This window comes from Streptomyces sp. NPDC005706 (assembly GCF_040631045.1).
GTDB lineage: Bacteria > Actinomycetota > Actinomycetes > Streptomycetales > Streptomycetaceae > Streptomyces.
Window position 1 is genome coordinate 227,743 of record NZ_JBEXYS010000003.1, and the last position, 229,044, is coordinate 456,786.

Genomic DNA, 229,044 nt, shown 5'->3' on the forward strand with positions numbered 1-229,044 from the left:
GCACGGCACCGCACGGAGCGTGGTGTGCAGCCGGTGCCATGCCCGGGGGCCGATGGAGGACGCCCTCGCCCGCGTCGAGGCCGGTGAGGACGATCCGCCGTGCCTGAAGTGCGGCGGCATCCTCAAGTCGGCGACCGTGATGTTCGGCGAACGGCTCGACCCGGTCGTCCTCGGCGAGGCGGTCGCCGTCACCAAGGCCTGCCAGATCTTCATCGCCGTCGGCACCAGCCTCCAGGTCCAGCCCGCGGCCGGCCTCGCGGGCGTCGCCGCCGACCACGGGGCGCGGCTGATCATCGTCAACGCAGAGCCGACACCGTACGACGAGCTGGCCCAAGAGGTGATCCGCGAGCCCATCGGCACCGCACTGCCCGAACTTCTGCGCGCCCTGGGCGCCCAGGGCGACTGAGGGGTGCGCGGTGCCCGTCGGGGTTCTCGCGGCCTCGCCCTTACGCGCGCGTCGCCGCCAGGCCCCAGATCGTCAGCGCGACGGCCGCGCTCGTGAGCAGGGTGTAGGCGGTCACCCGGCCACCGCCCAGCGGGCGGGGGTCTTCGGCGGTCCGCGACCACAGCGGTCGCGGTTCGCACCACAGGTACGTCAGGAATCCGGCGCCCGTGAGGAGGGTCGAGAGGTACCAGTGCCCCGGGTTGGCCCGGGGTCTGTCACGGAACGCGATGGCGGCGAGTACGGCCAGGCCGCAGGCGAGTACGGTCCAGCGCAGCCAGTCCTGCGGGATGAAGCGCCAGTAGAGGACGGGGACGAAGGCCGACAGGCCGCCCAGTTCCGACAGCGGGTCGTCCTCGGCGAAGGTGACGGTCTTCCCCTGGGCGCGGGCCTCGCGCCGCACCGTTTCCTCGAAGATCCGGACGCCGCCGGGGCTGAGCGGGAGTTCGCTGAAGCGGTGGGTGACCTCCTTGTCGCCGAGGAAGCCGGTCGACCAGCTCGCCCGGACCTCCAGGAGATCCGTCTGCCGGACGTGCACGACGGGTGATCCGTCGCGTCCGGCGTCCCGCACCAGGTCGGACACGCCGACCTGGGCGGGCAGCAGGTGCGACATCCCGCTGAGCATTCCGGCCAGCAGGACCAGCAGGGCCACCGCTCGCAGGTGGCGGTCCGGTATGCGCCGGACCGCCCGGCTCGGCAGGGATGTCGCCTTCACTTGTCTCGGTTCTCCTTATTCACGGATGGTCATCGTGTAGTAGTACGTCTGGTGCACGCTCGCCATCTGGTGGCCCTGGCCGCGCTCCATGCCGATTCCCGTCCAGTCCGGCAGGTGGAACAGGGACTTGGTGCCCGTGTTGTTGAAGGCCGCGACAGCTACGGTGAACTCCCGCTTCTTCTTGTTGATGTTCACCACCTGGAAGACCTCGTTGTAGGACCCGAGGAAGGCGTCGGGTGTCCCCGTGCCCCCCTGACCGTCCGTCTTCATCCCCCAAAGGTCCTTGAAGATGTTGGTCTTGGGGTCACTATACGAAGCGTCACCACCGAGCATGGACGGCGGCAGGTCCCAGTCCGCGTCGACGGACCTGGTCAGGTACTTCAGCAGTTCCCGGTTGTGCGGGCCGGTCGCCAGCTGCTGTGTGATCTTGGCCCCCGCACCGAAGGTGAGGGCGCCGCCCTTGCCGTCGAGCCACCGCTGCAGCACGTCCTGCCAGACGACGTCCGAGGTCTGGCCCTGCAGGTCGGCGCAGCCGGCGGCGACACCGGAGCTGACTTCGGCTCCCTCGATGCACGGCTTCATGTTGCCGCCGAGGACGTACACGTAGTTGCGCAGCTCGACGGCCAGCCTCTTGTTCAGTCCCTTCTGCGTGTTCACGAGGGCGTTGAGCGCGTTCTGGCAGGCCTGGTCGCACCCGGGTGCGGGGGCCGTCGCCGGACCGCGCGGGGTGTTGGGGATGCCGCCGCTCGTGTGCTGGCCGCTCGGCTTGCCGTTCACCACCAGCGGCGGACGGTGTCCGCAGCGGCAGGCCCGGTCGAGGCCGGTGGGGTCGCTGTAGTTGACGGGATCGTTCGCGGAGTAGCTGTAGGAGCTGAGCTTCTGCGGTTCGTACGGCGACTGCATCGGGTCCGTGGACAGGAACCGCCCCAGCTGGGGATCGTAGACACGCGCGCCCAGCAGCGAGAAGCCCGTCGAGTCGTCCTCGGCCTTGCCGAGGAAACCGCGGTCGCTGCCGCCGGCCAGGCCGGTGGCCCCACGCTGCGCACCGAACGGCGTGTACCGGCGCCGGGTGACCACCCCGGCCACGCTCACGGCGAGCTGGGTGGAGGCCTGCCCGTCGCCGAGCAGCCAGGTGAGCACGCCGTTTGCGGAGCCGTCCGCGGTGCGCATGGCGAGACTGGCGTCACCCGCGCTGTAGTAGCGGCTCGCCTTGGCCGCCGCGGTGCCCGATTTGTGCAGCTCGTGGCCGTCCAGGTAGAGGACGTTCTCCTGCTTCGAGGTGCGCAGCAGGACGTCGCCGTCCGCGTCGTAGACGTACCGGGTGGTCTCGTCGCCGCCGGTCTTCTTCTGGATGATGGAGGCCAGCCGGCGCTCCGGGGTCCAGTCGAGGGTGGAGGCGACCCCGCCGAGGGTACGGCTCTTCAGCTGGCCCGCGGCGTCGTAGCCGTAGGTGTCCGTGCCTGAGGGCGAGGTCACCGAGGCGACGGCGTGCGGGTGCGGCTGGTCCGGGGTGTAGGTGGACTCGTCGGCGCTGTAACCGGCGTAGGCGTAGTCCTTCTGCACCGATCCGCTCTGGGTGGTGTCGACGACGGCCTGGATGTTGCCCATCCGGTCGTAGGCGTACTTCGTCTGGTACGGCGCTGGTCCCGCGAAGTCGGACTGCGGTGTGCTGCCGCAGGTCGTCGCCGCGGTGGTCCAGGCGTCCGTGAGCCGGTTCAGGTCGTCGTAGCGGTAGCACTCCTGCTGGTTGTCGACCGAGGCACGCAGTGCGGTGACCGCGCCGGCACCGTCACGGGTGTAGGTGTCGTCCTGGACCTTGGTGCCGGTGCCGTCCTTCACGGTGGTGGTGACGATGTTCTTCAGCCAGCCGGTGCCGTTGGCGTCGTCGTAGGCGAAGGTCCGGGTGAGGGACGTACCCGTGCCCGTGGTGCCGAAGCCACGCGAGGTGAGCCGACCCAGGCCGTCATAGCCGGTCCCGGACAGATAGGTGGTCAGGGCGCTGGAGACCTTGGAGAGCCTGCCCTGTGTGGTGTAGTCCGTGGTGACGGTCTCCTGGGGCAGCCCGCCGATCGCCGGGTAGTTCACCGAGGTGACGTGGTCGACGGAGTCGTAGCCGTACCCGAAGGTGTACGAGCCCGCGAGACCCGCGCCGTCGTCCGGCACGGTGACCGTCTTCGACGTCGGGCGTCCGCCGGCGTCGTAGGTGTTGACCTTGGCGGTGTAGGCCTGGCCGCCGGAGTAGGTGGTGGACGCGGCCGGCAGGCCCTTGCCGCCGGTGGCGGAGTCGTATGTCCGGCTGGTGAGCACGGTGGTGCCCTGCTTGGTCTTCGTGGACCGCATCAGGTTGTCGTACTCGTACGTGAGGACGGTGTTGTTGGCGTCCTTGGTGGTCAGCACCTGGCCGTTGGCGTCGTACGTCGTCGAACTCGCGCCGGCGTCGGGGTCCTCGGTGGTGAGCCGGTCGCCCGCCCAGTTGTAGGTGTAGTGGGTGGTGTTGCCGCGCGAGTCGTGGATGTACTTCAGCTTGCCGCTGCGCGTGTACTCGTACGAGGTGGTGTACGACTCGGCGCCGATGTGCTCGACCACCTTCTCGGTCCGGCCGTAGACGTCCGTGTAGGTGTCGACAGGGCCGCCGGTGGGCGGGAAGACCGTGGTCAGGTCGGCGCCGCCGTAGCGGGTGACGGTCTTGTTGACCGGCTGGACCACACCGTTGACCTGGATCTGGCTCAGCGTGGTGCGTCCGGCCCAGTCGACCTCCGCGTCGGTGTACGACGGCAGGTCGGCGACGGCCGCGTTCACCGGGCCCGAGCCGGTCGCCCCGGAGTTGTAGAACGGCGCCGAGGTGCCGGCCACGTTGCCCGAGGAGTCGTAGCGGGTCACGGTCACGGTGCGGCCCGTGCCCGTGGCCGACGGCTCCTGCTTCTCGCGCTCCCGGCCGAGCCCGTCGCTGTAGACGACCGACTTTGCGTAGGTCGCGCCCTTCTGGAGGGTCTCGGTGGTGGTCCTCATGTCGGCGCCGGTGGCCACGTCGGGCACGCCCGTCTCGGAGGCGGCGACCGGGACGTCGTAGGCGAACTTCATCGACGGGTTGCCGTCGGGGTAGTTCGCGGACTCGGTCGGCTTGAAGACCTGGGCGAGACGGCCCACGGCGTCGTAGACGACATGGGTGATGTTGCCGTTGGCGTCCACGGTCTTCCAGGGGCGGCCGAAGAACCGGGAGTCGTACTCCGAGTTCGTCATCGCCGTGCCCGGGCCGGTGCTGCCGTCCGGGTCCGGTGTCGTCGTGGTGATGCCGTCGAGCGGCCAGGACGTCGGCGGGTTGTAGGCCGTCGTGGTCAGGTTGTTCTTGCCGTCCCACGCCTTGATCCGGCGCCCGGCGTCGTCGTAGTCGCTCTTCGCGGCACGGTAGGTGGCGGCGTCGGTGTAGACGCGCACCTCCGTGGCGTTGCCGTCGGTCAGGTTCGTGTCGTTCTCGGTGAACGAGGCCGCGTGGTCGTAGAACGTGACGGTCCGCTTGTCCTGGTGCAGGGTGTCCTGCCCGGCCGCCTGGTCCTCCGCCTGGGTGGTGCAGGAGACGCTGTAGTGCCGTTCGTCGTCCTGGTACACCATCCAGCGCTTGGTGCCGGTCCCGTCGAGGGTGTCGGTGTTGTAGGTGCGGCCGTACTCGGTGCAGGTGTTGTCGGAGACGCCTGTCGCACCCCAGTCGTCGATCCGCATCGGCAGGCCGTACGTGGTCGAGGCCGCCTCGTTGTCGTCGTACTCGTTCTCGACGATGTGCTCACGCCAGGTGGCCGGGTCGTCGGAGGACGTCGCCAGCTTCTCCAGGCTCCGGGTCCGGTCCTCGCGGACGAACCGCGCGTCCGGAAGGCCCGTGTACTGGGCGGTGTTGTGCGTCCAGTACTCGTGCCACTGCCGGGACTGCGCCTTGTCCTCGTGGTCGCGGCTGGACGTCTCCAGCGTCCTGCCCGCGAGCCACGGCGAGTCCGTCCACTCCTTGCCGTCAGAGTCGGCGATCTTCACCGTCCGGGTCTGCGCCGGGTCCGTCTTGGACGTCCGGTCCCCGTCGAGGCCCCGGTACAGCCAGTAGTACGTGGAGTGCTTGTTGCTGCCGGCGCCCGTGGTGACCAGCACCTTGCCGTAACCACGCCACTCCGACCAGGACTCGTCCTCGTCCTTGCCGATCGGGTCGGCCGTGAAGCGCCACCCCGGAGCACCGTCGTACTCGTAGGTCGTGGTCATCGAGGGGTCGCCGTCGGCCAGGTCGCCCGGGTCGACGACCATCTTGGTCACGACGAACTTCTTGAACCAGCCGGACTTCTCGGTCTGCGAACCCTCGGGGGTCCACTTCTGCCAGAAGCACTCGTAGTGGTTGTCCGACTGGGACGGCAGGTTGTTCGCGTCGCACTGGCGGTCGATCGCGCCGCCGTCGTCCGTGGCGTGCCCGTAGGTGGCGCTGATCACCGCGCCGGTGTCGGTGAACACCTTGTTCACGCGGCGGAAGTTCAGTTCGCCGTCGCCGACCTCGTTGTCCTGCCACTCACCGTTGAAGTTCAGCGTCGGCAGGGTGATGTCGTCGCCCGCGTAGCCGCGGCGCTGGATGTAGTCGAGCCACAGCTGGTCGCCGACCGCTCCGGACGGGTCCATCAGCGCGTACTTCATCTGGTACTGCCGCACGGTGTCCCAGGCGGCGGCGTTGGTGTCGCGAACCTTGACCAGGATGTCCCACAGCATGCCGCGCTGGAAGAACGTGGGGAAGTACGTCTTGCCCGTGCAGCTCTCCCCGTCCTCCGGGCCGTCGCAGATCAGGTCGACGGGCACGTCCGGGTACGACGACGGCTTGGCGTCGATCGTCGGGCAGTCCGGGGTGACGTTGTCCAGCGGGTCCTGCTCGCTCATCCGCTCGACGCACCGGTTGACGTGCTGGAAGTCGACCTGCCCGGGCAGCTGTGCGCCCGGGATCTGGGAGGACCAGCCGTAGTCGATGCGCTCGAGGTAGGAGGCGGAGTCGTACGAGCGGGCCTTGTCCGCCGCCGCCACCGACCGGTAGAAGTTCGTCTCCTTCTTGTAGAAGTAGGAGTTCTCCACCTCGTTCGGCGTCACCACACGGTCGAGGTTCCACCGGTAGGCCTGCTTGCACGGGTTCGGGTACGAGGCATGGCACGGCTCGCCCTCGTCGTCACCGACCACGGGCACGGTCAGGACGGAGTTCGTCTTCTCGTGCTCGCTCTGGGAGTTGAGGCGCTCGGTGCGGCCCCAGCCGAAGTAGTAGCGCGTGCCGTCCTGGTGGGTGATGACCCAGAACTCGTCGGTGTTGTCGCTGCCGTAGCCGCCGTTGAGCTTCTGGACCCGCCAGCCCTCGTCGTCCTTCAGGTGGAAGGAGCCGGTGCCGGTGTTGTCCTGGATCAGCTCCGAGGTGGTGCCGCCGAGGTTGATGACGTAGTTGGCGCCGTTGGGGTCGGCACCGGAGTTCGGGGAGTCCCAGCACAGGTCGCCGAAGGTCGGGTGGCCGTCCTGGGTGCAGTTCTTGTAGCGGCGCTCGATGTAGCCGACGTCGAGGTCCCAGCCCATGCCGACCCAGGAGGCCTGGTTGTTCGAGGCCGACGTACGGCCGTCGATGGCCTGGGAGTTGTAGTTGAGGGAGACGTCGGGAGCCTGGCCCATCGGGGGGTCGGGTATCTCGATCGGCACCGAGTGGGTGAAGGCGCCGGAGCCGAGCGAGACGTCCCACTTGCCGGTGGGCGACAGGGTGCTCGCGCGGTAGTCGCCCTTGTCCGAGGAGGAGCCCGAGGTCAGCGTGTACACGGCCGGATCGGACACGGCATACATGCCGGACATCTGCTCGGTCTGCGGAGCCGCCTGGACCGTCGCGGTCAGGGTCTGCCGGCCGCTGTCGTTGTGCGCCGGGACGTACTGGGCCTTCTGGCACGCCTTGGCCTCGGGGGTGGTCGCGGCGCAGGCGGGCAGCTTGACCATCCGCAGCCGGTTCGCGAAGTCACCGCCGTAAGCGTGGGCGAAGCCCGAGTAGTCGATGGACACGTCGACCGCGCCCGTCGTGGCGCCGCCGTCCTTGCGGGCCACCCGCACCGCGAGGCCGAGGCCGCCGGCCGCCTCGGCCTTCTTGCGGTCCAGGACCTGCAGTTCGACCTTGGCCGGGGCATGGCCCGCCGGCTTCGCGGCGGCCGCGGCCTTCGCGGCCTTCGCGGCCGCAGGCCGTACGGTCACCACGGACGCCTTGGCCGGCCCGCTCCCCGCCCGAAGGTCCAGTGTGGCCTTCACGGGCTCGGGCCAGGACGCCTTGGGCGCCTTCTTCAGGGTCGGCTCGGTGGCTTGCGGAACCGGCGCGTCCAACGCCCTGGCCCGCACACTCGGTTCGTCACCCTTGGGCAGCGCGACCGCCGTCGTCACCGGTGCGAACACCAGAGCGGACAGCAGGCCGGCCATCAGCCCGTTGCCGACCAGCGCGGCCATGCCGCGCGAGCGCAATCGTCTCACAGACTTAAGCTCAGCTTTCTTCGGAGAGCCGACGCACGTCGGCCACTCGCGCCCGCTGGCGGCTGCTGTACCCGGCTGTGTATTCGCTGTGCACCGATCGCGACAGCGGCACGGACCCTAAGCGTCATGGGAATGTCCTGTCCAGCTCAAGGGAGCGTCAAGTTCCGCGCACTGTCGCAATCGTGGATCTTCTGACAAGATCCGTGCCCGTCACCTGCGATAGATCGCAACAGTGGACGTACGCCCAGGTCAGGGCCATCGGTCCACCTGGGGAGGGAAATTCGATGCGCCGCACATCCCGTTTCGGGGCGTCCAGAATCGCCGCTGTGCTCAGTGCCGTCCTGCTCGCCGCCGGGCTGCAGCTGGGCACCGCGCCCGAGGCCGCCGCCGCCGTTGCCGAGGGCCCGGTCTTCAACAAGCCCACCGGCACCGTGGCCGAGCAGCAGGCGATCCGCACGCAGTTGCTGACGTTCGTCGACACCGCGGCGCCCGGGTCCGACATCAAGGTGGCGATGTACCACCTGTGGGACGAGGAGGTGGCCCAGGCCCTCGCCGACGCGCACACCGTCCGCGGGGTCAACGTCCAGGTGATGCTGGACTACTCGAGTTCGACGTCGGCCACGGACGCCTCGTACGGCATCCTCACGACCGCGCTGGGCACCGACCGGTCCCAGGGGTCCTTCGTCGGCACCTGCCCGGCCAAGCAGTCCTGCCTCGGCGATCCCGACGTGCTGCCCAGCAACGGCCTGAACCACAACAAGTTCTGGCTGTTCTCGCAGGTCGACGGGGCCTCCGACCTCGTGGTGCAGAGTTCCTCGAACATGTCCCCCTCGGCGTACAGCCGCATGTGGAACAACGCGTTCGTGCTGCCGTTCAACGTGCCGATGTACACGGCGTACACGAACTACTTCGCCAAGCTGAAGGCGATGGACTGGCAGAACTGGGCCTACACCTCGACCACTTCGAGCCCGTTCAAGGTGTACTTCTTCCCCTACCCGGGCTCGGGGAACACCCAGGACACCATCTGGAACATCCTCGACAACGTGACCTGCAAGTACACCTCGGGCGGCGTCGCCAAGCAGACCAAGGTCCGCGTCGCCGTGCTCCGGCTCACCCGGCAGGGCGTCGCCGAGAAGCTGACGGCCCTGCAGAAGGCCGGCTGCTCCGTCGACGTCGTGTACGCCGAGACCGACAGCGCCGCGGGCACCGGCACGCCGGGCACCTGGGAGGCGCTGCACGCCTCCGGCGGTCCCGCCGTCCGCTGCTACAACTGGGACGAGGACGGTGACCCCGCCACCACCAACTCGGTCATCCACTCCAAGTACCTGCTGATCGACGGCATGTACGACGGAGCGGCCAACAAGGTGCTGTGGACCGGGAGCCACAACTACTCCGGCCCCTCGCTCCGGGAGAACGACGAGGCGCTGCTCAAGGTGGACAACTCGGCGTACCACGACGCCTACGTCGCCAACTTCAACGCGGTGAAGGCCGCCGCGGTCCCCGGCACCGCCGACGGCACCGACGCCTGCAAGGGCGTCACCAAGACGTCCGACTGAGCGTCACGGGGCGCCCGGCGAAGACGAGTTCCGCCGGGCGGGTCCCCCGGCTCACGTGGGCCGCGTCGGATGCCGCACCCCTGCCCCGTGCGCTGGATACGGGTGGACGCGCCGGGTGCGTCAGAACAGGGCCGTCCCCCGTTCGAAATCGAGCAGGCGGCGCTTGCGGTCGAGGCCGCCGCCGTAGCCGGTGAGGTCGCCCGCGGCGCCGACGACCCGGTGGCAGGGCACGATGATGCCGATCGGGTTCCTGCCGTTGGCGAGGCCGACCGCGCGGGAGGCCTTGGGATTGCCCAGCTCGGTGGCGAGTTCGCCGTAGGAGCGGGTCTCGCCGTAGGGGATGCGGGTCAGCCGGTCCCAGACGCCGCGCTGGAACGAGGTCCCGGACAGCCGGAGTTCGAGGGTGAACTCCTCCAGCTCGCCGGCGAAGTAGGCGGCGAGCTGCTCCCCGGCCTCGGCGAACGGGGTGCCGTCGGGGTCGCCGAAGGTCTCCTGCGCCGGGCGGTGGCGCTGCCCTGCCATGTAGAGGCCGCACAGGACGCCGTCCTCGGCGACGAGGGTGAGCGGCCCGTAGGGGCTGTCGATGACGGTGTGCTTCTTCACGGTGAAGCTCCTCAGGCGGGCAGGAAGTTGATGGGGTGGCCGTCCGTCGCCCACAGGTACTGGACCGCGTAGGCCCGCCAGGGGCGCCAGGACTCGGCGCGGGCGGTGAGCGCGGCCGGGGTGGCGGGCAGGCCCAGTTCCCGGGCGGCGCGCCGGATTCCGAGGTCGGTGGGGAGGAAGGCGTCGGGGTCGCCGAGGGCCCGCATGGCGACGACGTCGGCCGTCCACGGGCCGAAGCCCGGCAGGCCGCGCAGGCGGGCCCGGGCCTCCGCCCAGTCGGACTCGACGCCCAGGTGGAGGGTGCCGTCGGCCAGTTGGCGCACCAGGCTGGTGAGGGTGGCGCGGCGGGTGCGCGGCATGGCCAGGGTCTCGGGGTCCACGGCGGCCAGTGCCTCGGGGGACGGGAAGAGATGGGTGAGGCCGCCCTCGGGGTCGTCCAGGGGTTTGCCGTGCGCGATGACCAGGCGGGCGGCGTGGGTGCGGGCGGCGGCCGTGGAGACCTGCTGTCCGAGCACGGCGCGGACGGCGAACTCGGCCTCGTCGACGGTGCGCGGCACCCGGCGGCCGGGCGCCCGGTCCACCAGCGGCGCGAGCAGGGGATCGGCGCGCAGCCGCTCGTCGACGGCGACGGGGTCGGCGTCCAGGTCGAGCATGCGCCGGCAGCGGCTGATGGCCACGGTCAGGTCGCGCGGGTCGCCGAGGGTGAGACGGCAGGCGATGTGGTCGGGGCGCGGGGTGAGGGCGACGATGCCGTGTCCGTACGGCAGCCGCAGCGTGCGCCGGTAGGCGCCGTCCCGCCACTCCTCCACGCCCGGTACGGCGGTGGCGGCGAGGTGGCCGAAGAGGTTGTCCGGGTTGAGCGGGGCCCGGAACGGCAGCCGCAGCGCGAGGGTGCCAGGGGTGCTGGCCGGGCGGTTTCCCGGCACCCGGGCGCGCAGCTCGCTCGGGGAGAGCGCGAAGACCTCGCGGACGGTGTCGTTGAAGGCGCGGATGGAGGAGAAGCCGGCCGCGAAGGCGACCTCCGCCATGGGCAGCGGAGTCGTCTCGACGAGCAGCCGCGCGGTCTGCGCCCGCTGGGCCCGGGCCAGGGCGAGGGGTCCGGCGCCCAGCTCGGCGAGGAGCTGGCGCTCGACCTGCCGTGAGCTGTAGCCGAGCCGGGCGGCCAGCCCGGGTACGCCCTCGCGGTCCACGACCCCGTCGGCGATCAGCCGCATCGCCCGGGCCACCAGGTCGGCGCGCTGGTTCCACTCCGGGGAGCCGGGGCTGGTGTCGGGACGGCAGCGCTTGCAGGCCCGGAACCCGGCCTGCTGGCAGGCCGCCGCGCTCGGCAGGAACGTCATGTTCTCGGCCTTCGGCGGGACGGCCGGGCAGCTCGGCCGGCAGTAGATGCGGGTGGTCAGGACGGCTGTGAAGAACCATCCGTCGAACCGCGCGTCCTTGGACCGCACGGCGCTCACGCAGTGCTCCCGGTCGAGGTGCATCCCTGTCTGCATGGCTCAAGGATCGGTCACCTCGGGGGCCGCTCGCTGGCGGGAATCCGACACGTACGTCGCGGTGGCCGGGCGGCCGCCGGATCGCCCCGCCCGGTCGTCAGCCCGTCCGCTCCCCGTGCCGGAACCGGGCTATCCATTCGGACGTGGCCCGCAGCCCGCCGAAGGTGTAGAAGTGCACCTTCACCCTGCCGTGCCGGGCGGGGTCGTGGCGCCGGGCGAGGGCGTGCAGGAAGCGGTCGGGGCCGGCCGTGCCCATGAGGTTGGTCAGCGAGAAGCCGTACTTGCGGGCCACGGAGGCGCTGGTGGCGACGCCGAATCGGGTGGCGTAGGTCATCAGCCGGCGGACCCCGGCGGGGCCGGGTACGCCGATGCGGACCGGCAGGGCGACGCCCCGGGCGCGGACGGCCTCCAGCCAGCCGAGCACCGGGTCGACGTCGAATCCGAACTGGGTGATGACGTCGCCGGTGAGCCGTTCGGCGTCTAGGGCCGACGACTTGTCGGTGAGCGCCGACCACAGTGTGCGGTCGGTGATCGCGGGGTGCCCCTCCGGGTAGCCGCTGATGCCGATGTGGCGCACGCCGTGCCGCTGGAGGAGGCCGGTGCGGATGACGGAGAGGGCGTCCGGGTACGGGCCCTCGGGGCGGGCGGGGTCGCCGCCGACCACGAACACGTTCTCGGCGGTGCCGTCCGCGGCCAGGCCGGCCAGGAACTCCTCCAGGTGGCCCCGGGAGGGCAGGCGGCGGGCGGAGATGTGGGGCACCGGGACGAAGCCGAGCCGCTTGACCGCGCGGGCGGCGGCCAGCCGGGTGGCGAGGTCCTCGCCCGCGAGGAAGGTGACGTTGATCCGCGTGCCCGGCGGGATGCTGCGGCGCGCCTCCTGAAGCTTCGGCACGTCCTTGCCGGTCATCTCCAGCGAGAAGTCGTCCAGCAGCGAGGTGCCCACCGCGGGCGGGGCGGTGAGACCGGGGTTCATCGTGCTCCTCGTGCGGCTCCTGCCACCGCTTTCGGCGTCGGTCCTGACCGGGGCCGATGATGTCACGCGCGGTGCGGGCGGCGCGGAGCAGGGGGGCGCACGGGGTCCGGGACCGGCGGTTCCGCCGCCGGTTCCGCCCCGGTCCCCGGCGGTGTGCCGGCCGTGTCGGTCGCCGGCGCAGTGCCGGCCGTCTCGGTTCCCGGCGCGGTGCCGGCCGTGTAGGTTCCCGGCGCGGTGTCGGCCGTGGCGGCCCCGGCCGCCGTGCCGCCCGGCACGCGGGGCAGGCGGGCCGCCGCGGCGAGGCCGCCGAGGCCGATCACGCCGAGGGTGATCATCGCGGCGGCGTAGGCGCCCGTGGTGAGCCCGGCGACGAGGATGGTGCCGGCGATGGCGGTGCCGAACGACGAGCCGAGGTTGGACACACTGCGCGACAGGCCGGAGATCTCGCCCTGCCGCTCCTCCGGGAAGCTCGACTGGACGACGTTCACCGACGGGGTCAGCATCACGCCGAGTCCCAGCCCGATGAACAGCAGCCCGGGGACGAATGCCCAGGCGGTGGAGAACGCGGCGACCAGGGCGACCAGTACCGCCACGCCCGCGACGGAGAGCGCGAAGCCGGCCATGATCAGGGTCCGCTGCGACCGCCGCTGGGCCAGCCGCTCGGCGGCCAGCGAGGTCAGCAGCAGCCCGAGCGTGGCCGCCGTGAAGATCACTCCGGTCTGGATGGCGTCGTAGCCGCGGACCACCTGGAGGTAGGCGGCCACCGTGAAGGACGTGCCCATGAGCAGCAGCCACTGCACGTTCTGCGTGATGAGCCCGAGGTTGGAGGTGCGGTCGCGGAACAGGCTCAGCGAGAGCAGCGGCTCGCGGCCGGCCCGTTCCTTCGCGCGCGTGGACCGGAAGAACCAGGCGAGGACGAGGCCGCCGAGGACGAGCAGGGCGATCATCAGCCAGACGTCGTTGTCCGCCGCCAGGATGCCCATGACGATGAGTACCAGGCCGGCGGCCGACAGGACCGCTCCCCCGGTGTCGAACGCACGGTGCGGGTCCGGGGGCAGGGGGTCCTCGATACCGCGGCTCAGCCACACGATCAGCGCGATGACCAGTGCCTGGAACACGAAGGCCGCGCGCCAGCTGATGCCGGTCGTGATGAGCCCGCCGATCAGCGGGCCCGCCGCCGCGCCGATGCCGCCCAGCGCCATGATCACCCCGAAGGCCCGGGCGCGGGAGGTGACGTCGGGGTACAGCAGCGTGGTGAGGATGTAGACCGGCGGGATCAGCAGGGCGGTGCCGACGCCCTCGAGGATCGAGTTGCCGAGGATGAGCACACCGAGTCCCGGTGCCCCCGCGCACAGCAGCGCGCCCACGGCGTAGACGACGAGACCGGCGAGGAAGCACCGCTTGCGGCCGTAGCGGTCGGTGATCTTGCCGCCGGGGATCATCAGCGCGGCCATGACCAGCAGGAAGAGGGTGATGGAGACCTGCACCCCCTGGACCGTGGTGTCCAGGTCCTTGCTGATGTCGTTGATCATCACGTTCATGTTGGAGCCGGCGAAGCTGCAGATGAACTGTGCGAGGGCCAGCGCGGCGAGGACCCGCCGCTCCCCCGGCGGGACCTTGGCCGGCACCGGCTGGTCAGTCACCCTCGTTGCCTCCGTCCGAGGTCTCGGGCGGCACCTTGAAGCCGTGGACGCCGGGGTGCCGGGTTCCGCCGTCGCTCGGCATCGTGCTCGCCCGGCTCAGCTCCTCGTCGAGCGCCATGGCGGCGGTGATGAGCGAGAGATGGGTGAACGCCTGGGGGAAGTTGCCGAGTTGCTCGCCCGAGGGGCCGATCTCCTCGGCGAACAGGCCGACGTGGTTGGCGTAGGTGAGCATCTTGTCGAACGCGTGCCGGGCCTGCAGTAGCCGGCCGGAGCGGGCGAGCGCCTCCACGTAGAGGAAGCTGCAGAGGTTGAACGTGCCCTCGGAGCCGCGCAGTCCGTCGGGGGACGCGGCGGGGTCGTACCGGTAGACCAGGCTGTCGCTGACCAGTTCCTCGTCCATGGCGTCGAGGGTGCTGATCCAGTCCGGGTCGTGCGGGGAGAGGAAGCCGACCCGGGGCATCAGCAGCAGCGAGGCGTCCAGCACGTCGGTGTCGTAGTGCTGCACGAAGGCCTTCCGCTTGTCGTGCCAGCCGCGCTCGGTGATCTGCTCGAAGACCGCGTCCCGGGCGGCGGTCCAGCGTTCGACGTCGGCCGGCCGGGAGAACTCGGTGGCCGCGTGGATGCCCCGGTCGAACGCCACCCAGGCCATCAGCCTGCTGTAGGTGAAGTTCTGCCGGCCGCCGCGGGTCTCCCAGATGCCCTCGTCGGGCCGGTCCCAGTTGTCCGCGAGCCAGTCCAGCACACCGCTGAGCGCCTTCCAGCCCCGTATCGCGCCGACGTCCCGGCCGACCACCAGGGCGTCGGAGGCCTCGCCGTAGATGTCGAGCTGGAGCTGGTCGGCGGCCGCGTTGCCGGCCCGTACCGGCCGTGATCCCAGGTAGCCCTCCAGGTGGTCGAGGGTCTCCTCGGTCAGATGGGGGTCGCCGTCCACCCGGTACATGATCTGCAGGGGGTCGCCCGAGGCGGTGCCGCCGGCCTCCACGCGGTCGCGCAGCCAGCGGCGGAAGGCGTGCGCCTCCTCCACGAATCCCAGGTCGATCAGCGCGCCGACGGACAGGGAGGCGTCCCGGACCCAGGTGTAGCGGTAGTCCCAGTTGCGCTCGCCGCCGGCCTGCTCGGGCAGTCCCATGGTGGCCGCGGCGACGGGTGCCCCCGTCGGCGCGTAGGTGAGCATCTTGAGTGTGATCGCCGAGCGGTTGACCACTTCCTGCCAGCGCCCCCGGTAGGTGCAGGACCGCAGCCAGGAGAGCCAGAAGTCGCGGCACCGCTCCAGGTCCTCGGCGACGCCGGACAGGGACGGCACCTGAGGGGCGGGGGCTCCACCGTCCGCGGTGGTCAGCACGACGGCGGCGGCCTGACCCGCGGAGAGGGTGAAGCGGGCGGTGACGTCGTCGCCGTCGGCCCGCAGCGTGATGCCGCCGGTGGTCTGGACGTGCAGGTCCGTGCCCGGGCCCCGTAGGACGGCCGCGTGGCCGTCCGCGAGGGCGAGGGAGTGCCGGGCGCGCCCGTAGTCGAAGCGCGGCCGGCAGGTGAGGACGAAGGGCAGGGTGCCCCGCACGACCCGGGCGACCCTGATCAGCTGGTGCCGGCCGGTGGGCTCCGGCGAGTCGACGGGAACCATGAAGTCGGCGACCTCGCCGACGCCGCCGGGCCCCATGAACCGGGTGACCAGGATCGCCGTGTCGGACAGGTACAGCTGGCGCACCGACATCCCGTCGCCGTCCGGGTGCTCCGCCGCCAGCCGGCAGTGACCGCCGCGCTCGCTGTCCAGCAGCGAGGCGAAGACACTGGGCGAGTCGAAGCGAGGGGTGCACCACCAGTCGACGGTTCCACCGGACGACACCAGGGCCACCGTCTGGAGGTCACCCACCATTCCGTGCTCCGCGATGGGCGGATACCTGTCCATGCGTCCTCCTCGCACACCGGTGACGGGTCGTGGTCCTGGCGCGCTAGGTCATCCCGGAGGTGTCGTCACCCTTGACGACGCACAGGGCCCAGATGATGAAGCCGGACAGCGCGATCATGACGACCGACCACACCGGGTAGTACGGCAGGGACAGGAAGTTGGCGATGATGACGAGCCCGGCGATGGCCACGCCGGCCACCCGTGCCCACATCGACGGCCCGAACAGACCGAAGCTGACGGCCACCGCGATCACACCCAGTACCAGGTGGATCCAGCCCCAGCTGGTGAGGTCGAACTTGAAGACGTAGTTCGGAGTCGTGACGAAGACGTCGTCCTGGGCGATCGCCATGATGCCGCGGAACAGGCTGAGCAGCCCGGCGATCATGAGCATGATGCCCGCGAAGGCCGTCAGGCCACCGGCCCACTGCTGCTTGGCGGTCCGGGTGTGCGTGCTGGTGCGCGGTGACGCGGTCATACCAGTGCCTCCATTCGTCGTGGTGGGAGGTGCTCAGCGTCCGGACGAGGTCGGTACGCCGCGAGCGGGCTGCTGCGCCGTCCCGGAGCCGGTGGCGGTGCCGGTGGCCGTGCCGCCGCCGCTGAGGACCAGTTCCTTGGCCCTGCGGAACTCGTCGTCGCTGATGTCGCCGCGCGAGCGCATCTCGGACAGCTTGGCGAGTTCGTCGGCGCTGCTCCTGCGGTCCGCGCCGCCCAGCGCGGTCTCCCGGACGTAGGAGTCGAAGGCGGCCTGCTGGGCGCGTGCCTGCTCCTGCTCCCGCTTCCCCATGCCCTTGCCGCGGGCGATCAGGTAGACGAGGACGCCCAGGAAGGGCAGCGCGATCACGAAGAGCGTCCAGCCGGCCTTGGCCCAGCCGTTCATGCCGTCGTCGCGGAAGATGTCGACGATGATCCGGAACAGCAGGACGAACCACATGATCCACAGGAAGAACACCAGCATCGTCCAGAAGGCGCTCAGCAGTGGATAGTCGTACGCGAGGTAGGTCTGCGCGCTCATTTCTCTCCTCAGTCCGGGGCTCCGGCCTGTCGAGCCGACAGGGCGGGTGTGTGCCGATCTCAGCGTGCGCGGGGCGGGGCGTGGTGGCCTCACCCGAGGCGGGTGATCGTGGCCGGTGCGCCACCGACGTCCGGCGGCACCCGGAGCGGCGGGCCGGAACCGTCCGGCGGCCGCACGGCGGCGGGCCGGGGCTGCCCGGCGGGGCGCCCCGGCGCGGGGTGTCTCATGACACGCTCGGCGGGGTGGCCCGCGCGGTCGCCTTCGCCTGGCGGTCCGCACCGCGCAGCGCCGACCGCCAGGCGAAGGCGACCGCGAGCTCGACCAGGCCCAGCAGCACGAGCCACAGCCCGAGCAGCCGGGTCAGCGCCCGCGCCGACTCGGTGGGCAGGACCAGCACCACGATCCCGGCGACGATGCCGAGCAGCGCGGCGCCGAGGACCACTCCGCGGTGCGGGAGGTCCTCGGCGGAGATCGCGGTGTAGAGCGTGAGGATGCCGGACGCCAGCCAGGCGAGTCCGACGATCAGTGACAGCGCGGCGATGGTCTGCAGCGGGTTGCGCAGGCAGAGCACCCCGGCCAGGACGAACAGCAGCGCGATGAGCAGCCCGGGCAGCCGTTCCCCGGCTCCCTCCCGGGAGAAGGCCGTGACGAACCGCAGGGCGCCGACGAGCAGCAGGTAGAGGCCGATGAGCACGGCCACGACGTGCAGGGTCTCGTCCGGCCAGACGAGGATCAGGACACCCGGAACCAGCGTCACGAGCGCCGATCCCAGGATCCAGAGCCACGACCGGGCGAGCACCGTCATGGACTCCCCCGGCCCCGGCCCCGGTCCCGCGGCCGCCCCGCCGAACGCATGCGACGGTCCGGTGCCCGGTGTCGTACCACGCGGCTCGGTCATGGCTCCTCCTCGCGTGACCGACGGGGCGTCTGCCGGGCCGCCGGCGGGGCGGCGCGCGAACCCCTCAGCGGCAAGCATTCCGCTCCGGCCGGGGCGAGGGATCACCCGTGGTGGGTGATCCCTCCCACCGGCCGGAACGGTGGGGTGGAGTGGCACGGGGGTGAGGCACGAGGAGGGCCCACATCATGACCGCACCGAGTGCCGTCACCGTCTCCCGGTCACTGGCCGACCGCGCGGCCCGGGGCAGGAACGCCCGCTCCCGCGTCCCGCGTTCGGGCCACGGCGCCTTCGGGCCCGCGCCGGGCCGGCCGGACGTGATCGAGGTGCTGGAGCGTCAGTCGGCCACCCGCGTACCGGAGTTGGTGCCGATCCGCTACGGCCGGATGCTCGAGTCCCCGTTCCGCTTCTACCGCGGCGCCGCGGCGGTCATGGCGGCGGATCTCGGTCCGCTGCCCGGCACCGGGCTCCAGGTGCAACTGTGCGGCGACGCCCACCTGCTGAACTTCCGGCTGCTGGCCTCACCGGAGCGCCGGCTGGTCTTCGACATCAACGACTTCGACGAGACCTTCCCGGGCCCGTTCGAATGGGACGTCAAGCGGCTGGCGGCCAGCTTCGTCATCGCGGGCCGGGCCGACGGCTTCTCGGTCAGGCAGCAGAACGAGGCCGTGCTCCGCTGCGTGCGGGCCTACCGGGAGCGGATGCGGGAGTTCGCCCGCATGCGCACGCTCGACATCTGGTACGCCCAGGACGACGCCGACCGGATGCGCGCGCTGCTGGCCTCCTCGATGGACAAGGCGGGCAGGCGCCGTACCGAACAGGCGACCGCGCGCGCCCGCTCACGCACCTATATGCAAGCCTTCGCCAAGCTGACCACGCTCACGCCGCGGGGACGGCGGATCGCGGCGGACCCGCCGCTGATCACTCCCCTGCGGGACCTGGAGGCCGGCAGACCGGCGGAGCAGGAGGACCGGTACCTGCAGTCGCTGCTGGATCAGTACGCGCGCACGCTGCCCTCGGAGCGGCGGCATCTGCTGGGCCACTACCGGCTGGTGGACGCCGCCCGCAAGGTGGTGGGCGTCGGCAGTGTCGGCACCCGCTGCTGGATCCTGCTGCTGCTCGGCCGGGACGACGACGATCCCCTGCTGCTGCAGGCCAAGGAGGCCCAGGAGTCGGTGCTGGCGCCGTACACGGACGGGGAGCGGGACGACAACCAGGGGCACCGGGTGGTGGCCGGCCAGCGGCTCATCCAGACGACCAGCGACATCTTCCTGGGCTGGACCCACGTCATCGGCCTCGACGGGCGGGGCCGGGACTTCTACGTGCGCCAACTGCGGGACTGGAAGGGCATTCTCCGCCCGGAGACCATGGACCCGCCTCTGCTGAACCTGTTCGGCCAGGTGTGCGGGGCCTCGCTGGCCCGGGCCCACGCCCGCTCCGGCGACCCCGTCGCCATCGCCGCCTACCTCGGCGGCGGGGACCGCTTCGACCGCGCGCTGCCCCACTTCGCGCAGGCGTACGCGGACCAGAACGAGCGGGACTTCGCGGCGCTGGGCGAGGCCGCGCGCTCGGGGCGGATCCAGGCGACGGATGTGTGAGTCGCGGCGGCAGGCCGGGGAGAAGACGGTTCAGGCGGCGGAGACAGGGGGGGACCAGGGTCGAACCCCCGGCCTTCACTCGGGGACTTGCCGCATCTCCACGACCCGCAGTCCCAGTGACTGGAAGCGGACCAGCAGCCCGTAGAGATGCGCCTGGTCGATGATCCGCCCGAACAGGACCGTCTGACCGGACATCATCACATGGTCCAGTTCGGGGAAGGCCTTGGTCAGGGTCTCCGACATGTGTCCATCGACGCGGATCTCATAGCGCATGTGCCGTTCTCCCGCCGCGGGCCGCCTGCGGTCTCACCTGCGATCCTGCTCCGCCCCCCGGGCCTAGGACCTCACCCGGCGCAGGTGATACGGGGCACGGTGGCCGAGGGCACCGGGCGGGTGCGGGCGGGTCAGTGGGTCAGCGCGATCTTGAAGGCGATGATCACCAGGCCGAGCAGCAGATTGACCACCGCCGTGACGGACACCAGCCGCCAGGAGGCTCCCGCCTGCCGGGCCCCGACCGCCGACCAGCCCACCTGGCCGGCCACGGCCACCGCGACGGCGAGCCACACGGCGCCCGCCACGTCCAGTCCCAGCAGCGGGCTCACGGCGACGGCGAGGGCCGGCGGTACGGCCGCCTCCACGATCGGCCACTCCTCGCGGCACACCCGCAGGATGGTCGGGCCGGTCAGCGACCGCTGTGCGAGCCGGGCGCCGAACAGCGTGGCGTGGACGTGCCCGACCCAGAAGACGAGACCGGTGAGCACCAGCAGCAGCACCAGCTGCACCCGGGGGAACTTGCCCAGCCCGCCGGCACCGACGACCACCGACGCGGCGAGCATCGATCCGTAGACGGCGCCCGTGTAGTCGGCGTGTGTGCGGCGGTCGGCACGCTGTGTCCGCGTGGTGGTCGGGCGGGTCGAGGACATCGGCACATCCTTTCGCGTTCACCGGACCGGGTCGCCGGCGCCGGCCGGAGCGCCGTGCTCCGGCCGCTCGGCACCGCGCCCCGGCGCCGACGGCAGGCCGGGCGTGACGAGGAAGCTCGCGAGGGTGATCGCGCCGGTGGCCAGGATCGCCGCCTTCAGACCGTCGAGCTGCGCCGAGGCGTAGGAGGCGGTGATGGCGTCGACCTCGGCCGGGGGCAGACCGGCGTGCTGGGCCGCCGAGCGGACCTGGTCGGTGGGCACGAAGGTGAGGCCGGCTTGGAGGGCCACCCCGGTCTGCTGCTTGGTCTGCGCCGACAGCAGCGGATCGTTCTCCACGTCCGCGGTGAAGGCGTGTGCCAGCGCTCCGATCAGCATCGACCCGATGAGCGCGGTGCCCAGCGCCGACCCGAGGTTCTGCGCGGTGAACTGCAGGCCGCCGACCTCGCTGCGCTCCGCCTCGCCCACGCTGGACTGCACGACGTTGCCGAGCTGCGAGGCGAGCAGGCCCATGCCGATGCCGAGCACGGCCATGGCGGCGGCGAACTGCGCGTCGTCGATGGCGGGCTTGATGGTGGCCAGCAGCCACACGACGGCCACGGTGAGCGTCAGCAGGGCCAGCCGGACGACCCGGCGCGGCCCCAGGGTCCGGCCGAGCCGGGCGGCGGTCAGCGACGTGACGAGCATCGTGATGGACACCGGCAGCAGCCGAAGTCCCGTCTGGAAGGCGTCGAACCCCTGCACCACCTGCAGGTACAGGGGAATCGTGAAGAACAGCCCCAGCAGGATCAGGTTCTGGCTCAGCAGGGTCAGCAGCCCGGACCGCAGGGGCGGCACCCGGAGCAGCGCCAGGTGCACCAGTGGGTCGGCGCCCCTGGCCTCCCGTGCGCGGTCCCAGCGCACGAAGAGGGACAGCACGGCCACCCCGGCGCCGATGACGAACAGGGTCGGCGCGAAGCCGAGGACGGTGAAGGGCGGATTGCGTGGCTGCACCCAGCCCCAGGTGCTGCTCTGGAGCACACCGAGCACGCCCAGCGCCAGGCCGGCCGCCGAGAGCACCGCGCCGACCACGTCCATCCGGGGCGCGGGGCCGGTGCGGCGGGGCTCCGTGATCACCCGGTGGCAGCACAGGACGGCGATGACCACCACGACCTCGCCCGCGAAGACCAGCCGCCAGGTCAGGTAGGTGGTCACCCAGCCGCCCAGCAGCGGGCCGACCGCGATACCCGCGCCGGCCAGCCCGCCGATCACGCCGTAGGCGACCGCCCGGTCCTTTCCCCGATAGGACTCGGCGACCAGGGCCGCCATGGCCGGCAGCACCATCGCGGCACCGAGTCCCTCGATGACGGACCAGCCCAGGGCGAGGACCCACAGCGTGGGCGCCAGGGCGGTCAGGGCCGACCCGGTGCCGTACACGACGAGGCCGAGGAGGAAGAGACGGCGGCGGCCGTGGATGTCGCCGAGCCTGCCCCCGATGATCATGAAGGCCGCCATGACCAGCGCGTAGAGGGTGATGACGGCCTGGATGGCGGTGACCTCGGTGTCGAAGTCCTCGACCAGCCGGCTGATGGAGACGTTCATGACGGACGTGTCCAGCACCATGAGGAACTGGGCCGTGCCCAGCACCATCAGCGCTCGCCAATGTCTCACGCTCTCCACCTCGCCGATCCGTGCCGGGGTCAGATCAATCCGCGTTCACGGGCCCGCCGCACCGCTTCGCCGCGCCGGTTCACGCCGAGTTTCCGGTAGACGCTCTTGAGGTGGGTCTTCACGGTGTTGACGGACACGTACAGGTCGGCGGCGATCTCCTCCGTGGACATCATCTGGGCGAGCCGGCCCAGTACCTCGCGCTCGCGGCCGCTCAGCTCCTCGACGACCAGCGGCGCGGGTTTCGCGGCCGTGCCCGGGCGGGCCCGCGCGGAGGGGCCGCCCGGAGTGAGCCAGCCGGCGGCCAGGGCCTGCAGGGGCGGGGTGTCCAGGAGGTGCCGGATCCGCGGTCCGGCCTCGAGGAAGGGGCGCCGCAGCCCCTCCCCGCGGGCGTCCAGCAGGGCCCGGGCGAGCAGTTTGCGGGCGGTGGCGTCGTCCCCCTCCTCCTGAGCCGCACGCGCGCGCACCAGCGCGGCCCGGACGGTGACCCCGGGGCCGGTGCGGTTCCCGACGTCCACCAGGTCGAGGAGGCCGATCGCCGCGTCGCGGTTGCCGGCGTCGAGCTGGGCCCGGGCCAGCTCCGCCGCGTACGCGGGCTCGCCGTCGTACGGCACGTCGTCCAGCACCTTCGCGGCGCAGTCCGGCCGGCCCTCGGCCAGGTGGGCGGCGGCGGTGACCAGCGCGGTGTGCACCTCCGCCCACGGGGAGGCCGTCAGGGCCGGTACGGCGGGGTCGGCCACGGCTGCTGCGGCCCTCGGCTCGCCCCGCGCCAGCAGCAGCCGTGCCGTCGCCAGGGACCGGCCGGCGGCGGTCACCGGATCGAGCGGGACCGTCCCGGAGCCGGCCGTCTCGTCCAGCAGGCCGCGGGCCCGTGCCAGGTCGTCGCGTTCGACGGCCACGGCGGCCAGCACCAGTTGTCCCAGCCCGGGGCTCGAGGGGCGGCCCAGACCGAACCGTTCCGTCTCGTGCAGCGCGGCCAGCGCCTGGCGCTCCGCCCTGCCGAGCCAGCCGTTCAGATAGTCGATCAGGGCCAGGTGCCCGAGGGAGTCCTCCCGGGGCAGCGCCGTCGACGCGCCGCCGGGGCAGCCGGCCGCCTCGGTCAGGGCGTCGCGCGCGTCGTCGAAGCGGCCGGCCCACAGCCGGGCGGAACCAAGGTGGGTGAGCAGCAGGGCGGTGAGTTCGGGGTGCTTCCGCAGGAGGTGGCCGGGGACCTCGTCGCGCAGTCGGCCGGCCTCGGCCACCGCCTTCTCGGCGCGGCCGGGCGATCCGGTCAGCCGCGCCGCCAGGGCCTCCAGCAGGACGCAGCTCAGCCGGCCCGCCGCGTCTGACGGGAGCGCGGGCGGAACATCCCCGGGGTGCCGGCCGGGTCCGGAGCGCCGGCCGCTCTCGGCGCGCAGGCCGTCCTCGGCCCGGCGCAGATGACTCAGGCCGCGGTCCACGTCGCGTCCCGACAGGTCGCGCGCGGCGCGCACCAGTTCCGCCGCCGCGCCCGGGACCTCGGGGTCCATCCGGGTGAACAACTCGGTGAGGTCGTCCGCGCGCAGGCCGGTGAAGAGCTGGCCGATCGCCAGGTCGTCCACGAGGGCACGGGTGGTGAACTCCCAGTCGCCCGCGGCGGCGCCGTGCGCCAGTGCCTCCGGGAGCGAACCGGAGGCACGCAGCCAGCGCGCGGCACGCCGGTGGAGTTCCGGTTCGAGGCCGGGCGAGCGGACCCGCAGATGGGTCCGGAGGATCTCGCCGAACAGCGGGTGCAGCCGGTACCAGGAGTGCCCGAGGTCCTCCACGAACGCGTTCTGGGTGTGCAGTCCGGCCAGTTCGGGCTCGACGCCGTCGGTGCCGGTCAGCGCCTCGGCCAGCGTGGGGCAGAACCGCTCCATGACGCTGACGCGCAGCAGCAGGTCCTGGGTCCGGGACGGCTGCCGTTTCAGCACCTCGGCGAGGAGGAAGTCGGCGATCGTGCTCCGGCCCGCCTCGAAGTCGGCCAGATACGTCTCGGGGTCCGGGCGCTGCTGGGCGGCCATGGCGCACAGACGCAGCCCGGCGGCCCAGCCGCGGGTGCGCTCCACCAGGGCGCGGGTGGCCTCGGCGGAGAGCCGCAGGCCGTGCCGGGCCAGGAGGGCGGCCGCCTCGTCGGCGGTGAAGGCCAGCTCGGCGTCCCGGATCTCGGTCATGGCCGCGGCGGCCCGGTACCGGTGCAGCGGCAGCAGCGGCTCGGTCCGGGTGACGAGAATCAGACGCAGTCCCGGACCCGCGTGGTGCAGGACGAACTCCAGCTGCTCCGCGATCCGCGGGGCGGTCACCCGGTCGAACTCGTCGAGCACCAGGATGGCGGGGCGCGCCCGTCCGCTCAGCTCGTCGGCGAGGCGGGCCAGCAGCGTGTGCTCCACCCGGCCGGCGTCCCCGGGGCAGCCGATCCCGGCGGGCAGCGGTACGCCGGCGGCGCGCAGTGCCTGCAGGACGTAGGCCCAGAACACTCCGCAGCCCTGGTCCTCCGCCTCGTTGGTGAACCAGGCGACCGGCTGTCCGAGCCGGGCGGCCCAGTCGGCGACCAGCAGGGTCTTGCCCGCGCCCGCAGAGCCGTTGACCATCGTCAGCGGGGTGCCGAGGGCCTGGTCGAGGTGTTCGGTCAGCCGCCGCCGGCGCAGGAAGGTGGCCGGCCTGGCGGGCAGGGCGAAACGGGTCTGCAGGAACGGCTCTCCCAACGGGTCGACGTACCCGACGGCACTTCCCCGTGTGTTCTCGTGTCTCGCAGTCACGGGGTCATCACCCCCGTCCGACAGCCGATGAACGCTTGCTCTCCTCGATCAGGATCGCAGTGTTCCCGTTCCCGCGCAGTTCGCACGGGGCCGGGCCGGGCATGGGGCCCCGCGTTCCGGGCCCGTCCGGCGGAGCGGGGTCGGTCAGGTCCTGTCGGTGGGCGGGCGCGCCGCCCCGCTCGCCGCGTGGAGCTGGGTGCGGCCGGCCGCCGCCAGCAGGGCGAGCACCGCCAGGACGCCGAGCAGCACGAGGACCAGCAGCAGGACCGTGAGCACGGTCGGATGGTTCCAGAGCGCGAAGACAAGCGCGATGATCAGCAGGACGGCGAGGGTGATGATCCGGCGGTAGGCCAGTGCCCAGGAGCCGACCCGTCCGGTGCTGATGTGGTGGGCGGCCGCCCAGCGCGCGGCGGAGTCGGCCGTGTGGTCGGACGCGCCGCGGACGGCCACGGGCAGCCGGCCGGGCCCGACGAAATAGGCGCCGAGCGCGATGACGACGCCGAGGACGACGGCCGTGCGCAGGCTGATCCGCAGGAAGTGCACCAGGGTGTCGAAGACGGCCGCGGCGGCGGCCTTGGACTGCACCTTCGGCGGCAGGTGGTCGAGGTAGTAGCGGCGGGCCACGATCAGGGCGATGGCCACCACGAGGCAGGCGAAGGCGGCGCCCAGCGCGGTGCGGGCGAGCGCTCTTCGGCGCCGGCGGGCCAGGAACACCCCGGCGGCGCCGAGGACGACGACGAGCACCGGGAACCAGTTGCCGACGACGTCGAGGAGGTGGGCGGCCTTGCGGAACTTGGCGAGTTCGTCGGAGTGGAACAGCACCAGTTCCTTGTTCACCTGCGGGATCTTGTCGGCGGGCTTCAGGCCGGCGTTCACCAGCTCCTGTTTGACCCGGTCGACGGCCGTGCCCACGTCCAGGGTGACGGTGCCGTCACTGACGCCGACCGCGCCGCGCCCCTGGCCGGTCAGGGCGTGCACGACGGCGTTGTGGGCGGCGCGGTTGGCGGTGTTCCACACCTTGGCGAAGGCGTCGCTCTCGACGACGCGGGTGGCGGTCTTCGTGACGGCCTGGTTGACCGCGGAGTCGAGCTGCGGTCCCAGCCCCCTGATCGCGTCGGCGGCGCGCGGCGGCAGGCCCTGGGACTGCAGCCAGGTGGCGATGTCCCCGGCGGCCCGCTGACCGTCCACGTGCGCGCCGACGGCCTCGGTGATCCGGTGGACCGCGGCGTCCTGGATCGCGGGGTCGGTGGCCAGCGGATCGACCGTGGCCACGTAGCGGTCGGTGTCGAGGACGATGTCGTGCACCCAGGTGGCGAGCAGCGCGACGGGTACGAGGACGCAGGTCAGCACGATCAGCACGGCCGAGGCGACGGCGCGCGCCACATGCCCCGCGCTCCTGCCCCGCCGCGCCCCGCCCTCCCCGCCGCCACCACCGCCGGGCCCCGGTCCAGGAGGCCCGGAGGTCCCGCCGGGCGGGCGCCGGTCGGCGTCGGGGCTGTCCCCGTGCGCCGGGGGGCCGGAGGCGTGCGGGCCGGCGCTCGAAGCGTCCGGGCCCGGGCCCGGCTCGGGGCGGCCGAGGTCCGGCCCGGAGGCGTGCGAGCCCTGGTCAGGGCGCTCGGGGCCGGGGGCCGACGCCTGCGAGCCCTGGTCAGGGCGCTCGGGGCCGGGGGCCGAAGCGGGTGGGGCCTGGTCCGGGTGCTGGGGGCCGGGTGCGTGCGGGTCGGATGAGGCGGGCACGTGGGGCCTCCGGCGTGGTAGGGGCCTGAACATCCCCATTGCGTCAGGCCCGTGCCTCCCACGCGCGCTGGGTAGCCCGGACGGGCGAGGGGCGGTGGGCCCTCCGCGCGGTGTACACCGCCGTACGGGCGATGCCGGGAACTTCGCGCGCGTACGGCCCCTCAGAGGGTTCGCGGGTCGCGGTCCCGCAGAGCCGGCGGGCTGCCGAGGCGGTGCGCCAGGAACGGCTCCTGGGCGATGACGGCGCCGACGCTGATGCTGACGGCTCCCGCGACGCAGACCACGATGAGCCAGGACAGCAGCACGAAGACGGAGCCGACGGGGCCGTATTCGGCCAGGGCGCTGTTCAGCGCCCGCGGCATGTACAGGCGCGCGGTCATCGCCAGCACGGTGAGCACGACCGCCGTGAGCACGGCGCCCGGCAGCAGGGGCTTCCAGCCGACCAGCCCGCCGAGCAGCAGATGCTGGGTCCACCACCAGAGCCCCACCTGGGTGAGGAGCGTGAGGGGAACGCCCAGCCAGGCGCCCACCCCGAACCCGTCGCGGACCGGGCCCTGGAGCACCAGGACACCGAGCCACAGGACGAGCCACGCCAGCCACCGCCACGGGGCGATATGGGTGCCCGCTCTCGGGATCTCCCAGGCGCGCTTGCACAGCCGCTGCATCGCCCGGCTGACGGCGGTGGCCGACAACAGCACCATCAGACCGCCCACGATGCCCGTGGCCTCCTGGAGATTGCCCGTCGTGGGTTCGAACACCTTCACGAGTTCGGCGTTGGCCGGGCCGGTCAGCCCGAACACCGCGCGCACCGACTCGACCAGTTGATGGCGCACCGACGAGGGGGCGTAGGCCGCGACCACGAACAGCAGCGGGACCGCGGTCAGGAAGCACTGCGCGGCGAGGCGGGTGCCGGAGTCGAAGATGTTCACCGACACCATGCGGTCCGCGAGATGCGTGACCACCGGGAAGCGGCTCTCCGCCCGGCGGTGTGCCGACTTCGCCCAGGCGACCATCCGGCCCACCGACGACACGCGTGCGGAGGTCGGCATGGCGTGGCTCCTTTCGCTGCGTCCAGACTGGGGGGCGGCGCCCGGCACGGCACCCCGGACACGATCCGCCGGCCGGGGTCCGCGGACACGAGATGTCGTTCCGGCGGGCCCTGCCTACTCTCGTGGTGTTCCGACACGTTGGGGTCCGCCATGGTGCTCGACCTGCTGCTCATCGGCCTGGCCATCACGCTCGACCCGCTGCCCCTCATGGCCTTCGTCCTGGTGGTGGCGTCGGCGAAGGGCGTGTGGAAGGGGCTGGTGTTCATCCTGAGCTGGCTGGCCTGCCTGGTCGCGGTGATCGCGATCGTCCTCGCCTTCACCGGCGGGCAGCCGCCCCCGCCCAGGTCCCCGCCCTCGACCGCCGTCCTCGCGCTCAAGCTGCTCATCGGGCTGTCGCTGATCCTCTACGGCGAACGCCGGCGTCGCCGCCGGACCGCCGGCGCGGCCCCGGCCCCGTCCCCCGCTCAGGGCAAGGAGTCCTCGTCCTCACGGCTCACCGCCCGGATGGACCGCGGTACGCCCTGGGCCGCCGCGGGGCTCGCCGTCCTGCTGCAGCCCTGGGGCATGGTCGCGGCGGGGGCGACGACGGTGGTGGAGGCGGACACCTCGCACTTCACGACTTGGCTCGCCCTGTGCGGCTTCTGTCTGCTCGCCACCGCGACCCTGCTGGCCGTGGAGCTGTACGTACTGTTCTCCCCGACGGCGGCGAAGGCCCGCCTGCTCAGGCTGCGCGCGTGGATGGCGGGCCACCAGGACCAGGCGCTGGTGAGCCTCTGTCTGGTGCTGGGGTTCTGGCTGGTGGGCAAGAGCATCTACCAGCTCACCGGTTGACGCGTCCGGTTCGGAAGTGCGGGGCCCCGCGCCGCGTGCTGCAATTGGCGCTGGGGGGCGGACGCACGCGGCTTCCAAGGAGTGGTCATGGACAGCGTCGAAGAAATGGGCCCCGTCGACTACCTCGTGATCGAGTTTCCCGGCAACCGCATGACGGGCGAGGCGTTCCCGCTGCTGGTCGATCTCGCCGAGCGGGGCATCGTCCGCATCATCGACCTGGCCTTCATCCGCAAGGAGACCGACGGCTCGGTCGTCGCGCTGGAGCTGCGCGACCTCGGTGACGAGATCGACCTGACCGTCTTCGAAGGCGCCTCCGCCGGCGTGCTGGACCAGGGCGACATCGACGAGGCGGGCAACGCGCTGGAGCCCGGCAACTCCGCCGCGGTGCTGGTGTACGAGAACCTGTGGGCCGCTCCCCTGGCCCGCGCGCTCCGGCGCAGCGGCGCCCAGCTCGTGGCGAGCGGCCGCATCCCCGTCCAGGCCCTGCTGGCCTCGCTGGACGCCACGGAGGAGACGGTTCCCCCCGGCGGCTCCGCGGCCGCCTGACCGGCCGGCCCTTTCGACACTGGGAGATGACGATCATGCCCGGACTGCTCAGGGGCGTCGCACGCACAGCCGTCGTCGCCGGTACCGCGACCGCCGTGTCCAACCGGGTCTCGCGCCGGCAGGCCGGCCGGTGGGCGCAGCAGGACAGCGAGCAGCAGCAACAGCAGTACGAACAGCAGCAGTACGCGCAGCAACAGCAGCAGATGGCCCCGCCGCCCGCGCCCGCCGCCGCACAGCCGGCCGCCGGTGACGACATGACCAGCAAGATCGATCAGCTCAAGCAGCTGGCCGACCTGAAGTCGCAAGGCGTCCTGACGGACGAGGAGTTCGAGGCCCAGAAGCACCGGCTGCTGAGCTGACGGCGGAGCGCCCCAGTCACAGGGCGATCACCACGCGCATCAGCGTGCCCTCGTCGGAACGGCGCACGGATCGGGCTACGGAGTACGCGTCGACCAGGGCGAGCCCGCGGCCGAACTCGGCGTCCATGTCGGCCTCCTCACAGCGGGGGCCGGGACGCTCCCGCCACCGCCCCCGGTCGCGTACCTCCACGGTCAGCTCGGCGTCGCCGGCCTCCAGCATCACCGTGAGGTCGGCGCTGCCGCTGTGCAGGACGACGTTGGTCGCCAGTTCACTGACGACCACGGCGAGCGCCTCCTCCGCCGCATCGGACAGCCCGCGGCCGCGCGCCACCGCCGTTGCCATCCGCCGCAGTCGGGGTACGGCGTGCGCGGAGGCCGTGAGGGCGGCCACCGCCAGGATCCGGCCGGCACCGGCGGGCACCGGCTCGCGGAGGCACTCGGATCTCGCAGGCTCGGCCACACCTGGGAGGGCCCCACCGGGGCTCGCACACGTCACGTTGCTCACGCCGTACTCCTGCTCGGCATCCGACCGTGTCGGCGGTGACCCCCGCCGCTCCTCGCGGATCCGGGGCCTTACGGATTTCAACCGTGCCCGCCGCCCGGAGCAGCGGCAATCAGGGCAGACTGAGTACGGATACGCAAACAACGATGTTGTGCGTGTGAAATCGGGGTGACGAACCATGCCGGATGCCGGCAAACGGGACGGCGCCGAGGCCGCGCTGCTGAGACGGCTCGACTCGGCGCTCGACCCGGACGGGCCCGGCCGCCCCCTCCTGCTGCTGGTCGAGGGTCCCGCGGGGACCGGCAAGAGCCGCCTGCTGCACCGGTTGGCGGCCGCCCGGACCGAGACCGTGCACCGGACGGCCTCCGACGGGCCACCGCCCGGCCGGGGGCCCGTGCTCCTCGTCGTCGAGGACGTGCACCGCGCGGCACCCGCCGACACCGCGGGCCTGCGTGCGCTGCTCGCCGCCCCGCCCGCTCGTCTCGCGTGCGTCCTCAGCTACCGCCCCGAGGAACTCACCGAGCCGGGTCTGGTTCTGGGACCCGACACCGAGTTCCCGGCCGCCCTCACCGTCGTACGGCATGCCCTCGGGCCGCTCGGCGTCGACGCCGTCCGCCGGATGGCCGATGACGCGCTCGGCGCGAGCCGTTGTCCGGCCGGCCTGGCCGACGCCCTGCACCGCGCCTCCGGGGGCGTCGCGCAGACCGTGGCCGACCTGCTCGACGAACTGGTCGCGGACTTCCCCGCCGACGGCCGGCCGCTTCCCGCGGACCTTCGAAGGCTGGACCCCCCTCCACGCCTCGACGCCCTGGTTCTGCGGCGTACCGCCGCCGTGCCCGAAGAGCACCGACAGATCGTCTTCGCCGCCGCCGTCCTCGACGAGCCCGCCGCGTCCCGCGACCTCGCCGTAGTGTCGGGCCTCACCGGCCGGGCCGGTCACGACGCCCTGGCGGCAGCCTTACGCGCGGCGGCCCTGGTCGAGCACGACGACGACCGGTACGGCCTGGTCTCACCGCTCGCGGCCGTCGCCGTCCGCCGCGCCGCGACCGGGCCCGTGCGCGAGGCACTGCACCGACGGGCCGCGCGCCTGCTCACCGGACGCCATCCCGTGCCCTGGGAACGCGTGGCCGGCCATCGCCGCGCCTGCGGCGACGAACGGGGCCGGCTGCACGCCGTGGAACGCGCCGCACAGCGGTACGAGGACGCGGGCGAGCAGCAGCGTGCCGTGGGCCTTCTGGAGTCGGCGCTGGCGACCGCCTCGGTCCCCGAGGGGACCCGCGCCCGGCTCGCCGTGCTGCTCGCCCGCTGCGCGGTGGTGGGCATGCGCTCCGACCAGACGCTGAAGGTTCTCCGGCACATCGTCGCCGACCCGGGTCTGCCCCTCGCCGTGCGCGGTCAGATCCGTCTGGACCTCGGACTCCTGCAGTGCAACCAGATGGGCCTGGTCATCGAGGGCCGAAACGAACTCGCCTGCGCGGTCGACGAGTTGCGGGACCGGCCGGCGCCGATGGCCCGGGCGATGTCGGCGCTCGCCATGCCGTACGGACCGGACGCGTCCTTCGCCGACAACATCGCCTGGAGCGAGCGTGCCGTGGCGGTCGCGGAGGAGTCGGGAGACCCCGTGGTCCAGGCCGCCGTCGCGGCGAACCACGTGAGCGTCCTGCTCAACAGCGGTGACCCGGCCGCCTGGAAGCTCGTCGAGCGCCTGCCCCGCGACAGCGACCTCGTCGGCTGCCGGCAGCAGACCGCCCGCGGCCTGTGCAACGCGGCGGACGCGGTGGTGTGGCTCGGCCACTACGAGAAGTCGCGTGCCCTGCTCGCCGAGGGCGTCGATCTGGCCGCGCGCAGCGGCGCCGTCTACGCCGAGCACACCGGCCGCGGCTGTGCCCTCGTCCTCGACTGGGCGACCGGCCGCTGGTCCGGACTCGCCGATCGGTGCCGCGCGTTCGTCGACGAGGCCGGCGACATGCCCTACCTCACCTCCGACGCCCGGATGGTCCTCGGACTGCTCGCCCTGTCCCGCGGCGAATGGGCGGACGCGCTCGCCCACCTGACCGGTCCCGAAGCGGCCGATCTCGACACCGGTCCGGTACCGATCTCGGCGACCGTGTCGGGTGCCCTGACCCGGCTCGCCCTCGCCCACGACGACATCGCCGGTGCCGCCGCGGAGGCCACCGCAGCGTGGCAGCGGTTGCGCGCCAAGGGCCTGTGGGCCTGGGCCGCGGAACTCGCCCCCTGGGCGGTGGAAGCGGCCCTGCGGGCCGAGGACGCGTTCACCGCGAGCGCGATGACCGAGGAGTTCGCGGCCGGGCTGCGGGGCCGCGACGCACCGTCGGCGGAGGCCGCGCTCGCCTGGACCCGCGGCGTCCTCGCCGAGCACACGGGGGAGACGGCCGAGGCCGCCGCGTTCTACGAGAGGAGCGCCACCGCGTACCGCGGGCTGCCCCGTCCCTACCACGAAGCCCTCACCTCGGTGAGCGCCGCTCGCTGCGCCCTCGCACTCGACGGCGACGACGGCGCCGCGCTCGCGGCGCTCACCGACCGCGCCACGGTGTTCGACTCGCTCGGCGCGCCGTGGGACGCCGCCCGCACCCGCGCCGACCTGCGCCTTCACCAGCCCGCCGGGGAACGCCGGCCGCCCGGGCGCCCCCGGTACGGCGATGTGCTCTCGCCACGCGAGGCGGAGGTCGCGGAGCTGGCCGCCGCGGGCATGTCCAACCGGGAGATAGCCGCCACCCTGCACCTGTCCCCGCGGACCGTCGAGCAGCACGTCGCCCGGGCACTCCAGAAGATCGGCGTGCGCTCCCGGCAGCAACTCGCCCAGGCCCTGGAGACGGCCGCGAATTGATTGCGTATCCGTGCGTACGGGCCCCGGATGGTCACCAGGCCGCGGGCGCGCCAGGATCGACCCGTTGCAGCGCCGCCCTCGTTCCCCCCACGCGGCGCTGCAACCGACCTCTCACTCAGGCGATCCCGCCTCGACGGAGCGGGGCGGCGCCCCGGCCCCGTACCGTCGCGCCGCTCCTACTTCCCGGCCCTCCGGTGGTGGTCGGCGGGGTCGTGCGCCACGTCCGGCGGCTCCCGAGGTTCTCCGAGCGTCCCGTGCGGTTCGTCGTCCTCGACCGCCGCCGCCCGGTCCACCGCACGCGGCCGCTCGCGCTCCGCGGCGTTCGTCAGGGGAGCTGAGCGGCGAACGCCTCGTACGCCCGCTCGTCGAAGAGGACGAAGCGTGCTTCTTCGACCGAGGTCGGTGTGCCGCGCACCGTCCCCACCGCGATGCGGGCCGCGTCGTCCATCGGCCAGCGGTAGACGCCGGTGGAGACGGCCGGGAACGCGACCGTGCGGGCGCCGAGTTCGTCGGCGGCCTTCAGGGACTCGCGGTAGCAGGAGGCGAGGAGTTCCGAGCGGTCCTCGGTGGCGGACCAGACCGGGCCCACCGTGTGGATGACCCAGCGGGCGTCCAGCGCGCCGGCCGTGGTGGCGACCGCCTGGCCGGTGGGCAGTCCCTTGCCGTACCGGGAGGCGCGCAGCGCGCGGCACTCCTCGAGGATCGCGGGGCCGCCCCTGCGGTGGATCGCGCCGTCCACGCCCCCGCCGCCGAGCAGGGAGGAGTTGGCGGCGTTGACGATCGCGTCGGCGCTCTGCCGGGTGATGTCGCCCTGGACGAGGGTGATGGTGGTCATGTCTGCCTCAGTCTCCGCCAGACGGCCTTCGCCGCGTTGTGCCCCGACATGCCGTGCACGCCGGGGCCCGGCGGGGTGGCCGAGGAGCAGATGAAGACGGCCGGGTGGGGGGTGTGGTACGGGAACAGGGACAGTCTGGGGCGCAGCAGCAGCTGGAGCCCGGAGGCCGCGCCGCAGGCGATGTCACCGCCGACGTAGTTGGCGTTGTGGGCGGCGAGTTCGGCGGGGCCCGTGGTGGCGCGGGCCAGGACGCGGTCGCGGAAACCGGGGGCGAACCGCTCCAGTTGGCGTTCCACGGCGTCGGTGAGGTCTCCCCGCCAGCCGTTCGGGACGTGGCCGTAGGCCCAGAAGACGTGCTTGCCCTCGGGCGCCCGGGTGGGGTCGGCCACGCTGGGCTGGACGGTGATCAGGAACGGCCGGTCGGGGGCGCGGCCCGCGCGGGACGCGGCGTGCAGCGCGGTGCCGATCTCGGCCTGGCTCGCGCCGACCTGCACGGTGCCGGCGATCCGGGCCTCGGGTGCGGTCCAGGGGACCGGGCCGTCCAGGGCGTAGTCGATCTTGAAGACGCTGGGGCCGTAGCGGAAGCGGTCGTAGTGGCCGCCGAAGCCGGCGATGCGGGCGAGCGCGGCGGGCGAGGTGTCGAACACGTACGCGCGGGCCGGTGGCAGGTCGTCGAGGCGCTTGACCTCGTAGTCGGTGTGGACGGCGCCGCCGAGGTCGGTGAGGTAGGCGGCGAGGGCGTCGGAGATGGCCTGGGAGCCGCCGCGGGCCAGGGGCCAGCCGCGGGCGTGCGCGGCCAGTGCGAAGACCAGGCCGATGGCGCCGGTGGCGAAGCCGCCGAGGGGCGCCATCACATGGGCGACGAGGCCGGAGAAGAGGGCCTTGACGGGCTCGTCGCGGAAGCGGCGCATGAGCAGGGTGGAGGGCGGAAGGCCGGCGAGGCCGAAGCGGGCCAGGGTCACCGGGTCGCGGGGCAGCGCGGTCGACGGCAGCGACATGAAGTCCCGGGCCAGGGTGTCCCATTTGGCCAGGAACGGCGCCACCAGCCTGCGGTACGCGCCCGCGTCGCGCGGGCCGAAGGAGGCCGCCGTCTCGGCGACGGACCGGGCCAGCACGGCCGCGCCGCCGTCCGGGAACGGGTGCGCCATGGGCAGGCCCGCGTGCACCCACTGGAGGCCGTACCGCTCCAGGGGCAGGGCGCGGAAGGCGGGTGAGTTGATGCCGAGGGGGTGGGCGGCCGAGCACGGGTCGTGCCGGAAGCCGGGCAGCGTCAGCTCCTCGGTGCGGGCGCCGCCGCCGACGGTGGACCGCGCCTCGAACAGGGCGACGGAGTGACCCCTGCGGGCCAGCTCCACGGCAGCGGTCAGTCCGTTCGGTCCCGCACCCACCACGACCGCATCGAGCATCGACGGCACCTTCGGACTCCTTCGTCAGCCGATGGCCACTCGCGATCAGGATATGCCGGTGGCCCCGCGGTGACCGGGCCGGGTGCCTCAGCCGCCCGTGGCCAGCAGGTGCGCCACGCGGCGGGCGGTGGCGGCGTCCCGGGCCGCGGTGAACGGCAGTGTGTTGCCACCGGTCACCCGGAACGGCTCACCGGTGAGGGTGAGGTGGGCGCCGCCCGCCTCCTCGACCAGCAGCAGGCCCGCCGCGTGGTCCCACGCCGCCTCCCAGGAGAACGCGACGGCGTCCAACTCGCCCCGGGCCAGGGCGAGATACTCCAGTCCCGCCGAGCCGCAGGGGCGCGGAGCGAGGCCGTCGGCCCACAGGGCGCGCAGCGCGTGCTTCTGCTCGTCGGTGGTGAAGTCCGGGTGGGAGGTGGCGACGGCGAGGTCACGGCCGGGCGCGGGCGGGCCCGCGAACAGCCGCTCGCCGTCGAGGAAGGCGCCCCGGCCGCGGACTGCCGTGGCGAACCGGTCCGGTACGGGGGCGTAGGTCCACGAGGCCTGTACGACGCCCCGGTGGGCGAGCGCGACCAGCGTGCAGAAGCCTTCGTCGCCGTGCACGAACTGCCGGGTGCCGTCGACCGGGTCGATGATCCAGACCGGTGCGTCGCCCCGTATCGCCTCGTAAGTGGCCGGGTTGGCGTGCACCGCCTCCTCGCCGACCACGACCGAGCCGGGCAGCAGGGCGCCGAGGACTTCGGTGAGCCGCTGCTCGGCGAGCCGGTCGGCGTCCGTCACCAGGTCGTGCGGTCCGCTCTTGCGGTCCACCTCGTGCTCGGCGAGGCGGCGGAAGCGGGGCAGGATCTCGGCCGCCGCGGCCTTGCGGACCGCTTCCTCCACGTCGGCCGAGCCGCGGGTGAGAAACTCCTCGATGGTTTCCGTTTCGTCGATCATGTCCTCCATGAGACCACGTGCCACTGACAATCCCCGCCCGCCCGGTGGACACCGGGTGGAATCGGGATGAAGAGCGGGTGCCGGGCCGGCCGTCAGCGGCCGACCGCGTACCCCTGCATCCCGCGCGGGTTCGCGGCGGCCGACAGGACGCCCGTCTCCGGGTCCCGGGCCACCGCGCACAGGCGGCCCTCCGACCAGCCGGGGCCGACCGTGACGTCGTGGCCCCGGCGGCGCAGCTCGTCGATCACCCCGGGTTCCGTACGGGACTCCACGGTGACGCTGCCGGGGCGCCGGCCGCGCGGGAAGAAGGAGCTGGGGAAGCTGTCGTTGTGCCAGTTCGGGGCGTCGATCGCGCCCTGCAGGTCGAGGCCGCCGCGGACCGGGGCGCGCAGCACGGCGGCGAGGAAGAAGTGCGGCTGCCACTGGTCCTGCTGGTCCCCGCCGGGCGTGCCGAACGCCATGACCGGGGCGCCGCCGCGCAGCGCGAGGGACGGGCTCAGGGTGGTACGGGGGCGGCGGCCCGGGGTGAGGGAGTTGGCCAGCCCCTCCTCCAGCCACGTCATCTGCAGCCGGGTGCCGAGCGGGAAGCCGAGTTCGGGCACGACCGGGTTGGACTGCAGCCAGCCGCCGCTGGGCGTGGCCGCGACCATGTTGCCCCAGCGGTCCACGACGTCCAGGTGGCAGGTGTCGCCGCGGGTGCCGCCGTCGGCGGCCACCTGGGCCTCGCCGGTCAGGTCCGCGACGGTCGGCTCGCCCGCGCCCATCGGGTTGAACCCGGGATCGTCGCCGGTCACGCGCGCGTGTGTCTGTGCGGGCAGCCGCGGGGAGCGCCCGCCGGGGCTGCCGGGGCGCAGCTCGTGGGAGGCCTTCTCGCCGATGAGGGCGCGGCGGCCGGCGTTGTACTCGTCCGACAGCAGTGCGGCGAGCGGCACGTCGGCCGCGTCCCCGTACCAGGCCTCCCGGTCGGCCATGGCGAGCTTGCAGCCCTCGATCAGCAGGTGGACGTAGTCCGCCGAGCCGTACGCGGGCAGTTCGGGCGGGAGCAGGGCCAGTTGCTGGAGGAAGGCGGGGCCCTGGCTCCACGGGCCCGGCTTGCACACGGTCCAGCCGTTCCAGTCGTAGGTCGCCGGCGCCTCGTAGCCGGCCGACCAGCCGGCCAGGTCGGCCTCGGTGAGGGTGCCGGTGTGCCGCCGCCCGCTGGTGTCCAGGGTGGGCCGCCGGGACTGCCGTACCAGGGCCTCGGCGATGAAGCCGGAGCGCCACACCTCGCGCGCGGCGTCGATGCGCGCCTCCCGGCCGCCGGCCCCGGCGGTCTCGGCCAGCAGCCGCCGCCAGGTGGCGGCCAGGGCGGGGTTGCGCAGACGTTCGCCGGGCCGGGGCGCCCGGCCGCCGGGCAGGTACACCTCGGCGGAGGAGGCCCACTCGGTCTCGAACAGCTCCCGTACGCTCTCCACGGTCGCGCCGACCTTCTCCACGGGCGCGTGCCCGTGCTCGGCGTATTCGACGGCGTACTTCAGTACGTCCTCGAGCGACCTGGTGCCGTGGTCGCGCAGGAGCAGCAGCCAGGCGTCGAAGGCGCCGGGCACGGCGGCGGCGAGCGGTCCGGTGCCGGGTACGAGGTCCAGACCGAGCCCCCGGTAGTGCGCGACGGTGGCGGCGGCCGGGGCGACGCCCTGCCCGCACAGCACGCGCACCTCGCCGCCGGCCGGCGCGAGCAGGATGGGCACCTCGCCGGCGGGCCCGTTCAGGTGCGGCTCCACCACGTGCAGCACGAAGGCTCCGGCCACGGCCGCGTCGAAGGCGTTGCCCCCGCCCTCCAGCACCGCCATCGCCGACTGGGAGGCCAGCCAGTGCGTGGCGGACACCATGCCGAAGGTGCCCTGGAGGGTGGGCCGGGTGGTGAACCGCATATGTCACCTCGGTGCTCGCGCGTGTGGGCCGGGCCCACCAGTATCGGAGATGTCCGGCGCGGACGCCGTGGAGATCCGGCCCGGCTCCCGTGGCCCTTCCTTCACCTCCTCCACGGGAACACCACCGCGCCCCCGGGCGTTGATCTCCTGATGGAGGAGGGAGGCCCAGGCAGTGCACGGTGAGTACAAGGTGCCCGGCGGCAAGCTGGTCGTCGTGGACGTGGCGGCCGAGGACGGTGTGCTGCGCGAGGTGCGCGTGGCGGGCGACTTCTTCCTGGAGCCGGACGAGGCGCTGGACGCGGTGAACCGCGCGCTCGAGGGCGCCCCTGCGGACACCGACGCGGCCGGGCTGGCCGCGCGGATCGACGCGGCGCTGCCCGCGGGGACGGTCATGTACGGCCTGACTTCGGAGGGCGTCGGGATCGCGGTGCGCCGGGCGCTCGCGCACGCCACGGACTGGACCGACTACGACTGGCAGCTCATCCACGAGGGCCCGCAGCCGCCGGCCCTGCACATGGCCCTGGACGAGATCCTGACCGCCGAGGTGGCTGCGGGCCGCCGGCCGCCCACGCTTCGGGTGTGGGAGTGGGGCGCGCCGTCGGTGATCATCGGCAGCTTCCAGTCGCTGCGCAACGAGGTGGACCCGGAGGGCGCCGCCCGGCACGGCATCGAGGTGGTCCGGCGGATCTCCGGCGGCGGCGCCATGTTCGTGGAGCCCGGCAACACGATCACCTACTCCCTGTCGGTGCCCGAGTCGCTGGTGCAGGGCCTGTCCTTCCAGGACAGCTACGCCTACCTGGACGACTGGGTGCTCGGCGCCCTCGGCGAGATGGGCATCCGCGCCTGGTACCAGCCGCTGAACGACATCGCCACCGACCAGGGCAAGATCGCGGGCGCGGCGCAGAAGCGGGTCGCCGGACCGGGCGGCGGTCCCGGGGCCGTGCTGCACCACGTGACCATGTCGTACGACATCGACGCGGACAAGATGCTCGAGGTGCTGCGGATCGGGCGGGAGAAGCTGTCCGACAAGGGCACCGGGAGTGCGAAGAAGCGGGTCGATCCGCTGCGCCGGCAGACGGGGCTGCCGCGGGACGCGGTCATCGAGCGGATGATCGAGTCGTTCCGGGGGCGGTACGGCCTCGTCGACGGCAAGGTGACGGAAGGGGAACTGGCGCGGGCCGAGGAGCTGGCGCGCACGAAGTTCACCTCGCCGGAGTGGACCGCGCGCGTCCCCTGACCCGACATGACGGAATTTTCAGCACGGCGTCCATGAGCCTGCGTCACCGGCCGGGCACACAGCGAGTTCGGCCTTCCGCCGCACAGGGAGTCGTGTGACACTGTCGTCCCAGCCCACCCCGCGGGACCCTTCCGCGCCCCCTTCCCCCACGAGAAGTGCGCCGTGCGTTCACTGCCTCTGCCGCTCGCCCTGACCGCGCGCCTGACGCCGGTCGCCGTACTCGCCTGCGCCGGCTGGGCGCTGTCGTCGGATCCGGCCGCACCGGCGGCCACCGCCGGTCACCGGTCGTCCCAGCAGGCGCCCACCGGCTCGGCGTCCGCGCCGTCGTCCACCGCGGTGTCGAAGTCGTACAGGGCCGCGCCCGCGCCCTGCACCAGCGTGCCCGTGGCGACCGTCAAGTCCCTGGTGCCCGGGGCGAAGACGTCGGGCAAGGAGATCCCGTCGACCGACACCTCGCTGCGCCGCACCTGCTCCTGGAACGCCCTCGAGGGCTACGACTACCGCTGGCTCGACGTCTCGTTCGAGATCACCGACTCGGACGACGCCGCGAAGAAGGAGTACCAGCAGCGTGTCAGCGAGAAGAGCGGCGGGGGCGAGGTTCCGGGTGTCGGTGACGCCGGCTACTCGGTCGTGAACCTCACCACCGAGAGCAAGCAGGAGACCCGCGAGGGCGTGGTGCTGGTGCGGGCCTCCAACGCGCTGGTCGTCGTCACCTACAACGGCAGCGACTTCGAGAGCAAGAAAGCACCGAGCACGGACGAGATCAACAAGGGTGCCATCAAGGCGGCGAAGAGCGCCGTGGCCGCCCTGGGTTCGGGCACGTCCGGCTGACCTCCCCTCAGGAGCGGGTGAGCGGCAGCGCCAGGTCGCGCACCTCCCGTTCGGTGACGGGCCCGGCGTGGACGGCCGCGATCCTGCCCCGGGTGTCGATGACGACGGTGAACGGCACGCCCGGCGGCACCGTCCCCCTGGGGAACCTCAGCATCTGCCGGCCGGAGGGGTCCCGGAAGCTGGGATAGCCGAGCCGGTGCTCCCGCTGGAAGGCACGGCCGCTCGCGGGGTCGGTGTCGGCGTCGAGTCCGAGAACCCGCACGCCCTTCGCGGCGAGGTGTTCGTGTGCCGCTCGGAGTTCGGGCGCCTCGGCCCGGCAGGGGCCGCACCAGGACGCCCACGCGTTGAGGACGACGACCTCCCCCCGGTAGTCGGCCAGCCGGAGCGGCCCGCCGTCCAGACTGTCGCCCACGAGATCTGGCGCGGCCTGGCGCTGGTCCGCGGGCACGGGCCCGCTCCGCTCGGTCTCCGGGCCGGCGGTCGCCATCCCGGCATGGCAGGAGGCCAGCGCGAGGCAGGCGGCGGACCACAGCAACGCTTGTCTCTTCACAAGCGCCGAGTATCCCAACGGGCGGGTGCGAGAGTGGCGTTGGGGTGGAGGATGCGGTTCGCCCCCGGCGGCCGGGGCCGCCGGGGCCGGTCCGCCTCAGACCGCCGGCTCCGCCGTGTCCTCCTTGTGGCCGGTGAGCCAGGTCAGCGTCAGGTACAGCACCAGGGAGGTGCCGAGGCCCACCGCCCAGCCGTAGTCGGCGAGGGACGACAGGGCCGGGATGGGGCGGCCGTCGATCAGCGGGTGGAAGTCGGCGCCGCCTATCGCCAGCACGCCGCCGGCCAGGAACGCGGCGACGGCCCGCCAGTTCCAGCCGCCCGCGTACCAGTACCGGCCGCCCACGCGGTACAGGTCGGCCAGGACCAGCCGGGTGCGGCGCAGGATCCAGTAGTCGGCGACGAGGATGCCGGCGACCGTGCCGAGCAGACCGCCGACCAGGCCGAGCCAGGTGAAGATGTAGCCCTGCGGGTCCGAGTACAGCTTCCACGGGAAGATCAGCACGGCCAGGACCGCGGTGATCAGCGCACCGGTGCGGAAACTCACCTTGCGCGGGGCGACGTTGGAGAAGTCGAACGCCGGGGAGACCAGGTTGGCCGCGATGTTCACGGACAGGGTGGCGACCAGCACGGTGACCAGGGCGTAGAGCAGACCGACCACGTTGTCCGTCTTGGCGGCGAGCTGGACCGGGTCCCAGACGGGCTCGCCGTAGACCGCCTGGGACCCGGAGGTGACCAGCACGGACAGGAACGCGAACAGGGTCATCGTGGTCGGCAGGCCGAGGGCCTGCCCCCGGGTCTGGGCCCGCTGGCTCCGGCCGTAGCGGGTGAAGTCGGGGATGTTCAGCGACAGGGTCGACCAGAAGCCGATCATGCCCATCAGGGAGGGCCAGAACAGCTTCCAGAAGTCGCCGCCCCAGCCCAGCTTGGACGGCTGGTCGAAGAGCGGTCCGACGCCCCCGGCCTTGCTGCTCATCCACCACAGCATCACGAACGCGCCGACCAGGACGAAGGGCGCCGCCCAGTTCTCGAAGCGGCGGATGGTCTCCATGCCGCGGTAGATGATGGCGATCTGGATGACCCAGAAGATGGCGAACGACAGCCACATGGTCCAGGCGTGGCCACCGATGTGCGAGGCGTTCGCCCAGCGGTCGCCGATGAGCTTGCCCGCGAGGAAGTAGATGGCCTCGCCGCCGATCCAGGTCTGGATGCCGAACCAGCCGCACGCCACCAACGCCCGTACGACGGCGGGCAGGTTGGCGCCGCGCACGCCGAAGCTCGCGCGGGCGAAGACCGGGAACGGGATGCCGTACTTGGGTCCGGCGTGGCCGGTGAGCAGCATCGGCACGAGCACGATCAGGTTCGCGAGGGCGATGGTGAACACGGCCTGTTTCCAGTCCATGCCCACCGCGATCAGTCCGGAGGCCAGGGTCCAGGAGGCCGTGTTGTGGGCCATGCCGACCCACAGCGCGGAGAAGTTGTACGTCGTCCAGGTGCGTCTTTCCACCGGTACGGGGAGCAGGTCCTCGTTGGCGTACCGGCCGCCGGGCGGCCGGGTGCCGGGGGCGAGTTCGACCCGCCCGTCGGGCTGGGTCACCTGGCCGGAAAGGGGTATGGCCGAGGGAGCGGTGTCGGTCATGGGCGGGCCAATCGGGGTGAGGTGGGTCGGGAGAGGCCGTGCGGGCGGCGCATGGGGGGTGCGCGGGCGGGCGCCCTGTGCCCCCTCGCCGCGGCGGGGCCGCCGTGGCGAGGGGGAGACCAACGGGGTGGTGGCGGTCAGGCGTTGACCGCCGGGATCACCCGGGAGCCGTAGGCGTCGATGACGGCTTCCTGGGCGTCGTGCATGTCGTACACGGCGAACTGGTCGACGCCCAGCTCGCGCAGGGCGTTCAGCTTCTCGATGTGCTTCTCGGCCGGGCCGATCAGACAGAACCGGTCGACGATCTCGTCGGGCACGAACTGGGTGTCGGGGTTGCCGCTGCGCCCGTGGTGGGCGTAGTCGTAGCCCTGGCGGGCCTTGATGTACTCGGTGAGTTCGCCGGGGACCTGGGCGGAGTGCTCGCCGTACTTGGCGACCAGGTCGGCGACGTGGTTGCCGACCATGCCGCCGAACCAGCGGCACTGCTCGCGGGCGTGGGCGAGCGCCTCGGGCGAGTCGTCGGCGGTGACGTAGGCGGGGGCGGCCACGCAGACGGTGACCTCGGACGGGTCGCGGCCGGCGGCGACGGCCGCGTCCTTGACGGCCTTCACCATGTACTCGGTGAGGTAGAGGTCGGCGAGCTGGAGGATGAAGCCGTCGGCCTCCTCGCCGGCCATCTTCAGGGCCTTGGGGCCGTACGCGGCCATCCACACCGGGAGTTCGGCGCCGGGAGCGACCCACGGGAAGCGGATCTTCGTGCCGCCGAGGTCGGCCTCCTCGCCCCGGCCGAGGGCACGGATGACCTTCATGGCCTCACTGATCCGGGCCAGCGTGTTGGGTTTGCGGCCGGCGACCCGCATCGCGGAGTCGCCGCGGCCGATCCCGCACACCGTGCGGTTGCCGAACATGTCGTTGAGGGTGGCGAAGGTGGAGGCGGTGACCTCCCAGGTGCGGGTGCCCGGGTTGGTCACCATGGGGCCGACCCGCAGCCCGGTGGTGTTCGCGAGGATCTGGCTGTAGATCACGAACGGCTCCTGCCAGAGCACGGCGGAGTCGAAGGTCCAGCCGTAGCCGAAGCCGTTGCGCTCGGCCCGCTTCATGAGGCTGACGACACGGGAGGCCGGCGGGTCGGTCTGCAGCACGAGCCCGAAGTCCATGGGCGTCACTCCTAGTTGAGGTACTGACAGGTGGTGCGCGGAGTGAAGGCGCCGTGACCGGCACGCCCGGTGTACTCCCGCTGGTCGATGACGAGTTCGCCGCGCGAGAACACGGTCTCCACGCGGCCGGTCGTGCGCCTGCCCTCGTAGGCCGAGTAGTCGACGTTCATGTGGTGCGTCTCGGCGGACATGACCTGTTCGGCGTGCGGGTCGTAGATGACGACGTCGGCGTCGGCGCCGGGGGTGATGGTGCCCTTCTTCGGATAGAGGCCGAACATGCGGGCGGGGGTGGCGCAGGCGATCTCGATCCAGCGGCGCCGGGAGATGTGGCCGTCGACGACGGCCTGGTGCAGCAGGTCCATGCGGTTCTCCACGCCCGGCAGGCCGTTGGGGATCTTGGAGAAGTCGCCCCGGCCCAGCTCCTTCTGGCCGGTGAAGCAGAACGGGCAGTGGTCGGTGGAGACCACCTGGAGGTCGTTGGTGCGCAGGCCCTGCCACAGCGCCGCCTGGTGCTCCCTGGGGCGCAGCGGGGTGGAGCACACGTACTTGGCGCCCTCGAAGTCCGGTTCGGCGAGGTTGTCGGTGGACAGGAACAGGTACTGCGGGCAGGTCTCACCGAACACGTTGAGCCCCGCGTCCCGCGCCCTGGCCAGTTCCGCGACCGCCTCCTGCGCCGAGACGTGCACGACGTACAGCGGGGCCCCGGCGACCTGCGCGAGCCGGATGGCCCGGTGGGTGGCCTCGGCCTCCAGCAGGGCCTTGCGGACCTCCCCGTGGTAGCGGGGGTCGGTCTCGCCCCGGGCCAGCGCCTGCTCGACCAGGACGTCGATGGCGATGCCGTTCTCGGCGTGCATCATGATCAGGCCGCCGTTCTCGGCGGCGCGCTGCATGGCCCGCAGGATCTGGCCGTCGTCGGAGTAGAACACCCCGGGATAGGCCATGAACTGCTTGAAGCTGGTCACGCCCTCCTCGACCAGCAGGTCCATCTCCTTGAGCGTCTCCTGGTTCACATCGGAGACGATCATGTGGAAGGCGTAGTCGATCGCGCAGTTGCCCTCGGCCTTGGCGTGCCAGGCGTCCAGACCCTCGCGCAGGGTGCCGCCGACGCTCTGGATCGCGAAGTCGACGATCGTGGTCGTACCGCCCCACGCGGCGGCGCGGGTGCCGGTCTCGAAGGTGTCGGCGGCGGTGGTGCCGCCGAACGGCATCTGCATGTGGGTGTGTCCGTCGACGCCGCCGGGGATGACGTACTTCCCGGTGGCGTCGACGACCTGGCCGGCGCCGAACGCCTCGGCGGCGGGGGTGCCGGAGGCGGCGAGGGCGGCGATGCGGCCGTCCTCGATCAGGACGTCGGCGTGGATCTCGTCGGACGCGGTGATGACGAGACCACCGCGGATGACGGTACGGCTGCTCATGGTCCCTCTCCTCCCAGGGTGGGCGCTGCGGTCAGGGCGCGGTCAGCGGCGTGTAGGCGCCGGGTGCCCGGTCGCGGTAGAACTGCCAGCAGTCGCGGACCTCGCGGAGCTTGGCCAGGTCCAGGTCGCGGACGACGAGTTCGGGCTCCTTGTCGCTCGCCACCTCGCCGACGAACTGGGCCTCAGGGTCCACGAAGTAGGTGGTGCCGTAGAAGTCGTTGTCGCCCAGGTCCTCCACGCCGACCCGGTTGATCGCGCCGACGAAGTACTCGTTGGCGACGGCCGCCGCCGGCTGCTCCAGCTGCCACAGGTAGCGGGAGAGACCGCGCGAGGTGGCCGAGGGGTTGAAGACGATCTCGGCACCGGCGAGGCCCAGCGCCCGCCAGCCCTCCGGGAAGTGGCGGTCGTAGCAGATGTAGACGCCGATCCGGCCGACGGCGGTGTCGAAGACGGGCCAGCCGCTGTTTCCGGGCCGGAAGTAGAACTTCTCCCAGAAGCCCTGCACTTGGGGGATGTGGGTCTTGCGGTACTTGCCGAGGTAGGAGCCGTCCGCGTCGATCACGGCGGCGGTGTTGTACAGGACGCCCGGCTGCTCCTCCTCGTACATGGGCAGGACCAGGACGATGCCCAGCTCCCGCGCCAGCGCCTGGAAGCGCCGGACGGTGGGGCCGTCGGGGATCCGCTCGGCGTACTCGTAGAAGGCCTTGTCCTGCACCTGGCAGAAGTAGGGGCCGTAGAACAGCTCCTGGAAGCAGAGGACTTGGGCGCCCTGCGCGGCCGCGTCGCGGGCCGCCTGCTCGTGGACCTGGATCATCGACTCCTTGTCGCCGGTCCAGGCGGTCTGGAAGAGGGCGGCACGGATCACTCGGCTCATCGGGACCTCCGGTCGCTCGGTGTACGGCGAGACTAGGAAGCCCGGTGGGCCCATTTGAGTTGCAGCGTGTCACGTCCGCGGGCGGTCGGCGTGCCACCGTGTCACGTGTTCGCCGGCTCATGTTTCACCGCCGTTATTCCCGGGTCGTCCCATGTCTCACCCCTGTTGCGCGTCATGCGCGAGGAGCGCGATGTGCACGGAGGCCGCCTGCTCGAAGTCGTCGAGGTCGACGCCGAGCCGTGCCTGTATGGCTTCCAGCCGGCGGTAGAGGGCGGGCCGGGAGACATGGTGCAGCTGGGCGGTGCGGGACTTGTTGCGGCCCGTCGCCAGATACGTCCGCAGCACGTTCAGCAGTTCCTGGTCGGCCCCGCACAGCAGCCCGTCCAGCTCCCGCTCGGCGAAGGACTGCACATGCGGGTCGTCCCGCAACAGCCGTACCAGGCCGCGCAAGTGGACGTCGCGCAGCCGGACGACGGCCGGCAGGTCGAGGACGGCGGAGGAGTCGGCCACGGCGTCGGCGACGTGCCGGGCCTCCCGCAGCCCGGCGGGTACGTCCTCCCACACGGTGCGCGGATCGGCGGCCGCGACCACGGCGTTCGGCGCCCCGCTCTCCGTCCGCAGCCGCGCGGCGAAGTGCGCGGTGAGGGCCTCGGCGTGCTGGTCGCGGGCGAGGCTGAGCAGCACGGCGGTGGCGCCGTCGGCCAGCTCCGCGACCAGCCCGGACAGGCCCAGCAGCCGCAGCATCCGGTCGAGTTGGCCCGCGTCCCCGCCGGGCACGACGAGGGGGACGAAGGTCCGCCGGTTGACCGGCAGCCCGGCCGCCCGTGCCCGGGGCAGCAGTTGCCGGGCGGGCACGACCCCGGAGACCAGGTCGGTGAGCAGGCTCTGCGCCGACTGTTCCTCCCAGGTGTGGGCGGAGCCGCCGCCCAGCATGCGGTGCAGCACGAGCGCCTCGGCGGTCCGGTCGGCGAGCAGCCGCCCGGTGGCCGTGTCGCCCCGGTACCCGCACAGCAGCAGCCGGCCCCATCGCTCACCGCGCCCGCCCAGCTCGGCGCGGATCCAGCCGTCGCCCTCGCTGCCTCCCCCAGTGCCTGAACGGCCTGGGTGGTGCCCCCATGCCTGGCGGGCGATCCGCTCCCAGTCTCGCAGCACGTCGTCCACCGCGGGCCGCTCCCCCGCCGTGGCGAGGACGCGGTGGGCGAGGTTGGTGACGACGACGGGGCAGCCGCTGTGCTGGGCGACCTCGTCGAGCAGGCGCTGCAGCGGAGCGCCCGCGGTGATCAGCCCGGTGAGCGCGGTCCGTACGGTCTCCGACAGGCTCACGGCGGCGAACTTCCGCCGTACGAGGCGCGACTGGACCTCCTCGGTCAGTTCGGCGAACGGGAAGGGCCGGTGCAGCACGACCATGGGCAGCCCGCACCGCTCGGCGGCCCGGCGCATCACCTCGGGCGGCGTGGGGAAGGCCCGGCCGAGCCCGAGGACGACGGCCGCGGCCTCCGCCCGGTGCAGGGACTGCACGTACTCGGCCTGCTTGGCCTCGTCACCGGCCAGCAGCACCCCGGTGGTGAGCACCATCTCGCCGCCGGTGAGCATCACCCCGACGTCGGCGGCCTCGGCGACGTGCACCCAGCGCACCGGCCGGTCGAGCTGCCCGGCTCCGGCCACCACCTCGGGCTCCCCGGCGAGCACCCGCTCCAGGGTGAGCACCTGCCGGACGGACAGGGCGGGTTCCAGCGGCTGCCAGCCGGGGCGCCGGGAGTGGGAGGTGGTGGTCATCGCCGTCGATCCGCTCTCTAGTACGTGCTCCTCAGCGCGCGTTCCAGGATCGCCGCGCCCTCCTCGGCCTCCGCCACGGTCAGGGACAGCGGCGGGGCGATGCGCAGGGCACTGGTGTCGTGGCCGCCGCCCTTGCCGATGAGCAGGCCGCCGTCGCGGGCCGCCTCCAGGACGGCGGCGGCCGCGCGCGGATCGGCCTCGTCGGTGCCGGGTCTGACCAGCTCCACGCCGATCATCAGTCCGCGTCCGCGCACCTCCCGGACCCCGGGCAGCTGCGCGCCGACCCCCCGCAGCCGTTCGAGGAGCAGACCGCCGACCCGCCGGGCGTTGCCCTGGAGGTCGTGTTCGAGGAGGTAGCCGAGGTTGGCGAGGCCCGCCGCCATGGTGATCTGGGTGCCGCCGAACGTCGAGATGCTGTTGGCGTCCAGGCAGTTCATGATCTCGGCGCGGGCGATCACGCCGCCGATGGACATGCCGTTGCCGATGCCCTTGGCGAAGGTGACGATGTCCGGCGGGCCGCTGCGGGCGTGCGCCTGCCAGCCCCAGAAGTGCTCGCCCGTGCGGCCCCAGCCGGTCTGCACCTCGTCGCTGATCCAGAGGATGCCGTGGGCGTTCAGCACCTCCCGGAAGGCCGCGTACAGGCCGTCGGGAGGTGAGGTGAAGCCGCCGACGCCCTGGATCGGTTCGGCGATCAGCGCGGCGGGGGGCCGGGTGTGCCCGAGGACGTCCTTCAGGTCCGCCACGCACGCGTCGATGAACGCGCGGTCGTCCAGCTCTGCGAACGGGCCCCGGGCGCGGACGCCGCCGTGGACGTAGAGGGTCTGCAGCGGGGAGAGCGAGGTCGGGGACCAGCCGCGGTTGCCGGTGATACCGACCGTGCTGAAGGAGCGGCCGTGGTAGCTGTTGCGCATGGCCAGCACGGTGTTGGTGCGCCGGTGGGTGGTGGCCAGCAGCAGGGCCGTGTCGTTGGCCTCGGTGCCGGAGGTGGTGAAGAACACCCGGGCGTCGGGGATGCCGCTGACCTGGGCGATGCGCTCGGCCAGTTCGACCATCGGCCGGTTCAGGTAGAGGGTCGAGGAGTGGATGATCCGGCCGGCCTGCTCGGTGACGGCCTTGGTCACCTCGGGCAGGGCGTGCGCGGTCATCGTGGTGAGGATGCCGCCGAAGAAGTCGAGGTACCGGTTGCCGGCGGAGTCCCAGACGTACCGGCCCTCGCCGTGGGTGATCTCCAGGGGCTCGTCGTAGTACAGGGCCAGCCAGTCGGGCAGGACGCCCCGGTGGCGGGCGTAGAGGTCGTTCACGGCTGCACCAGTCCTTCGTAGGCGTCGGGTCGGCGGTCTCGGTAGAAGGCCCACTGCTGCCGGACCTGCTCGATCAGGTCGAAGTCCAGGTCGCGGACGAGGAGTTCCTCGGTCTTGTCGCTCGCCGGGTCGCCGACGAACTGCCCGCGAGGGTCGACGAAGTAACTCGTGCCGTAGAAGTCGTTGTCGCCGTACTCCTCCTGGCCCACCCGGTTGATGGCGGCGACGAAGTACTCGTTGGCGACGGCCGCGGCGGGCTGCTCGAGCTGCCAGAGGTAGGACGAGAGTCCGCGGTGGGTGGCGGACGGGTTGTAGACCAACTGCGCGCCGTTGAGTCCGAGTTGCCGCCAGCCCTCGGGGAAGTGCCGGTCGTAGCAGATGTATACGCCGACCTTGCCGACGGCCGTGTCGAAGACGGGCCAGCCCAGGTTGCCGGGTTTGAAGTAGTACTTCTCCCAGAAGCCCTTGACCTGCGGGATGTGATGCTTGCGGTACTTGCCGAGGTAGGAGCCGTCGGCGTCGATCACGGCTGCGGTGTTGTAGTAGAAGCCGGACTGCTCGACCTCGAAGACCGGTACGACGATCACCATGCCGGTCTCGCGGGCGAGGTCCCGCATCCGGCGGACCGTCGGCCCGTCGGGCACCGGTTCGGCCCACCGGTAGTGCTCCGGCTCCTGGACCTGGCAGAAGTACGGGGCGTTGAAGACCTCCTGGAAGCCGATGACCCGCGCGCCCCGGCGGGCCGCCTCGCGCGCGTGCTCCTCGTGCTTCGCCACCATGGACCCGGTGTCGCCGGTCCAGGTGGCCTGTACCAGTGCGGCACGTACGACGTTGGCCATGAGCTGCTCCTTCGACGCTACGTCCGAGCCTCTACGCCCGTAGAAACGGCCTGTAGAGGGACGAAAGTAAGCCTCCCGGACGTCCTTGCCAAGACCATCGTCGCCAACCCGCCAAGTCGATCACGTCTGCCACTCCTTAGGGTGATCGCGGCGCCGGTCACGGAGCGAACCCGGCGACCCGCAGGGCGTGCACCAGGTCCCAGTGGCGCTCCTCGGAGGCGCCCGCGGCGGCCTGCAGCAGGAGCGGGACGAGCCGGTCCGGGTCGGCGGCGGCGCTGCGGGCCGCTTCCTCGGGCGCGCGCACCCGGACGTAGGCGTCCAGCAGCGCCCGCATCTCGCGGTCCCGTCCCTGCCCGGCCAGTTCCAGCACGGCCGCGCCGATCTCGGCGGCGGGCCGCGCCACGCCCTGCCGGAGCATCTGCCGCCCGTCCGCCGTCCGGCCGGCCGCCTCCAGCGCGCCGGCGGCGGCGACCAGCCGCTCGGCCGGCAGTGCGGCGGCCTCCCACAGCAGGGTGTCCCAGTCGGCGCCGAGGCCGGCGCGCCGCAGCCCGTCCGCGAGCAGTGGGAGCCGGGCGGCGGGCCAGTGCGCGATCTCCACCAGCAGCACGTGCGCCTCGCCCGTGCGCCCCTCCGCCCGCAGCAGCACCAGCCGCTCCACGGCCCCGGCCACGGCCGGCCCCGCCTGCGCGTCCACCACCTCGGAGGGCGGCTCCGCCGGCTCCTCCCCCGGTCCCGCCCCGGCGAACCGCGCCCCACGCGGTGAACGCCGTCCACCGGGCACCTCGGGCACGGCTGCCACGGGCGCCGGAGGCGCCCCGGTCACGGGTACGGCGTCGTCCTCGACGGCCCCCGCGAACCGGGCACCGCCCCGGCGGCGCCTGCGGGGCCGGGCCGGAGGCGGGACGGGGTCAGGGGTGAGCGTGCGGGGCGTGGCGGGGTCCTCGGCGGGCGCGGAATCCCGCGTGCCGCCGGAGGGACGCGCACCGGGCCGCGGCTCCGCCTCCTGACGGACGGGCCGCGCCGGGCGCGGTCCCGCGTCGGCGCCCCTCCCGCCCCCGTCCGGGCGGGACAGCCGGGACAGCCGGGCCCTGAGTTCGGCGCAGCGGGCGGTGGCGCGGTCGTGGTCGTCGTGGGTCCAGGCGAGGTCGAGGCGGAGGGCCTCGGTCTCCCCGGGGGAGGTCGCGCCGGTGAGCCGGCGGTTCAGTTCGGAGCGGCGTTCGGCGGCGTACCGCCGCTCGCGGAGCATGACGTCCAGACGGTCGCCGAGGGCGTCGCGGGCGCCGGGCAGGGCGTCGTACGCCGAGGCGGCCGCCAGGTGCAGGGCGCGGGCGCGTTCCCGCTCGGCCGTGGCGACGGCGGGGCCGTGGGCCGCCGCGAGGTCCTGCAGCAGCGACTCCAGCACGTCCCAGGGCGGCAGTTCACGGCCGTGGAGACAGGCCCGCATCCCCTCGGGGTCCCGCTTCCAGAAGACGGCGCACCAGCCGCCGCCCTGGTCCAGACGCCCGAGGAGGCCGTCCAGGTAGTCCGCGAACTCCCGGACTCGATGCGGAAGTTGCTCCACAGCCATGCCCGCCTCCCGCCCGATCGCCAGCGCTTCGCCCGTCAGGCAACACCAGCCGTGTTACGGGCTCGCTACGCGGAGTTTTCGGCGAGTGTGCGGGCGGCTCGCCGCGCCGTCCCGCCCGTTGAGCGCGTCATCCGGCGCCCGGTGGCCGTCAGACGGGTACCGGAGCGCAGCGGGCCAGCAGCTCGTCCATGGACAGCCCGAGCGCCCCGGCCAGCGCGGCCACCGTGAAGAAGGCCGGGGTCGGGGCCCGTCCGGTCTCGATCTTGCGCAGCGTCTCGGCCGAGACGCCCGCCGCCGCCGAGACCTCGGCCATGCTCCGCCCGCCGCGCGCATCGCGCAGCAACTGCCCGAGCCGCTCGCCGCGTTCACGCTCTTCGGGGGTGAGGGGGTTACGAACCATGACCCCATTCTAATACCGCCGCCCGGCGGCCACCCCATTCAAATACCGGTATAGTAATTGGCATGATGGATCTGAAGACGGACACGTCGATCGATGCGATGCACTCGGCGGGCCAAGTGGTGGGGCGGGCCCTGACGGCCGTACGGCAGGCGGCCGGTGCCGGTGTCTCGCTATTGGAGCTGGACGAGGTGGCACGGGACGTGCTGCGCGAGGCCGGGGCGTCCTCACCGTTCCTCGGCTACCGCCCCTCCTTCGCCCCCACCCCCTTCCCGGGGGTGATCTGCGCCTCCGTCAACGACGCGATCGTGCACGGCATCCCGACCCGGTACCGGCTGAGCGACGGCGACCTCGTCTCCGTCGACTGCGGCGCCGAGCTGGACGGCTGGGTGGGCGACTCGGCGATCAGCTTCGTGGTCGGCCGCCCGCGCCCGGCGGACCTGCGCCTGATCGAGACCGCCGAGCGCGCTCTGGCGGCGGGCATCGAGGCGGCCCGCGTCGGCAACCGCGTCGGCGACATCGCGCACGCCGTCGGCCGGGTGTGCCGTACGGCCGGCTACGGCATCCCGGCGGGTTTCGGGGGCCACGGCGTGGGCCGCCGCATGCACGAGAGGCCGGACGTCCCCAACGAGGGCCGCCCCGGCCGGGGAGTGCCGCTGCGCCACGGCATGGTCCTCGCGATCGAGCCCATGCTGATCGGGAGCGGCAAGGACGCCTACTACGAGGCGGGCGACGGCTGGACCCTCCGGACGTCCGACGGTTCACGCGCGGCGCACGCGGAGCACACCGTGGCCGTCACGGACGACGGCCCCCGGATCCTCACGGCGCGCGAAACCTCCTGAAGGGCGCGGGCGGCCGCACCGGGTGGAGGAACGGAAGCCCTGCTGAGCGGGCGTTCCTGCACATGCCCTTCGCAGAAGCTCGTGTCATCGTGGCATGAGCGGCCCACCCCCGGGTTACCCGGCCGCTCCGCACGTCGTCTGCGAAGGAAACGAAACGATGACCAGCGGCTACAACGGCCCGGAGGACCCCTTCGGAGAATTCTTCGCCCGCTTCTTCGGCGGCACCGGCGCCGACGTCCCCGGCGGACGCGGCACCCCCCGCCACATCGACATCGGCCGCCTGCTCAGCCAGCCGGCCCGTGAGCTGGTGAGAGGGGCCGCCCAGTACGCCGCCGAGCACGGCAGCCGCGACCTGGACACCGAGCACCTGCTGCGCGCCGCCCTCGCCGCCGAGCCCACCCGGAGCCTGCTCAGCCGCTCCGGCGCCGACCCGGACTCCCTGGCCACGGAGATCGACCACCGCGCCGGGCCCACGCACCACCCGCCGGGCGACGCGCCGCCGCCGACCTCGCTGTCGCTCACCCCGGCCGTCAAGCGCGCCCTGCTGGACGCGCACGACATGGCGCGCGCGAGCGGCGCCGGGTACATCGGGCCGGAGCACGTGCTGAGCGCGCTCGCCATGAACCCGGACTCGGCGGCCGGGCACATCCTCAACGCGGCGCGCTTCCAGGCCGGCAGTCTGCCCCCGGAGGCCCCCGAGGCCGCGCAGCCGCGCCCGGAGAGGCAGCGGCCCACCTCGACGCCGACGCTCGACAAGTACGGCCGCGATCTGACCGACATGGCCCGGCAGGGCCGGGTCGACCCGGTCATCGGCCGTGACCAGGAGATCGAGCAGACCATCGAGGTGCTGTCCCGGCGCGGGAAGAACAACCCCGTGCTGATCGGCGACGCCGGCGTCGGCAAGACGGCCGTCGTCGAGGGGCTCGCGCAGCGCATCACGGACGGTGACGTGCCGGAGATGCTGGCCGGGCGCAGGGTGGTGGCCCTGGACCTGACCGGGGTCGTCGCCGGCACCCGCTACCGGGGCGACTTCGAGGAACGCCTGAACAACATCGTGGAGGAGATCCGCGCCCACTCCGACCAGCTGATCGTCTTCATCGACGAGCTGCACACCGTCGTCGGCGCCGGTTCCGGCGGCGAGGGCGGCGCGATGGACGCGGGCAACATCCTCAAGCCCGCCCTCGCCCGGGGCGAACTGCACATCGTGGGCGCGACCACGCTGGAGGAGTACCGGCGGATCGAGAAGGACGCGGCGCTGGCCCGCCGGTTCCAGCCGATCCTGGTGCCCGAGCCGACGGTCCCGGACACGGTGGAGATCCTGCGCGGGCTGCGCGACCGGTACGAGGCCCACCACCAGGTCCGCTACACCGACGAGGCGCTGGTCGCCGCCGTGGAGCTGTCCGACCGCTATCTCACCGACCGCCGGCTGCCGGACAAGGCGATCGACCTGATCGACCAGGCCGGCGCCCGGGTACGGCTGGGCGCCCGGACCAAGGGCACGGACGTGCGCGCGATGGAGCGCGAGGTGGAGCAGCTCGTCCGGGACAAGGACCAGGCGGTCGCCGACGAGAGCTACGAGCAGGCCACCCAGCTCCGCGACCGGATCGGCGAGCTGAAGCGGCGGATCGCGGAGTCGAGCCCCGGCGAGCAGGCCGACGAGGGCCAGCTCGAGGTGACGGCGGAGTCCATCGCCGAGGTGGTGTCCCGGCAGACCGGCATCCCGGTCAGCCGGCTGACCCAGGAGGAGAAGGAGCGGCTGCTGGGCCTGGAGCAGCATCTGCACCAGCGGGTGGTCGGCCAGGAGGCGGCGGTCGCGGTGGTCGCCGAGGCGGTGCTGCGCTCGCGCGCCGGGCTGGCCAGCCCGGACCGGCCGATCGGCAGCTTCCTCTTCCTCGGCCCCACCGGTGTCGGCAAGACCGAGCTGGCCCGGGCGCTCGCGGAGGCCCTGTTCGGCAGCGAGGAACGCATGGTCCGTCTCGACATGAGCGAGTACCAGGAGCGGCACACCGTCTCCCGGCTGGTCGGCGCCCCGCCCGGGTACGTCGGCCACGAGGAGGCCGGCCAGCTCACCGAGGTGGTGCGCAGGCACCCGTACTCGCTGCTGCTCCTGGACGAGGTGGAGAAGGCGCACCCGGACGTCTTCAACATCCTGCTCCAGGTGCTGGACGACGGCCGGCTCACCGACTCCCAGGGCCGCACGGTGGACTTCACCAACACCGTCATCGTGATGACGAGCAACCTCGGTTCCGACGTGATCAGCCGGCGGGGCGCCGGGATCGGCTTCGGGCCGGGCGGCGCCGACGCCGACGAGGAGGCGCGGCGCGAGCAGATCCTGCGTCCGCTGCGCGAGCACTTCCGGCCGGAGTTCCTCAACCGCATCGACGAGATCGTCGTCTTCCGGCAGCTCACCGGCGAGCAACTGCGGCAGATCACCGATCTGTTGCTGGAGCGCACCCGCCGGCTGGTGGAGGGCCAGGGTGTCACGGTGCGGTTCACGGACGGGGCCGTCGACTGGATCGCGAAGCGCGGTTACCAGCCGGAGTACGGCGCCCGCCCGCTGCGCCGCACCATCCAGCGGGAGGTGGACAACCAGCTCTCGCGGCTGCTGCTCGACGGCACGATCACCGAGGGCAGCCGGGTGACGGTGGACGTCAAGGACGGACGGCTGGACTTCCGTGCGGAGCGGAGCGCGCCGGCCGCTCCCCCGGTGCCGACTTCTTCGCAGGCCGCTGATGACCGGCCGGCGGAGGGCACCGGACCGGCGGCGGAGGCCCGGCCGGCCGAGCGGACCGGGCCCGCGGACGAACCGCCGCCACCCGCACCCGAGTTGTAGGCCCGGGTCGCGGGACGGCCGCGCGCGGGGCGGGGTTACGGCGTCGGGTTCACCACCATCGCCGAGCCGCCGCCCCGCCGTACCTTCTCGGCGGCCGCCAGCCACTTGCCGTCCGGCAGCCGCTGGACGCCGGTGGCCGCGCCGATCTCGGGGTTGAGCTTGAAGCTGTGGCCGATCGCCTCCAGCCGGGTCCGCAGGTCGCTGTCGTACAGCGCGGGTTCCAGTTCGGTCTGGGCGGCGTTGCGCTGGCTGGCGCGCGGTGCGGCGATGGCGTCCACCAGCGGCAGCCGCCGGTCCAGGAACCCGGTCAGGGTCTGCAGCACGGTCGTGATGATGGTCGCGCCGCCAGGTGAACCGAGCGCCACGACGGGCCTGTTGTGCCCGTCCAGGACGATCGTCGGCGAGATCGAGGAGCGCGGCCGCTTGCCCGGTCCGGGCAGGTTCGGGTCGTGCACGGCCGGGTTGGCCGGGGCGAAGGAGAAGTCGGTCAGCTCGTTGTTGAGCAGGAAGCCCCGGCCGGGGACGGTGATGCCGCTGCCGCCGGTCTGCTCGATGGTGAGCGTGTAGGCGACGACGTTGCCCCACTTGTCGGCCACCGTGAGGTGCGTGGTGTTCTCGCCCTCATAGGTCGTCGGGGCCGCCTTGCCGCCGGTGCCGCAGGCCGCCGGATGCCTCGGGTCCCCCGGCGCGACCGGGCTGGTGAGCACCGCGTCGTCCTTGATCAGGCAGGCCCGCGAGTCGGCGAACCGCTGCGACAGCAGTCCCTTGGTCGGTACGTCCTCGAAGGCGGGGTCGCCCACCCAGCGGCCGCGGTCGGCGAACGCGATGCGGCTCGCCTCGATGTAGTGGTGCAGGTACTGCGCCTTGCTCGCCTTCGACAGGTCGGTCCGCTCCAGGATGTTGAGCGCCTCGCCGACGGTCGTGCCGCCGGAGGAGGAGGGCGCGATGGAGTACACGCCGAGGCCGCGGTACGAGGCCCTGGTGGGCGCCTGGAGCTTGGCCCGGTAGACGGCGAGGTCCTTCTCGGCCAGCTTGCCGGGGCGGGCGTTCCAGCCGGAGGCGGGGTCGACCGGCGGGTGTTCGACGGTCTTGACGATGTCGTCGCCGATGTCCCCGCGGTAGATCGCGCCGACGCCCTTGCGGCCCAGTTCCTCGTACGTCCGGGCGAGTTCGGGGTTCCTGAGCGTGGAACCGACGACCGGGAGCCGCCCGTTCGGCAGGAAGAGCTTCGCGGTGTCCGGGAAGTAGCGGAACCGGGTCTCGTTGGACGCGGTCTGCGACCGGAAGGTGTCGTCCACCGTGAATCCCCGGCGGGCGATCCGCTCGGCCGGTTTCAGGACCGTGCCGAGGCGTTCGCTGCCCCACTGGTCCAGTGCGGTCTGCCAGGTGGCGGGCGTGCCGGGGGTGCCGACGCTCAGGCCGCTGCTGACCGCGTCGGCGAAGGCGAGCGGCTTGCCGTTCTCGGTGAACATCTCGGAGTCGGCGGACAGGGGCGCGGTCTCGCGGCCGTCGATGGTGTGGACGGTGCGGGTCCTGGCGTCGTAGTAGACGAAGTAGCCGCCTCCGCCGACGCCGGCCGAGTAGGGCTCGGTGACGCCGAGCGCGGCGGCGGTGGCCACGGCCGCGTCGACGGCGTTGCCGCCCTTCTTCAGCACCTCGATGCCGGCCGCGGAGGCGTCCGCGTCGACACTGGAGACGGCGCCGCCGTAGCCGACGGCCACCGGGACCTTCGTGGCCGTGCCGCCGGTCCTTTCGGTGGGCGGCGCGGCCGCTCCCACCGAGACCACGACGGTCGAGACCGCCAGAACCGCCAGTTTCCGCGTGCCAGGACGACCCATCCGTACCTCCCGCAGGGACAAGTCCGCGCAGCGTAACGAGATTGCCTCCGTACCGACAGTACGCCTCGGGCACCTGCCACACGAACGTCACACGTCGAACACGGGTACGTAGTGGGCGTGCGGGACCGCTAGCATGCGCGGCCATGAACGACGACGTGCGCAACATCGTCCTGGGGGTCGTGGCGGCCGGCGTCAGTGCCGCGCTGGGCTGGCTCGCCCGTACCTACCTGTGGCGGCGCAGGCTCCGCCGCAAGCAGGCCTTCTTCGGGCTGCCGGACCACTCGGAGTCGCTGCTGGTGGTCAACCGCAACGCGGGCGGCCCGGAGCTTTCGGTGATGCGGCACGACGTGTTCGCCCTGCTGGAGCTCTCCGCCCTGATCAAGGACTGCAACGCGCACGCCCGGGTCGTGGCGCACGACGCGACCCAGCAGGGCTTCGGGGAGCGCACGGAGTTCTGCCTCGGCGGGCCCAGCTCCAACCGCCGGATGGCGGCGCACCTGTCCTCGCTGCTGCCGGGCGTGGGGGTGAACACCGAGGCGGAGTCGGGTCCGGAGGCGGGCGCCTTCCGCATCGGCGGCGAGGACTACCGCGTGGAGCCCGGCAGAAGCGAGTACGTGCTGCTGGCCCGGCTCACCGCGGGCAACCGCGGCGAGGCCCGCCCGGTGTTCCTGTTCTGCGGGCAGCGGGCGATCACCAACCAGGCCGCGACCCGCTATCTCGCCCGCGGCCACGAGCGGTTGGCCCGCAAGTACGGCTCCGGCTCCTTCGTGCTGCTGCTGAAGGTGGTCAACTCGCAGGCGTACGGGCCCGATGTGGTGGAGCTGGTGGCGGACGTGACCCGGGCGGCCCGGACACCGCTGCCGGAGGCGGCCGCGGCGACCGCCTCTTAGCGCTTCAACAACCTTTACTCGCACGTAACTTACCGACGGCTTACTTACGGCGGGAGCGCGCGGTTACCGTCGGGTCACTTTGCACCTTACCGAGTCACCGAGTGAGGAGTGACCCCATGAGAACTGGTCGCACCGGCCTGCGCACCTCCGCCGTCGGCGCCGTCGCCACGGCGCTGATCGCCGGTACGGTCGTCGGGCTGGCCCCCGCCGCCCAGGCCGCCCCGTCCGTACGGTTCGTCGACATCACCGGCGCCGGCGGCACCGTACTGAAGGCGAACGTCGTCACGCCCGCGGGCGCCGACGGCTCGCGCGCCTACCCGCTCATCGTGCTGCCCACGAGCTGGGGCTTTCCCCAGGCGGAGTACCTCGCCCAGGCGCGGAAGCTGGCCGACTCCGGGTACGTGGTGCTGACCTACAACGTACGCGGGTTCTGGCAGTCCGGCGGCGAGATAGAAGTGGCCGGTCCGCCGGACACAGCGGACGCCTCCAAGGTGATCGACTGGGCACTGGCCAACACCCCGGCCGACGAGCAGCACATCGGCATGGCGGGGGTCTCCTACGGCGCCGGCATCAGCCTGCTCGCCGCCGCCCACGACAAGCGGATCAAGGCGGTCGCCGCGCTCAGCGGCTGGGCCGACCTGATCGGCTCCATCTACTCGGGCCGCACCCAGCACGTCCAGGCGGGCGCCGTGCTGGACGGAGTGGGCGCCCTCACCGGCCGGGAGAGCCCCGAACTGCGTCAGGTCTTCGACCGCTTCTACGCCGGTGACCTGTCCCACGAGCAGGAGATGATCGACTGGGGGCGTAAGCGTTCCGCCGCGACCTACGTCGACCGGCTGAACCGCAACGGCGCCGCCGTCCTGCTCGCCAACGCCTGGGGCGACACGGTCTTCCCGGCCAACCAGTACGCCGACTTCTACCAGAAGCTGACCGTGCCGAAGCGGCTGGAGCTGCGCCCCGGCGACCACGCGACCGCCGAGCTGACCGGTCTGTTCGGGGTGCCCAACGACGTGTGGACGGACACCGGGCGCTGGTTCGACCACTACCTCAAGGGCGCCGGCAACGGCATCGACCGTGAGCAGCCGGTCCAGCTCAAGTCCCGTAGCGCGGGGGGATACGAGGGCTACCCGGACTGGAAGTCGGTCGGCGCGACCCGCCGGAAGATCGCGCTCGCCGGTTCCACCACCATCCACACAGGCGTCGACTCGGGCGCGGACGGCGGGATCGTCTTCCTCTCCAGCATCCTGGACCAGGTGGCCAAGCTGCCGCCCGTCGCCTCGATTCCGCTGCTGCCGCGCCGCTGGGCGGCCGTGTGGCAGTCGGAGCGGTACGCCACGGCCCAGCGGGTGCGCGGCACGGCGGCGCTGCACACCACGCTCACCCCGACCGCGGAGAGCGGCACCCTGGTCGCCTATCTGTACGACGTGGGCCCGCTCGGCTTCGGAAAGCTGGTGACCAACGCGCCCCTCACCTGGCACGGGCGGACGCCCGGTGAGCCGTTCGACGTGGATCTGGACCTGTTCTCCACCGCCTACGACGTGCCCGCCGGGCACCGCCTCGCGCTGGTGGTGGACACGGTCGATCCGCTCTACCTCGAGCACAACCCGTCCGGCGCGCAGCTGACCTTCTCCTCGCCGGCGGACGACGCGTCGTACCTGTCCGTCCCCGTGCGCGAGCAGTGATCTCCGGCTGCCGCCGGACGAGCCTGGCCCGTATGAACTGCCGCCCCCCTACGGTCGCGGGGCCGTGGGGGGTTCCCCACCCGGCAGCAGCGCCCCAGGACCGGCCGTGACGACCGTCACCGCGTCAGTCCTGGGACTGCGCTGCTCACGGCGGGACACCCAGCCGGCGAACCACGAGAGCAGCATGCACATCCCGATGTAGATAGGCGAGATCACCATCACCACGGGGATGAACGGCAAATCGTAGTCGAGGTTGGACGCGATGAGCTTCCCCGCGTGGAGGAACTCCTCGTACGTGATGAGAAAGCCCAGTGAGGTGTCCTTCAGGGCGACCACCAACTGGCTGATGACAGCGGGCAGCATGGCCCGCACGGCCTGCGGTACGAGGACGTGTGCCATGACCTGGGACTTGCTCATGCCGAGCGCGAACGCGGCCTCCCGCTGGCCGCGTTCGACGGCGCGCACGCCCGAGCGCAGCACCTCGGCGAGCACGGAGCCGTTGTAGAGGGCGAGTCCGGCGACCAGGGCGGTCAGCGGCTGTGCCTTCAGCGCCACGAAGATGAAGAAGATCATCACCAGCACCGGCATGGCCCGGAAGAACTCCACGACCACCGTGGCCGCCCAGCGCACCGGCCGGTGGTCGGAGAGCCGTCCCGTCGCGAGCAGTCCGCCGAGGGCGAGCGAGAGCACGGCCGCCAGCGCGAACGCCTTCAGGGTGTTGCCGAGGCCTCGCAGGAGCAGCTTCTGGATGCCCTGGTACTCGAACGGCATCCACTTGGTGTAGGTGAACTGGGCCGTGTCCAGGAGCAGATACAGGATCCAGGCGAGGAGGCCGAGGAGGACGACGGCGGACAGGACGCCGTACATCGCGTGCCGTCGCCTGGTGCGCGGGCCCGGCAGGTCGTAGAGCGCGGTGGACTCGGTCACCGGGCCACCCCCCACTTCAGCTCCAGCAGGTGGAACAGGGCGCTGATGGCGAGGGTGATGACCAGGTATCCCACGGCGATCCAGACGAAGGTCCAGACGATGTTGTAGCCCAGCTCGTTGATCGTCTTGTAGGTGCCGAGCAGTTCGGTGACGCTGAACGCGCCCGCGATCGCGGAGTTCTTGGCGAGGGCGATGAGGGTCGAGCCGACCGGCGGGATCACGGACCGGAACGCCTGGGGCAGCACGACCAGGGACAGCGTCTGCCCGAAGCTCATGCCGAGGCTGCGGGCCGCCTCGCCCTGCCCCTTGGGCACGGTGTTGATGCCGGAGCGCAGCGCCTCGCAGATGAACGCCGAGGTGTAGCAGCCGAGGGCGAGGACCGCGAACACCTGGAACGGCAGGACCAGTCCGAACCGGGGCAGTCCGAGCAGCACCGCGAAGAACAGCAGGGTGAGCGGGGTGTTGCGCAGGACGGTCACCCAGACGGTGCCGAAGACACGCAGCGACCCGACGGGCGCGACCCGGAACGAGGCCATCAGGAAGCCCAGGACCAGCGCCAGCAGGGAGGCCCAGACGGTCAGTTCGACGGTGCCGAGGAAACCCTCCCAGTAGGTGGACCAGTTGTCCTTCAGTACGTACATGCCGTCCTCGCTCAGCTCGCCGGGTAGCGGTCGATGGCGGGCGGGCGGGGGGCGGGCACACCGGACAGGCCCAGCGTCGCGTCGTACGCCTTCTTCCAGTCGCCGTCGCGCTCGCGCGCCTGCAGGGCGTCGTCGAGGGCCAGGCGCAGCGCGGTGTCGCCGTGCGGGACGCCGATGCCGTACGGCTCCTTCGAGAACGGCCTGCCGACGACCTTCAGCTCGCGGGGCGCCTTGGCCGCGTAGCCGATGAGGATGGCGTCGTCCGTGGTGACCGCGTCGACCTGGTAGGTGAGCAGGTTGTCGACGCAGATGGAGTAGGTGTCGTAGGCGACGAGGACCGCCTTCGGGTAGTCGGACCGCATGCGCTGGTACGGCGTCGAACCGGCCGCCGAGCAGACGCGCCTGCCGTCGAGGTCCTCGGGGCCGTGGATGTCCTTCTCGTCCCGGCGGACGAGGAGGGACTGGCCGGCCAGGTAGTAGGGGCCGGCGAAGCCGACGAGTTTCTTGCGGTTGTCGTTGATGGTGTAGGTGCCGACGTAGTAGTCGATCTGGCCGTTCTGCAGGGCGGTCTCGCGGTTGGCGGAGGCGATCGTTCTGAATCGGATGGTCTTCGGGGGGAAGCCGAGGGAGGCGGACAGCATCCTGGCGATCTCGATGTCGAAGCCGGAGTAGGTGCCGGTCGCCGGGTCCTTCTCGCCGAGGTAGGGCTGGTCCTCCTTGGCGCCGACGACGAAGTGGCCGCGCTTCCTCGCGCGGGCCCAGGTACTGGACGCGGGCAGCGTGAACCCCTCTCTCACCTGGTATTTGGGGAGCTTCTCGGGCGCCGGGCCCTTGCCGGGCGGGCTGCCCTGCCTGCCGCAGGCGGCGGCGAGCAGCGCCAGCAGCAGGCAGACGGCGCGGGGCGCGCGGGCGGTACGGAACACGGGTCGCGCTCCCCCGGTCAGTGCTTGAGGATCTTGGACAGGAAATCCTTGGCGCGGTCGCTGCGCGGGTTGGTGAAGAACTCCTCCGGGCTGCGGTCCTCGACGATCCGGCCGTCGGCCATGAAGACCACGCGGTTGGCGGCGGAGCGGGCGAAGCCCATCTCGTGGGTGACGACGACCATGGTCATGCCGTCCCGGGCGAGCTGCCGCATGACCTCCAGCACCTCGTTGATCATCTCGGGGTCGAGGGCCGAGGTGGGCTCGTCGAACAGCATCGCCTTGGGTTCCATGGCGAGGGCACGGGCGATGGCCACCCGCTGCTGCTGCCCGCCGGAGAGCTGTGCGGGGTACTTGGCGGCCTGGTTCAGCAGGCCGACACGGTCGAGGAGTTCCCGGGAACGGCGGTCCGCGTCCTCCTTGCCGCGCCCGCGGACCTTGGTCTGGGCGAGGGAGACGTTCTGCAGGACCGTCTTGTGGGCGAAGAGGTTGAAGGACTGGAAGACCATGCCGACCTCGGCGCGGAGCCGGGCGAGGGCCCTGCCCTCCTCGGGCAGCGGCCGTCCGTCGAGCGTGATCGTGCCGGACTCGATGGTCTCCAGGCGGTTGATGGTCCGGCACAGCGTCGACTTCCCCGACCCGGAGGGGCCGATGACCACGACCACCTCGCCCCTGCCGACGGTGAGGTCGATGTCCCGCAGGACATGCAGCTCTCCGAAGTACTTGTTGACGTCACGCAGCTCGATCAACGGATCGGCGGCCATCCGCAGCCCTACTCACTCTCAGCCGTGTCCCGGTCCCGCAAGCTATCCAGCCGAACGCGGAGTTGACCGGCGACACGCACCTTTCGGGCATTAGCCGTATTTACACTGTTCAGGCCTCGGAGACCTCGGCGTAGAGCTGCGACAGTTCAGGGACTCCGCTCGCGGCCCACTCCTGCCCCGACCGCACGACCTCGAACTCACGGCCGGAGGCGAGCCGTACGACCGGTTCGCCGTCGGTCCGGATCCGCCAGGCGGCGCCGGGCACGGTGCGCACCACGACCGTGCCCACGTACAGCCCCGCGTCGTTGCCCAGCCAGGGCAGGATCTCCGCGTCGTCGCGCCAGCGCGGGACCAGCTGGTCCAGTGCCTCCAGGGAGGCCGGGGAGTCGTCGAGGCGGACACCCGCCTGGGCCGCCTGCGAGCGGAGCAGTTCGCACTCGGACAGCAGCGCGGCGATCGCCTCGGGGTCGGCCGGAAGCGCCGCGCGGCCGTTCTTGTGGTGCCGGTGGCCCAGGAACGGAATGTTCATGGGCCAAGCGTGGCATCACACGTCCAGGTCGACCACCACCGGCGCGTGGTCGGACGCGCCCTTGCCCTTGCGCTCCTCGCGGTCGACGTAGGCGTCCTTCACGGCCCCGGCGAAGGGCTCGTTGCCGTACACCAGGTCGATGCGCATGCCGCGGTTCTTGGGGAAGCAGAGCTGGCGGTAGTCCCAGTAGGTGTAGGGGTGGTCGTACTTCAGGGGCCGCGGGACGACGTCCGCGAGGCCCGCCCCGCGCAGGGAGGCGAGGGCGGCCCGCTCGGCCGGGGTCACATGGGTGGAGCCCTCGAAGGCGGCCCGGTCGTAGACGTCCTCGTCGGTCGGCGCCACGTTGTAGTCGCCGAGCACCGCGAACGGGCGGCTGCCGGCGGCGTCACCGGCGACGGCGGCCCGCAGTGCCTCGAACCACTGGAGCTTGTAGGCGTAGTGCGGGTGCTCCACCTCACGGCCGTTGGGCACGTACACCGACCAGACGCGGACCGGGCCGCAGGTCGCCGCGAGGGCGCGCGGCTCGGTCACGCCGTCGTAGCCCGGGTCGCCGGGCAGGCCCTTGACCACGTCCTCGATGCCGACGCGGGAGAGCACCGCCACCCCGTTCCACCGGCCGGTGGCGTGCACCGCCGCCTCGTAGCCCAGCTCGCGCAGCGGCTCGAACGGGAACTGCTCCTCGGCGACCTTCGCCTCCTGGAGGCAGAGCACGTCGGTGCCGCTGCTCTCCAGCCAGGCGAGCAGCCGCGGCAGGCGGGCGGTGATCGAGTTCACGTTCCAGGTGGCGATGCGCATGTCTCACAACCTACCCGCCGGGTGTGACAACCGGCCCCGGTCACAGCTCGGCCGACGCCCCCGGGGCCAGCCGCCGGTGGTCCGTGCCGCCCAGGCGGCCGATGTGGCCGTCGTAGATGGGGCGGGCGAGATCGGTGAGCAGGGCGTCGTGCACGTCGAAGGCCCGTTGCGGCCGGACCTCGCGGACGTAGTCGATGACCTCGGCGATCTTGTTCCAGGGGGCCATCACCGGGACCATCAGGGTCTCGACGGGCCGCCCGGGGACGGTGAGGGCGTCGCCCGGGTGGAAGACCCGGGCGCCGTCGATCAGGAAGCCGACGTTGGTGACGCGCGGGATGTCGGGGTGGATCACCGCGTGCAGCTCGCCGTGGACCTGCACGTCGAAGCCGGCGGCGGTGAAGGTGTCGCCGTGGCCGACGGTGTGCACCCGGCCCGGGTAGGCCGCGGCGAGCCGGTCGGCCACCGACTTCAGGGTCCAGAGTTCCGCGCCCGGGCGGGCCTCGAGCGCGGCCCGCAGCCGGCCCTCGTCGAAGTGGTCCGGGTGCTCGTGCGTGACCAGGATCGCGTCGGCGCCGGCCGCCGCGTCCTGCTCGCTGAACCCGCCCGGGTCGATCACGAGCGTCCGCCCGTCCTTCTCGAGGCGGACGCAGGCGTGGGTCTTCTTGGTGAGCCTCATGACTCCCCATCCTGCCGCGTGCGGCGGCCGGGGGCCTCACTCGGCGGGCGTGGTCTCCTCCCGGACGACCTGCTGGGCCACCCGGAACGCCCGGCTCGCCGCCGGCACTCCGCAGTACACGGCCGCCTGGAGCAGTACTTCCCTGATCTCGTGCGGGGTGAGTCCGTTGCGCAGGGCGGCACGGACGTGGAGGGCCAGGTCCTCCAGGTGGCCGCCGGCGATCAGCGCGGTGAGCGTGACGCAGCTCCGGGTGCGGCGGTCCAGACCGGGCCGGTCCCAGATCTCGCCCCAGGCGTAGCGGGTCATGAACTCCTGGAAGTCCCCGGAGAACTCGTCGGCCTGCGCCAGCTCCTGGTCGACGTGCGCGTCGCCCAGCACCTCCCGGCGGACCTTCAGTCCGCTCTGGTACCGGTCGGGCGGCCCGAGCGGCTGCGCCGGCACGAACGGGGCGATCTCGGCGACGGGCACCACCTGCGGCGGCGCGGCGACGGCCGGGTGGACCGCGGCGGCCGGCAGGGCGGTCTGGCCGGTGTCGTAGGGCTGCTGCCAGGCGGTGGAGAAGTGGCGGACCAGCAGGTCGGTGACGGCGGCGGGCTGCTCGACCGGGACCAGGTGGGAGGCGCCGGGGACGACCGCGAGCCGGGCGTCCGGGATGCCGGCCACCAGGGTGCGGGCCTCGGCGGGGCCGGTGACCTGGTCGTCGGAGCCGACCAGCACCAGCGTCGGCACGCCGACCCGGCCCAGCTCGGACCGCACGTCGAAGCCGGCCAGGGCCTCGCAGGCGGCGATGTAGCAGCCCGGGTCGGTGGTGCGCACCATCTGCACGGCCCACTCGGTGATGGCGGGCTGGGCGGCGGCGAACCCGCCGGTGAACCAGCGGTCGGGGGAGGTCCGGGCGATCGGGTCCAGCCCGTTGGTGCGGACGATCACCCCGCGCTGGCGGAACTCGTCGGCGGTGCCGAACCGGGGCGAGGCGGCGACCAGCGCGAGTGAGGCGAGGCGCTCGGGGTGGCGCAGGGCCAGTTCGAGGCCGACCGCGCCGCCGAGGGCGCAGCCCGCGTAACCGAAGCGCTGCACTCCGACCGCGTCCAGCGTGGCCAGCAGCCGGGCCACCAGCTCGCCGACGGAGGGGGCCGGGTGGGCGGGTGCGCCGCCGTGGCCCGGCAGGTCGAACCGGAAGACCCTCCACTGCTTCGTCAGCTCGGGGATCTGCCGGTCCCACATGTGCCATGTGGTGCCCAGGGAGGGGCCCAGGATCAGGACGGGAGCCTCGTCCGGCCCGTCGAAGCGGTATTGCAGGGTGTTCGGTGGTGTCTCGCTCACCCGTCAGACCCTCTCATCTCTCACGGACGCCCCTGTAACGGGGGACGCTGGATACCGTCCTGACCAGGTTGAAAACCTCTCGGGTCGGCATGTCGCTCCATGCATCGGATGATCTCACGTCGGTTCCCGCCCTCCTGGGTGCGGCGCTCGTGGTACGCCCGGGTACGGGGATCGCAGCGCAGCCCGGTGCTCACGATGCGGGGCGGCGCCGCATCGTGTTCACCGGTCGCCCCCACATCGTCCGCAGGGCCGTCGGGGGCCGCGAGCGGATCGACGAGGATCGACTGGCGGAGGAGAGGTCGGCGAAGGAGACGGTGGTGGGGCGCAGGAGACGCTGGTGGCCCTGGACGACCTCGAACGGCGGCCCGTCACGACCGGGCGTGGACACGTCCCCGCGGTCGCGCACGTCCGTCCCGGCCCGACTCCGGGGCGAGGACTACAGACCCAACCTCTGCCTGCCCTGCCGCCTACTGCCTTCCGGTCCGCTGCGGCGGTCCGTGCAGGCGTCGTGCGGGGCGGCCGTCAGCTGCCGGGCCCGTGGGGTCCCGTTTCCGTGCGTCGCCGCCCCGCTTCCACCCCGTCCGGCGCCTGCCCGTCCCGGTCATGTCGGCGCAGGCGTATCTCGACGTGGCCGTCGGTGATCCGGGTGTCGAAGGCCGGCTGGGGTGCCGTGGCCGGGCCGCGGACGTTCCAGCCGTCCGACATCCGGAAGACGCTGGCGTGCCAGGGGCACTGGACGCACCCGTCGCTGACCGTGCCCTCGGAGAGCGGCCCGGCGAGGTGGCTGCACCGATCGGCCAGGGCGTGGATCGTCCCTCCGGCTTCCCGGACGACCAGGACCGGGACGTCGTCCACGCTGCGCCGCACCGGCCGGTCGACCGGAAACTCGGCCACGGTTCCGATCCGGTGCCAGCCCTCGGTGACGATGTGCGGGACCTCCTCGGCGTGGTTGGCGCCGGATGCCTGGCGGTAGGCAAGGTGACCGCCCAGCATGCCACCGAGTGCGACCGCCGTCAGCCCCAGGAAGCCGTAGGCCCGGCCTGCTGCGTCGCGCCCCTTGACGCGGCTGGTGAGCGAGGCGGCGTACAGACCGACGGCCGCCGAGTTGGCGAGGGCGTGCACCAGGCCGACACGCTGCTGCTGGCGGTGCAGCTCCGCCCAGTCGACCCAGCCCGTCAGAGCCGCGGGCGCGGCGCAGGCCAGGCCGACGCCGACCAGCAGACCCGCCCCGCGTGAGCGGCCGGGATACAGGTCCAGTACCGCCGCCGACAGCCAGCTGCCGATCGGCACCTGCACCATCAGCGGATGCACCGGGTGCCCCAGCCACCTGCCGTGCAGGACGTCCCGCCCGTCGCCGAGCGGCAGGGCCCGCACCCCCTTTCGGACCGCGTCGATCACCGCGTCGGCCCTGGGCTCCCGCTCCAGGCGGTCCAGCAGCCGCAAGAGGCGGCTCTGCCGTATCCGGGAACGGCGTGGCGTAGTGCTCATGGTCGGGCGGGTCCCCACCCGCGCGGGAGGCAAACAGAGCAGGGGGCACCTGTGGTGGGACCACGGTAGACCCTCGGCGCCTTTCGAGGTGGCCGCCGGATGAGGTCGGGCGGGACGCATCCGGCGGGTGCCACGAAAGCCGTGCCTCACACGCAAGCCGCTGTCCCACACGCACGGACGTGACTGTGCCAGTGACGGGGACGGGGACGGGGGCGGACGGGGGCCGGGGACGGACCAGCCGCGTGCACGTCGGCCGCGGCGGGTGCCAGAGCTGAGTGACGGGCCTGTGGCCGAGGTGCCTGTTCACCCTGGGGGCCGTTACGTCTGCGGCGGCGGGTCGTATCGAACGCCCGATGGATCACATGGATCACACAGCCAACGGATCAACCTGTCCCGCTCTCCGGGTACCGTCAGGGTATGAGTCATCCGCACCCCGAACTGAAAGCCGCCCCTCCCCTGCCTGAAGGAGGGCTGCGGGTCATCGCCCTGGGCGGCCTGGGTGAGATCGGCCGCAACATGACCGTCTTCGAGCACGCCGGCAAGCTGCTCGTCGTCGACTGCGGCGTGCTCTTCCCCGAGGAGACCCAGCCCGGCGTGGACGTGATCCTGCCGGACTTCACCTCGATCCGGGACCGGCTGGACGACATCGTGGCCGTGGTGCTCACCCACGGCCACGAGGACCACATCGGCGGCGTTCCGTACCTGTTGCGCGAACGGTCCGACATTCCCGTGGTCGGCTCCAAGCTGACGCTGGCGTTCCTGGAGGCCAAGCTCAAGGAACACGGCATCCGGCCGCGCCCGGTGCGGGTGCGGGAGGGCGACCGGCGCGGCTTCGGGCCCTTCGACTGCGAGTTCGTGGCGGTCAACCACTCCATCCCCGACAGCCTCGCGGTCGCCATCCGCACCCCGGCCGGGATGGTGCTGCACACCGGCGACTTCAAGATGGACCAGTTCCCTCTCGACGACCGCATCACCGATCTGCGCGCCTTCGCCCGCCTCGGCGAGGAGGGCGTGGACCTGTTCCTCACCGACTCCACCAACGCCGAGGTACCCGGCTTCACCACCTCCGAGCGCGAGCTGAACCCGGCGATCGAGCAGGTGATGCGCACCGCGCCGCGCCGGGTCATCGTCTCCAGCTTCGCCAGCCACGTGCACCGCATCCAGCAGGTCCTGGACGCCGCCCACCAGCACGGCCGCAAGGTCGCCTTCGTCGGCCGGTCGATGGTCCGCAACATGGGCATCGCCCGTGACCTGGGCTATCTGAAGGTCCCGTCCGGTCTGGTCGTGAGCACGAAGGAGCTGGAGAAGCTCCCGGACCACAAGGTCACGCTGGTGTGCACCGGCTCCCAGGGCGAACCGATGGCCGCACTGTCGCGGATGGCGAACCGCGACCACATGATCCGCATCGGCGAGGGCGACACCGTCCTGCTCGCCAGTTCCCTGATCCCCGGCAACGAGAACGCCATCTACCGGGTGATCAACGGACTCACCCGGTGGGGCGCCCACGTGGTCCACAAGGGCAACGCCAAGGTGCACGTCTCCGGGCACGCCAGCGCCGGCGAACTCGTCTACTGCTACAACATCGTCAAGCCACGCAACGTCATGCCCGTGCACGGCGAATGGCGCCACCTGCGGGCCAACGGCGACCTCGCCATCCGTACCGGTGTCGACCCCGACCGGGTCGTCATCGCCGAGGACGGCGTCGTCGTCGACCTCGTCGACGGACGCGCATCCATCACCGGCAAGGTTCCCGCCGGCAACGTCTACGTGGACGGCATGGAAGTCGGCGGCGCCACCGAAGCGTCCCTCAAGGACCGCCTCACCCTCGCCGCCGAAGGCGTGGTCACGGTGGTGGCGATCGTCGACGCGGACACCGGCGCCCTCGCCGAGGCCCCCGACTTCCTGGCCCGCGGCTTCGTCCACGACGACACCACCTTCGAGCCGGTCGTCCCCGTCATCGAGAAGACCCTGGCCACCGCCGCCGCGGAGGGCGTCGGGGACGCGCGGCAACTCGAACAGCTCATCGCCCGCGCCGTGGCGAACTGGGCGTTCCGAACGTACCGCCGCAAACCCCTCATCATCCCCGTCATCATCGACGCCTGAACAACAGCCCGGCAGCACGGCCCGGTTCCGGCAGCGGCACCGCCGGCATCGAGGTCGGGCACGGAAGCTCACACGGCTGATCGGCGGGTGGCCGCCGAGGAAGGACGGCGTCGGCCTCGGAAGGAGGCGCCGCGCTTGGAGCGTTCGGCCACCGGTGCGGTGATGACGACCGGGATGCCGGACGGGGCCTGGGCTCCGGTGATCCGGCTCAGGGCCTCGTCGCCCGAGCGGACCTGGGTGGTCTGCGGCCGGATTCCGGCGTCCGACATGAGCCGGACCATGCCGCGGCGCTGGTTCGGCGTGACGAGCGTGACGACGCTGCCGGACTCGCCGGCGCGGGCGGTCCGGCCGCCGCGGTGGAGGTAGTCCTTGTGGTCGGTCGGCGGGTCGACGTTGACGACGAGGTCGAGGTTGTCGACGTGGATGCCGCGCGCCGCGACGTTGGTCGCCACCAGCACGGTGACGTGCCCCGTCTTGAACTGCGTCAGCGTGCGGGTGCGTTGCGGCTGCGACTTGCCGCCGTGCAGCGCGGCGGCGCGTACCCCGCTGTCGAGCAGTTCCCGGGTCAGCCGGTCGACGGCGTGCTTGGTGTCCAGGAACATGATCACGCGGCCGTCGCGGGCGGCGATCTCGATCGTGGCGGCGTGCTTGTCGGCGCCATGGACGTGCAGGACGTGGTGCTCCATCGTCGTGACCGCACCGGCCGACGGGTCGACCGAATGCACGACGGGGTCGGTCAGATAGCGGCGGACCAGCAGGTCGACGTTACGGTCCAAGGTGGCGGAGAACAGCATCCGCTGCCCCTGCGGGCGCACCTGGTCGAGCAGCGCGGTGACCTGCGGCATGAAACCCATGTCGGCCATCTGGTCGGCCTCGTCCAGCACCGTGACACCCACCTGGTCCAGCCCGCAGTCGCCACGGTCGATGAGGTCCTTGAGCCGTCCGGGCGTCGCGACGACGACCTCGGCCCCGCCGCGCAGCGCGCCGGCCTGCCGGCCGATCGGCATCCCGCCCACCACCGTGGCCAGCCGCAGCCCGACGGAGCGGGCGTACGGGGTGAGCGCGTCGGTGACCTGCTGCGCCAGCTCACGCGTCGGCACGAGGACCAGTCCCAGCGGCCGGCGGGGCTCGGCACGCTGTCCGGCGGTGCGGGCGAGCAGGGCGAGGCCGAAGGCGAGGGTCTTGCCGGAACCGGTGCGCCCTCGGCCCAGTACGTCACGGCCCGCCAGGGAGTTGGGCAGCGTCGCGCCCTGGATCGGGAACGGTGCGGTCACCCCCTGCTTGCCGAGTTCGGCCAGCAGCCGCTCAGGCATGTCGAGATCGGCGAAGCCCTCGACGGGGGGCAGCGCGGGGGTGATCGTCCTGGGCAGCGCGAACTCCCCCTGCATCGCGGTGGGCCGGCGACCGTAACCACCGGACCGGACAGGCCCGCCCGAACGGGGCTGTCCCTGCGAACCGAAGCGGCTGCCGCCCCTTCCCGCGTCGGAACCACGGGCGCGGACGGAGCGATTGTTCGTACGTGTGCGGTTCATGCGGAACCTTCCTCGATGTGGCACATATCAAGGAATTCCCGCAACAATGAGCGAAATGGAGAATCACAAGTATGGACCGGTAGCAAAAAAACAGCTTCGGGCCGGCGGAAATGTTTGGGGACCCAGTACTGAGGTGAAACCGCCTCGGGAGATGCGTGCAGCTGGGGCCCGCACCCCGAAGGATGCGGGCCCCAGCTGCGGTCTGTGCGTCGGCGTCAGGCCGGAACGATGTTCTCGGCCGTCGGGCCCTTCTGGCCCTGCGCGATGTCGAAGGTCACCTTCTGGCCTTCGAGCAGCTCACGGAAGCCCTGTGCGGCGATGTTCGAGTAGTGGGCGAACACGTCGGCGCCGCCACCGTCCTGCTCGATGAAGCCGAAGCCCTTTTCCGCGTTGAACCACTTCACGGTACCAGCAGCCATGTCATATCTCCTTCGGGGCAGTACACCGGAATCCGCACTGTGCGGACGCCGTGCCGTCGCGATGATTACCCCGCCCGGAAATGACCGGAAATACATTGGCGCTCCCGACCGATAGAACCGGGCGGGGCACTTGTATTTTCGGGAACCACAACTGCAACTGAGATCGACAGTAGCACACCGGAACGGCCCGTGCGCATTACGCAATTCCGCTCTGCCCGGTGCGGCAAAAACTCTCACTACCCGATCCGTCAAAGCCTCACTTCGCGAGCACAGATATTCAGACACCCGGAGTGCCACGTCTCAGGAAGAGCGGCCTGTCCCGCCCGGCGCGGGGGGCGTGGGCCCGACGTCCGGGAGGCCGAGCCGGAACCTCCCGAACTGTGCGCCGTCCCGGACGGCGAAGAACCGCTTCAGCAGGTCCTCCTCCTCGAAAGCCTCGTCCAGCCGCTCCCGCACCTTCCGCAGCACCTCCCGCGGGCCCTCCGGGTCGCCGAAGCGCAACAGCTCGGCGCACATGGCCTCGTCCTCGCGGAGCTGGTCCACCAGCCAGCGGACGAGGTCCAGGCCGGTGGTGCAGGGGATCGAACCGGTGATGTGGAGGGAGGGGCCCTCCTCGGTCACCGGGTCGTGCCAGTAGCCCCGTGGCAGGAAGAGCACGTCGCCGGGCGAGAGCACCAGGTCGTCGACGGCCTCTGCCGGTGGCGTACCCATCACCGAGTCCCTCGGGTGCATGGAGAACTCGTTGCGCCCGAAGATGCGCCACCGCTTCCTGCCCTGGAGCTGGATGGCGAACACGTCGTGGTTGTCCCAGTGGGCGTTGAAACCGCCGGTGGGCGCCCAGGAGGCGTAGAGGTTGAACTCGAAGTCGCTGAGCAGCCTGCGCTCGAAGGCCTCGGAGAGCCGCAACAGTCCGGGGTGGATCTCGTCCACGTACCGCATCGCGAGCGTGTGGCCCGCGCCCAGTGCCGCTCGCAGCCTCGCCGGATCGACGCGGACCCGCCGGCGCTCGCGTCGGGCGGCGCGCGCCTCCATGTAGGCGGCCTCGGGGAGTTGCCTGCCGTCCCGCGACAACCGCATCTGCGGGGACCTGAGCTGATGCGTCTCCAGGATCTCGTTCAGGTCGTCCCAGCCGAAGACGCCCCGGATCTTCTCCGCGGCACCGGGGAACACGCGGTGTTCGTGGTGGTAGACACGCGACAGGAAGTCGCCGGCCGTCAGCGTGGAGACGAAGTCGTCGATCGCGTCCGAGAGGTCTCTCGGGTGTTCCATGGCTCCTCCGTGATTCACCGCCGGCGCGGGACCGGCCGGTTGCGGTGGGAAGTGGGCGGACGATGTGCCGAGCGGGCCGTTCGCGGTCGGGAGCCTCACCCGGTCGCTTCCTGGAAGGGCAGCCTGGGGGCCGGCACCGTCGGGAGCGCCCGGCCTCTGTCGCGTCCCGGGCCCACTTCGCCCGAGGGGGCGTGGGACCGGCAGGAGGCGGCGCGCACGACCAGCCGCAGGGCCTCGTCGCCGTCCCAGGTGAGCGCCGCGCCCCTGATGGCCTCGACGCTCGGAGGCACGTCGAGGCCCAAGTCCTCGACGAGGACCGTCCTGCAGCGCTTGAGGACGTTCAAGGCGCCTGCCGAGTCGCCCTGGACGCAGTACACGGCTGCCAGGAGTTCCCAGAGACGTTGCCGGTACGGCGCTTCCGCGATGACCGTCTCGATGCGGTAGGACAGCATCTCGGTCCGGCCCGCGATGAGCAACGCGGTGAAGAGATCCTCGTACGTGTCGAGGCGCGCGTTGCGAAGTCCGGTCGCGTGCGCGTCGAACCAGCGCGTCATCGGCAGATCCTGCCCGAACGGACCACGCCAGAGGGCCAGCGCGTCCTCGAGCACGGCGATGGCCCTGTCGGCCTCACCCCGCGCCAGGTGGGTGCGGCCCTGCCGGGAAGCCTGGAGGAAGACGGGCAGGTCGACCTCGTCGGGCCCGACCTCCAGCCGGTAGCCGCTCTGTGTGCCGCGGCATGTCTTGATCCTGTCGCTCAGCCCCGGCATGGCCCGGTCGAGATCGCGCCGCAGTCCGGTGAAGTGACTGCGGATGTTGGCCCTGGCCGACGAGGGCGGATCGTCCCACAGCAGTTGGGCCAGTTCCGTCATTCCGATGGGGTGCCCGGACCGCAGGAGCAGGGCCGTGAGAATCGCCCGCCGCATGGGGGAACGAACCTCGACCTCTTCCTGGAATCGCAGGTGCCCCAGAATTCTGAACAGCATCGCGCCACCCACCCCTTTCATCGGAGCGGACAGCACATGGCTCTGAACAACACCTTCTTCCCGGGAAAAAATGTCATTAAGACGGAGCAGCGACTCACGGTCGACGTCATAATTGTCCCCCATTACTTGCTCAATGTGACGATCTGTTCAGCTTGCCCGTGACGCGAACCGCGCGGAGCCCGGTGGCCCGGGCCCCGGTGGCCGGGCCGGCCTTGGTGCGGACCGGCGTGGGCAGGCATGGTGTCCGCGGGGAGCAGGAGTGGCGGTCGCGGCGAGCACCATTGTCAGGAACATGGCTTGACTCCAATTCAAATGTCCGCAACGGCCGTTGAAGGGCATTGAGCCGGTGGTGCCCGCTTTGCCACGGCCGCTTCGCCTTCCTCCAGCGGCAACCGCGACCGAGGAGAGGAAACCATTCCGGTATCCCGCCCGTCCGCATCCGAGATCTGTCAGGAAATTGCCGGGCAGCCTGTTGCCACGGGGAGCCAGGACATGACGGGACGAACCAGCGCCGCTCACGTCGGATGCCGGGCGGCGGAGGTCTCTTTCGACCAACTCCCGTGAGCCTTTCGGACGCCGGGGTACCGAAGTGACGAGCCGTCCGGAAGCCACACCGGACGCCATCAGTCGCTACCATGACGATCATGCAGACTGTTGACAGGAGCATCACCAGAAACGCACAAGCCGGCGCCCCCGCTTCAGGGCGCGTGGTCCACGCGGCTTAGTCGACAGGGCGCCAAAAAGGGGGAGCACTTGACCGATGTGCTGGCACTTGACCAAGAGACACTCCGGGTGTATCGCGCTTTCCTGTTCCACAACGAACAGGACACGCACGAGCTGGCCCGACTGACGAACAGCGACGACGGCAACGTGAAGGCGGCCATCACACGGCTCATCGACCTGTCGCTGCTCGCCCCCTCCAAGGACTCGCCGGGCGGGCTCAGAGCCGTGGACCCGTTGCGCGGGATAAGAGTCCTGCTCGAACGGGAGCAGGAGGAACTCGCGTGGCGGGAACACCGCATCAAGCACAACACGACGGTGCTCGACGCCATAGCCGCGGAATACGCCGCCGCCGTGAGATCGGCCCAGGTCGACGGCATCGAGCGACTTCACCGCATCGACGACATCCGTACACGTATCGAGGCCCTGGCAGAGGCGTGCCAGGAGGAGAGTCTGGCCTTCCATCCTGCGGGGGCACTGCCCGAGGAGTCGGTCGAGGCATCCAGGCCCCTCAACGAGCGTGCCATCGCCCGCGGCGTGCGTTTTCGCTCGATCTACATCGACAGTATCATGCGTGATCGCGTCACCCGGTCGCATGCTCAGTGGATGGTCGAGCACGATTGCGAGGTGCGCACCGCCCCCTCCCTGCCGATGCGCCTGCTGATCGTGGACACGACGGCCGCCGTGGTCAGCGGGCTGCCCGGGCAGGCCTCCGGCACGACACTGCTCTTCAGGAGCAGGCCGGTGGTCCTGGCCATGCGGGCACTGTTCGAGGCGTACTGGGATCACGCCAACTGGTTCTCGCTGGGAGCGACTTCCGGTGAGGCCTCGCCCGGCGAGATCACACCCCAGGAACGCAAGCTGCTCGAGTTGCTGGCCGACGGTCTCACCGACAGCGCGGTGGCACGCTCACTGGGCATCAGCGTGCGTACGGAGCGCCGGAAACTGGCGGGTCTGATGGAGCGGCTCGGCGTCTCCAGCCGTTTCGCGGCAGGCGTGCAAGCGGCTCGCCGACAGTGGATCTGACGTCGGCCGGTCGTGCGGTCCGCACGACCGGCCGGCCCGTGCCCGCCTCCGTCCTCGCGCCGGACGCACCGGGGTCCTGTCACCCGGCGGACGCGGCCAGGTGAAGTCCGCAACGACCGGCTCCGCCTGGGAGCCGGCACCCGCTTCGGCCTGTGCGGTCACGGCCCCGGAGGACTCGGCGGCCGTCGCGGCGGTGGCCACCGTGGCGGGGCGGCGGACTCGTCGGGACAAAGCGGATCCTTCCGTCGGACGGGAAGCGGGGCGCCGCGCGCCGGCGGCGCGGCGCCCCAGGTCTCAGGGCACCGGACGGCCTCCCTGGACGCGTTTCACCTTCAGCGCACGGGACCGCTCGCCGTCGCTTCCTGGCCCGCGGTGGCCTGCTCGTCCCACTCCTGCATGACGCCCTCGACCTCCTCGACGCTCATCGGGTCGAAGTCCACGACGTCCGCGACGGCGTTCACGCCCGAGATCATCGAGACGAACCCGACGCGCGAACTCTGCGTGACCATGTTCCCGATCTCCCGGGCCCGCTCCTCGTACTCCTCGCGCAGCCGGGTCGGGTCCATGAAGAAGCGCACGTAGGCCAGGATGTCCTTGAACAACTGGCGGTAGAGGGCGTCGAACCGCTCCAGGGCCTGCGCTTCCTGTCCCTCGTCCCCCAGCGCGGCGTCGAGCGCCCGGGCGGCCAGCCAGGCCCCGGAGGTGCCCAGCCACACCCCGGAGGAGAACAGGGGGTCGATGAACGCGGCGGCGTCTCCCACCGCGGCCCAGCCCGGGCCGTGGAACGTGTCGCACACGTGGGACCAGTCGCGTGTGGTGCTCAGTTCACCGAGGGTCTCCACGTCGACCATCGTCCTCGCGACGTGGCTGTCCCTCAGGCAGTCGAGGAAGACGTCCCGCTGGGTACGGCCGCCACGGGTCTGCTCGGCGAGCTGCTCGGCGGACAGCACGTAGCCCATGCTCAGCTTGGTGTCCGAGAGCGGAATACCCCATACCCAGCCGCCGCCCTGGATGGCCTCGACAAGGATGTCGTCCTGGTACGCGATGGGCGTGTAGGCGTCGAAGTAGGTCCACACCGCGACGTTGCGCAGGTCGTCCTGCCAGTTGGTCCGGGTCAGCTGACGGGTCAGCAGGCGGCCCTGGCCGGAGGCGTCCACCACGAAGCGGGCGGTGGCCCGGCGCGTCTCGCCGTCCTGGGTGTAGGCCACCCCGGTCACCCTGCCGGTCCCGTCCCGGAGGATCTCCGTGACCTGGGCGGCCTCGTGCACCATGGCGCCGAGCTTCCGGGCGTTGTCGAGCATCAGTTCGTCGAACTCGCTCCGCGTGACGTGCCAGGCGTGGGTGAAGTGGCTGCCGGTCGCGGAGAAGGCCGCGGAGAAGTCGCTGCGCCAGGGCTCGGGGTCCCTGCCCCACCGCAGGGTGATCCCGCTCTTGTGCCGGAAGCGCGCGTCCAGCTCGTCTATGACGCCGAGTTCCTCCATGAGCGGAGCCATGCCGGACACCATGGACTCCCCGATGTGGTAGCGGGGGAAGGTCTCCCGTTCCAGGATGAGTACCGTGTGGCCGGCCTTGGCGAGCAGGCTTCCGACCGTGGATCCGGCCGGGCCGCCTCCCACGACGACGACATCGACGTTCTCGGTGCGGGACATGTGCTTTCGCCCTCTCTGCTGACGGACAATCGGGTATCAGGCATGGAAAGGTGACGCGCGGTCGGGCGTGCCGGGCCGGGCGAGCGGGGCGCCGCCCGGCCCGGCAGGCGCGTCAGGTCAGTCCGACGTCGGCCGCCGACACGCCCGACGCGCTGCCGAGGATCTGCAGGAGGTCCAGGGCGGCCGCTTTCGGTCCGTGCGTCTGCGCGACACCGATCGTGTTGAGGACGACCTCGTCCACCCCTGCGGCGGCGAACTCGGCGAGCCGGTCGTGGATCTGTTCCACCGTGCCGTACAGGAAGGCGCCCGCGTCCGCGACCCGCGCGGCGTCCTGCGCGTCGCCCTGGTCGGACACGGTGATCCCGGCCTTGCGAAGCGCGTCCTGGTAGTGGGGTGCCTTCAGATGGTTGCCGCAGGTCGCCTCGACCAGGGCGGTGACGTCACGGCCCTCGCGCGCGACCGCCAGCGGCACGATGGCCGTGGTGCGCACGGGCTTGTCTAGCTTGCGGTCCGCACCGCGCATCGCCGGGAGCAGCGTCTCGGCCAGGTAACCGGCCGGCAGGAGCCAGGTGATGGCCCGGTCGGCCACCTCGCCCGCGAGGGCCGCCATCCTCGGGCGCAGCACCCCGAGGCCCACCTCCACCGGTGGCGCCGGACGCTTCGGCAGCCGGGCGGCCACCGAGAAGTACTCGCCCTCGACCATCGCGTCGTCACCCGACACCAGGGCGCGCACGATCGTCGCGTACTCCCGGGAGGCCCGCAGTGGACTGGCGTACGGCTGTCCCATGAGAGCGCTCTGGAAGGACACGGGGCCCGGCCCGAACCCGGCCACCACCGAGTGCCCGGTGGCGAGTGCGACCGAGCGCGCCTCGAACGCCGCCTGGTAGGGCGACCGCATCGGCATCAGGGAGACCCCGAAGCCCATCGGGACGCGCACCCCGATGCCGGCGAGCCAGGCGGCGAGGTGGTGGGAGTCGAGGACCAGCGACTGCCCCTGCCACAGACGCTCGGCGGCGGTCCACTGCACGAGGTTCGCGAACAGCACCGCCTGTTCGGGACGGGCCGGCACCACCGGCAGCAGTATCGAGTACTTCATCGTCGCGCTACCGCTTCCGTCGACGTACCGACACGATCAGGGAGATGACGGCTCCGGCCACCAGGCCCAGCACGGCACCGCCCCGGTTGTCCTGGCTGAAGGCCACGGCCGCGATGATGGCCCCGATGAACAGGGGGAACGTCGGCGCCATGCCGTTCTGCTTGTTCTGGCTCATGACTGGTACTTCCTTGTCTCCAGTGGTCACCGCGGGACTTCCGGCCGGGCGCTCGCGCCGCGCGGCCGCGGCGACGACGGTTCCGGCACGCCGGAGGCGGTCAACGCGACCGGCACGAAGGCCGGGGTCCGGCCGTCCAGTGCCCTGTTCAGCATCAGGTCGGTATGACCGATACCCGACCAGCCGAACATGTAGCCCAGCAGCGAGGTTCGCCCCGGGCAACCGGTGTGGAATCCCCGCTCACGAGCCGCCCGCGCCACGCGTCCCCGGTAGTCGGCCGCTCGATCGAGCAGGGACGGGTCCTCGCAGAGCCCGCTCGCCGCGATCAGCGACTGGATGACGCCGCCGGAGCCGTGGCACACCGACAGGTCCACCGGCTTCTGCTCCGCCAACGACGTTGCTCTGTCCGCCAGTTGTGCGAGGCGACCGCCGGTGGGAGTGCCCGGCCGGCCCGCCGACGTCAGGATCTCCGCCGCGACCAGCAGCAGCCCGGCGCTGCCGTTGCACCAGCCGGGCACCGGCGGCAGCTCCCCGTGGGCCAGGCGTTCCGTCAGCCAGTCCGCGGCCGCGTCGGTCAGGGCCGGGTCACCCAGGTACCGGCCGATCCGGGATACCGCCCACCGCATGCCGATGTCGCCGTGGGCCACGTCGAACCACGCACGGTCCAGCGTCGTCCGGGCCTGTGCGAGCACCAGGTCGCACAGGCCGGTGAGCCGGTCCTCGTCCATCAGGGGGTCCTGACCCGCTTCGAGACGGGCCAGCACGGCCATGAGGAGGCCGCCGGGGCCATTGGCCAGGTCCGTCTCCAGCGTGCCGGCCTCGACCCGCTCCGGGATGCGCTCCAGCAGCCGGGCCACCCAGTCGCGGTCCTGCCTGTGGGGCCGGGTCAGCAGCATCGAGGCCGCTCCGGTGAACACGCTCTCCGGGGCCCGCAGCAGCGCCTCGCCGTACACATCGAGGAGCGCGCTCAGGCCGCGGTCGGCACTGAGGTGCAGCTCCGCCAGCTCCGGGTCGTGCTCCGCGGCGTCCTGGAGGAAGGTGACGATCCCTCCGTTGTCATGGAACGACAGGAAGTTGCCCGGGACGATGGTGGGGGCCCCGCGGTCGGGCCCCACCCCGCCGATCCAGCCGGCCTGCGCACCGTCCTCGCCCTGGTGGGTCACCCGCACGTCCTGGAGCGTGCGGGCCACCCGAGGCCACCATGCCTCGTCCGCGGCGGTCTGGAGGACCGGGGCGAAGACGCTCCGGCGGGACATGACGTCCGGCGCTCCCTCGGCGAGTTCGCCGAAGCACTCCTCCAGCACGAACCGGTGGTAGGCGTCGCTCTGCCCGGCGTGGAGCGCGAGGCCTGCCCGGGCGAAGTCCGCCGGTGACGACGGGTGGGCCCCCTCCTGCCGGGAGGTGTTCGTGGCCAGCTCGGTGGAACCGGCCCGCGCCGTGAAGTAGGGCACGTTCCCGGTGTCGAGGGCGGTGCGCTCGGCCTCGCCCGCGAACGCGCGGGCCTCGGCGGTCAGATGCCGAGGGAAGCCCTTCAGCAGTCCCAGGAGGCGCTCGGTCTCACCGGTGTCGCGCAGGTACCGCGGTTGTGTCGCCGCGTCGAGGAAGCGGCCGTACACCATCGTCGAGCGGATCAGGCAGCGCACGGGCAGGTCGGCGTACCGGTCGAGCACGCTCTCGATCGCCTCGCGCTGCCGGACGGCTCCCAGGGCGTCGGTGTATCCGGCGAGGATGTCGCCGTAGTACCGCACGGCCGGCAGCTTCTCGTCGCCGAGCCGCGGCACGTTCTCCTTGTGCTGGTACACGACGGGTTCCCAGCGCAGGCGGACGGCGTCCGTGCCACCGTCCTGGATCACGGTCTTCTTCAGTTTGCCGGACACCTGCTCGCCGCCGACGCCGACACCCGCCATGATCACGTCGATCGGCGACTCGGGCCGGACGTTCGGGACCAGCATGGTGGAGGCCACGGAGACCTCGACGTGGTTGATCAGCCGGTGTTCCAGCGAGTCGTCCCCCGAGCCGGCGCCCGGCCGCAGCATCATCTCCGTGTCGATGACGCACGGGTGCTCCCCGGCGGCCAGCAGGTTCTCGTCATGGAGGTCGGACGCGCCGATGGCGCCGAAGAGGGCGCACATCGCGCCGAAGCGGTAGAAGTACCGGGCCGGCTGGTCCGGCGCGGTCATGGCGCGGGGGGTGACGAAATGCTGCCACCCGTGCTCGCCGACGGACAGCGATGCCGGCACACATCCGTCGAGGGAGTGGGCGAGATACGGCTCGGCCGCGGCGTACAGGTCGCGGACGAAGTCGTCGGCCGCCAGGGTGCGCGGCTTGAAGACCAGTTTTCCGCCGCCGGCGAGGCGGGCGCCCACGACGCGCCGGTTGTCGTTGTGGGGGTCCCCGCCCGTGGTGATCAGAGAGGCGAGGGTGTCGTTCCCGTCCGCCAGCAGCCCGCCCGCCACAAGCCGCGGCCGGTCCTGGTGGAAGGCGGTGAACATCTCGTCGTAGGCGTCGAGGAAGTGGTGCAGGACCACGGTGAGCCGATGACGCAGCACCTCGTAACGGGCCAGGATGTCACGGCAGTTGTGCGGGTCCTCCAGGTGCCGGCGGAACTCCTGGAGCGCCTCGTCGCTCTCGGTGGCCATGGGCAGCCCCTGGGCTCCCCGGAATTCGTGGAACTCCCCTATCAGCACGCGCAGGGAGTGTCCCTCCACGGTGGTGACGAGGTCCTCCCAGATCTGGTCGGTCAGGTCCTCCGCGTGCTCGGGCGCGGACACTCGGGACAGGGGGCCGCGCAGTCGGTCCACGACTGCCTGACGGGGTACGCGGTTCGTGTAGAACGGCAGGAAGTCGACGACTGCCACCTGCGGGTCGGTCACGCTCGTTCTCCCCCCACCAGCGTTTCCTCCCGCTGGTCGTCACCGTACAAGTTCGCGTACAGGTCACCCTCGCCGAGGAGGTCCTCGTGCGTTCCGGCCTCCGTGATCGACCCCTTGTCGAGGACGTAGATCCGGTCGGCCGACTTCACGGTGGCCAGGCGGTGCGCGATCACGACCTGAGTGGCCCCGATCTCCGAGATGACCCGCATGACACGGCGTTCGTTGATGTTGTCGAGTGCCGCCGTGGCCTCGTCCATGACCAGGATCTTCGGATTCCCCAGCAGGGCGCGGGCGATGGCGATCCGCTGGCGCTGCCCGCCGGAGAAGTTGGCTCCCATGTCGGAGACCAGGGTGTTGAACCCCATGGGCAGGTCGTTGACGAAGTCGAGGATCCCCAGCCGGTCGCAGAACTCGCGGACGTACTCCTCGGACAGGTCCTTGCCCAGGGTCAGGTTCTCCAGGATGGTGCGGTTGTGCATGTGCACCTCCTGGGGGATGTAGCCGATGGTGCGGCGCAGGGCGGTCTTGTCGTAGTCCTCGAGGTCGTGGCCGCCGTACTCGATCGTTCCGCTCGTGGCCCCGTAGAGCCCGCAGATGATGCGGCCGAGGGTGCTCTTCCCGGATCCCGAGGGTCCGACGAGGGCTACGCGTTCTCCCGCGCCGATCGTCATCGAGACGCCCCGGACCACCAGGTCGCTGTGCTTGGTGAACCGGAAACTGACGTCCTTGAGGGTGATGGACGGGGAGGCGAGCTCGGTCCTGGTGCCGCCGGGTGCCTCCGGTTCCTCCTCGGAGATCTCCGCCAGCCGGGACACGTACCGGGACACCTCGTTGAACGAGGTGTAGGTCTGGAACACCGAACTGGCCAGGGAGAAGTAGGTCGCGGAGATCGCCTGGACCGACACGGCGGCCCCCAGGGAGATGCCGCCGTGGCTGACCAGGTAGAGGCTGAACAGCAGCAGGATCAGCGGCCCGAACATCTGCGTCGTGGTCGAGAGTCCGGCTATGCGGCCCTGCTGGAGACGCATACGCGTCCTCATCGCGTTCAGCGAGTTGCTGTACGTCTCGTTCCAGCCGGTGAGGAACTCCTCGGCGTAGCCGCCCATTTTGATCGCCGGGATCGACACGATGGCGTCGAGCTGGGTTCCCTGGCTCTTGGCGAGATACGCGATCTCCGAGTCGACCGCCTCGGTGACCCGGTATCGCGTCTTCATCAGATACAGGGCGTTGAGCAGGAAGAGGCCCACGGCGACCAGGCCCAGCCGCCACTCCGTGACCAGCAGGTACACCGTGACGCAGATCAGTGTGCCCACGTCGAGCACGCCCTGGGCCATCCGGGACGAGATCAGGTCGCGTACCGACGTCACACTGTTGAGCCGGTAGATCAGTTCGCCGGGCGGCCGTGTGGTGAAGAACTTGAACGGCAGGTTGAGGAGCCGGGTGAACGTCTGGCTCATCAGGTCCTTGCCGAGCACGGCGATCAACGAGGACAGCAGCACGACCCTCGTCAGGTGCAGCACGTAGTAGCACAGGGCGGCGGCCAGCACGGCCCCCATGAGGACGGCCGAGTCGCCGAGTCCCTGCCAGTGGGCGTAACGGTCGACGGCCCACCGCGTGAGGACGGGAATGCCGAGAACCGTCCCGTAGCCGCTGAGCGACAGCAGTGCCACCAGGCCTATGCGCTTCTTCGCGTCCGTCGTGAGCAGCAGGAACTTACGCCACTCGGAGAACGGCCTGGCGCGCTTCCTCTCGAAGCCCTCGGCCGGCTCGGCGGCGAGGACGATCTCGGTGAAGCTCTTCTCCAGCTCCTCGCGGCTGATCCGGCGCCGTCCGACCGCGGGGTCCATGACGACGGCCGTCCGGCCGTCGAAGCTCTCCAGGACGACGAAGTGGTAGTTCTCCCAGTAGAGGATCACCGGTGAGGTGAAGTTCTCGAGGGCGGCCACGTTCCTGACCCGGTACGGCTTGACCCGCATGCCGCGTGACTCCAGGAACTGCGCCAGCTGGCCGGCCGACAGGCCGTCACGTCCCGCTTCCATGACCTCGCGCGCGCTGACGATCTCCTCCGCGCGCCCGTAGTACCGCAGCAGGGCGATGCACGAACACAGACCGCACTCCGTCTGCGTGACCTGGGTGACGGTCGGTACCCGGCGTGCCGTGGAGATCTTCTCCCGGTGGGGTGTCGTCATGGTCAGCGCCCTCCCACGGTGAGGGTGAGCGGGCACAGGCGCAGGTCCGGCTCGATCCGGTTGAGCAGGTGCAGTGCGAGGCCGGCGCTGCCGACCATGAGGCTGTTGGTGTGCGCGTAGCGGCTGTCGGGGTCGGCCATCTTGCGGCGGAACACCTCCGGTCGGAGCCATCGGCGTTCCTGCTCCCGCACCTCGGCGTGCAGCGGTGCGCCGTCCGGGCCGGCGACGAAGCGCAGGGCGGCGTGGTTGCCCAGGTCGCCGTGGCACCAGGTCAGGTTGCGGCCGAACCCGAGACGCAGCGTGTTGCCGACCGCCTGGTCCCGCGCGGCCGTGACGTCCTTGCCGCCGGGCACGGTCCCGTAGGTGGACAGGGCCAGCGCGACACTGGTCGAGCCGTGGCACCAGCCCGTCGCGAAGGTTCCCTCCCGCGAGGCCCGGGATGACCAGTTCCGCTCGTCCGGGTCGAAGAACTCGTCGAGCCGCTCGACGAGTTCGGTCAGCACCGTCTCGACCAGGGGCCGGCGTTCCGCCGGCAGCAGGGGGTGGGCACGGCCGAGGGCGTGGACGATCCCGCTGATGCCATGGGCGAACCCCGACTGGTCCAGGACCGACCGGGCGTAGACCCCGTCCGACCGGATCGCCCGGGCGAGGAGGAGCGTCACCTCGGTGACCGCTTCGGACGCGTCGGGACCCGCGATGGCCGTGACGCAGTTCAGCACGCCCGCGAGGCCACTGATGACGTCCAGCGGCAGTTCGTCGGCCGGCTCGGCGCGGAGCTGTTCGAGGACCAGGGGTACCGCTCCCCGGGCGGCGCGCACCCAGTCGTTCTCGCCGGCCAGGCGGCCTGCCGCCGAGAGGCAGAACAGGATGCCCGCCATGCCGGTGTAGCCGCCGTAACCGGCCTGCCGGAGGCTGCGGGACTCGTAGCGGTGCGAGGCGAGGATGTCGGCGGTCGCCGAGAAGATCTGTCGCGACACGTTCAGGTAGCGGTCGTCGTCCAGGACACGTCCGGCGGCGCCGAGGGTGAGGGCGATTCCGGTCCGGCCGGTGTAGAGGTCATAGCCGAGCACGCCGGGCGGCCAGGGGCGGTCCGCCTCCGCGGACGCCAGCGGCCCGATCCAGGTCCTGGGCAGGTGTGCGAAGCGGTCGGGCAGGGAGGTCTCGACCAGGCCGTCGCAGAGCTCCCGCGCGAGGGAGACGAGGGCCTGACGCTCACCGGAGCCGGCACCGCCGTCCGCCGCGGGGGCTTGCGCGTACCGTGCGGGAGTCAGGTGGTTGTCCGGGAACTGGGCGGTGAACGCCGACCGGATGAGCCGCAGTTGCTGTACGAGATCGGTTTCGCCGAGACGGGCCGCCTTGGCCAGGGCCAGTTCCAGCGGGGAGTGGCCGAGCGCGGCGCCCACCTCCCGGCCGTCTCCGTCGCAGATCCGGGTTCCGGTGGCGCTGACGGTGAAGTACGGGACGTCCCGCTCGGCCATCTGGCGGAGCTCCGAGACGATCAGCGGCCGGGCCGAGGTCTTGCTGGCGATGGCGATGCGCTTGAGGAGCGCGAGATAGGTGGCCGGGTCGTCCAGGGCGCTCGGCCCCGTGGTCATGCGCAGGGTCTGGGAGTAGAGCGCGGTGGGGTTGTGGACGTAGCGGATCCGCAGCCCGTCGGCGATCGTGCGCAGCAGCGTGGTCCAGGTGTCTGGTGCCGCGAGGAGCGCACGGTACGTGCGCGTGAAGCCGTCCGCCATCTCCCGGCCCAGGCGGAGGATCTCCTCCTCGGTCCGCTCGCCGACGACGGTCTTGCGGCCCTGCACCGCCTGGGGTTTGAGGGAGAGCCTGATCCGGTCCGTGTACGGCGCGTCGAAGCTCATTTGCTTGAACGGAGAGGTACCGCGCCCCGGCCCGCCGAGGAATCCGAGGTCCACGTGTCCGCCCCGGTCCTTCTTCCTGCCGGCCATCACCAGCGGCAGGATGCCCACCCCGTAGACCGACTGCCCGATGGTGGCGTACGCGTTCCCCTCGGCTTCCGGAACCGGCCCGTCGTGGACCCGCTCCGGGTGGAGAAGGGTCTCGAGGTCCACCGGGACGGGACCGCGGCGGGTCGGCACGATGTTCTCGAAGTGCATGTCGCGTGCGTTCAGCACGTAGAGCACCGCCGCCAGTTCGCCGCTGTCCCGCATGAAGCGCTCGGAGATCTCGGAGACGTCCTCGGCCTCGATGTACTCGACATATCCGTAGCCGTCGCGGGCGAGTGCCCGGGCGGCGACGAGGCGGGTGCCGAAGGCCTTGTTGAGTTCGTCCGCGAGGCGGAGGTAGGCGGCCTCGCAGGACACGTCGCGCGGTTTGTAGACCAGGCGGGTGCCGGACTCGAAGGTGAGGATGCAGACGGCCCGGCCGTGATGGTGGGTGTCGCCCTCGGGGGTGCCGAAGGAGACCAGCCGGTCGTCCGGCGCGAGACCGAAGGCGGCACGGAGCACCTCCCGGTCGGCGACCACCCTGGAGCAGAGCTCGACGACGGCGTCGACGGTGCCGGCCAGCACCACCGGGGTGAGATCCCGCAGCACGGGGAAGCTGAGACCTCCGGCCGCGCTGAACGAACCGCGGATCGCCTCGTCCACGAAGTACCGGTAGCGCTCCCGCGGGCTGTCCCCTGCGAGGAGTCCCTGCTCGCGGGCGTGGTTGACGGCCGCCACCAGCGGACGGGTGTACATCTCGCGGACGCGGATCTCCGCCCTGGCGAGCAGTTCGACCAGCGCGTCGTCCAAGTCGTTGAACAGGGCGGGAAACGCGGCCAGCGGATCTCCGTCCGCGGCACCCGCCGCGATCGCCCTGATCACGTGCTGGAAAGGGTATTCCTCCGGACGGGTCAGCCAGTCCTTGACGACCCCGGGCCGGGCGGATGCCGCGACGGACTTCTGCGGCCCGCCGGCGACCACGGCGAGAACGTGGTCGTCGAACGGCGCGAGCGGCGTGATCGTCTCACCGATCTCCGTGTCGTCGAACTCCGGATAGAGGTTGATCGCAGATCTCATTGCCGTCCTTCTGCACGCGATGTGAAGTACCCCCAAAAGGCGGGGCGGAATGGACCCTTGGGGGTTTCGATCCATTCCGCCCCACCCGCTTACACCGACCTACAGAGCACTCAGCAGGCGCTGGTGCACTTGGTGGTCGGGCAGAAGGCGACGCTGGCCGCCACCGTCACCGCGATGGAGACCGGCGTCGTGCCACCGGTCACGTCGGCCTCGCTCAGCTCGATGAGCTCCGCCTCGTCGTACGCCCCGAGAATGTCCTTCTCGTTCTGCATGATCGTTCCTTCCCCGTTACTCGAACAGATCGGTTGTCAGCAGGCGCTGGTGCACTTGATGGTGGGGCAGAAGGCGACGCTGGCCGCCACCGTCACCGCTATGGAGACCGGCGTGGTGCCACCGGTGACGTCGGCCTCGCTCAGCTCGATGAGCTCGGCCTCGTCGTACGCCCCGAGGATGTCCTTCTCGTTCTGCATGGAGTTCCCTCTCTCGCCGCTGACCACGGTCAGTTGCAGTTGGCCTGGCATTCCTTGGTGAGGGTGCACCAGCCGCCGTGGTTGCCCAGCGCGTCCGACAGCGAGAAGGTGTTCGTGGTGCACGCTCCGTAAGCGACGCCGTCGAAGTCCTGCTCTTCGATCTCCTCAAGGAGGGACAGGTCACCCTGGTACATGGCAGTTCTCCCTTGTGTGGTGGATGCGGGCGCCGAACTGCCGTTCGGCGCCTGCTCCGATCATGGGAGGCGGACGTTCGACCCCCGCATCGCCGACGAGGGAGAGCGCGCATCGGCCGCGCATAAGATCCGCATGCGCGGGGCGCACGGACCGCACCGGTGCCGTCAGGCGTCGCGGCGCCGCAGGGCCAGGTAGCCGGCGATCGCCGCGCACGCGGTCCACGCCGCGAGGACCGCGAGTCCGGACCACGCGTTCAGCACGTACTCGTCGGGCGCGTGCCGGTAGAGCACCAGCCCGCCGGCCTGGTCGGGCAGGAACTGCGCGACCTTGCCGACGCCGGGGATGTTCGTGAGGATCGTCGAGATCGTGAAGAAGAGCGGCACGAGGATGCCCATGGTGATCGCGGAGGAGCGCAGGAGGACGGCGACGCCCATGGAGAACAGGCAGAGCATGGTCGCGTAGAGCACCGCCCCGATCAGGGCCGGCAGCACGCCGTCGTCGGTGAGGGACACGCTCTCGTCGCCCATGGTCGCCTGGGCGAGGAGGAAACTGGTGACCGCGGCGACGACGGAGACCGCCAGGGCCGCGAGGCCGCCGGTGAGCAGCTTGGCCGCGTAGAAGACCCCGCGCCGGGGCACCGCGGCCAGTGAACTGCGGATCGTCCCGGACGAGTACTCACTGGTGACGACCAGCACGCCGAAGACCACGAGCCCGATCAGCCCCAGCCGCAGCCCGCTGAACCCGGCGGAGATCGGGTCGAAGGACGAAGGGGCCGGCTTGTGCGCGTACTGGTGCTGCACGACGGCTCCGGTGAGCACCGCGAAGGCGAGGCTGAGGCCGACGCAGACGGCAAGGCTCCACGGCACGGAACGCAGGGTGCGCGCCTTGGACCACTCGAAACCGACGGCCGCGCCCAGGTCGTTGCTCATCGCACTGCCTCCTGCTCCGCGCGGTACTCGACGGCATCCGCGGTGAACTGCATGAACGCCTCCTCCAGAGAGGCGGTCCTCGGGCTGACCTCGTAGACGGCGATCCGGTTCTCGGCGGCCAGAGTTCCCACCGTCCTCGGGTCGGTGCCCACCGCCTCCAGTGACCCGTCGGGCCCGGCGTCCACCTGGACGCCGCGAGCGGCCAGCAGGTCGCGCACACGTTCGGGCTCGGGCGTACGGATGAGGACGTAGGACCGGGAGTTGCTCGCGATGAAGTCCTCCACGGAGGTGTCGGCGAGGAGCCGGCCGCGGCCGATCACGACCAGGTGCCCGGCGGTCAGCGCCATCTCGCTCATCAGATGGCTGGAGACCAGGACCACACGGCCCTCGTCCGCCATGCGCTTGATCAGGTCGCGGATCCACTTCACGCCCTCCGGATCGAGGCCGTTGACCGGCTCGTCGAGCAGGAGCGCCTGCGGGTCGCCGAGGAGGGCGGCAGCGATGCCCAGACGCTGGGCCATGCCCAGCGACAGCCCCTTCGCCCGCTTGTCCGCGACACTCGCGAGTCCGACCATCTCCAGGAGTTCGTCGACCCGCCGCGGCGGCAGCCGGTTGCTGCGGGCCAGACCCGCCAGGTGTCCCCGCACGCTCCGGCCGCTGTGCACCGCGCGGGCGTCGAGCAGCGCGCCCACGGTGGTCAGGGGGCGGGGCAGGTCCTCGTAACGCCGGCCGTCGATGAGGACCTCGCCCGAGGTGGGACGGTCGAGACCGATCATCGCGCGGATCGTCGTCGACTTCCCGGCGCCGTTGGGCCCCAGGAAGCCGGTCACCCGTCCCGACTCCACACGGAAGCTCAGATCATCGACCGCCCGGGTCTTTCCATAACATTTCGTCAGCTCTCGCACTTCGATCATCACACTATGCCTCCCCTTGCTAACGTTCCGTACATGAGCATGGGTGCGGAAGGGCGCGGGCCGGTGCCCGGCTCCCCGTTCGGTCGCGCCGCGCCCGCCCCGGTGCCACGGCGGACCGCGGGGCGGGCCTCCCGGCGGCCGAAGCCGCCGGCGGCCCGTGGAATCAGCCCACCGTCACGAGCGGTCAGTCGGCCGGCCGCGCGGCACGCGCCGTCGCCGCGATGCGCTCCAGCGCCGCGGCGTGCCGCACGAACGCCTCCCGCCCCTTCGGGGTGAGCCGTGCGAGGGTGCGCCGGACACCCACAGCGGCCTGCTTTCGCACCTCGACGTACCCCTCGGCCGCGAGTGCCGACAACTGCTTGGACAGGGCGGAGTCGCTCGTGCCGATCGCGTCCCGGATGAATCCGAACTCGGTCCATCCCGCGGGTGCCAGCAGGGCGACGATCGTCAGCCGTGGGGCCGGGTGCAGGAAGGCGTCGAAGTCGGCGTCCATCAGTACCGCCGCTCCGCCCGGCGCCGCAGCCGCGCCTCGGCCGCCCTGCGGGCACGGGGCGCCGCCAGCAGGCACGCTCCGACCACCGCCGCGGCGGCGATGAGATGAGGCGTCGGCACCCCGCCGGAGGAGAGCGCCGCCGCCAGCCCCTGGAACACCGCGAACGCGGCGATCCCGCAGGCCACCCCCACCAGCGCGCCCCCGGTGCCCAGCCTGTTGCGGACCGGCGCACCGTGCGTGTGGCGGACCACGATCCAGGCCACCAGCAGCAGCCCCGGGAGCAGCACCGCGCCACCCCAGGGGTTGGGCAGGTCGAAGGACGCGAAGGAGACGAACAGCAGCAGCGCCGCCGTCAGGACGGAGGAACGTGACAGCTCGAACCGCAGTTCGGCCACACCGGACTGTTCCTGCCGTCTGCGGATGTCCTCGAGCGCGGCTCGCGCGTCGGCCGGCGTCACGGCCTGCCGATCGAAGGGGTTCGTGTCGTGTTTGTCGTCGGACGCCATCGGCCCTCGCATCCTCCTGAGGAGCACCTCTACTTTCCTAACGAGAAAGTAGCAGGTAGTTTCCCGACAGGAAAGTAGACTCCGCGCACACGTCCACAGCACAGGCAGACGGAAGGGGAGGGCCCGTGGAACCTTTGCTACTCGAGGGAGTGTCGAAGCGCTTTGGATCCCGACAGGCGCTGGATTCACTCACGTTGACCGTGAGACCTGGGGAGATATGCGGCTTCGTCGGCGGCAACGGAGCAGGCAAGACCACCGCCATGCGCATCGGCGTCGGGGTGCTCACGCCGGACCGCGGACAGGTGCTCTGGGGCGAGGCGCCGGTCGGGCGACAGGAGTCGGCACGGTTCGGCTACATGCCGGAAGAACGCGGGCTGTACCCCAAGATGACCGTGGCCCGGCAACTGATCTACTTCGGCGAGCTCCACGGGCTGTCCCATGCCGATGCCCGTGAGGCGATGGTCCGCTGGACGGAGCGGCTGCGGATCACCGAGCACCGCGACAAGCGGGTGAACACCCTCAGCCTGGGCAACCAGCAGCGCGTACAGCTGGCCGCCGCCCTGGTCCACGCTCCCGAAGTGCTCGTCCTCGACGAGCCGTTCTCGGGGCTCGACCCGCTCGCCGTCGACGACATGAGTGACGTCCTGCGCGAGAAGGCGGCGCAGGGCGTGCCCGTGCTCTTCTCCAGCCACCAGCTGGATCTGGTCGAGCAGCTCTGCGACCGGGTCTCGATCGTGCGCGCCGGACGCCACGTGGCCTCCGGGTCCCTCGAGGAGCTGCGGCCCGCGGAGGCGAGCGGCCAGGTGTACGTGGAGGTCGAGGGCGCCGGCGCGGACTGGCCCGCGGGCTGCGCCGCGGCGGCCGGATTCCGGGCGCACCAGCAGGGGGTCCTGGTCGATCTCGTCGTGGGCCGCACCGAGAACGACCTGCTGGTGGAGGCCGTGCGGCACGGCACGGTGCGGCAGATGCGGCGGCATGTGCCCGGCCTCGCCGAACTGTTCCGGGACCTGGTCGAACCGGTCGGGGACGCGCCGCCCGCGGGCTCCCCGGCCGCCGGCGCTCCGTCCCCGCAGAAGGCCCGTACCTCCGACCTGGACGAGGTGTCCGCATGAAGCGCCCCGGCTCCGAGCGGCACTCGCTGAACCCGACCCGCGTCCGCCTGGTCTATGTCCGGGAACTGCGGGCGCGGATGTACACCAGGGGCTATCTCGTCAGCCTGGTCCTGCTCTCCCTGGTCACGTTCGGCCTGGTGATCGGCTTCAACTTCATGGGGCGCAGCACCTCGGCCACCGTGACCGTCTGCGGCACTCCGGCAGCGTCGCTCGGCACCGCGCCGCCGGGGGTGCGGGTGACGTCGTGCGACGGCATGGCCGGGGCGCGCAAGCTGGTCGAGAGCAAGGACGCGGACGCGGCGGTGGTCGTCGCCGGAGGCCACGCGTCCCTCCTGACCCGCGCCGACACCAGCGATCAGGCGCGGGCGGGCGCCGACGCGCTGGCCAGGACCTGGGCAGGCCACCAGGCCCTGCTCCGGCAGGACGTGGACCTGGGACGGCTGGCACGGGACACCGCGGCCGCCGAGCCCACCACCGTGACGGTCGGCAAGTCCGTGGGCTCGCTCCAACTGGGCGCCGCGGCGAGCCTGATCATCGTGTTGTTCATGCAGATCGTCAATCAGGGGTCGGTGATCGCACAGGGCGTGGTCGAGGAGAAGTCCACCCGGGTGGTGGAGGTGCTGCTCGCCACGCTCACTCCGCTGGAACTGCTCGTGGGCAAGGTGTCCGGCATCGTCACGGCCGGCATGCTGCAGGTGGCCACGATGCTGGGCGCGGTGATGGGGGCGCAGTCGGTGATGTCCGAACAGACCACCGCGATGCCGGGGTTGCGGGCCCTGGCGGTGACGGTGCTCTGGTTCCTCCTGACCTTCGCCATGTTCGCCTCGCTGTACGCGGCGGCCGGATCGCTGGTGTCCAGGCCCGAGGACCTGCAGGGCGTGCTGACGCCGGTGATGCTGCTCGCCCTCGCGCCGGTCGGTGCGGCGACGGCGGCCGCCGCCCATCTCTCCGCGCCCTGGGTCTCGGTCGTGCAGTACATACCGCCCTTCTCCGGCCTGCTGATGCCGCTCAAGGCCTCGGTGGGCACGGCGACGGTGCAGGAGCAGCTCGTCTCCGCCGCCGTCCTGCTGGTGGTCACGGCCTGCTGCATGCTTCTGGCCGGGAGGATCTACCGCAACTCGGTGCTGAGGGTGGGTGCGCCGGTGCGGTGGCGCCAGGCACTGGCCGCCTGACCTGTGCTGTCCGTGATCGGCGGGGGACACGGGCCCGGTGGTGAACCGGCGGGCCCGGCCCCTGCCCGGCTCCACGAGCGGCCCGGCGCGGCCGCCTCATGAGGCGCGGCCCGGGGCCGCGGGGGCCGCGCGCCGCTGCCGCCTCTCACGCCGCCGCGGACAGCGTCCGCCGCTGCCCCGCCCGCCGTTCACCGCCGCGTCGGATCAGAGATCACCGCGAGCGTCCACGCGCGCGGCTCGGATCACGTCGAGCGGTGGCCTCGCCTCCCGCGCGGTGTTCCGCTCCGTGTCGTACCGCTCCCACAGCCCGTCCGACTCCTCGACGCTGTTCGCCGATGACAGCGGGGCATCCAGGCACGAGACGGGTTCGCTCGATCTCCGCCTCGCCCACGTCCCGGTCCGCCGTCCGGGGCGGTCTCCGATCCCGAGCGGCCGCATAACCCGCTTCGACGATCACCGGCGGCTGCCGACCGACGCGGGACCCCCCTGGCGTCATGTCGGTTTCCGGCTCGCCGCACATCCCACTCCCCCGTGCCGTCCGTTCGTCACGGACGCCGTCCCGTGCCTGGTCGAAGGCCGGCTCCTCAGGTTCATCCCGAAGTATGCGGATCTCGCGGGTCTCAGGCCCGGGGGTCGGGTCCGCTGCGCAGGAGGGCGAGTTCCCGGTTCATCTCGCCCAGGAAGCGGGCGACCACGCTCAGCTCCGCGGGGCTGAAGCGCTGCCGCGCGGCCTCGGTGCCGCGGGCCAGGGGCTGGAAGAAGTCCCGGGCGAGGCTCCTGGCCGCCTCCGCGTAGTGCAGATGGACGACGCGGCGGTCGTCGTCCGCCCGGACGCGCCGGATGTGCCCCGCCCGCTCCAGGCGGTCCAGGCAAGCGGTCATGGCACCGGAGGTGAGGTCGAGCCGCCTGCGCAGCCGCCCCGGCGTCATGGGCCCTTCCTCGGGGTCGGCGTCCAGGATCGCGACGAGGGCCTGGACGTCGGTGAGGTGGAGGCCCTGCGTCTGGGCGAACTCGTGGGCGATGCGGTTGAACTCGCCGTTGAGCCGGCGCAGAAGGACCGCGAAGGACTGCAACCCCGTGGGGTCGTCCCCCGGAAGAGACGGCGAGGCGTGTTCGGTCCCGTACATCGCCCCAGTATATGGTTACTCGATCATTGAGATACTTCACGACTGACTTACTTGGTCGCACCGGCATTCGAGGAGACGCATGAGAGCGACACCCGGCCGGACGCGGTGGCTCGTGCCGCTCGTCCTGCTGTTCGTCTGGCTCGGTGTGGGCGGAACGCTCGGGCCCTACGCCGGGAAACTGGGCGAGGTCGCCACCAACGACCAGTCCGCCTTCCTGCCGCAGAGCGCGGAATCGACCAAGGTGCTCAAGGCCCGCGAGGCGTTCGACCAGGCGGAGACGCTGCCCGCGATCGTCGTCTGGACGTCGGACGGGAAGCGGATCACGGACGACCGGCGCACGACCGCCACCCGGGCCGTCGGAGCGCTCGCCGGGCGGACCGGGATCGTCGGCGCGCCGTCGCCCGCCCTGCCCTCCGAGGACGGAAAGGCGTTGCAGGCCGTCGTCCAGCTGCGGCCGGACCTGGGCGACCGGTTGCCCGACGTGCTGGACACCGTGCGCGAGGCCGCGCGGAGCGTGCCGGGTACGACGGCAAAGATCGCGGGCCCGGCGGCGAGCCAGGCCGATCTGGGGGACGCGTTCGCGGGTATCGACGGGCTGCTGCTGGGCGTGGCGCTGGGCGCCGTACTGCTGATCCTGCTCCTGGTCTACCGGAGCGTCCTGCTGCCCTTCGTGATCATCCTCGGTGCGGTGTTCGCCCTCGGGCTGGCGTGCGCGGTCGTCTACGCGCTGGCCGACAACGACCTGGTCCGGGTGGACGGCCAGGTGCAGGGCATCCTCTCCATCCTCGTGATCGGCGCCGCCACCGACTACGCGCTGCTGCTGGCCGCGCGGTTCCGCGAGGAACTGGCGACGGGCCAGGACCGTGCCACGGCCGCGGTGGCGGCGGTGCGCAGGTCGTTCGGCGCGATCACCGCCAGTGCCGCCACCGTGGCGCTCGCGCTGCTGGCCCTGCTCGCCAGCGACCTCACCAACAACCGGGCGCTCGGGCCGGTCGGCGCCATCGGCATCGTCTGCGCCGTGCTCTCCACGCTCACGTTCCTGCCGGCCGTGCTGGCGCTGCTGGGCCGCACCGCCTACTGGCCGTCCCGACCGCGCGAGTCGGACGCCTCCGTGGAGGGGCACGGCGTGTGGCACCGCGTCGCCGGCAAGGTGGGCGCACGGCCGCGCGCGGTCTGGGTGGTGACCGCGCTCGGGCTCGCCGTGCTCGCGGCCTTCTCCCCCTCGCTGTCCGCGAAGGGCGTGCCCCTCGACGAGATCTTCGTGAACGACGCCCCGTCGGTCTCCGCGCAGAAGACGCTCGGCGAGCACTTCCCCGGCGGATCCGGCAACCCGGCCGTCATCATCGCCGACGCCGGCCGGGCCGCCCGGGTGACCGCCGCGGCGAAGGACACCGAGGGCGTGGCGTCGGCGGCCGCCGTCTCGGCGTCCGGGCGGCCCGGCGGCGGGGCGCCGAAGGTCGTGGACGGGCGGGTCCGCGTCGACGCCACCCTGGCGGCCGCGGCGGACAGCGACGCCGCGAAGCGGACGATCGAGCGGCTGCGCGCCCGGGTGCACGCGGTGCCCGGAGCCGACGCGCTGGTCGGCGGCTACACGGCCCAGCAGTACGACACCCAGCGGACCTCCGCCCGCGACCGCACCGTCATCGTGCCCGTCGTGCTGGGGATCATCCTGCTGATCCTCGTCCTGCTGCTGCGCTCCCTGCTGGTGCCGGTGCTGCTGGTGGCGACGGTGGCGCTCAACTTCCTGGCCACCCTGGGCGTTTCCTCGCTCGTGTTCAAGCACGTGTTCGGCTTCGGCGGCGCGGACGCGTCGGTGCCGCTGTACGGGTTCGTGTTCCTGGTGGCGCTGGGCGTCGACTACAACATCTTCCTGATGTCCCGGGTGCGCGAGGAGGCGCTCGTCCACGGCAACCGGCAGGGTGTGCTGCGCGGTCTGACCACGACCGGAGGGGTGATCACCTCGGCCGGGGTGGTGCTGGCCGCGACGTTCGCCGCCCTGACGGTGATCCCGCTGGCCTTCCTGGTGCAGATCGCCTTCATCGTGGCCTTCGGCGTCCTGCTGGACACTCTGGTGGTCCGCTCGCTGCTGGTCCCGGCCCTGGTGCTCGACATCGGCCCGCGGGCCTGGTGGCCCAGTGTCCTGCCGCGTGACGGCGCCGCTCCCGTGCCCGGTGCGCGCGAGGCGAACGGCGTGGAGGGCGCCGGGGTCTGAGGATGCGCGCTCCGGTGACCTGGACGAACCTGGGCAGGTAGGGCGACCAGGTGACGCGAGAGGTGACCATCGTTGATGTCCGCACAGCACGAGGACAGCGAGGACGACGACGTCCGGCACGCGTTCGGCGACGCCGTCAACATGACGGCCGGCGAGCTCGAGAAGTGGCTGGAGACCGACGAGTCGAAGAGCGTGGGGCAGAGTGACGGCGGCGAGAGCGTCGGACACGAGTCCGGACGCCGCATCGTCACGCTGCTGCGCACGAAGAAGGCGGATCTCGACGAGGACGACATCGCCCACATGCGCAAGGTGGTCGGCTACGTAAGACGCCACGTCGAACAGCGCCCCGGTGGCGACATCACCGACACCAGATGGCGCTGGTCACTCATGAACTGGGGTCACGATCCGAAGAAGTGACCGGCCGGCGGCCGGCGGGACCACCTGGGAGCTGGTGCTGGACGGCGCCGGCGCGGTACTGGCGTGCACACCGCGGGCACTGGAGCTGCTGGGCGGCGCGGGCACGGCCCCGAGCGGGCTCGACCTGCCCTCGCTCGTGACGGATCCCGCGGTGTGGGACCGCCTGGCCGGGGCCGCCGGCGCCGGCCGGGACGCCTGCGACCGGGTGACGATACGCCGCCCCGGCGGCGGCCGGGTGGACGTCGACGCGCAGGTGTCCGCGCTCACCGGGGACACCGGGGCGCGTTTCCTGGTCCGGCTGCTGCCCACGGAGGAGGCGGCACTCGAGGACGCGTGGGGGATGCGGGTGGCCCTGTCCGGCGGCGGACTGGCCGCGGCCGACCCGCGCGCGCAGCAGCGGCTGGATCTGCTGCACGGGGCCGCGGTGCGCATCGGCGGCTCCCTGGACGTGGTGCGCAACGCCAGGGAGGTCGTCGATCTGCTGGTGCCCGTCTTCGCCGACTACGGAGCGGTGGACCTGACCGAGGACGTGCCGGCCGGACGGGAGCCCGGGTCCTTCGACCGCGGGACACCGCTGCGCCGGGTCGCGGTCGCCGCCGCCTCGGGAACCTGGCCCGAGGACGTCTATGGTCTCGGCGAGCCGGCGTGCGCCGCCCGCGCCCGCCTGATGCCAGAGCCTGCGCCCCCTCGGCCCGCCCGCCCGTGCTACGGCGTGATGGGAGCAGCCTCCGGCAGACCGTCCCGGCCGGCCGTCAGGGGCGCGGCCTCCTCGTGACCGGCCGCGCGGAGGGTGTGCACGCCGATCATGCCGAAGGCGGTCAGCGCCGCGGCGACGGCGGCCGCCACACCGCAGACCAGGAACGCGGTGCCGAAGCCGCTGCCCAGGGCGTCCAGGGCGAGGGCGTGCGCCGCGGAGCCCGGGGCGCCGGGCGGCAGGCTGTTGACGGCGATGGGCCCGCCGGCCTCGGCGATCCCGCGTGCCGCCGTCGCCTGCCCGACCGACAGGCCGGCACCGGGGAGGTTCGCCGTGAAGGCCGTCCCGGCGTTGCTGAGGGCGACCGCGCCGACGACGACGGGGCCGAGGGCGAAGCCGAGGTCGCGCAGCATGTTGGTGGTGGCGCTGGCCATGCCGGCCAGATGCGGGTGCACGCTGTTCAGGGCCACCGCGGTCACCGAGCTGACGGTGAGGGCGAAGCCGACGCCGATCAGCAGGGCGGGGGTGACGAAGGCGCCGAGTCCCTGGTCGGTGACGTCCAGCCGGGTGAACAGCAGGCAGCCGACCGCCATCAGCGCGAATCCGGTGGTCAGCAGCCAGGAGGCGGCGACCCGGTGCAGGAGCCGCGAGACGACCGGGATCAGCAGGAAAGCGGGGCCCTGGAGGAGCAGGAAGAGGATCCCGACCCGGATCGGATCCTGGTGCTGCACGGGCCCCAGCCACATGCTCGTCGCGAAGCAGGCGCCGAGGAAGGCGAGCATGCCGATGACCGCGACGACGGACGACACGGTGAAGGCCCGGTTGCGGAACAGCTTCAGGTCGAAGATCGGTGACTCGGCGCCCAGTTCGACCACGACGAACCCGGCGAGGAAGCAGCCGCCGAGGGCGAAGGCGAGCAGGACGGGCAGGGTGGTCCAGCCGGACTCGGGCCCCTCGACGGCGCCGTACAGCACCAGGATCAGTCCGGCGGCGAAGGTGATCTGGCCGGGTACGTCGAGCCTGCGGCCCGCGGGTGCCTTCGACTCGGTGACCAGGGTCAGGGTGAGCACCATGCTGACCAGGGCGAGTCCGACGAGCACCCAGAAGGAGCCGCGCCACGATCCGATCCCGGCGAACATGCCGCCGAGCAGCGGTGAGACGGCGGCACCGGCGGACAGGAAACCGCTCCAGACCGCCACCGCGTGCGCCCGTTGCCGCGCGGTGCGGGTGACCGCCATGATCGCGGTGAGGGAGCCGGGGAACATCGCGCCGGCGCCCAGTCCGCTCACGGCCGCGCCGATCCACAGCACCTGGACGCTGGGGGCCACGGCGGAGACGGCGCTGCCCGCGGCGACCAGGCCCGTGCCGGCCGCGACCAGCCGGCGCCGTCCGAAGAGGTCGCCGAGGACACCGAAGGTGAACTCGAAGCAGACCACGGCGATCATGAACGCGGCGGTGACCCAGGTGAGCTGGGAACCGTGGGTGTGCAGGTCCTCCTGGAAGAGCCCGTTCAGCGAGGCCGGCAGCGCGTTCGCGACCTGGGCCACGAAGACCGCGCCGCAGGCGGCAGCCAGTGTTCCCGCGTAGCCCGGTGTCCGGGCGGCCCCCGCGGTCGGGCCCTGGGACGTCGTCGTCCCGTTGTCGAGCGTCATTGCTGTTCTCCCTGGCTGGGAAGGACGGGCGTCCCGGAACGCGAGCCACGGGACGTGGAAGGCCCGGGCTCGGCGCGTGGTGGGGGGAGGGCACGGCGCGAGTCGGGCGGCGATGCCGTGGAGAATGACACTCGCTTTACGGCACGTCAATGATTCGTGCACAATCTAAAGTGAACGTTCTGCCTGTCGAGACGCGCCGCCCGCCGGTTCAGTCCAGCGCGGCCAGGTCCGCCTCCAGCGCGTGCGCCGCCGCCTCCAGGGCGGAGACCAGGGAACGGAGGCGCTGCGGGTCGTAACGCACGCTGGGCATCGACAGCGACAGACCGGCCAGCGCGGCGCCGTCCTGATCGCGCACCGGCACGCCGACGGCGACCAGGCCCCGCTCGGACCGCTCCTGGTTGACGGCGAACCCCGTGCGGCGCAGCCGTTCCAGCTCCGTCCGCAGTCGGGCGAGGTCCGGGCGGTCGGCCGGGCGGTCGTGGTAGCGCTCGGCGGCGTAGACCTCCTGGAGTTCCGCGTCGGAGAGGTCGGCGAGCAGCAGCAGTCCGGCCGTCGTGCGGTGGGCCGGGAAGACCATGCCCTCCCGGGAGCCGACCCGCAGGGCCTGCCGGCACTCGACGCTCGCGATGAACCGGGCCGTGTCCCCGGTGCGCACGATCAGGTTCGTGGTCTCGTCCAGCAGATCGACGACCCGGTGCAGATGGGGCAGCGCCGCCGCACGCAGCCGGGACACGAGGGACTGGGAGTGCGCGGCGAGTTCCAGCACCGGGCCCGCGCGGTAGACACGGTCCTCGCCCCGCACGGCGAAGTCGCGGTAGACGAGCATCGCCAGCAGCCGATGGGCGGTGGACCTGGCGACGCCCAGCCGCTCGGCGATCTCCGACACGGTCGCGCCGCCCTCCATCTGCAGGATGGTCGCCGCCCGCAGCGCGTGGTCCACGCTGGCGATGGGGTACGGCGGCGGCGTCTTGAGCGGCTTGTCCATGGGATTCTCCAATGGTTCTGCTCTCCAGAATCTACATGTTCTCCTGACAGACAGGGTGCACGCTGCGAGATGTGACTCAGTCCTCCATCGCCCAAGACATCGCGAAGGGTTCCCCGGTCCGGCTCCAGGCCGTGTCCGCCGAGGGGCAGCCCGAGGTCACCCCGGCGCTCGAAGAGCTGTACCGGGGTTTCGAGCGGGAACTGCTCGTCCCGCTGTGGACCGAGATCGGCGACCTGATGCCGGCCCACCCGCGTTCGCGCGCCGTGCCGCACCTGTGGCGCTGGGAGCGGCTGCGGGAGCTGGCGGCCCGGGCCGGCGACCTGGTCCCGGTCGGCCGCGGCGGGGAACGGCGGGCCATCGCGCTGGCCAACCCCTCGCTCGGCGGGCGGCCGTTCGCCACCCCGACGCTGTGGGCGGCCATCCAGTTCCTCATGCCCGGCGAGGACGCCCCGGAGCACCGGCACACCCAGCACGCCTTCCGGTTCGTGGTCGAGGGCTCGGGAGTGTGGACGGTCGTCGGCGGCGACCCGGTGCCGATGAACCGCGGTGACTTCCTGCCGCAGGCGGGCTGGAACTGGCACGCCCACCACAACGCCACCAGCGAGCCGATGGCGTGGATCGACGGCCTGGACATCCCGTTCCAGTACGTCAGCGAGGCGCAGTTCTTCGAGTTCGGCCGGGACGAGATCGGCGACGCCGAGCGGATCACGCCCGACCGCTCGCGCTCCGAGCGGCTGTGGGGCCACCCCGGCCTGCGCCCGCTGTCGGCCGCCCCGGCCACGCCGGGCAGCCCGCTGCTGTCCTACAAGTGGGAGTACACCGACGCGGCCCTGCGCGACCAGCTGCTGCTGGAGAAGGAGGGCTACGGCGGCACCGTCGAGCCCGGCCACGCCGCGGTGCGCTACGCCAACCCGCACGACGGCGCCGACGTACTGCCGACCGTCCGCGCCGAGTTCCACCGCGTCGCCCGCGGCGCCGAGACCGCGCCGGTGCGCGAGACCGGTTCCTCGGTCTACCAGGTCTTCGACGGCTCCGGCGTGGTGACCGTCGGCAGGAAGTCCTGGACGGTCGGCCGCGGCGACCTGTTCGTCGTCCCGTCCTGGGAGCCGTTCTCCGCCCGTTCGGAGGCCGGTACGACCGACTCCGACGCGGGCGCCCTCGACCTCTTCCGCTTCTCCGACGCGCCCGTCTTCGAGGCGCTCAAGCTCGACCGCACCCAGAAGGACGCCTGAACATGAAGCTCGCCACCATCCGCACCGCCGACGGCACCCGCGCGGTCCGCCTCGACGGCGACGTCCACGTCGACCTCGGCCACGCCGACCTGGGCGAGCTGTTCGCCGAGGACGGCTGGCGGGAGAGGGCCGCCGCCGCGACCGGCACCGAGTACCCGGTCGCGGGCGCCGACTTCGCGCCGGTGGTCCCGAACCCCTCCAAGGTCGTCTGCGTCGGCCACAACTACACCAACCACATCAAGGAGATGGGCCGCGAGCTGCCGACCCACCCCACCCTCTTCCCGAAGTTCGCCGACACCCTGCTGGGCGCGAACGACGACATCGTCAAGCCGGCCGAGACCGACGCGCTCGACTGGGAGGTCGAGCTGACCGTGGTGATCGGCAAGGAGGTGCGCCGCGCCGACGAGCAGCAGGCCGCCGACGCCATCGCCGGCTTCACCGTCATGAACGACATCTCGGTGCGCGACTGGCAGTTCCGCACCATCGAGTGGACCCAGGGCAAGATCTGGGAGGCCTCCACCCCGGTCGGCCCCTACGTCGTCACCCCCGACGAGGTCGGCGGCGTCCGCCCCGCGCTCGAGGTCAGGACGGTCGTCGACGGCCAGGTGATGCAGCGGGACGACACCGGCACGCTGCTGTTCGACCCGGTCTTCCTGGTCCAGTACATATCCACCGTCATCACCCTGCGCCCCGGCGACATCATCGCCACCGGCACCCCGGCCGGCGTGGGCAACGCCCGCGACCCCAAGGTCTTCCTGCTCCCCGGGCAGACCGTGGTCACCGACATCGGCGGCCTGGGCGCCTGCGCCAACAAGGTGGTCGAGGGATGACCGTCGGCACCCGCACGCCCGCCGACGCCCGCGAATGGGCCCGCACGGGAACGGAGTTGCTGCTCGACGCCGCGGCGGGCCTCGACGAGCCGGCCTTCCGCGCCGCCAGCGCGCTGCCCGGGTGGAGCCGCGGGAACCTGGTGGCGCACGTCGCCGCCAACGCCGACGCCCTGGGCCATCTGGTGCACTGGGCGGCCACCGGCGAGGAGACCCCGATGTACGCCTCGGCCGAGGAGCGCGCCGCCGGGATCGCCCGGGGAGCCACCCTGTCGGCCGGCGAGCTCCGCTCCTGGCTGACGGCCTCCGCGGACAAGCTCGCGGCGGGCCTCGACGGTCTCACCGAGGAGCAGTGGCACCGCGAGGTCGTCACCGCTCAGGGCCGTACCGTCCCCGCCACCGAGCTGCCCTGGATGCGCGCCCGCGAGGTGTGCGTCCACGCCGTCGACCTCGGCACCGGCGTCGTCGCCTTCGCCGACCTGCCGAGGGGTTTCCTGGCCGCCCTGGTGGAGGAGATCCGTGCCAGGCGTGGGCTGACCGAGCTGCCCGACGGCCCGCTGCCCGAGGTCGCCGCCTGGCTGGCCGGCCGTCCGCACTCGCTCGCCGACGCCCCCGGGCTCGGCCCGTGGCTCTGAAGGAGTGGGAGTCCATGTCCAACCCTGATGTGATCGTCGTCGGTGGCGGTATCGGCGGCCTCGGCGTCGCGTTCTCGCTGACCCGGCAGGGCCTGCGCGTCCGCCTGCTGGAGAGCGCCCCCGCCTTCGGCGAGGTCGGCGCCGGCATCCAGCTCGCCCCCAACTGCACCCGCATCCTCGACGACTACGGCCTGCTGGACGAGGCCAAGAGCCTGGGCGTCGTCCCGGACTCGATGGTCATGCGCGACGCCGTCGACGGCGACGAACTGACCCGGCTCGACCTGCGGGACCTGGAGCGGCGCTACGGCTACCCGTACCTGGTCATCCACCGCAGCGACCTGCACGGCCTGCTGCTGCGCGCCTGCGAGCGCGCCGGCGTCGAGCTGGTCAACGACGCCAGGGTCACCTCGTACGAGAACACGGACGGCGGCGCCCGGGTGACCCTCGCCTCCGGCGCGACCCACGAGGCGGGCATGGTGATCGCGGCCGACGGCCTGCACTCCCCCGCCCGCAAGCTGTTCGTCGACGACCAGCCCGTCTCCTCCGCGTACGTCGCCTACCGGGGCACCGTCCCCGCCGAGCAGCCCCGGGTGAAGTCCGTCGACCTCAGCGAGGTCGTGGTGTACGTCGGCCCCCGGTGCCACTTCGTCCACTACGGCCTGCGCGGCGGCGAGATGCTCAACCAGGTCGCGGTCTTCGAGTCGCCCAGGGCGCTCGCCGGCCAGGAGGACTGGGGCACGCCCGACGAACTCGACGCCGCCTTCGCCGGCACCTGCGGCTTCGTCCGGGACGGCCTGCCGTTCATGTGGCGGGACAAGTGGTGGCGGATGTTCGACCGCGACCCGGTCATGAACTGGGTGCACGGCCGGATCGCCCTGCTCGGCGACTCCGCGCATCCGCCGCTGCAGTACATCGCGCAGGGCGCGATCATGGCCATCGAGGACGGCTGGGTGCTGGGCGAGCACGTCGCCCGCAACCGCGCCGCGGACGGCACGGTCGGCTGGACCGCCGCGCTCGCCGCCTACGAGGCCGTCCGTCCCGAGCACTGCCGCCGGGTGCTGACCACGTCCCGCAAGTGGGGCGAGCTGTGGCACCTCGACGGTGCCGCCCGCGAGCAGCGCAACGTGCTGCTGCGCGCCCGCGACACCTACGACTACGCGTTCACCGACTGGCTGTACGGGCCCACCGCGCTGACCCCGGACGAGGAGCCGGAGATGTTCACGCCGCTCCCGCTGTCGTCGGCGGCCGCCGGGGAAGCGGTCCTCGCGGGTGGCGCGGCATGAGTGACGCGTACCTCTACGCGGCGGTCCGCACCCCGTTCGGCAGGTTCGGCGGAGCCCTGGCCGGGGTGCGGCCGGACGACCTCGCCGCGACCGCGCTGACCGGTCTGCTGGCCAAGGCTCCCGATCTGGACCGCGCCGCCGTCGGCGACGTGGTGTGGGGCAACGCCAACGGCGCCGGCGAGGACAACCGCAACGTCGGACGGATGGCGGTGCTGCTGGCCGGTCTGCCGGTGAGCGTGCCCGCCACCACGGTGAACCGGCTGTGCGGGTCGAGTCTGGACGCGGCGATCATCGCCTCGCGCACCCTGGAGTCGGGTGACGCGGACATCGTCGTGGCCGGCGGCGTGGAGTCCATGACCCGTGCGCCCTGGGTGCTGCCCAAGCCGGACCGCGCCTTCCCCGCCCGCGACGTCACGGCCGTCTCCACGACCCTCGGCTGGCGGCTGGTCAACCCCGCGATGCCAAAGGAGTGGACGGTCTCCCTCGGCGAGAGCAACGAGCTGCTCCAGGAGAGGTTCGCGATCTCGCGTGAGCGCCAGGACGAGTTCGCGGTGCGCTCGCACCGGCTCGCGGCCGCCGCCTGGGACGACGGCTTCTACGACGACCTGGTCCTCCCGGTGGACGGCCTCGCCCGCGATGAGGGCATCCGCCCCGGCACCTCCGCCGAGAAGCTGGCCGGCCTCAAGCCGTCGTTCCGGCCGGACGGGACGATCACCGCCGGCAACGCCTCCCCGCTGAGCGACGGGGCCTCGGCGGTGCTCCTGGGCACCGCCGCGGCGGAACGCCGGATCGGGCTGGCCCCCGTCGCCCGCGTCGCCGGGCGCGGGGTGCACGGGGTCGAACCGCGGATGTTCGGCTTCGCCCCGGTGGAGGCGGCCGAGAAGGCGCTGCGCCGGGCCGGCATCGGCTGGGGCGACGTCGGCGCGGTCGAGCTGAACGAGGCGTTCGCGGTGCAGTCGCTGGCCTGCGTGGACGCCTGGGGCGTCGCCCCGGAGATCGTCAACACCCGGGGCGGCGCCATCGCCCTCGGGCATCCGCTGGGCGCCTCGGGCGGCCGGCTGCTGGGCACCCTCGCGAAGGTGCTGCGCGAGCGGCGCGAACGCTGGGGCGTCGCGGCCATCTGCATCGGCGTGGGCCAGGCCCTCGCGGTGGTGCTGGAGAACGTGACCGGCGAGGTGAGCGGCCGATGAGCGTGACCATCGCCGGGACGGCCGACGAGGCCGTGGCGGGCGTCGCGGACGGCTCGACGGTCCTGGTGGGCGGATTCGGCCTGGCGGGCATGCCGTTCGACCTGATCGACGCGCTGATCCGGCAGGGGGCCGGCGACCTGACCGTGGTGTCCAACAACGCCGGGAACGGCGAGGTGGGCCTCGCCGCGCTGCTCAAGGCGGGCCGGGTGCGCAAGGTGATCTGCTCCTTCCCGCGGCAGAGCGACTCGTACGTCTTCGACGAGCTGTACCGGGCCGGCCGGGTGGAGCTGGAGGTGGTGCCGCAGGGCACCCTGGCCGAGCGCATGCGGGCCGCCGGAGCGGGGATCGGCGCCTTCTACAGCCCCGTCGGCGCGGGCACCCCGCTGGCCGAGGGCAAGGAGGTCCGGGAGATCGACGGGCGCGCCCACGTCCTGGAGCATCCGATCAAGGGGGACGTCGCGCTGATCTCCGCGCACCGGGCGGACACCGCGGGCAACCTCGTGTACCGCAAGACCGCCCGCAACTTCGGCCCCGTCATGGCCACCGCGGCCCGCACGGTCGTCGCCCAGGTAACCGGCATCGTGCCCGCAGGGGAGATCGACCCGGAGACCGTGGTGACCCCCGGCATCTACGTCGACCGTCTGGTACGGGCCGAGGCCCGCCGGCTCACCGTGCAAGGAGCCCGCTGATGACCGCCGTGAACGAGACGCCCCGCACCGGCCCCGTGGAACACACCGGCCGGGGCCCGCTCGGCACCGACGAGCTGGCGGCCCGGGTCGCCCGTGACATCCCGCCGGGCTCCTACGTCAACCTGGGCATCGGGCAGCCGACCCGGGTCGCCGAGCATCTGCCGGCGGACGCGGGGATCGTGCTGCACACCGAGAACGGCATGCTCGGCATGGGTCCGGCCGCGGTGGGCGACGAGGCGGACCCCGACCTCACTAACGCCGGGAAGGTCCCGGTGACCGAGCTGCCCGGGGCGGCTTACTTCCACCACGCCGACTCGTTCGCGATGATGCGCGGCGGCCATCTGGACGTGTGCGTGCTCGGGGCCTTCCAGGTCTCGGCACACGGCGACCTGGCCAACTGGCACACCGGTGACCCCGGAGCGATCCCCGCCGTGGGCGGTGCGATGGACCTCGCCGTGGGAGCACGCCGGGTCATGGTGATGATGAGGCTGTTCACGCGGGACGGCGCCGCCAAGCTCGTCCCCGCGTGCACCTACCCGCTCACCAGCACCGCCTGCGTCAGCCAGGTCTACACCGACCACGGCGTGTTCGTCCCCGGCCCGGACGGCGTCCGGGTCCTGGAGACGTACGGCATCACGGTCGCGGAGCTGCGCGAACGGCTCCCCGTCGAGCTGCTGGGGTGAGCCCGCCGAGGGGCCGCCGACCGGGCGGCCGCTCGGGGGCGACCCCTCGGCGAAACATGAACTAAATGCATTTGACATCATGTAAATCATTCACTTGTCCGATGAAGGACACGCCCAGTTCACTGAGGTCATGACCACCCCACCCACCTCCGGCATCGACCTCTTCGCCGACGAGGTCGTGCTCGACCCGTATCCCGTCTACGCCGAACTGCGGGAACTGGGCGCCGTCGTCCACCTCCCGCACAACGACGTCCACGTCCTCACCCGGTACGACGCCATCCGCGCCGCGCTCGCCGACTGGGAGTCGTTCTCCTCGACGTCCATCGCGTTCAACCCGATGGCCGACGAGGCGCTGACCGGCACCTCGCTCGCGTCGGACCCGCCGGCGCACACCCAGCTGCGCGCCGCGCTCACCGAGAACCTCTCACCTCGCGCGCTGCGCGGTCTGAAGGGCCGGATCGAGACCAAGGCGGACGCCCTGGTCGCCGAACTCGCCGGGAAGGGCTCCTTCGAGGCGATCGACGCCCTCGCCCGGGCGTTCCCGCTGGAGGTCGTCGCCGACCTGATCGGCTTCACCGGCCACGCGCGCGACAACATGCTCCGCTGGGGACAGGCCGCCATGCAGGTCCTCGGCCCGATGAACCAGCGCACGGCGGAGAACTTCCCGATCGCCGGTGAGCTGTACGCCTGGTGCTCCCAGGTCAGGGCCGACGACCTGGCGGAGGGGTCCGTGGGCCGGGGCATCTTCGACGCCGAGACCCGTGGCGCCATCCCGCCGGACACGGCCGGGCACATCATCCACCAGTACCTCGGGGCGGGCGTCGACACCACCATCGCGGCGATCGGCAACATCGTCGCCCTCTTCGCCCACCACCCCGACCAGCTCGCCCTGGTCCGCGAACACCCCTCGCTGGCCCCCGCGGCGTTCAACGAGGCACTGCGCTTCTGGGCTCCCGTCCACGCCTGGGGCCGACGCGTCACGAAGGACGTCACGATCGACGGGGCCGTGGTCCCGGCGGGCGCGAAGGTCGCGATCCTGTTCGGCGCCGGCAACCGCGACCCCCGGCACTACGACGACCCGGATGCCTTCCTGGTCGAGCGCAATCCGGTCGACCATCTCTCGTTCGGCTACGGCCCGCACGGCTGCGCGGGTCAGGGGCTGGCGCGCCTGGAGGCCCACGCCGTGATCGACGCGCTCGCCCGGCGCGTGGGGCGTCTGGTCCTCGGGCCCGAGACCCGTGTTCCCAGCAATATCACCCGGAGCATCGACACGCTCCCCGTCCTGGAGGTGATCCCCGCATGAGGATCGTTCTCGACCGCCCCCGCTGCGAGGGCCACGGCCTGTGCGAGGAGGCCGCCCCGCGGCTCATGCACCTCGACGACGCCGGTGAACTCGTGCTCGACCGCGAGCAGGTCGACGAGGGCGACGCCGCCCTGGCGAACGCCGCCGTCCGCGTGTGCCCGGTCGCCGCGCTGAGGATCGGGTGAGCGCCGGCGCGCCGGAGCGGGTGGTCGTCGTCGGCCACGGGATCGCCGGACTGACCGCGGCCCACTCGCTCCGCGAGGCCGGCTTCGACGGCGAGCTGACGGTCGTCGGTGACGAACCGCACCCGGCCTACAGCCGCCCGGCCCTGTCGAAGGCGCTCCTGCTCGACGCCGGCGACCTGTCCGCGCACGAGCTGGCCCCGGCCGGCCATGGAGCCACCGAACTGCTCGGGGTGCGTGCGACCCGCCTCGACACCGACCGCCGGCTGGTCTCGCTCGACGACGGCACGGAGCTGCCGTACGACCGTCTCGTGCTCGCCACCGGTTCCCGGGCGCGGCGGCTGTCCGGGCTGCCCGACGAGCTGACCCTGCGCGGGCTCGACGACGCGCTGTCGCTGCGCGCCCGGCTGGCGGACCGGCCGTCGGTCGTCGTGATCGGCGGCGGCCCGCTCGGCATGGAGATCGCCTCGGGTTGCCTGGCCTCCGGCTGCCGGGTCACCCTCGTCTCCCAGGGGCTGCCGCTGGTCGCCCAGCTCGGCCCGTACCTCGCCGGCGTCTTCGTGAAGGCCGCCCTGGACGCGGGACTCACCGTCGTCGAGACCGGCTCGGCACACGTCGAGGGGTTCCCCGGGAACGCCCGGGTCGTCCTCGACGAGGGCGCGGTCCTGGAGGCGGAGGTCCTGGTGAGCGCCGTGGGCGACGTGCCCAACACCGAGTGGCTCGCGGGCTCGGGCCTCGCGGCGCAGGGGCCCCTCCCGGTCGACTCGCGCGGGCTGGTCCGTCCCGGTATCGCGGCGGTCGGCGACCTCGCGGCCTTCCCGACGCCGTACGGGCTGCGCCGCGTCCCCTTCTGGAGCAGTGCGATCGAGCAGGCGAAGACCGCCGCGCGGGCGCTCGTACAGGGCGACGCGGCGCCGCCGCTCCGGTTCGAGCCGTACTTCTGGACCGAGCAGTTCGGGCTGAGCCTGAAGGCGGTGGGCCATCTGCCGCTGCCGGGGGAACCGGAGTACGTCGACGGCGGTCCCGGTGGCGGCCCCGCCCTGCTGCGCTGGTCGCGGGAGGACGGCACGGGCGCCGCCGCCGCGCTCGACTACCGCATACCGATCCCCCGGCTCCGCAGGATGGCCCGGGCGTCCGCGTAGGGTTCCGGCATGGGCGACGACGGAGAGGGCACCGCGGCTTCGGGTCTCGACCGGCTGGCCTCGGTCAACCTCAATCTGCTGGTGCCCCTCCTCGCCCTCCTGGAGGAGCGTTCGGTGACCAGGGCGGCGGAGCGCGTCGGGCTGTCGCAGCCGGCGATGAGCCACGCCCTGACCAGGATGCGGCGGCTGCTCGGTGACGACCTCGTCGTCCGGCAGGGCACCGGCGTCACGCTGACCCCGCGGGGGCTGGAGCTGATCGCACCGCTGCGCAGCGCCCTGCGGCAGACGGCGGACGTCGTCAACTTCCCCTCCTTCGATCCCGCGAAGGACCGGCGGGTCGTCACGGTCGCGCTGACGACCAGCACGGCGTTCGTGGTCGGCCCCCGGCTGGCGCGGCTGGTCGAGGAGCGCGCCCCGCACGCCACGCTGCGGCTGCGCACGTTCACCGTGCCGGCCGAGGCCACGTTCACCGACAACGGCGTCGACGTGGTGCTGCTCTCCGAGGGGCACTTCTCGCCGTACCCGCGCGAGCGGCTGTACGACGACCGCTGTGTGGTGGTGGCGGGGCCGGACACGCCGCCCGAGGCGAGCGCGCTCGACCTGCTGAGCACCCTGCCGCACGTCGTGGTCGACACCGACCGGCGGGTCTTCCCCTACCCGGTGCTGGAGGACCACAAAATCCCCTACCGCGTCGGCCGGCTGAGCTCCGACTTCCTGCTGGTCCCCTACCTGGTGGCGACCGCGGGCGGTGTCGCGCTGCTCCGCCACCGCGTGGCCGCGGCCATGCGGGCACTGACCGGCCTGCGGATCGAGGAGTTCCCGTTCCCGGTTCCCGGACTCGGGATCGACATGGTCTGGAACCCCCGGCTGACCGATCAGTACTTCGTCGAATGGCTGCGGGCGCTGCTGTTCGACGTCGTGACGGACCTCTGACACCGGCCGGCGCCCGGCATCGGGGCCGCCCGGCCTCAGGTCAGCAGCCGCACCCAGCTCGCGCCCAGCTCCTCGATCATCTGCTCCCGTGTGAGCTTCCAGTCGGCCCGCTCCCCGTGCTGGGCGACGAAGTCGAGCTGGGCCATCGCCAGCACGCCCCGGAAGTGACGCTGGTGCGGCTCCAGGCGCCCGGCCGCCGTCAGTCCGTCCTCGATGTCGCTGATGGCCTCCTCGAGCCACCGCTCGACCAGGTCGGTGAGTTCCGGGTCGACCACGGCGGCGTCCCGGCCGATACGGATGATCGGCCGGATCGCGGGCCAGCTGTCGGCGGTGCGCCGCAGCCACGCCATGATCGCCTCGGGCGTCCCCTCGGTGACGGTGGCCACCAGGTCCCGTGCCGTGGAGCCGTGCTCGGGTGAACGCACGCGCTGGAGCGCCTCGTTGAGCTGCTCGTCGATGAGCGCCTTCATCAGTTCGCTGCGGGAGGCGAAGTACGCGTAGAAGGTGACCCGCGTGGTGCCCGCCGCGGTCGCGATGTCGTCGACCTTGGTGGCGGCGTACCCCTTGGTCTTGAACAGCTCGAGTCCCGATTCCAGCAGCAGCCGGCGCGTCATCTGTTTCTGCGCCGCACGAAGGTTCGCCATGCCCGGATTCTATCGCCGCGACTGTACGCCGAGCACACAAAACGACTCTACGCAATGCATGTCGTTCATTATTTTTTCTTTGCGTCAGTTTCATTGACTCGATGTAAAGCGAATGGATACCGTGCCCATGCCACCGGGTGCTGCGCACCCACCCCGGACACGTGAGGCAGGCATGAGCGTCAAGAGCAACACCGTGAACACCGTCCTCGGCGCGGTGCCGGCCGAGGAGCTGGGAGTCGTCTCGGTCCACGAGGCGCTGCTCTCGGTGACTCCGGGCGCCGAGCACGCCTTCGACATCACCATCGACCGCGCCGAGATCTTCGAGACCCTCGCCGCGAAGCTGACGGACTTCCGCACCCACGGCGGCGGCACGATCGTCGACAGCACCGGCATGTTCCACGGCCGCGACGTCCGGCTGTACGAGGCCCTGTCCCGCACCACCGGCGTGCACATCGTCGCCTCGACCGGCCAGGGCCCGGAGGAGATGCTCGGCGGCTACTTCCTCACCCCGCAGACCAACCCGCCCACGCCGTGGCCGGCCGACAAGTTCGCCGACCTCTTCAGCAAGGAGGTCACCGAGGGCATGGTGGTCCCCCGGGTGGAACGGCGCGGCGCCGCCGGCCTGGTGGCCACCGCGGTGACCGCCACGGGCATGACCGCGACCGACGAGAGCCTGCTGCGCGGCGCGGCCCGGACCGCCCTGGGCACCGGTGTCGCGGTCTCCTTCCGGCACGGCGCCGACGCCGTCCGCGAGCTCGGTGTCGTGCTGGACGAGAAGCTGCCGGCCGACCGCGTCGTCGTCGGCGGCCTCGACCGCACGGACGCCGTCGCCGCCGGCACTCCCATGGAGATCGCCCGCCTCGGCGCCCACGTCGCGCTCGACCACGTGGGCACGCGGGACGCGGACCACGTCACCGACGCCGAGCGCGCTGTACTGGTCGCCGACCTCGTCCGGGCCGGCTTCGGCGACCGGGTCCTGCTCTCCGGCAGCGCGACCGGGGTGGCGAAGGGCCATCCCGGCAACGACCTGCCCTACAGCCACGTCCTGACCACCTTCGTCCCGCTCCTGACGGCACAGGGCCTCAGCGACGAGGACACGCGGCGGATTCTCGTCGGGAACCCGCGCGACCTGCTGTCGGCGCGCTGAGCCCGCGCCCACCCCGAACGCCCGTCAAGTCCCCTTTTCTCGTAGGTGAGTTCTTTGTCGAGAGTGAACACCGTCCTGGGGCCGGTCCCGGCCGAGGAGCTGGGTCTCGTGGCCGTCCACGAGCACATCGGATACGGCATGCCCGGCTCCGAGCTGGACACCAAGTGGTGGAAGTCCCCCGAGCAGCGGTACGAGGAGACCGTCCCCAAGCTGCGCAAATTCCACGAGTACGGCGGCGGTACCTTCGTCGACGCGACCGGCATCTGCAACGGCCGCGACGTCGACTACTACCGGTCGCTGTCCGCCAAAACCGGCGTGCACATCGTCGCCTGCACCGGTTTCGTCGGCGGCGACACCGCCCTGCCGCACTTCGCGCGGGCGAGCGTCGACTACCTGATGCGGCAGTTCGTCCACGAGATCACCGTCGGCGTCGGCGGCACCGGCGCGCTCGCCGGTGTCATCAAGGTCGGCGTGAGCCGCGGCGGCCGTATGACGGAGCTGGACAAGCGCATCTACCGCGCCGCCGCCCGCGCCTCGCTCGCCACGGGCGTGCCGATCCTGACCCACCTGGCGATCGACGCCGAGAACGCGATCGCGATCTTCGCGGAGGAGGGTCTGCCGCTGCACCGCGTGCTCTTCGGGCACGTCGACGACGGCGTGAACGCCGACAAGACGCGGGACGTGTGGATCGCGGAGCAGGGCGGCCGTATCGGCTTCGACACCTTCGGCTACGAGACCGAGCTGCCCGACCCGCCGTTCTGGGCCCGCCCCCGCAAGGAACGCCTCGACCACTTCCTGCGGTTCATCGGCGACGGCCGGCTGGGGCAGGTCCTCGCCTCCGCCGACGCCAACTGCTCGCCGCTGGGCTGGCCGGGCGTCAAGGGCCACACGGTCAACTACATCTTCGAGGACCTCATCCCGGACCTCCGCGCCGCCGGCCTCGACGAGGCCGCGATCAAGACGATCTTCGTCGACAACCCGGCCGAATTCCTCACCATCCAGAAGTAGAGAGAACCACCATGCAGCCTTCGGAGCTGAAGAACCTGAAGATCGCCATCGTCGGGGCCGGATACGGCGGCGCGGCGGCGGCCAAGGCCCTGAGCCTGCTGGGCGCGGACGTCACCGTCTACGAGCAGGCGACCCGGATCCGGGAGGTCGGCGCCGGCATCGGGCTGCGTCCGTCCACCATGAACCGGTTCCGCGAGTGGGGCATCTTCGACGCGATCGCGAAGGTGAGTTCGCCGAGCGAGTACTTCGAGATCCTTTCGGCCACGGGTGAGCCGATGCTGAAGGAGACCTGGCCGGCCGCCGGTGAGCAGGTCCACACCCATCTGATCCACCGCGGTGACTTCATCGAGGCCCTGCTGGGCGTACTGCCCGAGGGCATGGTGTGCCTCGGCCACAAGCTGGACAGCGTCCAGGACAGGGGCGACGGCGCCGTCCTCACCTTCGCGAACGGCAGGACCGTCGAGGCCGATCTGGTCGTCGGCGCCGACGGCATCAAGTCGGTCGTGCGCCGGGAGCTGTTCAGCGACAAGGAGCCGGTGTTCTCCGGTGAGCACGCCTACCGCGCGGTGATCTCCGTCGACGACGCCCACGGGATGGTCACCGACGACAACCTCCGCATGTACATCGGCCGCGGCACGAAGGTCTACCTGCTGCCGCTGCGGCACCGGGGCCAGGTGTCGTTCGACATCACCGCCCTCTGCCCGGACGGCACCTGGGCACCTCAGGTCACCAGGGACGATCTGGTGGCCACGGTGGAGGGCTTCGACGAGCGGCTGGTGAACATCACCCGCAACCTCGACATGGACACCGTCAACATCCGCGCGGTATACGACATCGACCCGGTCGACACCTGGCACTCGGACTCCGTCGTCCTGGTCGGCGACGCGGCCCACTCGATGCTGCACCACCAGGGCCAGGGCGCGAACTCGGCCATCGAGGACGCCGGCGCGCTCGCCGACGCCCTGCGGCAGGCGGACTCCCTGACGGAGGCGCCGGCCCTGTTCCAGGCCACCCGCAAGCCGGAGACCGACAAGCTGCAGGCCATCTCCCGGCAGGGCTGGACCGAGGACGAGATCAGCGACGTCTTCCCCGGCCAGAAGCCCGCGGCCGCCGCGACGCAGGAGTGACGCCATGACACTGCATCCCGAGATCGCCAAGTTCTTCGCGCGGCTGCCCACCCCGCCCGAGGGCCCGCTCGACCCGGCCGCCATGCGCGCCGAGGAGGAGTCGCACGTCGCCCCGCCCGAGGAGCGCCTGCCGCTGCACGCGGTCGAGGACGTGACGGCGAGGACGGCCGCGGGCGAGGTGCCGGTGCGGATCTACACCCCGGCCGAGGCCGACGGCTACGGCGTGCTGGTCTACTTCCACGGCGGCGCGTTCTTCCTCGGCAGCCTCGACACCCACGACCACGTGGCGCGTTCGCTGGCCAAGGAGACCGGGCTCAAGGTCGTCTCCGTCGGCTACCGCCGGGCGCCCGAGGCGGCCTTCCCGGCCGGCCTCGACGACTGCTACGCCGTCGTGCGGTGGGCCGCCGAGGAGGGCGAGCGCCTGGGCTGGGACGGCACGACCCTCGCCATCGCCGGCGACAGCTCCGGCGGCACCTTCGTCGCCGCCGTGGCGGCCAGGGCGCACGACGACGGCTTCGACCGGATCACCCACCAGATCCTCTACTGCCCCTCCCTCGACCTGGACTTCGACGTCGACCGCTACGCCTCGCTGCGCGAGAACGCCGTCGGCTACGGCGTGGAGACGGCCGGGCTGAAACCCTTCAACGCCTTCTACCTCGACAGCGGAGCCGATCCCGCCGACCCGCTCGTCTCACCGGTCAAGCGGGCGGACCTCACCGGGCTGCCGCCGGCCCTCGTCGTCACCGGCGAGCACGACCCGATGCGCGACGAGGGCGAGCTCTACGGCCGGCGGCTGCGGGAGGCCGGTGTGGAGGCGACGGTGAGCCGGTACGAGGGCGCGGGCCACGGTTTCGTCCAGCACTTCGCCTGGCTGCCGGAGTACCGACAGGTCTTCGCGCAGACGCGCGACTTCCTCGGCCGGCACTGATCCGGCCGGCCGGGCACGAGCGGAGCAGGAGAACATGACACGCGCGGTCGACATCCACCCCCTGGTCTCGCCCTGGGGCAGGTTCGGGCTCTACAGCTTCTTCATCGACGCGCCCGAGCCGGCGATCGTCGACACCGGGATCGCCTCCTCCCCCGCCGAAGGGATGGCTCCCGCGCTCGAGGCGATCGGGCGCCGCGTCGAGGACGTGCGCTGGATCCTGCTGACCCACGGTCACATCGACCATGTGGGCGGCGCGTACGCCCTGTGGGAGCTGACCGGCCGGCGCGCGAAGGTGGTGATCCACGAGGCGGACGCGCCGATGCTCCGCTCGCGCCGGGCCCATGTCGAGGAGTACCTCGCGGGCCGCGGCCGGTACCTGGACGACCCCGAGGGCGAGGCGAAGGTGACGGCGGCCACCAACGCCGTCATCTCCGGGGAGATGGAGCCCTCGCTGCTGGTCAGGGGCGGCGAGACCCTCTCCCTCGGCGGCGACGTCACCGTTTCGGTGCACTCGGTACCGGGCCACACGCCCGGATCGGTCGCCTACGTCGTCGAGGGGCAGCGCTCGGTGTTCACCGGCGACGCCGTGCAGGTCCACGGGGCGGCCAACGGCTTCCCCGGTTACTCGGACCCGGTCGCCTACCGGGCCGGCCTGGAGTACCTGCGCGACGAGGTCCGTCCGCGGCACCTCTACCTCGGTCACCCCTACCGCCGCGCCGACGGCACGCCCTACGGCGTCGAACTCGACGAGGCGCAGGCCCGGGAGGCCATCACCCAGAGCCTGGACATCGAGCGCCGGGTCGCCACGGCCGCCTGCGGATGCCTGGAGGCGGGCCCGCGGGCCACGGACTCGCCGTACTCCCCGTTCGCCCCTGCCGCCGAGGAGTTGGGCTACACCGGCGACCCCGCCCTCGAACCGTCGCCGTTCTTCACTTCGATGCACGGCTATCGCGCGCGGCACGACCAGACTTCGTGACACAGGAGCTTCACACTCATGACTGACTTTCATACGATCCGGGCGGGCGAGCGGTCGATCGCCGTCCGCAAGGACCTCCGGGTACCGATGCGCGACGGCGTCGAGCTGGCCGCCGACACCTACAGCGGCGTGGCCGACACGCCGCGGCCCGCGCTGGTGGCCCTGAGCCCGTACGGCAAGGAGCTCCAGGCCCTCGCGCTCACCACGCCGCCGCAGCGCCGGCCCAGCCCGATGTGGGACGGCTGCATCGAGGCGGGCGACATCGCGCGGGTCGTCGAGGAGGGCTACGTCCACGTCATCGGCGACCTGCGCGGCTCCGGCGCCTCCGAGGGCGAGCACATCGGCAACTACAACGCCGGCGGTGTCTCCCTGGGGCAGGACGCCCACGACTTCATCGAGTGGGTCGCCGCCCAGCCGTGGTGCGACGGCAACGTCGGCATGATCGGCATCTCCTACTTCGGCTCGATGCAGGTGCTGGCGGCGGCCGAGCGGCCGCCGAGCCTCAAGGCGATCTTCGTCAGCGGCGGCCACTACGACTTCTACGAGACCACCTACCACGGCGGCGTCATGTGGTTCATGCCGCGTGCCGCCCGTGAGGGCCGCGGCGGCGACTCCGGCTGGGCCTTCACCGACGGCGTCAGGTCCCGCATGCTCGAGACGTACTCGCCCGAGGAGATCAGGAAGCGGGTCGACGAGCGCCTGAAGGACCCGGACGTGGCCGCGTGGCCCAACCTGGTCCACGTGCTGAACTACCCGAAGAACCACGAGGCCTGGTTCGACATCGTGATGAACGAGGTCGACGGCGAGTGGTACGAGGAGCGCAACCCCATCACGCTCGCGCCCCGGATCGACGTCCCGGTCTGGCTCCAGATCGACCAGGGCCGCGGCTGGACGATGGACGGCACCATCGAGGTGTTCAAATCGCTGAAGGGCCCGAAGAAGCTGGACATCGGCCCCTACCCGCCGATGCAGTCGCGCCCCTTCGTCGAGGAGCACGACAAGATGTTCCGCTGGTACGAGTACTGGCTCAAGGGCGTCGACAACGGGATCACGGACGAGCCCGCCGTCACCGTCCACGTGGAGGGCTCGCGCGAGACGGTCACCGGCGCGCAGTGGCCGCCGAAGGACGTCGAGCACCGGTCGCTCTACTTCCGCCCGCGCCACGCGCTCTCCTTCGAGCCCGAGCCGATGGGCGCCGAGCACGCCGCTCCCGACGGCTTCTACCAGGCGCCGCTGACGGTGACCGACAAGGTGGAGATCCTGAGCTGGTCCACCGCACCGTTCACCGAGTCCACCGAGATGATCGGCCAGGGCGCGGCGCACCTCTTCGCGGAGATCGACCAGCCCGACACGAACTTCATCCTGCGGATGTGGGACGAGGCGCCGGGCGGCAAGCGGCAGCTCATCACCTCCGCCTACCTCAAGGCCTCGCATCGCGAACTCGACGCGGAGCGCACCACCGAGGGCGACCCGTACCACCCGCACACCCGCGCGGTGCCGGTCGAGCCGGGGCGGATCGAGGAGTACGTGCTGCGCGTCTACCCGTTCGCGGCGACGTTCCTGCCGGGCCACCGGCTGGTCGTGGAGCTCTCCAACGACGAGCCCCTGGCCGACGAGCACAACGCCCTGCTGCCGCCGGACGCGTTCCACCTGCCGGTGGGCCGCCCCGTCACCCACAAGATCTACCGGGACGCCGCCCACCCGTCCCGGCTGGTGCTGCCGTTCACGACGTCCTGAGCACGGCACCTCACCTCGTAGGCCGCGTCCCGGATTCCGGGGCGCGGCCTACGGGCCGTCCGGGGTGCCCAGGCCGGTCAGGGCACCCACCGGGTCCAGGTCGGGGGTGCCCCGGGGCCACCAGTCGTCCCTGCCCGGCTCCGACTCGTAGGCGTACCACAGGCCGTCGCGGCCCAGGCGGAGCTGGACATGGCCGCGTGGGTGGGTGAGGTGGTTGCGCCAGGGGCGGAACGCCGGGAGGTCGGCGGCGAGCAGCAGCGGGCGGGCCCGGTCGAAGCGGCCGGCCGGCGGGTCCCAGGGGTCCTCCAGGACGGCCAGCCCCTCCGGGCCGCCCTGCCGCCAGGCGGCGACCGCGCGGGCCAGGTCGGCCGGGGTGCGGCCGACGGCCGCGGCGAGCGTGGCGTACAGGGCGCGGGTGGCGGCGGTCAGGCCGGAGCCGGGACGGGCCGCGGCGAGCCGTACGGCGTCCTGCCAGAGCGTGAGCTCACCGACGGGGTCGTGTCCGGTGCTGAGCAGGGCGTGCGCGCGGGCGGCGGCGTCGGTGGCGAGCTGGTCCAGCGCGAAGGGGTCCGGGCCGCCGGGTGCCGCCGGGTACACCGGCGGCTGCTCGGGGTGCGGCGGCACGGGCATCGGCTGCGGCGGCGCCGGCAGTCGGCGCGGGGCGAGGGCGTCGGTGGCGCGGACGCCGGGCAGGGACCGCGGTGCCCCTTCCTGGGCGGCGCGGGCCGCCCGGGCGGCGCTGCGGCGGGACAGCGCGTCCAGCAACTCGCGCTCGCCTCGGCCGCGCAGCAGGAGCAGTACGAAGGGGTCGGCGTCGAGCAGGCGTGCCGTCTGGTAGCAGAGGGCGGCCGCGTGCTTGCAGGGGTGCCCGGAGTCGGGGCAGCTGCAGCGCGGGGCGAGATCGCCGGGGCCGGGCAGCAGGGGCACACCGCAGGCGGCGAGCGACTCGGGCAGCTCCTTGTCGAGCAGCGCCGCGATATGGCCCGGCCGGTCCGCGGCCGCGTCCAGGAACCGCTCCCAGTCACCGTCCTCCAGCGTGCGCAGGCGTACCTGCACCCGGTACGGACGCGGGCGGCTCCCCCGCACGTACGCCAGCACCAGGCCCGGGGTCACCGTGATCGCGTCCACGTTGCCCGCGTCCGCGTAACCCCGGCCACGGACGAGCCGCTTGACGTCCAGCGCGCCCCGCTCCAGCGCGTCGACCCAGGCGTTGCCCCACCAGGTCCCGGCGAACGCGGTGTCCTGCGCCGGAGCCGTCCGGGGCGGGAACGCCGGGAAGGTGCGGCGGAGTTCGGAGTCCCGGTGCGGCGTGGCCATGGTGCCGGGTACCTGCGGAGGCGCGGCAGCGTGCTCGTCCGGGCGGGCGGGGCTGCCGATGTCGTACGGCTCGTGCGGGGCTTCCGGCGTCTCGGACGGGTCCGGGGTCTCCGGGCTGTCGGGGCCGTCCGGGCCGTCGGTCCACGAGGGCATCCGGAAGGCGCTGTTCAGGAACTGCCGCATGTCCTGGACGGCTTGGGCGCGCGCGGCCCGGGGCCCCTCACCGGGCTGCCCGGAGCCGGCGGGCGACCGGGACGGCTCGGAGGACCGGCGCGCGGACGCGCGGCTCCCGCGCCGTGCCCCCTCTTCCGCCGCCCGGGCCCGCGACGCCTCCCGCCGAGCCGCACGCAGCGCCTCCCGCGCGACATCGCCGGGGCGCCCTCCGGCCGACGGGGGCGCGGTGGAGGGAGGGTCCGCGTCGGTGGCAGGGTCGGCGTCGGCGGTCGGTAGCGCATCCGTGCGACGAGCCGCGTCGGTGGGACGCAGGGCGGACCTCGCGACGTCGGCGGGGCGGGGCTCAGCCGCCGGGGCCGGCCCCGCACCGGGCTCGGTGCCGGGCGCCGGCGCGGCGGTGGGCGGCGGGCTCTCCGGATCGGGGGCCGTCTCGTTCCGTACGGCGTCGGTGCGGCGGCGTGCCGCACGCAGGGCCTCGCGGGCCGCGTCGGCGGACGGGACCGCGTCCGTGGGAGGGGCCGCGTCGACGGAGGGGGCCACATCGGCGGTCGGGCCCGCGTCGGCGGTCGGGGCCGTGTCTGCGCGAGGGCCCGCGTCGGTGGGACGCAGGGCGGACCTCGCGACGTCGGCGGGGCGGGGCTCAGCCGCCGGGGCCGGCCCCGCACCGGGCTCGGTACCGGGCGCCGGCGCGGCGGTGGACGGTGGGCTCCCCGGATCGGGGGCCGCCTCGTTCCGTACGGCGTCGGTGCGGCGGCGTGCCGCACGCAGGGCCTCGCGGGCCGCGTCGCCGGGGCGATGCTCCCCGGTCGTCATGAGGTCCTCCGCAGTGAGACCAGGTCGGACAGTTCACGGTCCGTCAGTTCCGTCAGGGCGGACTCGCCGGAGCCGAGGATGGCGTCGGCCAGGGCTCGTTTGGAGGCGAGCATCTCGGCGATGCGGTCCTCGACCGTGCCCTCGGTGACCAGGCGGTGGACCTGGACGGGCTGGGTCTGGCCGATGCGGTAGGCGCGGTCGGTGGCCTGCTCCTCGACGGCCGGGTTCCACCAGCGGTCGAAGTGGACGACATGGCCCGCGCGGGTGAGGTTCAGGCCGGTGCCGGCCGCCTTCAGCGAGAGCACCAGCACCGGGGTGCCGCCGCTCTGGAAGCGGTCGACCATGCGCTCGCGCTCCGGGACCGGCGTACCGCCGTGCAGCAGGTCCACGGGGACCGCACGGGCGGACAGGTGGGCGGTGATGAGCCGGGCCATGCCGACGTACTGGGTGAAGACGAGGACCGAGCCGTCCTCGGCGAGCACGGTGTCCAGCAGTTCGTCCAGCAGGGCGAGTTTCCCGGAGCGCGCGGACAGCCGGTCGGCGCGGGCGTCCTCCTTCAGGTACAGCGCGGGGTGGTCGCAGATCTGCTTCAGGGCACCGAGCAGTTTCAGCACCAGGCCCCGGCGGCCGATGCCCTCCGCGGTCTCGATGGCGAGCATGGACTCGCGCACCACCGCCTCGTACAGGGCGGCCTGTTCACGGGTGAGCGGCACCGGGTGGTCGGTCTCGGTCTTGGGCGGCAGCTCGGGGACGATGCCGGGGTCGGACTTCTTGCGGCGCAGCAGGAAGGGGCGGACCAGCCGGGACAGCCGTTCCACCGCCTCCCCGTTCTCGGCGGCCCCGCCGTTCTCCACCGCGCGCGCGTGCCGGGCGCGGAAGGACTTCAGCGGGCCGAGGAGACCGGGGGTGGTCCAGTCGAGCAGGGCCCACAGTTCGGACAGGTTGTTCTCCACCGGAGTGCCGGTGAGGGCCACGCGCGCGGGGGACGGGATGGTGCGCAGCGCCTTGGCGGTCGCGGAGTACGGGTTCTTGACGTGCTGCGCCTCGTCGGCCACGACCATCCCCCACGGCTGCTCGGCGAGCCGCTCGGCGGCGGAGCGCATCGTGCCGTACGTGGTGAGGACGAAGCCGCCGGCCAGGCCGTCCAGGGTGCGGTCGGGGCCGTGGAAGCGGCGGACCGGGACGCCGGGCGCGAACCGGGTGATCTCGCGCTGCCAGTTGCCCAGCAGGGACGCGGGGCAGACCACCAGGGTCGGCTCGGGGCGGGCCCGCTTCAGGTGCAGGGCGATGAGCGTGACGGTCTTGCCGAGGCCCATGTCGTCGGCGAGGCAGCCGCCGAGGCCGAGGGAGGTCATCAGGTCGAGCCAGGCCAGCCCGCGCGCCTGGTAGTCGCGGAGGGTGGCGTGGAGTCCGGCGGGCGGTTCGGCCGGGCGCAGTCCGGCGGTGAGGCGGTCGCGCAGCGCGGCCAGCGCGCCGGCGGGGACGGCCTCGACGCTCTCGCCGTCCACCTCGGCGGTGCCGGTGAGGGCCACGGACAGCGCGTCGACCGGGTCGAGCAGGCCCAGTTCGCGTTTGCGGGCCTTGCGGACCAGGGCCGGATCGACCAGCACCCAGCGGTCCCGGAGCCGTACGACCGGCCGGTGCGCCTCGGCGAGCGCGTCCATCTCGGCCTCGCTGAGCGGCTCCCCGCCGAGCGCGAGCTGCCAGCTGAACCGCAGCAGCTCCTCGCTCTCGAAGAACCCGGTGCCGTCGGTCGCCGAGCCGGGCGCCGGGCGCACCACCGCGGCGGCGCTGAGGTCGCGGGCGAGGTCCCGGGGCCAGTGCACGGCGACCCCGGCGGCGCCGAGCCGCGCGGTGGCCACGCCGAGCAGGTCGCCCAGTTCCTCCTCCGACAGGGCGAGGACGTCGGGGACGTCCTGCTCGGTGAGCCGGTGCAGCGGCGGCCACACCCGGGCCGCGCGCCGGACGGCGAGAGCGGCGTCCACATGGGCGCGCGGGCCGAACGCCGCGTCCGCCTCGCCTGCCCACAGGGCGGCCGCGTCGGTCATCAGGGTGGGATCGGCGAGGCTGTGGACCTGGACGATCGCGGCCCCGGCGGCGCGGGCGCCCTCGGCGGCTCCGGCGTCGAAGACGTCGTACGCGGACAGGTCGAGGCGCAGCGAGATCCGTACGCCCGCGTCCATGCCGGCGGCGACCTCCGCGGCCCAGTCGTGGGCGTGCGGCAGGGACTGCGGTTCCCGGGCGGCGAAGGGGCGGCCGGCGGTGTGGGCGGCGGCGGGGGTGCGGGGCAGGGTGTCGGCGACCGCGTCCAGGAAGGAGCGGACCAGCGCCTCCGGCTCGGGCAGCCGCAGCGGGCCGGGTTCCGGCAGCGGGACGGCGTGGCCCTCGGGCGGCAGGGCTGCGGCCACCGCGCGCAGGTGGGTGATGTCGTCGGGTTCCAGCGGGCCGGCCCGCCAGGCGTCGTGGCCGGCCGGGGTCAGGCCGGGCAGCAGGCGGCCACGGGCGACCAGGCGCAGGGCGTGCAGGGCGGCGGCGCCCCAGCAGGCGGTGGCCGGGTGGGCGGCGGGGTCGCGCCGGGCCCGTACCAACAGGGGCAGGGCGTCGGCGATCGGCAGGGTCAGCGCGGGCACCTGGCGGCGGCGGGCGCCCGCTCCGTGGCGTCGTACGACGGTCAGCTCCTCGACGGCGGGCGTGCCGGTCCCACCTGGGGCTCCGGTCCCGTCGCCGGTGGGCAGCGGGCCGCCCTCGGGGTCCCAGAAGGCGATCCGGCTCTCGCGCGGGAGGGGCGCGGGCAGGTAGACGGACGCGAGGCGCACCGGTACCGGGTTCCCGGTCCGGCCGGGCCCTCCCGCGGGTCCCGCGACCGCGGCGGTGCCACCGCTCATACGTTCTGCCACCTCCCGCCCGGGTCCTGGACCGACCGGACGTCCTCGACTCTACGGGCGGGCTCTGACAACGACGTCCGGCGGCCGGGCGGCAGCGGTGCCACGGGCCCCGCGGCCGCCCGGGCCGCGCTACGGGACCGTGCGGGAGACGACGTACACCATCGGGAAGTTCGGGTCGGCCATGTTCACGAGCACGTCCTGGGTGGGCGCCGGGTTCTTCTGCGGATGGGTCAGCCCGAACCACGGGCCGGGCCCGGTGAAGTTCCAGCCGGAGACCTTCCGGTCGCGGGCGCTGATCGGCTCGACGCCCTTCTTCAGCTCGTCCCGGCGTACGCCCATGGCGCCCAGGAAGCTGTCCAGGCCGGCGTTGTTGGTGCGGAACTGTATGTACAGCCGGCTGGTCTTCCAGTTGTTGGTCTCGTAGTAGGCGATGTAGTCGGCGGGGTGCGGAACGGCCACCTGGTAGAGGCGCCGCTGCACCTTGGAGGGGAAGCCCGGGGCGAGGCCGGTCGCCGAGTACTTCGCCTCCTTGTCCTTGCCGCTGCTGCGGCTCTGGTTGGCGGAGATCACCAGGTAGCCCGCCGGGACGCCGATGAGCAGCACGATGATCAGCAGGGTGAGGACCCTGCGTTTCGCCTTGTGGCGGGGGTCCTCCACGGCCCGGCGCGGCTCGTCCGGCGGCGCGGCCTGGTGCGGCAGCGATGTGGTCATGCGGTGTCCTGGTCGCGGCGGGCCTGCGCGTACCGCTCGTAGCGCTCGTAGCGTTCCACCCGGCGCCGCTTGGCCCGCCGGAACCGGCGGGCGACCAGCCGGGCGAGGTCGGCGGCGCCCACCATGCCGGCCTCGGGGCCGAGCTGGGCGCGGGTGATGCGGGCCTCGGGGCGGTAGCCGCGGCCGGTGAGGTGGCGCTTGAAGGCGTCCCGGGCGGGGCCGATGAGCAGGTCGTCGGCGGCGCTGACGCCGCCGCCGATCACGAAGCAGGACGGGTCGAGGGCCGCCGCCAGGTTGGCGATGCCGACGCCGAGCCACTGGCCGATGTCCTGCAGCAGCTCCACGCACATGGCGTCGCCATCGCGGGCCAGCTCAGTGATCATCGGGCCGGAGATGTCGTCGATGGCACCCTTGACGTGCTCGATGATCCCGTAGGCCACCGGGGAGTCGGCCGCGGCCAGCTCCTTGGCCTCGCGGACGAGCGCGTTGCCGGAGCTGTACTGCTCCCAGCAGCCGCGGTTGCCGCACGGGCACCGGTGACCGCCGGGCACCACCTGCATGTGGCCGAACTCACCGGCGACGCCGTACTTGCCCCGCTTGACCTGGCCGTCCTCCAGGATGGCACCGCCGATGCCGGTGCCGAGGGTGATCATGACCAGGTGGTCCTCGCCGCGTCCGGCGCCGAAGCGCCACTCCGCCCAGGCGGCGGTGTTGGCGTCGTTGTCCACCAGGACCGGTACGGACAGGCGGCTGGCGAGGCGGTCCCGCAGGGGCTCGTTGCGCCAGGACAGGTGGGGCGCGAACAGGACGCGGTTGCGGTCGGCGTCGACCCAGCCGGCGGCGCCGATGCCGACCGCGTGCACGTCGTGCCGGTCGGACAGGTCCAGCACCAGCTCGGCGATGGTGTCCTCGACGACCTTGGGGCTCTTGGACTTGTCCGGGGTCTCCGTGCGGAGCTTCTCCAGGATGTTGCCGTCGGCGTCCACCACGCCCGCCATGACCTTGGTGCCGCCGATGTCGATGCCGACCGTGGGCACGCGGGGCGCGGTCAGGTGCGAGCGGCGTTCCCTTGTCCCGACCGTGCGCAGCACGGGGGCCCGGCGGGAGCCGATGGGGGCGGTGAGGTCGCGGTAGGTGCTCATCGTTGCTCGATTCTGCCTCACCGTGGGGGCAGGTGCCGTACCGGGCGACGGACTGAGGGGGCATGGGGCCGGTGCCGGGCGCGCCCCCTCAACTCCGCTGCAGCTCATGGCGGAGAGCGTCCAGGTCGGACCCTCCCGCCATCTGCTGGGTCAACTCGTCCAGGGTGATTTCGCCCCTTGTGTGATTGCCCACCATCGTGCCCCGCCGCAGCAGTACGAACCTGTCGCCCACCAGGTACGCGTGGTGCGGGTTGTGGGTGATCAGTACGACGCCCAGGCCCTCGTCGCGGGCCGCCGCCACGTACTTCAGCACGACGCCGGACTGCTTCACGCCCAGCGCCGCCGTCGGCTCGTCGAGGATCAGGACCTTCGCGCCGAAGTGGACGGCGCGGGCGATCGCCACGCACTGGCGCTCGCCGCCGGAGAGGGTGCCGATGGGCTGGTCGACGTCGCGCAGGTCGATGCCCATGCGGAGCAGCGCCTCGCGCGTGGTGCGGCGCATGAGGTCGGTGTCCAGGCGCTTGAAGGGGCCGACGCCCTTGCGGGGCTCCGAGCCCAGGAAGAAGTTGCGCCAGACCGGCATCAGGGGAACGACCGCGAGGTCCTGGTAGACCGTGGCGATGCCCCGGTCGAGGGCCTCGCGGGGGGAGGAGAGGGTCGTCTCCTCGCCCTCGATGCTCAGGGTGCCGCCGTCGTGCTTGTGCAGGCCCGCGACGATCTTGATCAGGGTGGACTTGCCGGCCCCGTTGTCGCCGAGGACGCAGGTGATCTCCCCCGGACGGACCTCCAGGGAGACGCCTTCGAGGGCGCGGACGGTGCCGTAGTGCTTGCTGACGTCGGTCAGCTCGACCAGAGAAGTCACTTGTTGGCCTCCGCACGCTTGCGGACCCAGGCGTTGAGCAGGGTCGCGAGGAGCAGCATCGCTCCGAGGAAGAACTTGAACCAGTCCGGGTTCCACTCGGCGAAGACGATGCCCTTGCTGGTCATGCCGAACAGGAGCGCGCCGACCGCCGAGCCGACGGCGCTGCCGTAGCCGCCGGTGATGAGGCAGCCGCCGATGACGGCCGCGATGATGTAGATCAGCTCGTTGCCGACGCCCTCGCCGGACTGGACGGCGTCGAAGGAGAAGAGCAGGTGCTGACCGGAGATCCAGGCGCCGAGGGCCACGCCCATGTAGAGGCCGATCTTCGTCCGGGCGACCGGGACGCCGACCGCGCGGGCCGCGTCCTGGTTGCCGCCGGCCGCGAAGATCCAGTTGCCGGCGCGGGTGCGCAGCAGGATCCAGGAGCCGAGGGCGACCAGGCCGAGCCACCACAGGATGGTGACCTTGAAGTCGACCCCGCCGACGGTGAGGGTCGAGGCGAAGACCGCGTGGGCGCTCGGGAAGCCCTCCATGTCGGCGATGCTCTTGGTGGAGACCGTGTCGTCGATCAGCTTGGTGAAGCCGAGGTTCATGCCCGTCAGCATCAGGAAGGTGCCGAGCGTGATGATGAAGCTGGGCAGTTTCGTGCGGGTGAGCATGAAGCCGTTGAAGGCGCCGATCGCCAGGGTGACCAGCAGCGACACCCCCACACCGACCCAGGTGTTCGCCGTCATCTGGTAGCTGAACATCGACGACACGAGCGCCGACGACGTCACCAGGACGCCGGCGGACAGGTCGAACTCGCCGCCGATCATCAGCAGCGCCACGGGGACGGCCATGATGCCGATGGTCGAGGAGGCGTACAGGACCGTGCTGAGGCTGGCGGCGCGCAGGAAGCCGTCGGCGGCGAAGGCGAAGAAGACGAAGACGGCGAGCGCGCCGACCACCGAGCCCAGCTCGGGGCGGGCGAGCAGTTTCCGCAGCGGCGAGCTCCGCAGGAGTCTCTCGTCCGCCGGCTGTTCGAGGGTGGCGTTCATCGGGTGCCCCGCTGGGTGTACTCGGCCAGCGCGGCGGCCTGGTCCTTGGTGACGATCTGCGGGCCGGTGAGCACGGGCCGGCCGCCGCCGAGGACGTCGCCGTTGTACTTGTACAGCCAGAGCAGGTCCACGGCCTGGTAGCCCTGGAGGTAGGGCTGCTGGTCCACGGCGAAGCCGAGGGTGCCCTCCTTCAGCTCGGCGGCGACCTTGGCGTTGAGGTCGAAGGTGTCGATCTCCGCCTTGCTGCCCGCTCCCTTCTTCGCCTGCACGGCGGTGTCGGCGTAGGGGGCGCCGAGGGTGACGACCGCGTCGACGGAGGCGTCCGCCTGGAGCTTGGCCTCGATCGCGGACTGCGTGTCGGGCATGTTGGTGCCGTTGACGTACAGCTTCCGCACGGTGCCGTGGAAGGTCTTGGCCACGCCGTCGCAGCGCTGCTCGTGGCCGACGTTGCCCTGCTCGTGCAGGACGCACAGGGCCTTCTTCTTCCCGCGCTTGTTCAGCTCCTCGCCGACGGCCTCACCGGCGACGGTCTCGTCCTGGCCGATGTGGGTGAGGGCGCCGAAGGCCTTGGACTGCTCGGACCCGGAGTTCACGGTGATGACCGGGATGCCGGCCTTCTCGGCGCGGGCGACGGCGGCCTTGAGGGCGTCGGGCTTGGCGAGGGTGACGATGATGGCGTCGACCTTCTTGTCGACCGCCGCGTCCACGAGCTGGGCCTGCTGCTGGGCCTCGTCGTCGTGCGAGTACAGGAAGTTGATGTTGTCCTTGACGGCGGCCTGCTTGGCGCCGCTCTGCACGATGTCCCAGAAGGTGTCGCCGTCTCCCGAGTGGGTGATCATCGCGAAGGTCCAGCGGGGGGTGTTCACCGCCGCCCGCCCCTGGGCCGCCGCGGCCTTGCGGGCGTCCTCCGCCCGTTTGCCGCCGGTGCTGCTGCACCCCGCCAGGGACACCGAGAGTGCCCCTGCCAGCGCGATGCCTACCCAGGTCCGAAACCGTGCCACGAGGCCGTGCCCTTCTTGCCGTGTCCGTCCGTACGCAAGGGGCCGGCGAACATCTCGGCGGCCCCGAACACTCCAGTATCGAACACGGGGAACACCCGTGACACCGCCGGGAGACCCCTGCCCGGCGGCTTGTCCGGACATTGCGACGTGACGCGGGCCGGATGATCATGGCCGTCCCGGCCCGGCGATCACCGGCGTGCGGGCCGGCGTGCGGGCCGGCGGCTCAGGGGCGTACCAGGAGCTGGAACTCGAAGGCGTAGCGGCTCGGACGGTAGGTGTGGTCGCCGAACTCCACCGCGCGGCCGGTGTCGTCGAAGGTGGTGCGCCGCATGGTGAGCAGCGGGGCACCCTCCGCCTCGGAGAGCCGCTCGGCCTCGGCGGCCGTGGCGCCCCGGGCGCCGATGGACTGGCGGGCGCTGTGCAGGGTGATCCCGGCGGAGCGCATCAGCCGGTACAGGCCGGTCGCCTCCAGCCGGCCGGTCTCCAGGTCGAGCAGGCCGGGCGGCAGGTGGTTGATCAGGTACGCCATCGGCTCGCCGTGCGCGAGGCGCAGCCGCTCCACGTGGTGGACGTCGCTGCCCTCGGGCACCCCGAGCGCGGCGGCGATCTCGGCGGAGGCGGGCACGACGGTGTTGACCAGGACCTTGGTCTCGGGCCGCTGCCCGGCGGCCTCCAGATCGTCGTAGAGGCTGCTCAGCTCCAGGGGGCGCTTGACCTGACTGTGCACGACCTGGGTGCCGACGCCCCGACGGCGGACCAGCAGGCCCTTGTCCACGAGGGACTGGATGGCCTGGCGGACCGTGGGCCGGGACAGGCCGAGCCGGGCGGCCAGCTCGATCTCGTTGCCCAGCAGGCTGCCGGGTGTGAGCCTGCCGTGCTCGATCGCGGCCTCGAGCTGCTGGGAGAGCTGGAAGTACAACGGCACGGGGGAACCGCGGTCCACACGGAGGTCGAGCGACACGGTCGGGTCCACAACTGGTTTGGGCACGGGCTCGAGCGTAGCCGCGTGCCCGGATGACGGGAAGTCGTGTAGTCCGGTTGTCCGGACATTGCGATTGACAGGACCCGGGGTCCGCCCTCACTTTGTTTCCATGCGCATCGGGGTCATCGGTACGGGCCGCATCGGCACCATTCATGCGAACACGCTCAGCCGCAGTCGCGAGGTCGGGTCGCTGATCCTGACCGACGCAGATCCGGCGCGGGCACAGGCGCTGGCGCACCGGCTGGGCGAGACGGCGGCGCCGGGGGTCGACGAGATCTTCCGGTGGGGCGTGGACGCGGTGGTGATCACCACGGCGACGGCGGCGCACGCCGAGCTGATCGGCCGCGCGGCCCGGTCCGGCCTGCCGGTCTTCTGCGAGAAACCCATAGCGCTCGACCTGCCGGGCACGCTGCACGCGCTCGCCGAGGTCGAGGCGGCGGGCACGGTGCTGCAGATGGGTTTCCAGCGGCGCTTCGACCCGGGCTACGCGGGCGCCCGGGAGGCGGTGCGCTCGGGCCGGCTCGGGCGGCTGCACACCGTGCGGGCGACGACCTCGGACCAGTCCCCTCCCCCGCCGGAGTGGCTGCCGCTGTCCGGCGGCCTGTTCCGGGACACCCTGATCCACGACTTCGACGCGCTGCGGTGGGTGACGGGCCGCGAGGTGACCGACGTGTACGCGGCCGGCTCGGACGCCGGGCCGCCGATGTTCCGCCAGGCCGGGGACGTCAGCACGGGCGGGGCCCTGCTCACCCTGGACGACGGCACGCTGGCCACGGCGACGGCGACCCGGCTGAACGGCGCCGGGTACGACGTCCGCATGGAGCTGGCCGGGGAGCGGGACACGGTCGTGGTGGGCCTGGACGACCGTACGCCGGTCGCGTCCACCGAGCCGACCGGGCCACCGGCCGCGTCCAGGCCCTGGACCGGGTTCCTGGAGCGGTTCGGGCCGGCCTACGAGGCCGAACTGTGCGCCTTCGTCGAGGTGCTGCGCGGTGAGCGGCCCAACCCGTGCGACGGCCAGGAAGCCCTGCAGGCGCTGCGGATCGCGGAGGCCTGCGAGGTGTCCCGGCGCGAGCGCCGCCCGGTGCGGCTGCTGGAGATCCAGGACCGGGTCCAGCCGTCGTACGGCTGAACCCGGGCCGCTCACGCGCGGTTCACCAGCGCACGGGCAGGCCGCGCATCCCCCGCATCAGCATGCCCGGCAGCCACTCGCCCGGGGAGCCGTCGAGGGCGAGACCGGGGGCGCGCTCCAGGAGGGTGCCGATGGCGATCCGGCCCTCCAGACGGGCCAGCGGCGCGCCCAGGCAGTAGTGGACGCCGTGGCCGAAGGCGAGGTGGCCGCGGGCGTCGCGGCGGATGTCGAACCGGTCCGGGTCGGCGAAGCGGTCGCCGTCGCGGCCGGCGGCGGTGAGCCCGATCATCACCGACTGGCCCTTCTCGATCACCGTGCCGGCGATCTCCAGGGATTCGGCGGCGTACCGGTACGTGCCGGTCTCCACCGGGCCCTCGTAGCGCAGCATCTCCTCGACGGCGCCGTCCAGGAGGCCCATGTCGGCGCGCAGGGCGGCGAGTTGACCGGGGTGGGTGAGGAGGGCGTGGACGCCGTTGCCGATGAGGTTGACGGTGGTCTCGTGGCCGGCGATGAGCAGCAGATAGGCCATGCCGCTCAGTTCGCGTGAGGAGAGCCGGTCGCCGTCCTCGGCGGTGGTGCGGATCAGGTCGCTGAGCAGGTCGTCGGTGGGGCCGGCGGCCCGCTTGTCCTCGATCAGGCCCCGGAGGTACCGGGCGAGGGCGACGACCGCGTCGTACTCCGTGTCGGCGCTGGTCGGTGCGACGACTTCGGTGGAGATCCGGCGGAACTCCGCGCGGTCCATGTCCGGGACGCCGAGGAGTTCGCAGATGACGGTGAGGGGCAGCGGGTAGGCGAGCGCCTCGATGAGGTCGGCGCTGCCGCGCGGCAGCATCTCGTCCAGCAGGTCGTCGGTGATGCGCTGGATCCGGGTGCGCAGCCGCTCCACCCGGCGCATGGTGAACGCGCGTGTGACCAGGGAGCGCAGCCGGGTGTGCTGGGGCGGGTCGGTGACCAGCAGGTACTTGCCGATCTTCTCCTCGTCCAGCATGGGCGAGCCGATCCGGGCGGTGTCCTTGGCCAGCCGGGGGTCGGCGAGGGCGGACCGCGCCTCCTCGTACCCGACGACCAGCCAGGTCAGCTGGCCCGTGTCCGCCCCGCCGAGCCGTACCCGGTGCACGGGACCCTGCTCGCGCAACTTCGCGTAGTACGGATGCGGGTCCGTGCGGAACGCGTCCCCGAACTCCCTGAGATCGATCACCGGTTGCCTGTCCATCGCTCCCCTTCCGGACTCCCCCGAGGCGCACCGGGGACGTCCCCCGGTGCGGTGTGTGCAAGGTGCCAACGCGCGGGACGGGCGCTCAGTGCCCGTCGTCGTCGAGAAGCCCCGCGTCGTACGCCGGCAGGGCCGTCTGGGCCCGGTTGCCGAGGCCGAGCTCGGCGAGGATGCGCGAGACGCGCGTCTTCACGGTGGGCACGCTCATGAAGAGCCGGCCGGCGACCCGGGCGTTGGCCGGCCCCCGGCCGACCGCTACGGGCGACCTCGCGCTCCGGCCGGAACTCCTGGCCGCTTGGCGCGCCAACTCGCCTGAAATTCACGTGACTTCACGGAAAACTCCGCAAGTTTGACATTGACATGCCACGCTCTACGCGCGTCATCATGAAGGCATGAGATTCCCCCCACGCGCATCTCGTATCACTGTCGCCGCCGCCGCGCTGTCCGCCCTCCTCGTGGGTGGCACCGTCTCCGCCACCACGGCGGACGCGGCGGCCGCCTCCGTCGGCAGCGTCTGTTACGGCGACCTCCCCTCACAGGCACACGACACGCTCGACCTGATCGACAAGGGCGGGCCGTTCCCCTACTCGCAGGACGGAACCGTCTTCCAGAACCGGGAGAACGTGCTGCCGAGTCAGCAGAGCGGCTACTACCACGAGTACACCGTCATCACGCCGGGCTCCCCCACGCGCGGCGCACGCCGGATCGTCACCGGCGAGGAGAAACAGGAGGACTACTACACCTCCGACCACTACGCCACGTTCGACCTCGTCGACTTCGGCTGCTAGGCCGCACCTCCCTCGCCCCTACGGCGACGGGACGGCCCCCGGCGCACCGCGTCGGGGGCCGTCCCGTCGCCGTACGCCGGCCTCGCGAGCCGCTTCACACGGCGCTCAGGGGTGCCCCAAAGCCCGCTGGCCGCCCGCCACTTCGGGGCGGTACCGGCCGGCCAGGTGGTCCCGCAGGATCCCGCCGATCACCTCGACGACCCGCGCGCCCTGACTCTCCAGGTAGAAGTGGCCGCCCTGGAAGAGGCGGACGGAGCCGCCGGCGGTCGTGTGCCCGTGCCAGGCGCGCGCCTCCTCCTCGGTGGTCCGGGGGTCGTCGGTGGCTGCCATGACCACGATCGGGGCATCGATGCGGGCGTCCGCCTCCGGGCGGTAACTCTCGATGGCGCGGTAGTCGTTGCGGAGCGGGGGCAGCACCAGCTCCAGCAGGTCCGGCTCCGTGAGCACCCGGGCGTCCGTGCCGCCCATGGCGCGCAGTTCGGCGATGAGAGCGGCGTCGCCGCGCCGGTGCACGCCGCCGTCGTGGACCCGGCTGGGGGCTCGGCCGCCGGAGGCGAACAGCAGCGCGGGGGCCGGGTGGCCGTCGCGTTCGAGGCGGCGCGCGACCTCGAAGGCGACGACCGAGCCCATGCTGTGCCCGAAGAACGCGACCGGTCCGCGCATGTGCGGTTCGATCACCGTGTGGATTGCGTCGGCCAAGGCGTCGAGGCTGGGAACCAGCGGCTCGCCGTAGCGGTCCTGGCGCCCCGGGTACTGCACGGCCAGGATGTCGAACTCGGGTGTCAGGGCCTTGGACATCGGGTGGTAGTAGCTGGCCGAGCCGCCGGCGTGCGGGAAGCAGAACAGCGTGGCCCGCGGGGCGTGCGCCGGATGGTAGCGGCGGAACCAGAGGTTCTGCGCGGACATCGTCACGTACTCACCTTTCGGGAAGGGCCGTGGAAGGGGCCCGGTCGTCGGCGAAACCGCGCGCGATCGCCCGCGCCGTCCGCCCGAGGTCCGAGCCGGCAGACGGCGAGCAGCAGTCCGGGCGTGGCCAGGGTGTTGCTCAATTCGTCCTCCGGGGCGGGCAGACGGGTCGCGTCGAGGACTGCGGCGTCCTCGTACCGCACCTCGACGTCAGGATAGGACAGCGGCACGGCGACCGGCTCGGGGTTCATCCGTGCCAGGCCCTCGGCCGTGATCGGGGCGCCGGAGAGGGCCACGCACACATCGGCGCCGGCCGGGGCGGTACCCAGCGGGCCGGGCAGCGCGCCGGAGTTGGTCGGGGGCCCGGCAGTCACGCGGACTTCGTTGACGGTCCTGCCGCCGGTTCGGTCCGGCCTGGCGCGGCCTGACCTGAACTCAGCGGGACCCGCGGTTCGGCCGAGGGCGGCAACGGGCGGCGCGTGGGACGTCAGTCCGCCGCCCGGCGGCCCCAGGCGGTCCCGCCGAGCACCAGTACGCCACCGACGACGCCGAGCGTCCCCAGCCGTTCCCCGCCGAGGGCGATGCCGGCCGCCGCGGCCCACAGCGGCTCGGTGCCCAGCAGCAGGCTGACCCGGGACGGCGAGCTGCGGCGGACCGCCCACATCTGCACGAAGAACGCGAACAGCGTGCACAGGGCCGAGAGAAAGAGCAGGCCGGCCCACTCGCGCGGGCCGAAGCCGGCCGCGGCCTCCCACGGTGCCGGGCCGCCGGCCCCGGCCGACAGGGCCGCGAAGACGGCGACCGCGGTACCGAGCTGGACGGTGGTGAGCGGAAGGGCGCCGGCGCCGCGGACGGAGCGGAGCCGGGACATGACGAGGACGTGCAGGGTGCGGACGAGCGCGGCGAGCAGCATCAGCAGGTCGCCCTGGGACGGCCGGGTGAAGCCGCCGCCCTGGGTGAGCAGTACGACGCCGAGCACCGACAGGGCCGCGGCGCCGAGGAAGGCGGCGGTGGGCCGGGTGCGGGTGACCGCGGCCTCGGCGAGCGGGGTGAAGATCATGGTGAGGCTGATGATCAGACCGGCGTTGGTCGCCGAGGTGTGCACGACCCCGTACGTCTCCAGCAGGAAGACGCCGCTGAGGATCAGCCCCAGCAGGGCCGCTCCACGCCACTGGGCGCCGGTCAGGGCGCGCAGGGAGCGCAGTCCGGCGGCACCGAGCACGGGCAGGACCACCGCGAACCGCAGCACGAGGACGGCGAGCACCGTGCGGGCGGTGGTGATGTCCTTCGCCGCGAGGTAGCTGGCGCCCCAGCACACCGCGACGAGCAGCACGGGCAGGTCGGTGTGCCAGGCGCGGCGGGGCGCGAGGGCGCCGGGTACGGCGATCGACGACATCGGGGCGGCTCTCCCGGTATTCCGAGGGGGTGCGCAGACGTCGGCGGCTCGCACGGGGCGCGATCACCGTACCGGCGGGACGATCTTCGGGCCAGGCCCCCGCCGCCGGGGTGCCCCCTGGCCTCCCGGGGCGGTCAGAACGACCCGTACTCGGGGCTCCCCAGCAGGTCGTAGCTCTGGATGGAGACGCCCGAGGAGGTGACGCTGCCTCCGGTGTGCCCGAAGCGGGTGGGGACGGCGCCCTCCGTGAACAGCCGGCGGCCGGCGCCGAGGACGACCGGGAACGTGAGCAGGTGCAGGGTGTCGACCAGCCGCAGGTCCAGCAGGGAGCGGACCAGGGCCCCGCTGCCGTGGATCTGGAGTTCGCCGTCGGTGCGCTCCTTCAGGGCGGCCACCTCCTTTGCGAGGTCGCCGGAGACGACGGTGGTACCGGACCACTCGGGTGCCTGGAGGGTGGCGGAGACGACGTACTTGGGCAGGGCGTTGAGCGCGCCCGCGACCGGGTCGCCCGGGTCGGTCATCCTCGGCCAGTAGGAGGCGAAGATCTCGTACGTGCGGCGGCCGAGCAGAAAGGCTCCGGCGCGGTCGAAGGACTCGGTGACGAACCGGCCGAAGTCGTCGTCGCCGTACGGGAAGCTCCAGCCGCCCTGGCCGAAGCCACCGCTGGTGTCCTCCTGGGGACCGCCGGGCGCCTGGTACACGCCGTCGAGGCTGACGAAGACGGTGGAGACGAGCTTGCCCATGACGGGTGCCTTCTTCCGGGTGCGGGGGCTGTTGTCATGAGGTCGGACCCCGCCCGCACCCGGAACTCATCGGTTCAGCCGGCGTGGGTCGAGAACAGTCCGCCGGTCGGCCCCTGCTTGTCGCCGCCCTGGGCCTTCTTCAGGGCGTTGGCGAGGCTCTCGATGGTGAGGGACTGGAGGATCACCCGGCCGTTGCCCTCCAGGGTGGCCAGGGACAGGCCCTCGCCGCCGAACACGGCGTTCATGATGCCCTGCCGGTTCAGTCCGCCGACGCGCTGGACGCCGTACTGGATGCCCTCCTCGAAGGCGACGACGCAGCCGGTGTCGACCTCGATGCGGCCGCCGAAGTCGGCCGGGTTCAGGTCGATGAAGTTGCCCGCTCCGGCGATGATCACCGTGCCGTGCCCGGTGAACTTCTCCAGGACGAAGCCCTCGCCGCCGCTCATGCCGGTGCGGCCGCCCTGGAAGGCGATGCCGAAGTCGACGCCGGCCTCGGCGGCCACGAAGGCGTCCTTCTCGGCGAACCACGCGCGCGTGCCGTCCAGCTCCAGGGCGCGCATCTCGCCGGGCAGCACGCCCGCGAAGCCGACGGTGCCCTCACCGCCCTGGGAGGTGAAGTACTGGAAGGCCAGGGACTCACCGGCCATCATGCGCTGGCCGACCTGCATGGCGGTGCCCATGGCCTGGCGCAGCATGCCGCCCATGCCGCCGGAGCCGTTCTGCTGCCGGCCGCCGTTGCCCGACGGGCCGGACAGCCGGGTCTCCATGGTCACGTTCGTCGTCTTGAACAGGAACTTCCCGGCCTCGCAGTACACGGTCTGGCCGGGGCGCAGGTTGACGACCGCCATCTGCATGGCGTTGCCGACGATCTCTTGCTGAAGGGTCACGCGGGGAGAACGCGGGAGGTGGAGCGAAGAGTTCCGGGTGTGACGAGGTCGATGTCCGTACACCGCCGGTGAACGGTGCCCGTGACGGCTGGGATGGACGCATGACGACGACGAACGGATCTCTCGACGGCAAGGTGGCCCTGGTGACCGGCGGCAGCCGGGGCATCGGGGCGGCGGTCGCGCTGCGGCTCGCGCGCGCGGGCGCGCGGGCGCGGATGTGGCGGTGACCTATGTGAACGGCAAGGAGGCGGCGGACGGCGTGGTGCGCGCCGTGGAGGCGCTGGGGCGCCGGGCGGTGGCGCTGCGCGCGGACTCCGCCGACCCGCGGGAGGCGGCGGGCGCGGTGGGCCGGACGGCGGAGACGTACGGCGGTCTCGACGTGCTGGTGAACAACGTGGGCGTGGGTCTGCTGGGCCCGCTGGACACGCTGACCACGGAGGATGTCGACCGGGTGCTGGCGGTGAACGTGCGCGGGGTGTTCCTGGCGTCGCAGGCGGCCGCCGCGGTGATGGCGGACGGCGGGCGCATCGTCACCGTCGGCACGTGCATGACGCGGCGGGTGCCTGGGCCCGGCGGGACGCTGTACGCGACGAGCAAGTCGGCCCTGGTGGGGCTGACCCGGGCCCTGGCCCGCGAGCTGGGCGGGCGCGGGATCACCGCGAACATCGTCCATCCGGGTCCGACGGACACGGACATGAACCCGGCGGACGGCCCGTACGCGGCGGCACAGGCGGCGATGACCGCGCTGGGCCGCTTCGGGACGGCCGACGAGGTGGCGGCGACGGTGGCCCATCTGGCGGGCCCGGACGCGGCCTACGTCACCGGCGCGGAGTTCTCCGTGGACGGCGGGCACGCGGCCTGAGGCGGCGCGTGGGGCGCACCGGTGCGGTACCCGCCGGTGCGCCCCACGCGCGCGTGCCGCTCAGTCTGCCGCCCCTGCCGGCGCGGGCCGCTGGGTACGCCGCCGCGCGCGTGTCGCCGGGTGCGGGCCCGGCGACGGGGTACGCGCGCGTGGCGCCCGGTCAGCCGCCGAGTTCCCGGTGGCGGGTGGCGAGGGCGGCGGCGCCCTCCTCGGTCGGGGTGCCGAAGACGCGGAGGCGGGAGATCCCGCCGTCGGGGTAGATGTCCACGCGCGCGTGGGTGCCGACGGCCGGCTCCGGGAGGACGAAGCGGTGGTTGGTGTCGGGCTGGAGGCGGGTGCGGGGCAGGATCTCCCGCCAGTCGCCGTCCTCGCCGTCCCGGACGGACACCGACGCCCAGCCCGCGCTGTTGCCCTTCAGGTACGCCGTGTCGATCTCGACGGCGCGGATCCGCGCCTGGGCGGCCAGCCGGTAGCGGATCCAGTCGTTGCCCCGGTCGCGGCGGCGGCGCGTCTCCCAGCCGTCGTCCATCTTGCGGGAGCGTCCGGGCTGGATGGTGTTGGTCGCCGGGGAGTAGAAGAGGTCGGAGGCGTCCTCGACCCGGCCGCCGTTCTCCAGCGCGACCACGTCGAAGGTGCCGAGCGCCTCGATCCACCGCGGGTCCGGGACGACCTCGCCGTACACGCGCAGGCGCGCGATGCCGCCGTCGGGGTGCTGGTTGACCCGCAGGTGCGTGAAGCGCTGCTCGGCGGAGACGGCGAAGCCGTTGGCCGCGTGGCCGCCGACCTGGGTGCGCGGGACGAGCGTCGTCCACTTCACGTCGCCGCCCAGCAGTTGCTCCGGGGACGGCGACCCGGGCACCGAGGTGCCCTCCACCGAGACGGCCTGCGGGTAGTTGCCGCGGAAGTGGGCGGTGTCGACCACGATCCCGCGGATCACGCCGGGCGCGCCGAGCCGGACCAGCGCCCAGTCGTGGTCCTCGTCCGTCGGCCAGGGGTGTCCGGCGGAGGCGCCGCGCCGGCGCCGGGTCTCCCAGCCGTCCATGATCTTGCCCTTGTGCCCGAAGTGCTCGGGGTCGAACTCGGCCCGCTCGGGCACCAGCAGGTTCTCCCGCTGGGCGAAGAACTCGTCGTTGGCGGCGATGACACCGGCGCCGAGCCGCCGGTCGGCGAGGTCGGCGTACTGGGTGAAGGGGAAGTCCGCGGTGCGGTAGTCCGCGTAGGGGTCGCCTCCTCCGTAGGGGTTCGCGTCGCCGGTGAAGCTCGCAATCGCCGTCACTGTGATCAGGGTTTCCTTTCGGTGGTGGGCCGCCGCGGTCGCGGGGGCCGGGGAATCAGGGGGTACGGGTCAGCAGTCGGCCCTTCGGTTCGGTGAACTCGCCGTCGGCGGCGATGCGTTCGCCGCGCAGCCAGGTGGACTTCACCACGCCGTGCAGGGTGCGTCCGGCGTAGGCGGTGACCCGGTTGCGGTGCTGCAGGCCGGCCGGGTCGACGGTGAAGGTCTCGTCGGGGGCGAGCACGGCGAAGTCGGCGTCGCGGCCGGCCTCGATGGCGCCCTTGCGGGTCAGGCCGGCCAGGGCGGCCGTCCGGGTGGACATCCAGCGGACGACGTCCTCCAGGCCGTGCCCGCGCCGGCGGGCCTCGGTCCACACGGCGGGCAGGCTCAGCTGGAGGCCGGAGATGCCGCCCCAGGCGGTGGCGAAGTCGGCCGTCTTCAGGTCGGCGGTGGAGGGCGAGTGGTCGGTGACGACGCAGTCGATGGTGCCGTCGGCGAGGGCCTGCCAGAGCAGGTCCTGGTTGGCGGCCTCGCGGATGGGCGGGCAGCACTTGAACTCGCTGGCGCCGTCCGGGACCTCCTCCGCGGTCAGGGTGAGGTAGTGCGGGCAGGTCTCCACCGTGAGGCGCACGCCCTCGGCGCGGGCGGCGGCGATCAGCGGGAGCGCGTCGCCGGAGGAGAGGTGCAGCACGTGCACGCGCGCGTCGAGGCGTTTGGCCTGCGCTATGAGGGCGGCGACGGCCGAGTCCTCGGCGTCGCGCGGGCGGGAGGCGAGGAAGTCGGCGTACCGGGGGCCGCCCTGCTGCGGGGCGGCGGCCAGCCGGTGCGGGTCCTCGGCGTGCACGATCAGCAGGCCGCCGAAGCCGGCGATCTCGCCGAGGGAGCGGGCTAGCCCCTCCTGGTCGAGGTGCGGGAACTCGTCGACGCCGGACGGGGAGAGGAACGCCTTGAAGCCGAAGACACCGGCGTCGTGCAGCGGGCGCAGGTCCTTCACGTTGCCGGGCAGGGCGCCGCCCCAGAAGCCGACGTCGATGTGCGCCTTGTCGGCCGCGACCTCCTGCTTGACCCGCAGGTTGGCGACCGTCGTGGTCGGCGGCAGGGAGTTGAGGGGCATGTCGACGAGCGTGGTGATGCCGCCGGCCGCGGCGGCGCGCGTCGCCGTCCAGAAGCCCTCCCACTCGGTGCGGCCGGGGTCGTTGACGTGCACGTGGGTGTCGACCAGGCCGGGCAGCAGCGCATGGTCGCCGAGATCCTCCAGGCGGGCCGCGGCCGGCACTTCGACGTCGTACGGCAGTACGGCCGTGATGGTGCCGGCGGACACGGTGACCGTGGCGGCCCGCGTCCCCTCCGGTGTGATGACGCGCGTCGAGCGCAGCACCAGTTCAGCGTCGGACACCCGGACCCCTCTCTCTGCCGCCGTTCACGCCCAGGACGGGATTTACATCCACGTAACGGACTTCAACGTTCTGTTGAAGGAGTCTTCACTCCCGCTCTCTCGCCGTCAAGGGGCACACTTCTGGACAGCGTCGCGGGGTCAGCAACTCTGGACGTTTCCACAAAGCGGAATTAGAATTCCATTGAGCAGAACGTAGCTACGTACAAGCAGGGAGTCAACCGGCCGCCGGGTAGGCTTCTGCCCTCCCCGCCAGCCCCGAAAGGAACGTGCCGTGCCGACGTCCAGCGCCAGCACCACCGACTCCGCCAAGTCCTCCGCCGGCGGCGGGGTCCAGTCCCTGGAGCGTGCCTTCGATCTGCTGGAGCGGATGGCGGACGCGGGCGGCGAGGTCGGCCTGAGCGAGCTGTCCGCCACCAGCGGGCTGCCGCTGCCCACCATCCACCGGCTGATGCGCACCCTGGTGGCCTGCGGCTACGTACGCCAGCAGCCGAACCGCCGGTACGCGCTCGGCCCGCGGCTGATCCGGCTCGGCGAGTCCGCCTCCCGGCTGCTCGGCACCTGGGCACGGCCCTACCTCGCCCGGCTGGTGGAGGAGACCGGCGAGACGGCGAACATGGCCCTGCTGGACGGCGACGAGATCGTCTACGTCGCCCAGGTGCCGTCGAAGCACTCGATGCGGATGTTCACCGAAGTGGGGCGCCGCGTGCTGCCGCACTCCACCGGGGTCGGCAAGGCCCTGCTGGCCGGCGTCCCCGACGAGGAGGTCCGCGCCCTGCTCTCCCGCACCGGCATGCCGGCCGCGACGGAGAAGACCATCACCACGCCCGACGGTTTCGTGGCGGCGCTGGAGGAGGTGCGCCGGCAGGGGTACGCGGTGGACGACAACGAGCAGGAGATCGGCGTCCGGTGCCTCGCGGTGCCCGTCCCCGACTCCCCCACGGCGGCCGCGATCTCCATCTCCGGACCGGCCGGCCGGGTCACCGAGGCCGCGACCGAGAAGATCGTGCCGGTACTCCAGGGCATCGCGGTGGAACTGTCCGAGGCCCTGGCGAGTTCCGGGGCCTGAGCCTCCCGCCCCGTACGGTCCGGAGGCCGGCCACCACCGGCCGGCACCCGGCGCCGAGGGCGTCGTGGACGGCCGGGGGGCTCACCTCCCCGGCGGTTCGCCGAACAGGTCCACCGCCGCCCGGACCTCCGTCAGACCGCGCGCCAGCGCGCTGACCGAGCCGATCGCGCCCGCGATCAGTAACAGGGAGCGGCGCAGGCGGGGCGTCTCCGGGATGCCGCCGGCGGCCATCGCCGCGAGTGCGGCCAGCTCGTCCTCGGCTATCCCCCGATCGTGGAAGTCCGCCGGGTGCGCGGCGAGTTCGCGGCGCAGCCGGGACACCGCGGTGCGCAGTTCCGCCACTCTCACGTCCTCGTCGCCGCCGGTCACCGGCCTCTGCTCCAAGCTCCGCGACACAGCCCTCCCCCTCACACGCCGTCGTGCGCGGGTCAGTAAACGCCACGCCGTCCGGGAGCGCCACCACGCGGACCGAAATTCAGCCCAAGGGGCCCGGGCGGCGCGGCCCGCGTCGGGTATGCAGGACGCATGACGGACAACCGGGACGGACACGGGGAGAGCATCGCCGGGCTGCTGCTGGCCGCGGGCGGCGGCAGACGGCTCGGCGGGCGGCCCAAGGCGCTGCTGGAACACCGGGGGCGGCCCCTGGTCGAACACGCGGTCGGAGTACTGCGCGCGGCCGGGTGCGGACGGATCCATGTGGTCCTCGGCGCGGCGGCGGACGACGTCCTGGACCGGGCGGACCTCAGCGGCTGCGTCACGGTCCGCAACCCCGGCTGGGCCGAGGGCATGGGCTCGTCGCTGCGCACCGGACTGCGCTCACTCTCCGGTACGGGGGTGCCGGCGGCCCTGGTGAGCCTGGTCGACCAGCCGGGCATCGGGCCGGCCGCGGCGGCCCGGGTGCTCGCCGCGTACGAGGACGAGAACTCGCTGGTCTCGGCCGCCTACGACGGCGTGCGCGGGCATCCGGTGCTGTTCGGCGCCGCGCACTGGGCGGGCGTCGCGGCGTCCGCCACCGGCGACCGCGGTGCCCGCGCCTACCTGCGGGAGCACGCGGCGGAGCTCCGGCTGGTGGAGTGCGCGGACGTGGCCGAGCCGTACGACATCGACACCGAGGCGGACCTGAGCCACCTTGAGTGAACGGGGTGGCACCGAGAGCCACCTTGCCTCGACCCGGAGATTCTCGACATCAACAAACCATTGAAGTTCCACGATGAGGAAACTACTATCCACTGTTCAGAAGCGTCCGATCACACAGCGGGCGCGAATCGTCCATTTCGTGCCACTTGGCACCCGGTGCCACCGCTGAAGGAAGTGACAGCTCATGTCCGCACCAGCGCCGTCTCCGCTGGCCATCGTCGACGCCGAGCCCCTGCCCCGGCAGGAGGAGGTCCTCACCGAGGCGGCGCTCGCCTTCGTGGCGGAGCTGCACCGGCGGTTCACCCCGCGCCGTGACGAACTCCTCGCCAGCCGCGCGGAGCGCCGCGCCGAGATCGCCCGCACCTCGACCCTGGACTTCCTCCCGGAGACGGCGGCCGTCCGCGCGGACGACTCCTGGAAGGTCGCCCCGGCCCCGGCCGCGCTGAACGACCGGCGCGTGGAGATCACCGGCCCCACCGACCGGAAGATGACCATCAACGCGCTCAACTCGGGCGCGAAGGTCTGGCTCGCCGACTTCGAGGACGCCTCCGCGCCCACCTGGGAGAACGTGGTCCTCGGCCAGGTCAACCTGGTCGACGCCTACACCCGGAACATCGACTTCACGGACCCCGGGTCCGGCAAGTCCTACGCCCTGCGCCCCGACGGGGAACTGGCCACGGTCGTCATGCGCCCGCGCGGCTGGCACCTGAACGAACGTCACCTCGTCGACGCCGAGGGCAGGCCGGTGCCCGGCGCTCTGGTCGACTTCGGCCTGTACTTCTTCCACAACGCCCAGCGGCTGCTGGACCTGGGCAAGGGCCCGTACTTCTACCTGCCGAAGACCGAGTCGCACCTCGAAGCACGTCTGTGGAACGACGTGTTCGTCTTCGCGCAGGAGTACGTGGGTGTCCCGCAGGGCAGCGTTCGCGCCACGGTCCTGATCGAGACGATCACGGCGGCGTACGAGATGGAGGAGATCCTCTACGAACTGCGCGACCACGCCTCCGGGCTGAACGCCGGCCGCTGGGACTACCTGTTCTCCATCGTGAAGAACTTCCGCGACGGCGGCCCGAAGTTCGTCCTGCCGGACCGCAACGCGGTGACGATGACCGCGCCGTTCATGCGGGCGTACACCGAACTCCTCGTCCGAACCTGCCACAAGCGCGGCGCGCACGCGATCGGCGGCATGGCCGCGTTCATCCCGTCCCGGCGCGACGAGGAGGTCAACAAGGTCGCCTTCGAGAAGGTCAAGGCGGACAAGGACCGCGAGGCCGGCGACGGTTTCGACGGCTCCTGGGTCGCCCACCCCGACCTGGTCCCGATCGCCATGGAGTCCTTCGACAAGGTGCTCGGCGACAGGCCGAACCAGAAGGACCGGCTGCGCGAGGACGTCCACGTCGAGGCGGCCGACCTGATCGCCGTCGACTCGCTGGACGCCAGGCCGACGTACCCCGGTCTCGTCAACGCCGTCCAGGTCGGCATCCGTTACATCGAGGCCTGGCTGCGCGGGCTCGGCGCGGTCGCCATCTTCAACCTGATGGAGGACGCGGCCACCGCGGAGATCTCCCGCTCGCAGATCTGGCAGTGGATCAACGCGGGCGTCGAGTTCGAGAACGGCGAGAAGGCCACCCCGGAGCTGGCCCGCAAGGTCGCCGCGGAGGAACTGGCCGCCATCCGCGCGGAGATCGGCGAGGAGGCCTTCGCGGCCGGCCACTGGCAGCAGGCGCACGACCTGCTGCTCCAGGTCTCCCTCGACGAGGACTACGCCGACTTCCTGACCCTGCCGGCGTACGAGCGGCTGACGGGCTGACGGGCTGACGGGCTGACGGGCTGACGGGATCCGGCCGCCCCGGTGGCCCCGGCGACTTGCCGGGGCCACCGGTCAGCCGAAGTGCGCCGCCCCGTCCTGCGCCACTCCCGGCCTGCCGTGCAGGTCGGGCACGTGCTTGAGCCAGTCGGGGCGGCCCTGCTGCCTCCTCGCCGCGCGGGCGGTGTCCTCGGCGGCCAGTTCCGCCCGGCTCGGGAAGTCGGTCGGCAGCCAGTCGGCCGACAGCCGCACCCGCTGCATCAGGTAGTCGACATAGGCGGCCCGGACGTCGTCGGGGGCCGCGAAGCCCGCGTCCTCGGCCAGCCAGGCGTCCGGCACCTCGGCGACGATCCCGCGCAGCAGCTCCTCGGTCACCCGCGGCGCCAGCTCCGCGTCGGCGGCCCGGACGTCGGGGCCGTACTGGCCGAGGGCATGGTGACGGAAGTCGTACCGCTTGCCCGGCATGGTGGTGTCCCAGCGGTGGTGGAAGACGAGGGCGGCGCCGTGGTCGATGAGCCACAGGCGCGGCGGCACGACGCCGAGGGTGGGCCACACCATCAGGTTGGAGCTGTGCACCGTCCGGTCCACGTTGACGGTCAGCGCGTCCAGCCAGACGATCCGGCCCGCCTCCAGCGGGTCCACGGCGAAGGACCTGGCGATCTCCGGTGTGAAGTCGGCGGCGCCCGGCAGGTGGTCCATGCCGAGGTTGACGCCCGCGCTGGCACCGTGCAGCTCCCGGACCTCCTGGTGGGGCTCTTCGGAGGCGATCACCGGGTCGAAGTGGACGAGGACCAGTTCGGGGAAGCGCAGACCCAGCGCCCGCGCGAGTTCCCCGACGATCACCTCGGCGACCAGCGCCTTGTGTCCCTGCGCGGAGCCGGTGAACTTCACGACGTACGTGCCGAGGTCGTCGGCCTCGACGACACCGGGGACGGAGCCACCGGAGTGCAGGGGGGCGACATAACGGGTCGCAGCGACTTCTCTCAGCATCTCTCCCCGCTTCCGGCCTCCGGCACAGGTGAGCATAGTAACCAAGCGTGACAACTGGAGGAGGCGCCGCACGGCGTCCCTTCTTCGCGCCCGCACTCACACCATCAGGTGACGACAGAACCACTCAAAAACCTACGAAGCGCCCTCCGAGGTCTTGCCCGGCAGGGCCCGTTCGGCCAGGGTGAGAGCCGGTGCGGCAGTCGGCCTTCGCGTGCCGGAACTGATCACGGGGGAGCGACATGGGTGCCGAAGCGACCGGGTCGGGCGGCCGGACCGTGGACGCGGGCGGGACACGAGTACGCGATGTGGTGCTCGGCGTGGTCACCGAGGTGGCTCCCGACGAACTGCCGCTGATGGCGGGGCTGGTCGGGTTCGACGACGCCACGGTGGTGCGGCGCCTCGGTGGACGTGGCCGGCGCGAGCCGCTGGGTTTTGGACTCGGTGAGGTCACCGCACTGGTGACGCCCGTGGTGTGGCTGGCGGTGGACCAGGCGGCCCAGCGGATCGTGGGCGCCGCGCTGGACGGCGCGGCCGGCAGAGTGAGGGCCGCGCTGCGCACCCTGTTGCGCAGGCCCGCCGAGGCCGTCACGGTCCCGCCGCTGACCCGTGAACAGCTGGCCACGGTGCGGGAGTCGGTACTGGAAGTGGCCGCGGAGCGCGGCCTGGAGGAGGAGCGCGCGACGACCGTCGCCGACGCGGTGGTGGCCAGGCTGGTGCTGGCCCGGCCGGAGGACGCCGATACCGACGAGCCGGCGGCCCCCGCCGACCCGGCCGACCCCGCCGATGGGGCGGCGTGATGGCCGGCTTAGCCGCCGGCACCGTCTCCGGGACCGGGGAGCGTCCTGCCCAGGCACGGCTCGACGAGCGGGTCCTCGCGGCCGGTACGACCCTGCGTTTCGTCCTGCTCCTGCTGTTGTTGGCGGCGGCCGGCGCCAACATGGTCCCCAGGGTCGTCCGGCACCTCCTCGCGTCGTCCGAGAAGGCCGACAAGGAGACGGGCTGCTGGCTGGCCGCGGGGATCGATCCCGGCGCGTCCCTGAACGCGGGATACGTCCAGTACACCCGGAACGCGACCGCGTTCAAGGAGTGCGCGGCCCAGTACCGGCAGGACTTCGACGGGGTGTCGCTCGGCCTGGGCGCGCTGGCCCTCGCCGTGGCCGTCGCGGTGTACTGGCTGATCCCGGTGTGGCGGACGCGGCGCTCCAAGGTCGTGTCCCTGGAGGCGATGGACGTACACGGCGGGCTGCGGCCGCTGCTCGACGAACTGGTGGCCGTCGCCGGCCTCACCCGTCCACCCCGTTTCGTCGTCGACCCGGCGGCGGCGTCCACGGCCGGTGCCGTCGCGTTCGGCCGCCGGCGCGGTCCCACGATCCGTCTGGACGGCGGTCTGGTCGCGACGAGCGACAAGCAGCGCGACCGGTTCCGTGCCGTGGTGCTGCACGAACTCGCGCACCTGCGCAACGGGGACGTCGGTGTCACCTACGCCACCATCGCCCTGTGGCGGGTGTTCCTCGTCCTGGTCCTGCTTCCCTGGACGGCGGTGTGCCTGGACATCCTCTTCTTCGCCGGAACCGCGGACGCCCGTGGCACGTTCGCCCCGTTCAACACGCACGACCTGGTCCTCGGCGGCCTGATCGTGCTGGCGGTCTACCTCATCCGTGCCGGGATCCTGCGCAGTCGTGAGATCTACGCCGACCTCATGGCGGCGCGCTGGGGCGCGAGCCGGGAGCCGTGGGAGGTCGCCGCCCGGCAGCCCTCGGGCGTGTGGTCGAGACTGCTCACCGCGTTCCTCGAACTGTGGCGGACCCACCCGTCCTGGGCGCTGCGCCGGGCGTCGCTGACCGACCCGAGGGCACTGTTCGCACTGGAGCGCCTGCCCCTGTTCCTCACCGGCCTCGCCGCCGACGTCCTCGTCTGGCACCTCGGAAGCCTGCCCGGTGCCGCCCTCCCCGCGAAGGCGGTGCTCATCGCCGGGCTCGTCGTGGGCATCGGAGGTGTCGCGCTGTGGCGCGCGGTGGTGTACGCCCTCCTCACCCGGCGGCCGGCCCCGTCGGGAGCACCCGTCGGCCTGTGGCTCGGCGCCGGCCTTGTGGCGGGCGAGCTGACCGGCCCGGGAGCGGCCTACAACCACTGGCTGCCGGCGCATCCCGAGGCACTTCTGATCCTGGTGGCGGCGCTGGTCCTGGTGATGGCCTGGACCGCGCAGAACGCCGAGTGGTGGCTCAGGTCCTGGCGCGGCCGCTCACTGGGCCCGGGCCTGTCGGCGGGCCTGGCGGCGCCCTCGCTCGCGCTCGCCTCCGTGCTGTACTGGTGGTACGTCGAGGGCCAGGCCCTCACCGACGGGTGGCCGTACACGACGGCCGGGCTCCTCGGCTCGTACGGCCTGCCGGGGCTTCCGCCGGTGCACATCGGCCCGCTGCTGAGGGTCGCCGCGGTGGTGGGCGTCCTTCCCGGCACCGACGCCTCCGCGGAGAGTTTCTGGTGGGCCGGTGTGCCGCTCTGGGCGCTCCCGCTGCTCGCGTCGGCGATCCGCCCGCCGTCACGCCCTCCCGAACGTCTCGCCGAAACGCTGCTGGAGACGGTCACGCCGCTCGCCGGGAACCGCCGCGGACCGGGCCGGCTCCTGGCCGCGGGGCTGGCCGGCGGGCTCGTCTGCTGGGCCGGGCTGGCCATGGCGCTGGCCCACCTGCACACGCCGGACCCGGCGGCCGTACGCATGACGGGCCCGTTCCAGCTCGCCCACCTGATGTGGCCCGTCCTGGTGATCTGCGGTGCGATGGCCGTGACGGCGGCCGTCGTCGCCGCCGTCACGGACACGGCATGGCTGCCGGCAGGGCTGGTCGCGGCGGGGATCACCGCGCTGCTGGGGGCCGGGGGCGCCTTCCTGCTGATGGCCACGGACGGCTGCCTCGGTCCGCTCGACACCATGACGAGCACGTGCGGTTGGCGGCCGCACGCGGCTGGACCACTGGTGCGGACAGAACTGCCGTACGTGCTGAGCCCGGGAATCCTGCTGGCCGGTACGGCCGCCTTCGCGGGCCGTGCCGCCGGGCTGCTCGGGCGGCGGCTCGGCCGGGCCGGGCTGCGGTCGACGGGGCGGCCCCCGTCACGACGGCCCCGCAGCCGGGTGTGGCAGCACGGTGCCCGGGTGGCGACCGTCGCGGCCGTGGCCGCCGGGATCGGTACGACGCTGTTCGCCGTCCAGGCGTCGGGCTCGCCCTCGCGCCCCTCCCGGTCGGCGGAGCTGATGCTGGATCAGTCGACGCCGGCACCCTCGGCGTCCCTGGCCCGGCTCGAGGGCCAGGCGTGGGCGGCGGTCGGCGGCCTGGACCGCGTCTACGCGTTCAGGTCGGCGGAGCGTGACATCACCCGTGCGTTCAAGGCCGCGCGGGAGTCCGCCTCCGACGCGGAGTTCGCCACGGCGATGGGGCAGTTGGGCACCGGGTGCGACGGGCTGGCCCGGGCGACGAAGCGAGCCGGCACGTACTTCACCGTGCCCGACCCGACCGGGCAGTGGATGTGGTCGCGCCTGCTGGCCCGTCACCGGCAGTTGGTCACCGCATGCCGTGAACTCGCCACGCGGCCCGGTTCCGAGACGGCCCGGGCCGCGACGACCGCGCGGCAGAACGCCGTCGACTCGACGGACGCGATGATCTACTGGCTCGCCGAGTCGGACGCAATTCGCCGCAAACCCGCGTGAAGACCCGGTGCACATCCTGTGATCGACCGCCGGGTTGCACGGCAGACGCATGGCAGCGCTGTAGTCACGCCACTACTGTCGGCTCATGGGCAACGTCAAAGTGAATATCGTTCGGCGGCCTCGGCGCCGATTACGAGAAGTCGCCGGACGCGTCGTGGTCCCCGTGCTGGGCGGAGCGCTCGCGCTGACCGCGTGCGGCGGCGACAAGGGCGACAGCGCCGAGGACACGAAGCCGGCCGAGCGCCACACCGTCGTACTGGAGGCCACCTCCGACTACGGCCGGCCGATGGTGATCAACTACTTCGGTACGGCTTCGGGGCCGAAGGGAATGACCACGATCGGCGGGAAGGGCAAGGGGGATCTGTCGGCGGCGTCGCCGTGGAAGGTCACGCTCACCGTGAACGGCAAGGACCCGTGGGTTCACCTGTCGGCCAACGGGACCGGCTGCGTCGGACGGGCGACCGGGGGCGACTCCTGCGAGACCGGGGCCATTCCCGACCGCGCGGACATCGCGGGCAAGGGCACCACCACCTGCCGTATCACCATCGACGGCAAGGTCGTGGCGGAGAGGTCGTACACGTATCCCACGATCGTTCCCGTCACCTGTCTCACGCCGCGCAGCGGGAAATCGGAGTGAGGGAACATGGCCGATGACACCGCGCGGTCCGTCCCGCCGGAAAACCCGCCGCCTCCCGTTGCGGGAGAGAACGACGACACACGGGAGAACACCGACCGTCAGCGACCGGCACCGCGGCGCTCGCGGCGGCGTGCCGCGCTCATCGCGCTGGTCGCCCTCCTCGCAGTCGTCGCCGGCGTGCTCGTGTGGATCCTCGGACCCGGCGACGGCCGGGAGGGCTCCGGTTCGTCCATCCGCGATGAACTCGCCCGCTCCGCGGCCCTGCTGCGGGGCGCGCCGGCGCTCCACTACACGGGCACCATCAAGGTCAAGGGGCAGGGCAAGGCCCGGCTGGACCTGACCGTGGACAACCCCGGGGACGCCCTCGGCACGCTGACGATGCCGGACGATCCCGCACTGGACTACGTGGGCGTCGACGGCAAGTCGTTCCTGCGCGGCAGCACCGAGGCGTGGCGGTCGTTCGGCATGGAGAAGAAGTCGCAGGTGCTCGCGGAACAGCCGCGACTGGTGGCGCCGGGCGTGTTCTTCCGCAAGGACCTGGGCACGGCTCTGGCGCCTCCGGCACTGGCGAAGACGTTGCTGTTCGAGGACGTCCCCGAACAGAAGATCACCGTCGGAGCCCCTGTCACCGTGGGCGATCACACCTGCACCCCTGTCCACGCCGACGGCATGACCGTCTGCCTGGGCAGGAGGGTTGAGGGCGGCGCCCGGTTCGTCGACCGCGTCAGCTTCTCCGGCAGCACGCTCGTGGCCGACATCGAGGCGCTGCCACGGAAGGCGGTCGACGGGTTCTCGCGCGACTTCCGGTCGAAGCTGACCATGACGCGCCGGGCGGTGAACGACCAGATCGACGTGACCCCCCAGATCCTGCACGACTACGAGGGCAAGTGCGCCCCGACAGCCTGTACCTTCACCGCTCGGGTGACCGTCACCTACCTCGGCGCCTCCACGGCCCCCGAGGCGTCCAAGGCCGTGCAGGTGAACTACGTGTGGGTCATCGACCGGGACGGAAAGCCGGTGACCGTCGGCCCGCGCTGCTCGGGCGCCGTACTGATCAAGCCGGGCGAGTCGACCGACCTGTCGTGCACCGCCACCGGTTCCTCGGTTCCCGCCGGCGGGCCGGCCAGCGGCGCCTACCACGGTGAGATCCACACGTCCGACGTCGCCCTCACCCGAGCCGAATACGAGCGCCTTGTGCGTCTCGCGGCCGACAACGCCGAGAAGGTCGCGGCCCTCCACGACCTGCCTTCTCCGCACTGATCCCCCGACTCGCGCGAGGACACCGGGCGGCGGAGCGGCTCCCCCCGCTGCGCCGCCCGGACGCCTGCCGGGACAGCGGTCACATCGCGCGGTGCGGCGCCGGCCGGGGCGGATCGGGTCAGCGGCCGGCCAGTGGGTTCGGCAGGGGCAGGTAGCGGGCGGCGGCGCCGTCCGCGCCGGTCCAGCGCAGCAGCAGGTTGGTCTTGCCCGGGAGGGTGGGCGAGGCGAGCAGGTCGGGGATCTCGGGCAGGTCGTGGCGGGCGAGTTCGCGGCGGGCGGCCGGCCAGGGGTCGAGTCCGGGGTGGTGTTCGGCGAGGGCCGCGGCGATCTCGGTGAGGTGGTTGACGACCAGGCAGTACACCAGCCGCTCCCAGCCGGCGGCCCGGGAGACGTCCGGGAGCAGTTTGACGCCCTCGGCGTCCCGGAACAGCGCCTGCACGGGCAGGCCCGCCGGGTCCACGGCGACCAGGGTGTTCTGCAGATGCGCCTCCAGGACGACGCCGTGATCGGCGAAGGCCGTCAGGGCGGGCGGCACGACCTGCCGCAGATACGCCTCCCACCAGGCCTGGGGGTCGGTGGTGGCGGCCAGGGGGCTGCCCTCGAAGCCCTCGGCCAGGGCGGCGGCGAGCAGCGGGGTGGCGGCGGGCAGGAGGTCGCCGCGCAGCCCGCCCCGCACCAGTACGGCCAGTTCCTCGAAGGCGAACGCGGCGGTGCGGTAGCCGCGGTCGGGCAGCCAGGCGGCGGGCGGACCCATCGCGGCGAACGCGCGTTCCACGGCGGTGCCGGTGCGGCGCAGGGCCAGCAGGTCGTGGCGCCACAGCCGGCGGATGTCGTTGGTGATGCGCACATCCAGGCTGAACTTCAGGAACAGGTCGCGCCGGGGCTCGTACACCGTGCGGATCGCCGCCGTGGGCCAGGTGTCGAAGGCGGTGGTGCCGAGCCTGATCAGCCGGCCGTCGGCGAGGGCGGGTTCCAGGTCGCGGGCGACGAGGTCGAGCTGCCAGGGGTGGGCCGGCAGCAGCCGGTAGCCGGGCGGGGCGGTACCGAGGGCGTCCAGGGCGCTGGTGTCGCCCTCCTCGGCCACCTGGTCCGCACGCACCCCGAGCAGGGCGAGCGGGAAGCGGGCGTGCGCCTCGGGCGCGTACGGCAGCCAGGTGGCGGCCGGGCCGCCGCCGCGGGCCTTCGGGGCGGGATGGCAGGGGTGGCCGGTGATCAGGGACTGCTCGGAGCGCAGATACGGGTCCGCGGGCGCCGCCGCCCGGGCGCGGGCGGTGAGCAGGGCGGCGACGGCCTCCCGGCTGTCGATCATCTCGGCGGGCAGGTCGTCGCCCGGCTGCCCGGTGTGCCGGCGCAGCTCCTCGGCGACCAGTTTGACCAGTTCGGTGTGGCCGAGGCGGTGCCAGGCCCCGGCCGCGCGCACCTCCGGATCGGCGGGCCGGCGGCCGGCCCGCACGCGCAGCAGCCGGCCGGTGCCGGGCAGCCGGTGGACCCGGTGTCGCCCGTCGGCCGGCAGCGGCTCGGCGACCTCCCGCAGCAGGCAGTTCAGCAGGGGCGCGGACGCGTACGCGTCGGCGCGCCGTCCTGCGGCGTCACTGGGAGGCTTGAGGTCCACGCGATCCATTCGTCCGTCGTCGGGGGCCGGTCGCGCCGGTCCGCCGTTACGGGTCCGGGGGCCGGTCGCGATCAGTATCTCTGCCGTATCCGACAATCGTGCCCCGAGCTGCCCTTTCCCGAGGAGCCGAATGTGTACGACTCAGCCACCGCGGAGGCCGGGATCGCCGAGGAGCTGGCCGCCGTCCGGCCCGGCCTGCTGCCCCGGTACCGGGCCGCGCTGCCCGGTGCCCGCGCGGCGGTGCTGACCCGGCTGTGGCGGGCCCTGGCGTACGAGCCGCTGCCGTGGATCTCCGGCCGCGCAGGCGGGGCCGACGGCCTGGCGCTGCGGCTCGCCGACGGCCGGCACCTCGAGGGGCCGCCCGCGGACCCGTACGCGACCGGCGGGTACGTCACGTCCGTGCGCCTGGGCCGGGAGCGCTACGACGACCCGGCGCGGCTGATGAGCGACCTCGCGGTGCCGCACGCCTCCGGTTTCGCGGGCGAACTGGCCCACAGCGCGGCTTCGCTGGCCCTCTCACGGGCCGGCGCGGACCGCTCGGCGGACCGGCCGGAACGGGACTGGGAGTGGGAGCAGCGGGTGACCGACGGGCATCCCTACCATCCCAACTGCCGTTCCCGGCCCGGTTTCTCGGTGGCCGACCAGCTCGCCTACGCACCGGAGCATCGCCCGGTGGTGGAGCTGGGGACGGTACCGGTGCCGGCGGAGCAGTGCCTGCTGTCGGGCGAGTGGCCGGAGGAACTGCGGGACGGAGGGCGGCTGTTGCTGCCGGTGCACCCCTGGCAGGCGGACCATGTACTCAAGCGGCCGTACGACCCCTGGCGGGCCGCGCGTCCGCTGCTGTCCCTGCGGACGCTGGCCCTGCCCGGCGGTCCGCACGTCAAGACCGCGCTGAGCGCCCGGCTGACCTCGTCGGTGCGGGACATCTCCGGGTACTCGGTCGAGGTGGCGGCGGCCCTGTCGGCGTTCGCGACGGACCTGGCCGGCCGCACCGGGGGCCTGCTGCACATCACCCGCACGCTCGGCGCGGTCACCGCGCACTCCCCCGATCTGGCCGCGCTGCTGCGGGAGTCGCCCGCCGTCCACGCGGGCCCCGGCGAGCGGGTACTGCCGGTGGCGGCGCTGCCCTGCACCGGCCTGCCCGAGTCCCCCGCCTGGCTGGCGGACTTCGCCCGGCTGGCGCTCACGGTGGGCTTGCGGCTGCTGGACCTCGGAGTGGCCCTGGAGGCGCACGGCCAGAACCTCCTGGTGATCCTGTCGGCGGACGGCACACCGGTGCGGCTGGTCTACCGGGACCTCGCCGACATCCGGATCAGCCCCGCCCGGCTGGCCCGGCACGGCATCGCCCCGCCCGCGCTGACCGGCCGCCTGGTCACGGACGACGAAACGGCCCTGCGCCGCAAGCTGTTCGGCTCCCTGGTGGCCGGCGCGCTCGCCGGTACGGCGGGCTCGGGACCGGCGCTCGGGGCGGCGCTGGCGGCGGCCGTGCCCGCGCTGCCGGACACGGCCGACCTGGCCGCGCTGCGCGAAGCCCCGCTGCCCGCCAAGGCGCTGACGCTGATGCGGCTGTCCCCGGAGACCCCGGGTGACCAGTGGACCGCGCTGCCGAACCCGCTCGTTTTGGAGCCCGGCGCCTGAGATCAATAAGATCCGCCGATGATCAGAAGACAACGGCTGGCGGCGGGAGTCTGCGCTCTCCTCGCCGCCCTGACGGCCGGGCTCGCGTTCCCCGCCGGGGCCGCCGCCGACGAGACGGAACAGGCCGCCCCCAAGGTGGAACTGGTGCTGGACGTCAGCGGTTCCATGCGGACGCGGGACATCGACGGCGGCACCCGGATGGCCGCGGCGAAGCAGGCGTTCAACGAGGTGCTCGACGCGACGCCGGAGGAGGTCGAGCTCGGCATACGCACGCTCGGTGCCAACTACCACGGCAACGACCGCAGGACCGGCTGCAAGGACACCGCGCAGCTCTACCCGGTCGGCCCGCTGGACCGGACCGACGCGAAGACCGCGGTGGCCACGCTGGCCCCGACCGGCTGGACGCCGATCGGCCCCGCGCTGCTGAAGGCGGCCGACGACCTGAACGGCGGTGACGGCACCCGCCGTATCGTGCTGATCAGCGACGGCGAGGACACCTGCCAGCCGCTCGACCCGTGCGAGGTGGCCCGCGAGATAGCCGCCAAGGGCATCGGGCTGACCATCGACACCCTCGGCCTGGTGCCGGACGCCAAGACCCGCGACCAGCTCAGCTGCATCGCGGACGCGACCGGCGGCACCTACACCTCCGTCCAGCACAAGGAGGAACTGAGCGACCGAGTGGGTCAGTTGGTCGACCGGGCGGCCGATCCTGTGGTGACGCCGGTGGCCACCGAGGGCGCCACGGAGTGCGCCAAGGCGCCGGCCCTGAAGTCCGGGCTCTACACCGATCGCGAGGAGTTCGGGCAGCAGCGCTGGTACAAGGTCGACGTGAACCCCGGCCAGGAGCTGCGCGCCTCGGTCAGCGTGGCCGACGACCGGGCCGTCAACCCCGACTACGGGGTCCTGCTGCGGGCGGTGACGCTGCACGGCCGGGAGATCGTGCGCGGTGAGGCGGCGGACGACGGCCGCACCGACGCGATCTCCACGGGCCTGCGGTATCCGAGGCCGGAGAGCGACGACGACGAGGCGACCGCGGAGACCGTGTGTCTCCAGGTCACCAACTCCTTCTCGGCCGCCGCGGGCGTCAAGACGTCCCCGGGTCTGCCGCTGGAGCTGACCGTGGACGTGGTGGACGGGCCGTCGCACGCGGCCGACGTGGCCGCGTTCGGCCTCGGCCGCGGCTGGTGGCTGCTCGGCGCCCTGGTGCTGGCCGGGTTCATCGCCGGTCTGCTGTGGGGCTGGCTGTCGCGCTGGCGGGTCGCGGTCTGGAGGACGAACTGATGCGTATCACACGTGTGCTGGGCGCCGCGCTGCTGGCGCTCGGGCTGGCCGCCGGTCCGGCGGCCGCCGACGCCACGCCGTCGCCGAGCGCCTCGGACGACGGCAAGGCACCCACCCGGGCGGGCACCTCGTTCCGTACCGCGACGGAGATCGAACAGGGGCAGCGGGCCACCGCGTCCGGCTCCACCGGTGACTACCTGTACTGGTCGTTCCCGGCGGACGCCGAACAGCGGCCGACCGTCGCGGCGACGGTGAAGCTGCCCGAGACGCACGGCGCGCAGACCTGGCAGCTCGACGTGTACGACGGTCTGCGCCGCCGCCAGTCCTGCCAGTACGGCGCGGCGACCCGCACCGCCGGCCAGGGGACGTCCTCGGTCGAACTGGCCTGTGTGCTGCGCACGGTGCGCGCCTGGTCGGAGCCATGGGCCAACGACCCGCTGCCGGGCACGTACTACGTCCGGCTGACCGTGGTGGACCTGGCCTCGGCCGACCTCGGGCAGCCGGTGAGCACCGAGATCCGCGTCGACTCCAAGGACATCGGCGGAGCGGCTGCCGTGGACGGCTCGCTGACGAAGCCGCTGGTCCCCGGGATCGCCGTCACGTCCGAGGCGGAGAAGGACGGTTCGAAGTCGGCGGTGCTGTCGAGCATCGAGCCGGACGACGGCTGGTCCTCCGGCTGGTGGTCCGACCGCTGGGTGTGGACCGCGATCGGCGGCATCCTGGCCGCGCTGGCGGGCATCGGCGGCTACGCGCTCACACGCGGCTCGGGACGGCCGTCCCGGGTACCCCCGTCCGTCTGACCCACAGCCGAAGGCCCGCCGCCCAGGCGGGCCTTCGGTGTTTCCGCGGCCGTCAGCCCTCCCTCAGCGCCTTGGCGAGCGTGCCGTCGCCGGTCACGGTGATCCGGCCGGCCCGGACGGCGTCCGCCGGCGACAGCTCCCCACGGCAGACGGCCACGCACGTGGCGGAGTCCAGCACCAGCCGCGCGTCCACCGCGCCGGGCGCGGGCCCGTCCCCGTACGCCGGTCCGTCACCGGCGCCCACGTTGAGGTGGAACTCGCCCTCCTCCAGGCGGACTTCGACGACGCCCTCGCCCTGGACGGCCCGCAGCAGGGGCAGCGCGAACCAGTGCGCGCGGACGGCGTCCGTCGGGCGCCGCTCCCCCAGTTCACCCTCGCCCCACTTGCCCAGCGCCTGCAGCACGGGCAGCAACGCACGCCCTCGGTCGCTGAGTTCGTAGACGAACGCGGCGCCCGGCGGGGGCAGCCGCCGCCGGGTGGTGAGTCCGTCGCGCTCCATGTCCTTCAGCCGGGAGGCGAGTACGTCCGTGCTCACGCCGGGGAGGTCCGCGTGCAGGTCCGTGTAGCGGCGCGGGCCGGCCAGCAGTTCCCGGACGATCAGCAGGGTCCAGCGGTCGCCCACGAGGTCGAGGGCGCGGGCTGCGGAGCAGTACTGGTCGTAGCTTCGGCGAGGTGACATGCGGCGCAGTCTAGACGGGTTGTTGGACTTTCCAAGCTCCCACTTGGTAAAACCAAGCAACACGAGTTTCCGGAGGGGCGCATGGAGTTCCGGCAGTCGAACAAGCTCAGCGAGGTCTGTTACGAGATCCGCGGCCCGGTGATCGAGCACGCGGACGCGCTGGAGGAGGCGGGCCACAGCGTGCTGCGCCTGAACACGGGCAACCCGGCGCTCTTCGGCTTCGAGGCGCCCGAGGAGATCCTCCAGGACATGATCCGGATGCTGCCCCGGGCGCACGGCTACACGGACTCGCGCGGCGTCCTGTCCGCCCGCCGGGCGGTGGCCCAGCGCTACCAGACCCTGGGTCTCGCGGTGGACGTCGACGACGTGTTCCTCGGCAACGGCGTCTCCGAACTGGTCTCCATGGCCGTGCAGGCGCTGATCGAGGACGGCGACGAAATCCTCGTCCCCGCCCCGGACTTCCCCCTCTGGACGGCGGTGACGACGCTGGCGGGCGGCAAGGCGGTGCACTACCTCTGCGACGAGCGGGCCGACTGGAACCCGGACCTGGCCGACCTGGAGTCGAAGATCACCGACCGCACCAAGGCCGTGGTGATCATCAACCCGAACAACCCCACCGGCGCGGTCTATCCGAAGGAGGTGGTGGAGGGCATCCTCGACCTGGCCCGCCGCCACGGCCTGATGGTGCTCGCCGACGAGATCTACGACCAGATCCTCTACGACGACGCCGTCCACCACTCCGCCGCAGCCCTCGCCCCCGACCTGGTGGTCCTCACCTTCTGCGGCCTGTCGAAGACGTACCGGGTGGCGGGCTTCCGCTCCGGCTGGCTGGTCGTCACCGGGCCCAGGCAGCACGCGAAGGACTATCTGGAGGGCCTGACCATGCTGGCCTCCATGCGGCTGTGCGCCAACGCGCCCGCGCAGTACGCCATCCAGGCCGCGCTCGGCGGACGCCAGTCCATCCATGAACTCACCGCCCCCGGCGGGCGGTTGCACGAGCAGCGGAACGTGGCCTGGGAGAAGCTCAACGAGATCCCCGGGGTGTCCTGCGTGAAGCCCAAGGGCGCGTTGTACGCCTTCCCGCGGCTGGACCCTAAGGTGCACCGCATCCACGACGACGAGAGGTTCGTCCTCGACCTCCTGCTGCGCGAGAAGATCCAGGTGGTGCAGGGCACCGGCTTCAACTGGCCGTCGCCCGACCACTTCCGCATCCTCACCCTCCCGCACGCCGACGACCTGGAGGCGGCGATCGGCCGGATCGGACGCTTCCTCGGCGGGTATCGGCAGGGGTAGCCATCCCCTACCGGCGGCGCCGACCCGGCGGCCAGGTGCCGCGGCCACTGCTCCGGCGTGGCACCGGAGCGCGTGGGCGGCCGTCCGGCCCAACCCGCTCTGCGGGCGGCCGGAGCGGTGTGACACCGTGCTGGGGCATGCGCTGAGGGGCAGCGGGAAGGGCGTTGACGTGGGTGACCTTTTTCTCGTCCGGCACGGTGAGACCGAGTGGTCCCGGTCCGGGCGGCACACCGGCCGGACCGACGTGCCCCTGACCGAGCACGGCCGGGAGGAGGCGCGCCGGCTGGTGCCGCTGATCCGGTCGCACCGTATCGGCGCCGCGTTCGTCAGCCCCCTGCAGCGGGCCCGGGAGACCGCCACGCTCATCGGCGTCCACGACGCCCGGGTCGACGCCGACCTGCTCGAGTGGGACTACGGCGGCTACGAGGGCGTGACCACCGTGCAGATCCAGCGTGAGCGGCCCGGCTGGTTCCTGTTCACGGACGGGGTCGCGCCGGGCCCGCCGGAGCGTCCCGGGGAGACCGCGGAGCAGGTCGGGGAGCGGGCGGACCGGATGCTCGCCAAGGTGGACGCCGCCCTCGCCAACACCGAGGGAGTGGTGCTGCTGGTCGCCCACGGCCACTTCCTGCGGGTCCTCACCGCGCGCCGGCTCGGGCTGCCGCCGCACCAAGGGGCGCTGTTCCAGCTCGCGACGGGTGCGCTGGGCCGGCTGAGCACCGAGCACGGGCGGCCCGTGATCGCGGGGTGGAACGTCCGGGCGCCCGGCTGACCGGTTCGGCCGGTCCGCGACCCCGAGGCCGGGCCCGTTGTCGGACCCCGGCCGTACGCTCGGAACGAGCCGCCGGTCCGGCGGCTCCCGGGCGTCGGCGCATCGAAAAGGGGGCCCGCCGTGACACGACCACCGACCGTCGCGCAGCGACGGCTGATCGAGGCCGCCGATCCGGTGACCGGCCGGCTGCGCGGCACGCGGGCGCAGCTGGACGCGCTGGTCGAGCGGGGACTCGCCTTCCGGCACCCGCGGCCGCCGCACGACCACTTCCTCACTCCGGCTGGGCACCGGATACGCGAGGCGGAGCCGGAGGCGCCGGCGGCCGCCGAGGAGTCCGCGTCCCCCGGCGGCGGGTTCGCCGCGCGGGTCGGCGGCGAGGAGGATCCGCCGGTGTCCGGGGCGACCCGGCCGCGGGAGGTGCACAGCGCCTGGCAGGGGCTGCTGGAGCTGCGCCGGATGACCAATCCGGGCGGCGCGACCGACCGCCCGTGCGGCTGGGAGCGGACGCATCTGGTGCGGGCCGCCGCGCTCGCCCTGGAGGCGGCGGGGCACCGCCCGGCGGGCCCGGACGGCGACGGCTACCGGGTACGGGCGACACCGCAGCCGGAGGCGGTAGCCGTGTACGCGCCGGACGAGCGGGCTCTGCTGGCGTGCACGGCGACGCTGGAGCGGGCGGGCTGGCAGGCGGGCGCGTACACGGAGCCCAGGACGCGGGCGCGCTATCTGCTGGCGTCACCGCGGCGGGCCTGAGACGCGTGTAAGGATCAACGGGTCGAGGATCCGAACGACGAAGGGGCGCCGGCCGTGGCCGAACCGTTTTCCGTCCGTGTGACCGTCCGCGGTTACGAGACCGATGTGCAGGGCCATCTCAACCAGGCGGTGTACCTCAACTACGCGGAGCACGCCCGCTGGTCGCTGCTCCAGGCCGCCGGGGTGAGCCAGGCCCGCCTGCGCGCCCGGGGTGTGGGGCCGGTGGCGCTGGAGACGACGATCCGCTTCCGCCGCGAGCTGCTCGCCGGGGACGAGGCCGACGTGAGCTGCGAGTTCGAGTGGGGCGGCGGCAAGACCTTCCGCATCCGGCAGGAGATACGCAAGGTCGACGGCACGCTGGCGGCCGAGGTCACCGCGGTGGGCGGCATGCTCGACCTGGAGAAGCGGAAGCTGCTCGCCGACCCCCGGGACGTGTTCGAGGAGCTGGCCACGGACCTGGGACTCTTCGGCCTGTGACCACGGTCCCTACGCGTCGAGCAGCTCCGGCGGATGCTCGGCGTCGTAGGCCGCCCGGGCCTCGGCGATGTACGCCCGGCTGCGCTCGGCCCAGTGCGTCAGCCGTCGCAGCGTCGGCTGCAGCTCCCGGGCGGCGGGCGTCAGTTCGTACTCCACCTTGGGCGGGACCGTCGGATGCACGGTGCGCGTGACCAGTCCGTCGCGCTCCAGGTGGCGCAGGGTCAGGGACAGCATGCGGCGGCTGATGCCCTCGACGCCGCGTTCCAGTTCGGTGAACCGGATGGGCCCCGCGGCGGCGGCCACGAGGATCTGCACACTCCACTTGCCGGCGACCCGGTCGAGCACCTCACGCACCGGGCAGGCGTCCGCGTCCACCGCCCGGACGGTGACACCGGTGTTCCTGCGCACCATCGGACTCCCTCCTCGCACCCGCCTCCTCGTACCGGACTCCACTCTCACCCACGACGCCCCCGGTCGCACCCGCGGGGAGGCGGGGCGGGACCGTGCCCCGCCCCGCCTCCCGCCGCCCGCGTCCGCTTCAGTGCGCGGGAGCCAGTTCCTCACCCGATTCCATCGGATGGGTGACGTCGGCGGCCTCGCGGCTTCGGCCGAGGTGGTTGAAGACGAGGTTGAGGAGGACCGCGGTGACACAGCCGGTGGAGATGCCGGAGTCGAGGACGATCTTCGCGGTGTCCGGGAAGGCGTGGTAGAACTCCGGCGCCGTGATCGGGATGATGCCGACGGCGAGGGACACGGCCACGATCAGGACGTTGTTGTCCCGCTCCAGGCCGGCCCGGACCAGGGTCTGGATGCCGCTGGCGGCGACCGAGCCGAACAGCACCACGCCGGCGCCGCCGAGGACCGGGCGGGGTACGACGGCGATGAGCGAGGCGGCCATCGGGCACAGGCCCATCAGGACCAGGAAGCCGCCGCCGACGGCGACCACGAAGCGGCTGCGGATCCGCGTCATGGCGACCAGCCCGATGTTCTGCGCGAAGGCGCTGCACATGAAGCCGTTGAAGACCGGGCTGAGGGCCGAGCCGAGGGTGTCGGCGCGCAGGCCGGCCGCGATGGTCCGCTCGTCCGCGGGGCGTTCGACGATCTCGCCCAGGGCCAGCATGTCCGCCGTCGACTCGGTCATCGACACCACCATCACCACGCACATCGACAGGATCGCGGCGATGTGGAACTGCGGGGCGCCGAAGTGGAACGGCGCAGGGAAGCCCACCACGGCGGCCTTCGTCACGGGAGCGAAGTCGGTGACGCCGAACGGTATCGCGATCAGGGTGCCCGCGATCAGGCCGAGCAGGACCGCGATCTGCTTGACGAAGCCGCGGGTGAAGCGGCGCAGCAGCAGCACGAGCAGCAGGGTGACGCCGGCCAGGGTGAGGTTGGTGGCCGAACCGTAGTCGTGGGCGGCCGGGTTCGGCCCCTGCGCCCAGTTGAAGGCGACCGGCAGCAGGGAGACGCCGATCAGGGTGATGACCGTACCGGTGACGACCGGCGGGAAGTAGCGGACCGCCTTGCAGAAGACGGGGGCCGCGAGGAAGCCGAGGAGTCCGGCGACGATGACCGCGCCGAAGATCATCGGCAGGGCGTCGGACTTGTCCTCGGCGGAGGCGACGATCGCCGTCATGGGGGCGACGCCGGCGAAGGTGACTCCGTTGACGAAGGGCAGCCGGGCGCCGATCTTCCAGATGCCGAGGGTCTGCAGGAAGGTCGCGAGGCCCGCGGTGAACAGGCACGCTCCGGTGAGGAAGGTGAGTTCGGTGCCGGACAGGCCTACGGCCGCACCGACGATCAGGGGCGGGGCGACGACCCCCGCGTACATGGCGGCCACGTGCTGCAGGCCGCTGGTCGCCATCTTCAGGGCGGGGAGTTTCTCGTCCACGGGGTGGACGGACTGCTCGTCGGCGTCGACGGGGTGGGCGGTCACGGCGGCTCCTCCGGTCGGTGGTTCACGTCGGCTCTGACGCGGTTTCAGGGAGGTGGTGCACGGGCGTGGGGACACCTCCCGCTCGAGCGAAGTCGAGAGTGGGGGAGGGACCGGTGGGGCCCTCTTGGGGTCCCCGGAACGGAGACCGTTCCGGGGCGCGCGCCTTCACGCGCGCCCCGGATCCGGCCGCTGCGGACCCCGCTGGGGTCCACCGCTGCCGGCCGGGAGCCGTCCCTCCCGGCCGGAGTCGTGGTGCCGGGGCTCAGCCCTGGGCGGCGATGCGCGCCAGGCGCCGGGCCTCGTCCCGCGTGGAGCGGGCGATGGCGTCCTCGTCGACAGTCAGCAGCCGGCCGTCCTCGACGATCTGCCGGCCGTTCACGAAGGAGGCGGTGACCGGGGCCGCCGCGCCGAAGACCAGGGCGGTCACCGGGTCGGCGATGGAGGCGTGGGCGAGGGTGTCCAGCTTCCACAGCACCAGGTCGGCCAGCTTGCCCGCCTCCAGCGAGCCGGTCTCGGCGGCCCGGCCGAGCACCGAGGCGCCGCCGTGGGTGCCGAGCCTGAGCGCCTGCCGGGCGTTCAGCGCGGCCTCCTTGTGCGCGCCGAGGCGGTTGATCAGCAGCGCGTTGCGCAGCTCGGTGTGGAGTTCGCCGGACTCGTTGGAGGCGGTGCCGTCCACACCGAGGCCGACCGGTACACCGGCCGCGAGCATGTCGGGGACCCGGGCGATGCCCGCGGCCAGCCGGGCGTTGGAGGAGGGACAGTGGGCGACACCGGTCCTGGTGCGGGCGAAGGCGGCGATGTCGGAGTCGTTCATGTGGACGCAGTGCGCCATCCACACGTCCTCGCCCAGCCAGCCGGTGGACTCGAAGTAGTCGGTCGGGCCCATGCCGAACAGCTCGTGGCAGAACTTCTCCTCCTCCACGGTCTCCGAGCCGTGGGTGTGCAGCCGCACCCCGAGGCTCCGCGCCAGCTCGGCGCCCTGCCTGAGCAGTTCGGTGGAGACGGAGAAGGGCGAGCAGGGGGCGACGGCGATCTGGGTCATGGCGTCGAAGGAGGAGTCGTGGTGCTCCTTGACGGTCGCCTCGGTGGCCGCGAGGGCTGCGTCGAGGGTCTCGACGGCGAAGTCCGGGGGCAGGCCGCCGTCCTTCTCGCTGCGGTCCATGGAACCGCGGGCGAGGGTGAAGCGGACACCCGTCTCCCGGGCGGCCCGGATGATCGCGCCGGACAGGTCGCCGGAGCCGCGCGGGTACACGTAGTGGTGGTCCATGGCCGTGGTGACGCCGCCACGTGCCATCATCGCCAGCGATCCCCGGGCCGCCGCGTACACCATCGGCTCGTCGATGCGCGCCCAGGTCGGGTACAGCGCGACGAGCCAGTTGAAGAGGTTGTGGTCGGTGGCCAGGCCCCGGGTGATCCACTGGTAGAAGTGGTGGTGGGTGTTGACCAGGCCGGGGGTGACGAGGTGCCCGGTGGCGTCGATACGGCGTACGACGTTCTCCAGGCCCTCGGGGGCCTTGCCCGCGCCGACCGCCTCGATGCGGTTGCCGGCGATGACCAGGTACCCGGAGGCGTACTCGGTGTCGTCGGCGTCGACGGTCGCGATCGAACAGTTCTCGATGACGATGCGCTGGGCTGCTGCCATGATTCGTCCTTTTCGCTCAGCGGACTGAAATGGTCGGGCACGGCAGGACCCTGGAGGATTTGAGTGCCGTGACCGGGGACATGGGTTCCCCGGTCACGGGTGCCGAGTGGGTGAAACGGCTAGAGGTTGGTGAGGTCCACCGGGATGCGCGGCTCGCAGCCGTCCCGCAGGACGGTCGCCTCGATCAGGCCGTAGGGCCGGTCGGCGGCGAAGTAGACCTCGTTGTCGTTCTTCAGCCCGAAGGGCTCGAGGTCCACGAGGAAGTGGTGGCTGTTGGGCAGCGAGAAGCGGACCTCGTCCACCTCGGCGCGGTTCTCGATGATGCGCGAGCCCATCTGGTACAGCGTCTGCTGCAGCGAGAGGGAGTACGTCTCGGCGAAGGCCTGGAGCATGTGCTTGCGCACCTGCTCGTAGGACTTCTCCCAGTTGGGCATCCGCTGCTCGTCGTCGGTCCAGTTGAAGCGCCAGCGGCCGGACACCGAGGTGGCCAGGATGCGGTCGTGCGCTTCCTTCAGGGTGGTGTACTTGTCCTTGACGTAACCCCAGAACTCGGAGTTGGTCGAGTTCATCACCGTCAGGTCCTTCAGGCCCGAGACGACCTCCCACGACGAGCCGTCATAGGTGATCTGGGCCAGCCGGGTCTCCTGGCCCTTGCGCACGAACGAGTGCTTGACCTCGTCCGCGCCGATGAACTTCGAGTTGGCGTCGGAGGTCTCGATCCGCTCCCAGGCGTACTCCTCGACGCGGATGCGGGCGCGGTGGATGGCCGGCTGCGAGGTGACGAAGTGGCGGGCGAGGTGGATGCCGAACTGCTCGGCGGACTCGATGCCGTGCTCCTTGGCGAACGCGAACACCGTGTTCTTGGTGGTGTCGGTCGGCAGGACGTTGGCGTTGGAGCCGGAGTAGTGGACCTCCTCCATGTCGCCGCTCAGGGCGACGGAGACGTTCAGGTCCTTGATGTGGTGCGTGGCGCCGTCCCGCGTGATCTTTACGACCCGGTTCTCGGCCTTGCCGTACTGGTTCTGTCCCAGGATGGTGGGCATGAGCTAGCTCCCTCGGTAAACGGAGTAGCCGAACGGGTTGAGCAGCAGCGGTACGTGGTAGTGCTCGCCCGGCACGACGGCGAACGTGATCGCCACCTCCGGGAAGAACACCGCGGGCCCGCTGTCCCGATTCGCGGGGGCGTCCTGCTGCGCATCGGCTTGCTTCTTCTCGAAGTACGGCTCCACGGCGAAGTCGAGCCGTACGTGGGTGGTGCCCTCCGGCAGCGCCGGCAGGTCCTTGCACCGGCCGTCGGCGTCGGTCGCGGAACCGCCGAGCGACCGCCAGTCCGCGTCCCGGCCCGGACGGGCGGCGAGGTGGACGGCGACGCCCTCGGCGGGGCGGCCGGCGGAGGTGTCCAGGATGTGTGTGGACACGGAGGCGGTGGTGCTGGTGCTCATGGTGTCAGGCGTCCTCTTCGACGAGTCGGGCCAGCCGGATGCGGTTGATCTTCCCGAGCTCGGTGCGGACGATCTCCCTCTCCCGCTCGGGGGGGTTGCCGAGCCGTTCCCTGGCCGCGTCCCGCATCTGCTCCCCGCTGCGGCCGGTGGCGCAGATGAGGAAGACATGGCCGAACCTCTCCTGGTAGGCCAGGTTGAGTTCGAGCATCTCGGCCTTGAGTTCGGCGGCGGCGCCGGCCATGCCGCGCTGCTCCCGCGCGGAGGTCGGATCCCCCGGCGCGGGGCGGCCGATCGGCGGGTGCCCGGCCATCGCCTCGGCCAGGTCCGCGGCGCTCAGCCCGGCCGTCGCGGCGTCACTGGCCGCGTGGAGGTCCGCCAAGGTGGCGTACGGCCGGCCGGCCAGCAGCCGCCGGGCCCACTCGGTGGAGGCGCACGCCTCGTGGAGGGCGGCGAGGGCCGCCTGCTCCTCCAGGACGTTGAACCGGGCCAGGCCCGGGGGCGTGGAAGTCGTAGTCACGGCAGCCTCCGTGGCCGGAAACGGCCTTCGAGCGGAACGGGCTGCCCAGTAGCTAACGCCTTCCGAAACACTGCGTCAACACTTTGTTGAAAATTCCGGGTTACATCCCGGGCGGCCCTCAGCCCTCCTTCTCGCGGTTGAGGTAGTTGTAGACGGTGAAGCGGCTCACGCCGAGCGCGCCCGCCACGGTCTCCACGCCGTGCCGGACGGAGAAGGCGCCGCGCGCCTCCAGTACGCGCACGACCTCCTGCTTGGCCTTGCGGTCCAGATCGGCCAGGGGCATGCCCCTGCGGCGCTCCATGGCGGCGAGGATGTGGTCCAGGGAGTCGGCGAGCTGAGGCAGGCGCACTGCGACCACGTCGGCGCCCTCCCAGGAGAGCACGACGTCGTCGGGGCCGGCCTCGTCGGGCGGGAGCAGCTCCCCGCCCATGGCGTCGACCAGCGGCTTCACGGCCGCGATGAAGGACTCGTCCCCGGCGCCGGTCACCTCCCGTCCTCCCCGACCACGTTGACCTGCAGCGAGATCCGGGTGGCGCCGGCCTGGAGGGACTTGCGCAGCAGCGCGTCCACGGCCGTCAGCACGCTGTCCGCACCACCCTCGGCCGTGTTGCCGAAGGGGCCGACGTCCACCGCGTCCAGCTCGGCCGCCTCGATGACCGCGCGGGCCGCCAGGGCGTGCGCCGGGGCCTCCTCGAGGTCGAAGGGTTCGGTCGTGAACTCCACTCTCAATCGCACGCGCACAACCTAACCCGCGGCCACGGCTCCTGGGCAGGCCCGGCCGGGGACCGGCGTACGACCCCCTTGACAATCCACGAGACCCCCAGGCAGTCTTCCGTTAAGCAGAAACCAACTTCCACATTACGGAATTACAGGAAGGGAGCGCCGCCCCCGTGGGATTCGCAGACCAGCGCTTCAACGTCAACCTGTCGATCCTCTTCACGGAACTCCCGCTCCTGGAGCGCCCCGCGGCCGCCGCCGCGGCGGGCTTCACGGCGGTCGAGCTGTGGTGGCCCTGGATCGACTCCCCCACCCCGGAACCGGCCGAGCTCGACGCGCTGAAGCGGGCGATCGAGGACGCGGGCGTCCGGCTCACGGGGCTGAACCTCTACGCCGGGCGGCTGCCGGGCCCGGACCGCGGGGCCCTGTCGGTGCCCGGCGCGGAGTCGGAGCGGTTCCGCGCCAACATCGACGTGGCCGCCGGTTTCGCCGCGCCCCTGGGCTGCACGGCGCTCAACGCCCTGTACGGCAACCGCGTCGAGGGCGTGGATCCGGCCGAGCAGGACGCGCTCGCCCTGGAGAACCTCGTCCTCGCGGCCCGGGCGGCCGACCGGATCGGCGCGGTACTGCTGATCGAGGCGCTGAACAGGCCCGAGTCGCCGCTGTATCCGCTGGTGTCGGCACCGGCCGCCGTGGAGGTCGTCGACCGGGTGAACGAGGCGACCGGCCTCGGCAACGCCAGGTTCCTCATGGACCTGTACCACCTGGCCATGAACGGCGAGGACCTGCCGGCGGTGATCGAGCGGTACACCGCGAAGACCGGCCATGTGCAGATCGCCGACAACCCGGGGCGCGGTGCGCCCGGCACCGGCTCGCTGCCCCTCGAAGACCTCCTCGACCGGCTGCGGAAGGCGGGCTACGACGGCTGGGTCGGCCTCGAGTACAAGCCGGGCGACCGCCCGAGCGCCGAGGCCTTCGACTGGCTGCCCCGCTGACCCCCGTACCGAAAGGCACCCTTTCATGAGCAACCTTCCCAAGATCGCCTGGATCGGCCTCGGCATCATGGGCTCCCCCATGTCCGAGAACCTGGTCAAGGCGGGTTACGACGTCACCGGCTTCACCCTGGAGCGGGAGAAGCTGGACCGCCTTGCCGCCGCGGGCGGCTCCGCGGCCGGCTCGATCGCCGAGGCGGTCCGGGACGCCGACGTGGTGATCACGATGGTGCCGGCCTCCCCGCAGGTCGAGGCCATCGCCTACGGCCCCGACGGCATCCTGGCGAACGCCAGGCCCGGCGCGCTGCTGATCGACATGTCCTCGATCACCCCGCAGACCTCCGTCGACCTCGCGAAGGCCGCGGCGGACAAGGGCATCCGTGTCCTCGACGCCCCGGTCTCCGGCGGTGAGGCCGGTGCCGTGGAGGCGGTGCTGTCGATCATGGTCGGCGGCGAGCAGGCCGACTTCGACCGGGCCAGGCCCCTCTTCGAGGCGCTGGGCCGGACCGTCGTGCTGTGCGGCCCCCACGGCTCGGGCCAGACCGTGAAGGCCGCCAACCAGCTGATCGTGGCCGTGAACATCCAGGCCTGCGCCGAGGCGGTGGTGTTCCTGGAGAAGTCCGGCGTGGACCTGAAGGCCGCGCTGGACGTCCTGAACGGCGGCCTCGCCGGCTCCACCGTGCTGACGCGCAAGAAGGACAACTTCCTCGGCCGCGACTTCGCACCGGGCTTCCGGATCGACCTGCACCACAAGGACATGGGCATCGTCACCGACGCCGCCCGCAACGTCGGGGCCGCCCTGCCGGTCGGCGCCGTGGTCGCCCAGCTGGTCGCGTCACTGCGCGCCCAGGGCGACGGCGGCCTGGACCACTCGGCCCTGCTGCGGGCCGTGGAGCGCCTCTCCGGCGCCCAGGTCTGACCCGCCCCCGACTTCCGGGCCGCGGCGCCGCCGACACCTGTCCTGTCGCGCCCAGGCGGCACCGCGGCCCGGAACCTGCTTCAACAAACTGTTGACGCCCCGTTCCCCCACTCCTAGGCTCCACGAAGCGGAAACAGGTTTCCGCTGACTCCGCACGGAAGGTCCACGATGTCGAAGCGCGTGCTCACGACCGAGTCCGGCGCCCCGGTCGCCGACAACCAGAACTCCGCCTCCGCCGGCGCGGGCGGCCCCCTGCTGCTTCAGGACCAGCACCTCCTGGAGAAGCTCGCGCGCTTCAACCGCGAGCGGATCCCGGAGCGCGTGGTGCACGCCCGCGGCTCCGGCGCGTACGGCCACTTCGAGGTGACGGACGACGTCACCGGCTTCACCCACGCCGACTTCCTGAGCGAGACCGGCCGGCGCACGGAGGTGTTCGTCCGGTTCTCCACGGTCGCCGACTCCCTCGGCGGCGCCGACGCCGTCCGCGATCCGCGCGGCTTCGCCGTGAAGTTCTACACCGCCGAGGGCAACTACGACCTCGTCGGCAACAACACCCCGGTGTTCTTCATCAAGGACCCGATCAAGTTCCCGGACTTCATCCACTCGCAGAAGCGGGACCCGTTCACCGGCCGGCAGGAGCCCGACAACGTCTGGGACTTCTGGGCCCACTCCCCCGAGGCCACGCACCAGGTGACCTGGCTGATGGGCGACCGCGGCATCCCGGCGTCGTACCGGCACATGAACGGCTTCGGGTCGCACACCTACCAGTGGACGAACGCCGAGGGCGAGGCCTTCTTCGTCAAGTACCACTTCAAGACGAACCAGGGCGTCCGCTCGCTCAGCGGCGAGCAGGCCGCCGAGATCGCGGGCAAGGACCCCGGTTCCCACCAGACGGACCTGCTGCAGGCCATCGAGCGGGGCGTGCACCCGTCCTGGACCCTGTACGTCCAGATCATGCCGGCGGCCGAGGCGGCGGACTACCGCTTCAACCCGTTCGACCTGACGAAGGTGTGGCCGCACGCCGACTACCCGCTGCGCCGGGTGGGGCGCCTGGTGCTGGACCGCAACCCGGACAACGTCTTCGCCGAGGTGGAGCAGGCCGCGTTCTCCCCGAACAACTTCGTGCCGGGTATCGGCCCGTCGCCCGACAAGATGCTCCAGGGCCGGCTGTTCGCCTACGCCGACGCCCACCGCTACCGCCTGGGCGTCAACCACACCCTGCTCGCGGTCAACGCGCCGAAGGCGACGACCGCGCACAACCACGGCCGCGACGGCCTCATGGCTGCCAACGCCCAGGGCAGGCACGCCAAGAACTACGAGCCGAACTCCTACGACGGCCCGGTGGAGACCGGCCGCCCGCTGTCGGCCCCGCTCCCCGTGTCCGGTCACACCGGCACTCACGAGGCCCCGGCGCACACCAAGGACGACGACTTCTTCCAGGCGGGCGAGCTGTACCGGCTGCTGTCCGAGGAGGAGCGGCAGCGGCTGGTCGCGAACATCGCCGGCGGCCTCTCCCAGGTCTCCCGCGACGACGTGATCGAGAAGAACCTGGCCCACTTCCACGCCGCCGACCCCGACTACGGACGGCGCGTGGAGGAGGCGGTCCGCGCCCTGCGCGAGGACTGAGGCTCCGAGGACCGCGTCCGGGACCCGGCGGGGAGGCCGGGACCCGGGCGCGCACGACCCGCGACCGAGCGGTCCGGATGAGGGGTGACCTCTCGGTACGGCGGGCAGAGCGAGGACCGCGGCGGCGTGCGAGCCAGTGCGGTGGTGAAGGACGCGGGTCCCCTTCTCGACCAGAGGGAAGGGTTCCCGGCTCCGTCGCGGCCGCCGCGGTCCTCCAGCAACGACCTCCGGATGGAGGTCCCCCGGTCAGCCGTCCGGCGGCGCGAACGTCCTGTCGCGCCCAGCCTCGCGCCGTCGGACGGCCACCACGCGGCGCGAGGAGCGCTCCCTGTCCCAGGGGGCGCTCCTCGCGCTGTCCCGGCTCGCGGCTCCCGGCTCCGGCCCGGGGTGCGTGTCCGGCGCGTCCGCAGGACGCTGAACCCATGGGAAATCCGACGCAGTATCCGCACATCGTGGTCCACGCCCCGGCACTGGACGGCTCCCGGCGGGTCACCGAGGGGGACGTGACCCTGGGGCTCGCCTCCCACCTGGACGACGTGGTGGAGATCCTGCGGCTGGCCGACCTGGACCGGATCGAGGTCGAGGAGAGCGACCTCGTCGAATGGCAGGGCGGTGGGCCGGAGGACTGGCCCGGCCTGACGGAGCACGAACTGTGGTGACGCCGGGTACGGCGGTGGCCGTACCCGGCCTACGCATACCTCAAATCAACCTCTGAACAAGGGCGTTCAGGCTTCGGCGGCCGTCGCGCCCGGGCACATTACCGTCATGCGGGGCCCGCCGGCACGGGGGCGGCGGGCCCCCGTACGGGGGTGCCTCATGGACGTTACGAACCCACCGCCTGTGGACCGTACGCCGCCGGACCCGTGCGCGATCGCCCTGCTGCGGGGCGGCGACCGGGCCGCCGTGACGGTCGCCGTGCTCGCCCTGCATCTGCGTGGCGCGGTCGACGCGGGCCGGCCGGGGACACTGCGCAGGACCGGCACGGGGGACGCCGGGGCCTTCCGCCATCCCCTGGAGAAGGCGGTCCGTACCGGCCTCTACCGGCCCGCCGGGCCGCGGGAGTTGCCCGGCCGGGCGGTGGTCCGGCGCGCGCTCGCCAGGATGCGGGCCGAACTCGTGGCCGCCGGACTGCTGCGAGCACTGCCGCCGGGCCGCACCCGCGCCGCCCGCCGGCTCCTGGCCGGGCTGCGCGAGCGCCATCCGCTGCCGGAGGGCCCGGCCGGCGCGGAGGGCCTCGCGGAGCGGGAGGTGCTGCTCGCCGTCGCGCTGCACGGCGAGCGCGCCCTGACCGCGCTGCTGCCGCGTTTCGCCCGCGACTGCGGACTCACCGGCCGCGGCGCCCTCGCGGACGAGGGCCTGTTCCCGTTCGGCCGGGGCAGTGGCATCCGCGGCATCACGTACCACGGGGACGACAGCGGCCGGGACTCGGACCACGGCGGTTCCGGTGGCGGCGCACACGGCGGTCACCACCACGGCGGCCACGACTTCGGCGGTGGCTGCGGGGGCGGCGGGTTCGACTGAGCGCGGGGCCCGCACGGCACGCCGGAGGGCGGCCCGTCCCTCCCGGACGGGCCGCCCCTCGCGCGCTCGTGGCTCAGACCTTCAGCGGAGTGATCGCCGTCGGCGCGTGGCCGGGCTCGGTGGCGAGGTCCTCGAACTCGGTGATGTCGCCGATGTCCATGGTCCGGCTCATCGAGATGTTGGTGACCCGCTCCAGGATCGCCTCGACGACGACCGGCACCCGGTACTCGGCGGCCAGCTTCCCGGCCTGCTCGAAGGCGGGGCCGAGCCGGTCCGGCTCGGTCACCCGGATCGCCTTGCAGCCCAGGCCCTCGGCCACCTTGACGTGGTCGACGCCGTAGACGCCGATCTCGGGCGTGTTGACGTTCTCGAACTCCAGGTTGACCTGGAAGTCGATGTCGAGACCGAGCTGCGCCTGCCGGATCAGCCCCAGGTAGGCGTTGTTCACCAGCACGTGCACGTAGGGGATCCGGTGCTGGGCGGCGACCGCCAGCTCCTCGATCAGGAACTGGAAGTCGTAGTCGCCGGAGAGGGCGACGACCGGGGAGTCCGGGTCGGCCTTGGCGACGCCGATCGCGGCCGGGATGGTCCAGCCGAGCGGGCCGGCCTGACCGCAGTTGATCCAGTGGCGCGGCCGGTAGACGTGCAGCATCTGCGCGCCGGCGATCTGGGAGAGGCCGATGGTCGTGACGTACCGGGTCTCGGGGCCGAACGCCCGGTTCATCTCCTCGTACACGCGCTGCGGCTTCATCGGCACGTCGTCGAAGTGCGTACGGCGCAGCAGGGTGGCCTTGCGTTCCCGGGTGGAGGCGACCCAGCCGGTGCGGTCGGGCAGCCCGCCGGCCGCCTTCAGCTCCCGGGCGGCCTCGACGAACAGCTCCAGCGCGGCCCTGGCGTCGGAGACGACCCCGTAGTCCGGCGGGAAGATCCGGCCGATCTGGGTGGGCTCGATGTCGACGTGGACGAACTTGCGGCCCCGGCGGTAGGTGTCGAGCTTGTAGCCGGTGTGGCGGTTGGCCCAGCGGTTGCCGATGCCGAGGACGAAGTCCGACTCCAGGAAGGTGGCGTTGCCGTAGCGGTGCGAGGTCTGCACGCCGACCATGCCGGCGTTCAGCTCGTGGTCGTCGGGCAGCGCGCCCCAGCCCATCAGGGTCGGGATGACCGGGGTCCCGGTCAGCTCGGCGAACTCGGTCAGCAGGTCGCAGGCGTCGGCGCCGATGACACCGCCGCCGGCGACGATGACCGGGCGTTCGGCGGCGAGCAGGAAGGACAGCGCCTTGTCGATCTGGGCGCGGGTGGCCACGGGCTTGTGGACCGGCAGCGGCGCGTACGTCTCCGGGTCGAACTCGATCTCCGTCTGCTGCACGTCGATCGGCAGGTCGATCAGGACCGGGCCGGGACGGCCTGAGCGCATCAGGTGGAAGGCCTGCTGGAAGACGCCGGGGACCTGGGCGGCCTCCATGACGGTGACCGCCATCTTCGTCACCGGCCGGGCGATGGAGGCGATGTCGACGGCCTGGAAGTCCTCCTTGTGCATCACGGCGGTGGGCGCCTGGCCCGTGATGCACAGGATCGGGACGGAGTCGCCGATGGCCGAGTACAGGCCGGTGATCATGTCGGTGCCGGCGGGCCCGGAGGTGCCGATGCAGACACCGATGTTGCCGGGGCGGGCGCGGGTGTAGCCCTCGGCCATGTGCGAGGCGCCCTCGACGTGGCGGGCGAGCGTGTGGTGGATGCCGCCGCCCTCCTTCAGCGCCTTGTAGAACGGGTTGATCGCCGCGCCGGGCACACCGAAGGCGTCGCGGACGCCTTCGAGCTTGAGGATTTCGACTGCCGCGCGGGCAGCGGTCATTCGGGCCATCGAGTACTCCTGCTTCGGCTGTCGGATGCGTACTCCCGTCGCGCCCCGCGGTGAGCACTGTCTCCAGGGTCGTCGGATCACTCCCGCGTACTCTTTCCGTATTGCGGAAGTTAACTTCTACTATCTGGAAGTAATGTAAGCGGGGTGCCGAACGCCGTCAAGGGAGCCGGGGGCCTCCGCGAGCCGGGCCGGGCGGAGGGGCCAAGCGCCGGACAGGCGGACCGGGATGGAGGACGATGGGGGCGCTGCCCCGACGCGACGCCTGAAGATGGATGGGCCATGCCCGAGAGCGTTCCGCTGCACTGTCCGGCCTGCCGGCGCGAGCACGTCTACACCGCGCCCCCGTATCCCTGCGCCTGCGGCGCCCCCAGCGCCCCACGGCTGGACGCGGCGGCCGGACCGGCCGTGCTCGCCCACCGGGCCTGGGACGAGGACTGGATCACCGTGCGCTGCACGGCCTGCGGCCGCCGCAACCAGTGGCCGCACCCGGAACTGGGCTGCCCGTGCGGCACGGTGCTGCGCATACCGGTGGCCGGAGCCCCGTCACCGGGCCCCGGCCACCGTGGTCCGGCGCGTTCCGCCGCCGTCGCCTCCGCGCGGGACGCGGTCACCGCCGCCGTGCTGTGTCTGCGCGGGCTCGGCCACCGGGACATCCGGCGCGCCGACCAGCGCCCGCCGTCCGGCATCGGCCTGGCCGCGCCCGGTCTCGTCGTGCTGGTCGATCCGGCGGCGCGCCCGGCCTCGTCGCGGGACGTGGAGTGCCTCTGGCTGACGGCCATGACGGAGTCCGCGGACTGCGTCTACTTCTCCGCCGCCGGCTACACCGAGGCGGCCCGGGCCCAGGCCGACGCGCTGGCCGTCCCCCTGTTCGCCCTCGACCACGGGGGGACGGCCACGCCGGTGAACGGCCCCGGCCGGCTCCTGGTCCGGCAGGTCGGCACGTAAACCGCCGGACCGCTGTCAGGCCCCGTAGGTCTGCCGCAGCTCCACCTTGCGCACCTTGCCCGAGACCGTCATCGGGAAGGTCTCCAGGATCTGCAGCCGGCTGGGGATCTTGTAGTGGGCGAGCCGGTCGCGGCAGAAGGCGCGCAGGTCCTCCAGGGTCAGCGGGTCGGCGGGGTCCAGGGGGATGACGCAGGCCAGGACCTCCTCCCCGTACTTCTCGTGCGGTACGCCGACGACCTGGACGTCCCGGATCCCGGGGTGGGCGTAGAGGAACTCCTCGATCTCGCGCGGGTAGATGTTCTCGCCGCCCCGGATGATCATGTCCTTGATGCGGCCGACGATCTCGACGTACCCGTCCGCACGCATCACCGCCAGATCGCCGGTGTGCATCCAGCGGCCGGCGTCGACGGCCTCGGCCGTCTTCTCGGGCTCGTCCCAGTAGCCGAGCATCACGCTGTAGCCGCGGGTGCACAACTCCCCTGCGGTGCCGCGCGGTTGGGTGACCCCGGAGACCGGGTCGACGACCTTGACCTCCAGGTGCGGCAGGACCCGGCCGACGGTTGCGGTGCGGTGCTCCAGGTCGTCCTCGATGCGGGTCTGCAGCGAGACCGGGGAGGTCTCGGTCATGCCGTAGCAGATGGAGACCTCCGCCATGTGCATCTCGGCGACCACCCGCTTCATCACCTCCACCGGGCAGGGCGAGCCCGCCATGATGCCGGTGCGCAGGGAGGAGAGGTCGTACGCGGCGAAGCCGGGCAGGTTCAGCTCCGCGATGAACATGGTCGGGACCCCGTACAGCGAGGTGCAGCGCTCCCGCTGGACGGCCTCCAGCGTCGCCTCCGGGTCGAAGGACGGCGCCGGGACGACCATGCAGGCGCCGTGGGAGGTGACGGCCAGATTCCCCATGACCATGCCGAAGCAGTGGTAGAAGGGGACGGGGATGCAGACCCTGTCCTGCTCGGTGTAGGCGACCAGTTCGCCCACGAAATAGCCGTTGTTCAGGATGTTGTGGTGGGAGAGCGTGGCGCCCTTCGGAAAGCCGGTGGTGCCCGAGGTGTACTGGATGTTGATCGGGTCGTCGCAGGACAACTCGGCCTCGCGCGCCCGGAGTTCCTCCCGCGGGACGGCGGTCCCGCGATCGGTGAACGCCTCCCAGCCCGGATCGCCGATGTAGACGGTCTCCGTCAGCCGCGGGCAGCGGACCCGGACCTCCTCCACCATCGCCCGGTAGTCGCTCGTCCGGTGCCGGACGGTGGCGAACAGCAGGCGGATCCCGGCCTGGTTGAGGACGTACTCGACCTCGTGCGTGCGGTAGGCCGGGTTGATGTTGACCATGACGGCGCCGACGCGCGCGGTGGCGTACTGCACGAGCACCCACTCGGCGCAGTTGACCGCCCAGATGCCGACCCGGTCGCCCTTGGCGACCCCGCTCGCGAGCAGCGCGCACGCCAGCCGGTCCACGTCGGCGGCGAATTCGGCGTAGGTCCAGCGCCGTCCGGAGGGCACGTCGACGAGGGCCTCGCGTTCCGGCCAGGCGGCCACGGCGCGGTCGAGGTTGGCCCCGATGGTGTCGCCGAGCAGGGCGGTGGGGCCGGTTCCGTGGGTGTACGACAGTTCCGAGGTCACCGGAAGTCCTCCTCGCGGTACTCGTGGTCGGAGCCGGCGGCCGTGGCCTCGCGCAGCTCGATGCGGCGGATCTTGCCGGAGACGGTCTTGGGCAGAGCGGCGAACTCCAGCCTGCGCAGGCGCTTGTAGGGGGCCAGCACCTGGCGGGAGTGCTCGAAGAGCACCTTGGCCGTGTCGGGGCCGGGCTGCCAGCCCTCGGCGAGGACGACGTACGCCTTGGGCACGGCGAGCCGCAGTTCGTCGGGGGCGGGCACGACGGCCGCCTCGGCGACGGCCTCGTGCTCCAGCAGCGCGCTCTCCAGCTCGAACGGGCTGATCTTGTAGTCCGAGGCCTTGAAGACGTCGTCGCTGCGGCCGATGTAGGTCAGGTACCCCTCCGCGTCGCGGGACGCGACGTCGCCGGTGCGGTAGAAGCCGCCCGCCATCGCCTCCGCCGTGCGGTCGGGGTCGCCGTGGTAGCCGGTCATCAGGCCGACGGGACGCTCGGACAGGTCGAGGGCGATCTCGCCCTCGTCGGCGCCGGGGGCGCCGGAGACCGGGTCGAGCAGTTCCACCCGGTAGCCGGGGCTGGGCCGGCCCATGGAGCCGGTCTTCAGCGTCTGCCCGGGACTGTTGGAGACCTGCACGGCCGTCTCGGTCTGCCCGAAGCCGTCCCGGATCGTGACGCCCCAGGCCCGCCGGACCTGCTCGATGACCTCCGGGTTGAGCGGCTCGCCCGCGGCGACCACCTCGCGCGGCGGGGTGGCGAGCTGGGACAGGTCGGCCTGGATGAGCATCCGCCACACGGTCGGCGGCGCGCAGAAGGTGGTGACCTCGTGCCGGTCCATCTCGGCCATCAGCCGGGCGGGGTCGAAGCGCGTGTAGTTGTGGATGAAGACCGTCGCCTCCGCGTTCCACGGGGCGAACAGGTTGGACCAGGCGTGCTTGGCCCAGCCGGGCGAGGAGATGTTGAGGTGCACGTCGCCGGGCCTGAGGCCGATCCAGTACATGGTCGCCAGGTGCCCGATGGGGTACGAGGTGTGGGTGTGCTCGACCAGCTTGGGGCGGGCGGTCGTCCCGGAGGTGAAGTACAGCATCAGCGGGTCGTCGGCCAGGGTGGGGCCGTCGGGGACGAAGTCGGCGGAGGCGGCGTACGCGTCCTCGTACGGCTCCCAGCCCTCCTCCGGCAGCCCGCCGACCGCGATCCGGGTGTAGGTGCCGGGCACCTCGGCGAACTTGGCGGTGTCCTCGGCTCGTACCAGCACGTGCTTCACCCGGCCGCGCTCCACCCGGTCGCGCAGGTCGGCGGGGCCGAGCAGCGGGGTGGCCGGGATGACCACCGCGCGCAGCTTCATCGCGGCCAGCGCGGTCTCCCACAGCTCGGCCTGGTTGCCCAGCATCACGAGGATGCGGTCCTCGGCGCCGACGCCGCGTGCGCGGAGGTGGGAGGCGACGCGGGTGGAGCGCTCGGCCATCTCGGCGAAGGACAGCCTGGTCTCGGTGCCGTCCTCCTCGATGATGTGCAGCGCCGTCCGGTCGTTGCCCTCGGCGATCACGTCGAACCAGTCCAGCGCCCAGTTGAAGTGCTCGGGCCGCGGCCAGGCGAAGCCCTCGTAGGCGCGGGTGTAGTCCTCGCGGTGCTCCAGCAGGAAGTCCCGCGCGGTCCTGAAGACCTCGGTCGCCGTCGTCATAGGTGTCCTCCTAGAATCCGGACCATTGCCGGGCGGCTCTCTGGCATCGTCTAATCCGTGATGCAGGTCTCACTACCCCCGAACGGGGGTGTGGTCCACGGGTGAGCCGCACCGAAGGAGCGATGAGGTGGCAGCAGAGGCCGTGGCGACGACGGAGATACGCGGTGCGCTGGCCCGGCTGCGGCACACCACGGGGCTCCCGGTCGCCTTCGGCGGGCTGGTGGAGGCCGGCCGGCCGCAGATCCGGATCAGCGAACTGAGCGGTACCCACACCGCCGCCCTCAGGTCCCTCGCGGTGACCTCCGGCAACGGGCTCGGCGGCAGGGCGGTGGCGCTGGCCCGTCCGTGCGCGGTGACGGACTACGCCGGTTCCCGGCAGATCAGTCACGAGTACGACGTGCCGGTGGCCGCCGAGGGCATCCACTCCGTGCTCGCGGTGCCGGTGGTGGTGCGGCGCCGGGTGCGCGGGGTGCTGTACGGCGCGCTGCGCTCGGCCCAGCCGCTCGGCGACCGCACGCTGGGCGCGGCGGTGGCGGCGGCGCGGGACGTGGAGCAGTCGCTGGTGGTGCGGGAGGAGGCGCGGGGGCTGCTCGCGGCGGCCCGGGCCGAGCCCGCCGGGGAGTACCGGGGGCCGGAAACCGGCCAGGAACAGGTGCGCGAGGCGCACGCGGCGCTGCGCGCGCTGGCGCCGCGGATCGCGGACCCGGAACTGCGCGCCGAGCTGCTGGCGGCCTGCGGGCTGCTGGCCGCTCCGCGCCCGGTCGGCGGCGCGAGCCTGGCGCCGCGGGAGCTGGACGTGCTGTCCTGGGTGGCGGCGGGCGCGACCAACGCGGCCGTGGCCGGGCGGCTGGGTCTGCGCCCGGAGACGGTGAAGGGCTATCTGCGCTCGGCGATGCGGAAACTGGGCGCTCACACCCGGGGGGAGGCGGTGACCGCGGCACGCCGGGCGGGGCTCCTGCCGTAGGGACCGGCCGGCCGGTGACGCTCGTAAGGAAACCTGTCCATTGTTGTGACCATGCCGCGAATTTTTTCCTGCGCTTGACCTTTTGTTATTTCCCTCACCACGGCTTCCGTCCGAATTTCAAGGATCGTTGCCTAGAATTTGGTCCGGACACGACACAGGAGGGGAGCGGTGACCGTGCGACGGGACTTCCAGGAGTCGGTTCGAAGCCGTCCCGACCTGGTCATCGGCCGCGAAGAGCTGTTCGGGAGCGCCCGGGACCAGCTCGACTCCGGTGGCAGCGTGCTGCTCCACGGCCCCGCCGGAATAGGTAAATCGACGGTGCTGCGGGCATTGGCCGAGGAATACGGCGCCACCGCGCGCCGGGTCCTGCGCTGCTCGGCGACCGAGTCAGAATCCCACCTTCCGTTCCTGGCCCTCGCCGACCTCCTCGGCCTGGCCCTGGAGGAGGTCGCCCCCCGGCTGCCCGCGGCCCAGCTCACGGCCCTGGAGTCGGCGCTCACCGGCCGCGGCGAGTCCAGCCTCCAGCGCGACGGCCTCGCCCTGCGCCTCGCGGTGCTCTCCGCGCTCCGGGCGCTCGCCGACCGGGGCCCGGTCCTGATCGTCGCCGACGATCTGCAGTGGCTGGATCCGGCCAGTGCCGAACTGCTCGGCTTCGCCGCGCGCCGGCTCGGCGACACCCCTGTGCAGATGCTGTGCGCGGTGCGCACCGAGGACGAGGCCTACGACCGCCATCTGCGCGCCTGCCCGCCGGGCACCCTCTCGGTGCGGCTGGGGCCCCTCTCCCGCACCGAGCTGACCACGCTGCTGAACCACCGCGGCTACGACGGCCTGCCCCGCTCCACCGTCCGGGAGGTGCACCGCACCAGCGGCGGCAACCCGCTGTTCGCCCTGGAGCTGGGCCGCGTCCTGGCCGAGACCCCGGCCCCGCCCCGGCCGGGTGAGCCGCTGCCGGTGCCCACCTCGCTGCGCGCCCTGGTACTCAGCCGCCTCGACCTGCTCTCCGTGGAGGCCCGCCGCACCCTGCTGCTGGCCAGCGCCGGCGCCCGCCCCACCCTGGCCCTGCTGCACGCGGCCGGCCGGGAGCACGCCGAGGCCGAGTGCGCCCAGGCCGCCGAGCTCGGCCTGCTGGCCACCGAGACCGACGACCCGGCCGTACGGTTCGCGCACCCGCTGATCTCCGCCGCGCTGTACGCGGAGGCGCCCGCGCAGGAGCGGCGCGCGGTGCACGCGGCGCTGTCGACCGCGGCCTTCGACCCGATCGAACGGGCCCGGCATCTGGCCCTGGCCACCACCGGCACCGACCCGGACGTGGCCGACCGGCTCGCCGAGGCCGCCGCGCTGGCACGGGACCGCGGGGCGCCGTCGGTGGCCGCCTCGCTCGGACTGCTCGCCGCCCGGCACACCCCGGCGGCCGGCGAGCCCGGACCGGACGAGCGGCGGCTGCGGGCCGCCGAGGACGCCATCACGGCCGGCGAGGCCGACCTGGCCCGGGACATCGCGCGCGAGGTGCTGTCCAGGGTCGTGCTGCCCGCCGAACGGGTACGGGCGTGGATGGTGGTCATCGAGTCGGCCGGGCAGGCGCTCGGCGACGTGGACGCCGTCTTCCCGCAGGCCCTGGCCGACGCCGGGGACGAACCCAGGCTGCTCGCCCTGGTCCGTTACCAGCTCGCCTGGCGCGCCCTGGTCGTCGAGGGCGACTTCACCGAGGCCCGCCAGGAGGCCGCGCACGCCGCCGAGCTGGCCGCGCGGGCCGGCGACCGGCGCACCGAGCTGATGGCGCGTGCCTTCCAGGCGTCCACCGAGACCCTGATGGGCCATCCGGACGCCGCCGCCACCACCGCGCGGGCCCTGGAGGAGCCGCAGGACCCGTACGTCGCCTGCCACCACAACGGCGTCGGCTACGCCCGCTACCGCTGGCTGCTGATGAGCGACCAGCTCACCGAGGCCCGGGCCACCATCACCGCGCTGCTGCGCGAGGTGCGACGGCGCGGCATGGTCGAGAGCGAGGTGCACTACCTGCGCATGTGCGCCGAGACCGAGCTGCGCGCCGGCCACTGCGGCCGGGCCCTCGACCTGTCCCGGGAGAGTCTGCGGCTGGCCCGGGACGCGGGCATCGGCGAGAGCGCGTCCGCGATGCTGGCCTCGCTCGCCGAGGCGTCCGGCGGCGACACCGAGCGGGCGCTGGAGCTGGCCCGTGAGGCGGTCGGGCACGCCGAGGAGGACGGCGACCAGATGTACCTCTCCCGCGCCCTGGCCGCCCTCGGCTACGCCCAGTTCGTGGCCGGGGAGCCGCGGGCCGCCGTGGAGTCGCTGGGCCGGGTGCGGGAGCTGGAGCTGGGGCTCGGCATCACCGACCCGGCGCGCGGCCGCTGGCACGGCGACCTCGCGGAGGCGCTGGTGCTCGCCGGAGAGCACGGCCAGGCGCAGCAGGTCATCGACGGGGCCCGGGAGCACGCCGTCAGGCTGGGCCGGGAGAGTGTCGTCGCCGTCCTGGACCGGGCGGAGGCGCTGGCCCGGGCCGCCCGCGGCGACCACGAGACCGCCATCGCCCAGCTGACGTCCGCTCAGGACCGGCTCGGCAGGCTCGGCAACGGCCTGGAGGAGGCCCGAGCGGCGTTCGCGCTGGCCCGGCTGCGCGCACGGCAGGCGGAGAACCCGGCCAAGCGGAGGGCGGCGTACGACGAGGCCGTGCGGCTGTTCCGGCGCTGCCGGGCGCTGCCGTGGCTGCGCCAGGTGGACGAGGCCCTGTGCGCCCCGCAGCCGGAGCCCGCGCCGCCCGCCCGGGACCCGCTGGACGCGCTGGACGGTCTGGCCTCGATGGAGCGTCAGGTCGCCGCGCTCGTCATGGAGGGGGCCACCAACCGGGAGATCGCGTCCCGGCTGTTCGTCAGTGTGAAGACGGTCGAGGCCACGCTGACCCGGGTGTACCGGAAGCTCGGGATCCGCTCGCGCGTCGACATCGTCCGATTGGCGGCGGCTCGCCGAGCGCGGTGAGCGAGGCGCTAGTTAACTGAGCCGGACCGAGGGTTTTCCCTCACCCGACCCCCTAGGGGGTTCCCTCATTGGGAGCCGAGGGACCCGGGCCTAGCGTAAAGGGCGTGCCGCTCGCCCGGGCACACGGGGTCGGTCCCTCCCCCAGCCGCTCGGTCTCCCCCGGGCAGGGGGTTCCCCTACCCATGTGCACCACCCCCACGCCCGTGCGAACCCCCCACCGGCCAAACCGAGGAGACGCATGTTCGGCCTCAGACGTGCCAGAAAGACCACCGCCACGCTCATGGCGACGGCCGCCGCCGCGGCCACCGCGCTCATCGCCTCCCCCGCCTCGGCCGACGCTCCTCAGCCCATCGTCGGGGGGACGACCACCACCACGACGGCGTACCCGTTCGTCATGCAGATCACGGACGCGTCCGGCAGCCAGTTCTGCGGCGGCACCCTGGTGGCCGCCAAGAAGGTGGTGACGGCGGCTCACTGCATGGTCGGTGAGACGACCGGCAGCGTCCGCGTGGTCGGCGGCCGGACCTATCTCAACGGCACCGACGGCACGGTGAGCAAGGTCAGCAAGATCTGGATCGACCCGGACTACACCGACGCCACCAACGGCGACGACGTGGCCGTGCTGACCCTGTCGACGTCGATGCCGTACACGAAGGCGTCGTACGTCTCCTCCTCCCAGACCAGCGTGTACGCGGCCGGCACCACGGCCCGCATCCTCGGCTGGGGCACCACCTCGGAGAGCGGCAGCTCCTCCAACCAGCTGCGGACCGCGACCGTTCCGGTCGTGTCGGACGCCGGCTGCAGGAGCTCCTACGGTTCGGACTACGTCCAGTCCGACATGGTTTGCGCCGGATACACGTCCGGTGGCGTAGACACCTGCCAGGGCGACAGCGGCGGTCCCCTGTTGATCGGGGGCGTCCTGGCAGGGATCACTTCCTGGGGCGAGGGGTGCGCGGAGGCCGGTTACCCGGGTGTGTACACCCGGCTGACCACCTTCTCGGACCTCGTGACCGCGCAGGTCACCTCATAGCCCCGAGGACCACCCGAGCACCTCTCGGGTAGATGCCGGGGGGCGTTGCGAGCCACCACGAGCGGCCCGCAACGCTCCCCTTTCCAAGTCCCGCCCCCAGGGCGCCGGTTGCTCCGGACGGGTGAGGGGCTCAGCGCGGTACGACGGTGCCGAACCGGATGTCGTGGGGCTTCCCGGGGTGCAGCGCGGCCAGCATGCGGGCGCCCTCCTCGGCGACCTCCTCCCGCCGGCCCTTCGTCAGCTCCCCGAACGGCTCGACGACGAGCGTGGTGCCGTCGGGCCTCCACACGCCCGCCAGGAAGCCGTCGACCAGGAGGGTGCGGTAGGCCTGGTTGCCGCGCCGGGCGCGGCCCCGGTACTCGGGGGGTACGACACGGCCGCGGTCGGCGTGGGAGAGCAGCAGGTTGTCGTACTCGGGCAGGAAGCGGGGCGGGGCCGGGGTGTCCGGGTCGGGGCGGGACGCGTCGGGCAGGTCGAACAGTTCGACTCCGGTGGTGTCGCGGAAGGTGACCAGCCGCGGGCGCAGCCGCTCGAAGGCGTCCCGCAGCCGGGTGAGTCCGGACCAGGTCTGCATGTCCTTGACGGAGGCGGGACCGAAGGCGGCGAGATAACGCGGGATCACGGTCTCCGCGGCCGGGGCCGGTTCGGCGGGGCGACCCAGCCAGTGCTCCGCGGTGGTGAGGGCCACCCGGCCGGCCCGGCCCCACAGTCCGCGCGGGGTCACCTGGACCAGGGGCAGGGTGCAGCGGGCGGCGACGGCGAGCGACCCCGGGTCCGCGTCCGGCCACTCGGCGCTCAGCGCCTCGCGCAGCTGGGCCATGGTCCGCGGCTCCGCCTCCACCAGGTCACGGGCGACGGCGGCCAGCCGGCCGAGGTCGACGCCGGCCAGGCCGGTGCGGAAGTGCGTCAGCTCCCGCTCCCGGGCGGCCTGGACCAGCGGCCGCAGGGTCAGGCAGTCGTCGGCGGTGTGGGTGTGGATGGTGGAGCGCAGGGTGACGATGCGGACGGCCGCGCGGTCCGCCATGAGCCGGGACAGCCGCTCCGGCGTGAACCCCTCGAGCCGGGCGGCGAGAGCGTAGTACGGCGGCTCGGTGTTCTGCGCCTGCAGGCCGAGGAGGTGCCGTACGGCGTCCTCGGCGGACAGCGGGGAACGGCGCAGCAGGAGCTGCCGGTCCAGGGTGGCGCGATTGAGGGCGCGGGTGTCCAGGAGCGGAGCCGGGGCCGTGCTGCTCTTCGTCATGGAGGCACGCTAACCGGCCTCGCGGACACCTTCTGTCCGCGGCCGGCGAACCGGATCCAGCGGGCGATCTTGTGCGGGCGAGCCGAGAATGGGCGAGGGCGCGCCCGATCCGGGGAGAGGAGCCGGAGGTGTCCGAAGAGCCGGCCGCACGCATCGCGGAATTCATCGAGCCGCTTCGGGTGGCACCGGGTAGACGGGTGGACCTGAGCCGGGACTTCGACCCCGGCTACCGGGCGGGCATGCGCAGACGCGACGCCGAGGAGCTGTTGCGCACCGGGGTCGCCCTGCTGGCCGAGTACCAGCAGCGGCTGGCCGCCCAGGACACCTACGGCGTCCTGCTGTGCCTCCAGGCCCTCGACGCCGGGGGCAAGGACGGCACGATCCGGCACGTGATGAGCGGCGTCAATCCCCAGGGCGTGCGCGTCAGCAGCTTCAAGGTGCCCTCGGACGAGGAACTGGAGCACGACTACCTGTGGCGCTACGCCCGGCGGCTCCCCGAGCGGGGCGAGATCGCCATCTTCAACCGCTCGCACTACGAGGAGGTCCTGGTGGTACGGGTGCACCCGGAGAACCTCGTACGGCAGAAGCTGCCCGGGGAGGCGCGCGGACCGGACGTCTGGGAGCGGCGCTACCGCGAGATCAACGAGTGGGAGCGCCATCTGACCGACAGCGGGTTCAAGGTGGTCAAGGTCCTGTTGAACCTCTCCAAGGAGGAGCAGCGCGCCCGGTTCCTGAAGCGGATCGACCTGCCGGAGAAGAACTGGAAGTTCTCCGCGGCCGACGTGCGCGAACGGCGGCACTGGGACGAGTACCAGCGGGCCTTCTCCGCGATGCTCTCGGCCACCAGCACCGCCTGGGCTCCCTGGTACGTCGTCCCGGCGGACCGCAAGTGGTTCGCGCGGATCTGCACGGCGGCCGTCCTCGCGCACACCCTGATGGACATCGACCCCCGCTACCCCGAGGTGAGCGAGGAGGCGCGCAGGGACCTGCTGGCCGCCCGGCGAGAGCTGGAGCGGGAGGCGCCCGCCGGTGCCCCGGCCGATCCGTACGCGGCGCGGCAGGCACGGGCGGACGGCGGGCGCGGGGCCGGTCCGGAGCCGCGGGACGGCGGCGAGCACGGAGGACCCGCCGAGGGCGGGAGACACGGAAAGCCCCGGCGGCGTGGGAAGCGAAGCGGCCGGGGCTGACGGGCCGGGACACCATCGGCCCGGATCGGAGACGACGCGATGACGGTGCGGCCGGATTCCGTGGGGGAAGGGTCCCGGACGGCGGGGCGGTCCTGGTACGCGCGGCCCGCCCCGGAGGTGACGGCGGCGTTCGGCGTCGATCCGGCGGCCGGGCTCCCGGCGGCCCGGGCCGCCGAACTGCTGGCCGCGCACGGACCGAACGCTCTGCCCGAGGAGAGGCGGACCCCGGCCTGGCGCCGGTTCCTGGCGCAGTACCGCAGCTACATGCAGATCGTCCTGGTGGCCGCGGCGGTCGTCTCACTGCTCATCCGGGAGTGGACCACCGCGGTGCTCCTGCTGGTGCTGACCCTGCTGAACGCGATTGTGGGACTGCGTCAGGAGGGAAAGGCCGAGAGCGCGATGAACGCGCTGAAGTCGATGCTGGAGGCCACCGCGCGGGTACGCCGGGACGGCGCGGAGGCGGAGATCCCCGCGGACCGGCTCGTCGTCGGGGACATCGTGCTGATCGCCGCCGGGGACCAGGTGCCGGCGGACGGGCGCGTCATCGAGGCCAGCGCCCTGCAGATCGACGAGTCGGCGCTGACCGGGGAGAGCGTCCCGGCCGGGAAGGGCACGGCCCCGGTACCGGGTGAGGGGCTGCCGCCCGGCGACCGCACGAACATGGCGTTCATGAACACCCCGGTCACGCATGGCAGCGGGGTCCTGGTCGTCACCGCCACCGGCGCCGACACCGAACTGGGCAGGATCTCCGGGATGCTGGCGGCCACCGGGAAGGAGGTGCCGCCGCTGACCAGGGAGCTGGACACCCTGACCCTGTGGATCACCGGGGCGGCGGGCCTGACCATGGTGGTGATGTTCGCCCTGGGCCGCAGCCGCGACCAGGCCTGGGACGCGCTGTTCGTCAGCGCGGTCTCGCTCGCGATCGCCGCCATCCCCGAGGCACTGCCGACCGTGACCCAGGCGATCCTCTCCGTGGGCAGCCTCAACCTGGCGAGACGCAACGCCATCGTGAAGGAGCTGCCGTCGGTCGAGACCCTGGCGTTCACCTCGGCGATCAACTCGGACAAGACCGGCACCCTGACGATGAACCAGATGACCGCCGTCGAAGTCCTCACCCCGACCGACCGGTACACCGTCTCGGGCACGGGCTACGGCCTGGAGGGACGGATCCACCACGCCGCGGGCTCCGCCGCCCGCGTCGACGACGCGATCCTGCCGTACGTGGTGGCGAGCGACGCGCGGCTGGTGGACGGCGAGGTGGTCGGCGACCCCACCGAGGGCGCCCTGCTGGTGCTGGCCCACAAGGCCGGCCTGGACACCGACGCCACCCGGGAACGCTTCCCGCGGCTCGCCACCCTGCCCTTCGACCCGGCCCACAAGCTGATGGCCACCTTCAACTCGGCGACCGACGACTCCGGCCGGCCGGTCGTGCGGTGCTTCGTCAAGGGCGCGGCGCCCGCGGTGACGGCACGGGCCGCCGACGCCCTCACGCCGGACGGCGGCGTGCCGTGGGACGCCGGGCTGCGCGAACGGGCCGAGGCGCAGACCCAGCGGATGGGAGGCGAGGGGCTGAGGGTGATGGCCGCGGCCGTCCGCGATCTGGACCCCGCCTCCTTCGATCCCGGGGCGGACCTGCTCGGATATGTGGACGGGCTGCGGGTGACCAGTCTCGTCGGCATGGTCGACCCGCCCCGCGCGGAGTCGAAGGCCGCCGTGGCGGACGCCCGTTCGGCCCACATCACGGTCCGCCTGGTGACCGGCGACGACGTCACCACCGGTGCGGCCATCGCCCGGCAGATCGGCATTCCCGGCGAGGCCGTCCTCGGCGCCGACTTCGCCGCGATGAGCGAGGCCGAACAGCTCGCCCGCATCGACGGCATCGGCGTGGTCGGACGGGTCGCGCCCGAGCACAAGGTGCTGCTGGCCGACACGCTCAAGAAGAAGGGCCACGTCGTGGCGATGACCGGGGACGGCGTCAACGACGCGCCCGCCATCAAGGCCGCCGACATCGGCATCGCCATGGGCAGCGGCACGGACGTGGCGAAGAACGCCGGCCGCATGATCCTTTCCGACGACAACTTCGCCACCATCGTCTACGCCGTGGAGCAGGGCCGCACGATCTACGACAACCTCACCAAGTACATCCGCTTCGTGCTGCTTCTGCTGGTCACCTTCGTCGTGACCTTCCTCGGTGCCAGCGTGCTGAACATCGCCGCCGGCGAGCCCTTCACCCCGCCGCAGGTGCTGTGGATCCACTTCGTCGTCAACGCCTCGTTCGGCTTCGCGCTCGGCTTCGACCGGGAGAGCCCCGGGCTGATGGGCCGCAGACCGCGGCCGCGAGGCGAGTCGGTGCTCACCCGGCCCGTGCTGGTCACCGTGGGACTCTCCGGCCTCGCGATCACCGTCGTGCTGCTCGGGCTGATCCGGCTCGGCCAGACCCTGTTCGGCAGCGTCGAGACCGGCCGGTCGATCGCCTTCACCGCGTTCGCGCTCTGTCTGATCGTGGCCGCGTTCGAGTGCCGCAGCGAGACGGATTCCGTCCTCACGGCCGCCACGTTCGACAGCAAGCAGATGAACTGGGTCGCACTGGCGCAGTTCGCGCTCGCGGTGATGGTCACGCAGCTGGACGGCTTCCGCCGGGTCCTGGGGACGACGGAGATCAACGCCCGCCAGTTCGGCTGGGCCCTGCTGTCCGCACTCGCGCTGCTGCTCCTGTGGGAGCTGGGCAAGTGGCTGGCCCGCCGGTCCAGGAGCACCGGGTGAGCGGACGCCCGGCGGCCCCGCCCGGCCGTGGGACCGGTGGTGCGTTCCGCACCGTGCCGGGCGCGCGCCCTCAGCGGGTGTCGCGGCCGGCGGCGACACGGCCCATGGTCAGGGCCAGCCGGCGGACCTCGCGCCAGTTCATGGCCGGCGCCACGCGGGGCGCGCCCGGGCGGTGGCGCGGCACGCGTACGCGCAGGGCGCCCGGCTCGACGCGGCAGCGCACCGGGGTGGGCAGCGTCAGGGCCTCGCCGTCGACGCCGGCCGGGACGGCGGGGGCGTCGGCGTCCACCACGACCTCGGCGGCCGTGAAGGCGGTGAGCCCGCGGCTGCGTCCGCCGAGCAGCAGCAGTTCGGTCGCCTCCGTCGTGCTGTTCACCTCGACGACCAGCACGCCCAGCCGGCCGGAGTCCAGCCGGTCCCGGTGGCCCAGTCCCGCCGCGTCGTCGCCGTGGTAGGGGTTGTTGCTCACCAGGACGGCCTGGGGACCCGTCAGTCTCCGCTCACCGGCGCGCACGACGAGCCGTGGGCCACTGTGCCGGGTGAGCAGGTCCGGCAGCATCTCCAGGGTGGTACGGGCCTTGTCCTCGCGGTAGGCGGGGCTCTGTACCACGGCCGCGTACACGCCGAACGAGGCGTTGTTGACGAAGACGCGCTCCGTGCCGCCGTCCGCGGGCCCCCGTCCGGAGCTGATACGCCCGAGGTCGACGCGGAGTTCGACGCCGTCGGTCAGCGCCTCCAGGCAGGCCGCGGGATCCTGCCGGTCCAGGCCCAGGTCCATGGCGAAGTGGTTCCGGGTGCCGGCGCTGATGACGACGAACGGCACGTCGTGTTCGGCGGCCACCCCGGCGACCAGGGCCTGGGTGCCGTCGCCCCCGGCGACGCCGAGCAGGTCGGCTCCGCGCCGCACGGCCTGCCGCGCCAGTTCGGCCACGTCCCGCGGCGCGGCCGGGTCCAGTACCTCGACCTCCGCGCCGAGGGCCCGGGCGCGCTCCACGAGGCGGAACTCGCCGACCTTGCCGCCCCCGGAGCGCGGGTTCATGATCAGGAAGGGGTGCCGGGCCCGCCGGGCCGCGAGCTCCGGCATGGCCGGCACGTCGTCGCCGGCGAGTGCCGCCCGGCCCGCGGAGACGGCCAGCGTCCACAGGCCGAGCGAGACCAGCACGACCCACAGCAGCCCGGCGGCGGCGTACAGGGCGAGGACGGCGAGCGGCGCCGCGATCACCAGTACCACGGCCAGCGACCTGGCCCATCCGGTGCGGCTCAGCAGCCACCACACGCCGGCCGCCGTGAGGACGGTCCCGGCGAGGCCCACGGCCACCAGGACGATGCTGCCGAGCCCGGCGAAGGCCGGCAGCACCGCCACCGCCGCCACGCCCGCCACCAGGGCCAGACGCGCGGTCCAGCGCCTGTTCATGCGGCAACCTCCCGTTCCAGTCGTCCCAGGCTACGAGCGAGCGCCACGACCGGCACGTCCGCGCCCGGCGCGCCCCGCCGGACCGGTGGCCACATCCGGACGGTTCCCTTCACCTCGTGTGGTGTCATTCCGGTGGATCAAGAACCGACAACCGAGGAGCAGGGATGTCCGAGGCTTTGGTGCTGGGCGGTGGCGGTGTGGGCGGGATCGCCTGGATCACCGGGGTGCTGACGGGGCTCGCCGACGCGGGGCAGGACGTCACCGGAGCGGATCTGCTGCTCGGGACGTCCGCCGGTTCCACCGTCTCGGCACAGCTGGGCAGCGGACTGGGGCTGGCGGAGCTGTACGCGCGGCAGGTGGACCCGGCGCTGCAGTCCGCCGAGATCATGGCCGAGATGGACCTGGAGGGGTTCGCCGCCGAGATCGGTGCCGCGGCGTCCGCCACCGCCTCCGTACCGGAGCTGCGCCGGGCCGTGGGACGGGCGGCGCTGGCGGCGCCGACCGTGCCGGAGCCGCGGCGGCGGGCGGTGATCGAGTCGCGGCTGCCCTCGCACGGCTGGCCGGAGCGCGCGCTGCGGATCGTCGCCGTGGACGCCGAGAGCGGGGAGCCGCGGGTCTTCGACAAGGACGCGGGGGTCCCGCTGGTCGACGCGGTGGCGGCGAGCTGCGCCGTGCCCGGCGTGTGGCCGCCGGTCGGCATCGACGGGCGCCGTTACGTCGACGGCGGGGTGCGCTCGATGGCCAACCTCGACCTCGTGGACGACGCGGACCGGGTGGTGGTGATCGTGCCGATGGGCATGACGGAGCCGTTCCCCAGCGAGCAGCCGGTGGAGCGGTCGGTACGGGAGCTGCGCGCCCGGGGCACCGAGGTCGTGGTGGTGGCGCCCGACGAGGCGGCGCGGGCGGCGATCGGCGACAACCCGCTGGACCCGGGGACCCGCGGCCCGGCCGCCGAGGCGGGCCGGGCGCAGGGACGGGCGCTGCGGCTGCCCTGGCGGCACGGCTGAGACGGCCCCCGGCGCTCAGGAGCCGTGGTCGCAGACGGAGTTCAGCCAGGTGAGGCTCTCCGGGCTGCCGAGGCTGTCCAGGTTCTTCAGCAGGTCGTCCAGATGCCGCTCGCCCGGGTCGGCGAGGAAGTCGATGGTCGCCTGGGCGAAGGCGTCACGGACCTGCGGCGGCATCGCGTCGGAGGCGTCGAAGCAGTGGACGGCGTCCTTGTCGAGGAGGGTCCGGGCCAGCGAGCGGTGCCAGCCCGCGCCGGCGTCGGCGGCGGACGGCTGGGCCCCGGCGTGCACGGAGAAGCCGGACTCCTTGGCGACCCAGGCCCGTTGGGCCCGGGCGGAGGCCAGGTGACGGATGAGCGCTCTGGCCTGCGGGGTCGCGTGCAGCAGGGCGACCAGGTCGCCGGAGACCTCCCAGGCGTCGTGCGCCGTGGCGCCGGGGATCAGCCGGGAGGAGGGCGTGTAGCGGCCGTCCGCCTTCTTCCAGGGGCCGAGGTCCCGGATGAAGGAGGCCTGGTGCTCCAGGGTGCACCGCGGCGGGTCGGCGGTGACCAGCTCGGACGCCTGCTGGTACTCGGTGAGCAGGGCGCGCTCCACGAGGGCCTTGTGGTCTCCGGCGCCGGCCAGCCGGCCCCAGGTGGTCCAGGCCCGCTTCACCTCCTTGGACTGCCAGGACAGCCGGCCGCGGGCCCAGCGCTCGTAGGCGCCCGGGCCGTACTGCTGCAGCAGGATGTCCTCGATCCAGTCGGTGCCGGGCCAGCCGCTGGTCGCGCCCGAGCCCATGCCCAGGCACCACTGCCCCGGCCGCCCGGCGATCTCGTTCAGCGTTCCCGGAGGGGTGCGCGCGGGGTACCAGACGATGCTCTTGAGGTCGGCCTTGAGCGGGAACCAGTACACGTGCCCGTTCAGGGGCGTGACCCAGGACTCGCTGAAGTCCTCCCGCCGGATGAGGTCGTCGAGCGGCTTCAGCTGCTGCCGGCCCGCGTAGGCGGCCAGTTCGCCGGGGCCGGTGAGCACCACCACGTCGGGTGGCGTGCCGGTCTCCACGTCGGCGCCGAGCACCTGGCTCTCGGCGGAGCTGCCCTGGTACTCGACCTTGACGTGGTGCTCCCGCTCGAAGGGTTCGATGACCGCCTCGCGGAAGTACCGCGCGTCCCTGCCGGTCCAGTTGGCCAGCAGGGTGACGGTCGGTTCCTGCCCCAGGGCGCGTACGCCGGTCACGACGGCCGCCGCCAGCACGGCCAGGCAGCTCGCCACGACGGTGACCGTGCGGACCGCGCGGCGCCGGGCGCCGGGGGCGGCCCGGTCCTGCCCGGGGGCGCTCACCGCGGCCTGAACCGGTAGTCGTTGATGTGCGGCCGCAGACCGGCCTCGGTCAGTGCCATGAGCAGGACGCCTCCTATCACGATCCACGCCGAGGCCGCGGCGCGGAAGCCGGTGTGCGCCAGGAACGACGCGGTGCGCGGTCGCGCGTCCGTGACGGCCTGCCCGGCCACCACCTGGTCGAGCAGGCCACGGGTGTCGGCCATGCCCCGGTGGGTCCACACCGTGAACAGCACCAGGGTCAGGAACCCGCCGGCCGTCAGTGCCGCGGCACCGATGAGCTGCCGGTTGTACCGCCGCCGGAAGCGGCGGCGCAGGAACAGCTGGGTCTCCGCCAGGGCCGCGCCCAGCGCGAGGACGCACAGCCCGGCCACGCTCCAGCCGACCCACAGCGGCCAGCCGAAGGAGGTCTGCCGCTGCACCGCGGCCCGCTGCTGGTCCTGCAGCAGCTTCAGCCGGGCCTCGATGCCGGACTCGCCGCTGCGCAGCATGCTGGTCGCGTAGCTCATGTAGGCGTCCCGCAACACGCTTTCGCTGGGCTCCATCTGTGCCCTCTGCACCATCGCGGTGTATCCGGTGACCAGGCCGGCGACCGTCTGCAGGGCCTGCCGGCCCGCCGGCCCGCCCACGTCGTCCGCGGCGGCTTCGGCGAGGCTCTGCGCGGCCACCGAGATCTGCTTCTGGAACTCGCTGGTCGACGGGGTCGCCCCCTTCGCGTCGGCCTGTGCCTCGCCGAGCGCCTTCAGCGCGGTGTCGATGGCGACGACGGCGGGGGCGCTGGCGGTGCGCAGCGGGCCCGCGTCCGCGTGCACGCCCTGGTAGGAGACGAACAGGGACAGGGTCAGCAGCGCGGACAGGACCAGCAGCAGACGCCGGCGCACGGCGAGGTCGTACGCGGTCGTGCTGCCGTCGGGCGGCCGCCGCCCGGCGCCGAGGAGGCGGCCGAGCGGGCGGGGCAGCGGCGGGCGGTCGCGGGGGCCGGTGGTGTCGCGCGCGGGCAGCGGTCCGCCGGGTCCGGGGCCCCGTCCCGTCCGCGCCGCCGCCGGCTCCGTCCCGGCGCTCACGCGGTCCCCCCGAGCAGTCGCCCGCACTCGCCCCCGCAGTAGACCGAGTCGGCCGGGCCGAGCCACGCGCAGTCCGGGCACTCGACGAGGTCGTCGGAGCCGGCCGGCTCGAGGGGGCCCGGCGGGGCCTCCGCGCCGGCGGACGGCGTTCCGGCGGACGGTGTTCCGGCGGGCGGTGGCTGCGGTGGTGTGGTCATGGCGCTGGAGAGGATCAGGTGCTGCCAGTCGACGTCCTTGAGGCCGTCGCGGACCCGGCCGGTGCCCGGTACGGCCTCGATCCGGCGCAGGGCGGCGAGCAGCTGGGCGTCGTCCAGTTCGGCGGCCAGGGACAGTGCCCGGGCGAGGGCGCGGTCCGCCTCCGCCCCGCCGTCCGCGCGGCGCAGCCAGGCCCGGTACGCCCGGGCCACGGCCGCGCTCGTCCGCTGGTACAGCTCGTGGCGGCGGACGCCGGGGTGCGGCTGGGAGGCGTCCAGCGGGTCGTCGGTCCAGCGCACCAGGACGGGCCGGGGCGCGGGCAGCCGTACCGGGTGCCCGGAGTCGGGTACGACCGCTTCCACGGCCGCGAGCTGGAGGTCCTCACCGGTGTCGCGGCCGGTGGGGTCGGCGGTCAGGACGACCTGGAAGTGCCGGGTCTCCTCGCCCCAGGCGCGGGTGACGTACTCGGCACCCCGCTCGCCCGGCCCGGCGTCGAGGGCGTGGAGTTCCCGCTCGCTCGGCACCACCTGCTTGACCTGGCGGATCACCGTGCCGGGGGCCGGGGTGATCCTGATGCGCAGCTCGGGGACCGCGGTGCCGAGCAGCTGGTTCGTCAACTCCTCGTAGGCGGCCGTGAGTTCCGACTCGCGGCGGACCGCGCCGGCCCGGCCGTGCAGCCGCCGGGTGATACGCAGCAGGAGGTCGGCGTCCCAGTCGTCGCCGATTCCCCAGGCGTCGCAGACGAACCGGCCGTCGCAGGCCTCCAGGGCGGTGTCCAGCGGCATGCCGGCGCGGTGGTCGTGTTCGTTGCGGCCGTCGGTGAGCAGCAGGACGTGCTTGACCGGCGCGGACTGCTTGCTCAGCAGCCGGCGGGCCAGGTCGAGCCAGTGGCCGATGGCGGTGCCGCCGTCCGCGTCCAGCAGCCGTACGGCGCGTTCGGCGGCCGCGCGTTCGGCCGGCCCGGCGACCGCCATCACCTCCTGGCCGGGGCCGGGATGGACCACCGAGGCGTCGAACCGGCCGGACAGCACGGCGAACGCGGTGCCCTCCGGCAGCAGCCGCAGGGCCGCCGCCGTGGCGTCCTTGGCGGCGTGCAGCTTGGCGGCCGGGTGCAGCATGGAGCGGGAGGTGTCCACGATCAGCACCTCGGCGAGGGCGGGGCCGGCACCGCGGGCGGACCCGGTGGCGTTCCGGGAACCGCCGCCGCCGACGCCGATCTCCAGGATGGCGTGCATCTCCCGGACACGGGGCCGGCCCGTCGCGCCCGGCGTCACGGGCAGCTCCTTGTTCTGGCCGACCGCCAGGGTCACCTCGATCTCCTCGGCGTCCCCCGTGCTCCCGGCGCTCATGACTGCCTCCTCTCTCGCTTCCCTGGGTGTGGTCGGCGTTCTCAGAACGTGGTCATCGGCCGCACGGCGTGGGCCAGATCGAGCAGCCGGCCGTGTTCGGCGGCGGTACGGGCCTGGGCCGCAAGCTGCCGGAAGGACTGCTCCAGCAGGGTGCGCATCTTGTCCTCGGCGCCGGAACCGAGCAGGTCGCCGGCCGGGAAGTCCGGCCCCCAGCCCTGTTCCGGGCGGCTGTCCAGGACGTTCTCCCGGACCTCGGCGACCAGCCGGGCCCGCGAACCGCCGTCGGCGGCACCGCCGTCCAGGTGCAGCTCGGGCAGCCGCCGCACGGCGTCCCGCAGGTCGGCCGGGGTGGGCGGGCGGCCGTCCAGGAGTCCGGCGCGGATGCGTACGGCCGCGACGCGGGCGGCGTCGTAGTGGCGGGAGGTGGCGGGCACGGCGTCCAGGACGTGGACGGCGGCGTCCCGGGCGCCGGCCGCCAGGTGGCCGCGGGCCAGGCCGAACGCGGCGGCGGTGTGCGCGAAGTCCCGCGCCCGGACCGCCTCGTAGAACCGCATGGCGCGGCCCGTGTTCCGGCCGCCGGCGTGTTCGGCGCAGTGGGCGAGGGCGAGCTTGGGTACGTACTCGCCGGGCAGCGCCCGGTAGACGGCCTCGAAGCAGCTCTCCGCCTGCCGCACCTCGGCCTTGCTCAGGTGCAGCACGCCCCGGTGCCAGGCGATGCGCCAGTCGTGGGCGGCGGAGCGTTCGCCGAGCAGGGTCTCGGCCTCGGCCAGCCAGTTCCTGGCCTCACCTTGTTCGCCCTTGCGCAGGTAGGCGCGGCACAGCCAGAGCGCGGTCTCGGGGGTGCCGAGGCGGGATTCGCGGGGCCACTGCCGGGCGACCCGGTCCGGTGCGTCGGGCGGGAAGGTGTCGAGCAGCAGGGCGGCGCCGTCGTCGGGGTCGGGGACCGGTTCCGGGAGGGCGCCGGCGACCTCGGCGGGCGGGGGCGGGGAGACGTCCAGTGCGGCGGGCCGTCCGTCGGCGCGGCCGGTCCAGTGGTCCAGGGCCGGGATGGCACCGAGCCCGGCGTCCAGTCCGGCCTCGGAGGCGCGGAACCGGGTGGAGCTCTCGGGTAGTTGCTCGCCGAACTGGAGTGAGCGGAACTCCCGTAGCACTTCCCAGCATTGCCGGGACATCTCGGCGGCCGACCTGAACCGGGCGCGGGGTTCGCCGTGGGTGGCCCGGTCGATGAGGCGGCGGAAGGAGTCCGGGGCGAGGCCGCGGGCCGGTTCGGCGCTGCGGGCCAGGGCCTGGAGGGTCATTCCGACGGTGTAGAGGTCGCTGTCGACGTGCCAGCCCCGGCTGTCGATCTCCTCCTTGGGCGGCGCGAGGGTCGCGGTGTAGACGTAGGCGGAGGCGCGGTCACCGATCGCGCGGACCGCGCCGAGGTCGATGACCTTGATCGCCCGTCCGAAGTGGATGACGTTGGCGGGCTTCATGTCGCAGTACAGCAGGCCGCGTTCGTGCATGTACTGCAGGGCGCCGAGGATCTTGCAGCCGTAGGTGAGGACGTGGTCGAGGCGGGGCCGGCCCTGGAATATCCGCTCGGCGTCGTCGGCGTCGAAGAGCTGCTGCAGGGAGGGGCCGGCGATGTAGTCCATCACGAGGTAGCCGGTGGGGGAACGGCCGGCGGACCCGTGTTCGGCGTAGGTGATGATGCGGACGATGTCGGGGTGGTGCAGGTCGGTGAGCGAGCGGCGTTCCTCGACGGCGTTGCGGCGGGCGAGCGCGTCGTGCACGTTGATCAGGCCCTTGAGGACGACGCGGTAGCCGTCGGCGCGGATGTCCTCGGCGAGGTGGATCCAGCCCAGGCCGCCGTGCGCCAGGCAGCCGAGGACCCGGTAGTGGCCGGCGACCACTTCGCCCTTCTCCAGCTGGGGCAGGAAGGAGTAGCGGGTGCCGCAGCGCGGGCAGCGGCCGGTGGCGCGCGCGGGCTGGCCGCCGTAGCCGACGCCGATGGTCATCGTGCAGCCGTTCGCGCCGCAGCGGCGGCCCCCGGTGGGCGGCCGGGGGTCCTCGACCGGTGCGCCCTCGGGCACGGGCACCTCGGGCAGCAGAACCAGTCCGTGCTGGTCGAGTTCGCCGACCCCGGCGACGGCGTGGACGGGGGCCGGGCCGGGCGGCTCCTCGGTGCCGGGGCGGGGGCCCGCGTCGGGCCGCGGGGGCGGCGGATCGAGGCTCTGTCCGCTCCGCGGCTCGGCCCGCGGCTCCTGGTGGCGGTGCCCGCAGGTGTCGCAGTAACCGGTGGCCATGATGTGGCCCGCGCAGCCCGGCCGCAGGCACGACGTCATCGGGCGGCACCTCCGTTCCCGGGTGCGGAGCCGGAGCAGAAGCCGACGAACAGCTCCACGGCGCTCTCCGCCTCGGCCACGTCGCAGGGAATCTGCCGCAGCAGCGACAGGGCGCGTTCGTAGAGCCGGTAGGCCTCCATGACCCGGTCGTCCTCGGACGCGGCCCGCTGTCTGCACAACGGCCACTCGGCGGTGACCCGGCCGAGGAGTTCCTCGCGGCGGCGCAGCCGGGAGTCGAGGACGTCCACCGCCTGCTCCAGCCGCAGGCGGCGGCGTTCGGCGGCGTCCTCGAAGGTGAACAGCAGGTCGGCGCGCCCGGGTTCGCGTTCCGGCTCGGGGGTGTGGGCGACCCACTCACGCAGCATCCGGGTGCGCCGTACGCCGGCCTCGGCCTGGTCCAGCAGCCGCCGGGTGGCGGGGTCGGGCAGCACCCGGTCCCGGCGCTCGTCCAGTGCGGGGCCCAACTCGTCGACGATGCGCCGCAGTTCGTGGTCCAGTCGGCTCCAGCGGCCGCGCAACGGCCGCTGGACGAAGGACTCGGCGGCCCGGTCGGCACGGCCGCCCCGGCGGCGGAAGACCAGGAGCAGCCGCGCACCGTGCTGGGCGAGCCGGTCGAGCAGGCCGAGCAGGTCGTCGGGTTCGGCGGCCCGGTCGACACCGGCCAGCACGGCGGCGAGCGGGACACGCAGAGCGCCGAGCCGCTCCGGCCGGGGGTCGCCGCTGATGCCGAGCCGTTCGGCGATCCGGCGCATGACCTGGCCGGCCGTCATGTCGGTGACGTCCAGCGCGAGGTCGTGGCCGCCGGCCGGGGGCACGGTCTCGGGCGGGTCGTGGGTGAAGGCGCTGGTGTTCTGCCGGGTGCGCAGCTCCCGGTCGGCCAGGGTGACGGCACGGTTGAGGGTCCAGGCGCGCGCGCCGCGCGCGGGGACGACCGTGACCAGCACCGGCCAGCCCTCGCCCCGGAACCAGGAGGCGAGTTCGGTGGCGAAGGGCACGTCGAGCCGGCCCGCGGCGGGCGTCGCGGTGCTGCGCAGCGCCGGGTCGACGGCTTCGGCGCCGGCGCTCCAGGCGGCGGCCTGCGGCAGATGGCTCAGCACGGTCTCGGTGGGGCTCATGTAGCTGAACACGGAGCCGGATCCCTCGTCGACACTGAGCACGATCCCGATGACCTGGTCGGTCTCGTGGTCGATCACCGGCCCGCCGCTGAAGCCGGGGACGGCCAGTTCACCCGGGGTCTGCGGGCGCAGCTGCACCTGGCTGTCCCGGCCCCGGGCGGCCACCAGGGTGGCGCCGTGCCAGCGGCCGCCGGCGTCGCCGTCCGGGAAGCCGTACATGCTCACCGGTCCGTGCGGCGCGGCGAGCCGGTGCAGCCGGGTGGTGTGCTGGGCGGGCAGGGGCTCGGCGAGCCGCAGCAGGGCCAGGTCGCCGCTGCGGTCGCCGAAGGCGTCCTCCCGCTGCGGCACGTGTTCGTCCTCGCGGACCGTGGCGGCGACGCCGGGCACTCCGGGGACGCCGAGGAAGTGGACGACGTAGGGCCGGTCCGGGCGGACGACATGGGCGGCGGTCAGCACCCGGTCGGGCGCGAGCAGCACCCCCGCTCCGAGCACCTGCCCGTCCGGCTCCTCGATGCGGGCGATCCAGGACGGAATCCGTAACCGCGACTTGACGGCTCGCTCCCCCGTGCGCGTCATGTCAGCCGAGATTACTCCGCGTGTTCCTCCGGGGCCACTGGTGTGCACGGGGTTGTCGCGCGGGGCGGACAATGGTGCCCCCGCGACCCAAAGGCCGGAAGAGGGAAACGTGAAGAAGAAGCGCATATGTCTCGTCGTGGTGGCGTGCACTGTCCTGGCCGCCGCATGCGGGGGAGGCGAAAGGCCCGTCGACACCTCCCGCCTGACGGACCCGCAGCGGGAATGGGTCGAGTTCGCCTACACGCACGAGAAGAACGACGAGACGAAGCGGGCGTGGGAAGAACTGACCGCCGAAGGCGTCAAGTCCTACCTCCGTCGGCAGCGTCCCCGTCTGTGCGGCGACTCGGCGTCGCTGATGGGGAGCCTGAAGGAAGCGGGCTACACGGCGGACGAGATGCAGGAGTACGAGGACAGGACCGAGGAACTGATCTGCTCGCACCCGTGACAAGGACCGCCCGGCGCGTCCCCGTCACGACGGGCGGGCGGCCCGCGCCTGCCAGCCGGTCCACCGCCGTACGGTGACGTCGATCACCGGCCCGGCCGGCGGACACGGCCCGTACTGCGGGTACTTGGCGCACAGCAGCGCCGCGGCCGTCTCGCGCGCCCGCCGTACGGCCGCGTCGGCGGTGTCCGGTGGCAGGACGCGGGCCTCTCCGTCGGCACGCACCCACCACAACTGCTCCCAGTCCTCGTCGTAGGCGTCCACGAGCAGGCACACCGCCGGCCGTATGGTCAGGTTGGCCAGCCGCTTGAGGCGGGTGGTGGTCTTGGGCTTGTGGTCGACGGCGGTGACGAGCCGGTCGGCGCCGTCGACGGTGTGGTGGGCGAAGACCACCGGCACCTGGTGGGGGCGGCCCGCCGCGTCGGCGGTGGCCAGCCGGGCCACCCGGGCCGCGGTGAACCGGCGCCGCGCCTCCGCCTCCTCCAGTCGGGGCATGCCCGCTCCTCGCTTTCCGGCCGCGCGGAAGCCGGCGCATGTGCGGTGCGCCGAGCACGCCGGCTTTCGGTGAGCCACCCGGAGTTCCCGCCCCCGTTCCTCCATGGTGCTCCGGCGGTGCCGTCCGGTGCTCGCCCGGCTTCAATAAATCGAACACACGAACTATGCACTGAATGTATAGTCCCGGCATGCCTCTCACGACTTCGGCCGGCGACAGCCCGGCCCCGCAGCCCGCGCCCCTGAAGATGCGCCGAAGGGGGCGCGGGTTGCGTCTGTCCGCGCTCGCGTCGGTCGCCGCCTGTCTGACACTGACGCTGTCGGGCTGTGCGGAGGTCGACACGACCGCCCCCAGCACGGTGCGCGCCGAGGGTGCCCACGGGGCGCCGGCCGGGCTCGGGACGGTGGACTGCCGCGAGGCGAAGTGCATCGCGCTGACCTTCGACGCGGGGCCGAGCGAGAACTCGGCGCGACTGCTGGACATCCTGAAGGAGAAGAAGGTCCCGGCGACCTTCTTCCTGCTCGGCAAGCGGCACATCGACACGTACCCGGAACTGGTCAGGCGGATGGCGGCCGAGGGTCACGAGGTCGCGAGCCACACCTGGGACCACAAGATCCTCACCCGGATCCCCGAGGAGCGGATACGCGAGGAACTGCGGCGGCCCAACGACGAGATAGAGCGGCTCACCGGGCACCGGCCCACGCTGATGCGTCCGCCCCAGGGCCGCACCGACGCCGACGTGCACCGGATCTGCAAGGAGATGGGTCTGGCCGAGGTGCTGTGGAGCGTGACCGCGAAGGACTACACGACCACCGACTCGGCGCTGATCACCAGGCGCGTCCTGGACCAGGCCTCCCGGGACGGCATCATCCTGCTGCACGACATCTACCGGGGCACCGTGCCGGCCGTGCCCGGCATCATCGACGCGCTGAAGGCCCGTGGCTACGTCTTCGTGACGGTGCCTCAGCTCCTGGCGCCGGGGCGGGCCGAGCCGGGCCAGGTGTACCGGCCCTGAGCCGACGGGACGTCAACTCGCCGCCATGCACCGCCGTTGCGCCGGGCGGGTGATCCGGGGCCGAGTGTGCGGGTGGCCGGTGGCGATTGCCTACGATCGTGCCGTGCCCTACTTCTCCGTCGAACGCACCGTGCCCCTTCCACTCGAGGAGGCGTGGCGGCGGCTCACCGAGTGGCCCCGCCACGGTGACGCGGTGCCGTTCACCCGCGTCAGCGTCCTCACGCCCGCGCCGACGCACGAGGGCACCCGGTTCGTGGCCCGCTCCGGTGTCGGCCCGCTCGGCTTCGACGATCCGATGGAGGTCACGGTCTGGCGCCCGCCCGTGGACGGCGAACCGGGGCTGTGCCGCCTGGAGAAGCACGGGCGGGTGATCCTGGGCTGGGCCGAGATCGAGGTCCGGCCCGGGCCGGGCGGCCGGGCCCGGGTGGTGTGGCGGGAGGACGTACGGATCCGCTTCCTCCCCCGCCTCTTCGACGGCGTCGTGGCGTTCACGGCGCGGACGCTGTTCGGGAACACGGCGAACCGGCTGCTCCGGCGGCCGTGACCGGCCGGCGGCCGCTCAGGCCACGGACCCGATCCGGCCCGCGGGAGTCGCCGCCGTGTCGTGGTGGATCGGGGTGTGGGCGCCGGTGAGGGAGACGCCGCTGCCGCCGCGGCGCACCGCGACGATCTCCGCGGCGATCGACAGCGCCGTCTCCTCGGGGGTACGGGCGCCGAGGTCGAGGCCGATCGGGGAGCGCAGCCGGGCCAGTTCGAGTTCGCCGACGCCGACCGCGCGCAGCCGCTCGTTCCGGTCCAGGTGGGTGCGGCGGGAGCCCATCGCGCCGACGTAGGCGACCGGCAGCCGCAGGGCCAGCCGCAGCAGCGGTACGTCGAACTTGGCGTCGTGGGTCAGGACGCACAGGACGGTGCGAGCGTCGACGTCCGTGCGCTCCAGGTAGTCGTGGGGCCACTCGACGACGATCTCGTCGGCCTCCGGGAAGCGGGCCCCGGTGGCGAACACCGGGCGGGCGTCGCACACCGTGACGTGGTAGCCGAGGAACTTGCCGGCCCTCACCAGCGCGGAGGCGAAGTCGATCGCTCCGAAGACGATCATCCGGGGCGCGGGGACCGAGCACTCCACCAGGACCGTGAGCGGGGCGCCGCAGCGCGAGCCCCGCGCTCCGATCTCCAGGGTGCCGGTGCGGCCCGCGTCCAGGAAGGCACCGGCCTCGGCGGCCACCGTCCGGTCGAGTTCGGGATGGGCCCCGAAGCCGCCGTCGTGGGAGCCGTCGGCGCGGACCAGCAGGGCGCGGCCGCGCAGTGCGGCCGGCCCCTCGGCGATCCGGGCGACCGCCGCCGCCTCACCCCGCGCGGCGGCGGCCAGCGCGGCCGCGAACACCGGCCGGGCGGGACCGTCCGCCCGGACCGGCGTGACCAGGATGTCGATGACGCCGCCGCAGGTCAGGCCGACGGCGAAGGCGTCCTCGTCGCTGTACCCGAAGCGCTCCAGGACGGTCTCCCCGTCCTCGAGCGCCTGCCGGCACAGCTCGTACACGGCGCCCTCCACGCACCCGCCGGAGACCGAGCCCACGGCCGTGCCGTCGGCGTCCACCGCGAGGGCGGCGCCCGGCTGCCGCGGGGCGCTGCCGCCGACGGCCACCACGGTGGCGACGGCGAAGTCACGGCCCTGCTCGGCCCACCGGTTCAGCTCCTCGGCGATGTCCAGCATCTCTCGTTCTCCTGACGGGGTTGTGGGGTGAGGGTGTCGGCTAGTGCACGCCCAGCCAGCCCTCGATCGGGTGGAGGGCGAAGTAGACCAGGAAGACGGCCGTCAGCCCCCACATGAAGGCCCCGATCTCGCGGGCCCTGCCCTGGGCGGCCTTGATGGCCGTGTAGGAGATGACGCCCGCGGCGACACCGGTGGTGATGGTGTACGTGAACGGCATCAGGACGACGGTCAGGAAGACCGGGATCGCGGTGGCCCGGTCGGCCCAGTCCACGTGCCGGGCGTTCATCAGCATCATGGCGCCGATGACCACCAGGGCCGCGGAGGCGACCTCCTGCGGCACGATCGCGGTCAGCGGGGTGAAGAACAGGCAGGCGGCGAAGAACAGTCCGGTGACGACCGAGGCCAGTCCCGTGCGGGCGCCCTCGCCGACCCCGGTGGCCGACTCGATGAACACGGTCTGGCCGGAGCCGCCCGCCACACCGCCGATCGCACCGCCGGCGCCGTCGATGAACAGCGCCTTGGACAGGCCCGGCATCCGGCCCTTGTCGTCGGCGAGCTTCGCCTCGGTGCCGACGCCGATGATGGTGGCCATCGCGTCGAAGAAGCCGGCCAGGACCAGGGTGAAGACGATCAGGCCGACGGTCATCGCGCCGACCTCGCCCCAGCCGCCGAACTCCACGTGCCCGAAGAGCGAGAAGTCGGGCATCGAGAGCGCGCTGCCGTGCAGTTGGGGCGCGCCGCCCGCCCACTGCTTCGGGTCGATCACGCCGAGGCCGTTGAGGACGGCGGCGACGACCGTGCCGGAGACGATGCCGATGAGGATGGCGCCGGGGACGTTCCGGGCCTGCAGCATGAAGATCAGCAGCAGGGTGCCGGCGAAGAGCAGGACCGGCCAGCCGGCGAGTTCACCCGCGGGACCGAGGCTCACCGGGGTGGCCTTGCCCTGGTGCACGAAGCCGGCCTTGTAGAAGCCGATGAGGGCGATGAACAGGCCGATGCCCATGGTGATGCCGTGCTTGAGCGCGAGCGGGATCGCGTTCATGATCATCTCGCGCAGGCCGGTGACGACCAGCAGCATGATGACGACGCCGTACAGCACGCACATGCCCATGGCCTGCGGCCAGGTCATGTTGGGGGCGACCTGCGAGGACAGGACGCCGGAGACCGACAGGCCGGCGGCGAGCGCGAGGGGCGCCTTGCCGACGAAGCCCATCAGCAGTGTGGTGAGGGCCGCGGCGAACGCGGTCGCGGTGACCAGGGCCTTCTGGCCGAGGGTGTCCCCGGCCGCGTCCTTGCCGGACAGGATCAGGGGATTGAGCAGGAGGATGTACGCCATCGCCATGAAGGTGGTGATGCCGCCGCGCACCTCACGCGCGACCGTGGATCCTCTGCCGCTTATGTGGAAGTACCGGTCGAGCCAGGATCTGCCGGCCGGGACGCGGGTGCCTTCGCCCGCGTCTTCGGCTGTGGTCCTGGGCTCCACTGACTGCTGGGTCATGGGCCAACTCCCAAGGTTCACAGGGGCACCCGGCTGCCGTGGGGCGGCAGGCGGGATTTGGGATTGGACGGCCCGGGGGACGGCCCGAGACGAACGTGGTACTTGCTGGCCGGTGCCGGGACGGCCGTGGGTCGGTCGTTGCCCGGCGCCGGGGTGCCGGCGCGTCGCGGCGTCGCAGCGATGCGCCGGCGGCCGTCGCTACGCGGTGCCCGTGAGGTGTTCCGGGCGGACCGGTGTGCGGTTCAGCTCCAGTCCGGTCGCGTTCCGGATCGCCGCGAGGACGGCCGGGGTGGACGACAGGGTCGGGGCTTCGCCGATGCCACGGAGCCCGTACGGGGCGTGGTCGTCGGCGAGTTCGAGCACGTCGACGGGGATGGTCGGCGTGTCGAGGATCGTGGGGATGAGGTAGTCCGTGAAGGAGGGGTTCCTGACCTTCGCGGTCTTCGGGTCGACGATGATCTCCTCCATGACCGCGACGCCCAGTCCCTGCGTGGTGCCGCCCTGGATCTGGCCGACGACGGAGAGCGGGTTGAGCGCCTTGCCGACGTCCTGGGCGCAGGCCAGTTCGACGACCTTGACCAGGCCGAGCTCGGTGTCGACCTCGACGACGGCGCGGTGCGCGGCGAAGGAGTACTGGACGTGCCCGTTGCCCTGGCCGGTGCGCAGGTCGAAGGGTTCGGTCGGCCGGTGCCGCCACTCCGCCTCGACCTCCACGGCCTCGTCCTCCAGGACGTCGACCAGGCCGGCGAGGACCTCGCCCGCGTCGGTGACCACCTTGCCGCCCTCCAGCAGGAGTTCGGCCGTGGCCCAGGCCGGGTGGTAGGAGCCGAACTTGCGGCGCCCGGTCTCCAGGACCTTCTCGCGGACCAGTTCGCAGGCGTTCTTCACGGCGCCGCCGGTGACGTACGTCTGCCGGGAGGCCGAGGTCGAACCGGCGCTGCCCACCTGGGTGTCGGCCGGGTGGATGGTCACCTGGCCGACGCCCAGCTCGGTACGGGCGATCTGCGCGTGGACGGTGACACCGCCCTGGCCGACCTCCGCCATCGCGGTGTGCACGGTGGCCACCGGCTCGCCGGCGATCACCTCCATCCGGACGCGCGCGGTGGAGTAGTCGTCGAAGCCCTCGGAGAAGCCGACGTTCTTGATGCCGACCGCGTAGCCGATCCCGCGTACGACGCCCTCGCCGTGCGTGGTGTTGGACAGACCGCCGGGCAACTGGCGTACGTCGGCGCCCTCGCTGGACTCCCACTGGCGCTCGGGCGGCAGCGGCATCGCCTTGACCCGGCGCAGCAGTTCGGCGACCGGGGCCGGGGAGTCGACCGGCTGCCCGGTCGGCAGCAGGGTGCCCTGCTCCATCGCGTTGAGCTGCCGGAACTCCACCGGGTCCATGCCGAGTTCGGTGGCCAGCTTGTCCATCTGCGCCTCGTAGGCGAAGCACGCCTGGACCGCGCCGAAGCCGCGCATGGCGCCGCAGGGCGGGTTGTTGGTGTAGAGGGCGATGGCCTCGATGTCGACGTCCTCGACGACGTACGGTCCGACGCTGAGCGAGGAGGCGTTGCCGACGACGGCCGGGGAGGCGGAGGCGTAGGCGCCGCCGTCCAGCACGATCCGGCACTTCATGTGGGTCAGTTTGCCGTCGCGCGTGGCCCCGTGCTCGTAGTGGAGCTTGGCCGGGTGGCGGTGGACGTGCCCGAAGAAGGACTCGAACCGGTTGTAGACGATCTTCACCGGCTTGCCGGTGCGCAGCGCCAGCAGGCAGGCGTGGATCTGCATCGACAGGTCCTCGCGGCCGCCGAAGGCGCCGCCCACGCCGGACAGCGTCATGCGCACCTTGTCCTCGGGCAGGCCGAGGACGGGCGCCATCTGGCGAAGGTCGGAGTGGAGCCACTGGGTGGCGATGTAGAGGTGGACGCCGCCGTCCTCCTCGGGCACCGCGAGGCCGGACTCGGGGCCGAGGAAGGCCTGGTCCTGCATGCCGAAGGTGTACTCGCCCTCGACGACGACGTCGGCCCGTTCGCGTGCCGCCGCCACGTCGCCGCGGACGATCGGCTGGCGGTGGACGATGTTCGGGTGCGGGACGTGGCCCGAGTGGTGGTCGTCGCGGTTGTCGTGCACGAGGATCGCGTCCGGGGCGGTCGCGGAGGCCTCGTCGGTGATGACCGGCAGTTCCCGGTACTCGACCTTGATCTTGGCTGCGGCGCGGCGGGCGGTCTCCGGGTGGTCGGCGGCGACGATGGCGACCGGCTCGCCGTGGTGGCGCACCTTGCCGTGGGCGAGGACGGGGGTGTCCTGGATCTCCAGGCCGTAGTTGCGCACCTCGGTGGGCAGGTCGTCGTAGGTCATGACCGCGTACACGCCGGGCAGGGCGAGGGCCTCGGAGGTGTCGATGGACACGATCTCCGCGTGCGCGACGGTGGAGCGCAGGATCTGACCCCACAGCATGTCCTCGTGCCACATGTCGGACGAGTACGCGAACTCGCCGGTGACCTTCAGGGTGCCGTCCGGGCGGAGCGTGGACTCGCCGACGCCGCCTCGGGTCTGCGAGCCCTGCGTGATCTTCGTAGGAGCGCCGTTCGCCGGCATCTCAGACCCCCTCGGCCTGGCGGGCGGCGGCCAGCCGGACCGCGTCCATGATCTTCTCGTAGCCGGTGCAGCGGCACAGGTTGCCGGACAGGGCCTCGCGGATGTCCGCGTCGGTCGGGTTGGGGTTGTGCTCCAGCATCTCGTCGGCGGCGACCAGCAGGCCCGGGGTGCAGAAGCCGCACTGGACGGCGCCGGCGTCGATGAACGCCTGCTGGACGGGGCTGAGTTCGGCGCCCTCGCCGGTCTGCGAGTCGGTGCCCCCGGCCTGCCATCCCCTGGCCTCGTCCAGCGAGGTGCCGCACGGGACCGGGGCGCCGCAGGAGCGCTGCCTGGCGTAGTCCGCGAGGCCCTCGACGGTCACCACCTCGCGGCCCTCGGCCTGGCCGGCCGCGACCAGGCAGGAACACACCGGCACGCCGTCCAGGCGCACCGTGCAGGAGCCGCACTCGCCCTGCTCGCAGGCGTTCTTGGAGCCGGGCAGGCCGAGGCGCTCGCGCAGCACGTACAGCAGGGACTCGCCCTCCCAGACGTCGTCGGCCTCCTGCGGGCGTCCGTTGACAGTGAAGTTGACGCGCATCACGCAGCTCCCTCGGTGGTGCGGCGGGTGCCGCGGTACGACTCCCAGGTCCAGGTGAGCGTCCGGCGGGCCATGACGCCGACCGCGTGCCGGCGGTAGCTCGCGGTGCCCCGGACGTCGTCGATCGGGTTGCAGGCGCCGGAGCACAGCTCCGCGAACCGCTTGGCGACCGACGGGGTGACGATCTTTCCGTTGTCCCAGAAGCCGCCCTCCTCCAGGGCCGCGTTCAGGAACTCCTCGGCGGCCTTGGCCCGCACCGGCGTGGGCGCGGCGGAGCCGATGCCGGTGCGCACGGTGCGGGTCTTCGGGTGCAGGGCGAGACCGAAGGCGCACACGGCGATCACCATGGCGTTGCGGGTGCCGACCTTGGAGTACTGCTGCGGGCCGTCCGCCTTCTTGATGTGCACCGCTCGGATCAGCTCGTCGGGCTGGAGGGCGTTGCGCTTGACGCCGGTGTAGAACGCGTCGATCGGGACGAGGCGGGTGCCGCGGGCCGCCGACTCCACCTCGACGTCCGCGCCGGCCGCCAGCAGGGCGGGGTGGGCGTCACCGGCGGGCGAGGCCGTGCCGAGGTTGCCGCCGACGCCGCCGCGGTTGCGGATCTGCGGGGAGGCGACCGTGTGCGAGGCGAGCGCGAGGCCCGGCAGCTCGGCACGGAGGTTCTCCATGATCTTCGTGTAGGGGACCGAGGCACCCAGCCGGACGGTGTCCTCGCCGACCTCCCACTCGCAGAGGTCGCCGACGCGGTTCAGGTCGAGCAGGTACTCGGGCCGGCGGTGGTCGAAGTTGATCTCGACCATCACGTCGGTGCCACCCGCAATCGGCACAGCGGTGGGGTGCTCGGCCTTCGCGGCGAGCGCCTCCTCCCAGCTGGCGGGGCGAAGGAAGTCCATGACCGGCTCTCTTCTTCGTCTCGTGAGTCGTACGGATCGAGCCAATCCGGGTGCGGCGGTTCCGGCTCGTTCATGTGCTCTTTACGCGGAGTGGGCTCAGTACACCGCCCCGTACTCCGGTGGGGTCAGTCACCGAAACCATGAAGGAGTTGGCTGGCCACGACGGGCATCTTGTAGATTCGTATGAACGGAGGTCATCGGTAACCTCTCCGTTTTCCCCGGGAAACGCGGGTACCGGCCCGGCGGCCCCGCCGTACGGCCCCGGCACCCGGGTCACGGGCCCGTCACGGGCCCCACCAGGATTCATCGTAGATTTCGAGACACAGAACGGCGGCGACGAGATGCGGCTGCGCGCACTGCTGGACACCGATGCGCTGGGGCTGCGGCTGCTCGGCGGCGAGGACGAACTGGACCGCTCCGTGCGCGGGGTCATGACCACCGACCTGCGTGACCCGAGCCGCTATCTGTCCGGCGGCGAGCTGGTGCTGACCGGTCTGGCCTGGCGCCGCGACGCCGGCGACTCCGAGCCCTTCGTACGGATCCTGGTGCAGGCCGGGGTGGCGGCGCTGGCGGCCGGCGAGGCCGAGCTGGGCGACGTGCCGGACGACCTGGTGCTGGCCTGCGCGAAGCACCGGCTGCCGCTGTTCGCGGTGCACGAGTCGGTGGCGTTCGCGACGGTCACCGAGCACGTGGTGCGGCAGGTCTCCGGGGAGCGGGCCGGTGACCTGGCGGCCGTGGTGGACCGGCACCGGCGGATGATGACCTCGGGTCCGGCCGGCGGCGGCCCCGACGTGGTCCTCGACCTGCTCGGCACCGACCTGGACCTGCGCGCCTGGGTGCTCTCCCCAACCGGCCGGCTGATCGCCGGCTCGAAGGTCGCGGGTCCCGCGCTGCCGGCCGAGACCTGCGCGCGGCTCGCCGCCGAGCACCTGGCCGCCACCCGCTCCGGCCGGCGCGGCCCGCACCGGATGCCGCTGGACGGCAGCACGTTCTCCCTCTTCCCCATCCGCTCCTCGGGGCGCTCCCCGCAGGCCGCCCGCGACATGCGCGAGACGGTCCTGTCGGACTGGCTGCTCGCGGTGGAGGCGGACGCCGGGGACTGGCCGGAGGAGCGCCTCGACCTGCTTCAGGGCGTCACCCAGCTGATCGCCGTCGAGCGCGACCGGCGGGACGCGGCGCGCACGGTGCGGCGCCGGCTCGCGCAGGAGGTGCTGGAACTGGTGCAGACCGGTGCCGCGCCCGCCGAGATCGCCGCGCGGCTGCGGGTGGCCGCGCCGGTGCTGCTGCCGGGGCTGGGGGCGGCCCCGCACTGGCAGGTGGTCGTGGCCCGGGTCGAATGGGACGGCGCGGCGCCGGCGGGCGGCCCGGTCGCCCAGTCGCTGCTGGAGGAGATCCTGGTGGACCCGCTGGCCACCGGCCCCGAGCCCTCGGACCGGATCGCCGTCGCCCACACCGGGGACGAGGCGATCGCCCTGGTGCCGCTCCCGGCGGTCGCCGCCGACCAGGACGGCTCGGAGACCGGTCTGCTCGCCGACGCGCTGCTGCGGACGGTACGGGAGCCGCTGTCGGCGGGCCTGGCCGACGACGGGCGGCTGACCCTCGGCGTCAGCGCCGCCGTGCACTCGGCGGAGGGCCTGCGCGGCGCGCTGGAGGAGGCCCGGCACGCCCGCCGGGTCGCCGCGGCCCGCCCCGGCCGGGTCTGCGCGGCCGGCCACCAGGAGCTGGCCTCGCACGTGCTGCTGCTGCCGTTCGTCCCGGACGACGTCCGCCGCGCCTTCACGGCACGTCTGCTGGACCCGCTGACCGACTACGACCGCCGCCACCGCGCCGAGCTGATCCCGACCCTGGAGGCGTTCCTCGACTGCGACGGGTCCTGGACCCGCTGCGCCACCCGGCTCCACCTGCACGTCAACACACTGCGCTACCGGGTCGGGCGGATCGAGCAGTTGACGGGACGGGACCTGTCCCGCCTGGAGGACAAGCTGGACTTCTTCCTGGCGCTGCGGATGAGCTGAGGCGAACGGGACGTGGCAGGGTCCGGCCAAGTCACGCCAAGGTCCCCCGACTTTGTGAATTTTTTCACCCATCCCCTTGGCCCAGCCCCATGATTGGTGCTGGAATGCCGCCACCACTCAACAGCTCGACGGCGTGCTCGGGGAGGGCAACGTGGCGCATTCCGCCATGTCTGGTAACGGAACGACCGCCTGTGACGATCCTCTCCAGACCGCGGTATGGCGGTTGCGCTCGCGGGCCTGCTGGGCCGACGCGGCGGCCATGCTGCCGGCGGACACCCCGGCCGCGACCCTGCAGCGGGCCGCGCTGCTGGTCGAGCGGTGCCTGTACACCGAGCGGGGCTGGGCGGAGGCGGAGGACGCGCTGCGCACGGCGGAGGCGCAGGCGCACACCGACGAGGAACGCGGGGCGGCCGCCTGCGAACGCGGCCAACTCGCCTACGCCGCCACGCTGCACGGCGTACGGGACCGGGCGGACGAGGCACGGGCCGCGCTCGGGCGGGCGGCGGCGCTGATTCCGCCGGGCGCCGTGGGACGGGCGCTGCTGGACTTCCGGCGGGGGCTGCTGGCGGAGAACCTGGCCCACTCCCCGCAGGCGGCGCGTGCCGCGTACCGCCGCGCCCACGCGGGCGCCACCGCGCACGCCGATCCGCTGCTGCTGTCCTTCACCTGGCGGCACCTCGCCGGACTCTCCCTGCGCGACGGGGAGTTGGCGGAGGCCCGGCACGGCTTCGCCGAGTCGCTGCGGATCCGCGAGGAGCTGGGCTACCTGGTGGGCACGGCCCCCGCGCTGGCCTCCCTGGCGGACGCGGAGTCGGAGCCGGAGGCCTCACGGCTGCGGGAGGAGGCCCGGCGGCTGTTCCGGCTGCTGGGCGGCGTCCCGACCTGGCTGGCCCGGCAGTTGACCCCGCCGGCGCCGGGTGCCGCGACCGCCTGAGGGCCGCCTCAGAGCCGGCTGAGAGGTTGCTGTGCCAGTGTGACGCGCCCCGACCCCCTCAGGAGCGCTCGATGAGTCTGGTCAACGGCCTTCCGGCCCATGTTCTGCTGGTGCACGTGGTCGTCGTGCTGATACCGCTCACCGCGCTGGCCCTGGTGGCCGGTGCGGTGTGGCCCCGGGCCGCCCGGCGGCTGGGCGGGCTGCTGCCCTCGCTCGCTCTCGTGGCCCTGGTCAGCGTGCCGCTGACCAGCCAGGCCGGCGAGTGGCTGGAGCGGCACGTCGACGACGACGCGCTGGTCCGGCGGCACACCGAGCTGGGCGACGGACTGCTGCCCTGGGCGCTGGGCCTGTTCGTCCTGGCGGCGGTCGTGTGGTGGGCGGCACGCGGTCCGCGGCGGGCGGGCCGGGACGGCGGCACGGAGCGGGCCACCTGGCTCACCTCGCTGCCGCTGCGCGTCGTGGTGTCGGTGCTGTCCCTGGCGGTGGCGGCCGGAGCCGTGGTGGACGTGTACCGCATCGGCGACTCGGGCGCGAAGGCCGCCTGGCACGACGCCTACTCGAAGAGCGCGCACGGCGAGCGGGACGGTTCCTGACCCGTGCCCCGGGCGGAGCGGGGAAGCCCGATCCGTCCCTGGCCGGGCGGCGCCCGTGAGGTGTCCGCCCGGCGTCAGGCGGCGCCCGCGAAGTGGTCGCCGACCAGGTCCCGCACCACGTCGAGGTCGCGGGCGATCAGCGCGTCCAGCAGTGCCGTGTGCTCGGCGGCGTCGGCCACGAGGTCGGCGCGGCCGTGCCGCACCGGGCCGCCCACCAGCGGCCACTGGGAGCGCCGGTGCAGGTCCTCCGCCATCCGCACGAGCTGCGCGTTGCCCGCGAGGGACAGCACCGCCCGGTGGAAGGCGCGGTCGGACTCCGCGTACGTCGCCGGGCAGCCGGAGGACGCGGCGCGCACCGTGTCCTCGGCCAGCGGCCGCAGCTCGGCCCAGCGCTCGGCGGGCACCGTACGGGCCAGCCGCAGCATCACCGGCACCTCCAGCAGCGCCCGCACCTCGGCCAGCTCGGCCAGTTCCCGGGCGCCCCGCCGCGTGACCCGGAAGCCGCGGTTGGGCACCACCTCGACGGCGCCCTCGAGGGTGAGCTGCTGCATGGCCTCGCGCACCGGTGTCGCCGACACCCCGAAGCGCTCGCCGAGGGCGGGCGCCGAGTAGACCTCGCCCGGTATCAGCTCGCCGGCGACCAGGGCCGTCCGCAGCGCGTCGAGGATCTGCCCGCGCACCGAGGAGCGCCGCACGGCCGTCCTGGGCCCCGGGATCGGACGCTCACCGTGGGTGTGCTCGCCCCGCGCCCCGGACGGACCGGTGTCGGGCCGGCCGGCCGGCTCGGCCGCCCGCTCCCGCGCCGGTGCCCTGGCCTCGCCGAACGGGTCGGCGGAGCCCTGCACACCCTGCTTCACGGGGCCTCCTCCGGCTTGTCGGCACTTGGGGTCATTAACGGCGGGTTGTCACTTGTCCGTCAAGCACCATAGGCGCACGGGGCGGGTCTTCAAACTCCCCGGAGAATGGATAAGGTTAGGCTTACCTTTGCATTCAGCCCGCGATCAAGGTCCGGTGATCCCGCCATGCCCGCTACGGCCTCGCCGTTCACCGCCGCGTACGCCCGCCTCACCGCGGTCCACCCGGGGCTGACGGTCACCGAGCCGGATCCGGCGCGGGCACTGCCCGAGGGCGGCGGCTGGGTCGGTGCCGCGGGGCTCGCCGAGGGCGGGGACCGGCTCGACGCCTTCCTCGCCTGGGACGAGGCCCAGGTACTGCGGGACTACGGCCGGCGGGCCCGCCCGGACGTCGTGGCGAGCTTCGGACTGCACCGCTACGCCTGGGCGGCCTGCCTGCTGATCACCGTCCCGTGGTTCCTGCACCGCCGAGTGCCCCGGCTGCCCGTGACGGCCGTCTCCTACGACCGCGCGGCCGGCCGCATGGCCGTCCGCCCCGCCTCCTTCGCCTGCCTGCCGGGCGACCCGGCGGCCGTCCTGCCCGGCGCGGTCGTCGTGCCGGACGAGGAGGCGCTGCGGGCCGAGGTGCGCTCGGCCGTCGCCGAGCACCTGGAGCCGGTGCTCGCCGCCTTCGGGCCGCGGATGCGGCGGCGCGGGCGCGCCCTGTGGGGCATGGCGACCGACGAGGTCGTGGAGGGTCTGTGGTACGTCGCCCACCTGTTCGGCGCGAACGAGGAGCGGCGGGCCGTGCGGGAGCTGGAGCTGCTGCTGCCGGGGGCGACGCGGCCCTACGCCGGCTCGGCGGCGTTCCGCGTGCTGACCGGGCCGGACGGCGAGCCGCTGGCCACCCGGGACCGGGCGAGCTGCTGCATGTTCTACACCGTGCGCCCCGAGGACACCTGCGCCACCTGCCCGCGCACCCGCGACAGCGACCGGATCACCGAACGAACCGCCACCGTTGCCGCCTGAGGCTCCCTCAGGTCCTCAGCGCCTCCCGGCGCCCCTTAAGATCATCACGGTTGGACCACCGGTCACGGACAGGTGATTCACAACTCCCCCACCCGCATCGGGAACTTTCCGGGGAACCATCCGTACGGGTAGTCTAATTCGAACTCAACTCCCGCCCCTCAAGCGGCAGTTCGAGCAGAACGTCGCCCTGCGCATCCCCTTGCACCTCCTTGGCGGCCTCTTGCCCCGAAACCCCCTGAGGGCTGTCCGGAGTGGGCCACTATGGCGGGCGTTACGCCCTATCCCAATGCAAGGGACCCCTGATGAGACTGACCGACATATCGCTGAACTGGCTGCTTCCGGGCGCCGTGCTGCTCCTGGGCATGCTGGCGGCGGTGGCGGTGCTCGCGCGCGGCAAGCGCTCCTCCGGGGAGAACGCGAGCGCGGACGACTCGTGGGAGCGCCAGGAGGAGCGCCGCAGGCGCAAGGAGGCCGTTTACGGCACGGCCTCCTACGTGCTGTTGTTCTGCTGTGCGGCGGTCGCGGCCGCCCTCTCCTTCCACGGCCTGGTCGGCTTCGGTGAGCAGAACCTGGGGCTGACCGACGGCTGGCAGTACCTGGTGCCGTTCGGCCTGGACGGCGCGGCGATGTTCTGCTCCGTCCTCGCGGTGCGCGAGGCCAGCCACGGTGACGCGGCCCTGGGCTCCCGGATACTGGTGTGGCTGTTCGCCGCGGCGGCGGCCTGGTTCAACTGGGTGCACGCACCTCGCGGCGTCGGCCACGCGGGCGCCCCTCAGTTCTTCTCCGGCATGTCCCTGTCGGCGGCCGTGCTGTTCGACCGCGCGCTGAAGCAGACCCGCCGGGCCGCGCTGCGCGAGCAGGGCCTGGTGCCCCGCCCGCTGCCGCAGATCCGCATCGTCCGCTGGCTGCGGGCACCGCGCGAGACCTACGGGGCCTGGTCCCTCATGCTCCTGGAGGGCGTGCGCAGCCTGGACGAGGCGGTCGAGGAGGTGCGCGACGACAAGCGGCAGAAGGAGGAGGCGCGCCGGGCCCGGCGTGACCAGCAGCGGGTGGAGCGCGCCCAGCTGCGCGCGCTCAGCCGGGGTCACCGCGGCTTCGCCGGACGCGATGGTGGCCGTCAGGTGGAGGTGCAGGCGGTGGAGCGCGGCCCCGCGCCGGCGACCGCGGAGCCTGCCATATCGGCGCCGGAGCCGCTGCCCGTCCGCTCCCGGCCCTCCCTTCAGCCGGTCCGCAAGGGCACTGAGGCGATCACCGTCGACCTCACCGCCGAGGACGACACGATGGCGCTGCCGCGCCTGGACTCCCTGGAGCGCAAACTGAAGGATCTGGAGCAGCAGTTCGGCTAGCACCGGAGCAGGGACCGGGGACTGGGCTCGTCTCGGGACGGGGGCGTGACCGCGCGGGTCACGCCCCCGTCCCGTGTCCGTCCGCGCGGCCGGTCCGCCTCAGGCCGCCTCGGCACCGAGTTCGAACCACACCGACTTGCCCACGCCGTGCGGCCGTACGCCCCAGCAGTCCGCGAGGGACTCCACCAGGACCAGCCCCCGGCCGTTGGTGTCCTCCTCCGTGTCCGGTGTGCGCGGCAGTGGTCCGCGGGCCACGAAGTCCCGTACCTCCACGCGCAGTCCGCCGGCCGAGACGACGGCGGTCAGTACGGCCTCGCGGTCGGTGTGCACGAGTGCGTTGGTGACGAGTTCGCTGGTGAGCAGTTCGGCTATCTCCGAGCGGCCCGGTCTGCCCCAGTGCCGCAGCAGTTCCCGTAGTTCCCGGCGCGCCTCGGGCACCGCCCTGAGGTCCGCCCGCCCCAGCCTGCGCCTGAGCCGCTGCTGGTGCCACTCGCGTTCGGTGATGGTGTCGGTCTCTTCCCCCGCTTGAGCCGAGGAGGCCCCGATGGCCACGGGACCGCCCCCTCGCGCCTGCCTCTTCATGACCCCCGCCCGCACGTTTCCGGCCCTGCCCCTCCTGGTCGAACACGTTCACGGGGATCCATTCCCCACCCGCCCACGGGCAGTCCTGGGATCCGGCCGACGGCCGTGTGTTCGGCCACGCCCGCCCGCGCCTCGCGCCCGGCCCCGGGCACCGCCGCGATCTTGCTCCGCCCGGCAGGACCGCCGTACGGTGCCCCGCGAGTCCCAGGACGGACAGATCGGGACGTGTGGCCCCAGCCGGGCGGTGCGCCGTCACGGGCCGTGAAAGTGGCCGGAAAACACCGTTGTCCGGGCGGAGTCTCAGGGCCTGGGGACGTTGCGCAGGTTGGAGCGGGCCATCTGGACCATGCGGCCGACTCCGCCGTCCAGCACCATCTTCGAGGCGGACAGCGCGAACCCGGTGACCATCTCGGCGCTGATCTTCGGCGGGATGGACAGGGCGTTGGGATCGGTGACGATGTCCACCAGCGCCGGCCCCTTGTGCCGGAAGGCGTCCTTGAGCGCGCCGGCGAGGTGCTTGGGCTTCTCCACCCGCACCCCGTAGGCACCGCAGGCGCGGGCGACGGCGGCGAAGTCGGGGTTGGTGTTGGCGGTGCCGTACGAGGGCAGGCCCGCGACCAGCATCTCCAGCTCGACCATGCTGAGCGCGGAGTTGTTGAACAGCACGACCTTCACCGGCAGGTCGTACTGGACGAGCGTGAGGAAGTCACCCATCAGCATGGCGAACCCGCCGTCGCCGGACATGGAGACGACCTGCCGGTGCCGGTCGGTGAACTGGGCGCCGATCGCCATCGGCAGCGCGTTCGCCATCGAGCCGTGCGAGAAGGAACCGATGATCCGGCGGCGGCCGTTGGGCGAGATGTAGCGCGCGGCCCACACGTTGCACATGCCCGTGTCGACCGTGAACACCGCGTCGTCGGAAGCCACTTCGTCGAGGACGGCGGCCACGTACTCGGGGTGGATGGGGACGTGCTTGTCCACCTTGCGGGTGTAGGCCTTGACCACGCCCTCCAGCGCGTCGGCGTGCTTCTTCAGCATCCGGTCGAGGAAGCGCCGGTTCGTCTTCTCCTTCACCCGCGGGACGAGGCAGCGCAGCGTCTCGCGCACGTCGCCCCACACGGCGAGGTCGAGCCGGGAGCGCCGGCCGAGGACTTCGGGCCGCACGTCGACCTGGACGATCTTCACGTCGTTCGGCAGGAAGGCGTTGTACGGGAAGTCGGTGCCCAGCAGGATCAGCAGGTCGCACTCGTGGGTGGCCTCGTAGGCGGCGCCGTAGCCGAGCAGCCCGCTCATGCCGACGTCGAAGGGGTTGTCGTACTGGATGAACTCCTTGCCCCTGAGCGCGTGCCCGACCGGGGACTTGATCCGCTCGGCGAACCGCATCACCTCGGCGTGCGCCCCGGCCGTGCCCTTGCCGCAGAACAGGGTGACCTTGCCGGCCTCGTCGATCATGTCCACGAGCTTGTCGAGCTCCGCGTCACCGGGCCGGATCGTGGGCCGGGAGGTGACCAGGGCGCTCTCGGCGGCGCGTTCCGGGGCGGGCTGGTCGGCGATGTCGCCGGGCAGCGAGACCACGCTCACGCCGCTCTGCCCGACCGCGTGCTGGATGGCGGTCTGCAGCAGCCGGGGCATCTGCTTCGGGCTGGAGATCAGCTCGCTGTAGTGGCTGCACTCCTGGAAGAGCCGGTCCGGGTGGGTCTCCTGGAAGTAGCCGAGGCCGATCTCGCTGGAGGGGATGTGCGAGGCCAGCGCGAGCACCGGGGCCATGGAACGGTGCGCGTCGTACAGGCCGTTGATGAGGTGCAGGTTGCCCGGGCCGCAGGAGCCGGCGCAGGCCGCCAGTCGGCCGGTGACCTGGGCCTCGGCGCCGGCCGCGAAGGCAGCGGTCTCCTCGTGGCGTACGTGGATCCAGTCCACGGCGGAGTGGCGGCGCACGGCGTCCACGACCGGGTTGAGGCTGTCCCCGACGACGCCGTAGAGCCGGCGCACACCGGCCCGGACGAGGATGTCGACGAACTGCTCGGCGACGTTCTGTTTGGCCATGGCTGTCGTCCGCTCCTTCGCTGTCCCTCGCTGTCCCGCAGGGGTCCTCCCGGTCCATCAAGTCACAGGGGCGGCGGTTACGCCTCCCACACGGCCGCCGCCGTACGGTCGTCGGCGTAACCCTTCACCCGTACCTGGGCGTCCGCGAGGAACGCGGCGAGACCCGGCGGGGTGGGGCCGGACCAGCGGCGGGCGAGGTAGGCGCAGAGCGCGGGCTCGCCGCGCAGCGGCTCGGCGAGGCCGCCGGTCGCCATCACCAGCACATCACCCGGGCGGGCTACCGAGGCGCGGAAGCGGAAGGGTTCGCGGGGTGGCCCGGGGGCGGGCTCGAACGGGCTCGGCGGGACCGGGATGCCGAAGTCCATGGTGAGCCGGTCGCCCTCGGGGGTCTCGGCGGGGGCCGAGCCGAAGCCGACGACCGGTCCGCCGGTGGCGCCGCCGGACGGCACACCGGGCTCGATGTCCTGCCACTCGCCGCCGCGCAGCCGGAACAGTCCCCCTTCGCCGACGCCGAAGAACACCCGGACACGGCAGCCGGGGTCGGCGGGCAGCAGCAGGCAGCGCAGACCGGCGGTGTACTCCTGCGGATCCAGGCCCCGTTCGGCGGCGCCGGCCCGCAGCCTGCCGAGACTGTGGTCGGTCAGCCGCTGCAGACCGGACTTCAGGTCGCCGCGCCGGGCGGCCCGGAGGTCCTCGACGAGCCGCCCGTGACTGCGGCCGACGGCCCGGCCGATCAGCCGGCACGCCTCCGCCGCCACCCGGTGCGCGCCCGGCGCGGCCCGTGCGCCGGTCGCCAAGGCGACGAGCACCAGCGCCTGTTCGCCCGTGCCGAACCGCGCGGTCAGCAGCGCGTCCCGGCGCGCCTCGCCCCGGTAACGCGCCGAGTCCCCGCGCAGCGACACGGCGCGCAGCGTGCAGGTCCCGTACTGGGCCCCGTCCAGAGCGGTGTCGGCCACCTGCTCCGTCAGTTGGTCCGGATCGGCGAGGGGCAGCGCGGTGGGCTCGGGGTCGTAGGTGGGGGGCCCGGAGCCCACGTGGTCGAGGGCGGAGGGCGGCGAGGGGACCGCTGGGGGCAAGGGGGCCGCGTAGGCGCGGGGCGGGGGCGCCGGAGGGCCGGGGGGCACGGGGGGCACGGCCGGGGCCGTGTCCGGCGGGGCCGGGGGGCGCTGGGCCGGCACCGCGTGGTCCGGGGACGCGCGGTCGGGTGACGGCCGGTCGGACGGCGGCCGGCCGGGCGGCGGTTCCGCGGGCGCCGGTGTGCCGTCACCGGACCCCTCGCTCCCGCCGGGCTCATCGCTCGCGCCGGGCACCTCGTTCCCGCCGGGCCGCTCCCGCACCGCGTCCCGGGCCGAGGTGAAGCGGTCGTCCAGCGAGTCGGGGGCCGGTGTGGGCCCCGTGTCCTCGGTGGAGTCGTCGTACAGCTGTCCCCACCAGTCGTCGTCATGACGGGCGGGCCTGCCCCCCTGCTGGCTCATGTCCCTGATTGTCCACCGCACGGGCCGTATGAAAACGGGGCACGGGGAAATTGCGGCGTCCGCGTTCGCGGTGGCACGTCGCGACGGAGGACGGACCTAACTGCCGTACGTGAAAGGCGTGATGGCCGCCGAGCGGTCCCACCCCCCCACGGGAGGACCGCCCGGCGGCGTTCTGGGTGACCGGGCCACGCCGGTCGAGTGGCCGGATCCGCTCGGATCATGCGGGGGAATTCCGGGCCGCGGCTGTGCGCCGCCGGGCCGGCCGGGTGTCCGCCGGTGCCGTTCAGCCTGGCAGAGTGACCGCTGGTACGGCGATGATGTCCGGCGGCGGGTTTGCGCCGTGGCCGGTTTCCGCCACGGATCGCCCGCGTGGATGGCTTGTTCTCAGGAAAGGGGAACGCGGCTCGATGCTGGCAGCGATACGCCTGGACGAGACCCACGAGTCCGCGTACCGGGCGCTGGTGTCCGTGGGCGCCGCCGAGGTGGCCGATCTGGCGCGGCGGCTGTCGCTGGCCGAGCCGGACACCGAGCGCGCGCTGCGCCGGCTGGAGCGGCACGGCCTGGCGGCCCAGTCCCCGGCGCGGCCGGGCCGCTGGGTGGCGGCCCCGCCCGGGGTGGCGCTGGCCGCGCTGCTGACGCAGCGACGGCACGAGCTGGAGCAGGCGGAGCTGGCGGCGGCGCTGCTGGCCGAGGAGTACCGGGCCACGGCGGCCGAGCCGGAGGTGCACGACCTGGTGGAGGTGGTGACCGGCGCCTCGGCGGTGGCGCAGCGCTTCCTGCAGATGCAGCTCGGCGCCACCGAGGAGGTGTGCGCGCTGGTCACCGGCAACCCGATGGTGGTCTCCGGGATGGAGAACGACGCGGAGGAGCAGGCGGCCGGGCGCGGGGTCCGCTACCGGGTGGTGGTGGAGCGCGCGGTGCTGGACCTGCCGCACGGGCTGACCGAGCTGACGGCGGCGCTGGGCCGCAACGAGCGGGTGCGGGTGCTGGACCGGGTGCCCACGAAGCTGGTGATCGCCGACCGGTCGCTCGCCATGGTGCCGCTCACCACCAGGACGGTGGAGCCGGCCGCGCTGGTGGTGCACGCGAGCGGTCTGCTGGAGCTGCTGGCGGGTCTGTTCGACTCGGTGTGGCGCGAGGCGCTGCCGCTCCGGCTGGCCGCCTCCGGGGTGGCCGAGCAGCGGCCGGACGGGCCGGACCCGACCGACCTGGAGGTGCTGTCGCTGCTGCTGGCCGGACTGACCGACGCGAGCGTGGCCAAACAGCTCGACCTGGGCCTGCGGACCGTGCAGCGCCGGGTGAGGCGCCTGATGGAGCTGGCCGGGGTGACGACCCGGCTGCAACTGGGCTGGCACGCCTACGAGCGGGGCTGGGTGTCCCGCGACGAACCCCTGTGATCTGCGGCTTCTTCACCTCTCGGGCACGCTGGGCAGATGGGAGCGTGGGAACTCCCGCTGGTCGGCGTGGTGATCGCGCTCGGTCTGTGCGGAGTGCTGGTGCCCGGGGCGCCGGGGTCCTGGCTGGTGTGGGCCGCGGTGCTGTGGTGGGCGCTGGAGGACCCGCGGCCGCTGGCCTGGGCGGTACTGGTGGGCGCCACCGGGGTGCTGCTGCTGTCGCTGCCGGTGCGCTGGGCGCTGCCCCCGCGCCGGCTGCGGGCGAGCGGCGCCACGCCCCGCATGGCCGTGTACGCCGGGACGGGCGCCGTCCTCGGCTTCGTGCTGCTGCCGGTGCTCGGCGCGCTGCCGGGTTTCCTGGCCGGGATCTATCTGCACGAGCGGCTGCGGCTCGGCGGGCACGGCGAGGCGATGTCCGCGCTGCGCACGACGATGCGGTCTGGCGGTTCCGGCGTGCTCACCGAGCTGTTCGCCTGTCTGCTGATCGCGGGGGCGTGGCTGGGCGCGGTGCTGTGGGGCTGACCGGTCAGCGGGCGAGTGCCGCGGCGACGGTGTTCGCGATCGCGCGCATCCCGGCGTCGTTGAAATGCAAGTGGTCGCCGGGATCGTAGGCGGGCAGGATGCGCTCGGGAAGGGCCGGGTCGCGTACGGCCGCGTCGGCGTCGGCGACGGCGTCGAAGGCGCCGCCGGTGCGGATGAACGCGTTGACCCGCTGCCGTACGGCCTCACCGGCCGCCGTGTACGCCCCGTACCCCGCGTACGGCGTGAGGGTGACGCCGACGACCCGGACGCCGCGGGCGTGGGCGCGGGCGACGAGGGTGCGGTACGCGTTCGCGAAGGCGGCGGGGTCGTCCGCCACGGGGGTGCCCTTGATGTCGTTGACGCCCTCCAGCACGACCATGACCCGCACTCCGGCCCGGTCCAGGGCGTCGGAGTCCAGCCGGGCTAGGGCGCTCGGCCCGGTGCCGTCGCGCAGCAGGCGGTTGCCCCCGACACCGGCGTTGAGGACGCCGAGACGCCCCAGCCGTTCGGCGAGCCGGTCCGGCCAGCGGCGGTTGGCGTCGGGGGTGGAGCCCTGGCCGTCCGTGAGCGAGTCGCCGAACGCGACGACGCTGTCCTCGGTGGCGCCGAGCACGTCGACGCCGGTGACGTAGTACCAGGAGCCGGTCGCCAGGGTGTAGGCGGCGCCGGTCTCGTCGGCCGCGTGGCCCGTGCCGGCGGGGGCCAGGTAGCTGGTCTGCAGGGCGGTGCGGTGGAAGGTCGCGGGGCCGGAGTCGTCCGGCGTGAGGACGGTGACCAGCAGATCGGCGGCGGCCGGCACGGTCAGCGGGACGGGATCGGTGAGCACGTCCCGGCCGGGCTGGACGGTGGCCGTCGGCGCGCCCGCGAAGGTGGCGGTGCGCAGGGTACCGGGTACGGCGTCCGGGCCCGCGGCCCGCCGCAGCGCCACCGTGACCGCGCCGAGCCGCAGCGGCGCGGTGCCGAGCCGGTTGCTGAGCCGGATCCGCACGGCGCCGCCGCCGACACTGAGATGGACGACGTTGCGGAAGGCGGCACCCGGCAGCCCGGCGGCGGTGCCGGACGGTGCCGCCTCCCAACTGCCGGTCCAGTGCGGTGCGGTGGTCCCGGCGACGGCCCTGGCCGTCGTACCCGGCACCACCGCGAGCAGCAGCGCCGCGAGCACCCGTCCGGCCTTGACCATGTACCGCCCGCCCTTCCCACGACCCGTCGCAGGTGACCGTGCCACAGGGCGGGCGCGCGGCAGCGGAGCGGCACCGGGGAGTCCACCCGCTCGGCGTAGGGCGGTACGCGGGCGGCGGCGGTGGTTCCCGGCCGGGGCCCGCAGGCGTCGCGGCTATCCGGTCACCGGTCCGCCGCCGGGGCGGGGTCCGGCAGGCCGTTCTCCAGGGTGAGCAGCCAGAGCTTTCGGTCGAGACCGCCCGCGTAGCCGGTCAGGGCGCCGCCCGCGCCGATGACGCGGTGGCAGGGGCGGACGATGAGGAGCGGGTTGGCGCCGATCGCACCGCCGACGGCGCGGACGGCGGCACGGGGCGCGCCGATGCGGGCGGCGATCTCGCCGTAGGTGGCGGTGGCGCCGTACGGCACGGTGTCGAGGGCGTCCCACACCCGCTGCCGGAACTCGGTGCCGTGGGCGCGCAGGTGCAGCCGGAACTCCTTCAGCTCACCGGCGAAGTAGGCGGCCAGCTGCTCCTCGGCGGCCCGGAAGGGCCCCGGGTCGTGTCGCCAGCCGGGCTCGACGGCCCGGCCGCCCTTCTGCCCGGGCACGGACAGGGAGGCGAGGGCGCCGTCGGGGCCGGCGGTGAGCAGCAGCCGTCCGACCGGGGCGTCCACGGCCGTCCAGCGGGTCAGGTCCGTCATGGGGTCAACTCTCCTGTAATGCGCAGGTGCTGGATGGCGTACGACCGCCAGGGCCGCCAGGCGTCGGGGGTGTCGAAGCCGGGCGGGGCCACGTCGGGATCGCCGAGGGCGCGGACGCGGAGGACGGCGGCCACGGCGGGGTCAAGGCCGGGCAGCGCGAGCAGCGCCCGGTGGGCTTCGTCGCGGTCGGCGCCCGGGTCCAGCCGTACGGTGCCGTCGGCGAGGGCGGCCGCGAGCGCGCCGAGCGGGCCGCCGGGCTCGGCCCCGGCGAGGACGGCGGGCTCCGGGAAGAGGTGCGTGAGGCTGCCGCAGGGTGCGTCGAGCGCCTTGCCGTACCGCCGCACCAGCCACTCGGCCCCGGCCGTCCCGGCGAGCGCCCGTACCGCGGGCTCCAGGGGGTCGACGGCACCGGGTGAGCGCAGACCGGGCCGGGCGGCGATCAGCGGGGCGAGCCGGGGGTCGCGGGACAGCCGCTCGTCGACCGCGTACGGGTCGGCGTCGAGGTCGAACAGCCGGCGCAGCCGGTGCACGGCGGTGGTCAGGTCCCGGGGGTCGGTGAGGTGCAGCCGCGCCTCCAGCCAGCCCCCCGGGTGGGTGCCGCCGCCCGGTCTCCGGCCCCGGGCGCGCTCCTCGACGGCGACGATCCCGGTGCCGTGGGGCAGCCGCAGGGTGCGCCGGTAGGTCCGGCCGCCCAGGGCGCCGGTGACCTCCTCGACGCCGGGCACGGCCTCGACGGTGAGCTGGTCGAAGACGGCGGCGGACTGGTAGGGGCCGCGGTGGGCGAGCCGCAGCGGGATGCCCGCGCCCGGGGTGGCCCGGCGGGCGCCCCGGCCCCGGGGCGCGGCGGCCCGTACCCCGGTCGGCGTGGCGTCGTACACCTGGCGGATGGTGTCGTTGAACTGGCGCACGCTGGCGAACCCGGACGCGAACGCGATCTCCGTGATCGGCAGGTCGGTGGTCCGCAGCAGGGTCCGGGCGGTGTGCGCCCGCTGGGCCCGGGCGAGCGCCACGGGTCCGGCGCCGAGTTCGGTGGTGAGCTGCCGCTGGACCTGCCGGGCGCTGTAGCCGAGCCGGGCGGCCAGTCCGGCGACGCCCTCGCGGTCCACGACGCCGTCGCCGATCAGGCGCATGGCCCGGCCGACCACGTCCGCGCGGACGTTCCACTCCGCCGATCCCGGCACGGCGTCCGGCCGGCACCGCCGGCAGGCCCGGAAGCCGGAGCCCTGCGCGGCGGCGGCGGTACGGAAGAACCGCACGTTGGAGCGCTTCGGGGTGACCGCCGGGCAGCTCGGCCGGCAGTAGATACCGGTGGTCTCGACGGCGAAGAAGAACGCCCCGTCGAACCTCCCGTCCCGGCTGCGCACCGCCTCGTACCCGCTGTCCTCGTCCATCACGTGTCCCAGTGTGACCGCCCCGGCGGGGGCGGGCTGGCGGGAATCGGACACGCAGGTTGGGAGGAGTGGCGGCGGGACGGCCGGACGGCTTCCGGCCGGACGGCTTCCGGCCGGACGGCGGGCGGCTACGCCCAGCGGCCGCGCTTGGCCTCCATCGCGGCCCTGCCCTGCGCCCCCTTCCGCTTCCAGTCCTTCCTGATCTCCGCGCGCAGGCGGGCATCCGTCTTGGCGACGATCCACTGGTTCTCGCGCAGCAGCTTGCGGTAGCTCTCCAGGCGCCGGACCGGGAGGTCTCCGCCGTCCACCGCGGAGCGCACCGCGCAGCCGGGCTCGCTCTCGTGCGCGCAGTCCTGGAACCGGCATCGCTCGGCCAGCTCCTCGATCTCCGCGAACACCTGCCCGACCCCGCTCTCGGCGTCGTACAGCCCGACGCCGCGCAGCCCGGGGGTGTCGATCAGTACGCCACCGGAGGGCAGCGGGAGCAGGTTGCGGGTGGTCGTGGTGTGCCGGCCCTTGCCGTCGACGTCCCGGGCGGCCTTCACGTCCATGACGTCCTCGCCGACCAGGGCGTTGGCGAGAGTGGACTTGCCGGCCCCGGACTGCCCGAGCAGCACGGTGGTGCCACCGCCGACGAGCGCGGTGAGCACGTCGAGGCCGTCGCCGTGCAGGGCGCTGACGGTGAGCACGGGCACGCCGGGCGCGGTCGTCTCGACGTCCTGGACGAGATGGGCCAGCGTCACCTGGTCCGGCACCAGGTCGGCCTTGGTGAGCACGACCACGGGCTGTGCGCCGGACTCCCAGGCCAGCGCCAGGAACCGTTCGACGCGCCCGAGGTCGAGCTCGACGGCGAGGGACACGGCGACGACGACGTGGTCGACGTTGGCCGCGAGGATCTGCCCCTCGGACCGCTTGGAGGAGGTCGACCGGACGAAAGCGGTACGGCGGGGCAGCAGCGTCCGCACGTACCGCGGATCACCGCCCTGCGGGTCGACGGCGACCCAGTCCCCCGTGCACACGACCTTCATCGGGTCGCGGGGGATGACGAACTCGGTGTCGGCGCGGACGACGCCGGACGGGGTGACGACGTCGCACTGGCCGCGGTCGACCCGCACGACACGGCCGGGCAGGAGGCCCTGCTCGGCATGGGGAGCGAACTCGGCCTCCCAGCCCTCGTCCCAGCCGTAGCCGGCGAGAGGGTGCGACGAAACCGAAGAAGCGGAGAAGTTCAAGGGGAACCCTTCACAAGGGCGGCCCCGGCTCCGCGCACGAGCGCGCTGTGGGAAAGGTCAGCCGGTGGCCACGGGGGTGGAGTGGATGATCTTCTGGTTGCGGGCAGCACCCGTCACAGAGACAGCCATCGGTCACACCTCCCGTTCCTCGTCCGGTCGACAGCGGCCGTCAACGGCCGCCGTGCGAAGCGGTCTTCACAGTAGAGCGGCGCGCATCCGGGCGCCACCGGTTTATTCGGCCGCGTCCGCTCGGCCCGGCACCCCTGGTGGGCGCGAGGCGTCCGTCCGCCGGAGTGTGCTACGGTTGCATCAGTTGCAGTTGTGGTACCCATGAATTCATGTGCGCCTGACGGGAATGTTTCTCCTAAAGGCGCATTATTTGTTTTTCCGGCATCTCCGGATGGGGCCTCTGCCTACCAGAAGGAGAAAGTCATGGCACAGGGAACCGTGAAGTGGTTCAACTCTGAAAAGGGTTTCGGCTTCATCGCGCAGGACGGCGGCGGCCCCGACGTCTTCGCCCACTACTCGAACATCGCCACCCAGGGCTTCCGTGAGCTCCAGGAGGGCCAGCGGGTCAGCTTCGACGTCACGCAGGGCCAGAAGGGCCCGCAGGCGGAGAACATCGTTCCCGCCTGATCGCCGGACACGTACCTGCTCACCGGGGCCCGCACCGTCATGGTGCGGACCCCGGTTTGTGCTGTTTTCAGGAAGGCAGACAACCGCATGCCCCGCAGACCCCAGAAGCCGAACCGGCGCGCGTCGTCACCCCCACCGTCCGCGTCGTCGCCGAGGGAATTCCGGCTGCCGGAAAGCACGACACCCGCACTTCCCGCCGTCGAGGACTTCGCCGGTCTGGACATGCCCGCGGCTCTGCTGAAGACGCTCACCGCGCAGGGCGTCACCACCCCCTTCCCCATCCAGGCCGCCACGCTGCCGAACTCGCTCGCCGGCCGTGACCTGCTCGGGCGGGGACGCACCGGCTCCGGCAAGACCCTCGCGTTCGGGCTGGCGCTGCTGGCCCGCACGGCCGGACTGCGCGCGCAGCCCAAGGCGCCCCTCGCCCTCGTGCTGGTGCCCACCCGGGAACTCGCCCAGCAGGTGACGGACGCGCTCACCCCCTACGCGACGGCGGTGAACCTCCGGCTGACCACCGTGGTCGGCGGGCTGTCCATCACCAAGCAGGCCGGTGCGCTCCGGCGTGGCGCCGAGGTGGTCGTGGCGACCCCCGGCCGGCTCAACGACCTCGTGGAACGCGGGGACTGCGTGCTCGACGACGTGCGCATCACGGTGCTGGACGAAGCCGACCAGATGACCGACATGGGCTTCCTGCCGCAGATCACCAAGCTGATCCAGCGCGTGCGGTCCGACGGGCAGCGCATGCTCTTCTCGGCCACCCTGGACCGCAACATCGACCGCCTGGTGCAGCGCTTCCTGACCGACCCCGTGGTGCACTCCGTGGACCCGTCCGCGGGAGCGGTGAGCACCATGGAGCACCACGTGCTCCACGTCCTGGACGGCACCGACAAGGAGGCCGTCACCACCCGCATCGCGGCCCGTGACGGCCGGGTCATCCTCTTCCTCGACACCAAGAGGTCCGCCGACCGGCTCGCCAAGCGGCTGCTGGCCGTCGGCGTCCGCGCGGCGGCACTGCACGGGGGCCGCTCCCAGCCGCAGCGCAACCGCACCCTGGAGCAGTTCAAGACCGGCCGGGTCACCGCGCTGGTGGCGACGAACGTCGCGGCCCGCGGCATACACATCGACGACCTCGACCTCGTCGTGAACGTCGATCCGCCCACCGACCACAAGGACTACCTGCACCGGGGCGGCCGCACGGCCCGCGCCGGCGGTTCCGGCAGCGTGGTCACGCTGGTCCTGCCCGAGCAGAAGCGGGACATGACGCGGCTCATGTCGGACGCGGGCATCCGCCCCCGCACGGCCCGCGTCAAGTCGAGCGACCCGGAGCTGGTCACCATCACCGGCGCCCGCGAGCCCTCCGGCGTGCCCGTGATCATCGAGGTCCCCCAGCCGGCCACGCCGGCGGCGTCCCGCCCGGACCGGAAGACCGGCTCCGAGCGCGGCGCACGGTCCGGTCGCCGCCGACGCGGCGGCGGGTCCGGAGCGGCGGCCGGTGCGGCCACCACGACGGGCAACCGGGGCTCGGACCGCCGGACCGCCGCCGGTGCGGCCGCGGCCGGTGACGCCTCGGCGGCCGGTGGGCGCGGTTCCGCCCGCCGGGCCGGATCCCCCCGGGCCACGGGTGGCGGCGTCGGCGCGGGCGGCCGGGGTACCGACCGCCGGGCCGCTGCCGGTACCGCGACCGGTGCCTCGTCGGGCAAGGACGCCCGCGGATCCCGCCGGCGCACCTCGGCCGACGGTGCCACCGGCGGCGCCGACCGCCGGGGCGGCCGGCGCACCTCGGCCACCTAGGCGGCCGTCGGCCGCACCTCCGCCCCGGGCGTGCTCTGGTCCCTCAGACCAGGATCAGCACGAGCGCGATCATGACCGCGATCACGCCGACGAAGCCTCCGATCACACAGCCCGGATTGCTCGTCAGGTCACCGAACCGGGCCCGGGCGGAGGACGGCGGCCCGGTGCCGGCCGGTGACTCGGGGGGCCCTGGAGGCGTCGAGGGCGTCCGGTGGACCGGCTGGGCGGTGGGCCGCTGGACCGTGGGCGGTGGCGACGGGACGGCGGACACCGCGCCGCCCCGGTACGCGTCCCGCAGGAGCTGGCTCCACAGGACCGGCGGCAGGTCGGGGGCCGGTCCGTTCTCCGGTTCGACGAAGGTCTGCCAGAGCCAGTTGCCCGTGGTGGCGTGACGGTCCCGGCTCATGCCGTAGAACAGCTCCCGCAGATCGCGCAGATAGCGTTCGTCCCGGACCAGCGGCGCCACGGCCCACTGGAAGACCCGGACCGCCCGCTCGGCCGTCGCGGTCCTCGACAGCGTGGGCTCGGTGCCGGACGACCGCGGCGCGAAGTACAGGTTCTGCTTCAGCACTTCGGCACACAGCGCGTGCCGTGTCTCCAGGCGGCGCCGCTGGAGGCGGACCGCTCCGCCGAGCTCGTCGAGCACCAAGTCGATCGCGTCCGGGGAGAGTTGCCCCGAGCGGAGCTCGTCCAGCAGGACCTCGTCGGACTGCCTGCCGAGTTCCGCCACCAGAATCCGGTGCCCCATGGCGTCCCCGCGCCGGTACCCGCACAGCCCGCGGTGGAGGACACGGGTGTCCGGGGCGCCCGGAAGGGCCGCGGCGGCGGCTGCCGGGGCGGTGTCGAAACCGTCGGGCAGCGACAGCACCGGGTGCCCACCGGTCCCGTACTCGGTCGAGGCGCCGGGCGGGGGCGCGGGAGTGGGCTCCGGTTCGGGCGAGTGCGGGAACTCGGGCACGGGCGCGGGCGCGGGCGCGGGGCCGGGGTCGGGGGCTTGTGGGCGCCGGTGCGGGGTAACCGGCTCGGGGGCGTGTACGGGCCGGGGCGGAGACTCGGGCGGGCGTGCGGGACGGGGCTCGGGCCCGCGCAGTGGTGCGGGTTCGCGTGGCGGTTCCGGTTCGCGTACGGGATCGGGTTCGCGCACCGATACGGGATCGGGTTCGCGCACCGGCAGGGGCTCGGGTTCGCGCACCGGCAGGGGCTCGGAGTCGCGTACCGGCAGGGGCTCGGGCTGGTACCGGGTGCGGGCCGGTGGGCGGTCGGTGCCGAGGACGGCCCGCAGCCGGGCGCTCCGCCGTTCCCAGTCGAGGGCCGCGCCGTCGGCGAGGCCGTCGACCAGTTGCGGCACACCGGCGGGCGCCTCCGGGTTGGCGAGGAGGTGCTTCACCAGCCGGGAGGCGGCCCGGTGTTCGAGACCGGGCCGGGCCGGCCGGCGGTCCATGATCCGGGCGAGTGGGCCGGATCCGCCCGTGTCCGGTTCCCACCGCGGGACGGCCATCAGCCGCAGCGGGTGGGTGTCCACGGTGTCGTAGGTGGCGAACGTCCACTCCTGGCCGAGCCAGGAGCCGAAGATCAGGAACAGCCCCAGGTAGACCAGCGGCACCCGGTCCGCGTCCGGCCAGGCGCGCGTCGCCCCTTCCTCGAGGAGCAGCGACACCCGCTGGGCAGGATCCCGCAGCAGCTCGGCGGTGGCCAGGATCAGCGCGTGCTCGACGCTCGGCAGCGCGTCCAGCATGCCGGGCAGCCGCCTGCGCGCCGGCTCGTCGAGTTCCGCGCAGTCGATCACGGACTGCGGGCCCTTCGCCTGCTCGGCCTTCTCCTGGGAGCCCCAGCCCCGGTGGGCCAGGCCCAGGCACTGCCGTGTCTTCAGGGCCCGGGGATCGCCGAAGAGCACATGACTGACCGTGGACGGACGGCCGCCCCGGTCGGTGGTGGGCCAGCGCTGGACGAGCATGACGTCGCCGTCGCGGGACACGGTGCGCACCACGCTCCGCCGTGCCGCCGCCGCGCCGGACACCCAGAGCAGCCGGCCGAGTTCCTGGCCGAGTCGCTCGGCCCGTTCGGGCGGGCAGGAGTGGGCGACCGCGCTCATACCGGTGCCCTGACGGCCGTGGTTGCCGTCCCAGCGGAAGACGACCTGGTGCACCTCGCGCCGGTCCTGGAAGCCGTTCACCGATGTTCCCCTCCCCCGGAGGATCCCGCGGATCCCCCGGCTTTCTGCGCTTCCTCCCGCGGCACCGTCTCGAGCACGGGCACCTCCCCCACCGCCAGCGCCTCGGCGCCGCCCGGCACGTCGATCAGCCCGTGCATCGCCAGCAGCGCCAGCAGCGGCTCCAGCACCCGCCGCGGGCCGGCGCCCGCCGGATAGCGGCCGTGGGCCTCCTGTCCCCCGGTGGCGGACGCGATGTGCAGGGTGCACCGGCGCATCGCGTCGAAGGGACGCAGCCAGGCCTGGCCCGCGTGCCGGCGCAGCAGCCCGTACACGTCCCGGCTCTCCTCTCGGATCGGCGCGGGGTCGAGCGAGGTGGCGGGCGGCCGGGCCAGCCAGCGGTCGACGGGCGGCTGGAACCTGAGCAGGTCCGCCTTGCCGAGCACCATCGCGGCCGGCACGTCCAGGTACGGCCCGTTCTTCGGCAGCCGGTCCAGGACGGTGCCGAAGGCGAGGTCGCCGTCCCGGTTCACCTCGACGTCCAGGCGCTCCCTGACATGGTCGAGCTGGGGCAGCGGCAGGGCGAGCGCCGGGTCGACCACGAAGATCAGGGCGTCGACCCCGAGCAGGAACCGCAGCGCCGCGTCGGTGCGTACGAGGTCCTCGCCGCCCAGGTCGAAGAAGGCGACCGGACGCACCTGACCGCGGGCGTCGGTGATCAGCAGTGACTCCACGAAGCGGGCGAAGTCGTCCAGGCCGAGGGCGGCGGTGTGGTCCAGGACCCGGCCGCTGCGCAGCGGCTGCACCCGTTCCCGTACGAACCGCGCGTGCTGCTCGGGGTTGACGGACTGCCACTTGAGGCCGAACGGCTCGAGACCGCCGTCCGTGACGGCCGCGATCATCTGGGTCAGCAGATGGCTCTTGCCGGTGGACGACTGGCCGACCATCGCCACGGTCAGCGGGCGGCCGTACGTCAGGTAGGGCACCGGGATGAAGTGCTCGGGGAAGTCCGGGTCGGCCGTGCACTTCTGGACGGCGCCGCGCATGATGTCGTTCCGCCGCACCGGGTTGTTGATGCCGGCCAGGTCCAGCGGCTTGTACTGCATCCTGCTGTCGGTGACGAACAGTTCGCCGAGGTCGAGCTGGATGGCCTCCAGGCAGTAGGGGCAGAGCACTTCGCCGTTGCCCGGGCCGGCCGCCGCCCCGGTGCCGTCCTCGGTACGGGCCGCCGGTGCCTGCCGTTTGAGGCGCAGCGCCTCCTCGAAGGCCTCCCGGTGCGGGCGCTGTTCGTCGGCGGGCAGGGTGAGCCGGACCCGGCGGGCGGCTCCGGGCGCGAGGAGTTCGAGCAACTGGGCGGGGGTGGGCCGGCCGTCGGCGCGCGGGGCGAAGGCCTGCCGCAACGTCCGGTCCAGTGCCCGGTGTTCGCCGAGGTCGGCGGGGGCCCGGTCGGCGGCCCCGGGCCGTCCGGTCACCAGCCGGTAGAGCACCTGGGCCGCGCTCCACACCGCGTCCCGGGGGTCGGCGAGCCCTTCGCCCCGGCGCTGTTCGGGCGAGCAGAAGGGCGGCCGGCCCCACGGGGTCCGGGGCCGTCCGGTCCTGGTCATCGCCTCCAGTCCCCAGAGCTGGACCCGGGCGCCGTCCCACAGCACGGTGGCGGGCGAGACGCCACGCGGCACCAGCCCCTGGTCGGCCAGCAGGCACAGGGC

The 229,044-nt window shown here is 72.7% G+C and carries 194 protein-coding genes and 2 pseudogenes (2 of these 196 cut by a window edge); 78 read left to right on the forward strand and 118 right to left on the reverse strand.

Annotated elements, in window-relative coordinates; translation table 11 throughout:
• Positions 1-406: the 3' portion of a Sir2 family NAD-dependent protein deacetylase gene (locus ABZ478_RS07580; protein ID WP_359546227.1), read on the forward strand. 329 nt of this gene lie to the left of the window's left edge; 406 of the gene's 735 nt are visible here — the last part of the coding sequence; its start codon lies beyond the left edge, outside the window; the stop codon is at positions 404-406.
• Positions 407-446: 40 nt separating this feature from the next.
• Here ABZ478_RS07580 and ABZ478_RS07585 read toward each other — a convergent pair whose 3' ends face one another.
• Together ABZ478_RS07585 and ABZ478_RS07590 are read right to left on the reverse strand one after the other, a co-directional pair.
• On the reverse strand, positions 447-1,157 hold the full coding sequence (locus ABZ478_RS07585) for a hypothetical protein (protein WP_359546229.1): 711 nt from the start codon (positions 1,155-1,157) through the stop codon (positions 447-449).
• A 15-nt stretch (positions 1,158-1,172) separates the two neighbouring features.
• Entirely contained in the window at positions 1,173-7,649 is a 6,477-nt protein-coding gene (locus ABZ478_RS07590) for an RHS repeat-associated core domain-containing protein (protein WP_359546231.1), read from the reverse strand.
• Between the two features lie 326 nt (positions 7,650-7,975).
• Between ABZ478_RS07590 and ABZ478_RS07595 the strand changes: the two genes are divergently transcribed.
• Positions 7,976-9,205 (forward strand): phospholipase D-like domain-containing protein, encoded by a 1,230-nt coding sequence (locus ABZ478_RS07595; RefSeq protein WP_359546233.1) that lies wholly within the window; start codon positions 7,976-7,978, stop codon positions 9,203-9,205.
• Between the two features lie 120 nt (positions 9,206-9,325).
• On the opposite strand, the gene ABZ478_RS07600 is transcribed toward ABZ478_RS07595, so the two are convergent.
• From ABZ478_RS07600 to ABZ478_RS07635, 8 genes are all read right to left on the reverse strand, one after another.
• Complete coding sequence (locus ABZ478_RS07600; protein WP_359546235.1) at positions 9,326-9,808, reverse strand: methylated-DNA--[protein]-cysteine S-methyltransferase; 483 nt, start codon at positions 9,806-9,808, stop codon at positions 9,326-9,328.
• 11 nt (positions 9,809-9,819) lie between these two features.
• Complete coding sequence (locus ABZ478_RS07605; protein WP_359546236.1) at positions 9,820-11,301, reverse strand: AlkA N-terminal domain-containing protein; 1,482 nt, start codon at positions 11,299-11,301, stop codon at positions 9,820-9,822.
• 97 nt (positions 11,302-11,398) lie between these two features.
• Positions 11,399-12,274, reverse strand: coding sequence for a methylenetetrahydrofolate reductase (locus tag ABZ478_RS07610; protein WP_359546237.1), 876 nt, complete (start codon positions 12,272-12,274; stop codon positions 11,399-11,401).
• A gap of 62 nt (positions 12,275-12,336) precedes the next feature.
• The gene (locus ABZ478_RS07615; RefSeq protein WP_359546239.1) at positions 12,337-13,917 is read right to left on the reverse strand and encodes an MFS transporter; all 1,581 of its coding nucleotides are present in this window, start codon (positions 13,915-13,917) and stop codon (positions 12,337-12,339) included.
• Entirely contained in the window at positions 13,910-15,823 is a 1,914-nt protein-coding gene (locus tag ABZ478_RS07620; protein ID WP_359546240.1) for a glycoside hydrolase family 15 protein, read from the reverse strand. Before ABZ478_RS07620 ends, ABZ478_RS07615 begins: the two co-directional genes overlap by 8 nt.
• 43 nt (positions 15,824-15,866) lie before the next feature.
• Positions 15,867-16,298, reverse strand: a complete 432-nt coding sequence (locus ABZ478_RS07625; RefSeq protein WP_359546241.1) for a hypothetical protein — start codon at positions 16,296-16,298, stop codon at positions 15,867-15,869.
• Positions 16,299-16,331: 33 nt separating this feature from the next.
• Positions 16,332-16,835 (reverse strand): SHOCT domain-containing protein, encoded by a 504-nt coding sequence (locus ABZ478_RS07630; protein ID WP_359546242.1) that lies wholly within the window; start codon positions 16,833-16,835, stop codon positions 16,332-16,334.
• 223 nt (positions 16,836-17,058) lie between these two features.
• On the reverse strand, positions 17,059-17,733 hold the full coding sequence (locus ABZ478_RS07635; RefSeq protein ID WP_359546244.1) for a DUF308 domain-containing protein: 675 nt from the start codon (positions 17,731-17,733) through the stop codon (positions 17,059-17,061).
• A gap of 185 nt (positions 17,734-17,918) precedes the next feature.
• Between ABZ478_RS07635 and ABZ478_RS07640 the strand changes: the two genes are divergently transcribed.
• Positions 17,919-19,328, forward strand: a complete 1,410-nt coding sequence (locus ABZ478_RS07640; RefSeq protein ID WP_359546246.1) for a DUF2252 domain-containing protein — start codon at positions 17,919-17,921, stop codon at positions 19,326-19,328.
• Between the two features lie 75 nt (positions 19,329-19,403).
• Here the strand turns inward: ABZ478_RS07640 and ABZ478_RS07645 are convergent, their stop codons facing one another.
• The 6 genes from ABZ478_RS07645 to ABZ478_RS07670 all read right to left on the reverse strand — a co-directional run bounded on the left by ABZ478_RS07645 (position 19,404) and on the right by ABZ478_RS07670 (position 27,437).
• Positions 19,404-19,601: a hypothetical protein gene (locus ABZ478_RS07645; RefSeq protein WP_351671639.1), complete on the reverse strand. Its 198-nt coding sequence runs from the start codon at positions 19,599-19,601 to the stop codon at positions 19,404-19,406.
• Positions 19,602-19,732: 131 nt separating this feature from the next.
• Positions 19,733-20,251 (reverse strand): hypothetical protein, encoded by a 519-nt coding sequence (locus tag ABZ478_RS07650; RefSeq protein ID WP_359546248.1) that lies wholly within the window; start codon positions 20,249-20,251, stop codon positions 19,733-19,735.
• Positions 20,252-20,269: 18 nt separating this feature from the next.
• Positions 20,270-21,898, reverse strand: a complete 1,629-nt coding sequence (locus ABZ478_RS07655; RefSeq protein ID WP_359546250.1) for an MFS transporter — start codon at positions 21,896-21,898, stop codon at positions 20,270-20,272.
• Positions 21,899-21,927: 29 nt separating this feature from the next.
• Complete coding sequence (locus tag ABZ478_RS07660) at positions 21,928-24,651, reverse strand: LuxR C-terminal-related transcriptional regulator (RefSeq protein ID WP_359546252.1); 2,724 nt, start codon at positions 24,649-24,651, stop codon at positions 21,928-21,930.
• A 144-nt stretch (positions 24,652-24,795) separates the two neighbouring features.
• Complete coding sequence (locus ABZ478_RS07665; protein WP_359546254.1) at positions 24,796-26,388, reverse strand: hypothetical protein; 1,593 nt, start codon at positions 26,386-26,388, stop codon at positions 24,796-24,798.
• Between the two features lie 161 nt (positions 26,389-26,549).
• On the reverse strand, positions 26,550-27,437 hold the full coding sequence (locus ABZ478_RS07670; protein ID WP_359546256.1) for a hypothetical protein: 888 nt from the start codon (positions 27,435-27,437) through the stop codon (positions 26,550-26,552).
• A 150-nt stretch (positions 27,438-27,587) separates the two neighbouring features.
• On the opposite strand from ABZ478_RS07670, the gene ABZ478_RS07675 reads away from it, so the two are divergent.
• The 3 genes from ABZ478_RS07675 to ABZ478_RS07685 all read left to right on the forward strand — a co-directional run bounded on the left by ABZ478_RS07675 (position 27,588) and on the right by ABZ478_RS07685 (position 29,173).
• Positions 27,588-28,268, forward strand: coding sequence for a GAP family protein (locus tag ABZ478_RS07675; RefSeq protein ID WP_359546258.1), 681 nt, complete (start codon positions 27,588-27,590; stop codon positions 28,266-28,268).
• A gap of 87 nt (positions 28,269-28,355) precedes the next feature.
• Complete coding sequence (locus ABZ478_RS07680; protein ID WP_358927716.1) at positions 28,356-28,814, forward strand: DUF6325 family protein; 459 nt, start codon at positions 28,356-28,358, stop codon at positions 28,812-28,814.
• Positions 28,815-28,849: 35 nt separating this feature from the next.
• On the forward strand, positions 28,850-29,173 hold the full coding sequence (locus tag ABZ478_RS07685) for an SHOCT domain-containing protein (protein WP_359546738.1): 324 nt from the start codon (positions 28,850-28,852) through the stop codon (positions 29,171-29,173).
• A gap of 16 nt (positions 29,174-29,189) precedes the next feature.
• Here the strand turns inward: ABZ478_RS07685 and ABZ478_RS07690 are convergent, their stop codons facing one another.
• Positions 29,190-29,633, reverse strand: coding sequence for an ATP-binding protein (locus ABZ478_RS07690; protein ID WP_359546260.1), 444 nt, complete (start codon positions 29,631-29,633; stop codon positions 29,190-29,192).
• 220 nt (positions 29,634-29,853) lie between these two features.
• Between ABZ478_RS07690 and ABZ478_RS07695 the strand changes: the two genes are divergently transcribed.
• Complete coding sequence (locus ABZ478_RS07695; RefSeq protein WP_359546262.1) at positions 29,854-32,523, forward strand: LuxR C-terminal-related transcriptional regulator; 2,670 nt, start codon at positions 29,854-29,856, stop codon at positions 32,521-32,523.
• Positions 32,524-32,848: 325 nt separating this feature from the next.
• Here the strand turns inward: ABZ478_RS07695 and ABZ478_RS07700 are convergent, their stop codons facing one another.
• The 4 genes from ABZ478_RS07700 to ABZ478_RS07715 all read right to left on the reverse strand — a co-directional run bounded on the left by ABZ478_RS07700 (position 32,849) and on the right by ABZ478_RS07715 (position 37,607).
• On the reverse strand, positions 32,849-33,358 hold the full coding sequence (locus ABZ478_RS07700) for an O-acetyl-ADP-ribose deacetylase (RefSeq protein ID WP_359546264.1): 510 nt from the start codon (positions 33,356-33,358) through the stop codon (positions 32,849-32,851).
• Positions 33,355-34,764: an NAD(P)/FAD-dependent oxidoreductase gene (locus ABZ478_RS07705; protein ID WP_359546266.1), complete on the reverse strand. Its 1,410-nt coding sequence runs from the start codon at positions 34,762-34,764 to the stop codon at positions 33,355-33,357. The genes ABZ478_RS07700 and ABZ478_RS07705 overlap by 4 nt, the downstream gene beginning before the upstream one ends.
• 87 nt (positions 34,765-34,851) lie before the next feature.
• On the reverse strand, positions 34,852-35,697 hold the full coding sequence (locus ABZ478_RS07710) for an inositol monophosphatase family protein (RefSeq protein WP_359546268.1): 846 nt from the start codon (positions 35,695-35,697) through the stop codon (positions 34,852-34,854).
• Positions 35,698-35,789: 92 nt separating this feature from the next.
• Positions 35,790-37,607, reverse strand: a complete 1,818-nt coding sequence (locus tag ABZ478_RS07715; RefSeq protein WP_359546270.1) for a gamma-glutamyltransferase — start codon at positions 37,605-37,607, stop codon at positions 35,790-35,792.
• Between the two features lie 172 nt (positions 37,608-37,779).
• On the opposite strand from ABZ478_RS07715, the gene ABZ478_RS07720 reads away from it, so the two are divergent.
• Both ABZ478_RS07720 and ABZ478_RS07725 read left to right on the forward strand, forming a co-directional pair.
• Positions 37,780-38,844, forward strand: coding sequence for a biotin/lipoate A/B protein ligase family protein (locus ABZ478_RS07720; RefSeq protein WP_359546272.1), 1,065 nt, complete (start codon positions 37,780-37,782; stop codon positions 38,842-38,844).
• Positions 38,845-39,006: 162 nt separating this feature from the next.
• Positions 39,007-39,675, forward strand: coding sequence for a hypothetical protein (locus ABZ478_RS07725; RefSeq protein WP_359546274.1), 669 nt, complete (start codon positions 39,007-39,009; stop codon positions 39,673-39,675).
• Positions 39,676-39,682: 7 nt separating this feature from the next.
• Here the strand turns inward: ABZ478_RS07725 and ABZ478_RS07730 are convergent, their stop codons facing one another.
• From ABZ478_RS07730 to ABZ478_RS07775, 10 genes are all read right to left on the reverse strand, one after another.
• On the reverse strand, positions 39,683-40,225 hold the full coding sequence (locus ABZ478_RS07730; RefSeq protein WP_359546276.1) for a TlpA disulfide reductase family protein: 543 nt from the start codon (positions 40,223-40,225) through the stop codon (positions 39,683-39,685).
• 96 nt (positions 40,226-40,321) lie between these two features.
• Positions 40,322-41,860 carry an NCS1 family nucleobase:cation symporter-1 gene (locus tag ABZ478_RS07735; protein WP_359546278.1) on the reverse strand — a complete coding sequence of 513 codons (1,539 nt, stop codon included), beginning with the start codon at positions 41,858-41,860 and terminating at the stop codon, positions 40,322-40,324.
• 137 nt (positions 41,861-41,997) lie between these two features.
• Positions 41,998-43,017: a TIGR03842 family LLM class F420-dependent oxidoreductase gene (locus tag ABZ478_RS07740; RefSeq protein WP_359546280.1), complete on the reverse strand. Its 1,020-nt coding sequence runs from the start codon at positions 43,015-43,017 to the stop codon at positions 41,998-42,000.
• A gap of 11 nt (positions 43,018-43,028) precedes the next feature.
• Complete coding sequence (hydA, locus tag ABZ478_RS07745) at positions 43,029-44,432, reverse strand: dihydropyrimidinase (RefSeq protein WP_359546282.1); 1,404 nt, start codon at positions 44,430-44,432, stop codon at positions 43,029-43,031.
• 31 nt (positions 44,433-44,463) lie between these two features.
• Positions 44,464-45,306: a nitrilase-related carbon-nitrogen hydrolase gene (locus ABZ478_RS07750; RefSeq protein WP_359546283.1), complete on the reverse strand. Its 843-nt coding sequence runs from the start codon at positions 45,304-45,306 to the stop codon at positions 44,464-44,466.
• A gap of 156 nt (positions 45,307-45,462) precedes the next feature.
• Positions 45,463-47,082 (reverse strand): PucR family transcriptional regulator, encoded by a 1,620-nt coding sequence (locus tag ABZ478_RS07755; protein ID WP_359546285.1) that lies wholly within the window; start codon positions 47,080-47,082, stop codon positions 45,463-45,465.
• A gap of 17 nt (positions 47,083-47,099) precedes the next feature.
• Positions 47,100-48,383 carry an aspartate aminotransferase family protein gene (locus ABZ478_RS07760; RefSeq protein WP_359546286.1) on the reverse strand — a complete coding sequence of 428 codons (1,284 nt, stop codon included), beginning with the start codon at positions 48,381-48,383 and terminating at the stop codon, positions 47,100-47,102.
• On the reverse strand, positions 48,380-49,222 hold the full coding sequence (locus ABZ478_RS07765; protein WP_359546288.1) for a nitrilase-related carbon-nitrogen hydrolase: 843 nt from the start codon (positions 49,220-49,222) through the stop codon (positions 48,380-48,382). Before ABZ478_RS07765 ends, ABZ478_RS07760 begins: the two co-directional genes overlap by 4 nt.
• A gap of 157 nt (positions 49,223-49,379) precedes the next feature.
• Positions 49,380-50,789 (reverse strand): hypothetical protein, encoded by a 1,410-nt coding sequence (locus ABZ478_RS07770; RefSeq protein ID WP_359546290.1) that lies wholly within the window; start codon positions 50,787-50,789, stop codon positions 49,380-49,382.
• A 148-nt stretch (positions 50,790-50,937) separates the two neighbouring features.
• The gene (locus tag ABZ478_RS07775; protein WP_359546292.1) at positions 50,938-51,189 is read right to left on the reverse strand and encodes a helix-turn-helix transcriptional regulator; all 252 of its coding nucleotides are present in this window, start codon (positions 51,187-51,189) and stop codon (positions 50,938-50,940) included.
• A gap of 62 nt (positions 51,190-51,251) precedes the next feature.
• Here ABZ478_RS07775 and map point away from each other — a divergent pair, with 62 nt between their 5' ends.
• Together map and ABZ478_RS07785 are read left to right on the forward strand one after the other, a co-directional pair.
• Positions 51,252-52,028: a type I methionyl aminopeptidase gene (map, locus tag ABZ478_RS07780; RefSeq protein WP_359546294.1), complete on the forward strand. Its 777-nt coding sequence runs from the start codon at positions 51,252-51,254 to the stop codon at positions 52,026-52,028.
• 157 nt (positions 52,029-52,185) lie between these two features.
• On the forward strand, positions 52,186-54,861 hold the full coding sequence (locus ABZ478_RS07785; RefSeq protein ID WP_359546296.1) for an ATP-dependent Clp protease ATP-binding subunit: 2,676 nt from the start codon (positions 52,186-52,188) through the stop codon (positions 54,859-54,861).
• A gap of 35 nt (positions 54,862-54,896) precedes the next feature.
• Here ABZ478_RS07785 and ggt read toward each other — a convergent pair whose 3' ends face one another.
• Positions 54,897-56,699, reverse strand: coding sequence for a gamma-glutamyltransferase (ggt, locus tag ABZ478_RS07790; protein WP_359546297.1), 1,803 nt, complete (start codon positions 56,697-56,699; stop codon positions 54,897-54,899).
• 143 nt (positions 56,700-56,842) lie between these two features.
• Between ggt and ABZ478_RS07795 the strand changes: the two genes are divergently transcribed.
• Both ABZ478_RS07795 and ABZ478_RS07800 read left to right on the forward strand, forming a co-directional pair.
• Complete coding sequence (locus ABZ478_RS07795) at positions 56,843-57,589, forward strand: hypothetical protein (protein WP_359546299.1); 747 nt, start codon at positions 56,843-56,845, stop codon at positions 57,587-57,589.
• A gap of 116 nt (positions 57,590-57,705) precedes the next feature.
• Positions 57,706-59,271: an alpha/beta fold hydrolase gene (locus ABZ478_RS07800; RefSeq protein ID WP_359546300.1), complete on the forward strand. Its 1,566-nt coding sequence runs from the start codon at positions 57,706-57,708 to the stop codon at positions 59,269-59,271.
• Between the two features lie 48 nt (positions 59,272-59,319).
• Here ABZ478_RS07800 and ABZ478_RS07805 read toward each other — a convergent pair whose 3' ends face one another.
• The 10 genes from ABZ478_RS07805 to ABZ478_RS07850 form a co-directional block, all read right to left on the reverse strand.
• Positions 59,320-60,198, reverse strand: coding sequence for an amino acid ABC transporter permease (locus tag ABZ478_RS07805; protein WP_359546302.1), 879 nt, complete (start codon positions 60,196-60,198; stop codon positions 59,320-59,322).
• Positions 60,195-60,839, reverse strand: coding sequence for an amino acid ABC transporter permease (locus tag ABZ478_RS07810; protein ID WP_359546304.1), 645 nt, complete (start codon positions 60,837-60,839; stop codon positions 60,195-60,197). The genes ABZ478_RS07805 and ABZ478_RS07810 overlap by 4 nt, the downstream gene beginning before the upstream one ends.
• An 11-nt stretch (positions 60,840-60,850) precedes the next feature.
• Positions 60,851-61,762, reverse strand: a complete 912-nt coding sequence (locus tag ABZ478_RS07815; protein WP_359546306.1) for a glutamate ABC transporter substrate-binding protein — start codon at positions 61,760-61,762, stop codon at positions 60,851-60,853.
• 17 nt (positions 61,763-61,779) lie between these two features.
• The gene (locus ABZ478_RS07820) at positions 61,780-62,523 is read right to left on the reverse strand and encodes an amino acid ABC transporter ATP-binding protein (RefSeq protein WP_359546308.1); all 744 of its coding nucleotides are present in this window, start codon (positions 62,521-62,523) and stop codon (positions 61,780-61,782) included.
• 109 nt (positions 62,524-62,632) lie between these two features.
• Positions 62,633-63,052, reverse strand: a complete 420-nt coding sequence (locus ABZ478_RS07825) for a DUF6278 family protein (RefSeq protein ID WP_359546310.1) — start codon at positions 63,050-63,052, stop codon at positions 62,633-62,635.
• 15 nt (positions 63,053-63,067) lie between these two features.
• On the reverse strand, positions 63,068-63,847 hold the full coding sequence (locus ABZ478_RS07830) for an exodeoxyribonuclease III (protein WP_359546312.1): 780 nt from the start codon (positions 63,845-63,847) through the stop codon (positions 63,068-63,070).
• A 40-nt stretch (positions 63,848-63,887) separates the two neighbouring features.
• Positions 63,888-64,523 (reverse strand): MBL fold metallo-hydrolase, encoded by a 636-nt coding sequence (locus ABZ478_RS07835; RefSeq protein ID WP_359546314.1) that lies wholly within the window; start codon positions 64,521-64,523, stop codon positions 63,888-63,890.
• Between the two features lie 36 nt (positions 64,524-64,559).
• Positions 64,560-65,846 carry a 4-carboxymuconolactone decarboxylase gene (pcaC, locus tag ABZ478_RS07840; RefSeq protein ID WP_359546316.1) on the reverse strand — a complete coding sequence of 429 codons (1,287 nt, stop codon included), beginning with the start codon at positions 65,844-65,846 and terminating at the stop codon, positions 64,560-64,562.
• Between the two features lie 190 nt (positions 65,847-66,036).
• A complete protein-coding gene (locus ABZ478_RS07845) occupies positions 66,037-66,234 on the reverse strand; it encodes a hypothetical protein (RefSeq protein WP_359546318.1) in 198 nt (65 codons plus the stop codon).
• A gap of 134 nt (positions 66,235-66,368) precedes the next feature.
• Positions 66,369-67,334: a Rieske 2Fe-2S domain-containing protein gene (locus tag ABZ478_RS07850; RefSeq protein ID WP_359546320.1), complete on the reverse strand. Its 966-nt coding sequence runs from the start codon at positions 67,332-67,334 to the stop codon at positions 66,369-66,371.
• A gap of 417 nt (positions 67,335-67,751) precedes the next feature.
• Here ABZ478_RS07850 and ABZ478_RS07855 point away from each other — a divergent pair, with 417 nt between their 5' ends.
• Positions 67,752-69,437, forward strand: a complete 1,686-nt coding sequence (locus ABZ478_RS07855; RefSeq protein WP_359546322.1) for a ribonuclease J — start codon at positions 67,752-67,754, stop codon at positions 69,435-69,437.
• A gap of 68 nt (positions 69,438-69,505) precedes the next feature.
• Here the strand turns inward: ABZ478_RS07855 and ABZ478_RS07860 are convergent, their stop codons facing one another.
• The 4 genes from ABZ478_RS07860 to ABZ478_RS07875 form a co-directional block, all read right to left on the reverse strand.
• Complete coding sequence (locus ABZ478_RS07860) at positions 69,506-70,969, reverse strand: DEAD/DEAH box helicase (protein ID WP_359546324.1); 1,464 nt, start codon at positions 70,967-70,969, stop codon at positions 69,506-69,508.
• 215 nt (positions 70,970-71,184) lie between these two features.
• Positions 71,185-71,388: a cold-shock protein gene (locus ABZ478_RS07865; protein ID WP_023586116.1), complete on the reverse strand. Its 204-nt coding sequence runs from the start codon at positions 71,386-71,388 to the stop codon at positions 71,185-71,187.
• 300 nt (positions 71,389-71,688) lie between these two features.
• Positions 71,689-72,657, reverse strand: coding sequence for a cupin domain-containing protein (locus tag ABZ478_RS07870; RefSeq protein WP_359546326.1), 969 nt, complete (start codon positions 72,655-72,657; stop codon positions 71,689-71,691).
• A gap of 95 nt (positions 72,658-72,752) precedes the next feature.
• Positions 72,753-73,640: a BTAD domain-containing putative transcriptional regulator gene (locus ABZ478_RS07875; RefSeq protein ID WP_359546328.1), complete on the reverse strand. Its 888-nt coding sequence runs from the start codon at positions 73,638-73,640 to the stop codon at positions 72,753-72,755.
• A gap of 762 nt (positions 73,641-74,402) precedes the next feature.
• On the opposite strand from ABZ478_RS07875, the gene ABZ478_RS07880 reads away from it, so the two are divergent.
• Entirely contained in the window at positions 74,403-75,386 is a 984-nt protein-coding gene (locus tag ABZ478_RS07880; RefSeq protein WP_359546740.1) for a helix-turn-helix transcriptional regulator, read from the forward strand.
• A gap of 332 nt (positions 75,387-75,718) precedes the next feature.
• On the opposite strand, the gene ABZ478_RS07885 is transcribed toward ABZ478_RS07880, so the two are convergent.
• From ABZ478_RS07885 to ABZ478_RS07945, 13 genes are all read right to left on the reverse strand, one after another.
• Positions 75,719-77,035, reverse strand: coding sequence for an FAD-dependent oxidoreductase (locus tag ABZ478_RS07885; protein WP_359546330.1), 1,317 nt, complete (start codon positions 77,033-77,035; stop codon positions 75,719-75,721).
• A gap of 112 nt (positions 77,036-77,147) precedes the next feature.
• Positions 77,148-78,131, reverse strand: a complete 984-nt coding sequence (locus tag ABZ478_RS07890) for an LLM class flavin-dependent oxidoreductase (protein WP_359546332.1) — start codon at positions 78,129-78,131, stop codon at positions 77,148-77,150.
• Positions 78,132-78,138: 7 nt separating this feature from the next.
• Positions 78,139-78,306 (reverse strand): hypothetical protein, encoded by a 168-nt coding sequence (locus tag ABZ478_RS07895; RefSeq protein WP_359546334.1) that lies wholly within the window; start codon positions 78,304-78,306, stop codon positions 78,139-78,141.
• Between the two features lie 26 nt (positions 78,307-78,332).
• The gene (gene lanM / locus ABZ478_RS07900; RefSeq protein ID WP_359546336.1) at positions 78,333-81,179 is read right to left on the reverse strand and encodes a type 2 lanthipeptide synthetase LanM; all 2,847 of its coding nucleotides are present in this window, start codon (positions 81,177-81,179) and stop codon (positions 78,333-78,335) included.
• Positions 81,176-83,368 (reverse strand): peptidase domain-containing ABC transporter, encoded by a 2,193-nt coding sequence (locus ABZ478_RS07905; protein WP_359546338.1) that lies wholly within the window; start codon positions 83,366-83,368, stop codon positions 81,176-81,178. The genes lanM and ABZ478_RS07905 overlap by 4 nt, the downstream gene beginning before the upstream one ends.
• 2 nt (positions 83,369-83,370) lie before the next feature.
• A complete protein-coding gene (locus ABZ478_RS07910; protein ID WP_359546340.1) occupies positions 83,371-86,388 on the reverse strand; it encodes a type 2 lanthipeptide synthetase LanM family protein in 3,018 nt (1,005 codons plus the stop codon).
• 110 nt (positions 86,389-86,498) lie between these two features.
• Positions 86,499-86,660: a class II lanthipeptide, LchA2/BrtA2 family gene (locus ABZ478_RS07915; RefSeq protein WP_351665482.1), complete on the reverse strand. Its 162-nt coding sequence runs from the start codon at positions 86,658-86,660 to the stop codon at positions 86,499-86,501.
• A gap of 36 nt (positions 86,661-86,696) precedes the next feature.
• Positions 86,697-86,858 carry a class II lanthipeptide, LchA2/BrtA2 family gene (locus tag ABZ478_RS07920; RefSeq protein ID WP_174266226.1) on the reverse strand — a complete coding sequence of 54 codons (162 nt, stop codon included), beginning with the start codon at positions 86,856-86,858 and terminating at the stop codon, positions 86,697-86,699.
• 29 nt (positions 86,859-86,887) lie between these two features.
• On the reverse strand, positions 86,888-87,052 hold the full coding sequence (locus ABZ478_RS07925; RefSeq protein ID WP_351665484.1) for a plantaricin C family lantibiotic: 165 nt from the start codon (positions 87,050-87,052) through the stop codon (positions 86,888-86,890).
• A gap of 165 nt (positions 87,053-87,217) precedes the next feature.
• Positions 87,218-87,982, reverse strand: a complete 765-nt coding sequence (locus ABZ478_RS07930; protein ID WP_359546343.1) for an ABC transporter permease subunit — start codon at positions 87,980-87,982, stop codon at positions 87,218-87,220.
• A complete protein-coding gene (locus ABZ478_RS07935) occupies positions 87,979-88,896 on the reverse strand; it encodes an ATP-binding cassette domain-containing protein (RefSeq protein WP_359546345.1) in 918 nt (305 codons plus the stop codon). The genes ABZ478_RS07930 and ABZ478_RS07935 overlap by 4 nt, the downstream gene beginning before the upstream one ends.
• Positions 88,897-89,080: 184 nt before the next feature.
• Positions 89,081-89,389 carry a transcriptional regulator gene (locus ABZ478_RS07940; RefSeq protein ID WP_359546347.1) on the reverse strand — a complete coding sequence of 103 codons (309 nt, stop codon included), beginning with the start codon at positions 89,387-89,389 and terminating at the stop codon, positions 89,081-89,083.
• Positions 89,389-89,895 carry a hypothetical protein gene (locus ABZ478_RS07945; protein WP_359546349.1) on the reverse strand — a complete coding sequence of 169 codons (507 nt, stop codon included), beginning with the start codon at positions 89,893-89,895 and terminating at the stop codon, positions 89,389-89,391. Before ABZ478_RS07945 ends, ABZ478_RS07940 begins: the two co-directional genes overlap by 1 nt.
• A 149-nt stretch (positions 89,896-90,044) precedes the next feature.
• Here ABZ478_RS07945 and ABZ478_RS07950 point away from each other — a divergent pair, with 149 nt between their 5' ends.
• Together ABZ478_RS07950 and ABZ478_RS07955 are read left to right on the forward strand one after the other, a co-directional pair.
• A complete protein-coding gene (locus ABZ478_RS07950; protein ID WP_359546351.1) occupies positions 90,045-91,007 on the forward strand; it encodes an ATP-binding cassette domain-containing protein in 963 nt (320 codons plus the stop codon).
• Entirely contained in the window at positions 91,004-92,179 is a 1,176-nt protein-coding gene (locus tag ABZ478_RS07955; RefSeq protein WP_359546353.1) for an ABC transporter permease, read from the forward strand. The genes ABZ478_RS07950 and ABZ478_RS07955 overlap by 4 nt, the downstream gene beginning before the upstream one ends.
• Before the next feature lie 620 nt (positions 92,180-92,799).
• Here the strand turns inward: ABZ478_RS07955 and ABZ478_RS07960 are convergent.
• Complete coding sequence (locus ABZ478_RS07960; protein ID WP_359546355.1) at positions 92,800-93,306, reverse strand: MarR family transcriptional regulator; 507 nt, start codon at positions 93,304-93,306, stop codon at positions 92,800-92,802.
• Between the two features lie 79 nt (positions 93,307-93,385).
• Between ABZ478_RS07960 and ABZ478_RS07965 the strand changes: the two genes are divergently transcribed.
• The 3 genes from ABZ478_RS07965 (at position 93,386) to ABZ478_RS07975 (ending at position 96,710) form a co-directional block, all read left to right on the forward strand.
• Positions 93,386-95,518: an MMPL family transporter gene (locus tag ABZ478_RS07965; RefSeq protein ID WP_359546357.1), complete on the forward strand. Its 2,133-nt coding sequence runs from the start codon at positions 93,386-93,388 to the stop codon at positions 95,516-95,518.
• A 75-nt stretch (positions 95,519-95,593) separates the two neighbouring features.
• Positions 95,594-95,935, forward strand: a complete 342-nt coding sequence (locus tag ABZ478_RS07970) for a DUF3140 domain-containing protein (RefSeq protein WP_359546359.1) — start codon at positions 95,594-95,596, stop codon at positions 95,933-95,935.
• Positions 95,936-95,969: 34 nt separating this feature from the next.
• Positions 95,970-96,710, forward strand: a complete 741-nt coding sequence (locus ABZ478_RS07975) for a hypothetical protein (protein ID WP_359546361.1) — start codon at positions 95,970-95,972, stop codon at positions 96,708-96,710.
• Here ABZ478_RS07975 and ABZ478_RS07980 read toward each other — a convergent pair.
• Positions 96,641-98,281, reverse strand: coding sequence for an MFS transporter (locus ABZ478_RS07980; protein WP_359546363.1), 1,641 nt, complete (start codon positions 98,279-98,281; stop codon positions 96,641-96,643). The genes ABZ478_RS07975 and ABZ478_RS07980 overlap by 70 nt on opposite strands.
• Before the next feature lie 208 nt (positions 98,282-98,489).
• Positions 98,490-99,266, reverse strand: a complete 777-nt coding sequence (locus ABZ478_RS07985) for an IclR family transcriptional regulator (RefSeq protein ID WP_359546365.1) — start codon at positions 99,264-99,266, stop codon at positions 98,490-98,492.
• Positions 99,267-99,337: 71 nt separating this feature from the next.
• On the opposite strand from ABZ478_RS07985, the gene ABZ478_RS07990 reads away from it, so the two are divergent.
• From ABZ478_RS07990 to ABZ478_RS08040, 11 genes are all read left to right on the forward strand, one after another.
• On the forward strand, positions 99,338-100,498 hold the full coding sequence (locus ABZ478_RS07990) for a cupin domain-containing protein (protein WP_359546367.1): 1,161 nt from the start codon (positions 99,338-99,340) through the stop codon (positions 100,496-100,498).
• 2 nt (positions 100,499-100,500) lie between these two features.
• Complete coding sequence (locus ABZ478_RS07995; RefSeq protein WP_359546369.1) at positions 100,501-101,328, forward strand: fumarylacetoacetate hydrolase family protein; 828 nt, start codon at positions 100,501-100,503, stop codon at positions 101,326-101,328.
• The gene (locus ABZ478_RS08000; RefSeq protein WP_359546370.1) at positions 101,325-101,960 is read left to right on the forward strand and encodes a maleylpyruvate isomerase family mycothiol-dependent enzyme; all 636 of its coding nucleotides are present in this window, start codon (positions 101,325-101,327) and stop codon (positions 101,958-101,960) included. Before ABZ478_RS07995 ends, ABZ478_RS08000 begins: the two co-directional genes overlap by 4 nt.
• A gap of 14 nt (positions 101,961-101,974) precedes the next feature.
• Positions 101,975-103,243, forward strand: a complete 1,269-nt coding sequence (locus tag ABZ478_RS08005) for an FAD-dependent oxidoreductase (protein ID WP_359546371.1) — start codon at positions 101,975-101,977, stop codon at positions 103,241-103,243.
• Positions 103,240-104,433 (forward strand): thiolase family protein, encoded by a 1,194-nt coding sequence (locus tag ABZ478_RS08010; protein WP_359546373.1) that lies wholly within the window; start codon positions 103,240-103,242, stop codon positions 104,431-104,433. The genes ABZ478_RS08005 and ABZ478_RS08010 overlap by 4 nt, the downstream gene beginning before the upstream one ends.
• Positions 104,430-105,122, forward strand: coding sequence for a 3-oxoacid CoA-transferase subunit A (locus ABZ478_RS08015; RefSeq protein WP_359546375.1), 693 nt, complete (start codon positions 104,430-104,432; stop codon positions 105,120-105,122). Before ABZ478_RS08010 ends, ABZ478_RS08015 begins: the two co-directional genes overlap by 4 nt.
• Positions 105,122-105,805: a 3-oxoacid CoA-transferase subunit B gene (locus ABZ478_RS08020; protein ID WP_359546377.1), complete on the forward strand. Its 684-nt coding sequence runs from the start codon at positions 105,122-105,124 to the stop codon at positions 105,803-105,805. Before ABZ478_RS08015 ends, ABZ478_RS08020 begins: the two co-directional genes overlap by 1 nt.
• 130 nt (positions 105,806-105,935) lie before the next feature.
• Positions 105,936-107,108 (forward strand): cytochrome P450, encoded by a 1,173-nt coding sequence (locus ABZ478_RS08025; protein ID WP_359546379.1) that lies wholly within the window; start codon positions 105,936-105,938, stop codon positions 107,106-107,108.
• Positions 107,105-107,293, forward strand: a complete 189-nt coding sequence (locus tag ABZ478_RS08030; RefSeq protein WP_359546380.1) for a ferredoxin — start codon at positions 107,105-107,107, stop codon at positions 107,291-107,293. The genes ABZ478_RS08025 and ABZ478_RS08030 overlap by 4 nt, the downstream gene beginning before the upstream one ends.
• A complete protein-coding gene (locus ABZ478_RS08035) occupies positions 107,290-108,432 on the forward strand; it encodes an FAD-dependent oxidoreductase (protein WP_359546382.1) in 1,143 nt (380 codons plus the stop codon). Before ABZ478_RS08030 ends, ABZ478_RS08035 begins: the two co-directional genes overlap by 4 nt.
• 9 nt (positions 108,433-108,441) lie before the next feature.
• Complete coding sequence (locus ABZ478_RS08040; RefSeq protein ID WP_359546384.1) at positions 108,442-109,365, forward strand: LysR family transcriptional regulator; 924 nt, start codon at positions 108,442-108,444, stop codon at positions 109,363-109,365.
• A gap of 35 nt (positions 109,366-109,400) precedes the next feature.
• Here the strand turns inward: ABZ478_RS08040 and ABZ478_RS08045 are convergent, their stop codons facing one another.
• On the reverse strand, positions 109,401-110,009 hold the full coding sequence (locus ABZ478_RS08045) for a TetR/AcrR family transcriptional regulator (RefSeq protein ID WP_359546386.1): 609 nt from the start codon (positions 110,007-110,009) through the stop codon (positions 109,401-109,403).
• A gap of 172 nt (positions 110,010-110,181) precedes the next feature.
• Here ABZ478_RS08045 and ABZ478_RS08050 point away from each other — a divergent pair, with 172 nt between their 5' ends.
• The 6 genes from ABZ478_RS08050 to ABZ478_RS08075 are packed head-to-tail and all read left to right on the forward strand — an operon-like array spanning position 110,182 to position 116,932.
• On the forward strand, positions 110,182-111,156 hold the full coding sequence (locus tag ABZ478_RS08050; RefSeq protein ID WP_359546387.1) for a phosphotriesterase: 975 nt from the start codon (positions 110,182-110,184) through the stop codon (positions 111,154-111,156).
• Positions 111,157-111,210: 54 nt separating this feature from the next.
• Entirely contained in the window at positions 111,211-112,164 is a 954-nt protein-coding gene (locus ABZ478_RS08055) for a phosphotriesterase (RefSeq protein WP_359546389.1), read from the forward strand.
• 11 nt (positions 112,165-112,175) lie between these two features.
• Positions 112,176-113,291: an NAD(P)/FAD-dependent oxidoreductase gene (locus tag ABZ478_RS08060; protein ID WP_359546391.1), complete on the forward strand. Its 1,116-nt coding sequence runs from the start codon at positions 112,176-112,178 to the stop codon at positions 113,289-113,291.
• A 4-nt stretch (positions 113,292-113,295) separates the two neighbouring features.
• Positions 113,296-114,219 (forward strand): alpha/beta hydrolase, encoded by a 924-nt coding sequence (locus ABZ478_RS08065; protein WP_359546392.1) that lies wholly within the window; start codon positions 113,296-113,298, stop codon positions 114,217-114,219.
• Positions 114,220-114,253: 34 nt separating this feature from the next.
• Positions 114,254-115,195, forward strand: a complete 942-nt coding sequence (locus ABZ478_RS08070) for an MBL fold metallo-hydrolase (RefSeq protein WP_359546394.1) — start codon at positions 114,254-114,256, stop codon at positions 115,193-115,195.
• Between the two features lie 18 nt (positions 115,196-115,213).
• On the forward strand, positions 115,214-116,932 hold the full coding sequence (locus tag ABZ478_RS08075; protein WP_359546395.1) for a CocE/NonD family hydrolase: 1,719 nt from the start codon (positions 115,214-115,216) through the stop codon (positions 116,930-116,932).
• Between the two features lie 48 nt (positions 116,933-116,980).
• Here ABZ478_RS08075 and ABZ478_RS08080 read toward each other — a convergent pair whose 3' ends face one another.
• The 8 genes from ABZ478_RS08080 to ABZ478_RS08115 form a co-directional block, all read right to left on the reverse strand.
• On the reverse strand, positions 116,981-119,236 hold the full coding sequence (locus ABZ478_RS08080; RefSeq protein ID WP_359546397.1) for an SWIM zinc finger family protein: 2,256 nt from the start codon (positions 119,234-119,236) through the stop codon (positions 116,981-116,983).
• Positions 119,233-122,121, reverse strand: coding sequence for a DEAD/DEAH box helicase (locus ABZ478_RS08085; protein WP_359546399.1), 2,889 nt, complete (start codon positions 122,119-122,121; stop codon positions 119,233-119,235). Before ABZ478_RS08085 ends, ABZ478_RS08080 begins: the two co-directional genes overlap by 4 nt.
• 129 nt (positions 122,122-122,250) lie before the next feature.
• Positions 122,251-122,832 (reverse strand): sugar kinase, encoded by a 582-nt coding sequence (locus tag ABZ478_RS08090; protein WP_359546401.1) that lies wholly within the window; start codon positions 122,830-122,832, stop codon positions 122,251-122,253.
• Positions 122,829-123,974, reverse strand: coding sequence for an ROK family glucokinase (locus ABZ478_RS08095; RefSeq protein WP_359546403.1), 1,146 nt, complete (start codon positions 123,972-123,974; stop codon positions 122,829-122,831). Before ABZ478_RS08095 ends, ABZ478_RS08090 begins: the two co-directional genes overlap by 4 nt.
• An 88-nt stretch (positions 123,975-124,062) precedes the next feature.
• Positions 124,063-124,866, reverse strand: a complete 804-nt coding sequence (locus tag ABZ478_RS08100; RefSeq protein ID WP_359546742.1) for an ATP-binding cassette domain-containing protein — start codon at positions 124,864-124,866, stop codon at positions 124,063-124,065.
• Positions 124,833-125,873 carry an ABC transporter permease gene (locus ABZ478_RS08105; protein ID WP_359546404.1) on the reverse strand — a complete coding sequence of 347 codons (1,041 nt, stop codon included), beginning with the start codon at positions 125,871-125,873 and terminating at the stop codon, positions 124,833-124,835. The genes ABZ478_RS08100 and ABZ478_RS08105 overlap by 34 nt, the downstream gene beginning before the upstream one ends.
• Positions 125,870-126,874: a sugar ABC transporter substrate-binding protein gene (locus tag ABZ478_RS08110; RefSeq protein ID WP_359546406.1), complete on the reverse strand. Its 1,005-nt coding sequence runs from the start codon at positions 126,872-126,874 to the stop codon at positions 125,870-125,872. Before ABZ478_RS08110 ends, ABZ478_RS08105 begins: the two co-directional genes overlap by 4 nt.
• Before the next feature lie 223 nt (positions 126,875-127,097).
• Positions 127,098-127,835 (reverse strand): GntR family transcriptional regulator, encoded by a 738-nt coding sequence (locus ABZ478_RS08115; RefSeq protein WP_359546744.1) that lies wholly within the window; start codon positions 127,833-127,835, stop codon positions 127,098-127,100.
• A 130-nt stretch (positions 127,836-127,965) separates the two neighbouring features.
• Here ABZ478_RS08115 and ABZ478_RS08120 point away from each other — a divergent pair, with 130 nt between their 5' ends.
• Positions 127,966-128,988 carry a Gfo/Idh/MocA family oxidoreductase gene (locus tag ABZ478_RS08120; RefSeq protein ID WP_359546407.1) on the forward strand — a complete coding sequence of 341 codons (1,023 nt, stop codon included), beginning with the start codon at positions 127,966-127,968 and terminating at the stop codon, positions 128,986-128,988.
• A 22-nt stretch (positions 128,989-129,010) separates the two neighbouring features.
• On the opposite strand, the gene ABZ478_RS08125 is transcribed toward ABZ478_RS08120, so the two are convergent.
• Positions 129,011-130,201 (reverse strand): cytochrome P450, encoded by a 1,191-nt coding sequence (locus ABZ478_RS08125; protein ID WP_359546408.1) that lies wholly within the window; start codon positions 130,199-130,201, stop codon positions 129,011-129,013.
• Between the two features lie 85 nt (positions 130,202-130,286).
• Positions 130,287-130,460 (reverse strand): annotated as a pseudogene (locus ABZ478_RS08130) (DNA-binding response regulator); the annotation flags it as partial.
• A 133-nt stretch (positions 130,461-130,593) separates the two neighbouring features.
• Here ABZ478_RS08130 and ABZ478_RS08135 point away from each other — a divergent pair.
• Positions 130,594-130,989 carry a ribonuclease domain-containing protein gene (locus tag ABZ478_RS08135; protein ID WP_359546410.1) on the forward strand — a complete coding sequence of 132 codons (396 nt, stop codon included), beginning with the start codon at positions 130,594-130,596 and terminating at the stop codon, positions 130,987-130,989.
• Positions 130,990-131,094: 105 nt separating this feature from the next.
• Here ABZ478_RS08135 and ABZ478_RS08140 read toward each other — a convergent pair whose 3' ends face one another.
• The 5 genes from ABZ478_RS08140 to ABZ478_RS08160 form a co-directional block, all read right to left on the reverse strand.
• A complete protein-coding gene (locus ABZ478_RS08140) occupies positions 131,095-131,895 on the reverse strand; it encodes an alpha/beta fold hydrolase (RefSeq protein ID WP_359546412.1) in 801 nt (266 codons plus the stop codon).
• Between the two features lie 2 nt (positions 131,896-131,897).
• A complete protein-coding gene (locus ABZ478_RS08145) occupies positions 131,898-132,269 on the reverse strand; it encodes a hypothetical protein (RefSeq protein ID WP_359546414.1) in 372 nt (123 codons plus the stop codon).
• 113 nt (positions 132,270-132,382) lie between these two features.
• The gene (locus tag ABZ478_RS08150; protein ID WP_359546416.1) at positions 132,383-133,291 is read right to left on the reverse strand and encodes a DMT family transporter; all 909 of its coding nucleotides are present in this window, start codon (positions 133,289-133,291) and stop codon (positions 132,383-132,385) included.
• 134 nt (positions 133,292-133,425) lie between these two features.
• Positions 133,426-134,034 carry a dihydrofolate reductase family protein gene (locus ABZ478_RS08155; protein ID WP_359546417.1) on the reverse strand — a complete coding sequence of 203 codons (609 nt, stop codon included), beginning with the start codon at positions 134,032-134,034 and terminating at the stop codon, positions 133,426-133,428.
• Between the two features lie 74 nt (positions 134,035-134,108).
• The gene (locus ABZ478_RS08160) at positions 134,109-134,921 is read right to left on the reverse strand and encodes an AIM24 family protein (protein WP_359546419.1); all 813 of its coding nucleotides are present in this window, start codon (positions 134,919-134,921) and stop codon (positions 134,109-134,111) included.
• A 101-nt stretch (positions 134,922-135,022) separates the two neighbouring features.
• Between ABZ478_RS08160 and ABZ478_RS08165 the strand changes: the two are divergent.
• Positions 135,023-135,783: pseudogene (locus ABZ478_RS08165) on the forward strand (SDR family oxidoreductase).
• 160 nt (positions 135,784-135,943) lie between these two features.
• Here ABZ478_RS08165 and alc read toward each other — a convergent pair.
• Entirely contained in the window at positions 135,944-137,059 is a 1,116-nt protein-coding gene (gene alc / locus ABZ478_RS08170; protein ID WP_359546421.1) for an allantoicase, read from the reverse strand.
• Between the two features lie 55 nt (positions 137,060-137,114).
• Positions 137,115-138,452: an allantoinase AllB gene (gene allB, locus ABZ478_RS08175; RefSeq protein ID WP_359546423.1), complete on the reverse strand. Its 1,338-nt coding sequence runs from the start codon at positions 138,450-138,452 to the stop codon at positions 137,115-137,117.
• Between the two features lie 271 nt (positions 138,453-138,723).
• On the opposite strand from allB, the gene ABZ478_RS08180 reads away from it, so the two are divergent.
• Entirely contained in the window at positions 138,724-139,518 is a 795-nt protein-coding gene (locus tag ABZ478_RS08180; RefSeq protein ID WP_359546425.1) for an IclR family transcriptional regulator, read from the forward strand.
• An 81-nt stretch (positions 139,519-139,599) separates the two neighbouring features.
• Here the strand turns inward: ABZ478_RS08180 and ABZ478_RS08185 are convergent, their stop codons facing one another.
• A complete protein-coding gene (locus tag ABZ478_RS08185; RefSeq protein ID WP_358936125.1) occupies positions 139,600-139,914 on the reverse strand; it encodes a DUF5955 family protein in 315 nt (104 codons plus the stop codon).
• 129 nt (positions 139,915-140,043) lie between these two features.
• Between ABZ478_RS08185 and ABZ478_RS08190 the strand changes: the two genes are divergently transcribed.
• Both ABZ478_RS08190 and aceB read left to right on the forward strand, forming a co-directional pair.
• Positions 140,044-140,655 carry a nucleotidyltransferase family protein gene (locus tag ABZ478_RS08190; protein ID WP_359546427.1) on the forward strand — a complete coding sequence of 204 codons (612 nt, stop codon included), beginning with the start codon at positions 140,044-140,046 and terminating at the stop codon, positions 140,653-140,655.
• Positions 140,656-140,839: 184 nt separating this feature from the next.
• Positions 140,840-142,465 carry a malate synthase A gene (aceB, locus tag ABZ478_RS08195; protein WP_359546429.1) on the forward strand — a complete coding sequence of 542 codons (1,626 nt, stop codon included), beginning with the start codon at positions 140,840-140,842 and terminating at the stop codon, positions 142,463-142,465.
• 72 nt (positions 142,466-142,537) lie between these two features.
• On the opposite strand, the gene ABZ478_RS08200 is transcribed toward aceB, so the two are convergent.
• Positions 142,538-143,452 carry a HipA family kinase gene (locus ABZ478_RS08200; protein ID WP_359546431.1) on the reverse strand — a complete coding sequence of 305 codons (915 nt, stop codon included), beginning with the start codon at positions 143,450-143,452 and terminating at the stop codon, positions 142,538-142,540.
• Positions 143,453-143,691: 239 nt separating this feature from the next.
• Between ABZ478_RS08200 and ABZ478_RS08205 the strand changes: the two genes are divergently transcribed.
• The 4 genes from ABZ478_RS08205 to ABZ478_RS08220 all read left to right on the forward strand — a co-directional run bounded on the left by ABZ478_RS08205 (position 143,692) and on the right by ABZ478_RS08220 (position 149,049).
• Positions 143,692-144,249 carry a hypothetical protein gene (locus ABZ478_RS08205; protein ID WP_359546433.1) on the forward strand — a complete coding sequence of 186 codons (558 nt, stop codon included), beginning with the start codon at positions 143,692-143,694 and terminating at the stop codon, positions 144,247-144,249.
• A complete protein-coding gene (locus ABZ478_RS08210) occupies positions 144,249-147,152 on the forward strand; it encodes a M48 family metalloprotease (RefSeq protein ID WP_359546434.1) in 2,904 nt (967 codons plus the stop codon). Before ABZ478_RS08205 ends, ABZ478_RS08210 begins: the two co-directional genes overlap by 1 nt.
• Before the next feature lie 85 nt (positions 147,153-147,237).
• Entirely contained in the window at positions 147,238-147,789 is a 552-nt protein-coding gene (locus tag ABZ478_RS08215) for a hypothetical protein (protein ID WP_359546436.1), read from the forward strand.
• Between the two features lie 6 nt (positions 147,790-147,795).
• On the forward strand, positions 147,796-149,049 hold the full coding sequence (locus tag ABZ478_RS08220; RefSeq protein ID WP_359546437.1) for a hypothetical protein: 1,254 nt from the start codon (positions 147,796-147,798) through the stop codon (positions 149,047-149,049).
• 118 nt (positions 149,050-149,167) lie between these two features.
• Here the strand turns inward: ABZ478_RS08220 and ABZ478_RS08225 are convergent, their stop codons facing one another.
• Positions 149,168-150,670 carry an IucA/IucC family protein gene (locus ABZ478_RS08225; protein ID WP_359546439.1) on the reverse strand — a complete coding sequence of 501 codons (1,503 nt, stop codon included), beginning with the start codon at positions 150,668-150,670 and terminating at the stop codon, positions 149,168-149,170.
• 123 nt (positions 150,671-150,793) lie between these two features.
• On the opposite strand from ABZ478_RS08225, the gene ABZ478_RS08230 reads away from it, so the two are divergent.
• From ABZ478_RS08230 to ABZ478_RS08240, 3 genes are read left to right on the forward strand one after another with little or no spacing between them, the layout of a single operon-like run.
• Positions 150,794-152,299: an IucA/IucC family protein gene (locus ABZ478_RS08230; RefSeq protein WP_359546441.1), complete on the forward strand. Its 1,506-nt coding sequence runs from the start codon at positions 150,794-150,796 to the stop codon at positions 152,297-152,299.
• 18 nt (positions 152,300-152,317) lie between these two features.
• Positions 152,318-153,580 (forward strand): VWA domain-containing protein, encoded by a 1,263-nt coding sequence (locus ABZ478_RS08235; protein ID WP_359546443.1) that lies wholly within the window; start codon positions 152,318-152,320, stop codon positions 153,578-153,580.
• Positions 153,580-154,380, forward strand: a complete 801-nt coding sequence (locus tag ABZ478_RS08240) for a hypothetical protein (protein WP_359546445.1) — start codon at positions 153,580-153,582, stop codon at positions 154,378-154,380. The genes ABZ478_RS08235 and ABZ478_RS08240 overlap by 1 nt, the downstream gene beginning before the upstream one ends.
• Positions 154,381-154,432: 52 nt before the next feature.
• On the opposite strand, the gene ABZ478_RS08245 is transcribed toward ABZ478_RS08240, so the two are convergent.
• On the reverse strand, positions 154,433-155,059 hold the full coding sequence (locus tag ABZ478_RS08245; RefSeq protein ID WP_359546447.1) for a helix-turn-helix domain-containing protein: 627 nt from the start codon (positions 155,057-155,059) through the stop codon (positions 154,433-154,435).
• 81 nt (positions 155,060-155,140) lie between these two features.
• On the opposite strand from ABZ478_RS08245, the gene ABZ478_RS08250 reads away from it, so the two are divergent.
• The 4 genes from ABZ478_RS08250 (at position 155,141) to ABZ478_RS08265 (ending at position 158,348) form a co-directional block, all read left to right on the forward strand.
• Positions 155,141-156,352 carry a pyridoxal phosphate-dependent aminotransferase gene (locus ABZ478_RS08250; protein WP_359546449.1) on the forward strand — a complete coding sequence of 404 codons (1,212 nt, stop codon included), beginning with the start codon at positions 155,141-155,143 and terminating at the stop codon, positions 156,350-156,352.
• Between the two features lie 169 nt (positions 156,353-156,521).
• Entirely contained in the window at positions 156,522-157,121 is a 600-nt protein-coding gene (locus ABZ478_RS08255) for a histidine phosphatase family protein (protein WP_359546451.1), read from the forward strand.
• A gap of 120 nt (positions 157,122-157,241) precedes the next feature.
• Complete coding sequence (locus tag ABZ478_RS08260; RefSeq protein WP_359546452.1) at positions 157,242-157,871, forward strand: hypothetical protein; 630 nt, start codon at positions 157,242-157,244, stop codon at positions 157,869-157,871.
• A 54-nt stretch (positions 157,872-157,925) separates the two neighbouring features.
• The gene (locus tag ABZ478_RS08265) at positions 157,926-158,348 is read left to right on the forward strand and encodes an acyl-CoA thioesterase (RefSeq protein WP_359546454.1); all 423 of its coding nucleotides are present in this window, start codon (positions 157,926-157,928) and stop codon (positions 158,346-158,348) included.
• A gap of 9 nt (positions 158,349-158,357) precedes the next feature.
• Here the strand turns inward: ABZ478_RS08265 and ABZ478_RS08270 are convergent, their stop codons facing one another.
• The 8 genes from ABZ478_RS08270 to ABZ478_RS08305 all read right to left on the reverse strand — a co-directional run bounded on the left by ABZ478_RS08270 (position 158,358) and on the right by ABZ478_RS08305 (position 164,620).
• Positions 158,358-158,759 (reverse strand): helix-turn-helix domain-containing protein, encoded by a 402-nt coding sequence (locus tag ABZ478_RS08270; protein WP_359546456.1) that lies wholly within the window; start codon positions 158,757-158,759, stop codon positions 158,358-158,360.
• Between the two features lie 127 nt (positions 158,760-158,886).
• Positions 158,887-160,284 (reverse strand): nucleobase:cation symporter-2 family protein, encoded by a 1,398-nt coding sequence (locus ABZ478_RS08275; RefSeq protein ID WP_359546457.1) that lies wholly within the window; start codon positions 160,282-160,284, stop codon positions 158,887-158,889.
• Positions 160,285-160,546: 262 nt separating this feature from the next.
• Complete coding sequence (locus ABZ478_RS08280; RefSeq protein WP_359546459.1) at positions 160,547-161,926, reverse strand: 8-oxoguanine deaminase; 1,380 nt, start codon at positions 161,924-161,926, stop codon at positions 160,547-160,549.
• 119 nt (positions 161,927-162,045) lie between these two features.
• The gene (gene pucL / locus ABZ478_RS08285; protein ID WP_358936159.1) at positions 162,046-162,969 is read right to left on the reverse strand and encodes a factor-independent urate hydroxylase; all 924 of its coding nucleotides are present in this window, start codon (positions 162,967-162,969) and stop codon (positions 162,046-162,048) included.
• 3 nt (positions 162,970-162,972) lie between these two features.
• A complete protein-coding gene (gene uraH / locus ABZ478_RS08290; protein ID WP_359546461.1) occupies positions 162,973-163,368 on the reverse strand; it encodes a hydroxyisourate hydrolase in 396 nt (131 codons plus the stop codon).
• A 4-nt stretch (positions 163,369-163,372) separates the two neighbouring features.
• Positions 163,373-163,885 carry a 2-oxo-4-hydroxy-4-carboxy-5-ureidoimidazoline decarboxylase gene (uraD, locus tag ABZ478_RS08295; RefSeq protein WP_359546463.1) on the reverse strand — a complete coding sequence of 171 codons (513 nt, stop codon included), beginning with the start codon at positions 163,883-163,885 and terminating at the stop codon, positions 163,373-163,375.
• Between the two features lie 118 nt (positions 163,886-164,003).
• Positions 164,004-164,372 (reverse strand): helix-turn-helix domain-containing protein, encoded by a 369-nt coding sequence (locus ABZ478_RS08300; RefSeq protein ID WP_359546464.1) that lies wholly within the window; start codon positions 164,370-164,372, stop codon positions 164,004-164,006.
• Complete coding sequence (locus ABZ478_RS08305) at positions 164,369-164,620, reverse strand: hypothetical protein (RefSeq protein ID WP_359546466.1); 252 nt, start codon at positions 164,618-164,620, stop codon at positions 164,369-164,371. Before ABZ478_RS08305 ends, ABZ478_RS08300 begins: the two co-directional genes overlap by 4 nt.
• A gap of 155 nt (positions 164,621-164,775) precedes the next feature.
• Here ABZ478_RS08305 and ABZ478_RS08310 point away from each other — a divergent pair, with 155 nt between their 5' ends.
• From ABZ478_RS08310 to ABZ478_RS08330, 5 genes are all read left to right on the forward strand, one after another.
• Complete coding sequence (locus ABZ478_RS08310) at positions 164,776-165,597, forward strand: TIM barrel protein (protein WP_359546468.1); 822 nt, start codon at positions 164,776-164,778, stop codon at positions 165,595-165,597.
• Between the two features lie 25 nt (positions 165,598-165,622).
• The gene (locus tag ABZ478_RS08315; RefSeq protein ID WP_359546470.1) at positions 165,623-166,513 is read left to right on the forward strand and encodes a 2-hydroxy-3-oxopropionate reductase; all 891 of its coding nucleotides are present in this window, start codon (positions 165,623-165,625) and stop codon (positions 166,511-166,513) included.
• A gap of 168 nt (positions 166,514-166,681) precedes the next feature.
• On the forward strand, positions 166,682-168,139 hold the full coding sequence (locus ABZ478_RS08320; protein WP_359546472.1) for a catalase: 1,458 nt from the start codon (positions 166,682-166,684) through the stop codon (positions 168,137-168,139).
• A gap of 422 nt (positions 168,140-168,561) precedes the next feature.
• Positions 168,562-168,798: a hypothetical protein gene (locus ABZ478_RS08325; RefSeq protein WP_359546474.1), complete on the forward strand. Its 237-nt coding sequence runs from the start codon at positions 168,562-168,564 to the stop codon at positions 168,796-168,798.
• Positions 168,799-168,979: 181 nt separating this feature from the next.
• Positions 168,980-169,660, forward strand: coding sequence for a TIGR04222 domain-containing membrane protein (locus tag ABZ478_RS08330; RefSeq protein WP_359546476.1), 681 nt, complete (start codon positions 168,980-168,982; stop codon positions 169,658-169,660).
• A gap of 73 nt (positions 169,661-169,733) precedes the next feature.
• Here the strand turns inward: ABZ478_RS08330 and gcl are convergent, their stop codons facing one another.
• Positions 169,734-171,521, reverse strand: coding sequence for a glyoxylate carboligase (gene gcl, locus ABZ478_RS08335; protein WP_359546478.1), 1,788 nt, complete (start codon positions 171,519-171,521; stop codon positions 169,734-169,736).
• Between the two features lie 279 nt (positions 171,522-171,800).
• On the opposite strand from gcl, the gene ABZ478_RS08340 reads away from it, so the two are divergent.
• Complete coding sequence (locus tag ABZ478_RS08340) at positions 171,801-172,466, forward strand: hypothetical protein (RefSeq protein WP_359546479.1); 666 nt, start codon at positions 171,801-171,803, stop codon at positions 172,464-172,466.
• A 15-nt stretch (positions 172,467-172,481) separates the two neighbouring features.
• Here ABZ478_RS08340 and ABZ478_RS08345 read toward each other — a convergent pair whose 3' ends face one another.
• Both ABZ478_RS08345 and ABZ478_RS08350 read right to left on the reverse strand, forming a co-directional pair.
• On the reverse strand, positions 172,482-174,092 hold the full coding sequence (locus tag ABZ478_RS08345) for an AMP-binding protein (protein WP_359546481.1): 1,611 nt from the start codon (positions 174,090-174,092) through the stop codon (positions 172,482-172,484).
• Positions 174,089-175,762: an AMP-binding protein gene (locus ABZ478_RS08350; RefSeq protein ID WP_359546483.1), complete on the reverse strand. Its 1,674-nt coding sequence runs from the start codon at positions 175,760-175,762 to the stop codon at positions 174,089-174,091. The genes ABZ478_RS08345 and ABZ478_RS08350 overlap by 4 nt, the downstream gene beginning before the upstream one ends.
• 127 nt (positions 175,763-175,889) lie before the next feature.
• Between ABZ478_RS08350 and ABZ478_RS08355 the strand changes: the two genes are divergently transcribed.
• The 3 genes from ABZ478_RS08355 to ABZ478_RS08365 all read left to right on the forward strand — a co-directional run bounded on the left by ABZ478_RS08355 (position 175,890) and on the right by ABZ478_RS08365 (position 180,750).
• Positions 175,890-176,726 carry a helix-turn-helix transcriptional regulator gene (locus ABZ478_RS08355; RefSeq protein ID WP_359546485.1) on the forward strand — a complete coding sequence of 279 codons (837 nt, stop codon included), beginning with the start codon at positions 175,890-175,892 and terminating at the stop codon, positions 176,724-176,726.
• A 168-nt stretch (positions 176,727-176,894) separates the two neighbouring features.
• A complete protein-coding gene (locus tag ABZ478_RS08360) occupies positions 176,895-179,720 on the forward strand; it encodes an AAA family ATPase (RefSeq protein WP_359546487.1) in 2,826 nt (941 codons plus the stop codon).
• A 238-nt stretch (positions 179,721-179,958) separates the two neighbouring features.
• A complete protein-coding gene (locus ABZ478_RS08365) occupies positions 179,959-180,750 on the forward strand; it encodes a serine protease (RefSeq protein WP_359546488.1) in 792 nt (263 codons plus the stop codon).
• A gap of 130 nt (positions 180,751-180,880) precedes the next feature.
• Here the strand turns inward: ABZ478_RS08365 and ABZ478_RS08370 are convergent, their stop codons facing one another.
• Positions 180,881-181,990 carry a winged helix DNA-binding domain-containing protein gene (locus ABZ478_RS08370; RefSeq protein WP_359546489.1) on the reverse strand — a complete coding sequence of 370 codons (1,110 nt, stop codon included), beginning with the start codon at positions 181,988-181,990 and terminating at the stop codon, positions 180,881-180,883.
• A 128-nt stretch (positions 181,991-182,118) separates the two neighbouring features.
• On the opposite strand from ABZ478_RS08370, the gene ABZ478_RS08375 reads away from it, so the two are divergent.
• Positions 182,119-183,177 carry a polyphosphate kinase 2 family protein gene (locus ABZ478_RS08375; RefSeq protein ID WP_359546491.1) on the forward strand — a complete coding sequence of 353 codons (1,059 nt, stop codon included), beginning with the start codon at positions 182,119-182,121 and terminating at the stop codon, positions 183,175-183,177.
• Between the two features lie 39 nt (positions 183,178-183,216).
• Positions 183,217-185,940 carry an HAD-IC family P-type ATPase gene (locus ABZ478_RS08380; protein WP_359546493.1) on the forward strand — a complete coding sequence of 908 codons (2,724 nt, stop codon included), beginning with the start codon at positions 183,217-183,219 and terminating at the stop codon, positions 185,938-185,940.
• Between the two features lie 70 nt (positions 185,941-186,010).
• Here the strand turns inward: ABZ478_RS08380 and ABZ478_RS08385 are convergent, their stop codons facing one another.
• Positions 186,011-187,354 (reverse strand): diacylglycerol kinase family protein, encoded by a 1,344-nt coding sequence (locus ABZ478_RS08385; RefSeq protein WP_359546495.1) that lies wholly within the window; start codon positions 187,352-187,354, stop codon positions 186,011-186,013.
• Positions 187,355-187,518: 164 nt separating this feature from the next.
• On the opposite strand from ABZ478_RS08385, the gene ABZ478_RS08390 reads away from it, so the two are divergent.
• On the forward strand, positions 187,519-188,361 hold the full coding sequence (locus ABZ478_RS08390; RefSeq protein WP_359546497.1) for a patatin-like phospholipase family protein: 843 nt from the start codon (positions 187,519-187,521) through the stop codon (positions 188,359-188,361).
• 15 nt (positions 188,362-188,376) lie between these two features.
• Here the strand turns inward: ABZ478_RS08390 and ABZ478_RS08395 are convergent, their stop codons facing one another.
• From ABZ478_RS08395 to ABZ478_RS08415, 5 genes are read right to left on the reverse strand one after another with little or no spacing between them, the layout of a single operon-like run.
• Entirely contained in the window at positions 188,377-189,681 is a 1,305-nt protein-coding gene (locus tag ABZ478_RS08395) for an ABC transporter substrate-binding protein (RefSeq protein WP_359546498.1), read from the reverse strand.
• A complete protein-coding gene (locus tag ABZ478_RS08400; protein WP_359546500.1) occupies positions 189,678-190,742 on the reverse strand; it encodes a hypothetical protein in 1,065 nt (354 codons plus the stop codon). The genes ABZ478_RS08395 and ABZ478_RS08400 overlap by 4 nt, the downstream gene beginning before the upstream one ends.
• The gene (locus ABZ478_RS08405) at positions 190,739-192,286 is read right to left on the reverse strand and encodes a VWA domain-containing protein (RefSeq protein ID WP_359546502.1); all 1,548 of its coding nucleotides are present in this window, start codon (positions 192,284-192,286) and stop codon (positions 190,739-190,741) included. The genes ABZ478_RS08400 and ABZ478_RS08405 overlap by 4 nt, the downstream gene beginning before the upstream one ends.
• A gap of 41 nt (positions 192,287-192,327) precedes the next feature.
• Positions 192,328-194,613: a tetratricopeptide repeat protein gene (locus tag ABZ478_RS08410; protein ID WP_359546504.1), complete on the reverse strand. Its 2,286-nt coding sequence runs from the start codon at positions 194,611-194,613 to the stop codon at positions 192,328-192,330.
• A complete protein-coding gene (locus ABZ478_RS08415; RefSeq protein ID WP_359546505.1) occupies positions 194,610-196,304 on the reverse strand; it encodes a serine protease in 1,695 nt (564 codons plus the stop codon). Before ABZ478_RS08415 ends, ABZ478_RS08410 begins: the two co-directional genes overlap by 4 nt.
• Positions 196,305-196,413: 109 nt before the next feature.
• On the opposite strand from ABZ478_RS08415, the gene ABZ478_RS08420 reads away from it, so the two are divergent.
• On the forward strand, positions 196,414-196,749 hold the full coding sequence (locus tag ABZ478_RS08420) for a hypothetical protein (protein ID WP_359546507.1): 336 nt from the start codon (positions 196,414-196,416) through the stop codon (positions 196,747-196,749).
• Between the two features lie 24 nt (positions 196,750-196,773).
• Here the strand turns inward: ABZ478_RS08420 and ABZ478_RS08425 are convergent, their stop codons facing one another.
• On the reverse strand, positions 196,774-197,241 hold the full coding sequence (locus ABZ478_RS08425) for a TIGR03668 family PPOX class F420-dependent oxidoreductase (protein WP_359546509.1): 468 nt from the start codon (positions 197,239-197,241) through the stop codon (positions 196,774-196,776).
• Between the two features lie 245 nt (positions 197,242-197,486).
• Between ABZ478_RS08425 and ABZ478_RS08430 the strand changes: the two genes are divergently transcribed.
• Together ABZ478_RS08430 and ABZ478_RS08435 are read left to right on the forward strand one after the other, a co-directional pair.
• Positions 197,487-198,254: a polysaccharide deacetylase family protein gene (locus ABZ478_RS08430; protein ID WP_359546745.1), complete on the forward strand. Its 768-nt coding sequence runs from the start codon at positions 197,487-197,489 to the stop codon at positions 198,252-198,254.
• A 103-nt stretch (positions 198,255-198,357) separates the two neighbouring features.
• Complete coding sequence (locus ABZ478_RS08435; RefSeq protein ID WP_359546511.1) at positions 198,358-198,798, forward strand: SRPBCC family protein; 441 nt, start codon at positions 198,358-198,360, stop codon at positions 198,796-198,798.
• A gap of 15 nt (positions 198,799-198,813) precedes the next feature.
• On the opposite strand, the gene ABZ478_RS08440 is transcribed toward ABZ478_RS08435, so the two are convergent.
• The 5 genes from ABZ478_RS08440 to ABZ478_RS08460 all read right to left on the reverse strand — a co-directional run bounded on the left by ABZ478_RS08440 (position 198,814) and on the right by ABZ478_RS08460 (position 205,516).
• Entirely contained in the window at positions 198,814-199,965 is a 1,152-nt protein-coding gene (locus tag ABZ478_RS08440; RefSeq protein ID WP_359546513.1) for an XdhC/CoxI family protein, read from the reverse strand.
• Positions 199,966-200,005: 40 nt separating this feature from the next.
• A complete protein-coding gene (locus ABZ478_RS08445) occupies positions 200,006-201,463 on the reverse strand; it encodes an NCS2 family permease (RefSeq protein ID WP_359546515.1) in 1,458 nt (485 codons plus the stop codon).
• A 198-nt stretch (positions 201,464-201,661) separates the two neighbouring features.
• On the reverse strand, positions 201,662-204,046 hold the full coding sequence (locus tag ABZ478_RS08450; RefSeq protein ID WP_359546517.1) for a molybdopterin cofactor-binding domain-containing protein: 2,385 nt from the start codon (positions 204,044-204,046) through the stop codon (positions 201,662-201,664).
• 1 nt (position 204,047) lies between these two features.
• A complete protein-coding gene (locus ABZ478_RS08455; RefSeq protein WP_359546519.1) occupies positions 204,048-204,623 on the reverse strand; it encodes a (2Fe-2S)-binding protein in 576 nt (191 codons plus the stop codon).
• Entirely contained in the window at positions 204,623-205,516 is an 894-nt protein-coding gene (locus tag ABZ478_RS08460; RefSeq protein ID WP_359546521.1) for an FAD binding domain-containing protein, read from the reverse strand. Before ABZ478_RS08460 ends, ABZ478_RS08455 begins: the two co-directional genes overlap by 1 nt.
• A 341-nt stretch (positions 205,517-205,857) precedes the next feature.
• Here ABZ478_RS08460 and ABZ478_RS08465 point away from each other — a divergent pair, with 341 nt between their 5' ends.
• From ABZ478_RS08465 to ABZ478_RS08475, 3 genes are all read left to right on the forward strand, one after another.
• Entirely contained in the window at positions 205,858-207,531 is a 1,674-nt protein-coding gene (locus tag ABZ478_RS08465) for a PucR family transcriptional regulator ligand-binding domain-containing protein (protein ID WP_359546523.1), read from the forward strand.
• Between the two features lie 166 nt (positions 207,532-207,697).
• Positions 207,698-208,465: a hypothetical protein gene (locus tag ABZ478_RS08470; RefSeq protein WP_359546525.1), complete on the forward strand. Its 768-nt coding sequence runs from the start codon at positions 207,698-207,700 to the stop codon at positions 208,463-208,465.
• 71 nt (positions 208,466-208,536) lie between these two features.
• The gene (locus ABZ478_RS08475) at positions 208,537-209,058 is read left to right on the forward strand and encodes a DUF2231 domain-containing protein (protein WP_359546527.1); all 522 of its coding nucleotides are present in this window, start codon (positions 208,537-208,539) and stop codon (positions 209,056-209,058) included.
• 74 nt (positions 209,059-209,132) lie between these two features.
• On the opposite strand, the gene ABZ478_RS08480 is transcribed toward ABZ478_RS08475, so the two are convergent.
• The gene (locus ABZ478_RS08480; RefSeq protein WP_359546529.1) at positions 209,133-209,915 is read right to left on the reverse strand and encodes a GntR family transcriptional regulator; all 783 of its coding nucleotides are present in this window, start codon (positions 209,913-209,915) and stop codon (positions 209,133-209,135) included.
• A 165-nt stretch (positions 209,916-210,080) separates the two neighbouring features.
• On the opposite strand from ABZ478_RS08480, the gene ABZ478_RS08485 reads away from it, so the two are divergent.
• Positions 210,081-210,920: a (2Fe-2S)-binding protein gene (locus tag ABZ478_RS08485; protein WP_359546531.1), complete on the forward strand. Its 840-nt coding sequence runs from the start codon at positions 210,081-210,083 to the stop codon at positions 210,918-210,920.
• Between the two features lie 302 nt (positions 210,921-211,222).
• Complete coding sequence (locus tag ABZ478_RS08490) at positions 211,223-212,266, forward strand: DUF2637 domain-containing protein (protein ID WP_359546533.1); 1,044 nt, start codon at positions 211,223-211,225, stop codon at positions 212,264-212,266.
• Between the two features lie 99 nt (positions 212,267-212,365).
• On the opposite strand, the gene ABZ478_RS08495 is transcribed toward ABZ478_RS08490, so the two are convergent.
• The 3 genes from ABZ478_RS08495 to ABZ478_RS08505 all read right to left on the reverse strand — a co-directional run bounded on the left by ABZ478_RS08495 (position 212,366) and on the right by ABZ478_RS08505 (position 216,366).
• A complete protein-coding gene (locus ABZ478_RS08495) occupies positions 212,366-212,818 on the reverse strand; it encodes an ATP-binding protein (RefSeq protein ID WP_359546535.1) in 453 nt (150 codons plus the stop codon).
• A 330-nt stretch (positions 212,819-213,148) separates the two neighbouring features.
• Complete coding sequence (locus tag ABZ478_RS08500) at positions 213,149-214,891, reverse strand: pyruvate dehydrogenase (protein WP_359546537.1); 1,743 nt, start codon at positions 214,889-214,891, stop codon at positions 213,149-213,151.
• 77 nt (positions 214,892-214,968) lie between these two features.
• Complete coding sequence (locus ABZ478_RS08505) at positions 214,969-216,366, reverse strand: protein phosphatase 2C domain-containing protein (protein WP_359546539.1); 1,398 nt, start codon at positions 216,364-216,366, stop codon at positions 214,969-214,971.
• Positions 216,367-216,773: 407 nt separating this feature from the next.
• Between ABZ478_RS08505 and ABZ478_RS08510 the strand changes: the two genes are divergently transcribed.
• The gene (locus ABZ478_RS08510; protein WP_359546541.1) at positions 216,774-217,763 is read left to right on the forward strand and encodes a helix-turn-helix domain-containing protein; all 990 of its coding nucleotides are present in this window, start codon (positions 216,774-216,776) and stop codon (positions 217,761-217,763) included.
• A 36-nt stretch (positions 217,764-217,799) separates the two neighbouring features.
• Entirely contained in the window at positions 217,800-218,282 is a 483-nt protein-coding gene (locus ABZ478_RS08515) for a DUF456 domain-containing protein (protein WP_359546542.1), read from the forward strand.
• Positions 218,283-218,286: 4 nt separating this feature from the next.
• Here the strand turns inward: ABZ478_RS08515 and ABZ478_RS08520 are convergent, their stop codons facing one another.
• The 4 genes from ABZ478_RS08520 to rsgA form a co-directional block, all read right to left on the reverse strand.
• Entirely contained in the window at positions 218,287-219,462 is a 1,176-nt protein-coding gene (locus ABZ478_RS08520) for a GDSL-type esterase/lipase family protein (RefSeq protein WP_359546544.1), read from the reverse strand.
• Between the two features lie 161 nt (positions 219,463-219,623).
• Positions 219,624-220,139 (reverse strand): methylated-DNA--[protein]-cysteine S-methyltransferase, encoded by a 516-nt coding sequence (locus ABZ478_RS08525; protein ID WP_359546546.1) that lies wholly within the window; start codon positions 220,137-220,139, stop codon positions 219,624-219,626.
• Entirely contained in the window at positions 220,136-221,530 is a 1,395-nt protein-coding gene (locus ABZ478_RS08530; RefSeq protein WP_359546747.1) for an AlkA N-terminal domain-containing protein, read from the reverse strand. Before ABZ478_RS08530 ends, ABZ478_RS08525 begins: the two co-directional genes overlap by 4 nt.
• A 128-nt stretch (positions 221,531-221,658) precedes the next feature.
• On the reverse strand, positions 221,659-222,762 hold the full coding sequence (gene rsgA / locus ABZ478_RS08535; RefSeq protein WP_359546548.1) for a ribosome small subunit-dependent GTPase A: 1,104 nt from the start codon (positions 222,760-222,762) through the stop codon (positions 221,659-221,661).
• A 432-nt stretch (positions 222,763-223,194) separates the two neighbouring features.
• Between rsgA and ABZ478_RS08540 the strand changes: the two genes are divergently transcribed.
• Together ABZ478_RS08540 and ABZ478_RS08545 are read left to right on the forward strand one after the other, a co-directional pair.
• Positions 223,195-223,398, forward strand: coding sequence for a cold-shock protein (locus ABZ478_RS08540; RefSeq protein WP_020943502.1), 204 nt, complete (start codon positions 223,195-223,197; stop codon positions 223,396-223,398).
• Positions 223,399-223,485: 87 nt separating this feature from the next.
• Positions 223,486-225,189: a DEAD/DEAH box helicase gene (locus tag ABZ478_RS08545; protein ID WP_359546550.1), complete on the forward strand. Its 1,704-nt coding sequence runs from the start codon at positions 223,486-223,488 to the stop codon at positions 225,187-225,189.
• Positions 225,190-225,232: 43 nt separating this feature from the next.
• On the opposite strand, the gene ABZ478_RS08550 is transcribed toward ABZ478_RS08545, so the two are convergent.
• Together ABZ478_RS08550 and ABZ478_RS08555 are read right to left on the reverse strand one after the other, a co-directional pair.
• Positions 225,233-227,362, reverse strand: coding sequence for a hypothetical protein (locus tag ABZ478_RS08550; RefSeq protein ID WP_359546552.1), 2,130 nt, complete (start codon positions 227,360-227,362; stop codon positions 225,233-225,235).
• Positions 227,359-229,044: the 3' portion of a hypothetical protein gene (locus tag ABZ478_RS08555; RefSeq protein ID WP_359546554.1), read on the reverse strand. Its footprint extends 414 nt past the window's final position; only the last 1,686 of its 2,100 coding nucleotides appear in the window; the start codon falls outside the window, past its right edge; the stop codon is at positions 227,359-227,361. Before ABZ478_RS08555 ends, ABZ478_RS08550 begins: the two co-directional genes overlap by 4 nt.

Excerpts from the sequence above, each read along its gene's own strand:
- ABZ478_RS08215 (WP_359546436.1), top strand. The coding sequence starts at position 147,238 with ATGGGCAACGTCAAAGTGAATATCGTTCGGCGGCCTCGGCGCCGATTA.
- gcl (WP_359546478.1), bottom strand. The coding sequence starts at position 171,521 with ATGGCCCGAATGACCGCTGCCCGCGCGGCAGTCGAAATCCTCAAGCTC.
- ABZ478_RS07650 (WP_359546248.1), bottom strand. The coding sequence starts at position 20,251 with ATGTCCTCGACCCGCCCGACCACCACGCGGACACAGCGTGCCGACCGC.
- ABZ478_RS07870 (WP_359546326.1), bottom strand. The coding sequence starts at position 72,657 with ATGGAACACCCGAGAGACCTCTCGGACGCGATCGACGACTTCGTCTCC.
- ABZ478_RS08000 (WP_359546370.1), top strand. The coding sequence starts at position 101,325 with ATGACCGTCGGCACCCGCACGCCCGCCGACGCCCGCGAATGGGCCCGC.
- ABZ478_RS08245 (WP_359546447.1), bottom strand. The coding sequence starts at position 155,059 with ATGTCACCTCGCCGAAGCTACGACCAGTACTGCTCCGCAGCCCGCGCC.
- ABZ478_RS07785 (WP_359546296.1), top strand. The coding sequence starts at position 52,186 with ATGACCAGCGGCTACAACGGCCCGGAGGACCCCTTCGGAGAATTCTTC.
- ABZ478_RS07875 (WP_359546328.1), bottom strand. The coding sequence starts at position 73,640 with ATGCTGTTCAGAATTCTGGGGCACCTGCGATTCCAGGAAGAGGTCGAG.
- ABZ478_RS08450 (WP_359546517.1), bottom strand. The coding sequence starts at position 204,046 with ATGCCGGCGAACGGCGCTCCTACGAAGATCACGCAGGGCTCGCAGACC.
- ABZ478_RS08515 (WP_359546542.1), top strand. The coding sequence starts at position 217,800 with ATGGGAGCGTGGGAACTCCCGCTGGTCGGCGTGGTGATCGCGCTCGGT.
- ABZ478_RS07610 (WP_359546237.1), bottom strand. The coding sequence starts at position 12,274 with ATGAACCCCGGTCTCACCGCCCCGCCCGCGGTGGGCACCTCGCTGCTG.
- ABZ478_RS08490 (WP_359546533.1), top strand. The coding sequence starts at position 211,223 with ATGAGACTGACCGACATATCGCTGAACTGGCTGCTTCCGGGCGCCGTG.
- ABZ478_RS07820 (WP_359546308.1), bottom strand. The coding sequence starts at position 62,523 with ATGGCCGCCGATCCGTTGATCGAGCTGCGTGACGTCAACAAGTACTTC.
- ABZ478_RS08325 (WP_359546474.1), top strand. The coding sequence starts at position 168,562 with ATGGGAAATCCGACGCAGTATCCGCACATCGTGGTCCACGCCCCGGCA.
- ABZ478_RS07865 (WP_023586116.1), bottom strand. The coding sequence starts at position 71,388 with ATGGCTGCTGGTACCGTGAAGTGGTTCAACGCGGAAAAGGGCTTCGGC.
- ABZ478_RS07955 (WP_359546353.1), top strand. The coding sequence starts at position 91,004 with ATGAAGCGCCCCGGCTCCGAGCGGCACTCGCTGAACCCGACCCGCGTC.
- ABZ478_RS08030 (WP_359546380.1), top strand. The coding sequence starts at position 107,105 with ATGAGGATCGTTCTCGACCGCCCCCGCTGCGAGGGCCACGGCCTGTGC.
- ABZ478_RS07910 (WP_359546340.1), bottom strand. The coding sequence starts at position 86,388 with ATGAGATCTGCGATCAACCTCTATCCGGAGTTCGACGACACGGAGATC.
- ggt (WP_359546297.1), bottom strand. The coding sequence starts at position 56,699 with ATGGGTCGTCCTGGCACGCGGAAACTGGCGGTTCTGGCGGTCTCGACC.
- ABZ478_RS07675 (WP_359546258.1), top strand. The coding sequence starts at position 27,588 with ATGGTGCTCGACCTGCTGCTCATCGGCCTGGCCATCACGCTCGACCCG.
- ABZ478_RS07715 (WP_359546270.1), bottom strand. The coding sequence starts at position 37,607 with ATGCGGTTCACCACCCGGCCCACCCTCCAGGGCACCTTCGGCATGGTG.
- ABZ478_RS07750 (WP_359546283.1), bottom strand. The coding sequence starts at position 45,306 with ATGAGCCGAGTGATCCGTGCCGCCCTCTTCCAGACCGCCTGGACCGGC.
- ABZ478_RS08050 (WP_359546387.1), top strand. The coding sequence starts at position 110,182 with ATGAGCGTCAAGAGCAACACCGTGAACACCGTCCTCGGCGCGGTGCCG.
- ABZ478_RS07885 (WP_359546330.1), bottom strand. The coding sequence starts at position 77,035 with ATGTCCCGCACCGAGAACGTCGATGTCGTCGTCGTGGGAGGCGGCCCG.
- ABZ478_RS07695 (WP_359546262.1), top strand. The coding sequence starts at position 29,854 with ATGCCGGATGCCGGCAAACGGGACGGCGCCGAGGCCGCGCTGCTGAGA.
- ABZ478_RS08125 (WP_359546408.1), bottom strand. The coding sequence starts at position 130,201 with ATGGACAGGCAACCGGTGATCGATCTCAGGGAGTTCGGGGACGCGTTC.
- ABZ478_RS08010 (WP_359546373.1), top strand. The coding sequence starts at position 103,240 with ATGAGTGACGCGTACCTCTACGCGGCGGTCCGCACCCCGTTCGGCAGG.
- ABZ478_RS08270 (WP_359546456.1), bottom strand. The coding sequence starts at position 158,759 with ATGGTGCGCAGGAACACCGGTGTCACCGTCCGGGCGGTGGACGCGGAC.
- ABZ478_RS07905 (WP_359546338.1), bottom strand. The coding sequence starts at position 83,368 with ATGACGACACCCCACCGGGAGAAGATCTCCACGGCACGCCGGGTACCG.
- ABZ478_RS07835 (WP_359546314.1), bottom strand. The coding sequence starts at position 64,523 with ATGAGGCTCACCAAGAAGACCCACGCCTGCGTCCGCCTCGAGAAGGAC.
- ABZ478_RS08350 (WP_359546483.1), bottom strand. The coding sequence starts at position 175,762 with ATGACGACGGCGACCGAGGTCTTCAGGACCGCGCGGGACTTCCTGCTG.
- ABZ478_RS07800 (WP_359546300.1), top strand. The coding sequence starts at position 57,706 with ATGAGAACTGGTCGCACCGGCCTGCGCACCTCCGCCGTCGGCGCCGTC.
- ABZ478_RS08005 (WP_359546371.1), top strand. The coding sequence starts at position 101,975 with ATGTCCAACCCTGATGTGATCGTCGTCGGTGGCGGTATCGGCGGCCTC.
- ABZ478_RS08200 (WP_359546431.1), bottom strand. The coding sequence starts at position 143,452 with ATGCTGAGAGAAGTCGCTGCGACCCGTTATGTCGCCCCCCTGCACTCC.
- ABZ478_RS07700 (WP_359546264.1), bottom strand. The coding sequence starts at position 33,358 with ATGACCACCATCACCCTCGTCCAGGGCGACATCACCCGGCAGAGCGCC.
- ABZ478_RS08320 (WP_359546472.1), top strand. The coding sequence starts at position 166,682 with ATGTCGAAGCGCGTGCTCACGACCGAGTCCGGCGCCCCGGTCGCCGAC.
- ABZ478_RS07775 (WP_359546292.1), bottom strand. The coding sequence starts at position 51,189 with ATGGTTCGTAACCCCCTCACCCCCGAAGAGCGTGAACGCGGCGAGCGG.
- ABZ478_RS08085 (WP_359546399.1), bottom strand. The coding sequence starts at position 122,121 with ATGAGCGGTGGCACCGCCGCGGTCGCGGGACCCGCGGGAGGGCCCGGC.
- ABZ478_RS08500 (WP_359546537.1), bottom strand. The coding sequence starts at position 214,891 with ATGGCCAAACAGAACGTCGCCGAGCAGTTCGTCGACATCCTCGTCCGG.
- ABZ478_RS07670 (WP_359546256.1), bottom strand. The coding sequence starts at position 27,437 with ATGCCGACCTCCGCACGCGTGTCGTCGGTGGGCCGGATGGTCGCCTGG.
- aceB (WP_359546429.1), top strand. The coding sequence starts at position 140,840 with ATGTCCGCACCAGCGCCGTCTCCGCTGGCCATCGTCGACGCCGAGCCC.
- ABZ478_RS08410 (WP_359546504.1), bottom strand. The coding sequence starts at position 194,613 with ATGACGTCGTGCCTGCGGCCGGGCTGCGCGGGCCACATCATGGCCACC.
- ABZ478_RS08220 (WP_359546437.1), top strand. The coding sequence starts at position 147,796 with ATGGCCGATGACACCGCGCGGTCCGTCCCGCCGGAAAACCCGCCGCCT.
- ABZ478_RS08070 (WP_359546394.1), top strand. The coding sequence starts at position 114,254 with ATGACACGCGCGGTCGACATCCACCCCCTGGTCTCGCCCTGGGGCAGG.
- ABZ478_RS08315 (WP_359546470.1), top strand. The coding sequence starts at position 165,623 with ATGAGCAACCTTCCCAAGATCGCCTGGATCGGCCTCGGCATCATGGGC.
- ABZ478_RS08080 (WP_359546397.1), bottom strand. The coding sequence starts at position 119,236 with ATGACGACCGGGGAGCATCGCCCCGGCGACGCGGCCCGCGAGGCCCTG.
- ABZ478_RS07605 (WP_359546236.1), bottom strand. The coding sequence starts at position 11,301 with ATGCAGACAGGGATGCACCTCGACCGGGAGCACTGCGTGAGCGCCGTG.
- ABZ478_RS07620 (WP_359546240.1), bottom strand. The coding sequence starts at position 15,823 with ATGGACAGGTATCCGCCCATCGCGGAGCACGGAATGGTGGGTGACCTC.
- ABZ478_RS07735 (WP_359546278.1), bottom strand. The coding sequence starts at position 41,860 with ATGACCGACACCGCTCCCTCGGCCATACCCCTTTCCGGCCAGGTGACC.
- ABZ478_RS08460 (WP_359546521.1), bottom strand. The coding sequence starts at position 205,516 with ATGGACTTCCTTCGCCCCGCCAGCTGGGAGGAGGCGCTCGCCGCGAAG.
- ABZ478_RS07640 (WP_359546246.1), top strand. The coding sequence starts at position 17,919 with ATGACCGCACCGAGTGCCGTCACCGTCTCCCGGTCACTGGCCGACCGC.
- ABZ478_RS08045 (WP_359546386.1), bottom strand. The coding sequence starts at position 110,009 with ATGGCGAACCTTCGTGCGGCGCAGAAACAGATGACGCGCCGGCTGCTG.
- ABZ478_RS08505 (WP_359546539.1), bottom strand. The coding sequence starts at position 216,366 with ATGAGCCAGCAGGGGGGCAGGCCCGCCCGTCATGACGACGACTGGTGG.
- ABZ478_RS08090 (WP_359546401.1), bottom strand. The coding sequence starts at position 122,832 with ATGACCACATCGCTGCCGCACCAGGCCGCGCCGCCGGACGAGCCGCGC.
- pucL (WP_358936159.1), bottom strand. The coding sequence starts at position 162,969 with ATGCCCACCATCCTGGGACAGAACCAGTACGGCAAGGCCGAGAACCGG.
- ABZ478_RS07680 (WP_358927716.1), top strand. The coding sequence starts at position 28,356 with ATGGACAGCGTCGAAGAAATGGGCCCCGTCGACTACCTCGTGATCGAG.
- ABZ478_RS08240 (WP_359546445.1), top strand. The coding sequence starts at position 153,580 with ATGCGTATCACACGTGTGCTGGGCGCCGCGCTGCTGGCGCTCGGGCTG.
- ABZ478_RS07940 (WP_359546347.1), bottom strand. The coding sequence starts at position 89,389 with ATGGACGCCGACTTCGACGCCTTCCTGCACCCGGCCCCACGGCTGACG.
- hydA (WP_359546282.1), bottom strand. The coding sequence starts at position 44,432 with ATGAGCAGCCGTACCGTCATCCGCGGTGGTCTCGTCATCACCGCGTCC.
- ABZ478_RS07740 (WP_359546280.1), bottom strand. The coding sequence starts at position 43,017 with ATGGACTTCGGGCTCGTGCTGCAGACCGACCCGCCGGCCTCCCGTGTC.
- ABZ478_RS07755 (WP_359546285.1), bottom strand. The coding sequence starts at position 47,082 with ATGACCACCACCTCCCACTCCCGGCGCCCCGGCTGGCAGCCGCTGGAA.
- ABZ478_RS08250 (WP_359546449.1), top strand. The coding sequence starts at position 155,141 with ATGGAGTTCCGGCAGTCGAACAAGCTCAGCGAGGTCTGTTACGAGATC.
- ABZ478_RS07810 (WP_359546304.1), bottom strand. The coding sequence starts at position 60,839 with ATGTACGTACTGAAGGACAACTGGTCCACCTACTGGGAGGGTTTCCTC.
- ABZ478_RS08150 (WP_359546416.1), bottom strand. The coding sequence starts at position 133,291 with ATGTCGTCGATCGCCGTACCCGGCGCCCTCGCGCCCCGCCGCGCCTGG.
- ABZ478_RS08540 (WP_020943502.1), top strand. The coding sequence starts at position 223,195 with ATGGCACAGGGAACCGTGAAGTGGTTCAACTCTGAAAAGGGTTTCGGC.
- ABZ478_RS07765 (WP_359546288.1), bottom strand. The coding sequence starts at position 49,222 with ATGGCCAACGTCGTACGTGCCGCACTGGTACAGGCCACCTGGACCGGC.
- ABZ478_RS07855 (WP_359546322.1), top strand. The coding sequence starts at position 67,752 with ATGAGTCATCCGCACCCCGAACTGAAAGCCGCCCCTCCCCTGCCTGAA.
- ABZ478_RS07770 (WP_359546290.1), bottom strand. The coding sequence starts at position 50,789 with ATGGCTGTGGAGCAACTTCCGCATCGAGTCCGGGAGTTCGCGGACTAC.
- ABZ478_RS08280 (WP_359546459.1), bottom strand. The coding sequence starts at position 161,926 with ATGGCAGCAGCCCAGCGCATCGTCATCGAGAACTGTTCGATCGCGACC.
- ABZ478_RS08135 (WP_359546410.1), top strand. The coding sequence starts at position 130,594 with ATGAGATTCCCCCCACGCGCATCTCGTATCACTGTCGCCGCCGCCGCG.
- uraH (WP_359546461.1), bottom strand. The coding sequence starts at position 163,368 with ATGAGCACCAGCACCACCGCCTCCGTGTCCACACACATCCTGGACACC.
- ABZ478_RS07935 (WP_359546345.1), bottom strand. The coding sequence starts at position 88,896 with ATGATCGAAGTGCGAGAGCTGACGAAATGTTATGGAAAGACCCGGGCG.
- ABZ478_RS08455 (WP_359546519.1), bottom strand. The coding sequence starts at position 204,623 with ATGCGCGTCAACTTCACTGTCAACGGACGCCCGCAGGAGGCCGACGAC.
- ABZ478_RS07995 (WP_359546369.1), top strand. The coding sequence starts at position 100,501 with ATGAAGCTCGCCACCATCCGCACCGCCGACGGCACCCGCGCGGTCCGC.
- ABZ478_RS07985 (WP_359546365.1), bottom strand. The coding sequence starts at position 99,266 with ATGGACAAGCCGCTCAAGACGCCGCCGCCGTACCCCATCGCCAGCGTG.
- ABZ478_RS08140 (WP_359546412.1), bottom strand. The coding sequence starts at position 131,895 with ATGTCCGCGCAGAACCTCTGGTTCCGCCGCTACCATCCGGCGCACGCC.
- ABZ478_RS08370 (WP_359546489.1), bottom strand. The coding sequence starts at position 181,990 with ATGACGAAGAGCAGCACGGCCCCGGCTCCGCTCCTGGACACCCGCGCC.
- ABZ478_RS07850 (WP_359546320.1), bottom strand. The coding sequence starts at position 67,334 with ATGAGCACTACGCCACGCCGTTCCCGGATACGGCAGAGCCGCCTCTTG.
- map (WP_359546294.1), top strand. The coding sequence starts at position 51,252 with ATGATGGATCTGAAGACGGACACGTCGATCGATGCGATGCACTCGGCG.
- ABZ478_RS07860 (WP_359546324.1), bottom strand. The coding sequence starts at position 70,969 with ATGAACCGCACACGTACGAACAATCGCTCCGTCCGCGCCCGTGGTTCC.
- ABZ478_RS08340 (WP_359546479.1), top strand. The coding sequence starts at position 171,801 with ATGCCCGAGAGCGTTCCGCTGCACTGTCCGGCCTGCCGGCGCGAGCAC.
- ABZ478_RS08120 (WP_359546407.1), top strand. The coding sequence starts at position 127,966 with ATGCGCATCGGGGTCATCGGTACGGGCCGCATCGGCACCATTCATGCG.
- ABZ478_RS08210 (WP_359546434.1), top strand. The coding sequence starts at position 144,249 with ATGGCCGGCTTAGCCGCCGGCACCGTCTCCGGGACCGGGGAGCGTCCT.
- ABZ478_RS07925 (WP_351665484.1), bottom strand. The coding sequence starts at position 87,052 with ATGTACCAGGGTGACCTGTCCCTCCTTGAGGAGATCGAAGAGCAGGAC.
- ABZ478_RS07920 (WP_174266226.1), bottom strand. The coding sequence starts at position 86,858 with ATGCAGAACGAGAAGGACATCCTCGGGGCGTACGACGAGGCCGAGCTC.
- ABZ478_RS07960 (WP_359546355.1), bottom strand. The coding sequence starts at position 93,306 with ATGTACGGGACCGAACACGCCTCGCCGTCTCTTCCGGGGGACGACCCC.
- ABZ478_RS08060 (WP_359546391.1), top strand. The coding sequence starts at position 112,176 with ATGCAGCCTTCGGAGCTGAAGAACCTGAAGATCGCCATCGTCGGGGCC.
- ABZ478_RS07630 (WP_359546242.1), bottom strand. The coding sequence starts at position 16,835 with ATGAGCGCGCAGACCTACCTCGCGTACGACTATCCACTGCTGAGCGCC.
- ABZ478_RS07830 (WP_359546312.1), bottom strand. The coding sequence starts at position 63,847 with ATGCGCATCGCCACCTGGAACGTGAACTCGATCACCGCCCGCCTGCCG.
- ABZ478_RS08205 (WP_359546433.1), top strand. The coding sequence starts at position 143,692 with ATGGGTGCCGAAGCGACCGGGTCGGGCGGCCGGACCGTGGACGCGGGC.
- ABZ478_RS08105 (WP_359546404.1), bottom strand. The coding sequence starts at position 125,873 with ATGAACGCCACCCTCGAACAGCCGGCGGACGAGAGACTCCTGCGGAGC.
- ABZ478_RS07945 (WP_359546349.1), bottom strand. The coding sequence starts at position 89,895 with ATGGCGTCCGACGACAAACACGACACGAACCCCTTCGATCGGCAGGCC.
- ABZ478_RS07890 (WP_359546332.1), bottom strand. The coding sequence starts at position 78,131 with ATGAAGTACTCGATACTGCTGCCGGTGGTGCCGGCCCGTCCCGAACAG.
- ABZ478_RS07965 (WP_359546357.1), top strand. The coding sequence starts at position 93,386 with ATGAGAGCGACACCCGGCCGGACGCGGTGGCTCGTGCCGCTCGTCCTG.
- ABZ478_RS08020 (WP_359546377.1), top strand. The coding sequence starts at position 105,122 with ATGACCGCCGTGAACGAGACGCCCCGCACCGGCCCCGTGGAACACACC.
- ABZ478_RS08365 (WP_359546488.1), top strand. The coding sequence starts at position 179,959 with ATGTTCGGCCTCAGACGTGCCAGAAAGACCACCGCCACGCTCATGGCG.
- ABZ478_RS08465 (WP_359546523.1), top strand. The coding sequence starts at position 205,858 with ATGCGGCTGCGCGCACTGCTGGACACCGATGCGCTGGGGCTGCGGCTG.
- ABZ478_RS07635 (WP_359546244.1), bottom strand. The coding sequence starts at position 17,733 with ATGACCGAGCCGCGTGGTACGACACCGGGCACCGGACCGTCGCATGCG.
- ABZ478_RS08155 (WP_359546417.1), bottom strand. The coding sequence starts at position 134,034 with ATGGGCAAGCTCGTCTCCACCGTCTTCGTCAGCCTCGACGGCGTGTAC.
- ABZ478_RS07645 (WP_351671639.1), bottom strand. The coding sequence starts at position 19,601 with ATGCGCTATGAGATCCGCGTCGATGGACACATGTCGGAGACCCTGACC.
- ABZ478_RS08025 (WP_359546379.1), top strand. The coding sequence starts at position 105,936 with ATGACCACCCCACCCACCTCCGGCATCGACCTCTTCGCCGACGAGGTC.
- ABZ478_RS08430 (WP_359546745.1), top strand. The coding sequence starts at position 197,487 with ATGCGCCGAAGGGGGCGCGGGTTGCGTCTGTCCGCGCTCGCGTCGGTC.
- ABZ478_RS08075 (WP_359546395.1), top strand. The coding sequence starts at position 115,214 with ATGACTGACTTTCATACGATCCGGGCGGGCGAGCGGTCGATCGCCGTC.
- ABZ478_RS08525 (WP_359546546.1), bottom strand. The coding sequence starts at position 220,139 with ATGACGGACCTGACCCGCTGGACGGCCGTGGACGCCCCGGTCGGACGG.
- ABZ478_RS07685 (WP_359546738.1), top strand. The coding sequence starts at position 28,850 with ATGCCCGGACTGCTCAGGGGCGTCGCACGCACAGCCGTCGTCGCCGGT.
- ABZ478_RS08545 (WP_359546550.1), top strand. The coding sequence starts at position 223,486 with ATGCCCCGCAGACCCCAGAAGCCGAACCGGCGCGCGTCGTCACCCCCA.
- ABZ478_RS07705 (WP_359546266.1), bottom strand. The coding sequence starts at position 34,764 with ATGCTCGATGCGGTCGTGGTGGGTGCGGGACCGAACGGACTGACCGCT.
- ABZ478_RS08470 (WP_359546525.1), top strand. The coding sequence starts at position 207,698 with ATGTCTGGTAACGGAACGACCGCCTGTGACGATCCTCTCCAGACCGCG.
- ABZ478_RS08190 (WP_359546427.1), top strand. The coding sequence starts at position 140,044 with ATGACGGACAACCGGGACGGACACGGGGAGAGCATCGCCGGGCTGCTG.
- ABZ478_RS08510 (WP_359546541.1), top strand. The coding sequence starts at position 216,774 with ATGCTGGCAGCGATACGCCTGGACGAGACCCACGAGTCCGCGTACCGG.
- ABZ478_RS08530 (WP_359546747.1), bottom strand. The coding sequence starts at position 221,530 with ATGGACGAGGACAGCGGGTACGAGGCGGTGCGCAGCCGGGACGGGAGG.
- ABZ478_RS08485 (WP_359546531.1), top strand. The coding sequence starts at position 210,081 with ATGCCCGCTACGGCCTCGCCGTTCACCGCCGCGTACGCCCGCCTCACC.
- ABZ478_RS08385 (WP_359546495.1), bottom strand. The coding sequence starts at position 187,354 with ATGAACAGGCGCTGGACCGCGCGTCTGGCCCTGGTGGCGGGCGTGGCG.
- ABZ478_RS07915 (WP_351665482.1), bottom strand. The coding sequence starts at position 86,660 with ATGCAGAACGAGAAGGACATTCTCGGGGCGTACGACGAGGCGGAGCTC.
- ABZ478_RS07980 (WP_359546363.1), bottom strand. The coding sequence starts at position 98,281 with ATGACGCTCGACAACGGGACGACGACGTCCCAGGGCCCGACCGCGGGG.
- ABZ478_RS08425 (WP_359546509.1), bottom strand. The coding sequence starts at position 197,241 with ATGCCCCGACTGGAGGAGGCGGAGGCGCGGCGCCGGTTCACCGCGGCC.
- ABZ478_RS08445 (WP_359546515.1), bottom strand. The coding sequence starts at position 201,463 with ATGACCCAGCAGTCAGTGGAGCCCAGGACCACAGCCGAAGACGCGGGC.
- ABZ478_RS07930 (WP_359546343.1), bottom strand. The coding sequence starts at position 87,982 with ATGAGCAACGACCTGGGCGCGGCCGTCGGTTTCGAGTGGTCCAAGGCG.
- ABZ478_RS07970 (WP_359546359.1), top strand. The coding sequence starts at position 95,594 with ATGTCCGCACAGCACGAGGACAGCGAGGACGACGACGTCCGGCACGCG.
- ABZ478_RS08225 (WP_359546439.1), bottom strand. The coding sequence starts at position 150,670 with ATGGATCGCGTGGACCTCAAGCCTCCCAGTGACGCCGCAGGACGGCGC.
- ABZ478_RS07895 (WP_359546334.1), bottom strand. The coding sequence starts at position 78,306 with ATGAGCCAGAACAAGCAGAACGGCATGGCGCCGACGTTCCCCCTGTTC.
- ABZ478_RS08015 (WP_359546375.1), top strand. The coding sequence starts at position 104,430 with ATGAGCGTGACCATCGCCGGGACGGCCGACGAGGCCGTGGCGGGCGTC.
- ABZ478_RS07825 (WP_359546310.1), bottom strand. The coding sequence starts at position 63,052 with ATGAACATTCCGTTCCTGGGCCACCGGCACCACAAGAACGGCCGCGCG.
- ABZ478_RS08095 (WP_359546403.1), bottom strand. The coding sequence starts at position 123,974 with ATGAGCACCTACCGCGACCTCACCGCCCCCATCGGCTCCCGCCGGGCC.
- ABZ478_RS08065 (WP_359546392.1), top strand. The coding sequence starts at position 113,296 with ATGACACTGCATCCCGAGATCGCCAAGTTCTTCGCGCGGCTGCCCACC.
- ABZ478_RS07795 (WP_359546299.1), top strand. The coding sequence starts at position 56,843 with ATGAACGACGACGTGCGCAACATCGTCCTGGGGGTCGTGGCGGCCGGC.
- ABZ478_RS08440 (WP_359546513.1), bottom strand. The coding sequence starts at position 199,965 with ATGCTGGACATCGCCGAGGAGCTGAACCGGTGGGCCGAGCAGGGCCGT.
- ABZ478_RS08390 (WP_359546497.1), top strand. The coding sequence starts at position 187,519 with ATGTCCGAGGCTTTGGTGCTGGGCGGTGGCGGTGTGGGCGGGATCGCC.
- ABZ478_RS08405 (WP_359546502.1), bottom strand. The coding sequence starts at position 192,286 with ATGAGCGCCGGGAGCACGGGGGACGCCGAGGAGATCGAGGTGACCCTG.
- ABZ478_RS07710 (WP_359546268.1), bottom strand. The coding sequence starts at position 35,697 with ATGATCGACGAAACGGAAACCATCGAGGAGTTTCTCACCCGCGGCTCG.
- ABZ478_RS07625 (WP_359546241.1), bottom strand. The coding sequence starts at position 16,298 with ATGACCGCGTCACCGCGCACCAGCACGCACACCCGGACCGCCAAGCAG.
- ABZ478_RS08040 (WP_359546384.1), top strand. The coding sequence starts at position 108,442 with ATGGGCGACGACGGAGAGGGCACCGCGGCTTCGGGTCTCGACCGGCTG.
- ABZ478_RS08415 (WP_359546505.1), bottom strand. The coding sequence starts at position 196,304 with ATGACGCGCACGGGGGAGCGAGCCGTCAAGTCGCGGTTACGGATTCCG.
- ABZ478_RS08380 (WP_359546493.1), top strand. The coding sequence starts at position 183,217 with ATGACGGTGCGGCCGGATTCCGTGGGGGAAGGGTCCCGGACGGCGGGG.
- ABZ478_RS08475 (WP_359546527.1), top strand. The coding sequence starts at position 208,537 with ATGAGTCTGGTCAACGGCCTTCCGGCCCATGTTCTGCTGGTGCACGTG.
- ABZ478_RS08235 (WP_359546443.1), top strand. The coding sequence starts at position 152,318 with ATGATCAGAAGACAACGGCTGGCGGCGGGAGTCTGCGCTCTCCTCGCC.
- ABZ478_RS08520 (WP_359546544.1), bottom strand. The coding sequence starts at position 219,462 with ATGGTCAAGGCCGGACGGGTGCTCGCGGCGCTGCTGCTCGCGGTGGTG.